This window comes from Asticcacaulis tiandongensis, assembly GCF_006475605.1.
Classification (GTDB): domain Bacteria; phylum Pseudomonadota; class Alphaproteobacteria; order Caulobacterales; family Caulobacteraceae; genus Asticcacaulis; species Asticcacaulis tiandongensis.
In genome coordinates this window covers 1-230,686 of the sequence record NZ_SSBC01000019.1, presented here as the reverse complement: position 1 = coordinate 230,686, position 230,686 = coordinate 1, and the positions used below count along the sequence as shown (strand labels likewise).

Annotated in this window: 184 protein-coding genes and 1 riboswitch (1 of these 185 cut by a window edge); of the genes, 83 read left to right on the top strand and 101 right to left on the bottom strand. The window is 57.0% G+C overall.

The features are described 5' to 3' along the window. From E5201_RS11790 to E5201_RS11775, 4 genes are all read right to left on the bottom strand, one after another. Positions 1–589, bottom strand: the beginning of a protein-coding gene (locus E5201_RS11790) for a glycoside hydrolase family 28 protein (RefSeq protein WP_181404620.1). It extends 893 nt beyond the left edge of the window; the window shows 589 of its 1,482 coding nt (coding positions 1–589); the start codon lies at positions 587–589; its stop codon lies beyond the left edge, outside the window. Between the two features lie 266 nt (positions 590–855). Then, the gene (locus E5201_RS11785; RefSeq protein ID WP_246050657.1) at positions 856–4,164 is read right to left on the bottom strand and encodes a TonB-dependent receptor; all 3,309 of its coding nucleotides are present in this window, start codon (positions 4,162–4,164) and stop codon (positions 856–858) included. A gap of 228 nt (positions 4,165–4,392) precedes the next feature. Beyond that, positions 4,393–5,427: a FecR family protein gene (locus tag E5201_RS11780; protein ID WP_181404619.1), complete on the bottom strand. Its 1,035-nt coding sequence runs from the start codon at positions 5,425–5,427 to the stop codon at positions 4,393–4,395. After that, positions 5,396–6,007, bottom strand: coding sequence for an RNA polymerase sigma factor (locus E5201_RS11775; RefSeq protein WP_140986299.1), 612 nt, complete (start codon positions 6,005–6,007; stop codon positions 5,396–5,398). The genes E5201_RS11780 and E5201_RS11775 overlap by 32 nt, the downstream gene beginning before the upstream one ends. 317 nt (positions 6,008–6,324) lie before the next feature. On the opposite strand from E5201_RS11775, the gene E5201_RS11770 reads away from it, so the two are divergent. From E5201_RS11770 to E5201_RS11735, 8 genes are all read left to right on the top strand, one after another. After that, the gene (locus E5201_RS11770) at positions 6,325–8,487 is read left to right on the top strand and encodes an alpha-glucuronidase family glycosyl hydrolase (protein ID WP_219993624.1); all 2,163 of its coding nucleotides are present in this window, start codon (positions 6,325–6,327) and stop codon (positions 8,485–8,487) included. A 93-nt stretch (positions 8,488–8,580) separates the two neighbouring features. Continuing rightward, a complete protein-coding gene (locus tag E5201_RS11765; protein ID WP_140986298.1) occupies positions 8,581–9,735 on the top strand; it encodes an NAD(P)/FAD-dependent oxidoreductase in 1,155 nt (384 codons plus the stop codon). Between the two features lie 15 nt (positions 9,736–9,750). Next, positions 9,751–10,791, top strand: a complete 1,041-nt coding sequence (locus E5201_RS11760; RefSeq protein WP_140986297.1) for an NAD-dependent epimerase/dehydratase family protein — start codon at positions 9,751–9,753, stop codon at positions 10,789–10,791. A 90-nt stretch (positions 10,792–10,881) separates the two neighbouring features. Beyond that, the gene (rfbF, locus tag E5201_RS11755; RefSeq protein ID WP_140986296.1) at positions 10,882–11,664 is read left to right on the top strand and encodes a glucose-1-phosphate cytidylyltransferase; all 783 of its coding nucleotides are present in this window, start codon (positions 10,882–10,884) and stop codon (positions 11,662–11,664) included. A gap of 1 nt (position 11,665) precedes the next feature. Continuing rightward, entirely contained in the window at positions 11,666–13,003 is a 1,338-nt protein-coding gene (locus tag E5201_RS11750; protein ID WP_140986295.1) for an NAD(P)H-dependent oxidoreductase, read from the top strand. Then, positions 13,000–13,548: a dTDP-4-dehydrorhamnose 3,5-epimerase gene (gene rfbC / locus E5201_RS11745; protein ID WP_140986294.1), complete on the top strand. Its 549-nt coding sequence runs from the start codon at positions 13,000–13,002 to the stop codon at positions 13,546–13,548. Before E5201_RS11750 ends, rfbC begins: the two co-directional genes overlap by 4 nt. Before the next feature lie 28 nt (positions 13,549–13,576). Next, positions 13,577–14,518 carry a DUF707 domain-containing protein gene (locus tag E5201_RS11740; RefSeq protein WP_140986293.1) on the top strand — a complete coding sequence of 314 codons (942 nt, stop codon included), beginning with the start codon at positions 13,577–13,579 and terminating at the stop codon, positions 14,516–14,518. Positions 14,519–14,623: 105 nt separating this feature from the next. Then, a complete protein-coding gene (locus E5201_RS11735; protein WP_140986292.1) occupies positions 14,624–14,896 on the top strand; it encodes a hypothetical protein in 273 nt (90 codons plus the stop codon). A gap of 32 nt (positions 14,897–14,928) precedes the next feature. Here E5201_RS11735 and E5201_RS11730 read toward each other — a convergent pair whose 3' ends face one another. Then, complete coding sequence (locus E5201_RS11730; protein ID WP_181404618.1) at positions 14,929–16,263, bottom strand: O-antigen ligase family protein; 1,335 nt, start codon at positions 16,261–16,263, stop codon at positions 14,929–14,931. Positions 16,264–16,501: 238 nt separating this feature from the next. Here E5201_RS11730 and E5201_RS11725 point away from each other — a divergent pair, with 238 nt between their 5' ends. Genes E5201_RS11725 through E5201_RS11710 form a run of 4 tightly spaced genes read left to right on the top strand, consistent with a single transcriptional unit; the run spans position 16,502 to position 21,462 of the window. Then, positions 16,502–17,590: a glycosyltransferase gene (locus E5201_RS11725; RefSeq protein WP_140986290.1), complete on the top strand. Its 1,089-nt coding sequence runs from the start codon at positions 16,502–16,504 to the stop codon at positions 17,588–17,590. 6 nt (positions 17,591–17,596) lie between these two features. Then, the gene (locus E5201_RS11720; RefSeq protein ID WP_140986289.1) at positions 17,597–19,030 is read left to right on the top strand and encodes a hypothetical protein; all 1,434 of its coding nucleotides are present in this window, start codon (positions 17,597–17,599) and stop codon (positions 19,028–19,030) included. Then, positions 19,027–20,529: an oligosaccharide flippase family protein gene (locus E5201_RS11715; protein WP_140986288.1), complete on the top strand. Its 1,503-nt coding sequence runs from the start codon at positions 19,027–19,029 to the stop codon at positions 20,527–20,529. The genes E5201_RS11720 and E5201_RS11715 overlap by 4 nt, the downstream gene beginning before the upstream one ends. A 39-nt stretch (positions 20,530–20,568) precedes the next feature. Next, positions 20,569–21,462 carry a glycosyltransferase family 2 protein gene (locus E5201_RS11710; protein ID WP_140986287.1) on the top strand — a complete coding sequence of 298 codons (894 nt, stop codon included), beginning with the start codon at positions 20,569–20,571 and terminating at the stop codon, positions 21,460–21,462. 2 nt (positions 21,463–21,464) lie between these two features. Here the strand turns inward: E5201_RS11710 and csgH are convergent, their stop codons facing one another. From csgH to E5201_RS11650, 12 genes are all read right to left on the bottom strand, one after another. Then, positions 21,465–21,767 (bottom strand): curli-like amyloid fiber formation chaperone CsgH, encoded by a 303-nt coding sequence (csgH, locus tag E5201_RS11705; protein WP_140986286.1) that lies wholly within the window; start codon positions 21,765–21,767, stop codon positions 21,465–21,467. Between the two features lie 17 nt (positions 21,768–21,784). Continuing rightward, positions 21,785–22,471, bottom strand: coding sequence for a hypothetical protein (locus tag E5201_RS11700; RefSeq protein WP_140986285.1), 687 nt, complete (start codon positions 22,469–22,471; stop codon positions 21,785–21,787). Further along, positions 22,468–23,022 (bottom strand): hypothetical protein, encoded by a 555-nt coding sequence (locus E5201_RS11695; protein ID WP_140986284.1) that lies wholly within the window; start codon positions 23,020–23,022, stop codon positions 22,468–22,470. The genes E5201_RS11700 and E5201_RS11695 overlap by 4 nt, the downstream gene beginning before the upstream one ends. Positions 23,023–23,223: 201 nt before the next feature. Further along, positions 23,224–26,220: a hypothetical protein gene (locus E5201_RS11690; protein WP_140986283.1), complete on the bottom strand. Its 2,997-nt coding sequence runs from the start codon at positions 26,218–26,220 to the stop codon at positions 23,224–23,226. A gap of 223 nt (positions 26,221–26,443) precedes the next feature. Then, on the bottom strand, positions 26,444–27,466 hold the full coding sequence (locus E5201_RS11685; protein WP_219993623.1) for a CsgG/HfaB family protein: 1,023 nt from the start codon (positions 27,464–27,466) through the stop codon (positions 26,444–26,446). A 14-nt stretch (positions 27,467–27,480) separates the two neighbouring features. Further along, entirely contained in the window at positions 27,481–27,897 is a 417-nt protein-coding gene (locus E5201_RS11680) for a curli assembly protein CsgF (protein WP_219993622.1), read from the bottom strand. A gap of 244 nt (positions 27,898–28,141) precedes the next feature. Further along, positions 28,142–29,218 carry a glycosyltransferase family 4 protein gene (locus tag E5201_RS11675; protein WP_219993620.1) on the bottom strand — a complete coding sequence of 359 codons (1,077 nt, stop codon included), beginning with the start codon at positions 29,216–29,218 and terminating at the stop codon, positions 28,142–28,144. Between the two features lie 127 nt (positions 29,219–29,345). Then, a complete protein-coding gene (locus E5201_RS11670; protein ID WP_140986279.1) occupies positions 29,346–31,541 on the bottom strand; it encodes a GumC family protein in 2,196 nt (731 codons plus the stop codon). Positions 31,542–31,621: 80 nt separating this feature from the next. Further along, positions 31,622–32,908, bottom strand: a complete 1,287-nt coding sequence (locus E5201_RS11665) for an outer membrane beta-barrel protein (protein ID WP_140986278.1) — start codon at positions 32,906–32,908, stop codon at positions 31,622–31,624. A 273-nt stretch (positions 32,909–33,181) separates the two neighbouring features. Continuing rightward, positions 33,182–33,643, bottom strand: coding sequence for a hypothetical protein (locus E5201_RS11660; protein WP_140986277.1), 462 nt, complete (start codon positions 33,641–33,643; stop codon positions 33,182–33,184). Between the two features lie 115 nt (positions 33,644–33,758). Further along, on the bottom strand, positions 33,759–34,337 hold the full coding sequence (locus E5201_RS11655) for a polysaccharide biosynthesis/export family protein (protein WP_140986276.1): 579 nt from the start codon (positions 34,335–34,337) through the stop codon (positions 33,759–33,761). Positions 34,338–34,468: 131 nt separating this feature from the next. Further along, on the bottom strand, positions 34,469–35,284 hold the full coding sequence (locus tag E5201_RS11650) for a metallophosphoesterase family protein (RefSeq protein ID WP_140986275.1): 816 nt from the start codon (positions 35,282–35,284) through the stop codon (positions 34,469–34,471). Between the two features lie 234 nt (positions 35,285–35,518). Here E5201_RS11650 and E5201_RS11645 point away from each other — a divergent pair, with 234 nt between their 5' ends. Beyond that, the gene (locus E5201_RS11645; RefSeq protein WP_140986274.1) at positions 35,519–36,331 is read left to right on the top strand and encodes a transglutaminase-like cysteine peptidase; all 813 of its coding nucleotides are present in this window, start codon (positions 35,519–35,521) and stop codon (positions 36,329–36,331) included. On the opposite strand, the gene E5201_RS11640 is transcribed toward E5201_RS11645, so the two are convergent. Further along, positions 36,323–37,075 (bottom strand): sugar transferase, encoded by a 753-nt coding sequence (locus E5201_RS11640; RefSeq protein WP_140986273.1) that lies wholly within the window; start codon positions 37,073–37,075, stop codon positions 36,323–36,325. The genes E5201_RS11645 and E5201_RS11640 overlap by 9 nt on opposite strands. A gap of 369 nt (positions 37,076–37,444) precedes the next feature. Between E5201_RS11640 and E5201_RS11635 the strand changes: the two genes are divergently transcribed. After that, complete coding sequence (locus tag E5201_RS11635; RefSeq protein ID WP_140986272.1) at positions 37,445–38,023, top strand: hypothetical protein; 579 nt, start codon at positions 37,445–37,447, stop codon at positions 38,021–38,023. Positions 38,024–38,151: 128 nt separating this feature from the next. After that, positions 38,152–38,385: a hypothetical protein gene (locus E5201_RS11630; protein ID WP_140986271.1), complete on the top strand. Its 234-nt coding sequence runs from the start codon at positions 38,152–38,154 to the stop codon at positions 38,383–38,385. Positions 38,386–38,490: 105 nt separating this feature from the next. On the opposite strand, the gene E5201_RS11625 is transcribed toward E5201_RS11630, so the two are convergent. After that, on the bottom strand, positions 38,491–39,396 hold the full coding sequence (locus E5201_RS11625; protein WP_140986270.1) for a LysR family transcriptional regulator: 906 nt from the start codon (positions 39,394–39,396) through the stop codon (positions 38,491–38,493). Between the two features lie 210 nt (positions 39,397–39,606). Here E5201_RS11625 and E5201_RS11620 point away from each other — a divergent pair, with 210 nt between their 5' ends. The 6 genes from E5201_RS11620 to E5201_RS11595 all read left to right on the top strand — a co-directional run bounded on the left by E5201_RS11620 (position 39,607) and on the right by E5201_RS11595 (position 47,904). After that, a complete protein-coding gene (locus tag E5201_RS11620) occupies positions 39,607–40,440 on the top strand; it encodes a pirin family protein (RefSeq protein WP_140986269.1) in 834 nt (277 codons plus the stop codon). A 162-nt stretch (positions 40,441–40,602) separates the two neighbouring features. Then, complete coding sequence (locus E5201_RS11615) at positions 40,603–41,214, top strand: FMN-dependent NADH-azoreductase (RefSeq protein ID WP_140986268.1); 612 nt, start codon at positions 40,603–40,605, stop codon at positions 41,212–41,214. 157 nt (positions 41,215–41,371) lie between these two features. Next, on the top strand, positions 41,372–43,726 hold the full coding sequence (locus E5201_RS11610; protein ID WP_140986267.1) for a glycoside hydrolase family 127 protein: 2,355 nt from the start codon (positions 41,372–41,374) through the stop codon (positions 43,724–43,726). Positions 43,727–43,911: 185 nt separating this feature from the next. Beyond that, positions 43,912–45,519: an alpha-N-arabinofuranosidase gene (locus E5201_RS11605; protein ID WP_181404617.1), complete on the top strand. Its 1,608-nt coding sequence runs from the start codon at positions 43,912–43,914 to the stop codon at positions 45,517–45,519. 87 nt (positions 45,520–45,606) lie between these two features. Beyond that, positions 45,607–47,157: an alpha-N-arabinofuranosidase gene (locus E5201_RS11600; protein ID WP_140986266.1), complete on the top strand. Its 1,551-nt coding sequence runs from the start codon at positions 45,607–45,609 to the stop codon at positions 47,155–47,157. 201 nt (positions 47,158–47,358) lie between these two features. Then, a complete protein-coding gene (locus E5201_RS11595) occupies positions 47,359–47,904 on the top strand; it encodes a cytochrome b (protein ID WP_140986265.1) in 546 nt (181 codons plus the stop codon). Between the two features lie 6 nt (positions 47,905–47,910). Here E5201_RS11595 and E5201_RS11590 read toward each other — a convergent pair whose 3' ends face one another. From E5201_RS11590 to E5201_RS11570, 5 genes are all read right to left on the bottom strand, one after another. Next, entirely contained in the window at positions 47,911–48,405 is a 495-nt protein-coding gene (locus tag E5201_RS11590) for an RES family NAD+ phosphorylase (RefSeq protein ID WP_140986264.1), read from the bottom strand. Beyond that, positions 48,405–48,869 carry an antitoxin Xre/MbcA/ParS toxin-binding domain-containing protein gene (locus E5201_RS11585; RefSeq protein ID WP_246050654.1) on the bottom strand — a complete coding sequence of 155 codons (465 nt, stop codon included), beginning with the start codon at positions 48,867–48,869 and terminating at the stop codon, positions 48,405–48,407. The genes E5201_RS11590 and E5201_RS11585 overlap by 1 nt, the downstream gene beginning before the upstream one ends. Positions 48,870–48,932: 63 nt before the next feature. Continuing rightward, the gene (locus tag E5201_RS11580; protein WP_281280220.1) at positions 48,933–52,043 is read right to left on the bottom strand and encodes an efflux RND transporter permease subunit; all 3,111 of its coding nucleotides are present in this window, start codon (positions 52,041–52,043) and stop codon (positions 48,933–48,935) included. Between the two features lie 347 nt (positions 52,044–52,390). After that, entirely contained in the window at positions 52,391–55,177 is a 2,787-nt protein-coding gene (locus tag E5201_RS11575) for a bifunctional diguanylate cyclase/phosphodiesterase (RefSeq protein WP_140986263.1), read from the bottom strand. A 163-nt stretch (positions 55,178–55,340) separates the two neighbouring features. After that, the gene (locus tag E5201_RS11570) at positions 55,341–55,928 is read right to left on the bottom strand and encodes a TetR/AcrR family transcriptional regulator (RefSeq protein WP_181404616.1); all 588 of its coding nucleotides are present in this window, start codon (positions 55,926–55,928) and stop codon (positions 55,341–55,343) included. Between the two features lie 104 nt (positions 55,929–56,032). On the opposite strand from E5201_RS11570, the gene E5201_RS11565 reads away from it, so the two are divergent. Both E5201_RS11565 and E5201_RS11560 read left to right on the top strand, forming a co-directional pair. Next, positions 56,033–56,770, top strand: a complete 738-nt coding sequence (locus E5201_RS11565) for a hypothetical protein (RefSeq protein WP_140986261.1) — start codon at positions 56,033–56,035, stop codon at positions 56,768–56,770. Between the two features lie 47 nt (positions 56,771–56,817). Continuing rightward, positions 56,818–57,567, top strand: coding sequence for a DUF7847 domain-containing protein (locus E5201_RS11560; protein ID WP_140986260.1), 750 nt, complete (start codon positions 56,818–56,820; stop codon positions 57,565–57,567). A 60-nt stretch (positions 57,568–57,627) separates the two neighbouring features. Here the strand turns inward: E5201_RS11560 and E5201_RS11555 are convergent, their stop codons facing one another. The 6 genes from E5201_RS11555 to E5201_RS11530 all read right to left on the bottom strand — a co-directional run bounded on the left by E5201_RS11555 (position 57,628) and on the right by E5201_RS11530 (position 64,347). Further along, the gene (locus E5201_RS11555; RefSeq protein ID WP_140986259.1) at positions 57,628–58,578 is read right to left on the bottom strand and encodes an RDD family protein; all 951 of its coding nucleotides are present in this window, start codon (positions 58,576–58,578) and stop codon (positions 57,628–57,630) included. Continuing rightward, positions 58,568–59,599 (bottom strand): stage II sporulation protein M, encoded by a 1,032-nt coding sequence (locus tag E5201_RS11550; protein ID WP_140986258.1) that lies wholly within the window; start codon positions 59,597–59,599, stop codon positions 58,568–58,570. Before E5201_RS11550 ends, E5201_RS11555 begins: the two co-directional genes overlap by 11 nt. A 195-nt stretch (positions 59,600–59,794) precedes the next feature. Then, positions 59,795–61,111, bottom strand: coding sequence for a DUF58 domain-containing protein (locus E5201_RS11545; RefSeq protein WP_140986257.1), 1,317 nt, complete (start codon positions 61,109–61,111; stop codon positions 59,795–59,797). A gap of 92 nt (positions 61,112–61,203) precedes the next feature. After that, positions 61,204–62,160 (bottom strand): AAA family ATPase, encoded by a 957-nt coding sequence (locus E5201_RS11540; RefSeq protein ID WP_140986256.1) that lies wholly within the window; start codon positions 62,158–62,160, stop codon positions 61,204–61,206. Between the two features lie 4 nt (positions 62,161–62,164). Beyond that, positions 62,165–63,664 carry a hypothetical protein gene (locus E5201_RS11535; protein WP_140986255.1) on the bottom strand — a complete coding sequence of 500 codons (1,500 nt, stop codon included), beginning with the start codon at positions 63,662–63,664 and terminating at the stop codon, positions 62,165–62,167. Next, a complete protein-coding gene (locus E5201_RS11530) occupies positions 63,661–64,347 on the bottom strand; it encodes a DUF4349 domain-containing protein (protein WP_246050646.1) in 687 nt (228 codons plus the stop codon). Before E5201_RS11530 ends, E5201_RS11535 begins: the two co-directional genes overlap by 4 nt. 510 nt (positions 64,348–64,857) lie before the next feature. Here E5201_RS11530 and E5201_RS11525 point away from each other — a divergent pair. After that, a complete protein-coding gene (locus E5201_RS11525; protein WP_140986254.1) occupies positions 64,858–66,444 on the top strand; it encodes a DUF5605 domain-containing protein in 1,587 nt (528 codons plus the stop codon). Between the two features lie 385 nt (positions 66,445–66,829). Here E5201_RS11525 and E5201_RS11520 read toward each other — a convergent pair whose 3' ends face one another. Further along, complete coding sequence (locus E5201_RS11520) at positions 66,830–67,159, bottom strand: IS110 family transposase (RefSeq protein WP_219993618.1); 330 nt, start codon at positions 67,157–67,159, stop codon at positions 66,830–66,832. A gap of 340 nt (positions 67,160–67,499) precedes the next feature. Between E5201_RS11520 and E5201_RS11515 the strand changes: the two genes are divergently transcribed. Both E5201_RS11515 and E5201_RS11510 read left to right on the top strand, forming a co-directional pair. Further along, positions 67,500–69,479 (top strand): ribonucleoside triphosphate reductase, encoded by a 1,980-nt coding sequence (locus E5201_RS11515; RefSeq protein WP_219993616.1) that lies wholly within the window; start codon positions 67,500–67,502, stop codon positions 69,477–69,479. A 4-nt stretch (positions 69,480–69,483) separates the two neighbouring features. Continuing rightward, a complete protein-coding gene (locus E5201_RS11510) occupies positions 69,484–70,179 on the top strand; it encodes an anaerobic ribonucleoside-triphosphate reductase activating protein (RefSeq protein WP_140986251.1) in 696 nt (231 codons plus the stop codon). Positions 70,180–70,269: 90 nt separating this feature from the next. Here the strand turns inward: E5201_RS11510 and E5201_RS11505 are convergent, their stop codons facing one another. After that, positions 70,270–71,448: a hypothetical protein gene (locus E5201_RS11505; protein WP_140986250.1), complete on the bottom strand. Its 1,179-nt coding sequence runs from the start codon at positions 71,446–71,448 to the stop codon at positions 70,270–70,272. A gap of 256 nt (positions 71,449–71,704) precedes the next feature. Here E5201_RS11505 and E5201_RS11500 point away from each other — a divergent pair, with 256 nt between their 5' ends. The 4 genes from E5201_RS11500 (at position 71,705) to moaB (ending at position 74,143) form a co-directional block, all read left to right on the top strand. Then, a complete protein-coding gene (locus tag E5201_RS11500) occupies positions 71,705–72,064 on the top strand; it encodes a winged helix-turn-helix domain-containing protein (RefSeq protein ID WP_140986249.1) in 360 nt (119 codons plus the stop codon). Positions 72,065–72,202: 138 nt separating this feature from the next. Further along, positions 72,203–72,958, top strand: a complete 756-nt coding sequence (gene modA, locus E5201_RS11495) for a molybdate ABC transporter substrate-binding protein (protein ID WP_140986248.1) — start codon at positions 72,203–72,205, stop codon at positions 72,956–72,958. Between the two features lie 3 nt (positions 72,959–72,961). Further along, positions 72,962–73,627, top strand: coding sequence for a molybdate ABC transporter permease subunit (gene modB, locus E5201_RS11490; RefSeq protein ID WP_140986247.1), 666 nt, complete (start codon positions 72,962–72,964; stop codon positions 73,625–73,627). A gap of 3 nt (positions 73,628–73,630) precedes the next feature. Next, positions 73,631–74,143 (top strand): molybdenum cofactor biosynthesis protein B, encoded by a 513-nt coding sequence (gene moaB, locus E5201_RS11485; RefSeq protein ID WP_140986246.1) that lies wholly within the window; start codon positions 73,631–73,633, stop codon positions 74,141–74,143. Here the strand turns inward: moaB and cobA are convergent. From cobA to E5201_RS11455, 6 genes are all read right to left on the bottom strand, one after another. After that, the gene (gene cobA / locus E5201_RS11480) at positions 74,079–74,867 is read right to left on the bottom strand and encodes a uroporphyrinogen-III C-methyltransferase (RefSeq protein WP_246050644.1); all 789 of its coding nucleotides are present in this window, start codon (positions 74,865–74,867) and stop codon (positions 74,079–74,081) included. The two genes, moaB and cobA, sit on opposite strands and share 65 nt — an antisense overlap. Then, on the bottom strand, positions 74,860–77,520 hold the full coding sequence (locus E5201_RS11475; protein WP_140986244.1) for a nitrate reductase: 2,661 nt from the start codon (positions 77,518–77,520) through the stop codon (positions 74,860–74,862). Before E5201_RS11475 ends, cobA begins: the two co-directional genes overlap by 8 nt. 24 nt (positions 77,521–77,544) lie before the next feature. After that, positions 77,545–77,877, bottom strand: a complete 333-nt coding sequence (nirD, locus tag E5201_RS11470) for a nitrite reductase small subunit NirD (RefSeq protein ID WP_140986243.1) — start codon at positions 77,875–77,877, stop codon at positions 77,545–77,547. Beyond that, positions 77,877–80,375, bottom strand: coding sequence for a nitrite reductase large subunit NirB (nirB, locus tag E5201_RS11465; RefSeq protein ID WP_140986242.1), 2,499 nt, complete (start codon positions 80,373–80,375; stop codon positions 77,877–77,879). Before nirB ends, nirD begins: the two co-directional genes overlap by 1 nt. Positions 80,376–80,636: 261 nt before the next feature. Then, complete coding sequence (locus E5201_RS11460) at positions 80,637–81,794, bottom strand: ABC transporter substrate-binding protein (protein WP_140986241.1); 1,158 nt, start codon at positions 81,792–81,794, stop codon at positions 80,637–80,639. Between the two features lie 4 nt (positions 81,795–81,798). After that, positions 81,799–82,386: an ANTAR domain-containing response regulator gene (locus E5201_RS11455; RefSeq protein ID WP_140986240.1), complete on the bottom strand. Its 588-nt coding sequence runs from the start codon at positions 82,384–82,386 to the stop codon at positions 81,799–81,801. A gap of 324 nt (positions 82,387–82,710) precedes the next feature. Between E5201_RS11455 and E5201_RS11450 the strand changes: the two genes are divergently transcribed. Then, positions 82,711–83,922 carry a nitrate/nitrite transporter gene (locus tag E5201_RS11450; protein ID WP_140986239.1) on the top strand — a complete coding sequence of 404 codons (1,212 nt, stop codon included), beginning with the start codon at positions 82,711–82,713 and terminating at the stop codon, positions 83,920–83,922. 43 nt (positions 83,923–83,965) lie between these two features. Here E5201_RS11450 and E5201_RS11445 read toward each other — a convergent pair whose 3' ends face one another. The 5 genes from E5201_RS11445 to E5201_RS11425 form a co-directional block, all read right to left on the bottom strand. Further along, positions 83,966–84,934: an N-acetylglucosamine kinase gene (locus tag E5201_RS11445; RefSeq protein ID WP_140986238.1), complete on the bottom strand. Its 969-nt coding sequence runs from the start codon at positions 84,932–84,934 to the stop codon at positions 83,966–83,968. A gap of 3 nt (positions 84,935–84,937) precedes the next feature. Next, positions 84,938–86,104 (bottom strand): SIS domain-containing protein, encoded by a 1,167-nt coding sequence (locus E5201_RS11440; protein ID WP_140986237.1) that lies wholly within the window; start codon positions 86,102–86,104, stop codon positions 84,938–84,940. Next, positions 86,097–87,410 (bottom strand): D-tagatose-bisphosphate aldolase, class II, non-catalytic subunit, encoded by a 1,314-nt coding sequence (locus E5201_RS11435; RefSeq protein ID WP_140986236.1) that lies wholly within the window; start codon positions 87,408–87,410, stop codon positions 86,097–86,099. Before E5201_RS11435 ends, E5201_RS11440 begins: the two co-directional genes overlap by 8 nt. 395 nt (positions 87,411–87,805) lie before the next feature. Continuing rightward, positions 87,806–88,699, bottom strand: coding sequence for a DMT family transporter (locus tag E5201_RS11430; RefSeq protein ID WP_140986235.1), 894 nt, complete (start codon positions 88,697–88,699; stop codon positions 87,806–87,808). 2 nt (positions 88,700–88,701) lie between these two features. Beyond that, a complete protein-coding gene (locus E5201_RS11425; protein WP_140986234.1) occupies positions 88,702–90,789 on the bottom strand; it encodes a glycoside hydrolase family 36 protein in 2,088 nt (695 codons plus the stop codon). A 181-nt stretch (positions 90,790–90,970) separates the two neighbouring features. On the opposite strand from E5201_RS11425, the gene E5201_RS11420 reads away from it, so the two are divergent. After that, positions 90,971–92,062, top strand: coding sequence for an amidohydrolase family protein (locus tag E5201_RS11420; protein ID WP_140986233.1), 1,092 nt, complete (start codon positions 90,971–90,973; stop codon positions 92,060–92,062). A gap of 22 nt (positions 92,063–92,084) precedes the next feature. After that, the gene (locus tag E5201_RS11415; RefSeq protein WP_140986232.1) at positions 92,085–94,034 is read left to right on the top strand and encodes an NPCBM/NEW2 domain-containing protein; all 1,950 of its coding nucleotides are present in this window, start codon (positions 92,085–92,087) and stop codon (positions 94,032–94,034) included. A 55-nt stretch (positions 94,035–94,089) separates the two neighbouring features. Here E5201_RS11415 and agaR read toward each other — a convergent pair whose 3' ends face one another. Continuing rightward, on the bottom strand, positions 94,090–94,860 hold the full coding sequence (gene agaR, locus E5201_RS11410; RefSeq protein ID WP_246050642.1) for a transcriptional repressor AgaR: 771 nt from the start codon (positions 94,858–94,860) through the stop codon (positions 94,090–94,092). A 486-nt stretch (positions 94,861–95,346) separates the two neighbouring features. Here agaR and E5201_RS11405 point away from each other — a divergent pair, with 486 nt between their 5' ends. Then, positions 95,347–98,682 (top strand): TonB-dependent receptor, encoded by a 3,336-nt coding sequence (locus E5201_RS11405; RefSeq protein WP_140986230.1) that lies wholly within the window; start codon positions 95,347–95,349, stop codon positions 98,680–98,682. 321 nt (positions 98,683–99,003) lie between these two features. Here E5201_RS11405 and E5201_RS11400 read toward each other — a convergent pair whose 3' ends face one another. Next, positions 99,004–99,498, bottom strand: coding sequence for an MgtC/SapB family protein (locus E5201_RS11400; protein ID WP_140986229.1), 495 nt, complete (start codon positions 99,496–99,498; stop codon positions 99,004–99,006). A 200-nt stretch (positions 99,499–99,698) separates the two neighbouring features. On the opposite strand from E5201_RS11400, the gene E5201_RS11395 reads away from it, so the two are divergent. Beyond that, positions 99,699–101,585 (top strand): putative bifunctional diguanylate cyclase/phosphodiesterase, encoded by a 1,887-nt coding sequence (locus tag E5201_RS11395; RefSeq protein WP_181404614.1) that lies wholly within the window; start codon positions 99,699–99,701, stop codon positions 101,583–101,585. Here E5201_RS11395 and E5201_RS11390 read toward each other — a convergent pair. From E5201_RS11390 to E5201_RS11380, 3 genes are read right to left on the bottom strand one after another with little or no spacing between them, the layout of a single operon-like run. Beyond that, on the bottom strand, positions 101,575–102,375 hold the full coding sequence (locus E5201_RS11390; protein ID WP_140986227.1) for a MetQ/NlpA family ABC transporter substrate-binding protein: 801 nt from the start codon (positions 102,373–102,375) through the stop codon (positions 101,575–101,577). The genes E5201_RS11395 and E5201_RS11390 overlap by 11 nt on opposite strands. 11 nt (positions 102,376–102,386) lie before the next feature. Then, positions 102,387–103,061 (bottom strand): methionine ABC transporter permease, encoded by a 675-nt coding sequence (locus E5201_RS11385; protein ID WP_140986226.1) that lies wholly within the window; start codon positions 103,059–103,061, stop codon positions 102,387–102,389. Next, a complete protein-coding gene (locus tag E5201_RS11380; protein WP_140986225.1) occupies positions 103,058–104,032 on the bottom strand; it encodes a methionine ABC transporter ATP-binding protein in 975 nt (324 codons plus the stop codon). The genes E5201_RS11385 and E5201_RS11380 overlap by 4 nt, the downstream gene beginning before the upstream one ends. A 196-nt stretch (positions 104,033–104,228) precedes the next feature. Between E5201_RS11380 and hemN the strand changes: the two genes are divergently transcribed. The 3 genes from hemN to E5201_RS11365 all read left to right on the top strand — a co-directional run bounded on the left by hemN (position 104,229) and on the right by E5201_RS11365 (position 111,422). Next, on the top strand, positions 104,229–105,629 hold the full coding sequence (gene hemN, locus E5201_RS11375; RefSeq protein ID WP_140986224.1) for an oxygen-independent coproporphyrinogen III oxidase: 1,401 nt from the start codon (positions 104,229–104,231) through the stop codon (positions 105,627–105,629). 115 nt (positions 105,630–105,744) lie between these two features. Beyond that, on the top strand, positions 105,745–107,619 hold the full coding sequence (locus E5201_RS11370) for a glycoside hydrolase family 2 TIM barrel-domain containing protein (RefSeq protein ID WP_140986223.1): 1,875 nt from the start codon (positions 105,745–105,747) through the stop codon (positions 107,617–107,619). 623 nt (positions 107,620–108,242) lie between these two features. After that, positions 108,243–111,422, top strand: coding sequence for a TonB-dependent receptor (locus E5201_RS11365; RefSeq protein WP_140986222.1), 3,180 nt, complete (start codon positions 108,243–108,245; stop codon positions 111,420–111,422). 174 nt (positions 111,423–111,596) lie between these two features. Here E5201_RS11365 and E5201_RS14810 read toward each other — a convergent pair whose 3' ends face one another. Continuing rightward, on the bottom strand, positions 111,597–111,770 hold the full coding sequence (locus tag E5201_RS14810) for a hypothetical protein (protein WP_181404613.1): 174 nt from the start codon (positions 111,768–111,770) through the stop codon (positions 111,597–111,599). A gap of 244 nt (positions 111,771–112,014) precedes the next feature. Here E5201_RS14810 and E5201_RS11360 point away from each other — a divergent pair, with 244 nt between their 5' ends. After that, positions 112,015–113,124, top strand: coding sequence for an S-(hydroxymethyl)glutathione dehydrogenase/class III alcohol dehydrogenase (locus tag E5201_RS11360; RefSeq protein WP_140986221.1), 1,110 nt, complete (start codon positions 112,015–112,017; stop codon positions 113,122–113,124). 17 nt (positions 113,125–113,141) lie between these two features. On the opposite strand, the gene E5201_RS11355 is transcribed toward E5201_RS11360, so the two are convergent. Continuing rightward, positions 113,142–114,281, bottom strand: a complete 1,140-nt coding sequence (locus E5201_RS11355; protein WP_140986220.1) for an ABC transporter permease — start codon at positions 114,279–114,281, stop codon at positions 113,142–113,144. Between the two features lie 68 nt (positions 114,282–114,349). Between E5201_RS11355 and E5201_RS11350 the strand changes: the two genes are divergently transcribed. The 9 genes from E5201_RS11350 (at position 114,350) to E5201_RS11310 (ending at position 124,476) form a co-directional block, all read left to right on the top strand. After that, entirely contained in the window at positions 114,350–115,213 is an 864-nt protein-coding gene (locus E5201_RS11350; RefSeq protein WP_181404612.1) for a LytTR family DNA-binding domain-containing protein, read from the top strand. Between the two features lie 155 nt (positions 115,214–115,368). Then, positions 115,369–116,211: an S-formylglutathione hydrolase gene (fghA, locus tag E5201_RS11345; RefSeq protein ID WP_140986218.1), complete on the top strand. Its 843-nt coding sequence runs from the start codon at positions 115,369–115,371 to the stop codon at positions 116,209–116,211. Positions 116,212–116,520: 309 nt separating this feature from the next. Then, entirely contained in the window at positions 116,521–117,600 is a 1,080-nt protein-coding gene (gene pstS, locus E5201_RS11340) for a phosphate ABC transporter substrate-binding protein PstS (RefSeq protein ID WP_140986217.1), read from the top strand. Positions 117,601–117,826: 226 nt separating this feature from the next. Beyond that, positions 117,827–118,759 carry a phosphate ABC transporter permease subunit PstC gene (pstC, locus tag E5201_RS11335; protein WP_140986216.1) on the top strand — a complete coding sequence of 311 codons (933 nt, stop codon included), beginning with the start codon at positions 117,827–117,829 and terminating at the stop codon, positions 118,757–118,759. A 16-nt stretch (positions 118,760–118,775) separates the two neighbouring features. Further along, on the top strand, positions 118,776–119,627 hold the full coding sequence (gene pstA, locus E5201_RS11330; RefSeq protein ID WP_140986215.1) for a phosphate ABC transporter permease PstA: 852 nt from the start codon (positions 118,776–118,778) through the stop codon (positions 119,625–119,627). Positions 119,628–119,747: 120 nt separating this feature from the next. Then, a complete protein-coding gene (gene pstB, locus E5201_RS11325) occupies positions 119,748–120,491 on the top strand; it encodes a phosphate ABC transporter ATP-binding protein PstB (RefSeq protein WP_342774737.1) in 744 nt (247 codons plus the stop codon). Between the two features lie 235 nt (positions 120,492–120,726). Next, the gene (locus tag E5201_RS11320; protein WP_140986213.1) at positions 120,727–121,470 is read left to right on the top strand and encodes an SDR family oxidoreductase; all 744 of its coding nucleotides are present in this window, start codon (positions 120,727–120,729) and stop codon (positions 121,468–121,470) included. 13 nt (positions 121,471–121,483) lie between these two features. After that, a complete protein-coding gene (locus E5201_RS11315; protein ID WP_140986212.1) occupies positions 121,484–122,326 on the top strand; it encodes a fumarylacetoacetate hydrolase family protein in 843 nt (280 codons plus the stop codon). A 131-nt stretch (positions 122,327–122,457) separates the two neighbouring features. Beyond that, entirely contained in the window at positions 122,458–124,476 is a 2,019-nt protein-coding gene (locus E5201_RS11310; protein WP_140986211.1) for a right-handed parallel beta-helix repeat-containing protein, read from the top strand. Between the two features lie 35 nt (positions 124,477–124,511). Here E5201_RS11310 and E5201_RS11305 read toward each other — a convergent pair whose 3' ends face one another. The 10 genes from E5201_RS11305 to E5201_RS11260 form a co-directional block, all read right to left on the bottom strand. Beyond that, positions 124,512–124,946, bottom strand: a complete 435-nt coding sequence (locus E5201_RS11305; RefSeq protein WP_219993615.1) for a GNAT family N-acetyltransferase — start codon at positions 124,944–124,946, stop codon at positions 124,512–124,514. Positions 124,947–125,167: 221 nt separating this feature from the next. Beyond that, the gene (locus E5201_RS11300; RefSeq protein WP_140986209.1) at positions 125,168–127,276 is read right to left on the bottom strand and encodes a glycoside hydrolase family 2 protein; all 2,109 of its coding nucleotides are present in this window, start codon (positions 127,274–127,276) and stop codon (positions 125,168–125,170) included. Positions 127,277–127,380: 104 nt separating this feature from the next. Then, a complete protein-coding gene (gene lldD, locus E5201_RS11295) occupies positions 127,381–128,517 on the bottom strand; it encodes an FMN-dependent L-lactate dehydrogenase LldD (protein ID WP_140986208.1) in 1,137 nt (378 codons plus the stop codon). A gap of 84 nt (positions 128,518–128,601) precedes the next feature. Next, complete coding sequence (locus E5201_RS11290) at positions 128,602–129,426, bottom strand: ATP/GTP-binding protein (RefSeq protein WP_246050639.1); 825 nt, start codon at positions 129,424–129,426, stop codon at positions 128,602–128,604. Then, positions 129,410–130,378 (bottom strand): 2-hydroxyacid dehydrogenase, encoded by a 969-nt coding sequence (locus E5201_RS11285; RefSeq protein WP_140986207.1) that lies wholly within the window; start codon positions 130,376–130,378, stop codon positions 129,410–129,412. The genes E5201_RS11290 and E5201_RS11285 overlap by 17 nt, the downstream gene beginning before the upstream one ends. Before the next feature lie 3 nt (positions 130,379–130,381). Further along, positions 130,382–131,152, bottom strand: a complete 771-nt coding sequence (locus E5201_RS11280) for an enoyl-CoA hydratase/isomerase family protein (protein ID WP_140986206.1) — start codon at positions 131,150–131,152, stop codon at positions 130,382–130,384. Then, complete coding sequence (locus tag E5201_RS11275; protein WP_140986205.1) at positions 131,149–132,252, bottom strand: extracellular solute-binding protein; 1,104 nt, start codon at positions 132,250–132,252, stop codon at positions 131,149–131,151. The genes E5201_RS11280 and E5201_RS11275 overlap by 4 nt, the downstream gene beginning before the upstream one ends. 4 nt (positions 132,253–132,256) lie before the next feature. After that, on the bottom strand, positions 132,257–133,444 hold the full coding sequence (locus tag E5201_RS11270; RefSeq protein ID WP_140986204.1) for a CaiB/BaiF CoA transferase family protein: 1,188 nt from the start codon (positions 133,442–133,444) through the stop codon (positions 132,257–132,259). A gap of 11 nt (positions 133,445–133,455) precedes the next feature. Continuing rightward, positions 133,456–134,199: an SDR family NAD(P)-dependent oxidoreductase gene (locus E5201_RS11265; protein WP_140986203.1), complete on the bottom strand. Its 744-nt coding sequence runs from the start codon at positions 134,197–134,199 to the stop codon at positions 133,456–133,458. 2 nt (positions 134,200–134,201) lie between these two features. Then, positions 134,202–135,380 (bottom strand): aldose 1-epimerase family protein, encoded by a 1,179-nt coding sequence (locus E5201_RS11260; RefSeq protein WP_140986202.1) that lies wholly within the window; start codon positions 135,378–135,380, stop codon positions 134,202–134,204. 303 nt (positions 135,381–135,683) lie between these two features. On the opposite strand from E5201_RS11260, the gene E5201_RS11255 reads away from it, so the two are divergent. Both E5201_RS11255 and E5201_RS15025 read left to right on the top strand, forming a co-directional pair. After that, complete coding sequence (locus tag E5201_RS11255) at positions 135,684–136,724, top strand: LacI family DNA-binding transcriptional regulator (RefSeq protein WP_246050637.1); 1,041 nt, start codon at positions 135,684–135,686, stop codon at positions 136,722–136,724. Between the two features lie 679 nt (positions 136,725–137,403). Further along, positions 137,404–137,532: a hypothetical protein gene (locus E5201_RS15025; protein ID WP_246050635.1), complete on the top strand. Its 129-nt coding sequence runs from the start codon at positions 137,404–137,406 to the stop codon at positions 137,530–137,532. Positions 137,533–137,541: 9 nt separating this feature from the next. Here the strand turns inward: E5201_RS15025 and E5201_RS11250 are convergent, their stop codons facing one another. Genes E5201_RS11250 through E5201_RS11230 form a run of 5 tightly spaced genes read right to left on the bottom strand, consistent with a single transcriptional unit; the run spans position 137,542 to position 141,903 of the window. Beyond that, positions 137,542–138,858: an NADPH cytochrome P450 oxidoreductase family protein gene (locus tag E5201_RS11250; RefSeq protein WP_140986200.1), complete on the bottom strand. Its 1,317-nt coding sequence runs from the start codon at positions 138,856–138,858 to the stop codon at positions 137,542–137,544. Beyond that, a complete protein-coding gene (locus E5201_RS11245) occupies positions 138,855–139,841 on the bottom strand; it encodes an FAD:protein FMN transferase (protein ID WP_140986199.1) in 987 nt (328 codons plus the stop codon). Before E5201_RS11245 ends, E5201_RS11250 begins: the two co-directional genes overlap by 4 nt. Before the next feature lie 22 nt (positions 139,842–139,863). Beyond that, positions 139,864–140,391, bottom strand: a complete 528-nt coding sequence (locus tag E5201_RS11240; RefSeq protein ID WP_140986198.1) for a DUF2271 domain-containing protein — start codon at positions 140,389–140,391, stop codon at positions 139,864–139,866. Between the two features lie 10 nt (positions 140,392–140,401). Then, positions 140,402–141,022 carry a PepSY-associated TM helix domain-containing protein gene (locus E5201_RS11235; protein ID WP_140986197.1) on the bottom strand — a complete coding sequence of 207 codons (621 nt, stop codon included), beginning with the start codon at positions 141,020–141,022 and terminating at the stop codon, positions 140,402–140,404. A 14-nt stretch (positions 141,023–141,036) separates the two neighbouring features. Further along, positions 141,037–141,903, bottom strand: a complete 867-nt coding sequence (locus E5201_RS11230; RefSeq protein ID WP_140986196.1) for a DUF4198 domain-containing protein — start codon at positions 141,901–141,903, stop codon at positions 141,037–141,039. Positions 141,904–142,189: 286 nt separating this feature from the next. Between E5201_RS11230 and E5201_RS11225 the strand changes: the two genes are divergently transcribed. Beyond that, positions 142,190–143,194 carry a glycoside hydrolase family protein gene (locus E5201_RS11225; protein WP_140986195.1) on the top strand — a complete coding sequence of 335 codons (1,005 nt, stop codon included), beginning with the start codon at positions 142,190–142,192 and terminating at the stop codon, positions 143,192–143,194. On the opposite strand, the gene E5201_RS11220 is transcribed toward E5201_RS11225, so the two are convergent. Continuing rightward, complete coding sequence (locus tag E5201_RS11220; protein WP_140986194.1) at positions 143,195–143,407, bottom strand: YbdD/YjiX family protein; 213 nt, start codon at positions 143,405–143,407, stop codon at positions 143,195–143,197. A gap of 4 nt (positions 143,408–143,411) precedes the next feature. Then, positions 143,412–145,472, bottom strand: a complete 2,061-nt coding sequence (locus E5201_RS11215; RefSeq protein WP_140986193.1) for a carbon starvation CstA family protein — start codon at positions 145,470–145,472, stop codon at positions 143,412–143,414. A 146-nt stretch (positions 145,473–145,618) separates the two neighbouring features. Between E5201_RS11215 and E5201_RS11210 the strand changes: the two genes are divergently transcribed. Further along, a complete protein-coding gene (locus E5201_RS11210) occupies positions 145,619–146,596 on the top strand; it encodes an alpha/beta hydrolase (RefSeq protein WP_140986192.1) in 978 nt (325 codons plus the stop codon). Between the two features lie 120 nt (positions 146,597–146,716). Beyond that, positions 146,717–148,732, top strand: a complete 2,016-nt coding sequence (locus E5201_RS11205; RefSeq protein WP_140986191.1) for a putative bifunctional diguanylate cyclase/phosphodiesterase — start codon at positions 146,717–146,719, stop codon at positions 148,730–148,732. A 228-nt stretch (positions 148,733–148,960) separates the two neighbouring features. On the opposite strand, the gene E5201_RS11200 is transcribed toward E5201_RS11205, so the two are convergent. Beyond that, a complete protein-coding gene (locus tag E5201_RS11200; RefSeq protein WP_140986190.1) occupies positions 148,961–150,175 on the bottom strand; it encodes a hypothetical protein in 1,215 nt (404 codons plus the stop codon). Between the two features lie 275 nt (positions 150,176–150,450). On the opposite strand from E5201_RS11200, the gene E5201_RS11195 reads away from it, so the two are divergent. From E5201_RS11195 to E5201_RS11175, 5 genes are all read left to right on the top strand, one after another. Beyond that, positions 150,451–151,458 carry a cation diffusion facilitator family transporter gene (locus E5201_RS11195; RefSeq protein WP_140986189.1) on the top strand — a complete coding sequence of 336 codons (1,008 nt, stop codon included), beginning with the start codon at positions 150,451–150,453 and terminating at the stop codon, positions 151,456–151,458. Then, on the top strand, positions 151,455–151,754 hold the full coding sequence (locus E5201_RS11190) for an ArsR/SmtB family transcription factor (RefSeq protein WP_140986188.1): 300 nt from the start codon (positions 151,455–151,457) through the stop codon (positions 151,752–151,754). The genes E5201_RS11195 and E5201_RS11190 overlap by 4 nt, the downstream gene beginning before the upstream one ends. 192 nt (positions 151,755–151,946) lie before the next feature. Next, positions 151,947–153,899: a putative bifunctional diguanylate cyclase/phosphodiesterase gene (locus E5201_RS11185; protein ID WP_140986187.1), complete on the top strand. Its 1,953-nt coding sequence runs from the start codon at positions 151,947–151,949 to the stop codon at positions 153,897–153,899. A 133-nt stretch (positions 153,900–154,032) separates the two neighbouring features. Then, complete coding sequence (locus tag E5201_RS11180) at positions 154,033–154,974, top strand: family 43 glycosylhydrolase (RefSeq protein ID WP_140986186.1); 942 nt, start codon at positions 154,033–154,035, stop codon at positions 154,972–154,974. 1 nt (position 154,975) lies between these two features. Then, positions 154,976–155,956, top strand: coding sequence for a glycoside hydrolase family 43 protein (locus E5201_RS11175; RefSeq protein WP_140986185.1), 981 nt, complete (start codon positions 154,976–154,978; stop codon positions 155,954–155,956). A 439-nt stretch (positions 155,957–156,395) separates the two neighbouring features. On the opposite strand, the gene E5201_RS11170 is transcribed toward E5201_RS11175, so the two are convergent. From E5201_RS11170 to E5201_RS11160, 3 genes are all read right to left on the bottom strand, one after another. Beyond that, on the bottom strand, positions 156,396–157,541 hold the full coding sequence (locus E5201_RS11170; protein WP_140986184.1) for a replication initiator protein A: 1,146 nt from the start codon (positions 157,539–157,541) through the stop codon (positions 156,396–156,398). 149 nt (positions 157,542–157,690) lie between these two features. Next, on the bottom strand, positions 157,691–158,743 hold the full coding sequence (locus tag E5201_RS11165; RefSeq protein ID WP_140986183.1) for a ParB/RepB/Spo0J family partition protein: 1,053 nt from the start codon (positions 158,741–158,743) through the stop codon (positions 157,691–157,693). Between the two features lie 22 nt (positions 158,744–158,765). Beyond that, positions 158,766–159,998, bottom strand: a complete 1,233-nt coding sequence (locus E5201_RS11160; protein ID WP_140986182.1) for an AAA family ATPase — start codon at positions 159,996–159,998, stop codon at positions 158,766–158,768. Positions 159,999–160,311: 313 nt separating this feature from the next. On the opposite strand from E5201_RS11160, the gene E5201_RS11155 reads away from it, so the two are divergent. The 5 genes from E5201_RS11155 (at position 160,312) to E5201_RS11135 (ending at position 166,537) form a co-directional block, all read left to right on the top strand. Further along, the gene (locus E5201_RS11155) at positions 160,312–161,208 is read left to right on the top strand and encodes an energy transducer TonB (protein WP_140986181.1); all 897 of its coding nucleotides are present in this window, start codon (positions 160,312–160,314) and stop codon (positions 161,206–161,208) included. A 20-nt stretch (positions 161,209–161,228) separates the two neighbouring features. Next, the gene (locus E5201_RS11150; RefSeq protein WP_140986180.1) at positions 161,229–162,125 is read left to right on the top strand and encodes a DUF4198 domain-containing protein; all 897 of its coding nucleotides are present in this window, start codon (positions 161,229–161,231) and stop codon (positions 162,123–162,125) included. 378 nt (positions 162,126–162,503) lie between these two features. Then, positions 162,504–164,645: a TonB-dependent siderophore receptor gene (locus tag E5201_RS11145; RefSeq protein ID WP_246050633.1), complete on the top strand. Its 2,142-nt coding sequence runs from the start codon at positions 162,504–162,506 to the stop codon at positions 164,643–164,645. Between the two features lie 123 nt (positions 164,646–164,768). After that, positions 164,769–165,449 carry a Fe2+-dependent dioxygenase gene (locus E5201_RS11140; RefSeq protein WP_140986178.1) on the top strand — a complete coding sequence of 227 codons (681 nt, stop codon included), beginning with the start codon at positions 164,769–164,771 and terminating at the stop codon, positions 165,447–165,449. Further along, complete coding sequence (locus E5201_RS11135) at positions 165,446–166,537, top strand: alpha-hydroxy acid oxidase (protein WP_140986177.1); 1,092 nt, start codon at positions 165,446–165,448, stop codon at positions 166,535–166,537. Before E5201_RS11140 ends, E5201_RS11135 begins: the two co-directional genes overlap by 4 nt. Here the strand turns inward: E5201_RS11135 and E5201_RS11130 are convergent. From E5201_RS11130 to E5201_RS11120, 3 genes are read right to left on the bottom strand one after another with little or no spacing between them, the layout of a single operon-like run. Beyond that, positions 166,534–167,565 (bottom strand): SIS domain-containing protein, encoded by a 1,032-nt coding sequence (locus E5201_RS11130; RefSeq protein ID WP_140986176.1) that lies wholly within the window; start codon positions 167,563–167,565, stop codon positions 166,534–166,536. The genes E5201_RS11135 and E5201_RS11130 overlap by 4 nt on opposite strands. A 36-nt stretch (positions 167,566–167,601) precedes the next feature. Further along, positions 167,602–168,357, bottom strand: a complete 756-nt coding sequence (locus E5201_RS11125) for a copper homeostasis protein CutC (RefSeq protein WP_140986175.1) — start codon at positions 168,355–168,357, stop codon at positions 167,602–167,604. Then, the gene (locus tag E5201_RS11120) at positions 168,354–169,274 is read right to left on the bottom strand and encodes a glucosamine kinase nucleotide-binding domain-containing protein (protein WP_140986174.1); all 921 of its coding nucleotides are present in this window, start codon (positions 169,272–169,274) and stop codon (positions 168,354–168,356) included. Before E5201_RS11120 ends, E5201_RS11125 begins: the two co-directional genes overlap by 4 nt. 635 nt (positions 169,275–169,909) lie before the next feature. On the opposite strand from E5201_RS11120, the gene E5201_RS11115 reads away from it, so the two are divergent. The 6 genes from E5201_RS11115 to E5201_RS11090 all read left to right on the top strand — a co-directional run bounded on the left by E5201_RS11115 (position 169,910) and on the right by E5201_RS11090 (position 179,976). Then, positions 169,910–171,388: a hypothetical protein gene (locus E5201_RS11115; protein ID WP_140986173.1), complete on the top strand. Its 1,479-nt coding sequence runs from the start codon at positions 169,910–169,912 to the stop codon at positions 171,386–171,388. Between the two features lie 101 nt (positions 171,389–171,489). Beyond that, on the top strand, positions 171,490–174,111 hold the full coding sequence (locus E5201_RS11110; protein ID WP_140986172.1) for a TonB-dependent receptor domain-containing protein: 2,622 nt from the start codon (positions 171,490–171,492) through the stop codon (positions 174,109–174,111). Between the two features lie 271 nt (positions 174,112–174,382). Beyond that, on the top strand, positions 174,383–176,962 hold the full coding sequence (locus E5201_RS11105) for a family 20 glycosylhydrolase (protein WP_246050606.1): 2,580 nt from the start codon (positions 174,383–174,385) through the stop codon (positions 176,960–176,962). Between the two features lie 33 nt (positions 176,963–176,995). Then, the gene (locus tag E5201_RS11100; protein WP_140986171.1) at positions 176,996–177,928 is read left to right on the top strand and encodes a glycoside hydrolase family 16 protein; all 933 of its coding nucleotides are present in this window, start codon (positions 176,996–176,998) and stop codon (positions 177,926–177,928) included. A gap of 36 nt (positions 177,929–177,964) precedes the next feature. Further along, on the top strand, positions 177,965–179,116 hold the full coding sequence (locus E5201_RS11095; protein WP_140986170.1) for an aminotransferase: 1,152 nt from the start codon (positions 177,965–177,967) through the stop codon (positions 179,114–179,116). A gap of 122 nt (positions 179,117–179,238) precedes the next feature. Continuing rightward, on the top strand, positions 179,239–179,976 hold the full coding sequence (locus E5201_RS11090) for a FadR/GntR family transcriptional regulator (protein WP_246050604.1): 738 nt from the start codon (positions 179,239–179,241) through the stop codon (positions 179,974–179,976). A 35-nt stretch (positions 179,977–180,011) separates the two neighbouring features. Here E5201_RS11090 and E5201_RS11085 read toward each other — a convergent pair whose 3' ends face one another. From E5201_RS11085 to rhmD, 4 genes are all read right to left on the bottom strand, one after another. Further along, a complete protein-coding gene (locus E5201_RS11085) occupies positions 180,012–180,806 on the bottom strand; it encodes a MerR family transcriptional regulator (protein ID WP_140986168.1) in 795 nt (264 codons plus the stop codon). A gap of 252 nt (positions 180,807–181,058) precedes the next feature. Further along, positions 181,059–181,805, bottom strand: coding sequence for an SDR family NAD(P)-dependent oxidoreductase (locus E5201_RS11080; RefSeq protein ID WP_140986167.1), 747 nt, complete (start codon positions 181,803–181,805; stop codon positions 181,059–181,061). Next, positions 181,805–182,680 (bottom strand): 2,4-didehydro-3-deoxy-L-rhamnonate hydrolase, encoded by an 876-nt coding sequence (locus E5201_RS11075; RefSeq protein WP_140986166.1) that lies wholly within the window; start codon positions 182,678–182,680, stop codon positions 181,805–181,807. The genes E5201_RS11080 and E5201_RS11075 overlap by 1 nt, the downstream gene beginning before the upstream one ends. Positions 182,681–182,770: 90 nt before the next feature. Continuing rightward, on the bottom strand, positions 182,771–183,958 hold the full coding sequence (rhmD, locus tag E5201_RS11070; protein ID WP_140986165.1) for an L-rhamnonate dehydratase: 1,188 nt from the start codon (positions 183,956–183,958) through the stop codon (positions 182,771–182,773). Between the two features lie 202 nt (positions 183,959–184,160). On the opposite strand from rhmD, the gene E5201_RS11065 reads away from it, so the two are divergent. Then, positions 184,161–184,967, top strand: a complete 807-nt coding sequence (locus E5201_RS11065; protein WP_246050602.1) for an IclR family transcriptional regulator — start codon at positions 184,161–184,163, stop codon at positions 184,965–184,967. A gap of 21 nt (positions 184,968–184,988) precedes the next feature. Here the strand turns inward: E5201_RS11065 and pelA are convergent, their stop codons facing one another. From pelA to E5201_RS11045, 4 genes are all read right to left on the bottom strand, one after another. Then, positions 184,989–186,278, bottom strand: coding sequence for a pectate lyase (gene pelA, locus E5201_RS11060; protein ID WP_140986163.1), 1,290 nt, complete (start codon positions 186,276–186,278; stop codon positions 184,989–184,991). A gap of 127 nt (positions 186,279–186,405) precedes the next feature. Beyond that, the gene (locus E5201_RS11055) at positions 186,406–187,200 is read right to left on the bottom strand and encodes a hypothetical protein (protein WP_140986162.1); all 795 of its coding nucleotides are present in this window, start codon (positions 187,198–187,200) and stop codon (positions 186,406–186,408) included. Positions 187,201–187,384: 184 nt separating this feature from the next. After that, on the bottom strand, positions 187,385–189,745 hold the full coding sequence (locus E5201_RS11050) for a TonB-dependent receptor domain-containing protein (protein WP_181404611.1): 2,361 nt from the start codon (positions 189,743–189,745) through the stop codon (positions 187,385–187,387). A 180-nt stretch (positions 189,746–189,925) separates the two neighbouring features. Next, positions 189,926–190,822: a transglutaminase-like domain-containing protein gene (locus E5201_RS11045; protein WP_219993613.1), complete on the bottom strand. Its 897-nt coding sequence runs from the start codon at positions 190,820–190,822 to the stop codon at positions 189,926–189,928. Positions 190,823–190,943: 121 nt separating this feature from the next. Here E5201_RS11045 and dgt point away from each other — a divergent pair, with 121 nt between their 5' ends. Next, positions 190,944–192,272 (top strand): dGTP triphosphohydrolase, encoded by a 1,329-nt coding sequence (gene dgt / locus E5201_RS11040; protein ID WP_140986160.1) that lies wholly within the window; start codon positions 190,944–190,946, stop codon positions 192,270–192,272. 42 nt (positions 192,273–192,314) lie between these two features. Here dgt and manD read toward each other — a convergent pair whose 3' ends face one another. The 4 genes from manD to E5201_RS11020 form a co-directional block, all read right to left on the bottom strand. Beyond that, a complete protein-coding gene (gene manD / locus E5201_RS11035; protein ID WP_140986159.1) occupies positions 192,315–193,538 on the bottom strand; it encodes a D-mannonate dehydratase ManD in 1,224 nt (407 codons plus the stop codon). 100 nt (positions 193,539–193,638) lie between these two features. Next, positions 193,639–194,358: a FadR/GntR family transcriptional regulator gene (locus E5201_RS11030; RefSeq protein WP_140986158.1), complete on the bottom strand. Its 720-nt coding sequence runs from the start codon at positions 194,356–194,358 to the stop codon at positions 193,639–193,641. 99 nt (positions 194,359–194,457) lie between these two features. After that, positions 194,458–194,811, bottom strand: coding sequence for an L-rhamnose mutarotase (locus tag E5201_RS11025; RefSeq protein ID WP_140986157.1), 354 nt, complete (start codon positions 194,809–194,811; stop codon positions 194,458–194,460). A gap of 5 nt (positions 194,812–194,816) precedes the next feature. Further along, the gene (locus E5201_RS11020; RefSeq protein ID WP_246050600.1) at positions 194,817–195,869 is read right to left on the bottom strand and encodes a LacI family DNA-binding transcriptional regulator; all 1,053 of its coding nucleotides are present in this window, start codon (positions 195,867–195,869) and stop codon (positions 194,817–194,819) included. 168 nt (positions 195,870–196,037) lie between these two features. Between E5201_RS11020 and E5201_RS11015 the strand changes: the two genes are divergently transcribed. Both E5201_RS11015 and E5201_RS11010 read left to right on the top strand, forming a co-directional pair. Continuing rightward, positions 196,038–197,384 (top strand): MFS transporter, encoded by a 1,347-nt coding sequence (locus E5201_RS11015; RefSeq protein WP_140986156.1) that lies wholly within the window; start codon positions 196,038–196,040, stop codon positions 197,382–197,384. A 3-nt stretch (positions 197,385–197,387) separates the two neighbouring features. After that, positions 197,388–199,682, top strand: coding sequence for a GH36-type glycosyl hydrolase domain-containing protein (locus E5201_RS11010; RefSeq protein WP_140986155.1), 2,295 nt, complete (start codon positions 197,388–197,390; stop codon positions 199,680–199,682). 3 nt (positions 199,683–199,685) lie between these two features. Here E5201_RS11010 and aptA read toward each other — a convergent pair whose 3' ends face one another. The 4 genes from aptA to E5201_RS10990 all read right to left on the bottom strand — a co-directional run bounded on the left by aptA (position 199,686) and on the right by E5201_RS10990 (position 206,494). Then, positions 199,686–201,020, bottom strand: a complete 1,335-nt coding sequence (gene aptA / locus E5201_RS11005; RefSeq protein ID WP_483964209.1) for an omega-aminotransferase AptA — start codon at positions 201,018–201,020, stop codon at positions 199,686–199,688. Positions 201,021–201,104: 84 nt separating this feature from the next. Continuing rightward, the gene (locus E5201_RS11000; RefSeq protein ID WP_181404610.1) at positions 201,105–204,317 is read right to left on the bottom strand and encodes an alpha-L-rhamnosidase; all 3,213 of its coding nucleotides are present in this window, start codon (positions 204,315–204,317) and stop codon (positions 201,105–201,107) included. Between the two features lie 188 nt (positions 204,318–204,505). Beyond that, positions 204,506–205,594, bottom strand: coding sequence for an L-rhamnose/proton symporter RhaT (gene rhaT, locus E5201_RS10995; RefSeq protein ID WP_140986153.1), 1,089 nt, complete (start codon positions 205,592–205,594; stop codon positions 204,506–204,508). Positions 205,595–205,597: 3 nt separating this feature from the next. Continuing rightward, entirely contained in the window at positions 205,598–206,494 is an 897-nt protein-coding gene (locus E5201_RS10990) for an amidohydrolase family protein (RefSeq protein WP_140986152.1), read from the bottom strand. 327 nt (positions 206,495–206,821) lie between these two features. Here E5201_RS10990 and E5201_RS10985 point away from each other — a divergent pair, with 327 nt between their 5' ends. Both E5201_RS10985 and E5201_RS10980 read left to right on the top strand, forming a co-directional pair. Beyond that, positions 206,822–207,673 carry an SDR family NAD(P)-dependent oxidoreductase gene (locus E5201_RS10985; RefSeq protein ID WP_140986151.1) on the top strand — a complete coding sequence of 284 codons (852 nt, stop codon included), beginning with the start codon at positions 206,822–206,824 and terminating at the stop codon, positions 207,671–207,673. 109 nt (positions 207,674–207,782) lie between these two features. Further along, positions 207,783–209,402: a rhamnogalacturonidase gene (locus E5201_RS10980; RefSeq protein WP_219993611.1), complete on the top strand. Its 1,620-nt coding sequence runs from the start codon at positions 207,783–207,785 to the stop codon at positions 209,400–209,402. A gap of 69 nt (positions 209,403–209,471) precedes the next feature. Here the strand turns inward: E5201_RS10980 and E5201_RS10975 are convergent, their stop codons facing one another. The 11 genes from E5201_RS10975 to ubiT form a co-directional block, all read right to left on the bottom strand. Continuing rightward, positions 209,472–210,629 (bottom strand): NnrS family protein, encoded by a 1,158-nt coding sequence (locus tag E5201_RS10975; protein WP_140986150.1) that lies wholly within the window; start codon positions 210,627–210,629, stop codon positions 209,472–209,474. 82 nt (positions 210,630–210,711) lie between these two features. Beyond that, on the bottom strand, positions 210,712–211,182 hold the full coding sequence (locus E5201_RS10970) for a hypothetical protein (RefSeq protein WP_140986149.1): 471 nt from the start codon (positions 211,180–211,182) through the stop codon (positions 210,712–210,714). Between the two features lie 12 nt (positions 211,183–211,194). Continuing rightward, on the bottom strand, positions 211,195–211,887 hold the full coding sequence (gene narI / locus E5201_RS10965) for a respiratory nitrate reductase subunit gamma (RefSeq protein WP_246050599.1): 693 nt from the start codon (positions 211,885–211,887) through the stop codon (positions 211,195–211,197). Positions 211,888–211,899: 12 nt separating this feature from the next. Then, on the bottom strand, positions 211,900–212,562 hold the full coding sequence (narJ, locus tag E5201_RS10960; protein ID WP_140986148.1) for a nitrate reductase molybdenum cofactor assembly chaperone: 663 nt from the start codon (positions 212,560–212,562) through the stop codon (positions 211,900–211,902). Beyond that, positions 212,555–214,078: a nitrate reductase subunit beta gene (gene narH, locus E5201_RS10955; protein ID WP_140986147.1), complete on the bottom strand. Its 1,524-nt coding sequence runs from the start codon at positions 214,076–214,078 to the stop codon at positions 212,555–212,557. The genes narJ and narH overlap by 8 nt, the downstream gene beginning before the upstream one ends. A 2-nt stretch (positions 214,079–214,080) precedes the next feature. Then, on the bottom strand, positions 214,081–217,857 hold the full coding sequence (locus E5201_RS10950; RefSeq protein ID WP_140986146.1) for a nitrate reductase subunit alpha: 3,777 nt from the start codon (positions 217,855–217,857) through the stop codon (positions 214,081–214,083). A gap of 45 nt (positions 217,858–217,902) precedes the next feature. Then, positions 217,903–219,231 carry a NarK family nitrate/nitrite MFS transporter gene (locus E5201_RS10945; protein ID WP_140986145.1) on the bottom strand — a complete coding sequence of 443 codons (1,329 nt, stop codon included), beginning with the start codon at positions 219,229–219,231 and terminating at the stop codon, positions 217,903–217,905. A 25-nt stretch (positions 219,232–219,256) separates the two neighbouring features. Next, entirely contained in the window at positions 219,257–220,591 is a 1,335-nt protein-coding gene (locus E5201_RS10940; protein WP_140986144.1) for an MFS transporter, read from the bottom strand. 145 nt (positions 220,592–220,736) lie between these two features. Then, entirely contained in the window at positions 220,737–221,624 is an 888-nt protein-coding gene (gene ubiV, locus E5201_RS10935; protein WP_140986143.1) for a ubiquinone anaerobic biosynthesis protein UbiV, read from the bottom strand. Further along, a complete protein-coding gene (gene ubiU / locus E5201_RS10930) occupies positions 221,621–222,613 on the bottom strand; it encodes a ubiquinone anaerobic biosynthesis protein UbiU (protein WP_140986142.1) in 993 nt (330 codons plus the stop codon). Before ubiU ends, ubiV begins: the two co-directional genes overlap by 4 nt. Then, complete coding sequence (gene ubiT / locus E5201_RS10925; protein WP_181404609.1) at positions 222,610–223,278, bottom strand: ubiquinone anaerobic biosynthesis accessory factor UbiT; 669 nt, start codon at positions 223,276–223,278, stop codon at positions 222,610–222,612. The genes ubiU and ubiT overlap by 4 nt, the downstream gene beginning before the upstream one ends. A gap of 238 nt (positions 223,279–223,516) precedes the next feature. Between ubiT and E5201_RS10920 the strand changes: the two genes are divergently transcribed. The 8 genes from E5201_RS10920 to ric all read left to right on the top strand — a co-directional run bounded on the left by E5201_RS10920 (position 223,517) and on the right by ric (position 230,470). Then, entirely contained in the window at positions 223,517–225,070 is a 1,554-nt protein-coding gene (locus tag E5201_RS10920; RefSeq protein WP_181404608.1) for a nitrate- and nitrite sensing domain-containing protein, read from the top strand. Positions 225,071–225,137: 67 nt separating this feature from the next. Next, positions 225,138–225,278, top strand: a riboswitch (molybdenum cofactor riboswitch). Beyond that, positions 225,271–226,245 (top strand): GTP 3',8-cyclase MoaA, encoded by a 975-nt coding sequence (moaA, locus tag E5201_RS10915; RefSeq protein ID WP_219993609.1) that lies wholly within the window; start codon positions 225,271–225,273, stop codon positions 226,243–226,245. Its footprint overlaps the riboswitch before it by 8 nt. 2 nt (positions 226,246–226,247) lie before the next feature. Then, positions 226,248–227,237: a bifunctional molybdenum cofactor biosynthesis protein MoaC/MoaB gene (gene moaCB, locus E5201_RS10910; protein ID WP_140986139.1), complete on the top strand. Its 990-nt coding sequence runs from the start codon at positions 226,248–226,250 to the stop codon at positions 227,235–227,237. After that, positions 227,234–228,439, top strand: coding sequence for a molybdopterin molybdotransferase MoeA (locus tag E5201_RS10905; RefSeq protein WP_140986138.1), 1,206 nt, complete (start codon positions 227,234–227,236; stop codon positions 228,437–228,439). The genes moaCB and E5201_RS10905 overlap by 4 nt, the downstream gene beginning before the upstream one ends. A 1-nt stretch (position 228,440) precedes the next feature. Further along, positions 228,441–228,698: a hypothetical protein gene (locus E5201_RS10900; RefSeq protein ID WP_140986137.1), complete on the top strand. Its 258-nt coding sequence runs from the start codon at positions 228,441–228,443 to the stop codon at positions 228,696–228,698. Positions 228,699–228,701: 3 nt separating this feature from the next. Further along, complete coding sequence (locus tag E5201_RS10895; RefSeq protein WP_140986136.1) at positions 228,702–229,163, top strand: molybdenum cofactor biosynthesis protein MoaE; 462 nt, start codon at positions 228,702–228,704, stop codon at positions 229,161–229,163. After that, positions 229,127–229,720 carry a molybdenum cofactor guanylyltransferase gene (mobA, locus tag E5201_RS10890; protein ID WP_140986135.1) on the top strand — a complete coding sequence of 198 codons (594 nt, stop codon included), beginning with the start codon at positions 229,127–229,129 and terminating at the stop codon, positions 229,718–229,720. The genes E5201_RS10895 and mobA overlap by 37 nt, the downstream gene beginning before the upstream one ends. A 93-nt stretch (positions 229,721–229,813) precedes the next feature. After that, a complete protein-coding gene (gene ric / locus E5201_RS10885) occupies positions 229,814–230,470 on the top strand; it encodes an iron-sulfur cluster repair di-iron protein (protein WP_140986134.1) in 657 nt (218 codons plus the stop codon). Positions 230,471–230,686 lie beyond the last annotated feature (216 nt).

Sequence of the window (230,686 nt, the reverse complement as noted above, 5' to 3'; positions counted from 1 at the left end):
AATCAATCACACGGATAACAAACGGACGTCCCGGCGTGCCATGAATGGTTTCTTCACCGGGGAAATTGGCCTTTGAGCCGCGCCCGTTGATCTCGCCTTCGCCACAGATAGAGATATCCGTGCAGCCCTCGGCAAAGATGATCGACTGGTTCATGCCCATATTGGTGTCCTGCACCGTCAGGCGCTTCGCCACCCGCTCAGGATAGTCCTTGAGATCAAGACTCCCCAGCAACCGCGCACCCTTGGCGACCTCAAAACGGATATGGCTCTTAAGGTCAATCGTACCGGAGATATAATCGCCCTTGGTCAGCCTGACCGTACCGCCGCCTTGCGCCGCCGCCGCATCAATCGCCGCCTGAATGGCCCTGGTCGCCAGCCCCTGACCGGTATATCCGTGCTGCTCAGGCGTCACGACAAGGTCCGGCCCGCGCCAGCCCTTAAGCCGCGCCGTCAGGTCATCAGCCATACGCAAAAGATCAGCCCTCAGGGGCGCGACCCAGTCCGGCAACCCGCCACAGGTTACGCCTGAACCGCCAAGCGTTTCACTGCGCCCTGTTCCCGCAGCGGCCATCATACCTAATGCTGTCATACCTGCTCCAAAGCCTCGCCGTGAAATACCTGACATCATTATCTCCTGCACAGTTTTCGGAATGCACTTAATTTCGTAAAAAAAGTCCGGCGGCTTGGAACCGCCGGACCTGAAAGAAAAGGGACTGCGGGGAGTTACAATCCCTCGATTACGCTTACAAACGCACACTTAAGGGTCTGATATCGCCTTCCCGGAGCGTCACCACGGGGATGTTGTGGTGACGTAAAACAGTCGGGGGAAGAACCGCTGCCGGGAAGGCAATTTCATCAGAACCTCATATTCGCGCCAACAAAGAACACGCGTCCCTGCACATCATAGGTCGCCGGAATCGTGTTGTGGGAACTTTGCTGAAGCGAACCAAGGATCGGCGGATCCTTATCCAGCAGATTGCGGATACCACCCGATAAGGTCACCGAGTTGCTAAGCTCATAGCTGCTCGACAGATCGATATAGGTGCGCGGACTGATGACTGGATGGGTCATGCTTTCCAGAGCGCGTGGGGTTTCGCCGCGACGCAACGGCACCAGATGGGCATCCGCCGTCAATTGCCCGATGTAACGCGCCCGTGCCGAAAGCGTCAGCGGGCCGGTACGCCAGGTTACACGTGTAGACCCTTTCCAGCGCGGAGTCGGCTGACCACAGGTGCCGCCAAACGCCCCAAGGCATTCATTGGTCACATCCGGCATTTCCTGAATCGGCGTCAGAGTGAACTCTTCGGTGTAGGTCCACTGGCTGCTGATATCCCAGCGGCTGTCGCCCATAAGGCCCCAGTCCGTACGGAAGCCGTAACGCGCCTCAAGATCGATACCTGAGGTCTTGATACCACCAATATTCGCCATGGTCGTGGTGACATAGTTTGGCGCCGCCACTTCACCGGTCTGGCTGTCGCGGTTGATTGCCTGACAATAGACGCTGCTGGCGCTCTGTATGGTATAATAACACAGGTTCAGCACGTTCTGAAGCCCGCCGCCCCCAAGGGTCGAAATGGCGTCATCCAGTTCGATCTTGAAATAGTCAAGGCTCAGGCCAAAACCACGCAGGAACTGCGGCGTCCACACCAGACCCACGGTCACCGTATCGGATTCTTCGGGGCTGAGGTTCGGGTTACCGCCGATAACCTGCGTCATATAGATGCCCGGCTGCACCGAAACATCAAACACGCGGTCGGCGGGCACACCGGTGGCAATACACAGATCCCGCACGGCCTGCGTCTGCTGCGACGCCGGCGCGCGTGACGAACACGGATCGTTCGCCGTCGGGCCATCCGTGCCCTGACCGCCATAAAGCTCACCGACGTTCGGCGCGCGGATAGCGTGCTGCGTTTGCGCCCGCAGCGTCAGGTCAGTGTTGATCGCCCATTCCGCACCCAGCGAGTGTGTCCACACCCCGCCGACGCCGGGCAGTTCATAATCAGAATAGCGGAACGCGCCATTGAGGCTCAGACGGCGGGCAAAAGGCACATCCGCCAGTATCGGCACCCGCACTTCACCGTAGATTTCCTTCACCGTCGAAGACCCGCTGGTGGCGCGTGCGCCGTTCCAGCCGGACACATCGCCCGACGCCAGATAGGAATCCGGCGTATATTTGGCATAGGCATAGCGCCATTCAAAACCGGTCGAGAAATCTACCGGCCCCGCAGGCAGATCAAAGGCCTCACCGGTCAGGTTACCGGCAAATACCTGCTGCTCGGCATACATCGACGAATTAGAGGTAATGGAAATGGCGTTGATCGAGGCTTCCGTCAGATTCTGGCCGAACGGATTAAGTACCGGATCCGCGCCGCCAACCGACAGCATCGACCGCTGGAAGCGGCTGCGCGACAGCGAATTAAGCTGCGTGGCGGCTTCCGAGGTGCGGGCATAGGAATAATAGATGTCGTAGTTCAGGTTACGCAGGAGGTTCGGTGACACGTCCCCCAGATTTCCGCGAAACCCGAAAGCCGCCCGAAACACATTATGGTCCGAAGTGGCAAAGCGCGGCCCCATATCCGACAGGCGGCGATTGAGGTTGATGACCGCCAGACCATCACCGGCTGTTGTGGTCATGGTCGAGGTGCCCTGCGTCACTGTCGTCGTGCCGGTTTCTCTCAGATCAAGCTGATTGAAGACCTCGCGCATTTCGGCGCTGACATAGGGATTATCGACATCCACCAGAAGATTGCCACCGATATTAGTCGGGGCGATCTGCACATCGGTACGGTTGGAACTGTAATGCAGTTCCATATAGCCGGTGACCTTGTCGGTGAAGTCATAATGCGAAAAGACGTTACCCATCCACCGCGTCTGAGGCGTCACCATATAGGAGTCAGGGCTAAGATCGAAACTGTCCGAACCCGGATCATAGGGACGGATCGAGCGGCCATCTTCGCTGAAAATGGCCCCCTGACTGGTCATCCCGCCAAGACCCGCCGCAATAAGCGCCGCATCCAACGCCGGATTGGAGCCTGATGACCCAACCACGGGGAAGTTGGCAATACGCCCGTTCGGCACATTGGACGACCCGCTATAGATCAGGCCCTGACGGCCACCGGCCTCGGCACAGGTCTGACCCGATGGCACCGCCAGAGGCGTTCCTGGGCCTTTTTTGTTATAAGACGCCGCCGTAACGCAGCCATCGGTCAGCGACAGACCGGCCCAGTCACCGCGCTCACCGCGTGTATAGCCTTCGCGGCTGAGATAGTTGAGCGACACCACAATATTACCGCGACCATCGGCAAAATTCCCGCCCGCCGTCAGATCAAGACTGTGGGTTGGCGTCCCCGTTGGCTGATCCCAGCTACGCTGATAATTGGCCTCAACGCCCTCGAAATCGTCCTTCATGACAAAGTTGACGACACCGGTAATGGCGTCCGATCCGTAAACTGCCGAAGACCCGCCGGTCACCACTTCCGTGCGCTTGATCAGCGCCGCCGGAATAGTGTTGATATCGGCCGTAAAATCAGGTCCGGTAATGGCAAAGCGACGGCCATTGACCAGCACGAGGTTACGCGTAGCACCAAAGTTACGCATGTTCAGCGTCGCCGTACCGATCGGCTGACCGGCCTGAACCGTGTTGGCGGTCGGGCTGTTCAGCTGGTTACCGGCAAATTGCGGCGAGTCATTGAGCAACTGCTCAACATTCTGCGTCCCCGACAATTTGAATTCCTGCGCATCATGTACTGAAACCGGCGTAGGCGCCTTGAACCCGCGTGACGCCAGACGCGAACCGGTGACCACGACCGTTTCCACGGCCTCATCCGCCATGGGCGTAATTGCGGCAGGCGCTGTATTCTTAACCCGTAGCGAAATTACCGAACCATTGTCCGAGGCGATCTCAAGATTGGTCCCCTCAAGCAGTTGCGCCAGTGCCGCACGCGTATCGAGATTACCCCTGACCGCCTGGGTGCGGATGCCCTTAAGCTGTCCGGCCGGTGCAATGATCTGGATGCCCGCCTGTGAGGCAAATTCCGGTATGGTCTTGACCGCCTCGGCAGGGGCGACATTAAAACTTTTTACCTGCGCCCATGCGCCGCTCGCCAGCACCAGCCCCATAAGGGCCGCGCCTGCGAACAGAACTGATTTTCGTGAATTGTGCATTTCCCGTCCTCCATGAAGCCGCTTTTATGAAGGTTTTGCGAACTTCTTACCGGCTTAGACGCATGGGCTTTGAAACTTCCGCTATGGCAAATGTAAAAATTATCAAAAAATCTTTCAGGGACGTTTTTTGCATCCGCGATTTCATACTCCCCTGGCTATGCCGGGGGAGGTGGATGTGAGCAAAGCGAACAGCCGGAGGGGGAATCTTACCTCACCTGCCCAAACAGGTTAAACCGCCTGCCGGTACAGCCGCACCTGCTTCTCGCTGACCTCGGCCTGCAAGCCGAAACTGGCCGCCACCGCACGGGCAAAGCCCACCGGATCATTCGACTGGAACAGGCCGGTAATGGTCTCATTGGCGACCACAGGATCATCAATCAGGATGCGCGTCTCACTATAGCGCCGGAACTCCGCCGCTGCCGACCGCAGGGTCTCACCTTCAAAGGCAATGCGCCCTTCCCGCCAGGCCAGTTCCCGTTCAACCGGGTAGGCCTCGACACGCGCCGGCAAGGCTTCTGCGGCATCGGTTGTCTGCACAATGGCCCGACGGCTGGCCCCGACCCTGACGGCGTCCTGATTGTGACGATTGATTTTCACCAGACCTTCACGCACCAGCACCTGAACACCGGCATCACCCAGCTTGCGCACGGTAAAACTTGTGCCCACCGCCAGAACTTCCGTCCCCAGCGCCTTGACGATAAACGGGCGCGCCGCGTCATGCGCCACCTCGAACAAAACCTCGCCCCGCTCCAGATGCACCAGCCGCTGACCCTGACTATAGCGCACCCTGATGCGCGAATCCGTATTCATACTGATGACCGACCCATCCGCCATCGGTATGACCTTCACCTCGCCCAGATGGGTGAGATATTCCTTGCCGTAGGATGGTACCCCCAGACCCGCAAGGGTCAGACCGCCAAAACCGGCCGCCAGCGCCCCGCCCCACAAAAAGCGGCGGCGATCCACATCCGGTTTGCGCGCAATCTTCCTGCCACTCATCGGATCATAACGATGCGTAGGGGCTTCCGTGACCTGAGGCTTCAGAAAATCATCCGGACAGAATTGAGGCCCAAGCGCCCGCGCCCGTTCGGACGACAAAGACACAGCCCGCGCCCGTGCAAAGGCCCCGATCCGGCGCGGATCATCTGAAAGCCAGGCCTCAAGCGCCTGATCCTCTTCGGGCGACAGGTCACCGCGATCCAGCCTTGCGGCCCAATCGGCCGCAACGACATCAATCTCCTGAGCGGTTTCTCTTACTGTCACTTGGTTTAAGGCCCTTATGCGCTTTACTACCCCATGCCCTAGACGCACGAGACTCCTCATTTCCGCCATGCGAAATGAGATTCATCAATAAATAAATGCTCCGGCTCATATGTTTTTCGACGGTACTCTCCGAAAGACGCAGTTTTTGCGCCACATCTTTCTGCGATAAGCCATTGACGCGACGAAGAATAAACACCTCCCGGATTTTGCCGGGCAAACCGGCGATAGCTTCTGCCAGTTTCTGCAATTCATCGCGGTCAATGACCTGTTCTTCCGGTGAACAGTCCTGCGCCCGCGCCCCTAACTGATCCAGATCACTGACCGTCTGGAACGAGACGATCTTTGAACGGCGCACATGGGTCAACAACACAGAATAGGCCGTCTGAAACAGATAGTTGCGCACATTGCTGATGCCACTGACCTGCTCAAGCACAATCAGCCGCGCATAGGTTTCCTGCACAATATCGTCAATCTCAAGCCCCGCCATCCGCCGTCGCCCCAGCCAGTTGCGTAAGGCCGGTTCGTGCGGCAGCACATATCGGGACAACCAGAGCGCCCGTTCGTCGGATACCCGCGCCATATTTCATTCCCTGTTCAGTCACAGCGCGAATCTTGCCGTCACGGCCCGAAAGCATAACCCGTTACGGGCTAAACGCAGGCACTCAAGGATACGGTTACACATCTCGCTGTAGGCATTATTTTTTATTTTATGTGACATGGCCCCGCCCCGAATGAGGCTTTGAGTCCCGCACTTATGATACCGCTAACACTATTTTCCTTGTGTGGCAATCCCGTCTTGGTTACCCTCCCCTATACAACAGGAGAGGTGGCAGGCGAAGTCGAGCCACAGAGGTAGCAGCCGCCCCCTCCCAATAAAAAAGATCCGAGGAAACCACCATGTTGCGCCCCGTACTTACGCGTCTTCTGATTAGTCTCATGGCCTGTCTGTTACCGGCTCTGGCACCTGCCGCCACGCTTGCTGACGAAGACGGCTATGATCTGTGGCTGCGTTATATCCCCCTCGAACAACCGCTCGCCGATACCTACCGCCCTCAGGCCACCGCCCTTGTCACCTATGGCGACAGTCCGACCCTGAAAGCCGCCTCAGATGAGTTGCATCGCGGCCTGAAAGGTCTGCTCGGTCAGACACCTGCCTCCACACTGACCGATGGGGCCATTGTTATCGGCACAATTGCACAAGCCCCCATCCCTACACTGAATATCACCCTGCCCGATAATCCCGAAGCCTATGCCATCCGCAAGGTGACCCTCAACGGCAAGTCCGTCACCCTCATCACCGGCCACAGCGATCAGGGTGTGCTATATGGTGCCTTCGCCTATCTCAAAACCCTGCAAACCGGCGCACGCCTTACCGATGTGACCGATGCCCCGCGCGTAAAATTGCGCGTGCTGAACCACTGGGACAATCTCGACGGCTTCGTTGAGCGCGGTTATTCCGGCGCGTCGATCTGGGACTGGTGGCGGCTGCCTGACCTGAAGGACCCGCGCTACACCGACTATGCCCGCGCCAATGCCTCGATTGGCATTAACGGCACCGTGCTGAACAACGTCAATTCAAAAGCCGACAGCCTCACGCTTCCCTATCTCCATAAGGCCGCCGCCGTTGCCGACATCCTCCGCCCCTACGGCATAAAGGTCTATCTCTCCGCCCGTTTTTCCGCGCCCATTGAACTGGGCGGTCTGCCAACCTCCGACCCGCTCGACCCCGCCGTACAGAAGTGGTGGCAGGATAAAACCGCTGAAATCTACGCCATTATCCCCGACTTCGGCGGCTTCCTCGTCAAGGCCAATTCCGAAGGCCAGCCCGGCCCGCAGGACTTTGGCCGCACCCATGCCGACGGGGCCAATATGCTCGCCGCTGCGCTTAAATCCCACGGCGGAATCGTCATGTGGCGCGCCTTTGTCTATAGCCATGACAACCCCGCTGACCGCGCCAAACAGGCCTATGACGAATTTGTCCCTCTGGACGGCACCTTTGCCGACAATGTGCTTGTTCAGGTGAAAAACGGGGCCATCGACTTCCAGCCGCGTGAGCCCTTCCACCCCTTGTTCGGGGCCATGCCGAAGACGCCTCTGATGATGGAGTTTCAGATCACCAAGGAGTATCTCGGTTTCGCCACTCACATCGCCTATATGGGCGAATATTTCGAAGAAACCCTGCGCGCCGATACCGGCCACGGTAAGATAGGCGCTGCCACCGTCGCCCATGTGCTTGATGGCTCCCTGCATGGCTATACACTCACCGGCATTGCCGGTGTCGCCAATATCGGCACAGATCGCAACTGGTCAGGGTCAGACTTTGAACAGGCCAACTGGTACGCCTTCGGACGTCTGGCATGGAATCCGCACGACTCGGCCCGCGCCATTGCCGCCGACTGGGCGAAACTGACCTTTTCCCGTGACGACCGTTTCGTCACCCCTGTCACCGATCTGCTGATGAGCTCACGCGAAACCGTTGCCGATTACATGACACCCCTCGGCCTGCATCACCTGATGGGCACCAGCCACCATTATGGCCCCGCCCCGTGGATCAATGACCTGCCGCAGCCCGAATGGAATCCCGTCTATTACCATAAGGCCGACCGTGACGGCATCGGCTTTGACCGTACCCAAACCGGCTCGGACGCCCTGTCGCAATATGCCCCCCGCGCCGCCGCCAAATGGGCTAATCCGAAAACCACAGATGAGCGTTATCTCCTGTGGTTCCACCACCTGTCATGGGACCATAAAACCCGCTCAGGCCGTCCGCTATGGGACGAACTGGCCCTGACCTATACGCGCGGCACCTCTAAGGTCACTGACATGCGCCGGACATGGGACAGTTTGCGCCCCTTTGTTGATGCCCGCCGCCATCAGGCCGTCGCCCAGAACCTGAAAATTCAGGAAACCGAAGCCGTCTGGTGGCGCGATGCGTCCCTCGCCTATTTTCGCAGCGTCTCACACCGTCCCCTGCCTGCAGGCGCCCCCGAACCGGCCCATTCGTTAGAACATTACCAGAGCCTGCGCTTCCCTTACGCCCCCGGCGATCCGGGCCGTTAAAACCGGCCTCAATCTTGCTTCGCACGACCGCCTTATCCGCTTTTCCCGAAGCCGGACGTGGCGTATAAGCATATGTCGGGCAGGGGTGAAAAAATGTATCAGGTTGATACAGTTATAATCGGTGCAGGTGTGGTCGGTCTGGCCACAGGCCGTGAGCTCGCCCTGAGTGGTCGCGAGGTGCTTGTGCTCGAAGCCGAAAAAACCTTCGGCACGCAGACTTCGTCGCGCAACAGCGGCGTCATCCATGCCGGCCTCTATTACCCGCCCGGCTCCCTCAAGGCCCGCCTGTGCCACGAAGGCCGTGACCGCCTTTATGACTACGTCTCCAGCCGTGGCATAGCGCACCAAAAATGCGGCAAGCTGCTGGTTGCCTGCGCTGCCCCTGAACTGACGAAACTCGACGCCCTGATGGCCAATGCGGCACAAAACGGCGTCACTGACCTGATCCGCCTGTCTGCCGATGAGGCCCGCGCCCTTGAACCCGAAGTCCATTGCCTGGCCGCCTGTCTGTCGCCCTCCACCGGCATCATCGACGTGCATGAACTGATGCTGGCTCTGGCGGGGGATATCGAAAATGCCGGTGGCCTGATCGTCTGTCAGTCTCCGGTAACCGGCTGGCAGCATGACGGCGACAGCTTTCTGATCGATACCGGAGACACGCCCATAAAGGCCCGCAATGTCATTAACAGCGCCGGTCATAAGGCCCTGCCCCTGCTGCAAGCCTTAACGGCCTACCCGTCCGCGCATCTGCGTCAGGGCTATTTCGCCAAGGGCAACTACTTCAGCCTTCAGGGCCGCACGCCTTTTACCCATCTGGTCTATCCCATGCCCGGCACAGGCAGTCTTGGGGTACATGCCACGCTTGATCTCGCCGGACGCGTTCGCTTCGGGCCGGACATAGAATGGATCGATAATCCCGACGACCTGTATGTCGATCCGGCCCGCGCCGACGCCTTCGCTCAGGCCATCCGCACCTACTGGCCCGCCCTGCCTGAAGACGCCCTGATCCCTGACTATGCCGGTATCCGGCCCAAGCTGCATAGCGCTTCAGAACCCATGCCGGATTTCGCCATTGAGGGGCCTGAAACCCACGACATTCAGGGCCTGATCAATCTTCTGGGTATCGAAAGTCCGGGCCTGACCTCGGCACTGGCCATTGCCGCCCTCATCCGCAATCGCCTCGATCAGGCTTCAAACCCCGGCGCGGCCCGCAATCTGCATAACCGCGTTAATGTTTCTCTTTTCTGAACATCAGGTCTGACCATGAACATACTTATTCTGGGCAATATGGGCTACGTCGGCCCCGTTCTTGTCCGCCACCTGCGCAGCGTTCACCCTAAGGCGCGCCTGCATGGTTTTGACACTGCCTATTTCGCCCACTGCCTGACCGGCAGCCCGCTTCTGCCCGAAAGTCGGCTGGACACTCAGTTCTACGGCGATGTCCGTAGCCTTTCACCCGATTTTTTCAAGGACTACGACGCCGTAGTCGCTCTGGCCGCCGTTTCCAACGACCCGATGGGCAACCAGTTTGAAGCCGTGACGCTTGATATCAATCAGGCCTGCGTGGTCGCTGCCGCAAAGGCCGCCGCCGCAGGTGGCGTTAAAAACTTTGTCTTTGCCTCAAGCTGCAGCGTCTATGGCGTCGCCTCAGGTGGCCCGCGCAAGGAAAGCGATCCGCTCAATCCGGTCACCGCCTATGCCCGCTCGAAAATCGGTGCCGAACGCGAACTGGAAACGCTTCAGGGGGATATGGTGATCACCAGCCTGCGTTTTGCCACCGCCTGCGGCATGTCCGATCGCTTGCGGCTTGATCTGGTGCTCAACGATTTCGTCGCCTGCGCCCTGTCGCAAAGGGAAATCACCGTCCTGTCCGACGGCTCACCCTGGCGGCCCCTGATCGACGTGGCCGACATGGCCCGCGCCATCGATTGGGCCACACAGCGCAAGGCAGACAATGGCGGCCGGTATCTGGCGATTAATGCCGGTACCGACAGTGCCAACTATCAGGTGCGTGATCTGGCGCGCGCCGTGGCCGAAGCCGTCGGCGATACACGCGTCTCGATTAACACAGATGCCCCCGCCGACAGTCGCTCCTATCAGGTCGATTTCAGCCTTTACCGCACACTGGCGCCCGCCCATCAGCCACGCCTGAGCCTGCGGCAATCGATTGATAATCTGATCGACGGCCTGACACGCATGAACTTTAGCGACACCAACTTCCGTCAGTCAGACTTCATGCGCCTTAAGGTACTTCAGGGCCATATTACCGAAGGTCGCCTTAACAGCGCCCTGCAATGGCAGTAACGGCGTTCTTTTTCCTTTACAGACAAGAACGTTTTAATATTCATACGCGTTGGGACACGGCAAAACGCGAGTGGTTCCAAGGGGGACATAGTGGTTAAGGTAGCATTGCTGGCAGGCGGCTTCGGTACGCGCCTGAGCGAAGAAACAAGTATCCGGCCCAAACCGATGGTCGAGATCGGCGGGCGTCCGATTATGTGGCACATCATGAAGATCTATGCCCATTACGGCCTGAAAGATTTTGTCATTCTGGGCGGCTATCGCGTCGAATTCATCCGTGACTATTTCCTCCGCTACCGCGAAAGCGTCAGCGATTTCACTATCGACCTCGGGACCGGTCAGGTGGACTGGCTCGAAGCCAAAACCGAAGACTGGCGCATCACCGTACTGGATACCGGTCAGGAAACCCTGACCGCAGGTCGCCTGAAACGCGCGCAGAAATATCTGGAAAACGAGCGCTTCTGCCTGACCTATGGCGACGGTGTCGCCGATGTGAATATTGCGCACCTGATGGATTTTCATAAGGCCCACAAACGCTGGTGCACCCTAACCGCCGTGACCCAGCCGGGCCGTTTTGGCGCATTGCACCTGTCTGAAGACGGTCAGAAGGTTCACGGCTTTCGCGAAAAGGGGGCGATGGATGGCGGCCTGATCAATGGCGGTTTTTTTGTCTGCGAACCCGAGGTGTTCGATGTCATAGATGGCGACCATCAGATGTGGGAAGAAGACCCCATGCGGCGTATTATCGAAGCCGATCAGCTTTCAAGCTACCACCACGATGGCTACTGGCAGAGCATGGATTCCCTGCGCGACCGGATGATCCTCGAAAACATCTGGGCCTCAGGCAAGGCTCCATGGAAGGTGTGGAACGACTGACATGATCCTTGTTGATAGCGCCCTCAAAAAACGTCATGCCGACAATAATCCGATCCGCGTCGCCCTTATCGGCGCGGGCTTTCAGGGGCGCGGCATTGCCCTTAAGATTATTCAGTCAACACCGGGCATGGTGCTGGCAGGCATTGCCAACCGAAACCTTGCTCCGGCCATCGCCGCCTATACCGAGGCAGGCGTCACACCGCTTGAGGCCACCACGCAAAGCGAGATCAATACCCTGATCGCGCAAGGTCAGCCCGTCGTCACGACAAACGCTCTGGCTCTGGCACAGGCTGAGGGTGTTGACGCGGTAATCGAAGTTACCGGTTCTCTGGAATATGCCGCCCATGTGGTTCTGGCGGCCATAGAAGCGGGCAAACATGTCGTGCAGATGAATGCCGAACTGGACGGCACTATCGGCCCGATCCTTAAACACAAGGCCGCCGCCAAAGACGTCATCTACAGCTTCTCCGACGGTGACCAGCCGGGTGTACAGATGAACCTGTACCGCTTCGTCGAAGGTCTGGGCGTCACGCCAGTTCTATGCGGCAATATCAAAGGCCTGCATGACCCCTACCGTAATCCGGCAACGCAGAAAGCCTTTGCGGAAAAATGGGGCCAGAAACCGGCCATGGTCGCCTCCTTTGCCGATGGTACCAAGATTTCCTTTGAGCAGGCCATAGTCGCCAATGCCACCGGCTTCGGCGTCGCCCGTCGCGGCATGCTGGGGCCGGATTTTTCCGGCGGCGATCCAACCGCCCCCCTGACACCTCTCGAAGATACGGTTCCGGCCTTTGCCGAATCCCTCAGCGTCAACCTTCAGTCCGGCGGCAAGGGACTGGTGGATTATGTTGTCGGCGCCCGTCCCGGCCCGGGCGTCTTTGTCCTCGGCACCATCGAGGATGCGCGACAAAAGCATTACCTTAACCTCTACAAACTCGGCACTGGCCCCTATTACTGCTTCTATACACCCTATCACCTGTGCCACTTTGAGGTTCCGACTTCAGTAGCCCGTGCGGTACTGTTTCATGACGCCGTGCTGACACCACAAAACGGGCCGGTCGTAGGCGTTATTGCGGTCACCAAGACTGACCTCAAGGCAGGCCAGACCCTTGATGAACTGGGCGGCTTTGAAGTCTATGGCGTCGCGGAAAATATCGATACCATGCGCAGCGAAAACCTGATCCCGATCGGGCTGGCTATCGGCTGTACCCTGCGCCACGACGTCCCCAAAGACACGCCTCTGACCTTTGCCGATATATATCGCCCCGAAGGCCGCCTGATCGACCAGCTCTATGCCGAACAGGAACAGCTGTTTGCCCTGCAGGACATATCCGCATGATTTTCCATAAAACCACCCTTCAGGACGCCTGCCTGATTGAACCCGAAAAACGCGGCGATGAGCGCGGCTTCTTTGCCCGCACCTTCTGCACCGATGAATTTGCCGCTCAGGGCCTCATCACCACCTATGTGCAGCAGAACACATCCTTTTCCCGCCATAAAGGCACCCTGCGCGGCCTGCATTTCCAGCGCGGCGCGGCGGCTGAGGCTAAACTGATCCGCTGCCTGAGTGGCACTATTCTTGATGTGATTGTTGACCTGCGCGGGGCCTCGCCGACCTATCTCAAATCCGAAGCCTTTGAACTGAGCGCCGACAACCGCCACCATCTCTATGTACCGCCTGGGTTCGCCCACAGCTTCCAGACCCTGACCGACGATGTCGAGGTCAGCTATCTGGTGTCATCGCCCTACACGCCCGCCGCCGAAGGCGGCTTACGCTATGACGACCCCTTACTCGCCCTTAACTGGCCCCTGCCCGTCACTGTCATTTCTGACAAGGACGCGCAATGGCCCTATCTTCAATCCGACGCCGAACCGGTTTTCTGACGCCGTATACTTCAAGGAATAATCCGCTATGCGTTCAGTAACAAAAAGCAGCCGCCGGTTTCTGGTACTCGGACGCGTTGGCGACAGTTCTCTGCACAAACACTGGCTTGAGGGGCTCGCCGCCTCTGACCGTACATGGGATCTGGTGCTGAACGCCTTTGGCAAGGACAGCGAACGGGTTCAGGACGGCGACCTGCCGACGGTGTTCGATTACGGCACAAAGTGGGATTCCATTGTCCGCTATTTCAAGGCTAATCCGCACCTGTTTGATCAATATGACTACGTCATGTTTCCCGACGACGACGTGCTGATGAATGCCGCAGATATCAACCGCGTGTTTGAGATCACCTCGACCTGCGGCCTGACCATGGCTCAGCCATCCCTGACCCATGACTGCTATTTCACCTTTCCGGTTCTGCTGAGCGACCCGCAGTTTTCCTATCGCTACACCAGCTATATTGAATCCATGGCCTGCTGTATGAAGTCCTCCTATTTCAGGACACTGATACCGATGTTTGAACGCCATTATACTGGCTGGGGTACGGATCAGATATGGACGATGTTGATGGATGCTCCGGCCTATAAGGCCGCCATTATTGACGAAGTCCGTATGGTTCATACGCGCCCGCTTTATACGGGGCCGCTGTATAAGTCCTATTCACAAGGCATCGACCCGCGGCAGGAGCTGATCATTCTGACCCAGAGCTTCACCAACCTGCCTAAGGGTATGCATATCTACGGCGGCGTTCTGAAAAACGGACGACACATCAATGCCACAGAAACCCGACTGCGCTTTGTGCTTAATCTCGTAAAACTGGCATTCAGGACACACTGCCCCATCTTTATCCTGAGAGCAGCGCTGGTGATGTTTTTGCGTATCTTTACGCACGCAAAATACAAGCCCGAAACCCTTAAGGTTCGCCCCGGTTCGGCCATAGATCTTATCCGCTCAGAAGCAACCAAGACTTAAAAAATACGGCCATAAAACCGACTTTGTTAAGCTTCTTTATCGACAATAATTTAACCAAATCCGCTGCATACTCTCATTACGAAATGCTGTCAGCGGAGTCCGTGAATGTTGCCTGAGTCATCTTTAAACGAAGCGGCCCTACGCCCCGCTCTGGTGACTCACGCTGTAGCCAGTCCTGCGTCACTGTCGCCCGATCTCGAAGCGGGCCTCCACACGGGCATAGCCTTGCGTCTGAATTTATTTCGCCCGAAAAAGCATATATCTGATCAGCACAGCCCCCGTAGGTCTGATAAATATCCGTTCAAATGGACCGTTCTGGGACTGCTGATTGTCTGCTCGGCCTTCTGGATGGCCATAGGCTGGCTGATCTTTTCCTGACTTGGGCCTGACTTGGGGGCCTGATTTAGGGCCTAATGCGGGCGTGTTGTATTCTGGTTGCTGGCTATTGCCAAACCACACCCCAACATCAGGGCAACAAAGACCGTCAATGCGCTTTCCTGAAAGGCATAATCGGTCAGGCCATGCAGTATAAATACCAGATAGGCCCCGACTATGGCGGTTAGATGCGCCCCCGCCCTGTCCTGACGCCATATGGCCCGCAGCATCGGCACCAATATACTCAGATTGAGCAATATCAGACCGGCAAGACCCATAAGACCGGTTTCTTCCAGCCATTGTAAATAGACGTTATGCGCCGCGCGAATAACCGATAGGTCGCGATAATTGGCCTCGGAAATAATCGTTTCATTGACGGCGTTAAATGAGCCCAGCCCGAAACCGAAAAAGGGCTGCCTGATGGCCACCTCATAATGACTGCTGAAGATCTGTGCACGTGCGGCAAAATCGGTTTCCAGTTGATACATCCGATCCATAACGGCACTCAACGGGGTCGCAAACACGCCCACTAACAGAACGCCCACACCTATCCCCGTTATACCCGCCGCCCGCACTGAAAAGCGGCGGCGGCGTCCGCTCAGGAACAACAGAAATAACATTATTGCGGTCGCCAAAAGGGTAGCCGCAATAGCGCCGCGTGACAGACTGAGTATCAGCGCAGCCAGTGACAAAAGCCAGATGGTGACAAAAAGCAGATCAATGCGTTCAATAAGGGGCCGCCCCTTAAGTGCCCTGAACCGCCCCAGCGTGCGCCCAAGCGCTAATACAGATAAGGCCCCAAATAGTGTTCCTGCACTATTTGGCGAACTGAAAGCCCCCGTCAGCCGCCCGGCCCCCATCTTCATCACGCCATAGATACCGTTGGGATCAAGTATATGCATGACGATGCAGACAAAAGCCCAGACGCCGCCCATGATCAGCAAGGCATCCAACGCCTTTCGCGCCGCATCATAACTCATGGCAATACGGAACCCGAGACAAAACGCACAGCACACCCCCGCCAGTTTTATATACTCAAGCCACGCCGAGGACGGATCATAAAGCCCGCCATATCCGCCCGCCTTACCGGTAACGAAACTCATCAGGGGCAATACGGACAGGATGGCGGCCATTAACAGTGCGGCAACCAGTACCCACCTGACCGCTCCGCGGTTCAACAGTGCCGGTTGTTCCGGTATAGGCCATGTCCAGGCGGCGGCGGCGACCACAGCCACAAGAACAAAGAGACTAAGCGCCCCAGCGGCCGTGTCCGAACCCGGCAATACAAATCCGTAAAATACCGTAAGGGCACCAGCGACGGCCCAGCCCCCAACTACCCTGCCCGAAGGGCGGATTTTGATATCCTGCATTCTCATAGCCCCCTCAATGATTGACCCGGCACCGGATATGAAACAGGCGGCACCGCATTTGTCCATATGCTCAGGCTTATATTCTTATTGCACCGCTTCTGACACGGCACAAATATTGCTTTATCCGCTGTGTTGTGCGCACAAGCATGTTCTGACCTGATTTCGTTTTGTAATGGAACAGGCGCGGGGGCCGCACAAACAGAGTATTCAGGATTTGTGCCTTATTTTAAGATGACATATGAAAGTAGCCTTGGTTCATTACTGGCTGGTCGGCATGCGCGGCGGCGAAAAAGTGCTGGAAACACTTTGTGATCTGTATCCTGATGCCGATATTTTTACGCTGGTTGCCGATCCGGCAAAACTATCGCCCACCCTTTTGCGTCACAACATAAAGACCTCGTTTCTGCAAAAACTTGGCGGCGTAAAACACTATCAGAAGATGCTGCCCCTGATGCCGATGGCGCTCGAATCTTTCGATCTGAGCGACTACGACCTGATCATCTCCAGCGAGGCTGGCCCGGCCAAGGGGGTAATTACCCGCCCTGATGCCTTACATATCTGTTATTGTCACTCCCCGATGCGTTACATCTGGGACCTCTATCCGCAATATTACCGCAACGCAGGCTTTCTGACCCGTCTGGCTTTAAGCCTGACCAGCCCGGCCCTCAGAACATGGGATGTGACAACCGCCGCACGTGTGGATCACTTCATCGCCAATTCCGCCTATGTCGCGCAACGCATAAAGAAATATTACCGTCGGGACGCTCATGTTATCAACCCTCCCGTCGATACCTCACGCTTCACCGCCGCGACTGACACAGGCGACTATTATCTGTGCGCCGGTCAGATCACACCCTACAAGAAAATCGAAATTGCCGTTGACGCCTGCACACGCCTGAACCGGCCACTGGTGGTTATAGGCTCCGGCGCAGATGCGGCCCTTAAGCGCCGCGCCGGCCCCAGCGTCACCTTTTTAGGCGCGGTCGAGAATGAGACCATGGCGCATTATTTCCGCACCTGCCGCGCCCTCATTTTCCCGGGCGTTGAGGATTTTGGTATAGTCCCCCTCGAGGTCATGGCCAGCGGGCGTCCGGTTATTGCCTTTGCCCGTGGCGGGGCAACGGAAACAGTCGTCGAAGGTAAAACCGGCCTGTTCTTCCACGAACAAACCCCTGAGGCCCTGACCGACGCCCTCATCCGTTTTGAAACCACCGAAACGCAGTATCATCCGCAAGCGCTACAGGCCCATGCAGCGGCTTATCGCACACCGGTGTTTCGCGAAGCCCTGCACAGCTTTATCACCCGCGCTCTGGCACAGAAAGGATAGGCTCAGATGGATTTCCTCCCCATAGCCATATTCTGGCTTCTGGCGCTGATCGGTCTTTTCTCCCGTAAACCCCAGTTTCTGCTCTATCTGTTCTTTGCCTCCATGTCGTTCGGTGCGTTCGCCGTCATACCGACCAATCTCACAGGCGGCCTGACCTTTACCGCGACCCCCATGGTGGCCCTTCTGATTATTGCGCGCACGCTCGGCAACGACAAGGGTTTCGCCTATCTCTACCAGACCCTGCTCGCACCACGTGGCTTCCTGTTGTTATGCCTGTTCTGGGTTATTGCCGTAATTGTCACCCTGTTCATGCCCCGATTATTTGCCGGCGAAGTTGAAATCATTCCCATGCGACTGACCCTGTTCATGCGCACCGACATGCTTCAGCCGACAACGCAAAACATATCCCAACTGGCCTATCTGACCATCTCGATTGCCGCCGTACCCGCCTTTGCCCGCCTGATGTCCACCGAAGCCATGCGCCAGCAGACCCTGAAGGCCTTGTGCTTTGGCGGTGCCATCGTCATTGGCACAGGTCTGCTTGATTTCCTGTCACAATATATGCCCCTCAAACCGGTACTGGCCCCCTTCAGGACCGCAACCTATGCCCTTCTGACCGAGGTAGACATAGCCGGAGGCACTAAACGCGTGGTGGGCCTGATGCCGGAAGCCTCGGCCTATGGCGCGCTGTGCATTTCCTTCCTTACAGGCATATACTTCTTCCGTCGGGCGATGATCAGCGAGCGCCTTCGGCAGTTTCTGGTGCCTGCACTTCTGGGCCTGTTGCTGATCTTTACGTGGTTGTCCACCTCTTCGGCCGCCTATGTCGCACTGGTCGTTCTGGGCGGCGCTATGGGCGCAGAATGGTTATGGCGGGCCATACAGAAACGTCACAGGGGCCTTAAGCGTGACCTCGGCCTGGAAATGGCCATAGCCTTCGCGGTCATCATAGGGCTTTGCCTGATCTTTTTGTTCAGCCCCAGGCTTTTCGATCCGATAATCGCACTTTTCAATGAAATGGTACTGAAAAAAAGCAGCACCAGTTCTTTTGAAGAGCGCAGTATGTGGACGGCTATCTCATGGCAGGCTCTGCTGGATACCTATGGTCTGGGCGTTGGCATGGGTGGCACACGCGCCTCCAACAGCGTGGTTGCCGTTTTCAGCAGTACCGGATTTCTCGGTGGTCTGTGCTATTACGGCTTTGTCCTGCAAACCATCCTTCGTCGCGCCGCAAGCAATGATGACACAGGGGCTGCGCTCCTTAATGCCGTGCGCTGGAGCCTGCTGCCGGGTCTGGTGACCGGTCTGCTGATTGGCACCACGGCAGATTTTGGCGCTTTCAATGCCTGGCTTTATGGTCTGGCCGCAGCCGCAGCCTTTGCCGCCTACGGGGTACGCCCCGGCCTCAGCCCTAAAACCGGCTTCCGCCCGAAAAAATGACCCCTGAACCGTCACCATCGCGGAAAACCCTTCAGGCCGGTCTATGGACCGTGGGTGCGCGTCTGGGTGCCAAGATCATCGACTTTCTTGCGCTTCTGCTACTGGCACGTTTTCTCGGCCCGGCCGATTTCGGGTTGGTGGCCATGGCCATGACCGCTGTGTTCATTGTTGAAGCCATTCTGGAACTGCCCCTGAGCGCGGCGCTGGTGCGCATAAATGAGCCGACCCGGCGTATGTTTCACACGGCCTTTACACTGGGTATCCTGCGGGGTCTGGCCATTGCCGCCTTACTGGGCGGACTTGCCGTGCCTATGGCGCATCTTTATTCCGAGGACAAACTGATCCCGCTGGTCTGTGCATTGGCCTTCGCTCCGATTCTTCGCGGCCTGTTCAGTCCACGCATGGTGATATTTGCCAAACGCATGGATTTTCGCCGTGAAGCCATTATGGAGCTGACAGGCAAAATCATGGCCCTGAGCGCCGCCATCTGGATCGCCGTTGCCACAGAGAGTTACTGGGCGATAGTGATAGCTACGGTCGGTGGGCCGGCGGTGATGCTTATCCTGTCCTATATGATGGCCCCTATGCGCCCGGGTTTCACCTTAAAGGACTGGCCGGTTTTCGCTGACATGGTCAGCTGGAACATGCTCGCCCAGATATTCTCGGCCATAAACTGGCAAATAGACCGTATTCTGCTGCCCCGCTTTGTCGATATCAGCACCTTTGGCCGCTATGCCACCGCCAATGACCTGTCGGCCCTGCCCTATCAGGCCATTGCCGCCCCCATAGCCCGCCCGCTTCTGGTCGCCTTCAGCGATGCGCACCAGAACGGCACACTCAAAGAAACCTATCTGAAATCCAGTCAGGCCCTTGTCTGGATCATGGCGCCTGTTTTTGCCTTTATGGGCGTTATGGCCTTGCCGGTGATCCGCCTGCTATTGGGCGAAGACTGGGTCGCTGCGGCCCCTGTCCTGAGCGCACTCGCATGGATCAGCCTGATCGCCTTGCCGGTGATCCCTATGGCACCACTGGCCATGAGCCTTAACCGAACACGTCTGGTCGCCTTGCGTACATTCATTGAATTTATCATCAGGTTTCCCCTGACCATCGGCGGGGTCATGGCCTTTGGCATCGCCGGTGCGCTTGCTGCCAAGGCTGTGGCGTCCATAGCCATTCTGTTCTCAAGCTTCTCAGCCGTCCGCCTGATGACAGCTCTGTCTCTGCGCGTACAGCTGAAAACCTTGGTTCGCCCGCTGATCCTGTTGCTGCCCGGTACGACAATACTTTACCTGATGCTTCCGTTTATAAACAGTACGTCCTCCATTCCCCTTCTGGGGGTACTGATTTTCGGCGCAGGAATTGCATACCTGTGTCTGTCCGTTTTATTCTCGTGCCTTATCTGGTTGGTCCTTGGCAAACCCGCAGGTCTTGAGGAGGATATTATGATAAAAGCCTTGAATATAGTGAAACCATGGCTGTCTGCTCAAAACCGCAAATAACTGTTATCCGTATATCCGCCTGAGAAACCGCAAATCCTCATGACCTCCCCCAAGCTCAATATCGTTATTGGTATCGCCACGGCTGGCCGACGTGAGGTGCTCACGGATACAATTAGCTCCCTGAATAATCAGACCCGCATGGCCAACACACTTCTCGTCTGTCCGGCGCAGCTCGACGATATTGACGAAGATGCCCTGCGCCTCTATCGCGGCCCGTCACAAGTGCTTTACGGCCCCAGAGGTCTGCCCGCTCAACGTAATACGATTATGGCGGCAACAGATGCTGACCTCATCATTTTTTTCGATGACGATTTCCTGCCTGCGCCGGACTTTCTGGCTGAAACCGAGGCCCTGTTCGAAAAAGACCCCTCTATCGTCATTGCCACCGGCGAAGTCGCTGCGGATGGCATTTGTGGCCCGGGTCTGTCTCACAACGAGGCTCTGAATATCATACAGAATTTACCCCCGCAAACCGCAGACCATATCCTGTCCGATACCTATAATGGATACGGCTGCAACATGGTTATTCGCATGGCGCCGGTACGTCAGAATGGTCAATGTTTTGATGAAAACCTGCCCCTGTATGCCTGGCTTGAAGATGTCGATTTTTCGCGTCAACTGGCCCCGGCGGGACGCATCGTCAAAAGTTCACGCCTGCGTGGTGTGCATATGGGGACCAAACGCTCCGGTCGTACACCAGGCAGAAAACTGGGCTATTCCCAGATCGCCAATCCGCTCTATATGATGCGCAAGGGTACCTTAAGGCCAACAATCGGCTACAAGCACATGGCTAAGAATATTGCGGCCAATCTGGCTCGTTCACTCAAACCCGAACCGTGGGTTGACCGCAAAGGCCGGCTCAGTGGCAACCTGCTGGCCATTAAGGACTGGATCAGGGGCACCATCCGACCGGATAATATCCTGAAGCTGTAAGACTAACCGCCCGACGGCTCACCAAATACGATTTCATCACGCGCCACGACCTGCTCACCCTCGTAAACCAGCAGCGTCACGGTTCCACGGCTGCCTTGCGTCACCACAACGGAGCTGACGGGGCTAGTCTTTTCGCCTGCCACCACACCGCCCTGCGCGATATTATTGCTGCCGCCGGCACTCTGCGACTTCAGTTCCAGCTTCCAGCGCACCGGCCTGGTTTCAGGTGACGCCACATAGGCGCTTACAGCCACGCCCCGCTCGGCCTGCACCATCTCCAGATGGGCATTGACATTCGCATCCATCCGCGTCTCCACTTAGATTACTGATAGGGCGTGCCCTGCATGCCACTGACTATGGCCGAAACGATAGCGTCATTCGCCGACATATCCTGCCCCGGCTTTTCCTCTTCCGCAGGCTTGGGCGGCACCAGCGCCATGGCCGAAACCGCCAGATGCGCATTGGAGGAATCAATCTCGCCATTGGCCAGTCGTCGCGTAGCCGAATTCAGATCGCGTCCGGAATCCGCCAGCGATTGCTGCCTGACCATAAGGTTCTGCTCCGGCGAAAGCGGCTGAACATCCGGCGCGGAAAACTCAGCCGAACGCGTCTCGATTACCCGATCACAGGCCTCGTCACGTTCTGCGCTGTTTTGCGGATCACACCGGTCGTCCCCACGCAGAATCTCTGCGCGCACATTACGTCCCTGTTTGGTCGTAGATCCCGAAACCGGCGCATCAGCCGTCGGCTTATCTGAGGTTAACTGTGAGGTGTTCACCTGTGGCTTACCCTCGGTTAACTGACTGGAGGCGCTGCTGCGAATAACCACAGGCGCCGCTGGAACCTCACGTGATCGCGTCGTGATCTGCTCGGAACCGACCACATCCGTTCGCTGCCCCGTACCCAGTTGCTCGACGCCAACCCTTTCGGCACCGGCATTCCCAGACACCGCCCCCCCTTGTTGCGCGCTCAGCAGCATCAGCAGTAAAAGAGAGGCAGAACCGGTCATTTGAAGCCTAACTGATGAATTGAAAGCGTCTGGTTTCCAACCATTTCGACCTTGGGCTGCGCCAGATTGGACCCCGTCTGGGTCCATACGATATTATTATTATCGCCGTTTTGCGCGACCTGCATCAGGTTGTTGTCGCCGTTCTGCACCATAAGCGCCGAATTCTGATCGCCATTCTGCGCCAGCGAGGCCACATTGCCCGCACCATTCTGCACAATCGTTGCGTTGTTGCTCAAGGTACTGGCGTTCTGCTCAAGCGTCGTCTGATTACCCACGCCATTCTGCAAAACCAGCGCGAGGTTGCCCTCAACCCCGCCCGACTGGCTCAGGCTGGCATAGTTTTCAATACCGGCCTGCGCCACCACACCAATCTGACCGGCAGATTTCTGATCCACCTGTCCATAATTACGCTCACCCGCTTGTGTGACAACCGAAGCGCTTCCACCCGCGGGTGACGCCGCCACGGCGTCTCCAACCTGAGTGATATAAACCCCGTTATCGGCGGCGGCGACCTGCGTGCCCAAAGGCATCAGCAGTAAGGCCGCGGTCATGATCAACCTGTGTCGCATTATAATTCTCTTTGTTCGTATGCCCACACCCTATCCGGTTTACCACAAACCGGCCAGCGTGAACATGGTGACATACAAGTATCTGAAAATGAAAAGAGGGAACGCCAGCCGCATCGGCCAGCGCCCCCGATAGTCCGGGCCGATAGTCCAGAGGCAAGCCCCTGACATACCGGCCCTTTACACTTACTGGTTAACCAGTGCGGTGTTAGCCGAACCACCTTGAGTAATGGTAGACGTATTGCCATTACCCAGCTGGTTGTTGGTAGCACTGTTGCCTGTACCGGTCTGAGAGATCAGCGACCAGTTGCTGCTGCCTTCCTGGTTCAGCGTTGCCGACAGGCTTACACCGTTCTGGAAGATACCTGCACCGGCAACACCGGTATTGTTATTTCCGTTACCGGTTTGCGAAGCCAGAACCGTGTTACCCGTGCCAAGTTGGCTGACAAGCGAAACATTGTCTGCGCCGCCTTGCGTTACAGTAGCGCTGTGGTCACGGCCATTCTGATCAATGGTCGAGTCATTGGACGTACCACCCTGGGTCAGGCTGGCATACTGGTTACGACCCAGTTGCTCAATGTCGGACTTGCCGTTAGCGCCCGTCTGTACAACCACCGCGTCATGATCACGACCTGAGTTGTTACCTTGTGAGATGAACGACTCGTTGTCGCTGCCGTTTTGGGTGACATCAGCATACTGGTTGGTGCCACGTTGTGTGATCGACGAATAATCGCTGACACCACCTTGCGACACAATCGCTTCCTGTGCACTGCCGAGACCGCTCATGCCAAGGAAGCCCGTTCCGTTTGCACCCTGATTGATGACGGATTCGTTAGCCGAACCCCCTGCAAGCTGGGTAACAAAGGCCGTCTGAGCCGAACCCCGTTGCGTGATCTGGGACATACCCGCATCACCGTGCTGCTCTACCGTCGCATTGTGCAAACCAACACCGAACAGACCGCCACCCTGGTCAACCTTCGAGTCGTTGTCAGTACCCGACTGGGTAACCGAAGCGACATTGGTTGCCGAGGTTTGCAGAACGTCCGAAGTATGCAGCGAACCGCTTTGATCAACGGTTGCTACCACACCCGTTCCCGATTGCGTCACAGTCGAACCGTTGTTGTCACCGTTTTGCGTAACTTCAGCGTCAGCGAGATTGCCGGTTTGCGTCACAGTCGAACCATTGTCGGTGCCGGTTTGTGAAACGGCAGCTGCCGTCAGGTTACCCTGCTGCGTGACCTTGGAATAGTTGTCGTCACCATTCTGCGTAACAGAGGCCAGCGCACCGTTAGCCGGAACGAGCTGATCAACATAAGACTCGTTGTCGTCACCGGTTTGTTCAACCGAAGCGGCTACAGCGTTACCGGATTGCGTGGTGTAAGACTGGTTGTTATCACCGGTCTGTTCAACCGAGAAAGCCGCCAGATTACCGGTTTGATCAATGTTTGAACGGTTGTCGTCGCCGGTCTGATCAACATTGGCGACTACGCCATTGCCGGTTTGTCTGTGGATAGCCGAAAGGTTGTCATTACCGGTCTGGTCTATATCGGCCAGCGCACCGTTACCTGATTGCCAGACGTCTGATTTGTTGTCATTACCGTTCTGATCAACCGTCGCGCTGACCAGAGCGCCACCGGGGCCCTGGAACACGTCGGAATCGTTACCTGCACCGTTTTGCGTTACGAAAGCTTCCGAAACATTGTGCTGAGCGATGTTCGAGTGGTTCTGGTCACCGGTTTGGTTCACCGAAGCAAAGGCCGTAGCATTTTGCTCAATCAGCGAGGTGTTGGTCGGCGCATTCGGATCGCGGATTTGCTGACCGGTTTGTGAGACATAGGCCTCAGCACCGGCTGCGCCCGCATTCTGCTCGATACGCGAAGCGTTACGACCGAAAGAACCACCTTGGTTTACTTCAGCGTATTGACCATCCGCATCCTGATCCACAACTGAGGTGTTGTAGGTGCCGGTTTGCGTCACATCGGCTTCAGCCGCTGCGCTTTGAACAATGTTCGAACGGTTCAGCGCCCCATTCTGATCCACAGTAGCCGAAGCACCATCAGCATTTACGTCCTGCGTGATCAAAGATACGTTGTTAGCATAGGACGTGCCCGCAGCCGTACCCACGACGGGGTGAGTCGGCAGGTCGGTGCCGTTCCAGGTACGCGAACCCAGCGAGTTGTTGCCGGTCTGCGAAACATTGGCAGAAGCGCCGGACTGTTGCAGAACGACCGAAGTGTTGCTGTTGCTGGTTTGTGCAACAACCGCCTCAGCATTCGCGCCCGTTTGCGTTACGGTCGAAGCGTTGGCGTTACCCGCCTGAAGTACAGAAGCGTCGGCATCTGCACCGCTTTGCTGGATCCACGAGTCGTTGTCGTTACCAGTTTGCGTCAGTTCCGCTTCAGCGCGGTCACCGGACTGATTGATATCCGAGAAGTTGAAATCACCCGTCTGGACCACATCAGCCGTATTGTCACGAGCCGACTGATTGATCGTCGAGTCGTTGTCATTACCAACCTGATAAACGCCAAGCTGAGAAATAGGCTCAACATCACCATAGTTGTTGTTCGGATCACCCACGGCACCATTGTGACCGGACTGATTAACCAAAGACGTGTTGCCTTCGCCTTCCTGACGAACGCTGGCTTCGTTATGGCTGCCGGTTTGATTGATCTCAGAGTAGCTGGCGCCATCCTGATAAACCGCCGCATTGGCCGCTTGCGGCCCAGTGGTGGCCTGAGTGATGGTGGATTCAGCCGCGCCGCCCAGTTGGCGAACGCTGGCGCGCTCATCACGACCCGATTGGGTCACAGTGCTCTCAGCACCGGCCGCCGTAGCTAGCTGCTGTACGTTGGCACGACCGGTACGGCCCGTCTGTTCAACCGTAGAGCTGCTGTTAGCACCCTGCTGGTTGACAATGGCGCTGTTGTTGATCGCTGAACCATTAGCGTTGCTTTGTTCAACAAACGACGTGTTACCGTCGTTCGCCTGGGTTACATTGGCAATGTTACGGTTACCGGCTTGCTGGATTTTAGAATCCTGATCGTTACCGGTCTGAGTAACCGTAGCCTCTGCGCCCGTACCGGTCTGATTAACCAGCGATACGCTGTTCGTGCTCTGCGCCGAAGCGGCACCAGCCGCCAGAAGCGCCGCCACGGAAACCGTGGCTAAGATTGTACGTTTCATAAAGATAGCTCCCAATGTTTTAGACAAAGAAATCCTGATCTGTATTTCACAACGAAATACAGTTGACGCCAAAAGAACAGATCAATTGGCAAACTCTGACAACGAACGCTTACGCAATAGCTTGGTTCGTTTACGTCCCCCTCAACGCTTTACTCGAACTCTACTTATACTTCCGACTTCACTCTGGCCGCGCAACAAGCGCACAACCTGCAAAGACGAACCCTTAACCACCTGCCTGAGGCCGCGCGCCGGTAACGGCCGACGGCAACAGACGATTGACAGCACCCACGCGGTTACCCGCAGGCGGCGGCGTATCAATCTGAGGCTTATCTTTTTTGCTTGGTGGTTGACGCTGCGCATCCTGTATGCGCGCATTGGCAGCCGCCACCTGATCCGCTGTGAACACACCATCCCGTTCGGAACGGTAGCGCCACAGATAGGGCCATCCGGCATCCGGATCACTGAACCCCCAAAGGTTCAGATCAACCCCTTCCATCACCAGCGCATAGACGGCCTTTTCGGTCGCCTGCTGCAAGGCCAGCAGATCAGGCTCATTGGTCGTCATACCGACCTCGGCCTCAAGCAATTCTTTGTAACCAACATAACGGAAAGCCCCGCCACCCAGGGCATAGGAGGCAATCGTCTTGCTGGCCGTTACGGTCGTGAGCACTTCACCCGTACGTACCGAAACGGCACGAAGATAAACCGTCACCACATCCTGACGATATTCCGTACGTCCACTGATCCCGAGGAAACCCGCACCGGCTCCGCCGGTAATGGTGTTGGTATCGTAACCAATAATCCCGCCCTCCAGAATCACACCCGCAAACAGGAGTGACGGCAAGGCTTCGGGGTTGATATTGCGCTCACCGAGATAGCGCTCGCGCATTTCGCGGATGATCTGCCGCTCATTGAGCAGGTGACCGATCTGCTCACGCTCAACAATGGTGAACCAGCTCCGGCGTCCTGCATCCTGAAGCGCCTTCATCAGGATGGACGAACCGCCCTGACTGACCGCTCGCGACAGGGTCTGTCCGGTCTCGGAAGGACGAAACTGACCGGTCTGGTCAGTAAAGCCGTAAACCGCGACGGCCACAGGGCGCGCAGGCCCGGGCAACTCAAACAAAGCCTGTTGGCTGGGGGTGGTTTGCTGAAAGGTCGGCAGGGCATGAAGACGATTACGCTCCACGCCGCCTTGAGGCACCGTTGTGCACGCGCTGACCATAAGGGCAGCGGCCAAAGACATAGCAATCCTGCGCATCAGTATACCTCTAGAAACAGAGGCACGACGATGTTGGTGATCTCACCGGTCGCATTATTGATAATCGAGATGTTCACGTTTTCGAGATCGCGGTTAAAACTGACCGTCTGATCCCCCAAAGTAAACGTACCGCTTTCCTGAGGGTTTTCCCCGAAGATAGCGTTGGTGATCTGCGAAGAAAACGCCGACAACAGGCGCGACTGCAACTGGCGTGAGAACAGGTCGCCCTGACTGTTGCTGTTGCTGACGCTTGGGTCTTTGTAATCGTTTTGCGCACCCGCCACACCCAGAAGGTGTGCGGAATTAAACGGATTGCCACCAAATGTTGGACTGATAGGCTTGTAGGTGAGATCCTGAGCCGTGGCCGAACCCGCCATCAGCATGCCAAATGCGCCCGCCAAAATAACCTTGCGCACACCAGCACTCTTTTTGCCTAAAAAATAAGGCACCGTAATCATGAAAAATACCCCTCAACCCCGCGAATCGTAACCCGCGAATATTACAACCATGTTCGTGACAAGCAAGTTACAATTAACGATTCAATAACCATACCTTAGTCCGAACAAACCGAAGCGTCTTGCGCCTTCACCCCTAAGGGGAATTTGCGTCACCTGATGCAAACCAAGGGTTTGTTCAGATCAAGCGTCCCATTCCGAACCGTTACGGCACACTCACCACTACATCCAGCAAGCGCCGTGCCGCCCGCGCCCAGGTAAAGTCTGAAGCCTGCACCACCCCGCGCGAACGCATTTCAAGCGAAAACGGCTGATCATCCCTAAGACGTCTTATATGGGCTGCCCATTGCGCCGGCGCGTGAGGATCGGCCCATAAAGCCGCCTCGCCACACACTTCCGGCAAGGCACCGCAGGGCGCAATAATCGCCGGACAGCCGAGCCGCATGGCCTCAAGCGGCGGCAGACCAAAGCCTTCGGTCAGGGATGGGCACGCCATGGCGCAGGCCCCTTGTATAAGCCCTGCCAGTTCCGGGTCACTGACCCTTCCGGCAAAGACAACATTATCAGGCACTTCAAGGCCTTTATTTTCAAAATCCTGCCTGCCGTCTGCACCAAACAGCACCAGTGTCATATCCTGTAGTTCAGGCCGCATGAATGCCCGCAGCAGAACCTGAATGTTCTTGTGCGCCTGCGTATTGGCCAGCGCCACAACATAGCCCCCCGTCGTCAGGCCCAGACGTTGAGGAAAATCCGTATCCGGCGCCATACGCAAGACCTGATCGCAGCCATTATGGATAACGGTAATTTTGTCGGCAGACGCCACCCCGTGCGCAACCAGCTGCGTCTTTGAGTACTGCGACACGGTCAGGATACGCGCCGACCGCCGCCCTAAAATCGGCAACATGAACCTGTACCACTGGCGAAATCCCCGCCCATAGGACTGCGGCGTCAGATACACCTGTGCATCATGTATCAGGCTAATGGAATGACTGTGCCAAATCGGGCCGGAATTGCACAGATTCACCAGCAGACCCCTACGCGCCATAAACGGCAGGCTGCATTGCTCCCAAATCAGGTTCCTGAATTTTCCGCTGAACCATCCCCCCCTGTATACAGGGATACCATTCAGGGCCTGCACGCCTTCCCGCCTCGCCGCATCTGCCTCATCTGGTGCCAGAACCCTGATCTCACGCCCGCGCAGTATATCCGGCTCGTTCGCCAGAATGTCGCCTATTGCGCGCGTCAGCTCCTCCGCCACCCGGCTCACACCGGTTGCGGACATGGTCAGGAATTTCCCGTTCAAGATAACCGGACGCACACGGCCCATCCTTACAGCACTCTTCTTCAACTTGGGGGACATGACAAAACCGCCCCTGCTTCTGAAAACAGGGGCGGCGGAGAGTTAGGAATTACTCGGTATAGTATTTCTTATAAGCGTTATAATAATAGCCGGAGTCTCCGTAACCGTAACGGGCCTGCTCTTTCATATCGACCTGCGTAAGCACGACACCCGTTACCTTTGCGCCTGCGGTCTCAAGCAGCGAAAGCGCACCGGTGACCGCATTGCGCGGCGTCTTGCGCCAGCGCAGCAACATGATCGTGGCATCCGCCTTACGCGCCAGAATACGCGTATCCACAACCGGCAGCACCGGTGCCGTATCGAGAATAACCGTATCAAACCGCTCACGCAGCTCTGCCAGCAAACGGTCCATGGCATCGCTGCCAAACACCTCTTTCGGCGTATAAGTGTTGTCGGCCAGCGGCACATACTGAACGCCATGCGCATCCTTGACGATAACCTCATCAAGCGTAGCTGTTCCCGCGAGCACCTCAAGCAACCCGCTCTTGACCTCAAAGCCCAGCACATCCTTAACCGAGCGGCGACGCAGGTCACAGTCAACCACCACAACCGACTGCCCCGCCTGCACCATAACCTGCGCCAGACATACCGAGGTCGTGGTCTTGCCTTCCCCGGGCAGGGACGAGGTAACCGCAATAACTTTCACGGATTCACCCAGTCGCGAATAGAGCAGCGAAGCCCTGAGGCTGCGGAACCCTTCAGCAAAGACCGACAGAGGCCTTTGCTGAATGAATTCCAGCGGCGGGCTGGTAATCTTGGTGCCCGACTCTGCGGTCGAAGCCAGTGCCGGAATACCGGCCAGATAGGATTGGTCCAGCAAGGTTTCGACATCTGTACCGGTGACCAGCCCGCTATCGAGCGCCCGGCGCACCAGCACCGCTGCCACAGCCGCCCCTAGTCCACACATCATGGCCAGTATGAACGAAAGCTTGAGTTGCGGCGCACTTGGCCCGGTTGGCAAACTGGCCCGCGACACAATACGCGCATCGGTTTTCTCAATGCCCCCCGAAGCCGCTGTCTGCTTGAAGCGATCCAGATAGGACTCATAAAGTGTGCGTGAGGCCTCAGCTTCGCGTTGCAGCTCATTCAACCGCACCATAGCCCGGTTATTCCCCACAAGCTTGCCCCGGGCCTGGCCCACACTGCCCGCAACCGAAGCCGACCGCTGACGCTGCACCGAAGCCTGTGCTTCAAGATTGGAGATAATGCGCTGGATCTCGGATTTGATCTGCGAATCTATGTCCTGCAATTCGCGCTTGGCCTTGATAATTTCAGGATGCAAAGGCCCATAGCGACTTTCCATTTCAGCAATCCGACGCGTCACCTGTGTCCGCTGCTGGCGCAGATCCTTGATGACCTGCGAATCCAGCGCTTCACCGACATCTTCACCGGTTGACCCCGCCGCCAGCTGGCGCTTGGCCGTCGCCAGACGCGCCTCAGCCTCAGCCAGATCGACCTTAACGCTCGCATGGGTCTGATTGAGATTGGAAATTTCCTGCTCGGTCAGGGTCGCGCCCTGCGCACTCATCAGGTTGTTAACGATCATATAGTTCTGAACCGCCGCCTCTTTTTCCAGCACCTCGACACGCAACTCATCCAGTTGATCATTCAGCCAGCTGTTGGCCTCCTTGGTCGCCTCGAACTTGGCCTCAATCTGTTGCGTAAGATAAAGCCTCGCCCACTCATTGGCGATCTGCGTGGATTTTTCCGCTGACTGGCTGGTATAGCTGATCGTAATGATCCGGGTCATGCCCTGACGGCTGACCTTGAGCCCTGCCAGCACACGATCAATAATCGCCTGATCACGGTACTGCGTCTGCAGCGGCGTCAGTGCCTTTGCCTTATCCGCTTTCGCAGCCCCAAACAGGCCTTTTTTCTCGCGCACATCCGGATTGAATTCTGCATCTTCCGCGAGCTTCAGTGACGTGACCACACGTTGCGCAAGCGCACGCGAGCTGATGATCTCAACCTCGGTATCAATCGTCGCCGCATCAGCCGGCAAGCCTGACAAGACGTCCTCTACCGGTGACGTATTCATCGTCCGCGGGTCGATCATGACGTTTGAGAACGACGTATAGGTCGGCGTCTGCATGAGTATGGGAATAAATATCGCCAGCGTCACAAGCACGAACACGGCAATAAAAAAACGCGCAAACCGGCGGAAATCACTGATTACCGCTCTCAGGTCAAAGCTTGGCAAAGCGGGCACACCGGCTTCACTCGACATATTGTCAACGGACTTCATTTTGCATAACTTTTCATAGGATTACGCGGGGGGAACAACAGGTTCACCCCCACACCATATCCGGCTGATTCAGGGCCTGCTTAGTAAGCTACTGTGAGGCTCAGCTTAAGCGTATTATTCTTGTACGACGGCACCTGCTGGGCACCCGAAGACGACAGATCGTTATAGGTATAACCACCGACAATCGCCACCTTACGGTTCATACGGTACCTGACCGCCAGATCGACGCGCGCACGCTCGTCTTCACGGTCGAATTCGTTATATTCATTATCTGCACGGCTATAGGCCGCCGACAGGATGATATTCCGGCGCAACTCATGATCGACACTGACCCCCAGAACCGATGACACATAGCCCGAAGACCCGATTTCCGGCGTTTCATAAACCGCGCGTGAGCCATGGAAACCCACGGTCGTCAACTGCGTCGGGAACCATTCGACCTTACCGCGATAGGAGCTGCCCTTGGCATCGCTGTAGCTGCCGTTTTCATAGGACTGCTTGTACTGACCGACCTGAACCTCACCGCGCACCAGACGCGACAGGTCAAAGCTCGCCCCGATACCGGCATCATAGCCATCCGAGTCACGCAAGGCACCAAACCGGTCATATTCACGCTGGTTGGCTTCATAATAAAGATAAACCGATGTGTCCGGACTGACCGCATATTCACCGCGCACCAGACCGCGTGTTTCGGTACGGTCACGATGATTCTGATCGATGATGTTGCCGTCAAAATCTCTGACATTGTCATAATCGAGCTTCTGGAAGCTGGCCTTGCCTATGACACGCAGACGGTTACCCACCACATCGACCCCAAGGTCGCCGGACTGGCCGAAATACTTCACCGGCTCCACTGCCCGCGCCAGAGACGGCTCCTCGCCGCGCTGGTCATAGCCCTGATTGACCGTATAGCTGCCGAACAGATTGGTCGCGCCGACAATGTCGTACCGTCCCGAACCGTTCAGCAACCACTCGGTGTTGCTCTCATCATTATGGTCGGCATAGTAGGAAGCGCCCACACGGGCCAGCGCCCCAAGGCGGTGACGGCTCCAGTTTGACTTCAGTCCCAGTTCGGGACGCACCCGCACAATAAGGTCACTCTGCTTGTTGCTCGGGGTGTAAAATACGTTGTCGGTTGACTCCAGATCAACCTGCACACGCGGCCAGGCGGTGAACCCGCCCCACTTCACGCCGAGTGAGCGATAGGCTTCCGGCACACGCTGCTGCACCGACAGATTGCGGTCACGGCGAAACTCCGAACCGCCGGGAGCGGCCTCATCCTGCGCCATGGCCGTCCCCAGAGAAGCTCCCTGAATGACAGCACTAAGCGCCAAACCTGCCAAAAGCGTTTTCACCAACCGCGCCATCGTAAACCCCTTAAAATAAAACTGTCCGCCCTGAGCCGTACCCTATCGTACCCCAGAGGCGCATGATTGCCGATCGGACTGTCATCAGGGCCCGTTTCCTGTACGCCCTGTGTCACTCCGGATAATTTCACTCAGATCAGCAAAAAGCGTACCACTCTGAAACGTTACAAAAAGAAACGTCTCCCCCGTCGGACACCGACTTACACCTCAGGCACGTCATACCGTCACACATCTGAAAAGACGTGCAGTTCCACAGATTATGACAGACAGAGATCAGGCTTCGCGATAACCGCTGCCGGGGGTTTCGGGCTGATCCCCCTCACCCGGCCCGCGATACCCGTTTCCGGGATCATTCGGTTGCGCCCCCGTTGAGGTTGCCCCCCGCCAGTCGCCCGCGCCATCCGTCGCAAAGGTCGCGCGATCCGAAGACCGCTCTTCCTGTACCGCCAGAAGCACCGCGTTCAGTTCAATATCCGTAAGACCGTCTATGGCCGCCTGACGCAGCAACTTATCGATTTCAATCTGCTTCTGCTCCGCCAGAGCCATATCGCCCTTGCTTAGCGCCTCTTCCTTTTCGCGTACAAGAATGCTGATCTTTGTTTTGAGATCGAGTTGCTGGCCGCTCAGTCCCGTAACCACAACATCGCTAGCTTGCGTGCTGGCTACGGCATAGGTCATTCCGGCACACATAAGCATGCCTGCGGCCAACGCCACGCCTTTTTTAAAACTGATCATATCGCCACCCTCAAGCCTCGCCCATGCCCGTTAGCATGCGCACAAATAAAAGGCCTCATCAAGAACAATGCTATGCGAAATAGCGCCAAACAGGCTTAAATCCGGTCAGCGTGTCTCAAAAGAAACGTTCGCCGATACGGATTGTGTCACCTGGCGCCACCATTACCGTAGATGTGAGAGGTACGGCCACCTCTTTCTCCTGATTGGCGTGCTTTATATAGACGCGGCGGGTATCGGCCCGATAGGTATAGCCCTCGGCACGCGCCACCGCGTTAACCACCGTCAATCCGTCACTGTACGGATATTCACCGGGCTTGTTCACTTCCCCCAGAATATAGAAGGGGCGGAAGTTCATTACTTCAATATTGACCTTGGGATCGATCAGATAGCCCTGCGCATAGGCGGTAGCGATGCGGGTCTGAAGTTCACTGGCCGTCAGGCCACGCGCCTGAACATCACCAATCAGAGGCAGCGAAATAATCCCTGCACCATTGACGACAAACTCACCGCTCAGGTCTTTTTCACCAAACACGATCAGGCGCACCTTATCACCGGAGCCCAACTGATACTGGTAGACCCCGTCTTCAGATGCGGTCGTTTGAGCCATAGCCGGTGCCGCCTGAAACGGCGCCAGAGTGACCACAGCCGCAGTAATCATCGCCAGAATGGCCAGCAAGGAGACGCGAAACGTCATAGACCCCTCATATTCTTATAAAAGACAGCCGCCGTCCGTACGACGGACCACCACTGTGGATTATGGTGAAAAAGCCTCGTCAGAGTCAACCGGATCAAGGGCCTGATACGGCCCTAACCGCCCCAGACGACCTATGATCCTGCAACATCGGTGCCAATCTGCACCACACGCCGCTCCGTCTCATTAAGATACACGGCACTCAGCACACCGGTCGCATAGGCCCCGGTATCCAGACCAATACGCCACGCACCATTATGCACCTCTTCGGCAGGCGTGTGACCATGCACCACAACATGTTCGCCCGCCCGTTCAGCCTTGAGAAACGCGTTCCGGATCCACAGGAAGGTATCTTCGTTCTGCAACTCAAGCGCCTGACCGGGCCTTATACCGGCATGCACAAACAGATAGTCTCCCGCCTGATAGGTCAGTCTGGAAGATTGCAGCAGCTCAAGATGCCGCGCCGGAAACACATCCCTGAAGGCCAGCCTGACCTCTTCCCAGGCCTCGCTGTCCGTACGGTTCACGGGCGGGTGAATGCCATAGGAGACAAGGGTCGAGTGCCCGCCATGCGCCACCCACACCGGCCCCACCGAAGCATCTTCCAGAAACCCCAGCAGCGTGGCTTCGTGATTACCGCGCAGGACGATAATCTCCGGCCATATTTCCCGAAAAGCTACCGTATCCTGCAAGGCACAGATCAGCGCCAGCACATCCTGAGACTCCGGCCCGCGATCAACATAGTCCCCCAGCAGCACAAGGCGCGAAGGGGTCTTCAGTTTCATGGCATCGGCCCACAGGCGGGCGATCATTTGTTCAAACAGATCGAACCGCCCATGCACATCCCCCACCGCATAGGTCGGCATGTCGATAGACGACACAGGCACGGCCTGTTCGGCTAATTCGCCCCCCCTCAGAAAGTTCAATAGGGTTTGTACGCGGTTCAGCATCAGCAGGCGACAGTTTTCCGAAAGGTTAATGAGCGCTTATATACATAGCGGCACCCCAGATGGCTACCGCTAGCTGCCCCTATGCATATATTCTGCCAGACGCATAAGGGCACAGCCGTCTAAGGCTCTAAAACGGCTAATAATTATTAACCATTAGTCTTATCCGTTATTTGATATTTTCTACGTAAGCTCCCCTCTGTCGGCACAGAATGCGCCGGTTCAGGAGAGAAACCATTGCGCAGGTTACTTACCCTTTTCATATCCTCGGCAAGCCTGATCCTGCTGGCAGGCGCACCTGCGCCACTGCATGCGCAAACAAAAGACCGCAACAGCCTGAACACAGCCTGGCTAAACCCTGGCCCCCCGGTTCTCACACCGACCGCCTTCCTGTCCTTTTGCGCCCGTAACCCTGCGGATTGTCAGCATGGACCGGCAACCGATGACGCCCTCTTTCAGGCACGTTTACGCGACCGGCTGCTACACCGTCTAGGCATAGGCTCCGGTCGTGAGCTTTTGCCCGCCAGTATTACACCGGACAACAGAGTTGAGGCGTCGGACGATACGGGTTTGAACGGCTCACCATCGCCGATTTCCCTGACACCGTCCGATACCCGCCCGAAAACCCTGATGACGGATGAGATGTGGCAAACCGCCCGACAGGTTAATCACGACGTTAACCGGCGCCTGCGTTCGCGTAGCGATCTGAGCCAGTTCGGTCGCGACGACTACTGGTTTGTGCCAGATCTGAACGCTGACGCCTATGGCGACTGCGAAGACTATGTGCTGCTCAAACGCAGGCTTCTGATTGAAAACGGCTTTGCGCCGGACACCTTAAGCATTGCCATCGTAGAGACAAGACGACGTGAAACCCACGCCGTTCTCATTCTGACCACTGACTCGGGCGATTTTATTCTGGATAATCTGCGCAACAGTATTCGCCCATGGACAGAGGTCAAATACCGCTGGATATCGCGACAATCCGCAAGCGACCCCCTGATGTGGCAATCGCTCGACCAGAAGCCGCGCAAACACGCCGGATCAGTATGACCCTTTTTGCAACAACACAGCCGGTATGGTCGCCAGCAGAATAAACACATAAAGCCTCAGGTTACGGCGGCGCGCAAACAGCCGGTCCATGGCCACGCGACGATGATAGCAGACATCATTACGGCCCATGACCTGCCACAACCCGGTGATGCCCGGCGTGACCGAGGCATAGGCAGGGAAGCTGTGCCCGTATTTCACAACCTCTGCCGCCACAATGGGGCGCGGTCCGACAAGGCTCATATCGCCACGCAACACGTTCCACAATTGCGGCAACTCATCCAGACTGGTCTTGCGGATGAAGTGACCCAGACCTGTGATCCGCGGATCATTCTTCAGCTTGTGTTCTTTTTCCCATTCCAGACGCGCCACCTCATTAGACAAAAGATACTCAGTCAAAAGCGCATCGGCATTCACCCGCATGCTTCTGAACTTGTAGCATTTAAACAGCTTCCCCCCGCGACCGATGCGTGGCTGGGCATAAAAGGCTGGCCCGCCATCATTCAGACGCACCCACAGGCCCACCAGCACCATGGCCGGCAACAGGAACACAAGCGCCACAAGACTGACGATCACATCAATCAGGCGAATAAAGCCGCCGGAAAAAAACGGGTGCGGATCAGGTGAAGCCTGGTCATCCGTGTTATGCGGCGGGCGCACCCTCTCACGTGCATCATCAAGACGCAGCGTCTCCGCCCAGAAGGGCGTCCCCTTACGACTAAGGGTTTCCACGACTGTATTAACCATTATGCATTCCCCTCATCGCCCCGCGCCCATATCACAGCACCTTACGACGATTCAGCTTGCCAACCCACCACAACAATTGCGGCGACCCATTTCCCTCAGCATCTGCAACATCTATGCCACAAAATGCCCAGCCCGTTATCCGACGCTTTACCTAAGAGAGCCCGCCAGAACAGCACCCATGAGGCAATGCCGAACAGGATTTTACAGCGATAGGCCGACCTGTATGGTTAATGGCTACGTCAGTCATGTTCCCCCCGCAACCAGATACACCTGTCAGGTTAGTTACCTTTCATTAACCCTGTTTACCCCCTTGCCACAGGTACTGTTTTCAGAAATTATACGCACGCCGTTCTGAGGGGGCCTTGCATTATGTCCAACAGGTTTAGCGCCCAGCCCGCGACCCAGTTCACCGGTCTGAGCGCCCGCTTTGCCATTGTCGGCCTGTGCCTTATTACGGCGGGCTTTGCCCTCACCGGTGCCATTCAGTATCTGCGCCCTCTGGCCATGCCGGCGATACTGCCCTTTGCCGAAACCTTCCACAGTCAGGCTCTGGCGGCAGATTCCGAAACGGCCATCGCTCTGGCCGATCAGGCCATCGAAGCCGCCCCGGCCCGTGGCGAACTTGAGGTTCTGAAAGCCCGCCTGCTGATAGAACAGTCACGATCTCTGACTCCGGCCCTAACTCCGGCAACAATAGAAGCCCTGCGCACTTCCTACCTCAAATCCCCGCTTTCGCCCAAGGCCCACAAAACACGCCTCAGCCTGATCTATGGCTACTGGCCCCACATGCCGCTTGATCTGCGCCGTCTGGCCAATGCCGAGGCACGCACCTATGCCCAGCGTTACAGCGGCCGCATCTTCCTGAACGAGTTGCGCCCGACCCTGTCCCCGCCGGCGGCAACGGCGCTTGACCTCAGCCTGTCCCAGGCTGGCATTGGCCAAAACTGACCTGAAATCGGTCAGGCTGAGGATTTTTCTTACTTACCCCTTCCTTACGTCTTCTGCCGCCTCCCGCACTGACCCTTTGTCTTTTCCCTGTCAGCCTGAGCCTTTATTCAACTGAAGGGGACTAAGTCATGGCCACAGCCAGCGGATCAAATAAGGGACTCGTCATCGGGGGCCTGATTGCGGTGATTGTCATCGCCGTCATTGCCTTCCTGACTCTGGCACCGGACAACCGCACAACGGGCGAACGCACCGTTGACGCGCTCGAATCCCTGCCTCAGGGCGTAGACGAAGCCGCCGGTCAGTTCGAAGACAAGAGCCCTCTCGAAAAAGCCGCCGACAAGGCCGAAAACGCCACCAACTAACCCGTTCCTCCCTGCTGAAAACTTCTCCTCCCTATGTGACAGCATGGGGAGGTGGATTTTTGCCATAAGGCAAAAAGACGGAGGGGTCTCTTTTGAAACCGTCTCTTACAACACTTCACCGGAAAACCTCAGCGCCAGATAATCGACCAGCGCCCTGACCCGCGCCGTCTTGGCCCGTCCGGGCGGCATCACCGCCTGCAAGGGCGAGGTCATAGCCTGCTCAGGCAGCAGCACCTCCAGTGTCCCGTCTGCAATCGCCTTTGCGGCAATAAAGCCCGGCAGGATGGCAATCCCCAGCCCCGCCACCGCCGCACAGAGCAGCATCTCACCACTGTCACTGCGCAACCGTGAGCGCATTTTCACGCTCGTCTCCCCAAAGCGCCAGATATCGCCCTGACTGACATTGGTATAGATCAGCCCCTCCCGCCCATTGAGCGCCGCCAGATTTTCCGGCCGGCCGGTCCGCGCCAGATATTCCGGTGACGCCACCAGCACGGCATTGATCAGGCCGATACGCCGCGCCACCAGCGCGGAATCGCCCATCTCCCCGATCCGCACCACCAGATCATACCCGCCCCCCAGCACATCGACGCGCCGGTCATCAAAGCCGATATCCAGTTCGACCCGCGGATAGGTCGCGGCAAATTCCGCCAATACCTTCGACAGGTGCGTCACCCCGAAACTCAAGGGCGCACTCAGCCTTATCGGCCCCGCCACCTCATAGACAGCCTCGGCCACCGCCTCCTGCGCCGCCTCAAGCTGCGCCAGTGCCTCACGCGCCTTCTCATAATAGATCAGCCCGACATCGGTCGCCTGCGTCCCCCGCGCCGTCCGCGTCAGAAGCCGTGCCTTCAACGCCGTCTCTAGCGACGACACCCGCCGACTGACGATTGACTTCGCCACCCCCATGCGATCCGCTGCCCGCGCAAACGAACCCGTTTCGACCACCAGAAAAAACGCCTGCAAATCCTCTAAAGACACATCACAGATCATCGTTTGTCCTTTCTTCACGCCTCCCTGCCTCTTGTGGGAGAGGTGGCGGCGAAGCCGTCGGAGTGGTCTCTTTCCGCTCCCTCTCCCCTCCGGGGAGAGGGTCGGGGTGAGGGGCAAAAGTGAAAAGCCCCACCCGTTCCACTTTTCGCAACACTATAATCACGAATCCCGATCTTCTGGCAACACCTTGTGCCCGCTATATTCGCCTCAACAGAAAGGACACAGATCATGTCTACCACCCCCCGCAGCGTCACGCGCATCGTGCGCGGCCAGCCCGCCACCGATGGTGCAGGCGTAAAGCTCAATCGCGTTCTGGGCACACAGGCCCTGCCCGAAGTCGATCCGTTCCTGATGCTCGATGAATTCCGCTCGGATGATCCGACCGCCTATATTGCCGGTTTTCCTGACCATCCGCATCGGGGGTTTGAGACCATTACCTATATGCTGGCCGGTCGCATGCGCCACCGCGACTCCAAAGGCAACGAAGGCCTGCTTGGCCCCGGCGACGTACAATGGATGACCACCGCCCGCGGCCTTGTCCATTCGGAAATGCCGGAACAGGAAGACGGCCTGATGCAGGGCTTCCAGTTATGGCTCAACCTGCCCGCCTCCGAAAAGATGTTTGATCCGGCCTATAAGGATGTCCCCGCCGATACTATTCCGGTCATCCGTCATACGGATGTCTCCGTCAAGCTTCTGGCCGGTCAGTATCAGGGCCAGTCAGGCCCGATTGCCTCACCAACCACAAAGCCGTTCATCGCCGATGTAACACTCGAACAGGACGCCGATATCGCGATCCCCGTCCCTGCCGACCATGCCGGTTTCATCTATGTGCATGACGGCGCGGTCAATATCGGTCAGGTGGTCGTCGAACGCGGTCAGGCCGCCGTCCTGACGAATGGCGATCAGTTACCCCTCATTGCCGGTCTTGATGGGGCGAAGGTGCTGGTGGTTCTGGGTAAGCCGCTCGGTGAACCCATCGCCCGCCACGGCCCGTTCGTCATGAACACGCCCGAAGAAATCTATCAGGCCTTCGCCGACTTCCGCGCCGGCAAATTCTAAAACGTCATCCTCCCCTGCGTAGCGGGGGCCAGACCCTTTAAATCCTTCCCCGTTTACGGGGAAGGGGGATCCCGAAGGGGTGGAGGGGGCAAAATGCCTCCGTCCTTAAAGGGGCAAACCCCAATATGCAACCATCATAATTACAAATTACGGAACCCTCCCATGTCCAACACCCTCATCATTCACTCTACCGTCAAATCCGAAGGCTCAGTATCCCGCGTCCTGACCGAGTCCTATAAATCCGATCTGAAAAAGGCTGACCCGTCCGTCACCTTCACCGAATATGACCTCGGCCTGAACCCTTTGCCTGCCCTGTCGGCCAGCAATATCTCAGGCTTTTTCGGCACCGCCGAACCCGAAAGCGAAGGCGCGGCACTGGCGGCCAAACGCGAAGAGCTGATCACAGCGCTGGAAGCCGCCGACAAGATCATCATCGGTGCGCCGATGTATAATTTCGGCATGTCAGCCCTGCTCAAGACATGGTTCGACTATGTACTGAAATCAGGCCGCACCTTCCGCTACAGTGAGGCAGGCCCCGAAGGTCTGGTGACCGGCAAATCGGCCATCGTCATCGAAACCCGCGACGGTTTCTATTCCGAAGGCGACGGCACGGCGGTCGACTTTCAGGAAGGCCATATCCGCACGCTTCTGGGCTTTATGGGCGTGACCGATGTAACCTTCGTCCGCGCCGAAAAGATGGCTTTTGGCCCCGAAGCCAAAACCGCCGCCATCGAAGGCGCGGCCAATGACCTGAGCGCCCTCGCCGCCGCCTGACCCTTTTTCATCCTGCCCCCTTTCTCCTCCCTATCGTGAAACGATGGGGAGGTGGATTTTTTAGCGTCAGCTAAAAAAGACGGAGGGGTCATTTTCCCCCTTAACCTCTGGCGATCCCCCGTTATAATAACTCCGACAATAACAGGGAAATGCCACTATGCAGATATCTCGCCGCGCCACGCTCAAAGCCGCTGCCCTTGGCAGCACGCTCATCTCAAGCGCTACATTGGCCCAGACCCGCGCCGCGCCCTCTGCCGGAACCGTCACCCCTGTCCCCCTGAACACCGTCAGGCTGAAACCCTCGGTATTTCTCACCTCCATTGAGGCCAACCAGCGCTACCTCCTGTCACTCGATGCCGACCGCCTGCTGCACAATTTCTACGCAGGCGCAGGCCTGCCGACCAAAGGTGAGGTCTATGGCGGCTGGGAATCGCGCGGCATCGCCGGCCACAGCCTCGGGCATTACCATTCTGCCGTATCACTCATCTACGCCCAGACCGGCGATGAGCGTTTCAAAGACCGCGCCCGCTACGTCACCGAACAACTGATGAAAATTCAGGCCGCCCACGGCGACGGCTATGCCGGCGGCACCACGGTGGACCGTGACGGTAAAACCATTGACGGCAAGATCGTCTATGAAGAAGTGCGCAAGGGCGATATCCGCTCCGGCGGCTTTGACCTCAACGGCGGCTGGGTGCCGGTCTATACCTACCATAAGGTGTTTGCCGGTGCGCTCGACGCCCACAAACACACCGGTGACGCCGATGCCCTTAAGGTCGCGATCGGTCTGGCGGACTATCTTGGCACCATCATCGAAGGCCTTGATGACACCCAGCTTCAGAACTTCCTGCACGCCGAACATGGCGGCATCAACGAAGCCTATGCCGAACTCTATAGCCGCACCAAGGACACCCGCTGGCTGAAACTGGCCGAGCGGCTGTACCACAAGGGCGTCCTGACCCCGCTGGCCGAAGGCCGTGACGAACTCGACGGCAAGCACGCCAACACCCAGATCCCCAAGGTTGTCGGCCTCGCCCGCCTCTATGAACTCAATCAGCAGCCGCAAAACGCTAAAACCGCCCTGTTCTTCTGGGAAACCGTCACCAAGGACCACTCATACGTTATTGGCGGCAATTCCGACCACGAACATTTCGGTGCGCCAAAAAAGCTCGCCACCCGTCTGGATCAGCAAACCTGCGAAGCCTGCAACACCTATAATATGCTGCGCCTCACGCGCCACCTCTATGGCTGGTCAGGAGATGCGTCCTATTTCGATTATTACGAACGCGCCCACCTCAACCACATCATGAGCCAACAAGACCCGAAATCGGGCATGTTCACCTATTTTACCCCTCTGGCCTCAGGCTTTGGCCGTGTCCACTCCGACCCGTTCAACGACTTCTGGTGCTGCGTCGGTTCAGGCATGGAAAGCCATTCCAAACATGGCGAAAGCATCTGGTGGCATGATAATCGCGGCGATGGTCGCCTGATCGTCAACCTCTATTATGCGTCACAACTCAACTGGCCCGACAAGGGCATTGTCGCTGACCTCGACACCGCCTTCCCCTATGGCGATGAGACCACGATCACCCTGCGCCAATGGCCTGCCAAACAGGCGCTGGCCTTGCGCATCCCCAAATGGGCCCAAAACCCCTCCTTAAGCCGCAACAACAAAGCCGTCCCGCTTCATGTCAAGGACGGCTACGCCACCCTAACCGGCCTGAAATCAGGCGACCGCCTGACGCTCACCCTGCCCAAATCCGTTCACTTTGAGACCATGCCGGACGACGACCGCCTGACCGCCTTCCTTAATGGCCCGCTGGTGCTTGCCGCCGATCTTGGCCCGGTCAATGCCCCGTGGGAAGGCTTCGATCCGGTGATTATTTCGGATGCGCCCGACAACATTCTGCAACCGGCCCTGAACAGCCCGCACGTCTTTACCCCTGCGGAAAAAGGTGCCCCGCAACCCCTGACCCTGCGCCCGTTCTTTGAGCAGCACCATAATCGTACCGCCGTCTATTTCCGCCGCTTCGGCACGGCAGAATGGGTGGAAACCGAAGTCGAATACCGTAAAGCCGCAGCGGAAACCGCCGCTATCCGCGCCGCCACGCTCGATGTCATTCGCTTGGGCGAAATGCAGCCCGAACGCGACCACAATTTCTCAGGCACACCGTCCACCGGCACCATCACCCACATTGCCGAACGCGGACGGATGCTCAATAAGGGCTACCTGCAATTCGATCTCTCCGCCTCCGGCGAAACAAATCTGGCCCTTCAGGTGACCTATGCCGGACGTGACCGCAACAAAGACTTCCGCATACTGATCAATGGCACGCTTCTGGTGCGTGAACGCCTGACCGGTGAGCCAACCGTCACCGCCAATGTCGTCACCTACGCCCTGCCGCCTGAACTGACACGCGGCAAATCCACCCTGAGCGTGCGTTTCGAGAGTGATCAGAACAACTGGACCTCGGTCTATGAATGCCGACTGTTCCGCCAGACCATAGCCTGACGTTTAAATTCCTCTCCCGTTTACGGAGCCAAAGTGCTTAAATCTCCCCGTTTACGGGGAAGGGGGACCGCGAAGCGGTGGAAGGGGTAATCAACCGCCAAAATATATCAGACACTTCCCTTTACAGAATTTGTCCGACTATATAGCCTGCCCGCAACAAACAACAACCATTGGGGAATCGCTTGATGCGACAGCTTGTTATCGGCCTTATGACCGCAATAGTGCTTGCCACAAGCCCGTATATCGCGTCAGCCCAGACCTCAGCCACGCTTGACACATCGGCCGAAGGCCCGACCATTTCCCGCCATCTGCACGGGCAGTTTGTCGAACATCTGGGGCGCGGCGTCTATGAAGGCATCTGGGTCGGCGAAGACAGTTCTATCCCCAATGTGCGCGGCATCCGCTCTGACGTCGTTTCTGCCCTGAAACACATCAGGGTGCCGCTGATCCGCTGGCCGGGCGGCTGCTTCGCCGATGACTACCACTGGCGCGACGGCATAGGCCCACGCGATCAACGCAAAGGCACGATCAATTCAAGCTGGTCACGCCAACCCGAATCCAACCAGTTCGGCACGCATGAATTCTTCGATCTGGTCGAACAGGTCGGGGCCGAAGCCTATATCTCGCTCAACATGGGCTCGGGCAGTGTGCGCGACAGTCAGGCCTGGCTGCAATATATGACCGCACCCGCCTCAACCGGCCCGGGCAGCGAACGCGCTAAAAATGGCCGTACCGAACCGTGGAGCGTGCCGTTTGTCGGTGTCGGCAACGAAACATGGGGCTGCGGCGGCAATATGACACCGGAATACTATTCCGACCTGCTACGTCACTATTCGGCCTATCTGAAAAACGCGTCCGGCCCAACGCGCCCCTATCTGATTGCGGTTGGCCCCGATACTGACGACTACAACTGGACAAAGGTGGTCATGGAACGCGCCGCCGAATGGCGCAGTCAGTCCGAGGGCAATCTGCTGTGGACTTCGGAACGTCCGCTGTTCAATGGCATAGCCCTGCACTTCTATACCCTGCCGACCAGCAACTGGGGCACCAAGGGCGCACAACTGAACTTCCCCGAAGACCAGTGGATGTCCACCATGCAGCGCGCCCTGCTGACCGAGGAAGTGATCGTCAAAAATCTTGAGGTGATGGATAAGGCCGACCCGAAAAAGCGCGTTGATCTGATCGTTGATGAATGGGGCACATGGTACGATTCCGACCCCACTATCCCTGCCCATCTGAATACCGGCCTCTATCAGCAAAACACCCTGCGCGATGCGCTGGTGGCCGCCGTGTCGCTCAATATTTTCCAGAACCACGCCGACCGCGTAAAGGTCGCCAACATCGCCCAGATGGTCAATGTCCTGCAATCCATGATCCTGACCGATGGCCCGAAGATGGTGCTGACCCCCACCTATCATGTGTTTGATCTCTATAAGGTGCATCAGGACGCCACCCTGATTCCGCTGACATTTACCGCTTCGGCCTACAGCCACAACGGCGCCTCGGTGCCCGCGCTTCATGCCACGGCCTCGCGTGACACGTCCGGCAAAATCCATGTCTCCATTGCCAATCTTGATCCGCACAAGAGCCATACTCTAACCCTGAAACTTGAGGGTCATAAGGGCAAAACCGTCACCGGCCGCATCCTGACCGCGCCTGAGATGGACAGCCACAACAGCTTTGAAAAGCCCGATGTCGTGCGCCTGCAACCCTTCACCACGGCAAAACTCACCAACACCACCCTGACTCTGACCGCACCGGCCAAGTCCGTCATCACCCTTGAACTCCCCTGATATCCTTAATCCTTCCCCGTTTACGGGGAAGGGGGACCGCGAAGCGGTGGAAGGGGCAAACCCATAAAAAAGAGGAAACAGAAAACCATGATCAAAACCCTGACCGCTTTGGCGCTTACCGCCGCCATCGGCTTTGCGCCGACCGCCTTTGCCCAGCAAAAGGTCGAGGCCACCCTCAAGGCCGACCAGCCGACCGGTGAAATCTCCCGCTACGTGTACGGACAATTTTCCGAGCATCTGGGTGCCGGCATCTACGAAGGCGTCTGGGTCGGTGAAGACTCCGCCATCCCCAACACACGCGGTATCCGCAACGATGTCGTCAAGGCCCTGAAAGACATCAAGGTGCCGGTTATCCGCTGGCCGGGCGGCTGTTTTGCCGACGAATATCACTGGCGCGACGGTATCGGTGAGCGTTCAAAGCGCCCCTCGCGCAAAAACAACTGGTGGGGAGGTTCACCGGAAACCAATCACTTCGGCACGCATGAATTTTTTGAATTCGCCGAACAGGTCGGTGCCGATGCCTATCTGGCGGTCAATGTCGGCTCAAGCAATCCGACCGAAATGCGCGAATGGATCGAATATCTGACCTCACCGGGTGATGACACACTGGCACAGGAACGCCGCGCCAATGGCCGCGATGAACCCTTCAAGGTGCCTTTCATCGGTATCGGTAATGAAAACTGGGGCTGCGGCGGGGAAATGACTGCCGAATACTATGCCAACGAATATCGCCGCTTCTCGTCCTTCTTCCATAAGGGCAAGGACAACCCCGCCATCCGCGTCGCCGGTGGTGCCAATGCTTTCGATATCAACTGGACGGATGTGGTCGTAGGCCATGCCGGTCGTCGTATGGATGCCATCAGCGTCCACTACTACACCCTGCCAACCGGCAACTGGAGCAAAAAAGGCGCGGCCCGCGGCTTCGGCGAAGACCAGTGGTTCTCCACCTTCCATCAAACCCTGCGCATGGACGACCTCCTGAAACAACACACCGCTGCGATGGACAAGCATGACAAGGACAAACGCATCGCGCTCTATGTCGATGAATGGGGCACATGGTACGATGTCGAAGAAGGCACCAATCCGGGCCACCTCTATCAGCAAAACACCCTGCGTGACGGCATTGTCGCGGCTGCCAACTTCAACATCTTCCACGAATATACCGATCGCGTGAAGATGACCAACATCGCCCAGACGATTAACGTCCTTCAGGCGATGATCCTGACCGACGGGCCGAACATCGCCCTGACGCCAACCTATTACGCCTTCAAGATGTATGTGCCGTTCCACGATTCCACACATCTGCCGCTCGAAGTCACCGCCCCGACATGGACGGTCGGCGACAAGTCCATTCCGGCCTTCAACACAACCGCCGCCCGCGGCAAGGACGGCAAGATCTATATTGCCGTCGCCAATATGCACCCGCAAAACGGCTATGTGCTGAACGTCAATCTGGGGTCTGAAAAGGCGAAATCCGTCTCCGGCGAAGTCCTAACCCACACCCAGATGGACGCACACAACACACCGGGCAAGCCTGAAGTCATCGCCCCGAAAGCCTATACCGGCGGCAAGGTGAAGGGGAATGTCCTTGAACTGAACATCCCCGCCAAATCGGTCGTGGTCGTCAGACTGGATTAGGATAAAAAGGCTCCCTCCTCCCTATGCGTCAGCATGGGGAGGTGCCGAGCGGGTATCTTCAGAGTCAAAGCCCCCGCCCTTACCGGCGGGGGCTTTTTCATATTCCGTCGCGCAACCTCATCAAACATATGTTAATCGCCACCCCCCGCGAAAACAGGTTAGGCTCGGATTACCAAGGACATCAAAAAAACAGGTAACCCTATGCAAACCAGAGACAACCGCCAGAGATACGGCCTCGTCACCCGCGCCCTGCACTGGGGCATGGCCTTTCTCATCGTCTGGCAATTTTCCGGCATGATCAGCAAGGTGACACTGGGGCGCGACCACGCCCTGACCGAAGCGCTCTCAGCCAACCACTATCAGGTCGGCACCAGCCTGTTTGTCCTGATCCTCATCCGCCTGATCTGGGCCTTTATCAACCGCGAACACCGCCCCCGCCCGCCCGAAGGCCTGTTAGGCTACGCCGCCAGACTGGGCCACCTCGGCCTCTATGTCCTGCTGCTCGCCGTACCTTCCGCCGCCCTTATCCGCGCCTGGGGGTCTGAGCGCGCCTTTGCCCCGTTCGGTTTTGAAATCTTCGCGGCCCGCGCCCCCGATACCGGCATCAAGGCCGCAACCGACATTGGTGCCAATTTCCACGGCGAACTGGCATGGGTGCTTCTGGTGCTGATCCTCGGCCACATCGTCATGGCCCTGTTCCACCAGTTTGTCCTTAAGGACGGCCTGATCAAACGCATGGCAGGCTGACGCCTGTTACCGCATCCGCCCGTCATAGAGCCACTTGCGCACCTTGACGGCGCGGATCGTCTGGCTTGTCGGATGCAGGGGATTGATCAGCACATTGTCTTCTTCCGGCACAATCACCGAAGGTACACGCATCAGGGCCGAAGCCCCCTCGGCAACAAAGCGCCCCCCCGCTTCAATGCTCACCATACCCTTCGGCACAGCATCCCAGCCGACATGGGCCGCCGCATCAAATATAGCCGCCCCCTGCCACAGAATTTCCGGCACCTCAATGCGCACCAGATAGCGGTTGAACGGCAGATCACCTTCACGCAGATGCACCCATGTCTCAAGACAGGCCAGTGCAATATTCGATGAACAGTAGACCATCGCCTGCCCCTGCAGATTCCAGCGACCACCCGTAATCTTGGAACCCGTCCCGCTCATGTCATCGGCTGTATAGCCCGGCGTATCCGTGCCAATACGCCACAGAAAACGTGTCTCAACGCCCCCCTTAGCCACCATCAGGCATAGGCCCCGGACTGCGCCATCGCCAGCAGATTGGAAATCATGGCTTGCCCCTGCATGGTGTCCATATAGCTGCCGGGCGTCTCGCCACCTAAGGCCGGAAGCGGCGTCTCAAGCCATCTTGCCACCCAGCGCGCCGCATCAAAGCCTTCGGGATCGCCGGATTCCTCGACCATGGTCTGCACCTGCCCGATAAGCCGCGCCACCCCCATGACCCGTTCGCTATCCTCCGACGACAGGCCTTCGTCGCGCCGGGCCTTACGATTGACGGTGGCCGCCGACAGCTTAAGCTGCTTCAGCAGGACTTCCTGCGCCACGCCCATACGGCCGATCATGTCCTTAAGCTCAGCGGCCCGCACCCCTTTGCGCACCCAGCCCACACGCACATGTGCAGGCGCTGCGTACATGCCCGTAAAGTCCGTCAGGCGACCGTCATGCAGTTCAAGCGGGACAACCCCCATAGGACACCTCCGGTTCGATCATCTGATCATTAATATAACTCAAATGACCCAAACCATCAAGTCCTATGCCTGCGCCACCGGTTTCGCCTTCTTGCCCAAAAACCGCTGCACCAGCACAAAGAACAGCGGAATATAGAAGATCGCCAGAAGCGTCGCCGATAGCACGCCCCCGATCAGACCGGTACCGATGGAATGCTGCGCCCCTGACCCCGCCCCTGAGGCAATCGCCAGCGGCAACACCCCGAACGTAAAGGCAAACGAGGTCATCAGGATAGGCCGCAACCGGATACGTGAGGCCTCAAGCGTAGCCTCAATCAGGCCCATACCCCGCGCATGCAGGGTACGCGCATATTCGACAATCAGAATAGCGTTTTTCGAGCTCAACCCCACGGTCGTCAACAGCCCGACCTGAAAGAAGATATCGTTCTCAAGCCCGCGCGCATAGGTCGCGAGCAAGGCCCCCAGAATACTGAGCGGAATAACCAGAATAACCGCAAACGGGATCGTCCAGCTTTCATAAAGCGCCGCCAGCAGCAAAAACACCACAAGGATCGACAGGGCATAAAGCGCCGGTGCCTGCGACCCCGCCTCACGTTCCTGCAAGGACACGCCCGTCCATTCAATCGCCGTGCCTTCCGGCAGTTGCTGGGCGATTTCCTCAACCGCCGTCATGGCCGCACCGGTCGAAAGCCCTTCGGCGGGCATGCCTGAAATCCCCGTTGACGGCGACCCCTGATAGCGTTGCAGATTAGGCGAACCCGTCACCCAGCGTGACGAGCCAAAGGCGGCAAACGGCACCATCTCACCGGCGCTGTTGCGCACAAACCAGCGATTAAGGTCTTCCGGCCGCATGCGGTAAGGCCCATCGGCCTGCACATAAACGCGCTTGATGCGCCCGCGATCAATAAAGTCGTTCACATAGGAACCACCCCAGGCCACGCTCAGAACACTGTTGATTTCCGTGATCCCGACGCCCATGACATTGGCCGCGGTCTTATCGACATCGATCTTGAGCTGCGGCGAATAGTCTTCACCGCCTGACCGCACCGACCCCAACCGTGAGTCCGCTTCCGCCAGACGGATAAACTCATTGCGCGCATTCAAAAGCGCCTCATTGCCAATACCGCCAACGTCTTTCAGCACAAATGAAAAGCCTGACGAATCCCCCAGTGACCGCACCACCGGCGGCTGGGACGGGATGATCCGCGCCCCCTTATATTCCGGCTTGGCAAACTCTTTCCGCGCCCGCTCAATGACCGCAGGTACGCGCATATCCGCCCCCTTGCGCTCATCAAAGGGCTTCATGCGCATATTGACATTGCCCTGATTTTGCTCGCCGCCGACGCGTGAAAAGACATAACGCGCCGCCGGATCCTTCTCCATATAGGCCGCGACCTTGCTGACCACTTCCTGCGTGATATTGGCCGTCGTGCCCGTCGGCAACTGGATAAAGGTCGACATAAAGCCCTGATCCTCATCCGGCAAAAACGAGGTCGGCAGGATCTTGAACATCATGCCACAGGCGGCAATCACCGCCAGATAGATGGCCACATAACGCACAGGTTTGGCGATAATCTTGCCCACGCGGCCCATATAGCTGCGGCTGGCCTTATCAAAGAAGCGGTTGAACCAGCCGAAAAAGCCTTTCTTGTCCGCATGTTTTTGCTTGTCGATCGGCTTGAGGATCGTCGCACACAAAGGCGGCGTCAGCACCAGCGCCACCACAACCGAAAGCGCCATGGCCGACACAATGGTGATGGAAAACTGACGATAGATGATGCCCTGGGTGCCGCCAAAAAACGCCATGGGCACAAAGATCGCCGACAGCACAAGCCCGATACCGATCAGGGCACCAGTGATTTCATCCATCGATTTACGCGTGGCCTCGATGGGATCAAGCCCTTCATCATGCATCACCCGCTCGACGTTTTCGACCACGACAATGGCGTCATCCACCAGCAAACCAATCGCCAGCACCAGCCCGAACATGGTCAGAAGATTGATCGAGAACCCGAACGCCGCCAGTATCCCCAGCGTCCCCAGAAGCACGACCGGAATGGCAATGGTCGGGATGATCGTCGCGCGCCAGTTCTGCAAAAACAGATACATGACGATGAAGACCAGAAACACGGCCTCAACCAGCGTCTTGACCACTTCCTTGATCGACAGCTTGATGAAGTCGGTGGAATCATTCGGGATGGCATAGGCGATATTGGCCGGGAAGTTTTTCGACAGTTCTTCCATTCTGGCCTTGGCCAGATCGGCGGTCTTAAGCGCATTGGCCCCCGTCGCCAGATTGAGCATGATCCCCGTCGCAGGCTGCCCGTTCAGACGCGACACCGAATTATAGCTCTGCTGCCCCAGTTCGACCCGCGCCACGTCCTTAAGATAAACGGTCGCGCCCTCCACCGAACTTTTCAGCACAATTTCGCGGAATTCCTCCGGCGTCGTTAATCGTGACTGCGAGGTAATGGTGGCATTGAGCGCCACATCCGCCTCAATCGGCTGCGCCGCCAGCTGTCCGGCAGAAACCTGCGCATTCTGGGCACGGATCGCCGTCACCACATCCGAAGGCGTCAGCTTCAACGCGGCCAGCCTGTCCGGATTGAGCCAAATACGCATGGCATAGGGCGAGCCGAAAATATTGGTTTCGCCGACCCCATCCACCCGCGCCAGATGGTCCTGAATATTGGTGCCGATATAGTCCCCAAGATCGGCATTGGTCAGCGACCCGTCGGGCGAATATAGCGAAAAGATCAGAAGCGTATTGTTCGACGCCTTATTGATGCGTAACCCTTGCGCCTGCACATCCTGCGGCAGGCGGTTGATGATGCTCTGCACCTGATTCTGCACCTGCACCTGCGCCACATCGATATCGGTACCGGCTTCGAACACCAGCGTCACATTGGCGCTGCCGTTATCCGAGCTTGAGGCACTCATATATTTCAGGCGATCAAGGCCGATCATGCCCTGCTCGATGACCTGCGTCACCGAATCCTCAACCGTCTTGGCTGAGGCCCCCGGATAGGAGGCGTTGATCCGCACCTGCGGCAAGGCGATATCGGGATATTGTTCGACCGGCAACGTGCGGATACTGAGCAGCCCCGCCAGCATGATGACAATGGCAATCACCCAGGCAAAGATCGGGCGGTCAATAAAAAAACGCGACAGCATGCAGTCCTTCCAGCCGCATACAGGCGGCGGCATCATTTCGGTGGTACAAGCTTACGTCCCGACCGATTAACCGATCCGGCCACAGCCTCAGCTCATACCATATCCCCACTGCCTTTTACGTGAGGAAATGCCCGATCCGTCGCACAAAGTTGCGAAAAGATTGCATTTTTATCCCCCCTCTCACGTCCGGAAGAGTCTCTTCCCATACCTCCCCATCTCAGATGGGGAGGGGGACCGCGACCGTTACGGTCGGGGTGGTGGGGTTTCTTACTTCCCCCTCTCCCCTCAGGGGAGAGGGCTGGGGTGAGGGGCAAAGAGAAACTGCGTGAGGAGCAAGCAACGTCCCCTCAAACCGCCGCCTTCTGCTTATAGGCCATTTCCCGTGCCATATCCGCCGCCACAATCGGGGCTGGCCGCCCGAGATAATAGCCCTGCGCCTCGTCACAGCCTTCCGACTGCAACAGCCCCAGCTGGCTTTCGGTTTCGACCCCTTCCGCCAGAACCGGCACCTCAAGACTCTTACCCAGCGCCAGAATGGCGCGGATAATGGCGCGTGCCTGCGGGCTTTGTTCGGCCTCCATCAGGAACGAACGGTCGATCTTGATCTTGTCGAACGGGAAGGAATTGAGCGTATCGAGTGACGAATAGCCGGTGCCAAAATCGTCAATGGCAATACTGACCCCCAGCGCCTTGATCTGACGTAAGAGATGCAGGGCGCGCACCTTGTCGCCGATAATGGTCGTCTCAGTGATCTCAAGCTCCAGCCGCTTGGGCGACAATCCGGTCTCGATCAGAATCTCATGCACCTTGCGCACCAGATCGGGGCCATTGAGTTGCACCGGCGACAGATTGACGGCAATGCGCACATGCTCCGGCCATTTGGCCGCTTCGGCGCAGGCGGTACGCAAGACCCACTCACCAATATCGATGATCACGCCACATTCTTCGGCCACCGGAATGAAATCCGCCGGCGAGACATTGCCCCTGACCGGATGCTTCCAGCGCAGCAGCGCCTCATAGCCCATGACTTCCTGCGTGGTGACCGACTTCTGCACCTGATAATGCAGGGTAAACTGATCAAGCTTCACCGCTTCCCACAGGTCTTTGGCCAATGCGCGACGATCGCGCGCCGCCTCATCCATGCGTGCCTCATAGAAGCACACCGACTCCGTCGGATTCGACTTGGCGCGATACAGCGCCAGATCGGCATTATTCATCAGGGTTTCGCGATCCTTCGCATCATCGGGATAGATCGCCACCCCCAAAGACCCGCCGGGCGATACCTCGAACCCGTCAAGATCAATCGCCGTATACAAAGCCGCCTGAATCCGCTCAAGAAACTCCGACAGATGCCGCGAATCCGAGAAATACTTGATGCAGGCAAATTCATCGCCCCCCAGACGCGCGGCAAATTCGCCCTCCCCCAGCATGTCACCCAGACGTGCCGAGATGGTCTGCAACACGGTATCACCGGCCGCATGCCCCCGCAGGTCATTGATTTCCTTGAACCGGTCAAGGTCAATGGCCACCGCCGCCACCTTGTTGCCCGTGCGCGGCGCCCACTCCAGCGCCTCATCAAGTCGGCGGTTGAAGTGCACACGGTTCGGCAATCCGGTCAGACCGTCATGCTGCGCCATATGGTGAATGCGCTCCTCGTCACGACGACGCTCGGTGATGTCGGCAATGGTGGTCACCCAGCCGCCGTCACTCATCGGACGATGCGATATCTGGACAATGCAGTCCTGGCGTATTTCGCTGATAATCGTGCCCCCGTCATCCTGATCGATCAGGTTACGATGCACGCCATAGCGTTCCTCAAGCAGCTCGTCGCTGAAATTGGGATCGGCCCTGATCACCAGCCGCAACAGGTCTTTAAACCCCGCCCCCGGCGCCAGACAGGTCGCCTCAATGCCGAAAATCTCAGGCGCACGCGGATTACCCAGCACCAGACGCTCCTCGGCATCAAACAAAAGCAGACCCTGCGACATGTGCTTAAGCGCAACATCCAGATTATAGGCGGTTTGCGCCAGACGTGTCTGATCGGCCTTTCTCTGGGTAACGTCCTGCGTCACCTTGGCAAAGCCGAGCAATGTCCCGGCATCATCACGAATAGGCGTAATAATGACATGGGCGTAAAAACTTGAGCCATCCTTGCGTACCCGCAAGCCTTCTTCCTCGAACCGCCCCTTATCGAGCGCCAGCTTGAGCGCTCGTTGCGGTTTACCAGCACGGCGCTGGGCTTCGGGATAAAAGACATCAAAGCGACGGCCGACAATCTCTGCCGCCGAATAGCCCTTGAAGCGATGCGCACCGGCATTCCAGTTACTGACCCGACCATCGGGATCAAGCATATAGATGGCATAGTCATTGACCGCCTCAACCAGCGTGCGGAAATGCCGTTCCTTTTCTTCCATCCGGCGATTTGAGATCACCGCCCCCATACACAGGGTCATAACCCCCATGGCCACCGTCGCCAGCACCGCCGACAGCGTATCGGATGACAAAAGCGTCCCGCCGGTCGCCCGCAACGGGTCAGGCATCATAGTGACCGCGCCCATGGCGATAAAATGGTGCGCGACAATCGCCACAACCATCAACAGGGCCGCCGCGGTCGTCTGACGCCAGCCTCCGTTTTTCGAAATCAGCCCAAAGGCGCAGGCGGCCAGAACCATGCCCGCCACAACCGATACCACCACCAGATCAGGCGCCCAGACAATATAGCCAGGCGCTCTCAGGGCAAACATTCCGGTAAAATGCATGGCGGCAATGCCCGCCCCGACCAGCGCGCCACCCGCGACCCGCACGCGGCGGTCAGCATGGGTCGCCACCAGCGCAATACCCGCACCGGTAAGGGCCATGGCCAGTATCAGGGACATAAAAGTCATCGGCCCGTCATATCCGGCCAGAACACCGGGATCATAGGCCATCATGGCAATGAAGTGGGTTGCCCAGATGCCGAACCCACCGGCGGCCCCCGCCGTCAGCACCCATTTGATACGAGATTTGCGCTCCGAAGCCACCGCGCGGCGCGTCAGAATAACCGCCGTCACACTCGAGACCACGCACACCAGCGCCGCAAGCCCCACCAGCACCCAGTCGTGCTGATCCCGCAGACATGCCAAAACTCTGTACATATTCACCCTATCCTGCATTTTGCATTATGGCTTCGCCTGAGGTGTTCACTCGGGCACGCAGGACTTTTACAGGCTACTGATTTTTATAGGGTTAATAGGAAAACGACGGAAATCAACCGCCAATTGCAAACGGCGCACAAAATACAATCCTGCCGCAGCATTGCTATTGCGCGAGGCTCCTACTCAACAAACGTTTAAGCTGAATTTGCTGCAACACGCGCTCGGCGGTGACATAGGCCACCCGTCCCGCCGCCGGTTGCCGTAACGCCACCGTCAGCGCCCCGTCATAAAGCAGCAACCATTCCTGAGACAGTTCCGCCGCCATATCGGTAAATCCGGCCTCTGACAACAGCGCCTCGAACCATTGCCGGATTTCGGCCCTGGCCTCAACCACAAACCCAAAGCCCGCATGCGACCTGTCCGCCAATTCGGCCACCGCATTATTCAGCGCACAGCCGCGATAGCCCTCGGCCTGCGCCCGTTCACTAAGCACATTAAACACCTCAAGCGGCCTGAGCTTCGGCTCCACCGCCTCAACCGCCTGCCTCAAGGCGGCAAAATCCGCCTCATGCCAATGCCGCAACACCTCGGCAATCAGCAGGTCTTTGGATGGGAAATGACGGTAAAAACTGGCCTTGGCCACCCCTGACTCACGGATGATGCGGTCAACACCCGTGGCGCGTAACCCGTGCGTATAAAACAGCCCAAGGGCCGTAGCAATAATACGATCTTTAACAGCAATCTGACTCATGCACCAAAACTGAACAGACTCGTCTGTTCTGTCAATATTATGCCCTTGCCGATCGGACGCTATCATGTCAGATTTTACCGCAACAACGGGCCGCAGGGGGTGTCATGAAGTTCAAAATCGGTACGGTTTATTCCCGAAGTTACAGCTTTCTGTCGCAAAACGCCGGCATTCTGATAGGCCTCACGGTTCTGTGCCTCGCGGTCCCGTCGTTCCTGTTATCTTTTGTTCCGTTTTTGCAGAACGCTGTTATTATCCCTTTTCTCTCAAGCGAAGCCCTGACCATCGCCACCCCCTTCAGCGCCGTACCAGAAGCCCTTTTAGGCGCTTTTAATTTAGCTGTTTTAACCCTGTTTTTGAGCACCCGCATTTCCGGTGCAGATTTCAGCCTCAGCCATATCTTGAGACAGGGCTTCCTCTATATGCTGCCTGTCTTCATATTGTCAGTTATTTGGACTGTAATGACTTCTCTGGGAATAATGGTGATGATTATTCCGGGGATTATCGTCGCACTCGGCCTAAGCGTTGCCATTCAGGCCTATATCTGTGAAGCCCGCAAGGGGTTAGTCATTGCGGTAAAACGAAGCTGGAAGCTCACGGAAAATTACCGTGTCGACATTATGTTTACACTTATTCCCCCGCTTATAGGTCTGATCCTTTTATCCTCCATCGAGAGTGCTCTCGTCAGTTACCTTGATAACACTCTGATAACCGCGCTCGCACGAGCATTGACCTCGAGTCTGGGTTCAATCATTTTAGCTGTCTTTTTCTTCTTCATCTACACCACCCTGCGCCAAGTAAAAGAAGGCCACACCCCTGAGGTGACCGCAGCAGTCTTTGACTAATAATCGCAAATCATGCCAGACTTGGACTGTTTCAGGAGCGCGACTTCATGACCTTCACCATCGCCAACGTGTTCTCACGCAGCTTCACCCTTATCGGCCAGAACTTCGCCTTGCTTCTGCTCACCGGCCTTCTGACCTATGCCATTCCAGTGGGGCTAAGCGCCGCCATTTTCTATACCACCAGCGGCCTTGATGTGAACAACCCCCAAGCCTGGGGCGGTGAACAGGTCATGGCCATGATCGCGTTCGGTGTGTTGTCGATGTTGTTTTATTTTATCAACATGTCCGTAGTGACCGAACTGACCGTCACGCGTGCGGTTAACCGGCCCTTCGACATTGGCCCCGCCCTGAAACGCAGCCTGATCAATATTGTCCCGCTGTTCATTGTCATGGTTCTGTGCGGTCTGGCGATTATGCTCGGCTTTATCCTGCTGATCATACCGGGCATAATCGTATCAGTGGCCCTGTCGGTTGCCATTCCGGCCTATGTCGCCGAAAGCCGCACCGGCATTACCGACGCTCTGAAACGCAGCTGGGAACTGACCAAAAACCACCGCTGGGCGATCCTTTTGATCTTCCTTCTGATTGCCATTTTCGGTGCCATTTTCGGCGGCATCATTCAGGCCGTCAGCATGATCTTCGCCAGCCAGTCACCGGCCCTGATCATCGGCCTGAACTCGATCATCGAAGGCCTCTATACCCTGATCAGCACCGTCTTCACCGTTGTTATCTATGTGGTTTTGCGTGAATCCAAAGAAGGCAACGCCCCCGAAGCCACCGCCGCTGTCTTTGAGTAGCAGGGCATTCCCCCTCTCCCTTCAGGGGAGAGGGCAGGGGTGAGGGGTGTTTTTCTTTACCTACCGCGTCTCGTCAAACTTGTCCTTGCGCCGCCGCCCGAGCAGCATCCGATGCTCCAGATGCGTCCTCAGCGCCGCATAATAGGCCTTAAGGAACGTCTCGTCCGGCGCAATATCGCGCGGATCGGACGGCACATTATAATCGATCCGCTTCCTGATCCGCTCGGCCACCGCCGTCAGGGTCGCCGGACGCCGTTCACGCAACACCGTCTCCAGCACCTGCAATTCCTTCTCGCCATAGGCCGCCACCTGCTCAGGCGTAAACACGATCCCGACCTTGCGTTCGACCTCAAGATTGACGAGGTCATAGCTTAAGACCTCGCGCGGCACATGCACCACCCGCGTCCCGCCAAGGAAATCCCCCAGCCGCGCCTGCTGTTTGTTAAACAACGGCAACAAGGCCACCCCGACCGTCCAGATCAGCGCCGCAAATATCGCCCAGCCACTGCCTCCGCTGTTACTGATCGACGCCGCCAGCGTCAGCGGCAGATAGAACTCGACCTCCCTGAGCACATTGCGCGTCACGACCATCGACGGCGTCAGATGCCCGCCGTCATGGGCAATAACGCGGATCTTCATCACCCGTTTTCCGGGCGTCGCCGCCCTCGGCCCCATTTCAAAGAACATGAAATAGCCGCTGCGCACGAAAAACAGCATGATCAGGAACAGGATGATAAGGAACTGCACCATCGGCCCGTTCCAGTTTTCCACCTTCATCAGATAAGGCAGCGGCAGCACCAGATACAGGATCACCATCCCGATGGGGATCAGGATCATGATCAGATAATCAAGCAGAAACGCCCCGAGCCGCGTACCGAAATCCGCCGCCTTAAACGCCAGCCTGACGCCTTCGGGCGTGGTGATCACCGTCCTCAGCCCCGCCTCGCTGCCCATGGCCTGCGAGACGCTGCCCCCCATCAGATCGCGCTCTTTTTTCCCCTTAGCGGCCATCCCGCACAGCCTTCCTGCCAAAAGCCCGTCCGGCCAGCGCGAAATAAGCCACCCACACCAACAATAATCCGCCCCCTATGGCAAACCGCCAGCCGGTATCGGTAATCGTCTGACGCCCGTAACCTTCGATAATACCCGCCAGCACCAGCAGCAAAATAACCCCCAGCATCAGCGTGCCCGACACCTTGCCCGCCTGCGCCAAAGCCGCCATGCGTGTCAGATGCCCCGGAAACAACAACCGCCGCGCCAGATAGAAACCCGCGGCACCGGCCAGCAAAATCGCCAGTATTTCGGTCGTGCCATGTATGGATAACCAGGCCGCAAATTCGACCCCTACCCCGCGCTCGAAAAACAGCCACAGCATGGCGCCTAACATCATGCCATTCATGATCAGCAACAGCGCCGTCGGCACCCCGCCCATCACCCCGACCGCAAACGCCAGTAAGGCCACCTGCGTATTGTTCGACATCAGATAGACCGAAAACACCGCCAGCCAGTCATCTTTTTCCGCCCCGCCAAGCGTCGCCCTGAGCTGCTCCGGCGTAGACATCAGATCCCGCCCCTGCGCCGAATGCCCGACCAGCGCCGTATACCAGCTCTGATCAAAAGCGCACATCAGCCAGCCACCCAAGGCCCCCAGGAAGAAACAGGTAAAGGCCAGCCAGAACTCGGCCCACAGCTTGCGCACTGACCGCGCCAGATCGCCGAAAAAGCCCGCCACAAGCTCCGTCACCCGCGCCTGCGGCCCATAGACCGAGACATAGGCCCGCGCACACAGGGCCTGCAAATAACCGATCATATTGCGATCAAGCGAAATCGACTGCGCCATCGATAATGACGAAATCGCCTGACGGTAAAGCAGCGGCAGATTAAGCAGTTCCTCGGTCGTAAACTGTTTCAGCTTACCCTTCTCCGCCCGATCAACCAGCGCCGCCAGCGCCCGCCAGTCCTTTTCCCGCGCTTCCCGAAACTTCTGGCTCTTGAGCTGCAACACCGGCGGCCGGTTCTGTGCCTCACTCATACTGGCCTCCCATTTCACTCCTCCCTGCCTCCGGCGGGGAGGGGGACCGCTTTGCTTTAGCAAAGGGGTGGTGGGGTATCTTACTTAAACCCTTCTCTTTTATGGGGCCAGAGACCTTATATCCTCCCCCGTTTACGGGGGAGGTGGCGCGGCGTAAGTCCGCGACGGAGGGGGCAATCCTGCCTAAAGCCATGCTCACAACCGATCCTCCCGCTTGAGCGCCAGATATTTCAGCACAATCGACACCGCCATGGCTTCTGTCTCCGCCTCCAGCACCTCAACCCCCATCCGCCGCAAGGTCGCATAGACCGTCTCGCGCTGCTGCAACAGACGCCGCGCAAACACCGCCCGCGTCACATCTTCTGCCGCTTCAGGCACCGCCCCCGCCAGTCCCTCCAGCCCTTCATCGCGGAACGCCACAAAGACAATCAGATGCTTCTTGCTCAGCCGCTGTAAGGCCTCGACCATCAGATCAGCACTGATCTCGTCGATGAAATCGGTAAACAGCACAATCAAAGACCGCCGCGCGATCTTCGACCCGAGATCGGTCAGGGCCAGGGTATGATTGGTCTCTTCCGGCAGATCATCGATCGCCGATAACTGCGCCTTCAAAATCGCGAAGCCATTTGTGCCCGACACGGCAGGCGCATTGTGATAAGGCTTCGACGCAAAGGCGAAACTGCGCACATTATCGCCAACCTTCATGGCGCAGTAACCAAGCAGCAAACCGGCATAGATGGCGCGGTCAATCTTCTTGATGCGCTGCAAAGGTTCGCCCATCAGCCGCCCGGTATCAAAAGCCAGCACGATATGATGGTTACGTTCGGCCTGAAACTCCCGCGACAACAGCTTCAGATGCTTCGCCGAAGACCGCCAGTCGATGCGCCGCGGGTCCTGCGACGAGTCATACTCGCGCAAGGCATGATATTCCGACCCATTGTGCAACTGGTTCTGAACCCGCACCCCATAGATATGATCGCGCGAAAACAGCGCGGCGGCATCGGTCTGCACACCTTCAATATCCGGCGTCACCGTCAGCGGGCGATCCAGCACGACCTTTTTCTGCACATAACACAGCCCCAAAGGCCCCGCCCACCGCGCATGAAAACTCTCAATCACCGCCTGACCGCGCGCCATGGCCCGAACCTGCAACTGCCCGGCCAGCGTCCCCGCCTCATCGCACACAAGGCTTTCGGCCACCGCCGGACTGATCAGCAGCCGGTTGAACCCCCACCGCACCTCGGCCCGTTTCGGCAACCGCCCGCGCCCGATGGTCAGCGCATACTCAAACACATAGTCTCTGGCCACACCAATCGTCTTCGGCGTCTGAAACACCAGACTGACGCGTGACGGCGGCACGGCAAACGCCCCTTCGATCAGCCCGATCACCAGCAGCGCGATCATGGCCACCGGCGCTACCCACCACAGGGCAGGCGCAATAAACACCAGCCCCGTGCCCATCAGCACACCGGCAATCATCAGCCCGATCAGTCTGGCGGTCGGATAAATCATATCACCTTACATCCTCCCCCGTTTACGGGGGAGGTGTCGCGGCGTTAGTCCGCGACGGAGGGGGCAAACCGCCATTATCACCACACCCTGTCTCACCGCGGTATCTCGATCCGTTCCAGAATCCCCTGCAAGACGCCATCGACGTTCTGCCCTTCAATCTCCGCCGCAGGGGCCAGCAACACGCGATGGCGCATCGACGGCAGATAAAGCGCCTTGATATCGTCCGGCAGCACATAGTCGCGCCCATCCAACACCGCCCGCGCCCGCGCCGCCCGTGCTAATAACGTCCCTGCCCGTGGCGACGCCCCGACCGACAATTGCGGCGTCTCGCGCGTTGCCCGTATCAGGTTGACGATATAACCGAGATTAGCCTCGTTAAGCCGCACACCGGCCACCGCCTTAATGGCCTCCGCAAGCGTCGTGGCATCCAGCACGGGCGCGATCCCCGCACTGTCGGGGTCAATATTCTGACCGGCATTGCCGCCTAATTCGACAATACGCACCTCTTCCTCAAGGCTCGGATAGCCCAGCACATGCTTGAACAAAAACCGGTCAAGCTGCGCCTCTGGCAAAGGGTATGTGCCCTGCTGTTCAATCGGGTTCTGAGTGGCAATCACCGTGAACCGGTCACCCAACTCATAGGGCTTGCCATCAAGCGTCACCCGCCGTTCCTGCATGGCCTCAAGCAGCGCCGCCTGCGTCTTGGGCGGCGTGCGGTTGATCTCGTCCGCCAGCAACAGATCGCAGAAAATCGGCCCCTTGGTCAGGCTGAAGCTTGAGGTCTGAAAATTGAACAGGTTCGACCCTAGTATGTCACCGGGCAACATATCCGGCGTGAACTGGATACGCCCGAACCTGAGCGACAACGATCGGCAAAAGACCTGCGCCAACAAGGTCTTGGCCGTCCCCGGAGGGCCTTCCAGCAGGACATGCCCGCCCGAAAACAACGCCGTGAGCATCAGATCGACCGTATCGGTCTGACCGACAATCGCCTTGCCGATTTCGGCCCTCAGCCGCTGCGATACCTCCAGCACTTCAGAAACAAGCATAGCCTCAGGCCTCCGTTTTCGTAATTTGTGACTTCCAGTGCCTGAGCTTTTTCGCCAGCACCAGCATGTTACCGATCCCCTTTACGGTATCGGTCTCGGCAAACAGATTGCCGTAAAACTCATCCGTCCCGTGACGTTCGCTCAGGCGATCCGCCATCTCGTCCGCCGTCATCAGGGCATTGGGCACAAAGCCCGCCTGTTTCAACACCTGATCACGCACCAGCTGCGCATAGGCAGGCATCAGCTTTGTCTCCCGCCCGGCCTTGGCCACCAGCCGCGCCGCATTGTCAGCCAGGGTGCGCACACCGCGCCCGTGCGGTGTCTCACTATAGGGATTATGTGCAGGCCCGAAACGTGCCGCCGCCACCCACACCAGCCCAAGCGCCAGCACCATCAGCGCCAGCGGCACCCCGACAAACGGCGGGCGTGAAATGTGGTGCATCAGATCCGAATCCTGCGCCAGATCATTGAAGGTGATGTCGAACACCACCTTAGCCTTTGCCGGTTCCGCCCCTGTTAACTGGTCAATGACCTTCAGCATACCGGCCATGCGCTCAGGATGCGCAAACATCGAATTGTTGAGCAGATCAGGATCACTCAACAAATAAACCGGCGCCGCAAACGGCTCTTCATCGGCTAACGGATTGACCTTCGACAGCAGCACCTCGCCGTTCGGCCCGACCAGAAGCGGCGTCAGGTTCGACCCCGATATGGATTGCAGCCCCGTTATCTTGCCACTGGTGAACCCGGTACTGACAATATCCTGCCCCACCGCAGGCTTGATCGCATAGGACTGCCCCCGCTCGTGATCCGCTCGCACCAATAGCCAATCATGCGGATTAAAGCTATAGGTAACGGCTCCGTTCTTGCCTTCAGTGACATGTTGTGGCGACAAAAGACCTAACTGAAACTGCACGCCGTCTCCGGCAATAATAGCTGCCTGTCCCGCCCAACGCGGTTTGCGGGGATCAGGTGCGCTCACCGTCCATTTCGGTGCCACCACAAGCACGGCACGCCCCAAAGGCTCATACAGAATTTGGTGCGACTTTACATGATTGGGTATTGAGACATAATGCTCATCATCTAATACCTTGGCCCAGAAGTCGCGGCCTCTCGTCACATCTTTCTGCCCTGAAGCCGGTGCCTGTGCTTCTTCCCTGACCGATAAAGGCGAAACAGTCACGCCCTCCACTACCTGCTCATAAAGCACCGCATCGCCATCGAGCGTGACGATCATCAGATCATCCGTCTTCACGCGCCGTCCGGCCTCCTGCCGGTTAAGCCGCGTCCGGTAGCCTTCCGCCTCCAGCGCCTTGCGCAAGCCCTGAAAACCGTTAATCGCCACTGAGGTCACCACCCCCTTGGGCGGCGTTTCAGGTTCGATATTCGGCGACAGCAATATCAGGCCCGCAATCACAAACAGACCGGCAATCAGCCCGCCCGACAAGATCGGCAACATCCGCTCAAACGACACCTTAGGCATTTTCAACGCAGGCCGCTTCATGTCCGCGCCTCCGATCTGTTCGCACCCTTGCCGATGTCTTTTTGCGAGACAAAATCGACATAGGCCTGCCGACAGGCCTCATAGCCCTCGCGCCCGACCGGAATACCCGCAAAATAGCTTTTTTCCGCCCAGCGCGTGATCTCACGAAACGCCGGACGCGCGTCATCGGGCAACAGCGGATGCGCACAGATATCGCGGGCCGAAAAATGCTTGCGCACCAGATCAGGCCGGAAAGCATTAAGATCGGCCACCGACCGGTGCAGCAACAGATGCACCGCCGCATCATAGTCACCCTTCGCCGCCAGCGCCTCGATGTCCTCAAGCAGCGCCGCCGCCGCTTCGGCGGTTGGCCGCCAGGGTGTTTCCGGCAGCAAATGATCACGCTGAAACAGCCGCTCAAACCGTGACCGGATCAGCGCCCGCACCAGAGGCGAAGCCAGAAGCACCAGAAGCGCAAACAGCCCGATCCCGATAATCCACGGCAGCGCCGGCCCCAAAGGCTCCAGAAGCTTGCCCAGAAATTCGAAAATTCCGCGAAAAAACTCACCGATGGCGCGCGCCATACTGGCAAAAAACGGGTTAGGCTCCGCAGGCCCCGCCACCTCTGTCTGGATAGATTTATTACTATTTATAGAGGCGATCAGCGCCTCAGCCGCCTCAACATCGGCAGCTGTCAAAGGCACAGCCTCACCCTGCGCGGACACAGCTCCCGACACAGGTTCTGCCGCTACCGATGCACTCTTACCAGCCGCTATCATGGACACCCTGAACGCTCCCCCGTTTGCGACCATAGGGGGAAATCCGCAATCCGGTCAACGGCTTTCTGCACACCGCCCACACCCTTACACGCTCCCGTGAACATCTCTCGCCGCACACGGCCCCTACCCTAACATCCTCCCCTGTGAGCTTCGCGTACGGGGGAGGTGCCGAGCGCAGTCGAGGCGGAGGGGGCACACCCACCTTCCAAGCCTTCCATCCTTAGTCGAGGCGCCCCCCTTCTCCTCCCTGCCTTGGGCGGGAAGGGGGACCTCTTTGCTTTAGCAAAGGGGTGGTGGGGTATCTTTCTCTTCTCTTTCTTACTTCTCTTACTTCCCCCACCTCACCCGCCCCTCCCACTTTCCCCTTGATCTCCACCGTCCTCCATCCTATTCATATGACATCATATAAATAAAACCTTACAGGAGAGGCCCCCGATGCCAGACATATCCCGCCGAGGCGTTGTCGCCGCCGCCACCTTACCCCTTCTGGCCACCGCCGGCGCCGCGCAGGCCCAAACCACCCCGACCACCGAGCGCTGGGGCTTCCATGAAATCACCCTCAAAGGCCCCACCGAATCCGACGGCAGCAATCCGTTTATCGATGTCTCCCTCAAGGCTGATTTCACCGACGGCAAGACCGTCCTCACCGTCCCCGGTTTCTATGATGGCGACGGCACCTATAAACTGCGCTTCAGCCCCCCTGCCGAAGGTCACTGGCGCTGGCTGACCAAATCCAACGCCTCAGCCCTTAACGCCCAATCGGGCACCCTGACCGCCACCGCGCCGACCGGTAAAAACCACGGCCCGATCGAAGTCGTCGAAGGCTATCACTTCGCCTATGCCGACGGCACGCCTTACCGTCAGATCGGCACCACCTGCTATGCGTGGGCGCAGCAATCCGACGCCCTGTGCGCCCAGACCATAGAGACGCTGAAAACCTCGCCCTATAACAAACTGCGCATGTGCGTCTTCCCGAATGTCGGCCACGAACCGATCCACCCCTTCGTCCAGACCGGCACCGGCGACCGCGACTGGGACGCCACCCGCTTCAACCCCGAATATTTCCGCATCTTCGACCGCCGCGTTCAGGCGCTGTACGAGATCGGCGTCGAAGCCGATGTCATCATCTTCCAGCCCTATGACAAGAAGCGCGGCTTCTCGGACATGACCCGCACGCAGGACGAGCGTCTGGTGCGTTACCTGATCGCGCGTCTGTCGGCCTATCGTCATGTCTGGTGGTCAGCCGCCAACGAATATGACCTGATCGAAACCAAGTCGATGGACGACTGGGATCATATATTGCGCCTGATCCAGAACGAAGACCCCCACCAACGCCTGCGCTCGATCCACAACATCAAGCGCCTGTATAACAACCACAAACCGTGGATCACCCACGCCTCGGTGCAGAACGGCTCGGCCATTCTCGATGACCGCACGGCTGAAACCTACCGCAGCGTCTGGGAAAAGCCGGTCATCTTCGACGAAGTCTGCTATGAGGGCAATATCGACGCCCGCTGGGGCAACCTGACCGGCGAACAGATGGTCGGCGCCTTCTGGCAGGGCCTGATCGCCGGCACCTATGTCGGCCATTCCGAAACCTATACACCCGGCAATACCGGCCCCGACAGTTCATGGCTGGGCAAGGGCGGCAAACTTCTCGGCACCTCTACCCCGCGTCTGGCCTTCCTGAAACAGATCATGGAAGACGGCCCCGCCCCCGGCATCAACCCGATCGACAAATGGTGGGAACGCCATCTCGGCGGCGTCGAAGGCCAGTATTACCTACGCTATTTTGGCACCGATGCCCCCGCCGAATGGGAAGTGAATGTGCCCAAAAACGGCATTACCGGCGGCGAACAGTTCCGCGTTGATATTATCGACACCTGGAACATGACCATTACCCCTGTCGAAGGCGTCTTTACGCTGGCCAAGAAAGACAATTACGACTTCCACGACCCCAAACGCCCAAAGATCAAACTCCCAAAGAAAAAATATATCGCCGTCCGCCTGACCCGCACCTGACACTCAAACCTCCCCTGCGAAGCGGGGGAGCAACTATGTGGATTTTTCCCAAGGCGTTTGCCGCCAGAGTAAGGCATTAGCGGCTGCGATAATCTTTCGCATGACAGCGACAATGATTACCTTTGGCGGTTTTCCGTTTTTGGCAAGCCTTTGAGCGAAGGTTCTGAAGGGTGTATCCATGCGCTTGGCTGACAGTACTGCGATATAGACAAAGGCTCTGTGCCTTGGCCTGACGCAAACACGCCCTCATCTGTGCCCGAAGGGCCTTACTATCCGTTAGACGGTCATGTTCGGAGTGGGTTTTGGACTTGGCCAGAAGATCGCTGATCTGTTCATAAACCGTCAGAAGTTCCGCCTGTTCAGGGGCACGCCGAGAAGCCGTGCCTTAGGCTTTGGCGGCCAGAGCAATCAGATACGCATCGGCCTTGTCAGACTTGGACCGAAGCCGATGCCATCGGGCAAATGCCCGAACTTCTATCGGCTGTAACATCACAACCTCCAGACGTGCCGCCTCCAGAGCCTCGCGGACATCACGCGCATAATTACCCGATGCCTCATCGATAGCCCGTTCCTGAACCTGCCGGATAAGCTCAGCTATACCGGCCATTGTGTTGGCAAAACGCAGGTGCGTCTGACCATCGCAAAGACCTAAAGCAAGCCAATCTTTCCCAATATCCAAACCCGTTACTTTTGTGCTAGGCTCTATCTGTTTCATGATCTCAACCTTGTGTCTGCGGGCCCAAACGCCCATGCAACTTTCCGAGGCATGAAATCCTAAAGTGGCCAGGCTCCCCCACGATGAAAATCAAGGTGGCAACGGCCCATAGTTCAGAAGGGACTGGCGGCCTGAAAACGTACAGTCCCTCCTAATCTTAAACCATTTTCTACAAACAAGATGGCAGCGCGAAGTCGCTGACGGAGGGGGAATCTTTTTTCAAACTTATCACGAAAACAACCCCAGTTGATTCAGATCAATTGCCGCCACAGACATCTATATATGGTGGATCACCCATATGGATTGTCCATATATTGATTCTCAAGCCGCGAGACCCGATATGCCCGATAGTGATCCACGTCTGATATTTCCGACCTTCGACGACGCCTTAGACCTCCCCGACAGTCAGGTCAGCTGCAAGCAAACCGTCGAAGAATATATCCACCGACAGGACTGGCGCATCAATGCCAATGCCAATACCTCCTATTCCAATGCTGGCCTGATCAATAATGCAGCAGGTAAGATTATCGCTAACTACTGGCTGGATAATGTCTATGCCCCCTCTGAGGCCCTCGCGCACCGCGACGCCGATCTGCATATCCATGACCTTGATTGCCTGACCGGCTATTGTGCAGGCTGGAGCCTGCGCGCCCTGCTCGATGAAGGTTTTAACGGTGTGCCTGGTAAGGTCGCAAGCCGCCCGCCGCGCCATTTCCGCGAAGCTCTGGGCCAGATGGCCAACTTCCTTGGTATATTGCAATCCGAATGGGCGGGCGCTCAGGCCTTCAGCTCGTTTGACACCTATCTGGCGCCCTATGTGTTCAAGGATCGCTTAGGCTTTGATGACATCAAAAAAGCCATCCGAAGCTTTGTCTATAACCTGAACGTGCCTGCCCGGTGGGGCCAAAGCCCGTTCACCAATATCACCCTCGACATCACCGTCCCGCCTGACCTCAAGGACAATTTCCCAACGGCGGGCACCTTGCATCTGTTCAGAGATATTGACGATGCCGACCTTCTGGCTGAGGCGCAAAAGCGTGGCGTCACGGCCCTCGAAGACCTCAGCTACCGCCACTTCCAGCCGGAAATGCAGCAGATCGTCATCGCCTATTATGAGGTCATGACCGAAGGCGACGCCCAGGGCCAGCCCTTCACCTTCCCTATTCCGACCGTCAATATCATGGAAGATTTTGACTGGGAATCACCGGTGGCCACGGCCCTGTTCGACAATACCGCCAAGATCGGTTCCTCCTACTTCCAGAACTTCATCGGCAGCCAGTACATGCTGAACGAAGCCGGTGAGAAGGTGCCCAACCCCGAAGCCTATGCGCCGCACGCCGTACGCAGCATGTGCTGCCGTCTGCAACTCGATCTGCGCGAACTGCTCAAGCGCGGTAACGGCCTGTTCGGCTCGGCCGAGATGACCGGCTCCATCGGCGTGGTGACGCTCAACATGGCGCGTCTCGGCTACCGCTTCAGAAATGATGTCACCGGCCTGACGACCGAGATCGAACGGCTGATGGATCTGGCCAGAGACTCGCTTGAGAAAAAGCGCGTCTTCGTTCAGGACATGTATGATCGCGGTCTTTACCCCTATACGCGTCGTTACCTGCCGCATTTCCGCAATCATTTCAGCACCATTGGCGTCAATGGCATGAACGAAATGGTGCGCAATTTTACCGGTGACGCCTATGACCTGACCGATCCGCGCGGCCGCGAAATGTCACTGGCCATACTTGATATCATGCGCGCCCGCCTGAGGCTCTATCAGGAAGACACCGGCCACCTCTATAACCTTGAGGCCACGCCTGCCGAAGGCACGACCTACCGCTTCGCCAAGGAAGACAAAAAGCGCTTCCCCGACATCCTTCAGGCCGGTTTCGATCTGAATATCTATTACACCAACTCCTCTCAGGCTCCGGTCGGCCATACCGAAGACCCGTTTGAGGCCTTAAGCCTTCAGGACAATCTGCAATGCAAATATACCGGCGGCACGGTGCTGCACCTGTATATGAACGAGCGCATTTCCTCCGGCGAAGCCTGCAAGCGTCTGGTGCGCACGGTCATTGAAAACTACCGCCTGCCCTATATCACCATCACGCCGGTGTTCTCAGTCTGTGAGACCCACGGTTATCTCAATGGCGAACAGAACCAATGCCCGTCCTGCGGCAAGGATACCCTCGTCTGGACACGGGTCATGGGTTATCACCGCCCGGTCGCCAGCTTCAACCATGGCAAAAAAGGCGAACACAAGGAACGCAGACACTATAAGGAAAATGCGCCTTCCCTGCCCCTGTTCACCTGCGAAAGCGTGACCTGAGACCATGTGGCCGAAACTGCCGATCACCAGTATCACGCCGTTCACCTTTCAGGACTTCCCTGAGCGGACGGCGTGCATATTGTGGTTTTCCGGCTGCAACATGGCCTGCGGCTATTGCCACAACCCTGAACTGGTCAAGGGAACGCTGGCGCGTTTGCCTGAACCGAAGATCACGGATTTTCTGAATAGCCGCAAAGGCCTGCTCGAAGGCGTGGTCTTGTCCGGCGGTGAATGCACTCTGGCCAATGCCCTGCCCGAGCTATGCCGCTACCTGAAAGCAATGGGCTTTCAGGTCAAGATCGACACCAACGGCACCCGCCCTGAGATGATCGCACATCTGCTCAATCAGGCATTGGTCGATTTCATCGCGCTTGATTTCAAAGCCCCCGAAAGGAAATATACGGCCATCACCCATCATGCGGATTTTTCCGCCTTTGAACACAGCCTGAAACTGATCGCTTCCGCGTCTATCGAAACCGAAATCCGCACCACCGTGCATGGCGATCTGCTCGATACCGATGACCTCAACATCATGACCGCCCAGCTTGAGGCTCTTCGCTATACCGGCCCCTATGTGGTGCAGAACTTCCGCACTGTGCCGACCCTTGGCGGGCTGACGACACCACAACGCCCCTTTAACCCCGCCGACCTGACACCCCGCGCCTTTCCGACCCGCCTGCGCAATTTCAAAGGTCTGTGATCCCCTCTCTCTTTTTTGAAAGGACCTGTGAGATGGTTGCAAAAGGGTTGGAGTCTTTGCAGACCAGAAAACAACCCTTTAGGACCGTCTCTAATACTTCACCTGAAAATAGGGCATAATCTTTTGCGTGTCCGTGCCAAACCCGTCGGCATTGTAATCAGCATATTTAATCCCCGCGACGAAACGCTTGGCAAAGGGCTTTTCGATCAGCAAATTGACCTCGGTGCCGTAATCACGCCCGCCGCGCTCTGCCGCAAAGCTGTGATAAGCGCCCTGCACCTTCAGCCCCGACTTGTGGCCATAAACCACCGACACCGCCTGTTCTTTCAACCCATCCGCAGGCGTCGTCAGGAACATATCCGCCCAACCGCTAAAGGCATGGTTAGTTCCAAGTGGAAACTGAAAGGCGCTGACGCCGTTGCCTTCCATGACGCTATGGGTCGCCTTCAGCGTCACCGACCCGATACTCAGGGACGGCTCCAGACTGTAGTACCCGAGTTCAAACCGGTTGGGATTGGCCCCATACGCTTTCTGACGGGCATATTCGGCTCTCACGGCCCCCTTCACCGTACCGAAATTATGCGCCCCTTCAAAGACAATCCCCGTCGTCAGACCCGACTGTACCGGCGCATCCGGAATATCGAGCGCTTGCACAAACCCGCTCAGCTTGATCGCCGGACTGAACACATGGCTGACCCGCGCCAGATAAATTTCGCTGTCATCCCAAGTCCCCTGCCCCGAGCGCGTGCCAAACACGCGATTAACCTGAAACACATAGGCCGCCTCAAGCGTCGTCTTAGCCCCCAAGGCCGTTTTGACACTCACCCCGTCAAAGGTCTGGTCATTCTGCCGCCAGCCGACTGACCCCAGATGGCGCTGGTTATCAAAGGCGATGATCTGCCGCCCCAGCACCGCGCGGGTACCCTTATGGACATAACTCAGTTGCAGACGGTTGATCAGGGCATCATCAGGATCAGCAACTACCGGATAGGCGGTCTTCCGATTGATCGTGTCATTGAACCGCACCGGCCCCAGCGCCCGCACGACCTCACCTTCAACCAGAAAACTGAAACCGTTAACCGGTGCGGTTTCCACACCGGCCTTAAGGCGCAGCGTATGCGCCTCAGCCGTCTCCGGCCGGTTGCCTTGCGTCACCTGCTCATAGCGGTAACGCAGATCAGCAATGGGCTTAAGCACCGGATCGGCATAACTCATTGCCGGAAACAATACAGGTAACGACGCCAACGCAGTGGCACAGAGAGCGCGCATGACAGCCTCAGGGGAAAAAGAAATGATGAGATAGAGCGACCACCAGCTTAGGCTGCGGCCTTTCGGGGATACTTGATCCGTGTCAAAGTCTTCGTTGACCTGACTGCCTCACGAGCGCATTCCGAAAAGTGGGACGCACTTTTCGGAATGCGCGTCAAACAAAAATCTGAAGCTTATGCGATCCCCTTTGATCGGGTAAGCTTCAGGTCGGAGGCTGCGCCCGTAATCGCCACAGAAGCATGACATAATCCCCGCCATGACCGCTACGCCCAACGCTTTCAAAATATATATCCGACTGCTGCACGATTGTGACATCGCCATGGGGCCGGGCAAGGCTGACCTCATTGAGGCCATAGAGCGGCACGGCTCACTGTCCGCCGCCGCAAAGGTAATGGACATAAGCTATCGCCGCGTCTGGGCCATGGTTGAATCGATGAATGCCGGCTTCAAAGAACCGCTGGTGGCCACGGCGCATGGCGGCGCAAAGGGCGGCGGCGCGTCCGTCACCCCGTTCGGCCATGAGGTGTTAAGACTCTACCGCACCCTGCAAACCGAGGCGAATGACCTCACCCTGAGACATTTTGAGCACATAAAACCGCTGATGAAGGCGGACTGACACCCTCTGAACCTTACCGCTTTTCAGATCAGCTTGATCCAGATCAAATGCTCGATATGTTTCGTCGTGCATATCGCATCCTCTGCTGTTCTTGCGCGTCAGAGGGGTTAAGGACATATCCGTGATAAAGGTTGCCAAATGAAGCCTAACCGTCGGGTTCTGTTAAACCTTCTGCTGGCCTTGTGTCTCGTGTGGCCTGCCCTTGGGCAGGCCGCTGAGATCAGAGTTGCTGTCGCCGCCAACTTCACCGAAACCGCCAAAACCCTCGGCACCGCCTTTGAACGCCGTACCGGCCATCGCGTGACCCACAGCTTTGGCTCATCCGGTCAACTGGCGACGCAGATTCAACAGGGTGCGCCCTTTGATGTGTTTCTGTCCGCCGATGCCGAACGGCCCCTTTGGCTCGAACAACAGAGCCTGACGGTCAAAGGCTCACGGTTTGTCTATGCCTATGGTCGTCTGGTCTTATGGAGCGGGGATAAGTCGCGCACAGATGTCAATCTCAAGGGCCTCAGGGCCGGACGCTTCAGTCATCTGGCCATCGCCGATCCGCTGACCGCGCCCTATGGGTTGGCGGCGGAAGAGGTGCTGAAAAAACACGCCCTTTTTGGACAAATTTCGCCGAAAATCGTCAAGGGTGGCAACATCGCCCAGACCTATGGTTTTGTGAAAACCCGCGCCGCCGATATGGGTTTTGTCGCCCTCTCACAGGTAAAAGGACGTAACGAAGGGATTTACTGGCTTGTGCCCGCCGCCGACTATTCCCCCATAGACCAGCAGGCGGTATGGCTGAAACGCAGTGAAAACAATACCGCAGCGCGCGCCTATATGGGCTTCCTCAAAAGCCCCGAAGCGCGCAAGATCATTCGCGCACAAGGCTATGAGGTAGACTGATTTATGTGGGAAGCGGTACGCGTCACATTGGCACTGGCGGCGGTTACGACGCCGCTTTTGCTCGTTCTGGCAACACCTCTGGCCTGGTGGTTATCACAGGGTAGCGGTCCTGTACGCGACTGCGTCGGTGCCCTGACCGCCTTACCGATTGTGCTGCCACCGACCGTGCTAGGGTTTTATCTTCTGATTGCGATGGGGCCGCATAGCCCGCTTATGTTTATCCTCAGACCCTTCGGCATTGAGACACTGGCCTTCAGCTTTACCGGTCTGGTGATAGGGTCACTGTTCTATTCCCTGCCCTTTGCCGTACAGCCGATCCGCAACGCCTTTGAGGCCATGGGAAAACAACCGCTGGAGATGGCGAAACTTCTGGGGGCGTCGCGGCTTCAGACCTTTTTCAGAGTCATTCTGCCCCAATCGCAACGTGGATTTATCACCGCCGCCATTCTGGTCTTTGCCCATACGATCGGGGAATTTGGCGTCGTCCTGATGATCGGCGGCTCCATTCCGGGCAAGACCGAAGTCCTGTCCATCCGCATCTATCAGGCCGTCGAGCAACTGAACTGGAACGAGGCCCATATACTCTCAGTGGGGCTGATGGCCTTCGCCTTCCTGATCCTTTGGTCGCTCCTGATAATCGACCGCCGCACCCGCACCACAGAAAGCTGACCCATGTCAAAAAACAGGCCCTTTACACCGCTAAATATCGCCGTCCTGACTGTGTCTGATCGCCATACGCCGGACACCGATACCTCAGGCAATTTGCTGTCTGAACGCATCGCCGCCGCCGGACATATCCTCGCTGAGCGCGCGCTTTTACCCCACGATCAGGTGGCCCTGACGGCTCAGGTTCTACGGTGGATCGAAGACGGCAAGGTACAGGTCATCCTAACCAATGGCGGCACGGGCCTGCATGAACATAATGTCACCCCCGAAGCGCTTGAGCCTCTGTTTGCCAAACGCATTGATGGCTTTTCGGCGCTGTTTCATGCCTTAAGTTTCCAAAGCATCGGCACCTCTACCCTGTCATCACGTGCCACGGCAGGTATAACGCCCGAAAAGGTGCTGATATTCTGCCTGCCCGGTTCGGAAAATGCCTGCGCCGATGGCTGGGACAGGATCATCCGTGAGCAGTTAGACGCGCGTCACAAGCCGTGTAATCTGGTTGGTTTGCTAAGGCGCTGAACGGTACACGGGCACGGGCAAACACCGGCCCGACCCCGATCAGCACCGGCCCGTCAAAGGCCGCCGTCTGCACCATATCCGCCAATTGCGCCAAAGTCCCCTTGACCGCACGTGCCGAACGGCGACCGGCGTTTTCGACAATCAATACCGGCGTGGCCCCGCCGCGCACCGCCTGCACGCGCGCCTGAATATGGGCAGCATTGTGCGACGACATATAGAACACCAGCGACATTTCCGGATCACAGACAACCGAGTCTTTCAGATCAACTGACCCGTCCTTGGTGCGCCCTGTCAGATAGGTCACTGAACGGGCTTCCCCACGATGGGTCAGCGGCACTTCGAACTGCGCCGCCGCCGCAGAGGCCGCCGTTACACCAGCCAGAGTCTTATGCGCAATGCCGTGCGCCTCAAGATAGTCACGCTCCTCACCGACCCGCCCGAACACCGAAGGATCACCACCCTTGAGCCGCACCACATGCAGGCCCTTGCGCGCCAGACGCACCATCAGGGCATTGGTCTTATCCTGCGAGACGCTCAGGCGATCCCCGCGTTTACCAACACAGATTTTCACACAGCGTTCCGGCGCCAGCGCCAGAATATCCTCACTGACCAGCGCATCATACAAAAGTGCCTGCGCCGACTGGAGCGCCTTCAAGGCCCCAAGCGTCAAAAGATCGGCATCACCCGGTCCGGCACCGGTAAGTGTCACAAAACCCTCAGGCATCGGCCAGCTCCTTTGTTTTGGCATGCTTCAGCAAGCATTGTTTCAGTTCGCCCTTACAGGAACCGCATGAGGTGCCTGCGGTGGTCGCTTCGCTGATCTCATCGACCGTTTTTGCCCCGTCCGCTATGGCGGCGGAGATGGCCACTTCACCGACACTGCGGCAGGCGCAGATGATGCGGCCCTTGTCCTGCGTCCCTGGCAAGCGTCCGATCAACAAGGCCGCGCGGTGCGCATCGCTTAAAACCTCATCGCCGAAACGCTCCAGCAACCAGTCCCGCGGCGGCAGTTTCTTATGGATCGGCGCGACAAACATCACGCGCGTCAAACGTCCCTGAGCATCGACACGCACCCGCCGCGTCAGACCGGAGCCTGCATCATGCAGCGTCAGGCTCGCCTCAATCATTGACAGGTCAGGTGAGGTTATGCCTGCGACCTCAAAGCAATCGGCATGGGCATGGGTCGTACGCCGCCAGATCGTATCATCGTCCCACTGCGGCAGTTCGCCGTCAAAATCGCGCGGGGCCATGACAAAGCCATGCCATTGTTCGCTATAGGCGCGGACATTCGCCGGTGTGTGCTTGAATTCCGGCTGACCCGACAGGGCATCCACCGCCGGATTGACCATCTGGTTTGAACGGCCGAACGGCGCAAATTGCTTCGTCCAGTGCATCGGCACAGACAGATTGCCTTCGCGTACATCGTCCGTCACACGTGCCTTGAGAATCGCTTCACCCCATGCGGTGGTGACAACCGCCAGCCGCCCGTCCTTTATACCAAGGGCTTTCGCATCCTTCGGGTGAATATCGAGCAGCGGTTCGGTAATATGGCGGTTCAGTTCCGGTGCCAGCGCCGTCCGCGTCAGGGTGTGCCAGTGGTCGCGCACACGCGCCGAATTGAGGCTGAACGGGAACTCAGGCGTGGTCTGATTGGCCGGGCTGCGTACAATAGACGGCACCAGACGTGCGCGCCCGTCAGGCGTATTGAACTTGCCATCAGCAAACAAACGCCCCGACGGCAAACCATCGGCCTTAAACGGCCAGCGCACCGGCTGAAGCGCGTCATATTCACTCTTCGACATGCCCGCCAGACCACCAAGGTCAAGGAACCGCCGCCCGTCATTTTCAAACGCCGTCAGACCCGCATGTTCGGCAAAAACCGCATCGGGACCAGCCCAGTCAAAGGCACTTTCCCATGCCGCATTCATACGGCGGGCGACCTCTGAGACAATCGCCCAGTCAGGCCGCACCTCTCCGGGCAAGGCCGTCAGATTGCGCTGACGGGAAATGACACGCTCGCTATTGGTGACCGTGCCGTCCTTCTCGCCCCATGCCGCCGCAGGTAATTGGATATGGGCCATGTCCATGGTATCGGTGCGGGCCATGACATCGGACACCACCACCAGTTCGCAGTTCGACAGTGCCTCATGAATCCGGTTGGTATCCGGCATGGACACCATCGGATTGGTCGCCATGATCCAGATAGCCTTGATCTTACCCGTCCGCACCGCTTCGAACATATCAACGGCCTTAAGACCGGCCTTTGGCGCAATGGTTGGCGACTGCCAGAACCGCTGCACCAGCGCCTTTGAGGCGTCGTCGAAATCCATATGGGCCGCCAGCATATTGGCCAAACCGCCCACCTCACGTCCGCCCATAGCGTTAGGCTGACCGGTGATGGAAAACGGAGCCGCCCCCGGCTTGCCGATCTTGCCCGACAACAGATGCGCGTTGATCAGGCTCAGGCCCTTATGCACGCCCTGCGCCGACTGGTTGGAGCCCATGGAGAACAGGCTGACCACCTTGGGCGTATGTAAAAACGCATCATAAAAGGCCTTAAGATCGACCGTTGAAATGCCGCAATCCTCAGCCACGGCATCGATGCTCTGGTCATCGGCACTTAAGGCCGCCATCAGGCGCGAAAAGCCCTGCGTGTGGCCATCTATGAAATCATGATCAATGGCGTCGCGGGCAATCAGATGGGCACACAATCCGTTCCACAACCGCACATCCGTCTGTGGCCGGATCATCAGATGCAGGTCAGCCGCCTTTGCCGTATCGGTACGCTTCGGATCAATACAGACCCGAAACTGGTTTTGACGCGTTTCAATCCGGCGATAGAGCACCGGATGGGTCCAGGCCGCGTTATGGCCGGAAAAAACCAGCATGTCGGCCTCGGTCAGATCCTCATAGGTGCCGGGCACCAGATCAGCCCCGAAGGCCTGCTTGTGCGCCGCCACAGCCGAAGACATGCACAGCCGTGAATTGGTGTCGACATTGGCTGTGCCAATATAGCCCTTGGCCAGTTTGTTGACCGCATAATAGTCCTCGGTCAATAATTGACCGGAGAGATAAAAGGCCACGGCATCCGGCCCGTGATCGATGATCACCTGATTGAATTTCTGCGACACTGCCGACAGGACTTCATCCCACGAAGCTGTTTCAAAATGCCCGTCTTTGCGTACTCGCGGCGACAGCAAACGCCCCTCAAGTCCGAAGGTATTGCCAAGCGCCGTCCCCTTGGAACAGAGCCGCCCCTGATTGGCCGGATGGGTTTCGTCGCCCCTTACCGTCATCTGACGATCATTGACCACGGCCTTGACGCCACAGCCAACGCCGCAATAGGGACAGGTGGTATGAACAGCGCAATGAGTCATGATGCCCTAAAGCTTTCGTATGTGTCAGCGTAATCCCAGCAGGATACGATCATCCTCGATCTTCAGCGGCACCGTAGGCGTGCAGCCCTTACCGGCGTCCGCCCCGACCGCCTCACCGTTTTCCAGTGAGAACGACCAGTTGTGCAACGGACACGCAATATGACGACCATGCACAATACCTTCGGACAGAGGCCCGCCCTTGTGCGGGCATTTGTCCATGACGGCATAATATTCGTTGTCGACCGTACGAAAGACCGCAATGGCCCCCAGATCGGTATCGACGCGACGGGCTCCCTGATAGGGGATGTCCACCGCTGCCCCGACATCCACCCATTTCAACGCAACAGAAACGTTCATCAGGCTTGCTCCGTGATATGATTTTGCGTGACCCCTTCGCGCAGATCAGCCAGCGGTGAAAAGACCTTGGCCGGTTCTGATTTCGGGGCATGTTCCGCCCACGGATCAACCTGAAACACCGCTTGCGATTCCATGAAACGGGCCTTGAGATCGGTACGGGTTTCATCGTCGAACAGTTGCGTCTTGACGAACTCAAGCCCCACCCGTTCAATCCACGGCGCCGTGCGTTCGAGATACCACGCATCCTCACGATAAAGCTGGACGAAGGCCATGGAATATTCCAGCGCCTCAACCTCGGTCGTCACCTTGCACAACAGATCCGTGCCGCGCAGATGGATACCGGCATTACCGCCGACATGCAGCTCATAGCCCGAATCGACACAGATAACGCCGAAATCCTTGATGGTTGCCTCGGCGCAGTTACGCGGACAACCGGAGACGGCCATCTTGAACTTGTGCGGCATCCATGAGCCCCACGTATCCTGCTCAAGCTTGATCCCCAGACCCGTCGAATCCTGCGTGCCAAAGCGGCACCATTCCGACCCGACACAGGTTTTCACCGTGCGTAACGCCTTGGCATAGGCATGACCGGAGACCATACCCGCCGCATTAAGATCAGCCCACACCGCTGGCAGATCAGCCTTCTTGACGCCAAACAGATCAAGTCTCTGGCCGCCGGTCACCTTGACCATCGGCACTTCATACTTGTCGCATACATCGGCGATGGCCCGTAATTCCTTGGCAGAGGTCACGCCGCCCCACATGCGCGGCACCACACTATAGGTGCCGTCTTTCTGGATATTGGCGTGGTTGCGTTCATTGACGAAGCGCGAGCGCGGGTCGTCCTTGTATTCACGTGGCCAGGCACACAGAAGATAATAGTTCAGCGCCGGACGACATGACGAACACCCGTCCGGTGTCTCCCATTTCAGGGCCTGCATAACATCGGGCATGGTCTTGAGCTGTTGCTCGACGATGACCTGACGCACATGCTGGTGACCATGTTCGGTGCATTTGCACATAGGCTTCGGGCCGGTCTGTGCCTTGAAGGCATCCCCAAGTGTCACCTTCAGCAATTGTTCGACGATGCCGGTACATGACCCGCAACTGGCCGAAGCCTTCGTGCAGCCACGTACCTTATCGAGGTTGTCCGCACCTGCGCAGATTGCCTCAACCACCGTACCCTTGGTTACGCCGTTACAGCCGCACACTTCTGTGTCGTCGGGCCATGCTGCAACGGCGGCATTAGGGTCCACACCCGCCAGAGCCTCCGTTACCGACTGACCAAAGATCAGGGTGTCACGGATGTCAGAGATGGACTCAGCCTTTTTGATCAGGTCGAAATACCAGGCCCCGTCGGCGGCTTCACCAAAGAGCACCGTGCCGACCAGTTTGTTTTCCTTGACGACGATACGCTTATAGACGCCGCGTGCCGGATCACGGAAAACAATGTCTTCGCAGCCTTCACCGCCGTTGAACTGACCGGCGGAATAAAGATCAACGCCCGATACCTTAAGACGTGTTGCCAGTTCAGATCCAAGATAGGCCGCATCGACATTTTTCTCGGTCAGGACATCGGCCAGCGTGCGGCACATATCCCAGATCGGGGCCACCAGACCGTAACAGGTGCCACGATGCTGTACGCACTCGCCAACCGCAAAGATATGCGCGTCAGAGGTACGCATCTGATCGTCAACAACAATGCCGCGCTCAACCAACAGTCCCGCGGCCTTCGCCGGTTCAACATGCGGACGGATACCGACCGCCATAACCAGCAGAGATGCCGGAATGATGCGCCCATCCTTTAACTTCAGGCCTTCGACATGACTGTCGCCAACAATGGCTTCGGAATGGGCATTGAGCACCGAATTCACACCGCGCTCGAGCAGAGCTTTTTCCAGCAGCCGCCCCGCCGCCTCATCAAGCTGGCGCTCCATCAGTACATCCATCAGGTGAATGACGGTTGCCTTCATGCCGCGTTTCGCCAGACCGTAGGCGGCCTCAAGACCCAGCAAACCGCCGCCGATGACGATAGCTTCACCGCCTTTTTCGGCAGCCTTTTGCATGATATCGACATCATGCAGGTCACGGAAAGCCACCACGCCCGGCAAATCAGCCCCCGGCAAGGGCAGACGGATCGGGTCGGAACCGGTCGCCAGAATCAGATAATCATAGGCAATGGTTACCCCGTCATGCAGGGTGACATAGCGGCCATCCTTATTGATCGACTGTACCCAGCACCCGAAATGGGTCTTCACACCGTTGGTGTCGTACCACGCCTGAGAATGGGTAACGATGTCCTCAAAGGTCTTTTCACCGGCCAGAACCGGCGACAGCTGAATACGGTCATAGGTGGCGCAGTCTTCGGCGCCGATGATCGACACATCAAAACGATGGGCATCGCGCTTGAGGATTTCCTCGACAATACGGCCACCCGCCATCCCTGCGCCGATAACGACGATGCGGGGCTTTGGGGGTGTGTCGGCATTAAAGGCCATTTCTGTTGCTCCTGTGGGCAGAGCGAAGGCGCATGGTGCGCCAACCTGAGATTGGGTTAAGGCCAAAAAAAATCCCGCACCCCCGTCAGGCCATAATGAGCCTTAAGGGGTGCGGGACGTCTTTGTCCGTTAGAGCCGTCAAACCGTCATCGTTGACGGCCTGATAGCGAATGTCTTGGATCTTCCTTGATCCTGCGCCTATTGGGCCATAGCTTTGCCCCTATGTCAATAAGGGTTTTTGCAGGCGCGAACAGTTTCGGTTCAGGCTGGCTCAGCAGGCACAGATCGGAACAGGCCGCCATCAAACAGACGGTTCGGCGGCATGAGAATATCGGTCGGTTTAGCCGCCAGACTCCAGCTTTGGGGATGACCGCCCTCATCTTTTTCATCGCTCAGGGGCAGGCTCAGGCCAATCTCCCCCGCTGCCTGTCGCCATAAATCAGGGCGGTACACACTCCGCGCAATAGCATCGAAATCATGCGCCTCAGACGTCAGACCCCAGCGGACAAACTGGCCCATGAACCACTTGGCATGACTGAGCCAGGGGAAGGTCGCCGTCTGCGCATCAAGCACCAGTCCCGCACCGCCTTCGGACAGAGCTTTTTGCACCGCTTCAACCGGCGCGCCGACATAAACATCCCGTGCCAGAATATTGGCCAGCTCCGTCTGATTGCCAGCCTCGGACGCCCACTGCGCCGCCCTGAGCAACGCCTTCACCAAGCCCTGTACGGTCTCAGGATTTTCCTCGGCCCAGACCCCGCGCAAACCCAGCACCTTTTCCGGCTTGAGCGTCCAGAAATCGGGGTCGGAAAACAGTACCTGACCGTCGCCTTTCAGTTCCGCCATCTGTGGCCAGGGCGAGCCTGAACAGAAGCCGTCAATTACCCCGTCCCTAAGGGCATCTGCCATGCGTGACGGCGGCAGAACCACCCATTGCACCTGCCGGTCAGGATCAATGCCCCCCGCTGCCAGCCAGTGGCGCAATACAAAATGATGCGGCGAATAGGTAAAGGGCATGGCCAGCGTAATGGGCCCTTCTCCGACACTGCGGCGCAGTTGAATCACCTGACGCAGGGCACGCGCACTCTCAAGCAGACTTGCGGCCCCCTGATCCTCAAATACGGCCTTTAGCCGTGAAGACACGACAACCGAATTGCCGTTGGCCCCTAAGGCCATAGGCGCAATAATATGCCCAAGTGTTGGCCCCAGCCCTAGGCCGCGCGACAGCGGCAGCGTCGCCAGCATATGCGCCCCGTCAAGCAAGCCATAGGACACCTTATCACGAATATTCGACCAGTTGGCTTCACGGCTTAAGGTGACCTCAAGCCCTTCGCTGGCGTAGAAACCCAGTGCCTCCGCTACCACAATCAGGGCCGCGTCATTCAGGGCGATGAATCCGATCTTGACCTGTGCGCTCATGACCTCAGTTCTCTCCTGATTTCAGTAAGCCGGCAATCGACAATATGTCTCCCGCCACCGCCGCCATGGACCGTCCGGTATCCATCGCATGTTTGCGCATCAGCTTATAGGCCTCGTCCTCACTCACGCCGCGTGAGGTCATGAGAACTCCCTTGGCGCGGTCAATGGTTTTGCGGGCCACCAGATCGGATTTAGCCTTGTCCAGTTCAGTGCGCAGGCCCTGCATCAGCTTGAAGCGCTCAGCCGCCACCGTCAGGATCGAGGCCACACGATTGGGGGCATAGCCATCGACCACATAGGCGGCCACACCGGCCTCCAGAGCCCGCGAGGTGGTATTGGCGTCATGGCGGTCGACAAACATGGCCACCGGTCGTGGGGCCTGTTCGTTAGCGATCTGCAAGGCATCAAGCGTATCCCGATCCGGACTTTCACAGGCAATGATCACCATGTCGGGATTGATGTCCTTTAGCCGCATCAGCTCAAAGCGCGGCCAGTGATGGATCACCGCCTCCCTATGGGCGGCATCCGCACGTATGCCTTCGGCCACAAGGGCCGCGCGGGCATCATCAGGGTCGATTATCAGAACGTTCATGCGGGACGACAAATCTGGGTTGCGGACTGGCTCTAAGGGCTAGTCCGCATTCCCTCGCGTGTGAAGCGGGTTTAGACTCACATTATGCGACAGAAAAAGTTATGATTGTGACGAACAATCGTAACCAGCGCTCAAAAATATTGCACTGCACCTTGACAGAAATTCTGGTGCATCGCTTTATGTATACACGCGATTGTTAAGGCACGGCCAACGAAGGCCGCCTACCGGAACGAACCGGACTGTCGTCTGTTTCCCTTTTCCTCCCTTCTCTCAAAGGTCTGTGCGCCGTTGATCCGCGCACGCCGGAAACTTCGCAGGTTCGTCATGATTTCCAAGGAATTCCTGAAGGCCGGACACAAACCGACCCTTTTGTCCGCCTTTCTCTATTTTGATATGAGTTTTATGGTCTGGGTGCTGTTGGGCGCGCTGGCGGTACATATTTCCGCCGATATCGGCCTGACACCCGCCGAAAAAGGCCTGATGGTCGCTCTCCCGATCCTCTCAGGGGCTTTGCTGCGTATGGTCAACGGTGTGCTGGTTGACCGCATCGGCCCCAAGATCACCGGTGCCATCAGTCAGGCCATCGTCATCGCCGGTTTGCTGATTGCCTTTGTCCTTAAGATAGATAACTTCGCCGGTGTGCTGGCGCTGGGTCTTGTGCTTGGGGTTGCGGGTGCGTCCTTTGCCGTCGCCCTGCCGCTAGCCTCACGCTGGTATCCGCCAAAATATCAGGGCGTGGCGCTCGGGATTGCCGGAGCCGGTAATTCCGGCACAGTTCTGGCGTCCCTGTTTGCACCGTCACTGGCCAATATGTTTGGCTGGACAGCGGTGCTCGGGCTGGCGACCATTCCTCTCATTGCTACTTTTATATTCTACATGGTCTTTGCCAAGGACGCCCCAAACCCGCCTCCGGCCAAAAAGTTCAGCCAGTATATGGCGATCCTGAAAGAAGCCGACGCCTGGTGGTTCATGCTGTTCTACGGCGTTTCCTTCGGCGGCTTTGTCGGCCTGTCCTCGTCGCTCAATATCTATTTCAACGGCGAATATGGCCTTGATCCGGTCATGGCCGGTTTCTTCACCGCCATGTGCGTTTTTGCAGGCTCCCTGTTCCGGCCTGTCGGCGGCGGGCTGGCCGACAAGATCGGTGGCGTGCGCACCTTGTCGATCATGTATATCATCGCGGCCATTGCACTGGTGACCTTAAGCTTCGGAGCCGCAAGCGTCTATCTGGCACTGCTGGTGCTGGTGATCGGCATGGGTGCGCTCGGCATGGCCAATGGTGCCGTCTTCCAGTTGGTGCCACAGCGGTTCCGCAACGAAATTGGCGTCATGACCGGTCTGGTGGGCATGTTTGGCGGCATAGGCGGTTTCTATCTCGCCGCCAGCCTCGGCCTGTCGAAACAGGCATTGGGCAGTTATCAGCCCGGCTTGATCGGCTTTGCCTGTCTGGCGCTTGTGGCCTTTGGCGGGCTGACGCTGATCAAGCAACGCTGGCGCACCACATGGGGTGCCACCCTTGAAAACGTGCGTATCTGATTAAAAAAACAACTGCGGGATCATCTCCCGCAGTTGCTCTGTTCTAAGCGATCGTCAGATCCGCCAGTTTCACCGGCTGCCCCGCCAGACGCGCGGCATAAAGCGCGGCCCCCAGCGTCGGTGACAGTAACGGCGGCTGAAGCCCGTAAGCAGATGAAAGCGCCATCAAATGCGCCTTAAGCGGCTTTAAGATCAGGTCTTCGGCACGAAAAACGCCGCCGGAATAGGACACAGGGATAACCCCCTCACCGTCATAACCGATCTGCTGGCGAATAGTCTCAATAATCGCCGCCAGTTCGGCTCCGGCCTGATCAAATATATTCAGCGCGGCGACATCCCCGTCCTGAGCGGCACGCCGCACCAGTTGCGACAGGGCGGCAATCCGGTCACGAGGCGGTCGTTCCCGACCGAACACAACCCCGCAAATATCAAGGTCGTTCTTCAGACCGAAATGCTCACGGAAAATGTCATATAGCGGCCCTTTGGGCATACGCCCGTCAGACATGCGTGAAAAGACATTCAACCCCTGAAGCGCAATCCAATAGGCCGAGCCTTCGTCAGAAAACAACTCACCCCAGCCGCCGGAACGCGCCTTTTTGCCAGCGCGCTCACCATAGGCAATCGAGCCGGTGCCCGCGACGATATTGATCCCGTCGGCTCCACCCAGCGATCCCGCCCAGCCACAAATCATATCGTTACCGCAGGCATAACGCCTGTGGCCCAGCACCGCTTCAGGGGCGGCATCAAGAAAGGTCTGGGCGTGTGAATCCTCGCCATATGCGGGCAAGCCAAAAAAGGCATAGGCGATGTCTTCGGAGGTTGCTGATACCTGATCGAGCACCGCAGCCACGCCTGCCTTAAGCAGGTCATGCAGACCGTCAAAACCGATCTGTATATAGTAGCAAGGGCCACCCTGATGGGTTGCCACTGTCCGGCCTTCAGCATCAATCAGGACAAAGCCCGTCTTGGTACCACCGCCATCTACCCCGAGAAAATAGGAAGACTGCCCCATTATCTAGTCCAGCTCATGAATGCGCACACCCTGCACCACACGGTTTACCGTGCCGGAGGTATTGGGCTTGTCCGGAGTCAGATTGTGCCTCAGGGCTTCGAAAAAGGCAAAGATTTGCGGCGCAATAATATAGGGAATCAGCAAGGCGGCATCATCCGCCGTTTCAAGGCCGCGAATACGAATCTGATCCGCTTCGGGCAGACCGGCCCCGTCCTGCGCGGTAATGGCGATCACGCGGGCAGCGTCACCGTCACGGCGCAGCTCATCGACCAGATCGGTGTCATAGCTGCGGGTATAGGCATTGTTTGACAGGAACACCACCACCAGCGTCTTCGCATTGACAATGGTTTTCGGGCCATGACGGAACCCGAGCGGTGAATCAAACATCGTCACCAGAGCGCCATTGGTCAGTTCCAGAAGCTTCAGTCCGGCTTCACGCGCCAGACCCTGAAAAATATGGCTCCCCAGATAGACCACACGCTCATAACGGGCATCGGCAATGGCTTTCAGCGTCGGTACATAATTAGCAATTACGCCCTGTGCCGCCTCGGCAACCGCATTGACACGATCCTGCCAGGCCTCGACACCCGAAAGCGCACTCAAGGCAGCAAAGGTCATGCACGAAAAGCTTGAGGTCATGGCGAAGGAACGGTCATGCGTTTCTTCAGGCAACAGAACCGTATAGCCTTTTGAACTCGCCGCATAACGCGCCAGCGCCCCGTCTTCGTTGCAGGTGATGACCAGATGATGCAGGTCAGTGACAAACCGGTCTGCCAGTTCGAGCGCCGCCAGACTTTCGGGCGAATTACCCGATCGGCCGAACGAAACCAGCAGGGTCGGCGTATCAGCCTCAAAATAAAGCTGTGGCGCACAGACCAGATCCGTAGTCGGAATGGCTTCGACGCGACGCTCAAGCTCGGTCGCGAGCACGGGCGCCAGACAGGCCCCGATAAAGGCAGAGGTCCCCGCACCGGTCAGGATGACACGGGCATTGGCCTGCGCCAGAACCGGTTTCAAAAACGCTTCCAGGTCAGCCTTCTGCGCCATGAGCAGGCTTTGGGTCTGACGCAACATCTCAGGCTGCTGCACGATTTCACGCGCCGTCCACAAACCGCCCAGACGCTCAAGGGCCTCATCACTGAAGCCCAAAGGGGGGACTGATTCACGCATCGATAAACTCCGGACTGGTCACTGACGCTTCAGGCGTACAGGCAATATAATAGGCATCCAGCGCCGCCCCTATATGGGCCATCACCAGATTAGACGGGTCAAGGGGTAACCCCTCGCTGCGCACCGCCGCATAGGCGAACGGCAGGTACTGGCTGATCAGGGCCAGAGGCGGCGGATTGTCAGCCAGATTGTCAAACATCACTTCCTGCGCCGCCGTGATCAGGGCGTCCGGCCAGTAATAGCGAATGCGGTCGGACAGGCTGTATTGCAGGTCAAACTTAAGGGCATCGCCCGTGGAATGATAATATTTCGCCCAGTTGCGTGGCTCAGCCGTCATGCGCTCGATGGCCACCTTGCGGAACTGCGACGCCTTCGCCTCACCCAGCCATTCACGCTCAATGGCATCCAGCGCCCAGTAGGCTTCGCGTAAGGCAAACGTCACCCCCGGCCCGACCTTAAGGATGGCGAAATGATCTTCCACCAATGCCTTTAAGGCTTCGGGGGTCTGATAATCGGTCGAATGGGCCTCAAAAACCAGATTGGCCTGATCGTTTAGCGCACGGCTCAGGGCCACGGCCTTTGTGCGGTCATAATCAATGACCTTATGGTGGTCGAATTCAACACCGGGCTGCACCACGGTTCCCACCACACGCGGCCAGGCATCAGCGATACCGGCCTCTGCAAAAATACGGCGGTGGGTTTCAACCGTATTCAGCGCCGCTTCGGGGTGCGTGACCTCTAATTCGGGCAGATCCTCCGCCGCGCCGCCCGGCACCGGCACCTCGGTACCGATAACATAGACGCACGGCTCGCCGCCCACACGCTTTTGCGTCGCTTCGGCAATGGCGATCAGACGCGCCGCGCGACGGGCAATGGTCTCTTCCGGCAGAGGCACAGGGTCATCAGCGCAGGACATGGAACAGTCGGCGTGAATTTTACGGAAACCGGCGGCGACATACTGTTCAATCAGCACATCGGCTTTTTTCATTGCCTCTTCGGCGCTCATATTGGTCCACGGGTTAGGCCCCAGATGGTCACCGCCCAAAAGTACGCGCTCACGCACCAGACCCGCCTTGTCCGCCAGTGCGTAGACAAAGTTACGGAACACCTCAGGCGTCATGCCTGTGTAGCCGCCATCCTGATTGACCTGATTACAGGTCGCTTCGATCAGGGTGACCTCGGCACCCTTTTTCAGGGCGTGACGGAACGTGGCGCTGATTACCAGTGGGTGGGCCGAACAGACCGAATATATGCCGCAGGCCTCTCCCGCCTTATGGCGGGCGACCAGATCGAGCATCGCCTTCATGGCAAGTCCTTTCAGAAAGCAGTGACGTCAAACAGATGTCACAAGCCTAACCGATCGCTAAATCAAACGCAATGAAAACAATGAAAACGAAAGATATAATATTGCGTTTTGTATTACAAATAAGAAAAACGTTATTTACATGAATTATCGATGTTTAAGACACTTATTGAATAAAATACAATATTTTATCCATAAAAGGACACTTTGGCCGAGGGGCGGCCCTGAAAAACAAATCCACAAACGATAAGTCAGGTGATAAAAAGAAACCACCTACGCAAAAAGGCCGCCCCTAAAAGGGGCGGCCAAGGTTTAGAGTACCTGTCCCTCGCAAGTGCCCGCTAAGGACAGGCCTGTCCGGCCCGACACGAGAAGGTGGCGAACGGGCAGGTCATGCGTCAGGTCAATGCCAGTAGCGCTGACGCAATAAAGGCGAGCACAAGCCCAACCATCTTAAGCCATCCGGGGACAATACCCGCCACCAGCAGCGAAATAACCGCCGTCACCAATGGCCCACCGGCATTGGTCAGAGGCGACACGACAATCGCCTTGCCGTATCTGAAGGCAAACACCAGACACAATGCACCAATGGCATTGAGTATCTGGATCCCCGCCGTAAGCAGCGGCCCGTCCCAGCCCCAGTTGATCGGCTGGCTGAAATCAGTCATCAAAAGCGCTACCGGAATAAGCATCAGCCCCGTCAGCATCATATAAAAGAATATGCTTTCCGCGCTCATACGGCCATTGGCCAGCTTCATGAAATAGGCCTGCACGCCCCAGCAGGCCATGATGATCAGGGCCAGCGGAAACCAGCTGCCGCCACTCAAGGCCGAAAAACCGCTTTCCGGTGAAAAATCAAACATTGGCAGGGCAATCAGCGCCAGAATCACCCCCAACGCCCCTAACCATGTGGTTCGCTCCCTCAGGAGAAAAAACGACAGGAAAATGGTCACCAATGGCGATAGGGAAATGACCGGAAAAATCAGATAGGCCGGCCCCGTGCTGACGGTATAGAACAGGATCATCTGCCCGCCCGCACCGGTAAAGCCGATAATCAGTCCATACAGCAGCGCCATCGGATCACGATCAAGCTTCCATCCCGCCTTGGCCAGCACATAGACCGCAGGCAGGATCATGGTCAAAGCCCAGACGCAATAGACAAGCGTTTCAGGAAATCCGCGCTGGGCAGAGATACCGGCAAATGCGCCCCATACCCCCCACAGGGCCACGGTCGCAAAAGCAAACATCAGCCAGCGCTTATGTTTTACGTCTGTATTAACAGGCACATCCATGACTATCCCCTGACCGGCGTGGCTTCGAGCAGCAGGAAGCCGTCAAACGCCGCATTAAGACGATTGCCCGACGTATTTACCCGCCCCAGATCGCTATTGTTGAAATAGTCACGAACGGCATAGTTGCCTTTTTTCAGGCCGCGCAGTTCCACCTCACCGTTCCATGTCGGCGCATAGAAGGCGTAATAGAGCTTGCCGTCTTTTTCGATGGCATGGGCCTCGGGCTTATCAAAGCCGATATCATAAAGCTCACCGCGATACTGACCCTTGGGCAGCATCTTCTGGTTATAGATGTCGATCCACTTGCGCCACACGACTTCGCGCTCCGGCGTCAGAAGGAAATTGGCGTCCTTGCCACGGCCTTCGTTGGGATAGGTGAACTTGGTTGAGACAATCGCTCCGATACCCACGCTTGAGGCAAAGTCGGTACCATTGTCACTCAGTTCTACATGGTCACCGGCATAGGCCGCATCGCCGCCCATCAGGGCCTTAAGCGATTTACCCTTATGGCGAATCTGCCAGGACGACAGCGGGTCGGACGACGGCACCTGATTGGTATAGGGCAGGTTATAGAAGGCATAGGCCGTACCGCACGGACAGAACTCGATGACCGCATGTGGCTTAATGGCAATGGCCGTGTCATAGACCATCTTCCAGAAGTCCTGAATCTGCTCAACCGAATCGTTCGGATGAGCGTGATTGTGCTTCGGGTTATGGCAGGGCGCCACGGCGTTCATATGCTGACCATCCAGCTTGATGCCGTCAAAGCCCCATTCGCCGATGATCTTGGTGATCAGGGCTTTGGTAAAATCGCGCACCGGCCCATAGGCCGGACACAGATAGAAGGCGTTCCACCAGCTGACATCCTGCACCGCGCCCCATTCATTGAGCACGAGCTGATCGGTATTATAGCGCAGCAAATCCGTACCCGGATCAACCGCCAGCGGGGCAAGCCACAGTTTGGGTTTAAGGCCCGCCGCACGGATCATCTGTACAAGGGCGATCATGTCCTCGTCCTTGCGCGGGAACTTGGCGACATCAAGATACCAGTCCCCTTCCGAGGTCTGCCAGCCGTCATCGATCACCGCCCACTCAAGGCCCATCTCCTTGACCTTGGCCAGCGAGCCTTCGATCTCGGCAATGGTGAAATCACGGTCATAGCCCCAGGCGCACCAGATGGCCTCATAGCAGCCTTCGGTCGGTTTCGGTGCCGCCATACCCTTATCGGCCATGATGCGGCGATAGGTATCGAGCGTCGCGTAATAGTCGCGCTGGTGGACCGTCACGAAGGTCTCAAGCGTCGTGAAGCTTTCCCCCGCCGCCAGTTCAAAGGCACGGCTTTCCTCGATGGCCACCGAAGCGCCCGCCGAAGTGCCCAAAAGCGGCAAGGACACCAGCTTGGGCCGCGTTTCGACATGACCGACCGCCAGACCGGCATCGGGCCGCCAGGCGTCAACGATCGGCGTGCCTGAACCATAGTCAGAGGCATTCATGCCCATAAAGTTCGGCTGATCAAAGCTTGCCCCCACCGGCTGCACCCAGTCACGACGGTTTTCATGCGTCGCGCCCGACCATGACCAGAAACCCGTTCCTGCGGATTTCAGCGCATAGGCATGGGCGCGCCAGCGCTGCACAGACAAAGCCTCGGCACCGCGATTACGATAGGTCGTCTTAACCAGCGCAAACCCCGGATAGCGCTCATAAAGGGTGATCACCAGCGTCTTTTCGATACCCTCAGGTGACACACCACGCACCGTATGGGCCGTACCTTTGCCGTGGATCGTATTGACTGCCGCGCGGGAATGACCGGCGAAATTAAAGGCGTCAATGCGTCGGCCATCGCTCAGCGACAAGGTGTCAGACGGCGCGAAATCCGTCAGAACGGTCGACGCGCCCCCCAGACCGGAGATGAGGCGGCTGTGCATGGCCGTATCAAATTCAATGGTCAGCGTGCCATCGGTTACCGTCGCCAGAGCCAGTTGCGCGGCCGCAGGCAAAGCACCCGCCAAGCCCGAAGCCACAACCGTTCCGGTCATCAGCTTGAGGAAGTTACGTCTTTTCATATGGGACGAAAGCGGTTTGGGGATCATGTGGCTATAACTCCTCTGCGCCTGACGGCCCCGTTTTAACTTCTGTGTATTCTTATGGGTTGGGGCCTTGCGATCATTTTCATGTTGCACAAGTCAAAATAAAAAGGCAAACAAAAAGACACATAATCGAAACATTAAATTTCGTTTTCGTTGTTTTAACGAAACTGAGGAGGTCGCCGCGATGCTTTTAAACCGCCTGCCCCTAATGGTTGCCACTGTTCTTATGGCTGCGGGATGCACCGCTCCAGCAGCTGAAACCCACTATACAGTTGAAGATTTCGCCAAGGTGCGCAAGTTCGATGCGCATGTACACCTGAATGTGAAAGACCCCGCCTTTGTCGAACAAGCGAAGGCCGACAATTTCGAGCTTCTGACGATTAACGTCGATTATCCGGCCTTTCCGTCGATTGCCGATCAGGCCGATGCCGCGCACCATTTCCATAAGGCGGATCCGCAGCATTTTCATTATGCGGCTACCTTTACCATGCAAGGTTTTGGCACCCCTGAATGGGCCGGAAAAACCAATGCCTACATAGACTCAGAGGCCGATCAGGGCGCCTTGGGCGTCAAGGTGTGGAAGAATATCGGCATGGTCGAAAAGGATAAGGACGGCAAGCTGATCTTTATTGATGATGCTGGCTTTGATCCGGTGATCGCCCATATTGAACAACGCGGCCTTGTGTTCATTGCCCATCAGGCGGAACCGAAAAATGCCTGGTTGCCGGTCGAGGAAATGACCACCACCAATGATAAGCTCTATTTCGGTAACTTCCCCGAATACCACATGTACAAACAGCCGCACATGCCGCGCTATGAGGCACTGATTGCCGCGCGCGACCGCTTTGTGACAAAGCATCCTGAGCTTAACTTCGTCGGGGCCCATATGGGCAGTCTGGAATGGAGCGTCGATGAGGCCGCGAAATTCCTTGATGCGCACCCGAATGCCACGCTTGAGCTGGCGGCACGTATCACCCAGATTCAGTATCAGTCGGTGCGTGACCACGATAAGGTGCGAAATTTCTTCATTAAATATCAGGATCGCCTGATGTATGGCACCGACCTGACGCTTAATCCGGGCGATGACCCCGCCGCCTTCCGTGCCACAGCCCATGAATACTGGCGTAATGACTGGGCCTATCTGGCCACCGATACGGTGCGCCGCGTCGATGATATCGAAGCCGATGTCACCGGCCTGAACCTGCCCAAAAGCGTAATAGACAAGCTCTATTACACCAATGCCAAACGCGTCTTCTTCAATCAAAACAAAAACTAAATTCTGAGATCGGGGAGTTACCATGACCGTCAAATCACGCCTTGCCCGCCTGTCCGTACTGGCCACCCTCAGCCTGACCCTGCCGCTGGGGACAACGTTCATACCCGTCATGGCCCATGCCGAAGTCAGCGCCGCCGACCCGCTCAAGCCTACGGGCGCATGGAGCATACCGCAACGTAAGCAGGCGCAGACGCCACCTATGGGCTGGAACTCATGGAACGCCTTTCGCACAGAAATCGACGAAGCCAAGGTAATGGGCGCGGCGCAAGCGCTGGTCGACAGCGGACTGGCCACAAAGGGCTATGTCTATGTCAATCTCGATGACGGCTGGTGGCTGAAACGGCGTCAGTCTGACAACCGCATGCAGATTCGCACCAACCTGTTCCCGTCCGCAAAGATCGGCGGCACAGCGGGCACCAGCTTCCGCCCCTTTACTGACAAGCTGCATGGCATGGGCCTAAAGGCCGGCATCTATACCGATGTCGGGCACAATGCCTGCTCACAGGCCTATGATCTGCATTCCCCCAACCTGCCCGAAGGCACAACCGCCGAACGTGAGGTCGGGCTATACGGCCATGTCGATCAGGATATTGCGCTTTATTTTGCCGAATGGGGCTTTGATTACATCAAGGTTGATGCCTGCGGTATCAATGTCTATGCCCCGAACAGCGATCTGGTGAAAACCCACGCCTATAACGGCATTGAGCCAATGATCGATCAGAACGCCATTTCGCGCACTGACATTACCGGCGTACGCCGGCTTTATGATGAGGTTGCGGACGCGCTCGACAAACATAATCCGGATGGCGACTACATTCTGGCCCTGTGTAACTGGGGCACCGCCGATGTGCGCACATGGGGCAAGCAGACCGGTCATATGTGGCGCACCAGTGGTGACATCACGCCAACCTGGACACGTATGCTGCACAATTTCGACAGCGCCTCAACGCGTGCCCTTTACGCTCAGGCCGGTGCGTGGAACGACCCCGATATTCTGTTTATCGGCCACGGTGAGTTTGATGCCAATCACCTCGTTCAGGCCCGTGCGCACTTTACCCTTTGGGCGATGATCAATGCGCCGCTGCTCATCAGCTATGACCTGCGTAGCGCCCCGCAAAGCCTGATGGACATCTGGGGCAATGCCGACATCATTGCCCTCAATCAGGACAAGGGCGGCCATCAGGCGGTCATCGCCTATGCCACCGACGATGTGCAGATTCTGGTAAAGTCCCTGTCGTCAGGTCAGAAGGCCACAGTCCTGTTTAACCGCACCGGTGCGCCGATTACGGTCAATCTGACGGCGGAGCATCTGAAATATCTCAGCGACCAACCCGTACAGCTTAAGGATCTGTGGTCAAAAGACACCCATTCCTTTACCGGTGAAACCACCTTTACACTGGCCCCTTATGAGACCCGCATCTTCACCACTGAGGGCACCCGCAGGCTGAATGACGGCGTCTTCCTGTCGGAAATACCGGGGCAGATCAATGTTGCCGAAGACGGGATCACCGCGCCCATGCCCGATCCGGCAGTTCATCGCATGACCGGCCAGTGGAGCGGTACGCGCGGCACAGGTGAGCGTCCGGCCTATACCGGCTGGGGCGGGGCGCAGGCTGATTCCACACCCTATGACCAGAACCTTCAGGTAGCCGGACAACGCTTTGACACCGGCATAGGCATTTTGGCCGGTTCCCGCCTTGAGGTGCGCAACACCGAAGGCCACACCCGCTTCGAAGCCCATGTTGGCGTCGATGATTCGACGCTTAATACGGGCGATAAGGTACGCTTCCTTGTCTATGGTGATGGCAAATTGCTGGCTGAAAGCGCTGACATAGGGTTTGGCACCAGCGTACAGCCGCTTAGCGCCAATATTAGCGGCGTGAAGATTGTCGAACTGGTGGTCCGTGCCGATAATCGTCAGAGCGATATGCCTCTGATCACGACATGGGCTGAAGCGGCTCTGAAAAAATAAACCCACCCACGTCTCGTCCCCATCGCTAACGGCAGGGACGAGACGTTTGTTGGCTTTATGCCTTATAGAGCTTGATATTCAACTTTTCGGCAGCGTCATCGATGAAATCCGGTGCTGCCGAATCGGTGATCAGCACATCCAGTTCGCTGATGTCGATAATCCGGTTCAGGCACACCTTGCCGAACTTCGATGAGTCCGTGACCGCAATGACCTGACGCGCCGTTTCAACCATCTTGCGGTTAAGTTGCGCTTCCGGCTCATAGTGGGTGGTGATGCCGCGCTCGACATCAAACCCATCGACCCCCAAAAACAGTTTGTCGAGCAACAGCTCATCCAGCGCTGCCACAGTCTGCGCCCCGTAAAAAGCCATGCTCTTGCGGCGCAACTCGCCCCCCAGCATGATGATCTTCAGGTTGCGTTTCTGGGTCAGAGCTGACAACACATCAAAGTCGTTGGTTACGACCGTGATATCCTCATCATCAGGCAAGAAACGGGCAATCTGAAGCGCGGTCGTGCCGGAATCGAGCATGATCGATTCGCCCGACTTAACCAGCGAAGCCGCCAATTGCCCGATCCGCTCCTTTTCTTCCGTATGCTCCACGCGCTTGGTTTCAATCGCCGGTTCGGTATTGACCGTTACAACCTCGGATGAAATCGCCCCACCATAGGCGCGCGTGGCAATGCCGTGTTCCTCAAGGTAATGCAGGTCCTTGCGAATCGTCTGCATCGACACGCCAAACTGCTCCGACAGAGCGATCACCTGCACGCTGCCGCGCGACTTCAGCATGGCGCTGATCTGACGCCTGCGTTCTGAGGTATCCCGCATAATCCGAACGGATCCTTCCGCCATATCGCTCATCTTTCCTTATAAAGCGGTTTCGAGAGCCGAAAACTTATCTTTCGCTTTGATGTCCGCTTATCGCCCGACAGCCCCAAAAATTCAACCATTCATATATTCCCACCCTTTCCGCGTGTTTCATCTGACAGAATGTTACGAATAATGTGTCATATTTGTTTCTTTTTGGTTTCGATTGAGATATAAAACGAAAGATAATATAGACAGGGAAAGAAAAATGTACCTAAATCGAAACATAAAGAGGCGATAAGCCCGAATAAATTCGTGAGGAGTTTAGGTTATGATACATAAGACTATATGCCAAAGCACTATTTGCCGCCGGTTCAGTATCTCGGACACCTAGGTTCACCACCACCTTCCCGAACACAGGCGGTCACAGCGACCCCCTGCCCACGGCTTCACCTAAGGATGCTGATGTCGCGTCCGTGTGATTAAATATAAAAATAGGGGCTAGAAATGAAAACCGAGGCAAGTAACAGCGTATCCCGTACCGCCCTGATCGTGGCCGCCACCCTGATGATAGGTCAGATCGCCACCGTTCAGACAGCCGCCGCCCAGGACACAAACACAGACGACGCGGAGACTACGGAAGTCATCGTCACCGGCACCCGTCAGGCGCTGAAAAACGCACAGGCCATCAAGCGCAATTCCGATACTTTCGTTGATTCCATCACCGCTACCGATATCGGCGCCTTCCCGGATAAATCCGTCGCCGAAGCGCTTCAGCGCGTACCGGGGGTGACGGTCATCCGCTCAGCAGCACGCGATGATGTGATGCACTATTCCGCTGAACCCTCAGGCGTCGTCGTGCGCGGCCTGCTACAGGTGCGCTCGGAATTTAACGGACGCGATATGTTCTCGGCGACCTCAGGTTACGGCCTGTCATGGTCCGACGTATCGCCTGAGCTTATGTCCGGCGTTGACGTCTATAAAAATCAGACCGCCGAACTGATTGAAGGTGGTATCGCGGGGACCGTCAACCTGCGCACCCGCGTACCTTTTGATCAACGTGGCCGCACCTTAAGCGGCACCATCGAAGCCAATTATGGCGACATGTCGAAGAAGACGACACCTAATGTCTCCGGCCTGCACAGCGACCGCTGGGACACCGAAATGGGTGAGTTCGGCCTTCTGGTCAACGCCGCCTATTCGGTCGTTGAAACCAATTCCGAAGCTGTCACTCTGCCACGCATGGTGGTCTTTGCCCCCGGCACCTATACAGATCAGGAAAACTATATCCCCTCAGGGCTCGCCTATAATGACACGCTTTATGAGCGTAAGCGTACCGGTGCCGGTCTTGCCGCCCAATGGCAGAGCCCTGACCGTAACATGAAGGCAACGCTGCAATATAATCACGCCAAATACGATAACCTGTGGACCGAAGACCAGCTGATCAATTACTGGATGTGGGTTGATCCGGCCTCCACAAACCATTCGACCATATGGGATAACCCTTATCTCATCGCCCCGCCAACCGGCGGCACGCCTTACACCTTCGACGAAAACGGCCTGTTCCAACGCGGCGTCATCACCCGTTCCAAAGGCGACTGGGGCTACGGACTGGTGGACTGGGATACAGGCACCATGATCCCCGGCTCAACCGATCAGTACGGCACATATGCCAAGCATGGCTTTAACCTCCCGGTCATTGAGCCTTGCGTTACCTATGTCAACGGAGGCCTGCCCTGCCGGGGCGGCACGTTCCTGAATACGGTCAGCCGCCACAGCGAAGAAGTGCGCACGATTGATGATGTGGCCTTTAACTTTGTATGGCGCCCGACCGACCGCCTGAGCTTCAATTTCGACCTTCAGCACGTTAAGGCTTCGACCGACAAATACGACATTACTTTTGAACTCGGCACCTATACGGATGTCGATCTCAATCTGAGCGGCAAGCGCCCCACCGTAGGCTTCAGCTACCCCAGCGGTTATAATGTCATTGGCGAAAATCCGCTGGCTGATTACCGTAACTATAATCCTGAATCGGCCATGGATCACATGACCGTCTCACGCGGCGAATCGACCGCGGCCCGCTTTGACGCTGCCTACAGCTTCGACAATACTTGGCTCTCGGAATTGCGCGCCGGTGTGCGTTCGGCCAAGCGTCAACAGGATCACGGCTGGTCGGTCTATAACTGGGCCAGCGTCGCCTCGGACTGGGGCGTCAATCCGGCTGACGCCTGGTTCGTCGATTCCGGCCCGACCTATAATGACGATGGCAGCATCCGCTTCCAGGGCTATGAGCAGGGTTTCTACGAAAATCGCAAGTTTGGTGGCAAGCTGCTCGATGGCCTGATCGGTCAGGATGAATTCGTGTTCATGAAGCGCGATATTCTTGCCAACCGTGAGGAAATGGCCAAGCGCTTCAGTGTACGTGGTCAGACGGATGAAGGCGGTACAGCCTCTACGGCCTGGTATCCGATCTGTGAACGTCCCGATGAAGTCGTAAATAGCTGCTTCAGGCAGGGCGAGATGCTCAATGTCGAAGAAAAGAGCAATGCCGCCTATATCATGCTGAAGTTCGGCGGGCCGGACGCGATGATTTTTGACCGCTTCCCAGTATCGGGTAATATCGGCGTGCGTTATGTCGAGACCACCATTCAATCTGCCGGGGCCTTGAATTACGCAAATGAATTCACGGATGGCCAACTGGTTTGCAATCCCTTGCCTCAGGACGTCATAGACAATCTTGATCCCGATCAGTACGCCATCTCGCCCGGTTGCCTGGCCGCGGGTTCACTGGACGATCAGGCCTTCTCCAGTGGAGGCAGCACACCGTCTACGGTGACAACCAAGCATAAAAACACCCTGCCAAGCTTCAACGTGAAGATTGATCTGACTGATGAGTGGCTGGTGCGTTTTGCTGCTTCCCGCGCCATGTCCAAGCCGGATATCGGTTTGCTGCGTAACTTTGTAACCATGAACCGTTCGTTTGTACCACAGAGTGAAATCCGCGTCGGCAATCCGAATATCATTCTGGACGGTGCCGGTAATCCGGTTGGCTATAAATATGGTTACACCGGTAATACCGGCAATCCGCGCCTTAAGCCGGTCACCGCTGACCAGTTCGACCTGTCGGTTGAAAACTATTTCGATAGTGCAGGATCATTCACCTTCACCCTGTTCTACAAAAAGTTCCACGACTACATCCAGAATGGTGTCTTCACGGTGCCGATCACCAATAATGGTGTAACCCGTGACGTGGTCATTCGCGGCCCGGTCAATGGAGATGGCGCGGCGATCAAGGGCTGGGAAATGTCCTATCAGCGCTACTTTACCTTCCTGCCCGCACCTTGGGACGGTCTGGGTGTGCAGGCCAACTATACGATGCTGCATAATTCCGGCATCAAAAATGCCAATCTGGTGGTTGATACGGATGGCGGGGATGCGGTGGCCGCTTCGGCACTGGAAGGCAATATCACGCCTGCTCAACTGGAAAATCTGTCGGATCATTCCTACAATTTCATCCTGATGTATGAAAAGGGCAAGTTCGGCAGCCGTCTGGCCTACAACTGGCGCTCCAAATATATCAGTTCCGTCAATGACTGCTGTGTCCGCTTCCATGTTTGGAACGAGGACGAAGGCTTCCTTGATGCCTCCATGCGCTATGCCCTGACCGATAATCTTGAGATTAACCTTCAGGCCAGTAACCTTCTGGCGACGGAAATCCGTATCCGTCAGCAGGTAAAGGGGCCAACCGAAGCTAACCCTGATCAGGAGATGAAATACATGCCTGCCGGCTGGTTCCGTTACGACCGCCGCATACAGCTGGGTGTACGCCTGAAGTTCTAGTTCCTCCCCGGTCGGTGCATCATCCCTTGCGCCGACCACCCTTCTGATGGCTTCCGTTATGCTGACCTCCCTCGTCAGTCTGACTATATGGAGCCGACTCAGGCGTGCACCTCAGGTGCACGCCTTTTTTTACGAATAACAGGAATTTTGCGGATCTGATCTGCGTTCACGTCTGACACGTATGCGGGCGATTATTTCAAATACGGCCGTGCAGATGCCGGATCACAGGGCATTTCTAAGTCACCACTCTCCCTATGTAGCGCCTGATAACCCCGTCATGACAGACGCCTGAAGCCACTTCTCGCTCAAAGACCGGAGCCCTCACCGATCCTCAGCTTCCGAAGGCTCCGGCAGTTGTTTTTTGCGTTTTTCGCCCCATCGCTCCACACGTATTTCAATGGGATGGGCAAGCACCAGCAACAGCAGGGTGACCGCTGCACCGGTAAAGAAAACCGACCACAGGGCCAGACCGGCGGTAATACCCAAGGCCGCCGTCGCCCATATGGCCGCCGCTGTTGTCATGCCCGAAATCTCGGAAGTGGCCTCATGCTTCAGAAGCGCCCCGGCCCCCAGAAATCCGATACCGGCCATAACGCCCTGTATAACGCCCTGTATTGTGCGGCTGGTGGCGTCCGGCTCATTCTGCAACAAGGTCACGTGTGTCGCCGTGACAGAAATCATCGCCGCCCCCAGCGCCACAAGCCCCATGGTTCTCATCCCTGCTGGTCGCGCCCGCGCGTCTCGATCAAGGCCTATTATCATGCCAATGGCTGTCGCCGCGAGAAGGCGCAGCACTATGTCATAGCTCTCCAACATCGTATGGCCCGCCTTTGCAAACCCATAAGGTATATTTTTACGATGTTAGCGCCGCCCGAATAAAATTGTCATATCAGAAGCTGTACCACCATAGGGCTGGCTTCGAATGCCTTAGGTAAATGTTATTATTCGCTTGTATAAAATCTGCCCACCCGCCGTATAGGCCGCATCCCAGTAGCGTAAGAAGGCCTTCTCTGGTCATGTTAAAAGTCAGCTTAGCCAATATTCTCGCTTCGGATACGCCTGAGCCGTCGGCAGAACACGACCTGTCCCTTATATTGCGGGCTAACTTTAACCGGTTCCTTCTGTTTGCTATTGCATTTTTTACCGTCAACACGCTGTTTTACCGCGTCGCGGGTGATCCCGGTTACATTCCCGCCTTATCGCTTTTCACGCTTCTGACCCTGATCGGATTCTGGCTCTATAACCGGCAGAAAGCGTCGATGTTCCGCCTTGAGCTGACAGGCTATATTTGCAGCACACTTTTGGTATTCAACGGTATTCTGGATATCTTCATGGAATATCGGCCCATCAAGCTGATGTACCTGCTGCTGTTATTACCTGCCCTTGCCCTCACGGCTGTACGCCTCAAGGTATCCCTGATCGCCTCGCTGATCACCATCAGCGGCTTCCTGAGTGCCGCCTGGCATTTCGATCGTGCAAGCTTTCTCGACTGCGTCTGGGTGGCCTTTTGCGGGTCAGTTGTCGGCATAGCCTTATCGACGATAATTCGCTCGACCATGTTAAAAGCTCTGCATGCCAAAATCGCCGCAGATCTCCACCGCGATCAGGCGCTTACACTGGCGACCTATGACTCCCTGACGGGTCTGGCCAACCGGCGTGCTTTTCTTACGGAGGTCAGCACTCATCTGGCACAGCCGCAGTCTTTTTTCCTGGGACTGGTTGATCTTGATGGCTTTAAGCCGATCAACGACATTTACGGCCACGCCGCCGGTGACACGGTTCTGACGCAGGTCGCCGAAAGGCTGAGGCAAACCTGTGGCGATACCGCCTTCATTTCACGTCTTGGGGGCGATGAATTTGCCATTATCCTGTATAAGCCGCAAAACAGCGCCGATTGGCAGGTCTGTGCCGACGCTATAGTTGCCGTTCTGTCCCGTCCCTATCAGCTTGAAAACGAAATGGCGCATCTCTCTGCCTCACTCGGGTCAACTTTTCGCGCCATGGACATGGAGGTTACCGCCTCGCGCCTGCTTGAGCGCGCCGACTATGCCCTCTATGAAGCCAAGGAACGTGGTCGCGGCATAGCCGTATTGTTTGACCGCACGCATGAAGACCTGATCCGTGCCACCAAGGCCGTTGAGCAGGCCCTGCGCGCCATGGATGGACAGAAGGAGCTTACCCTCGCCTTTCAGCCGCAATACGATATTATCAAGGGCAAAACCGTCGCCTTTGAAGCGCTGGCCCGCTGGCATAGCGACCGTCTGGGCGTAGTACCACCGGACATGTTCATCCGTGCCGCCGAGCGGTCGGGGTTGATTACCGGCCTGACCCCCATCTTGCTGGAAAAGGCACTACAGGTAGCGCAGGACTGGCCCACCGATATCCGGCTGGCCTTTAACCTGTCCGCCCGTGATATTCTCTCGCCCGCCGCCGTCAGCCGCATAGTCGATGTGGTTCACGCCTCGGGGTTTCCTTCATCACGCATCGAATTTGAGATCACCGAGACCGCCATGATCACCGATTTCTCACAGGCCGAAAACGGCATTAAGCGCCTGTCGGATATGGGTTGCCGTATCGCGCTTGATGATTTTGGTTCCGGCTACACCAATTTCAGCCACATCAACCGCGTCAAGGTCGATACGGTCAAGATCGACCGCTCATTTGTTCTCGAACTCGGGCGCAATGACCGCGCCATGAAAATCATCAAATCGATGATCGAACTGGCAGACAACCTCGACATGGAACATGTCATCGAAGGCGTTGAAACCGAAACTGAACGGCTCCAGCTCGAAGCGGCAGGTGCGGTAAACCTGCAAGGGTATCTGTTCAGCCGTCCTATGCCTGAGACGGACATCGCCGCCTATCTGGCTCGGGAACAGGCCACAACCACAGCTAAGCTCTAAAAGCCGGAATAACTGCACCCTTATATTTTTCCGCAATAAAATCCCTGATCTTATGTGTCGTCAGCGCCGCCGCCAGCGCCTTAATGGGCGCATCATCAGCGCGGTCTTCTCGCACCACCAAATAGTTGACATAGGGGCTGTCTGACCGCTCGATAATCAGGGCATCTTTTTGCGGATCAAGGCCGGAATCAAGCGCATAGTTGGTGTTGATCAGGGCCATATCAACCTCTCCCAGCACACGCGGCAGTGAGGGCGACTCCAGCTCACGAATGACAAAGCCTTTCGGGTTATCGATGATGTCCTTTGGCGTGGCATTGATATTACCCGCATCCTTAAGCGTAATCAGGCCAGAACGGTGCAGCAATATAAGCGCCCGCCCCCCATTTGACGGGTCGTTGGGGATGGCAATCACCGCCCCCTCCCTGAGATCAGCCAGGGCTGTTACTTTGCGCGAATAGCCTCCAAAAGGTTCAATATGAATCCCCTGCAGCGCCTTCAGCTTCGTACCACGATCACGGTTAAAGCTCTCAAGATAAGGCAGGTGCTGGAAGAAATTGGCATCGATCAGGCCCTGATCCACCTGAAGGTTCGGCTGGACGTAATCGTTGAAGATTTTAACCTCAAGCGTGATGCCCTGCGCCGCCAGATCAGGCACAATCTGTTGTAATATCTCGGCATGAGGAATGGCCGTCGCCGCCACCGTCAGGGTCTTGTCATCGCGCTCCGACCGCGCACAGCCCACCAGCGCCGCGCCCAAACCTGTCATCAGCACCAACCGACGTGAAAGCATAGCCATCTCCTCTATTTACGTGAGAAACGCGCCACCAGCGCGTCGCCGATCATCTGTAAGACCTGCACCAGTACAATAATCAAAACTACTGTCACCAGCATAACATCCGTCTGGAAACGCTGATAACCATAGCGCACTGCCAGATCCCCAAGCCCGCCCGCCCCGACTACACCGGCCATCGCCGTATAGGAGACCAGCGCAATCGCTGTCACGGTAGCTGCCGCAATCAGCGACGGCAGGGCTTCGGGCAGCATGGCGCGCACAATGATCTGACGCCGTGTAGCCCCCAGAGCCTGGGTCGCCTCAATCACCGAACGGTCAACCTCTCGCAGGGCGCTTTCGACCAGACGGGCGAAGAACGGCGCGGCTCCCAGCACCAGCGGCGGGATCGCACCACGCACCCCCAGCGACGTGCCCACCATGGCGATGGTCATCGGAATAAGCAGGATAAACAGAATGACAAACGGGATCGAGCGCATCACATTAACGACAAAACTCAAAATCCCATAGACCGCCGCATTGGGCGACAGGCCGGAGCGTCCGGTAACCGACAGCCATACCCCGACCGGCAGGCCGATCAGTATGCTGAGGCTCAAAGACCCGGCCACCATGCCTAGGGTCTCCCATGAAGCCCGCATGATCTCAGAGGTGTCTATATTGACAAAGAAGCCTGACAGCACGCTCATGATGCCCCCCGCACCTGAACGCCCGACGCCCTGAGGCGCTCAATGGCTACGGGTCTGTCAGGCCCCTCGATTTTTACCCAGACATCGCCAAACGGGCCGCTTTTCAGCGCGGACAATTGACCGGATTGCAAACGCACCCGCGCCGCAATGTCCATCATCGCATCCCCCAGTGGATCATCGCCACTCCAAGTCAGACGCACCAGTCCGTCCTTGTCAGCTGGCGGCGGATTAAGCGCATCGGCAAGGGCTTGTGCTGCCGCACTCCGGGGCGACAGAAGCACCTGCGCCACCTCACCCGTCTCGATCACATGGCCCTTTTCCAGCACCGCCACCCGGTCACAGACCTGACGCACCACCTCCATTTCGTGCGTCACCACCACCACCGTCAGGCCCAGATCGCGATTAAGCTCAAGGATCAGATCAAGAATGCCCTGGGTCGATTGCGGATCAAGCGCGCTGGTCGCCTCATCACATAACAAAACGTCCGGCCGGTTGATCAGGGCGCGGGCGATGGCCACGCGTTGTTTCTGACCGCCGGAAAGCTGCGCCGGATATTTATCGGCATGATCGCTCAGACCCACACGCGCCAGCCATTCATCCGCCAATGTCCGCCGCGTCTGCACCGTTCCCTGTCCGGCCAGTTCAAGAGCAAAGGTCACGTTCTGACGTGCCGTTTTCGACGACAACAGGCCAAACTGCTGAAAAATCATCCCCAGACGATGCCTCAGGGCTGACAATTGCGGCCGTCCGAGTGTCGCCAGATCGATACCATCCACCGCGACCACACCCTCACTTGGGGCTTCAAGGCGATTGATCAGCCGGATCAGGGTTGATTTACCTGACCCCGACGGGCCGATAATGCCAAAGATTTCACCACGTTCTATCCCAAGGCTGACTCCGTCAAGCGCGGTCTGTGCGCCGCCTTTGACAGTGAAATGCTTGCGGACGTTTTTAAGCTCTATGAGAGGCAAGGTGATGGTCTTTTGAGACAAACAAAATTAAAACAGCGCCTGCAGGATAAAAGGGCCGCTACCGGACGTAAAGTCTTTTTCCGACCTGCCCGCTTCGCACCTGTTGCGGTCCAATAGCGGCGCGACCTTTGGACACATAATCATGAGGGCTCAGGGGGTGTAAAAGGGTGCACTTCTGTTGGAAAGGCTGCACCTCATGGGCGAGATTACCCCCCTGCCAAACCGTCATGCAGCGCAACGCTCATGGCAAGAACATGACGCGCTGAAATATCTGGGTCAGGAAGCCCCGCGTTACACCAGCTATCCCTCCGCCCATCACTTTACGGCACTGACGGCTGATCTTTATGGGCAATGGCTCGGCAATCTGACGCCTGAGAAAAGCATCGGCCTTTATGTCCATGTGCCGTTCTGTGAGCAGATGTGCTATTTCTGCGGCTGTAATACCCAGATCACGCGTCGCTATGCGCCGCTTCAGCCCTATGTCGATCACCTGATTGCCGAGGTTGAGCTTGTCGGATCAAAGCTGAAGCACCGGCCCAAAGTTCACAGCCTGCATTTCGGCGGCGGCTCTCCGGGGATTCTTGAGCCCGTCGATATGGGGCGTTTGTTTGAAGCGCTGCATCGTTACTTCGATCTGACCACTAACGCTGAAGTCTCTATCGAACTTGATCCACGCCGCGTCACCGCCGCGAAAGCCTCAGCCTATGCGGCCCTTGGGTTCAACCGCATCAGTCTGGGGGTGCAGGACACCCAGATTGAGGTGCAGCGCGCGATCAACCGCGTCCAGCCGATTGAGCTTATCCGGGCTTCGGTTGATCTGTTGCGCAGCTATGGCCTTGAGGCTCTGGGGATCGACCTGATCTACGGCCTGCCGTTGCAAACCGCCAGCAGCATTGAAAAAACCCTGAAAGAGGTCCAAAGCCTGAGGGCGTCGCGGGTCAGTGTCTTTTCCTACGCCCATGTGCCGTGGTTCAAAAAGCACCAGACCCTGATTGACGAAGCCACCCTGCCTTCGATTGATGACAAGGCCGGTTTCGCGCGGCTCATTACAGAGACCCTTATCGCTCAGGGCTATGATGCCATAGGTATTGATCATTTTGCCAAACCCGACGACGGCCTAAGCCGTGCGCTCAAAGGCGGCACCTTGCGGCGCAATTTCATGGGCTATACCGACATGCCCAATGACCGCCTGATCGCGCTGGGGGCGTCCTCGATCAGCGAACTGGATGAGGGCATCGTCCAGAACATTCCTCAGGCCACCACCTATCAGAATACGCTTGCCAAAGGCCAATTGGCATCCCGTAATGGTTGGGTCTATGGCGGCGACGATAAGCTGCGCAAGGCGGTCATCAGCGACCTGATGTGCTATTTCAAAGCCGATATCCCTGCCCTGCTCAGCCAATATGACTATGCCGAAGACTATCTTGATGATGATATTACCGCGCTTAGACCCTATGTGGAGGCCGGTATGGTCACGGTTGAAGGACGTAGGATTCAGTTTCATTCCCCCTATCCCATGCTGATCCGCACAGTGGCCTGTACGTTTGATGCCTATGCGCAGGCGGGTGCCAGAGAGCGTTACTCAAAGGTCGTCTAGGCACCAATTATGCTCAATATTGATTGATATTGATTTACAGGTTGCGACTTTCAGGGTTTGACGTTACTAAGGTTAAGTTATCTGACAACTGACCAGACATAATGGAAACTGTCCTATGAAGCCCTTTCGCACCCTGGTAGCGATGGCGCTCGGCCTGATAATGGCCACGCCCTCGCTGGCCGCAGAGACCTTACGTCCGCAACATCTGTTGACGGGCGCCATTGACCGCTCACATGATGAATTGTCGGGTCAGTGGACCTATTCCAAAGACCTTTACCGCACCGGCCTGACCGATATTAATGGCTGGGTGGCAAAGTCACGCATGCAGCGCTACCGCGATATTGATGTCGCAGCGGTAGAGGCCAAGGGCGGTGTCGATTTTTTTGAATTCGACATGGACCGCGGTCCGCGCATGACCATTCCCGGTGCGTGGAATGCGGCCGAACCGGAACTGCGCTACTATGATGGTCTGATCTGGTTCCAGCGTAAGTTCACCCCAAAGGATCTTAAGGGCGGGCGCGCTTTTCTGCGTTTTGAGGCAGTCAACTATCATGCCCATGTCTATCTCAATGGTGAGAAGATCGGTGAACATGAGGGCGGCTATACGCCTTTCAGTTTTGAAGTCACCGACAAGCTGCGCGCCGGTGAAAACCGTCTGACGGTAGGGGTCGATTCCGAACATGGCCCGCAAACCATTCCGACCGGCATTACCGACTGGGACATATATGGCGGCATCATCCGTCCGGTACGCCTGATTTACACACCGCAAACCTATATTGACGACGCGGTTATTGAGCTGACCACTGATGGTCGCCTGAAAGGGACCGCCAAACTTGATGGTCCCCAAGCCGCCGGTCAGACTGTCAACGTAACCGTATCCGGTCTGGCAGTAAAACTGTCGGCGACGACTGATGCCAATGGCTATGCGCGTTTTGACGCCAAAGCCCCGCGCAATCTGAAGAAGTGGTCGCCGGAAACTCCCACCCTTTATGACGTCAGCTTTGCAACCTCATCAGACAGGCTTGACGACCGCGTGGGTTTACGCACGATCGAAGTTGACGGTGACCGTATTCTTCTGAATGGCAAGTCGATTTTCCTGCGCGGCGTATCTCTGCACGAAGAAGAGTTCGGGCCTAATCCGGCACGCAACATGACCGAACAGGCGTCACGGGCGCTGTTGAGCGAAATCAAATACGGCATGAACGGCAATTATGTCCGCCTGTCGCATTATCCGCACTCAGATGTCACGGTGCGTATGGCCGACGAACTGGGACTTCTGGTCTGGAGCGAAATTCCGGTTTACTGGACGGTGGACTGGGAAAACCCCAATGTGCTCCTTAAGGCACGCACCATGCTGGCTGAAATGATCTATCGCGACCGCAACCGTGCCTCGGTCATCATGTGGAGCGTTGGCAATGAAACCCCCGTAACCGACAGCCGCAATGCCTTCCACAGTGCTCTGGCCGATACGGTGCGTGACATTGACCCGAGCCGTCTGATCAGCGCCGCCCTTCTGGTCGAAGGCCGCACGGAAAACGGCCAGACCACCATCTTTATCAATGACCCACTGGTCGATAAACTCGATGTCATGGCCGTCAATACCTATGCCGGCTGGTACGGCAGCAATACACTCGAAGAACTGCCCTCATTGCGCTGGGAAGTTCCCGCAGGCAAGCCCGTAGTGCTATCCGAATTCGGTGCCGATGCACTGGCTGGGCTGCGCGAAGGCGATGGCATTCGTGGCAAATATACCGAGGATTTTCAGGCGGAATATTATCGCCAGACCCTGAAAATGGTTGACAATATCCCTCAACTGCGTGGCATGTCTCCCTGGATCCTTAAGGATTTCCAGTCCCTGCGCCGTGAGCATCCGGTGATACAGAACGGCTGGAACCGTAAGGGCCTTGTGTCCGAAACCGGCGTCCGCAAACTGGCTTTTGACGTCATGGCTAATTATTATAAGGCCAAGGCGGCGGAAACGCCCAAATAGCCTCAGACGCTTTAACCGAAAAACCCCGCTGGTAAATCCAGCGGGGTTTTTTGTGCCCGTTATTCTAGTGATTTTGAAAATAGTCATTATCAATCAACAAGGCGGTTCTTTTCATCAATAAAATATAGTATTTATTGAAAATAACTTATGTATTTATAAGTATAGGATTTTTATAAGTGATATAATTTCATTATAATATAAAATTATAAATAATTTAAGTGTCATTCATCATATTACCGCATTACTAATATCGCAGTTATTTGTAATTTGACCTATTTTTGTCCATTTAAAGTCGAAATTTCTCATGAATATGGCGATATATGGTTCCAAATTGTCACACATTTTTCAATATCATCAAATATTATTGTTATGTCGAAAATTGATATTGACTGATCGTTCATGATCGTAAATGACGACTTCCAGCAAGCCGCATAAAGGTCTGATCAGCTCAGGTCGCACACAGGGAACAGCGCCCGTGCCTCGCACAGCGCACCGACAGGACAGATTGAAGCTTTCGTTTCTTTGTCACCGTCTGTTTCCACGCGATCTTTGAAGACAAGACCCAAAGCGGCTGGGCCGTCCGTTGGGGGGACGTGCGGTTTCAAGTCTTCAGGAGCGTAAAAATGAAACCTTCGACCTCGACCCTTCGGCATTATCTGCGCCGCTCAACCGCCATTGTTGCCGTAGGCGTTATGGCGGCTTCCGTGCCCGCCTTTGCGCAGGACGCTGCCCCTGCTAGTGACGACGCTGGCGATGTGACCGAAGTCACCGTTGTCGGCACCCGCGCCTCACTGCAATCTGCCATGCAGCGCAAGAAGCGTAACGCCACGATCGCCGACTCCATCGTCGCAGAAGATATCGGCCAGTTCCCTGACAAAAACGTAGGTGAAGCGCTGGGCCGCATCACCGGCGTTCAGCTGGCACGCGACATGGGCGAAGGTACTCAGGTGTCTATACGTGGCGTCGAGCCCGACCTGAACCGCGTTGAAATCAATGGCGTCAGCCTGATGTCCACCGCCGGTAACATCAACGTCTATGGCGGCGGCGGCCGGGGTCAGGACTTCCGCGAACTGCCGTCGGAACTGGTCAAGTCGATCGACGTGTTCAAGGGCTTTACCGCTGACATGACCGAAGGCGGCGTCGGCGGCACGGTCAGCGTTCAGACCCGTCGCCCGCTTGATTTCCGCAAGCCCACCTATTCGATCACCGGTTCATGGCAAAATCTCGACACGCTCGATGGCTGGACCCCACGCGCCAGCATTTTCGGTGCGACACAGCTTCTTGACGGACGTCTCGGCCTGATGGCCAACCTGACCTCTGATAAGGTCAACACCCGCGGCGACTATGTCGATAACCACTCCTGGGCGCGTCAGGCCGACTTTGACGGCTCTGCTGATAAAACGGTTGAATATTACAATGCCGGTTACAGCGCGGAAATGAACAACGCGATTGCCAGCATCGAGAACAAAGAGGACTGCTGGGCGGCCACATCACCGGATGAGCAAGACCTGGCGACCACCACCTTCGTCAACCAATGCCTGAGCCAGTGGTTCGACTATAATGGCCGCAACCAACGCTATCGCGTCTGGACACGTGAGGACGACCGCTCCTCAGCAGAACTGACGGCGCAGTACCGCATCAATGACAAGATGGATGTCTGGGCCAGCTATCAGTACAACCGCCGCAACCAGCAACTGAACGACATCAACTACGGCACCAGCTTCACCAACCTCGACCGTCTGAACCATTCCGGCGACAACTGTGCCCGCGTTGTCAATGATCAGTTGATTGTGGTCAATGGCGTACCAACCCGTCGTGATGGCACTGCCGTCAACGTTCCCGGTGTCGTCGTCGATGACAACCACAATGTGGTGTCATGGACCGCTGGTGATTGTCTGGGAACCTCCGGTCGCGGCGGCAACAGCGCCTTCAGCATTTCCTCGCGTGACTTCAACTACAAGGCCACGTCGGAATATATCTCTTACGGCTTCAACTATAATGGCGACCGCTGGAAGATCGCCTTTACCGGTGCCAATGCCGAGACCGAAACCCTGAGCCAGACTAACAATGTCAGCGTCAGCTTCGACACGCCGGGCATGGTCGTAGCCCTTGGTGACGGCAATGCGCCGACCTTCACTTTCGCCGATGGCTATAGTCCGGCCGATATCGGTGCAGCTCGTCAGTTCCAAATCCAGTATCGCCCGTCTCAATCGGCTAATAGCGAAGATCAATACAAGATCGACTTCACCCACAACACCAACTGGAACTTTATCGATAGTATCCAGTTTGGTGCTCGCTTCACCGATACTATTAGCTCCGGCTATGGCTACGGTGGTTATATTGTCGATCCGGGCAGCAATCTGTCATCGCCAAATGACAACACGGTTGTTTATGCCAACTCGATCAACTCGACCGCCATCATAGTCGATGGTCAGCTTGTTGATCAAACGGTCCCGACCTACGGTCAGCCCTACAATACCGACCACTGGAACTCGACCGAAAACTGGTCACGCGCCTTTGCCAACAGCGTGTTCAATGAGTCCCTTAAGCCTCTGCCGACCACCTTCTACTTCGGCGGCGGTCAGATCGCCAGCGACTGGCTCTATCCGACCTTCAACGGAGTTGCCCAGCATCTGGACACCTCCCGCTTCAATCTGGACAGCCTGTTTGAATCGGTCGGCAGTGACGGCAATACCTACAAGCAAATCCCCTACAACATTCAGGAAAAAACCGACGCCCAGTATATCCGCATCAACTATGCCTTCCCGGCATGGAACTACGATGTGTCGGGTAACTTCGGCCTGCGTCGCGTGACCACTGAAGTTACGGCCTCCGGTCAACATATCCGTCGTGAGACACAGTGGAATGACCCGAACGATACGGATGCAGGCAGAACGACGGCCATCGTCAGCAATACCTTCACGACTATGAAGGACGACTACACCGTCTATCTGCCAAGCTTCAACATCAACGCCTGGATCGTCCCGAGCGAACTCAATGTTCGTGCGGGCTGGGCCAAGCTGATGGCGCGTCCGAAGTTGGGCTTCCTGCAACCGAATATCGACTGCACCATCGACTTCACCAATGATGGTGCTGCCGATGAACCCGATAGCTGTAACGCCGGCAATCCGGGCCTGAAGCCTTACCGCGCCGATCAGTACGACCTGAGCATCGAATGGTATCCGAACCGCGACACCCAGCTGAGCAGCGGCTTCTTCTTCAAGGATATCACCAGCTTCTACATCAGCGATCGCGTGGCTCTGGGCCTTCAGGACGTGTTCGGTGATGGCACGCGCTACTACTATAACTCCTATATCAACGGCGAAGGCGCTCAGATTTCGGGTGTGGAACTGACGGCGAAAACTGCCTTCACCTTCCTGCCGGGTATCTGGTCGGGCTTTGGTGTGGATGCCAACTACACTTACCAGAAAGCGGACAATGTCGAACTGTTCAGCGCGCTTGACGGGTCGCCCCTGCCCTATCCGGGCCTGTCGCAGGACAGCTACAACCTGACCCTATGGTACGACAAAGGCCCGATCAACGCGCGTCTGGCCTATAACTACCGCTCTGAGTATCTGGTGAGCGCTTCGGATACGTCCGGTCAGCCGGTATTCGCCGATGCCACCGGTTATCTGGACACCAAGGTCACCTATCGTCCGTCCTTCGCCCCGAATCTGTCGCTGTTCGCCGAAGGCAAGAACCTGACGGAAGAGACCGAGGCCCTGAGCGCCGGCGACGTTCGTCTGATCAACGAAGGATACTCCGGTCGCCGCTTCTTCGTTGGTTTCACCATCAAGAACTAAATTCCGTTAATCCGGAATTCAGGGGGCGGTCAGGGGTTTCTTCTCTTGCCGCCCTTTCTTTTTCTGATTGTCGGTTCCTCTCCTCCTCCCCCTTAAGTGCGAACCGGCACAACTTAAGCCGCCTGCCGTTACTGGCAGGCGGTCTTTTTATTTCTGAAACGGGAGGCGCTGCCTTTAGTGCTTGTTGGCTTTGTGGCTGCTGATAATGGCGGCAATCATCAAAAGCGCGGCGATAATCGGCACAGCTTCATTCAGGCTGATTGTGCCGTGTCCCGAAGACAAAACTGTAATGATGAATAGCGTGATCATGAGGCTAATAAGCCCCAACGAAATCAGGGTGTCCTTCATAGCTATTTCCTCAGTTTATTTTATGTTATCTTAGACATAGCCTGACAGATATTCTAATTTAGGCAATATGATTTAATATAGGTTCGTTTCACAACCACTTTATATTGCGTTGCACCATTTTATTGGCGCTTTACTTCAGCCAACACATCAATGTCATAAGATTTTGAATGTTATAGGATTTACAATAGGCACCCTGAACGCCATAACCCTTCTCATCTGTAGTTGAATTGCCGGAAGCACCCTGATGAAAACCCGCGCCGCCGTGGCTTTTGAAGCCAAAAAACCCCTTGAAATCGTTGAAGTCGATCTCGAAGGCCCCAAGGCTTTCGAAGTTCTGGTGGAAATCAAGGCGACCGGCATCTGTCATACCGATGCCTATACGCTTGACGGACTGGACTCCGAAGGCCTGTTTCCCTCGATCCTCGGGCATGAAGGCGCAGGCGTGGTGCTTGAGGTCGGGCCCGGTGTCACGACCCTGAAACCCGGCGATCATGTGATCCCGCTCTACACCCCTGAATGCCGTCAGTGTAAGTCGTGTCTGTCGCGCAAGACCAATCTTTGTACCGCCATTCGCGGCACACAGGGCAAAGGCCTGATGCCCGATGGTACGTCACGCTTTTCCTATAAGGGCCAGACCATCCATCACTATATGGGCTGCTCGACCTTTGCCAACCACACCGTTCTGCCGGAAATCGCTCTGGCAAAAATTCGCAGTGATGCCCCGTTTGATAAGGCCTGTTACATCGGTTGCGGTGTCACCACCGGCGTCGGCGCAGTCATCAATTCGGCCAAGGTAGAGCCTGGTGCCAACGCCGTGGTCTTTGGTCTCGGCGGTATCGGGCTCAATGTCATTCAGGGCCTGAAAATGGTCGGGGCGGATAAGATCATCGGTGTTGACCTCAATGACTCGAAGGCTGAGTGGGGCCGCCGCTTCGGCATGACTCACTTCGTTAACCCGACCAAGATCGACGGCGATATTGTGCCGCACCTCGTCGAACTGACCGGCGGTGGCGCGGACTATACGTTTGATTGTACCGGCAACACCACCGTCATGCGGCAGGCGCTTGAGGCCTGCCATCGGGGCTGGGGCGAAAGCATTGTCATTGGCGTGGCCGAGGCCGGTAAGGAAATCTCCACCCGTCCGTTCCAGCTTGTGACCGGTCGCGTGTGGAAAGGCTCGGCCTTTGGTGGCGCGCGCGGACGTACTGATGTGCCGCAAATCGTTGACTGGTACATGGACGGCAAGATCGAGATCGATCCGATGATCACCCACACCTTCGGGCTTGAGGATATCAACAAGGCCTTCGATCTGATGCACGCCGGTGAGTCCATTCGTTCCGTCGTCGTATTCTGATGAAGGTTCAGGCCCGCCTATCTTAAAAGATCGGCGGGCTGGGCCTTTTCCAAAACCCCCAATGAGAAAAAACCCGATACAATGGCCGTCACCATAAGCCCTATGGCCACAGGAACGGTCACATAAGGCGGGAACGCCATAGGCACATGTATCAGGCTGGCAATCTGGCGGATCAGAAGTGTCAATGCAGCCGCCGTCAGAATGCCTGTGGCTCCGACCCACAGACTGAGCTCCATCACAACGCAGCGTAAGCGGAACATCGGCACCCCCATGGCACGAAAGGTAGAAAACTCCTTGACGCTGGCGGCTATGGCGCCTTGCAGGGTCTGCCAGGTGATGACCACGCCAATAAACATCGACACAACGACCGAAAAACCGATCATGATGGCTATGCCGCCTTCTTTGAGCAGGGCGATCTGACTGCGTTTTGATAGTTCGGCTCGTGTCCATGCCTTATATTGCCCCTGCCCCATCAGGTTCAGTTCGGCGGCTATCCGTTCGGCGTTCTCAGGCGTGCGCACCCGCGCCATAATGGCCCCGACCCGTCCTGACTCTCTGTATATTCCCAAAAGCGATGCGGTCCGGCGCGACATATAGATGGTGGTGTTAAACAGGGCCGGATAGCCGCTGATGGTCGCCCCTACCCTGACGCGCTTGCCATTGATCTTAACGTCATCATCGGCCCCTGCCCCCAGACGCGCACGGGCCGTCTCATCGATCAGTACCGTGTAGGGCACCCGCAAGGCCGCTCTGGCCGCCTCACTGAAATCGACAGGCACCGTGACGGAGCCCGGCACAGGATCGACTATGGACACGACCACCCCCTCATTACGCGCCGGTTGCGCCTCATTCGGGAAATTGGCCCATGCGGCCCACCCTGTATCGAAAGACTGCACCTCAAGAACGTCAGGGTGACCATAGATCTGAGCAATCAGACGACGCGGCTGACTGAAGCTATTGTTGTACAGGCTCTCGGATCTGGGTGACAGTATCATGATATCCGCCGGAGACCGGTCAACCGTCGCGGTATTGGATTTACCCATACCGACGAACATGCCTACCATGGACAAGACCAGCAAACCTGATACAGCCAGAGCGATAACGGCGGTGACATAACGACGCCAATCGTGAATAAGACTACTAAGCGCAAGAGACATAAACAAAGCACGGCAATGACAGGAAACAGACCGCCAGTTTACAAATCCGCACTCGCCGATAAATGCGCATGACACAAGCGGTGGGGCCTCAGGGACAAACGGTGGACAGGCCAAAAAGCTGGTTAGCCGATGCGCATGGACTGCGCCTGTGGCCTTACATTACGGTCACCGCTGTCCTGATTATAGTGTCTCTGGTGGCGTCAGTTGGGTCAGATTCGCTCGATGCCCTTATTCGACCGGATTCGGCCCGTTCATGGCATTCATCCATACATAGCCTGACCAGCGTCGCCGCTATTCTGGCACTCAGCTCCGTCCTTTTTGTAGCCTACAGACGGCTACAGCAGCGCAATCTGCGCTGGAACCGCCTTATCATGTGGCACAGCTTTCTGGCGGTCGGGTTCTGGCTTAGCCATGTGGTCCTGATGGTAGGTAGCCGCAAGCTGATCTATGGTTTGATGGGTGCCACCTATGATTTCTCCAACAGCCGACCGTTGCTGCAAATGCTTTATGAGGGTGCCAAGGATATCCCGACCTACGGTTTGCTGATCTCCCTGCTCGTGATCAGCGATTACTATCTGAGGCCAAAATTGGCTGTATCTCAGGTATCTGCGCAAGAGCGTCTCACTTTTCGCTCAGGCAGTCAGGCCTATCATTTGCTTCCGGCGGATATCATCTGGGTGGCGGCGGCCGGTAATTATGCTGAACTTTATATTTGCGACCGCGCGCTGCCCCTGCTGATCCGCACCGGTCTGGATGATCTTCACAAACGCCTGCCGTCTGATTTTGTGCGCATTCACAAATCGAGGCTGGTCAATCGTCGCTTTATTACCGACACCCGCACCGCCCCATCCGGTGATTTCGAGATCACCCTGACGACCGGAACGATATTACGTGGCAGCCGTCGTTATCGCAAAGACCTGACAGCGTCGTGACGCCTTGGGTGCTGATCCTCGTTTCTGGCCGAAGAAATTCATTTAATCAGGGTGTCTGAACCGAAAATCGCTTCACACTTTTCGGGATGCGCTCTAATCGCAATCTTATACCTTATACCGTAAGATAGCCCCAGCCCACCAAGGAGAATGTCACCATGTCCGGTTTTGAAGTCACCGCCGAACACAAGGTAGCCGGAGGCCGTTTGCAGTTTGTCAAACATGAGTCCGCTTCCACCCAGACCCCTATGGCCCTGAGCGTCTTTGTCCCCGAGGGCGAAGGCCCGTTTCCGGTCTTTCTGTGGTTGTCTGGCCTGACCTGTACGGCCAACAATTTCACGGAAAAAGCCGGTGCCTATAAACGCGCCGCCGAATTGGGGCTGATTGTGGTCGCGCCGGACACCTCGCCACGGGGCGAAACCGTCGCCAATGACGAAGCCTATGATCTGGGACAAGGCGCAGGCTTTTATGTCAATGCCACCGAAAGCCCATGGGCACCTCATTTTCAGATGGAATCCTATATCACCGAAGAATTGCTGCCGCTGATTGCCGATAATTTTCCGGCCGACACAAGCCGCGTCGGTATTTCCGGTCACTCTATGGGCGGACATGGTGCGCTGACTCTGGCCATGAACTATCCGCACCTGTTCCGTTCGGTGTCAGCTTTTGCGCCTATTGCCTCGCCCACCCATTGTCCGTGGGGCCAAAAGGCATTCAATGCCTATCTTGGGGCCGATCATTCAACATGGGAGCGCTATGACGCCGCCATTCGTCTGTCGAAAGGCAAGGGTGCACCGTTTGATAACATTCTGATCGATCAGGGACTGGCTGACAGTTTCCTTGAAACGCAACTCATGCCGGAATTGCTGGAACAGGCGGCGAATGTCTCCGGTCAAAAGATCACTCTGCGCCGTCAGGAAGGCTATGACCATAGCTATTATTTCATTTCATCCTTTATTGATGACCATTTGGATTTTCATACCCAAAGGCTAAAAAACTGATTTTATTACATTTTAAGTGTTTTATACGTAAAATTACATTTTGTAACTTCGGTTTGATCACTTTCGCTCATGATCGCGCTTGCACTTTTCGCAGCGCACCCTATATATCCCTCATCAGCGCTTCGGCGTTGTCGCCCTTCCTGGGCGTTTCCTCCCTGTTGACTTCAAGCCGCGCCGCAATGCGCGGCTTTTTTTTGTCTGCACGGCGATAAAACCGGCTTCCGTCACTGTCACATGACTGTCATAAAACTGTTGTAAACGCCCCGCGACCCCCACGGTGCAAGACGCACCCGTTTCCGGAGACAGTTGATGCTGAAATCCCTTACCGCCGCTTTCGGCGCCGCCCTTCTTCTTATCGGCGCTGCCGGTTGTTCCGGTGAAGCGCCCAAGGCGGGCGCAACGTCCACCGCAGGCATCAATGGTGCCGGTTCAAGCTTCTTCAACCCGCTGGCTTCGCAATGGGCCGAAAGCTACAAGGGCGCGGCCTCGGCCAATGTGAACTATAATTCCATGGGTTCCGGTGCAGGCATCCGCCAAATCAAGGCCAAGACCGTTGATTTCGGTGCCTCCGATAAGCCGTTGACGGTCGCCGAACTGGACGAAGCCGGTCTTTATCAGTTCCCCATCGTCATGGGCGGTGTGGTGCCGATCATCAACGTGCCCGGCGTAGAATCGGGTAAGTTCACCCTGACCGGTCAGGTTCTGGCCGACATTTTTCAGGCAAAGATCAAGAACTGGAACGATAAGGCGATTGCCGACCTCAACCCCGGCGTGACCCTGCCTAATCTGCCGATCACTATTGTTCACCGTGCAGATGGTTCGGGTACCACCTATCTGTTCACCAGCTACCTGACCAAGGTATCTGCCGACTGGGCCAAGAATATCGGCGGTTCTGACGCCATTCAGTGGCCTGCCGGTATCGGCGGTAAGGGCAACGAAGGCGTCTCGGCTTTTGTGGCACAAACCCAGGGCGCTATCGGCTATGTCGAATTCGCCTACGCCATGAAGACCAATACGCCTTACGCCAATCTGAAAAACCATGACGGCAATGTTGTTACGCCTTCGGCTGAAACCTTCGCAGCCGCAGCGTCTGGTGCTGACTGGAAAAACGCGCCCGGCAACCAGCTTCTGCTGCTTGACCAGCCCGGCGCCCAAAGCTGGCCCATCACCGGCGCTGTCTTTATTCTGATGCACAAGGAACAGGCCAATGCCGATAAAGGCAAGGCGACCCTCGCCTTCTTCGACTGGGCCTATGACAATGGTGATACGGCGGCCAATAGCCTGCACTATGTGCCCCTGCCTGCCGAGGTTAAGAACCTGATCCGTGAACAATGGGCGACCACAATTACCGCAGGCGGTCAGCCGATTTATACGGCGAAAGCGCAATAGGCTTACAAAAAAGACTTTTGCCGGAACGGCACAGCGTCTAAGAGGACGGAAAAGCGGGTCGGTGTTACCTGCCCGCTTTCTCCTCCGTATGCTGACGGTCAGATTTTTACCGGCTATCTTACGATTTATACATCGCTTAAACATAACCGTCACAGAGCGCGCCTAAGTGTGGCAGTTAACCGGTCGGTTTTACCGACCACTCCAAAAGTAAAGAGATGAACTGATCATGGCTTCAAGCGCCGCCCCGAAAAAGGATCTGGTCGACCCGATTTTTCGGGCCGTCGCGTTCTCAGCCGCTACCATGCTGCTGATTACGCTCGGGGGCCTGATTATTTCCCTGATTATTGGCGGCTGGCCCGCCCTGTCGAAGTTCGGTTTTTCGTTTTTTACCTCTACCACATGGAATCCGGTCACTGAGGTCTTCGGGGCCGCAGGGCCAATTACCGGCACCCTGATTACTGCCGTCCTTTCTCTGGCCATTGCCCTGCCGATTGCTATCTTTATTGCAGTCTTCCTGACGCAGTTCTGCCCCAAGATCATCGCCCAGCCAATTTCGACAGCCATTGAGCTTCTGGCCGGTATTCCGTCGATTGTGTATGGCATGTGGGGCCTGTTCGTTTTCGCGCCATGGTTTGCCAGGACCATCCAGCTACCGATCATCACCTCCATTCCCGCTGACTCCTTCTGGGGCAAGCTGTTTGCCGGTGTCCCCAACGGGGCCAATATCTTTACGGCCTCGATCATTCTGGCAATCATGATCCTGCCCTATATGGCGGCTGTGTTCCGCGAACTGTTCCGCTCCATACCGCCTCAGGTGCGCGAAGCCGCCTTCGGCTTGGGTTGCACCCCTTTTGAGGTCGTAAGCACGGTGCTTATTCCGTATGTCAAAAAAGGTATGGTCGGGGTGGTCATGCTCGGTTTCGGGCGCGCGCTTGGGGAAACCATGGCCGTCACCTTCATTATCGGTAACGCGCACGGCTTCCCGAACTCACTGTTTTCTTCCGGTTCGACGCTGGCCTCTACGATTGCCAACGAATTTGCCGAAGCGACCTCGGAAATGCACCTTGCCTCGCTGATTGCGCTCGGTCTCGTGTTGTTCCTGATTACGTTCACGGTTCTGGCAATCGCCAGAGCGCTTCTGTCCTCACAGCGTTACTAAGGCAGGGACCGAAATTATGGAAATCGCTTTCACCCGCGCCCAAAGACGTAAACTGGCCAGCCAGATATTTGTCGGCGTCTGTGTCGCTGCCGCAGGTATTGCCCTGATTGCGCTGGGTCTGATTATGTTCTCGCTGTTTACCAAAGGCTTCAGCGGTATCGACACCATGGTCTTTACCCATGACACCCCCGGCCCTGATTCCCACGGCGGTCTGCGTAACGCCATTGTCGGCTCGATCATGATGTGTACACTGGCCATGATGATCGCCGTGTTTATTGGCGTTCTGGCCGGTACCTGGCTAGCGGAAATCGGCGGCGACAGCAAATACGGTCACGCCGTGCGCTTTTTGAATGACGTGCTGCTGTCCGCGCCCTCAATCTTGATCGGTCTGTTTATCTATGAGATGATGGTACGCCCGATGCACGGCTTCTCCGGCTGGGCCGGTGCGGTCGCCCTTGGGGTACTGGCGACACCGGTTGTGACCCGCACGACCGAAGACATTCTTAATCTGCAACCCAATGCCCTGCGCGAAGCCGGTATGGCGCTTGGGGCCTCACAATGGGTTACGGTGCGCAAGATTATCTGGAAGGCCGCAAGTGCCGGCCTCCTGACCGGCGGGCTTCTGGGCTTTGCGCGTATTTCCGGTGAAACCGCGCCCATCCTGTTCACCTCACTGAACAACCAGTTCTTCAGCACCGACATGAGCCAGCCCATCGCTTCTCTGCCGGTTGTTATCTATCAGTTTGCCATGTCGCCGTTTGACATCTGGCAGGAACTGGCCTGGGCCGGTGCGCTTCTGATCACCGCCACCGTTCTGGCCATCAATATTCTGGGGCGCTGGGTCGCCCGCGACAAAGACCACAGGTAAGGTTTATCCATGTCCGACAGCTCCGTTGCCCCCAACACCCAGCCCGAAACGCCAGCCGATGTTCAGGCAGACGCCCGCTTTGAGAGCATTATCGTGCCGCCGCCCGCCGACTCGCTGGTTATGGAAGTGCGCGACCTCAACTTCTTTTACGGCCCGAACCAGTCTCTGTTCGACGTAAACATGCCCATTCAGAAATCCGGCATTACGGCGCTTATCGGCCCGTCAGGCTGCGGTAAATCAACGCTTCTGCGCACCATGAACCGTATCTATGACCTCTATCCCGGTCAGCGCGCGCAAGGCGAAATTCTGCTTGATGGTGAAAACATCCTAAGCCCGAAGCTTGATGTCACCGCCCTTCGCGCCCGCGTCGGCATGGTGTTCCAGAAGCCTACGCCCTTCCCTATGTCTATCTATGACAATGTGGCCTTCGGTGTACGCCTCTATCACAAAAAGACCAAGGCCGAGATGGACGAGGTCGTCGAAAAAGCCCTGCGCCGTGCGGCCCTGTGGGACGAAGTAAAAGACAAGCTGACCAAGTCCGGCCTGTCGCTTTCCGGCGGTCAGCAGCAGCGTCTGTGTGTGGCCCGTGGCATTGCCGTGGAACCCGAAGTGCTGCTGCTTGATGAACCGGCCTCGGCGCTTGACCCCATCTCGACGGCCAAGCTTGAGGACACCCTTGAGGAGCTTAAGCGCGACATCACTATCGTCATCGTGACCCACAACCTGCAACAGGCCGCGCGTCTGTCAGACTATACGGGTTTCATGTTCCTTGGAAAAATGATCGAATTTGGTCCAACCGAAGAGCTTTTTGTACGCCCCAAGGCCGGTAAGACGGCTGACTATATCGGCGGCCGTTTCGGCTAAATATTCCGATATCAAAAAGCCATAGAGCCATTTTGATATACGAAGACAAAACCTCCCGGCGGCTACCGCCGGGAGGTTTTTTATATGGCAAACTGTTTTTACCCGCATACTGACTATGCTAAGGCCTGTTACAAAAGGGGGCATTGACTCGCGGCCTTTACGCGCCTATGCCCAATATATAATACGTATTATGTTTAAGCGGGTGCAGGCCCGTCTAAGGTTCAGGAAACACATAATGAGCAGACTAGAAGGTAAAACCGCCCTGATCACCGCCGCCGGTCAGGGCATTGGCCGCGCCACCGCCGAAGCATTCCTGCGCGAAGGTGCACGGGTCATTGCCACCGACATTAATGCCGAGGCGTTGGCGACGCTTGAGGGCGCGACGACGCGCATTCTGGATGTTACCAAACCTGATTCCGCCGCGACCATTGCCGCTGAATTTCCCGAGGTAAATATCCTTTATAACTGCGCCGGATATGTGCATGCCGGTACGATCCTTGAGTGCGACGAGGACGCGTGGACGTTTTCCAATAATCTTAACGTCACAGCCATGTACCGCATGATGCGCGCTTTCCTGCCGAACATGATCGAAAACTTCGAAAGCAAAGGCTCCCGCAGCTCGATCATCAATATGTCTTCGGTCGCCAGCACCATCAAGGGCGTGCCGAACCGCTTTGCCTATTGCGCCACCAAGGCGGCCGTTATCGGCATGACTAAGTCAGTCGCCGCTGATTTCGTTACCAAGGGCGTGCGCTGTAACGCCATCTGTCCGGGCACGGTGGAGACGCCTTCGCTACTGCAACGCCTGCGCGACACCGGCGATTTCGATAAGGCCTATGCCGATTTCACCTCACGTCAGGCCATGGGCCGTTTCGGCAAACCGGATGAACTGGCGGCACTGGCGCTTTATCTGGCCTCAGATGAATCAGGATTCACCACCGGCACCATTAACGTCATCGACGGCGGCTGGGTTAATTAAGGGAAACATAGATATGAAACTGCTCCGTTTTGGCCCTAAAGGGCAGGAAAAACCCGGCATTATCGATGCTGAGGGCAAGATCCGCGACCTGTCGGACATTGTTGATGATATTGCCGGTGACGTACTGTCTGACGAAGGTCAGGCACGACTTAAGGCGCTTGATCTCTCGAACCTGCCGCTGGCTCCCGAAGGCTCTCGTTTTGGCCCTGCGGTCGCCCGCGTCGGTAAATTCATCTGCATCGGCCTGAACTATGCCGACCATGCCGAAGAATCCGGCCTGCCTATCCCTGACGAGCCCGTCGTGTTCATGAAAACTACCTCCTGCATTGTCGGGCCAAACGACGAAGTCCTGAAGCCACGCGGCTCAACCAAGATGGACTGGGAAGTCGAACTCGGCATCGTCATCGGCAAAAAAGCTTCCTATGTCACCGAAGCTGAAGCCGAAAGCTACATTGCCGGTTACTGCACCATCAATGATGTCTCTGAGCGTGCCTTCCAGATCGAACGTGGCGGCACCTGGGACAAGGGCAAGGGCTGCGACACCTTCGGCCCGATCGGCCCCTATGTCGTGACCCGCGACGAAGTGGCTGATCCGGCCAATCTGAAAATGTGGCTGAAGGTCAACGGCAAGACCTATCAGGATGGCTCAACCGCCACCATGATCTTCAAACCGGCCTTTATTGTCCACTACCTGTCGCAGTTCTTCAGCCTGCATCCGGGCGATGTTATCTCGACCGGCACACCTCCGGGCGTTGGCCTCGGCCAGAAGCCGCCGGTCTATCTCAATGTCGGTGACGTTATGGAACTGGGCATCGAAGGCCTTGGGGAACAGCGTCAGGTCGTTGGCGCGGCCTAAAGCGTTTGCGATTTTAAATCTCCCAGGGGCCTCCATATCGGGGGCCCCTTTATTTTATTGACATCCCTCTGCGTTCATTCTTATATTCTTATCAAACGTAATACATCATATATCTGTACAGAGAGCGCCCCATGCCAACACCCTTTACACGCCGTTTAACGCTGGCCCTGATGGCCGCTTCTGCCCTGATGAGCGCCCCGTCGGCGCTAATGGCGGCGCAGGGTGCGGTCTATTATGTGGCCCCGAATGGTAATGACAAGGCAGATGGCAGCGTGCAAAAGCCGTTCAAATCGCTTATTCGCGCTCAGGAAGCCGTACGGAAATCAAACAAGACCGGCGACGTCAGCGTCATTATTGCTGATGGCACCTACAGCCTTGAAAAGCCGCTGATCTTCACTCAGGCCGATGGCGGGCAAAACGGGCATTACGTCACTTGGCAAGCCGCCGAAGGGGCAAAACCCATTCTGTCCGGGGGCCTGACGGTGACCGGCTTTACGCTGGTAGACGAAAAAGAACGCATCTACGTCGCCAACACCCCCAAGGGTCTGGATACCCGTCAACTCTGGGTCAATGACACGCTGGCCGAGCGCCCGTTCATTGAAATTAAGCATTCCGATCTCGAATATTCGGCGACGGGTTTTACGATCAAGAACCCTGATCTGGCCTATATCGCTGACCTGAAATACCCCTCACGTCTAGAGGTCGAAGCTGCCGGTATCTTCACCGACCGCTATTCCCCCGCCAAGTCGATCAACGGCAACGTAGTGACCATGCAACAACCGGCGTGGGACAACAATGTCTGGGGCTATGACACCCTGACCAAGCCTTTGTTCCCCGAAGAATCGCGCCTGTTCCTTGTGAATGCGCCGGAATTTATCGGTAAGGTCAGCCACTGGCACACCAAGCCCTATCAGTGGTTTATCAGCCCCGACGAAGGCAAGCTCTACCTGCGTATCCGTCAGGACTCAAAGGTTGAAGACGTCACCGTCACCATTCCGCGCCTTGAGACCCTGATCAGCATTTCCGGAACCCTCGATAAGCCGGTCGAAAACCTGAGTTTCAAGGGCCTGCGCTTCTCGTACAATTCATGGATGGGGCCATCGACGAGCATCGGTTATGCCAACCAGCAGAGCGGTTCCTTCCTGGCCGAAGTCTCGCCTGTGCGTCCCGCAGATGCCTGGGCGACCTGCGGCTGGGGCTGCCCTGACTTTGAGCGCATGCGCCTTCTGTGGAACCAGATGCCCGCTGCCGTGCAGGTCTCAGCGGCAAAGAACATCACCTTTGAGAAAAACACCTTCTCTCAGCTGGGTTCCATTGGTTTGGGCATCGGTAATGACGACAATGCCCACCTCAGCGGTGTCGGTCTGGCGAGCGAGAATATCCGTGTACTGCGTAACCGTTTCGCTGTGATTTCCGGCAGCGCCATTATGGCCGGTGGCGTGCGCACCCCTGCGCACCACCCGGACGATGCCCGTCTGATCAATAAAAATATCCTGATTGAAAACAACTACGTCACCACCGTCTCTCAGGACTATAAGGACAATGTCGCCATCCTGACGACCTATATTGACGGCGCGACTATCCGCCATAATGACGTGTCAGATATCCCCTACGACGCCATCGCGACCGGCTGGGGCTGGGGCTATAATGACGCGGGCGGCAACCCGAACTACGATAAAAACCAGCAGGGCTATCTGCATAACCCGAAATTCACCACGCCCACGACGCTGAAAAACACCACCGTCGAGAACAACTACATCCATAATGCCAAGCAATGGTACATGGACGGCGGGGCGATCTATAACCTTTCGGCTAACCCCAACTCGGTCATCCGTGGCAACTACGTCACCGGCATCAATGACAAGATTGCGCTCTATCTTGACGAGGGCTCAAAGCATTTCCGCATCGAAAACAACGTCATCGATACCCAAGGCGTCTGGCTGAACATCAATACGGCCGGCCGGATGTATATGGAACGCATCTCAACGGACAACTACGCCACCCGTAACTGGCACAATTCGCTGAAAACCGGCGGACGCTGGCTCAAGGAAAACGGCAATATTGACGAGGGCAACCTACTCTACCCCAATAAAGACTGGCCCGAAGAGGCCCTTAAGGTCATCAAAAACGCCGGTGTTCAACCGGAATAAACATCACCCCGCCAGATCACTCTGGCGGGGTATTTTTAAGCCGAACGCTTCATTCGTATGACTTCAAACGGATACCCCTGATCATCCGTCGGACGTCGGCCCGTTTCCTGAAACTCAAGACGATTATAAAAAGCAACAGCTCCGGTATTCAGACTATAAACGTCAAGTTCAAGCTTCCCCTTCATCCTCAGCGCATGCATCATCAAAAGACGCCCTATGCCGGAACCTTGCACCTCGGGACTGACAAAAAGTCCGCCCACAAATCGGTCTATAAGGCCGACAAACCCCAACAGCTTGCCTTCTGTCTCCAAAACCCAGGTTTCGGAGTGTGGGAGGTAGAGGTCGCAAACCTGCTGATGCTGAACCTTTAGGATATCGGGTGAAAAGAAGGCATGGGAAAGCGAAGATGCCTCCAACCATATTTGGCCCAGACGTAAGGTATCGTCCGCCCTGTAACGGCGGATAGTCATATCTTGTTTCATTGATTTTCTAATAAGAAAGATGCGCACAGGCGCGTGACAAATCATGGGTCATATGACCCGTTCTATTTCCCTTCAAGGGATAACCATGTCTCGCTGCGCATAAGGCTCCTTCTTTTACGACTTTCAGCTTAACCAACCGCACGGATCAGAGCAATAAAAAAAGCCAGCCGGATGTACCGGCTGGCTTTCATTTCAGAGAGATAGTCAGTCTATCGCGGCTGGAAGTTGCCGTAGTTCCAAACCACCTTATCGGTCAGGGTGCGACCATCCTTCGTCTTGGTCGTGGCGATTACCTCATTGACGCCGTGCACCAGTTCGATGTCCCAGATCGCAGTAAAGTCATCGACCTTTTTCGTCTCAAGCACCTTGCCGTTATGGCTCAGGCTGATTTCGCCCTGATTGGAATAGACCTTCACCTTCGGCCATTTGTTGCGCTTATGGATATCGCGGCTTGAGGTGATGTGCAGCATCGGTTCTTCTGACCAGTTGGCCTGATACCAGTAATAGGCGTCTTTGCGGATTTTTCGGTCTTCGGTGATGATACCCTTATCGTTGATGCCCGGACGATCGCCTTCGTTGCGCTTGAAGGACGGGAAGTCATAGGCCACCCAGATAAAGTTCGACCACAGATAGGGCTTGTCTCTCAGGATGCGCCAATAAGCTTCGTGATAGGCAGTCTGGTACTGCTCAGGATGCCAGAAGCCGTTGAAATAAGGCTTTTGTGCGGGGTCTTCCTGATGCAGGACACTGGCACCGGCACCATATTCAGACACGCCGATAATCAGGTCAGGATGGTTCTTATGCAAATCATCCGCCCAGGTGCCGATGTCTTCGAACTTGTCCCAGTACCAGCCGAAATAACGGTTATATGACACCGTATCCGAATGCTTGGCGATCGGATCATCATCCGACAGACAGCAATGAGCATAGGCGGTAGGGCGCAGTGGATCACGCGTCTTGGCCGCCGATTGCAGGGCCGCCAGAAGCTGGTTGGCCTTATCGCCTGAGGTCCGCAGTTCGTTACCCAGACCCCAGACCACGACTGACGGATGGTTATAGTTTTGCACCACCAGTTCGGTCATCTGCTGCACAAGGTTTTCCCTGAACGCATCCGAATTGTCCATGTCATCGACCAGTGGCGATTCCGTGGAAATCAGCAGACCTAACTCATTGGCCTTCTCATAGACGCGCTGCGGGTGCTGAACGTGCGCCAGACGCACACCGGTTGAGCCCATCTCATAGAGAATCTGCATGTCCTCATCGATTTCGGCGTCCGTTACCATGGTGCCGCGTTCAGGACGCGTCGGCAACTGCATATTGGCGCCATAAACCTTATAGGGCTTGCCATTGAGCAGGAAAGTGCCGTTCTTTTCGACCGACACGGTGCGGATACCGAGCGGCACTGACAGGGAGTCTTGCGTACCGGCGGCGCGATCGTTGACCTCGGCGACGACCTTGTAGAGGTATGGCGACTTGCGCCCTTCCCACAGCTTCGGATTTTTGAGGTTATAGTTAAACTCAACCACATTACCGGCACCCGCGGCAAAGGTCTGGGTCTGGGTTTGTGTGGCCACGGTCTTGCCATCAGCATCCAGGATACGGGTGACGACCTCGACGCTCTTTTGCGCGGCATCATCGTTTTTGACATGCACGCGGGCGCGGACATGGGCCATACCCTTGCCGATGGACTGCGTGTCAACATAGACGCCCGGCCCGCCGAAATCCATCAGGTCAATATGCACATTCGGTACGGTGATCAGGTTCACTTCACGCGTCAGGCCGCCAAAGATATTGAAATCGCCATTGAGCGGCGCGACGTGAGGCAATTTCGTATTATCGACACGCACCGCAAAGGTATTGGGGCTGGCCCGCAGATAGTCGGTGACATCAAGCCGGAAGGCTGCATAGCCGCCTTCATGACGCCCGACCTTCTGACCGTTGATGAACACATCCGCCGCCAGTGGCACACCGCCAAAGTGCATGAAGAAGCGTTTACCCGAAGGGTGTCCGACATCCATCTTAAAACGATACCAGGCCGGGCCGCGATAATAGGTGCCATATGGCTCACCATGACGGTTCAGGTCACCGCCCTCACCCAGCGAGTCAAGATTATAGGTGTGCGGCAGGCGCACCTCTGTCCAGTCCCTGTCATCGATCACCAGCGCCTCGGCACCGGCAATATCGCCCTGTTTGAATTTCCAGCTGTCCTTGAATTTAAAGACATAGCGGTCATTGCTCAGGGTCTGAGTTTGGGCAACGGTCTGGGTTGCGCCCATCAGCATCAGACCGGCTGCCATCGCGCCGATTATTTTGTGCATCGTTCCTCGTCCTGCGTTAATTTAATGCAAAACGTATTACGTATGACAAGTGTGGTCAAGTTAAGAATACCCCCTTTGGCTATCAAAGGGGGTATCGTCTCAGGTTATGAGCGCACCAGCGAGTCGCGCGTGATATCGCTGATCTTTGTTGAGCCGGTCAGGGCCATGGCGACACGCATTTCTTTTTCGATCAGGCCGAGCAGATGCGTCACGGCCGCTTCACCGCCGGTGGCCAGCGCATAGATATAGGCTCGACCGAGCAATACACCCTTGGCACCCAGCGCCAGAAGGCGCACCACATCAAGACCCGTGCGCACACCGGAATCGGCCAGAATAGTAAGGTCATCGCCCACCGCGTCGGCAATATCGGGCAGGGCGCGTGCAGACGACAGAACGCCATCCAGCTGACGCCCGCCGTGGTTGGAGACAATGATCCCATCCGCGCCAAAGGTCACCGCGTCCTTCGCATCTTGAGGATCAAGGATGCCCTTGATGATCATTTCACCCTGCCAGAAATCGCGAATCCATTCGAGGTCTTTCCACGAGATAGATGGATCGAAATTGGCCCCCAGCCAGCCGATATAGTCTTCAAGACCTGTGGCCTTACCGAGATAGGTCGAGACGTTCCCCAGATCATGCGGCGTGCCCATCAGACCGACATCAACGGCCCATTCCGGTTTACCTACCGCCTGAAGCATACGCCGCCAGGGGCCGTCCTTGCCGCTCATGCCCGAATGCAGGTCGCGGTAACGCGCCCCCGGCACCGGCATGTCAACGGTAAACACCAGCTTGGTTGACCCCAGCGCCATGGCGCGTTCAAGCGCGTCCTTCATGAAACCGCGATCTTTCAGGACATAGAGCTGGAACCAGATTGGCGCACCGGTGGCTTCGGTCACTTCCTTGATCGAACAGACACTGACGGTCGAGAGAATATAAGGGATATTGGCTTTTTTCGCCGCGCGGGCCGCCTGTTGCTCACCCCGGCGGCGATACATGCCCCCAAGACCAACCGGCCCCAGACCCACCGGCATGGCAATCTTTTCGCCAAACCATTCGGTCTCAAGCGACAGATCAGCCACGTTTTTCAGCACTCTCTGGCGCAGGGCGATTTCCGACAGATCCGATACATTGCGCCCCAGCGTATATTCCGCATAGGCCCCGCCATCGAGATAATCGAACAGAAAGCGCGGCAGTTTGCGGCGAGCGGCTTCGCGGTAATCGGTCGAGGCGGAAATGATCATCACACAGTCCTTTTTCCCCTCCCCTGCGCGTCGGGGAGATGGCCAGTTTGCGGAGCACAAATGGCCCCATATTATTTCGTTCTCTTAGGCCCTTCGTTCGCGCACGTCTATACATTTGCGCTCAGAATCAAGCCTCAGCGTCAAATCGGCGCGGGTCGGCATTTCGCGCAATATATGCCGCGTCAAACGCTCATAATGCTGAATGAAGCGGTTGATCTGATCATCCGACATAATACGCGCGCCCGTACGGCCCGATGAGGCCAGCTTCGCCTTAAGATCATGCTCCTGCTGCGTGCGCCAGCCCTGCACAACCTCAAATGACGGGGCGGCCAGCAGGATCAGCCGGTCAAGCTGTGCGAATAACGGCGCGTAAACGGTTTCAAGCTGTGTGTTGACATAGGCCCGCCAGAGGCCTTTGGAGTCTTCGGTGACCTCAAGATCATTGACCGGTGTTTGCAAAGCCGCTTCGGTTTCCGCAACCGCCCCGACGGCCCAGCCCTCAAACAGAACCACATCCACCGGCCCGTCAATCAGCGGCCATTGCGCCCTAAGGAACGGCGTATCATTGGCCTTATCGAAACGCGGTAGCCTGACCGGCTTTTGGGCTTTCAGGGCCTGAAACACCTCAAGTCCCAGACCGACATCATGTGTCCCCGGCACACCGCGTGTCACCAGAAGCGGATGTACCCGATGCGCCAGCATGGCCCGCGCCTCGGGGCTGAGATAAAGATCATCCAGCGACAGCACCGCCACCTTCAGACCCCGTGCCGCAAGCCTGTTTTTCAGTGCTTCACAAAACGTGGACTTGCCTGACCCTTGCGAACCGCACACACCGACAAACAAAGGGCGCACGGCCCCTTCAAGCCAGCTCAGAACGGCCGGTTCCGCGATCTCAGGCGATCCGGTCAAGCAGGTCTTCTCCGGCAAAGAAGCGATCAAGATTATAGGCGGCCCGTAAACCCATATCGGTGCGCGTTTCAATCGTTGCCGACCCCAGATGCGGCAACAGCACCGCATTCTCAAGCCCCATCAGATCGAGGTGAATCTTCGGCTCCTGCTCATAGACATCAAGCCCCGCCGCCGCGATCACACCGTTTTTCAGTGCCGCTGCCAGATCGGCTTCGTTGACCACAGAACCCCGCGCCGTATTGATGATAATGGCCGTGGGCTTCATCGCCTTAAGCAATGCCGCATTGATCAGGTGCTTAGTGTCCGGCCCGCCCGGCGTATGCAGGGACAGGACATCAGACTCTGCTGCCAGTTGCTCCAGCGAAGGCACATAACGCGCCCCAAATTCGGCCTCGGTTTCCGCTGCGGCCTGACGACGGCTGTAATAGGCGATCTCAACCCCAAGCGCGGCTTTTGCCTTTTGCGCGGTCGATTGTGCAATACGGCCAAAACCCACCAGCCCCAAAGTCTTGCCCTTAAGCGATTGCCCCAGAAACTGTGTCGGCTTCCAGCCATCCCACTGACCTGAGCGCAGACCACGCTCGGCCTCAGAGGCGCGGCGACTGGTCATCAGCATCAGCAAAAGCGCAATCTCTGCTGTCGCTTCGGTCAGAGCGCCCGGCGTATTGGAGACAGCAATCCCCGCCGCCTTTGCCGCCTTAAGGTCGATATGCTCAAAACCGGCCCCGAAATTGGCAATCATCCGGACGCGTGCATTGGGGGTGCTGAGAATGTCTGCATCCAGCTTGTCGGTCAGGGTCGGACAGAGGGCATCATAATCCTGCATGGCGGCGATCAGAACAGATTTCGACAGACTGGCCCCGTCTTTCAGCGTCACATCATAGTGCGCCTCAAGATAGGCCAGCGCCTTTTCAGGCCATGCACGAGTCAGAAGAATTTTCGGTTTGTTCATTATTTACCGCCGTTTGAAAATCGCCTGACGCTTTTCCTTAAAGGCCGCCCGGCCTTCGTATGCGTCTTCAGTGGCGAAGCAGATGGTTTGCAGATCGCGCTCATATTCCACGGCCTTTTCATAGGGCATGGTATGGGCGGCACGCAAGTTCAGCTTGGCCGTTTCCGCCGCAATCGGTGCGCGTGAGGCAATCGTTGTTGCCAGTTCTCTGGCGCGTGCCATCAGATTTTCACTTTCAACGAGTTCGGACACCAGCCCCCATTGCAGGGCCTTAGGGGCATCAATCGGATCACCGGTCAGGATCATCATTGCCGCATTGGACGCGCCTAACGAATGGACAAGGCCCGCCGCCATACCGCCGCCACCGATCCAGCCGAGTTTGATTTCCGGTGCGGCAAACTGCGCATTGGGCGTGGCCAGACGAATATCGCACGACATGGCGGTTTCAAGGCCACCGCCAAACGCATAGCCGTTAACTGCGGCAATGGTCGGCTTCAGACACAGGCGAATGGCGTCACAATAGTCACCGCGATTACGGAATTCCCACGGCGTCTTATAGTCATCCAACGTCTTGATATCTGAACCGGCACAGAAGGATCGCTCACCGGCACCGGTGACAATCACACAGCGTATAGTGTCTGACGCATTGATCTCAGCAATCGCCGCTTCAATGGCCTTGGCCATGTCGGGCGTGACCGAATTGAGCTTTTGCGGGCGATTGAGCGTCAGGATGGCAATATGGCCATCGACCTCATAAATCAGTTCAGCGGTCATGTCTCGACTCCGGTCGGATGATAGTCCGTATAAAGATTATTCAGATCGGCAATTACGCCCTGGGCAGCTTCTCCACCTTCAAGCGCCGTCCGAAGACGGGCTGAGGCCGCTGTCTGGAAGGCAATGGCATGGTTATGGCGCGGCCTTAAATATGCAGCCTCAAGGGTATCGTAGGTGCGCTCATAAAACCGGCCCCAACGCGCATTGACCTGCGGATCGCGCCACGCCGATTTCAGTGACGGCTGGCCATCATGGGCGGGAATAAAGCCAATCTGCGCGGCCTCACTCATCAGCCAACGCAGGTGCGTCAAAAGTTCGAGCGTTATCTCGCATTTGCGCGAAATCCCAATACCGGTCCCCCCAAGCGTCGAGCCAATACCGCCCGCACCTTTGGGGGCATTGCCGAACCTCAGTTGGTCGGCATAGTTGACATAGCCATAGATCAAGGGACACAGGGCCACATCTTCATGATCGCACATATGCTGAAGAATGCCGATGGGGTTTTTATCACGTACACTTACGGGACTGCGCTCTGCCAGTTCGCGCATCAGCTCATAGGCCGCTTCGCCGGTATCACGTCCGATAAACCGATCCCGATTTACCGCCGGTTTCTCGCCCAAGGCCACACACATGGACTGAAAGCTTAAGGCCGCATGTGGCCCCGCCAACGACAGGGCGACCGGCAGACGCTTTGACAAGGCTACCACCGCACCCCATGTTTCGGGCAGATCACCGCTCAGGTCTTCACGCGCAGCCATCACTTGCGTCGCCGCATCCAATGGCAAGGCCCAGTGTTTTCCGGCATAATGATAAGACGACAGGCTCGGGCCAATACAGTCCGCTTCAAGACGGGCAATTTCATCGGCCCCGAACAGGTCTTCGAGTGGCACAAGGCAGTCATTCGCCACCGCCTCGCCGACATGCGGATGATCCAGCACCACCAGATCATAGCGCGCGCACAGATCGGCTATCGGGTGAGTCTCAAAGCCTTCCAGCGGATGCTTGTCCCATGTCAGGCTAAACCCCTCGACCGTTTTCGAAGCCGCCTCAAGCGCATTGAAGCCGCGCGGATGATCCCATGTCAGGCCCTGATAGTGCATGGTACTAATCCTGCTTCACCACACCGGCGGTAATCAGCGCTTCGATTACCGCGTCCGACTTACCGGCCTCGCGCAGAATCTCACGGCTGTGTTCGCCAACCAGAGGCGCACCGCGTTCGATCTTTGATGGGGTTTTCGAGAATTTAATCGGGAAGCCGGGGGTTTTCACACGGCCTTCAGTCGGGTGGTCATATTCCACGAAGGTGCCATTGTGCGCCACCTGCGGATCATTGACCAGTTCCTCATAGCCATAGACCGGCCCGCACCAGATATCGACTTCGCGCATAGCCGCTAGCCAGTCCGCGCTTGAGCGGGTCTTCAACGCCGTTTTGACCCGCGCATAGATTTCATCGCGGTGCTTCCAGCTATCGACCTCGTCATCCAGCCCGTCAAAGAACGGATCGGCGATGACCTTCCCCAGCTTTTGCAGATTGGCCATGGCCACGGTGACATAGCCATCGGTCGTTTCAAACACCCCGTAAGGCGCACGGATGTAGCAGTGGGCGTGCGGCTCCGCCGAACGGGTCTGGGGCTTTTTGCCCACCGTAAAGACCGACAGTTCCTGCATCTGGATGGTGGCAATGGCATCGAGCATATTGACCTCGACCTTCTGCCCCTCGCCCGTGCGTTCACGATGGAACAGAGCCGCCAGAACGCCTTCAAACGCCGTATAGGCGGCCACGGAATCGACCAGAAACTGACCGGCCGGAGATGGTGGTTGATCGGCACTGCCCGACGACATCATGGCCCCTGACATGGATTGCAGCAAAAGGTCCTGACCGGGGTAATTCTTATAAGGCCCGTCCTCACCGTAGCCGGACATGGAGACATAGATCAGGCGCGGATTGAGGGCGCTTAAGGTTTCGTAATCGACCCCCAACCGCGCCGCCACACCGGGGCGGTAGTTCTGCAAGAACACATCGGCGGTCTTGACCATATCCATCAATAGCGCCTTGCCGTCGGGCGCTTTCAGGTCAACCGCCAGCGACCGCTTGTTACGGTTGAGCGACAGGAAAGAGACATTGATTTTATTGCCCCGCGCGCCGCCAGCAGAGGCATGGCGCTGCCATTCGCCGGTCACCGGCTCGACCTTGACCACATCGGCCCCAAGGTCACCCAGGCGCTGCGCCGCAAACGGCCCCGCCATGGCAATCGAACAATCAAGGACGCGGATACCGCTCAGAATAGACATGTGGACTGACCTTAGTTCATGATCCAGCCGCCGTTTACATTCAGCGTCTGTCCGGTGATGAAACCCGCTTCTTCAGCGGCTAAAAATGAAATGGCATAGGCAATATCGCCGGCATGACCGCGCCGCTTAACCGACTGCTGAGCCAGCACGTGACGATTATAGCCTTCGGGATCAGGGTTGATCGCCTCGGCATCGGTGGGAAAAGCCCCCGGTGACAGGGCATTGACCGTAATGCCGTGCGGGCCGAATTCCCGCGCCCATGTCCGCGTCAGCCCGATCAGCGCGCCCTTGGAAGCCACATAGGGGTAAAGGTTCGGCCAGAAGCCCGACAAGGTAATGGAGGCGATGTTTATAATGCGGCCAAAGCCTTTGGCCTTCATGCCGCCAAGGGCTTCCTGAACGGCGACAATACCAGCATCGACATTAATCCGCTGAACGAACTGATGTTCTTCGATGCTGTAGTCTTCAAACGGTTTTGACGGGTAAATAGCCGCATTATTGATGACCACATCGAAACCACCCGTTTGTGCATGGGCAGCCTTCAGATCGGCCCGAAACCCCTCAAGCGCGCCCATATCGCTTTGTAAAACCATCAGCCGCTCGCCATAGGCAGAGGCTTCGGCTTGCAACTGCGCGATCTTGGCGGGGTTATTGTCCACCGCCACCACCGTAGCACCTTTTTCCAGTAACAACAGCGTCGTTTGCAATCCCAGACCACCGGCTGCACCCGTATAAAGAACCGTCTTCCCCTGCATGACTATCGCCCTCCTATGGGCAAAAAGTCACCGGAGACGGCGGGATAGGCCGCCTCCGGCTGAGTTGCGACGGCCCGTATTCTGGATACGGAATCACGGACCGAAGCCGCATCGGGGAGGACGCGGAAAATCGTATCGTATTGACGCTCATCACCATGCTCGAGCCAGATCAACTCACCGCGTTCCTTTGCGGTTTGCTTGCCCGTCACATGGTTGGTTGATGGCTCAATACCGAGCGCATAATGGCCGGAATGAAAATTCTGCCATTCATACATGGCCGGAAACTGGGACTTAAGCGTCTGCACCTCAAGGCCAAACCCGATAGCCTCATTGACCAGTGCCACAGACACGCGGCCTTCGGCATCCGGCTGCATTTCATGCTGCCAGACCTGTTCGTGGAAATTGAGCTTCGGTGCGGGCAAGTGGCGATAGCCGGTCTCTTGCTTCTGGTAATCGTCACCGGCATGTGACGCCCAGACCACGTCCTTAATCGGCGCGACATATTCCGAGCCTTCGGCCAGCACCGGATGGCCGACATTGATGTGGTAGCAATACATATGCGGCGTGCGGTAAAAGCCGTGATTGACCACACGGTCATGAAGGCGGATGTCATTGGAACCGACCGCCACCTCAATGCGGCGGATCAGATGCAGGTCTTCGCCGAAAACGGTGGATTGCTGCACCACCCCTTCAGCCCAAAGAATACACTCATCCCCGTCCCAGCGCTCGCCATAACCTGACAGCTTTGCGGGGATTGTACCAATGCGCCCATGCAGGGAGGAATCGACCCTCTTACGCGGCCCGTAATAATAATGCTCTGCCGGATCAGCATCCATAAACAGGATATGATCAAGGCCACAGGTGACCATCAGACCGGAGAAAGACCGGAACCAGCCAAGCCCGCCCTCACCTTCATATTCATGCAAAGACGGATGACGAAAACCTGACGGTGAGTGCCAGCCAACAGCGCGGCCATTATGCTCACATTCGGCAATATCCATGGCGCGATCGATCAGGACGGTAAAGCGCAGGCCCGTACCGGTACGAAACTCAAGCATACGGTTGCCGCGTTCAACACCGTCGCCCAGCGTCATCAGGCGCACACCGGCAAACTGGGACAAAGACCCCGTATGCTCAGCGACCTCACGTCGCGACAGACGGCGTCCGAACAGATTGACCATTACACTTTACTCCGGCGTTTCCAGTTTTTATAATATGTATTATGTATTCCGTTTTACAATCATTCTGATTGATGTCAATACATCATTTTAAATCAAATTACGCATCTCAAGCCGTTGGAACCGGCGTAAGCCGCCGTCGCCCAAATATAAGGTCGATTAGTTCTTGCCTTTGTGTCTCAAGCCTTTTCCGTCTTGTGGGCATACGCTTTTGATGTATTTTGATGTCTAACAGGATAAGATTTTTAACCTATGGCTGCGACACTCAGATCAATTAAAACGAATAACAGGCTCAGGAATTTCATCGTGAACGTACAACCCGATCTGCCCTCTGGACGTGTCACTCTGGTCGATGTTGCACAAGCCGCAGGGGTTTCAACGGCAACGGTGGACCGCGTCCTGAATGATCGCGCGGGCGTGCGCAGCCGCACCCGTGACCTTGTTGTAGAAGCTGCCCAACGCCTCGGCTATCTCGAACCGGTCAGCGAGGCGCGGGACTATCGCGCCCCCCAGACGCTCGATTTTGTCCTGCCTGCCGGTAACAATACCTTTATCCGTCACTTCGCCGCGCACCTGCAAAACATCAGCGCCGCGCGCCCCGGCACCATTGTGCGCCTGCACCATATCGAAGGCTTCGATCCCGCCGCCTTAAGCCGCGCCCTGCATAAGCTTGAGGGTCATTCGTCGGCTGTCGGCGTGGTCGCTCTTGATCACCCTTTGGTGCGCGAAGCTTTGCGCAGCCTGATTGCCTCAGGCACCCGGGTTGTGACCCTGATGTCGGATATCTCCAATGTGGCGCACGAAGGCTATATTGGCGTTGATAACCGCGCGGCCGGCCGCCTGAGTGGATATCTGCTCGGTCGTCTTCTGCCCAAGGGCGCGGCCAAGGTCGCGCTGTTTGCCGGTTCGCTGTCCTATCGCGGCCATGAAGAGCGCGAGATGGGCTTTCGCCACGTCCTGACGGATGACTATCCCGACCTGACCATTGTCGAGATGCGCGAAGTGCGCGACGACACCGAACGCGCCTATAACGAAGCCAGATCCATACTGCGCCAGCATCCCGACCTTTCGGGCATTTATAATATCGGGGCCGGTAATCGCGGTATTGCCCGCGCTATCGAAGAAAGCGGCCGTAAGGACGACATCATCTTTATCGGTCATGAACTGACCGAGCACACGCGGCGCTTCCTGCTGGGGGGCGTCATGGATGTGGTCATTGATCAGAACCCGCGGGTTGAGGCGCGTGAAGCTATTGATCGCCTGCTGCACCTTCTGAACGCTGATGGTAACGCCCTTCAAACGCCCATCCGCGTTCAGGCCATATTCAAGGAAAATATTCCCGAATAGAACCGCCCCAATTGACCGGAACTGCCCTTTAGGTCCCTGCTGGCAAATAATCATTAAATGAGAATAATTCTCATTGACATGGCGGTATACCCTGTGCTTTATGGTCATCAGACCGGACAGCCTGACAAATTCGTCACTCCCTGATGGGTTTTCGCCCTGTCCGTCCTGTTGAGGTGACCCTTCGTTCCCTCTTGATTCCTCGGTGCACTGAGGCCTGTCTATAGCCAGACAGGCCTCTTTTTTGCCTCCGCTACTCTCAAGGCCGATAGACGTACAAAAGCCACATTCAACGGGTAAACAGGCCTTGTCAGGACGATATCCGGCAGAGCCAAAGCATTAGATCTAGTCTAAAACCGTTCGTATACGGCCCGCTTATCGAAGATGCCCCGGCCTGAATTTCCCATATTCGCATTTGATAGTCGCCTTCAGGCGGCAAGGTGACTGTGTTTACGCAGCATCGCTGTTTTTTATATCGCGGCCGACAGGCCGCACAGGATTTATGATGAACTATACGCAAACCAACCGCCGTCCGGCCCATAGTCGGCCCCTCCATACCCCCAAGGTTCCCTGCGACAGACAGGTGACTGCCCAAGGCTTCACACGACGGGAAGTTCAGCAACTCGTTGCCGAGATGCTGGGCTAGATACCCCTTCCTATTTCTCCAGAGGAGACCCCAGTCATGGCCAAAGGTCAGAAACGCAGTACCAAGGAAATCCGCAAACCCAAGGCGGAAAAACCTAAACCGGGCGCGGTTGCCACTCCCTTATTTAGTAATGGCAGCCTGACGCCCGGTGCCACACGCAAATAATCAACGGCGTCAATACAGATCCCTGCGGTAGCGGCCTTCACTAAGGGCCGCTTCCAGCCATTGCGCCCCCAGAATTTTATTGAGCGTTTCCTCTACGGCACGCCCCATATCCAGACCACCGCACACCATCACAGAGGCATCCTGCGCGAGATAGGCCTGCACCTCATCGGCGCGCCTGAGCAGCACATCCTGCACATATTCACCCTGATGGTCTTCGGGTCGGGAAAACGCCAGATCAAGACGCGACAACCGTCCCTGCCCCTGCCAATCGCGCATCTCCTGCGCCAAAGCCCCGTCGGCTTGCGGATACCGCTCACCATAGACAAGCCAGCACGAACGGCCTTTGCGTTTCAGATCGACAAGATGCGGGCGTAATCCGGCCAGCCCCGAACCGGCCGCAATCAGCAGCACCGGCCCTTTTCCGGCAGGCGTATGGAAATTCCTGTGCGCCTTAAGCCGTAACGGCACAGTGTCACCCTCGACCGTACTGAATGTCAGAAGCCCGGATCCGATACCCCGCACCCCGTCAGACTTGATGACTTCGCGCACATAGAGGCGCAGTGTGCCTTCTTCGGGTAAGGAGGCGATCGAATAGTCACGGCGATGTCCATCCGCCGTGCGGATTTCCGCCAGATCACCCGCTTGCCAACCAAGCGATTCCGGTGCCAGATCAATCTGATAAAGGCCCGCCGCAGAGCTGTCCGGATTAAGGCGCGTGCGGGACTGCAAGGTCCACGGACTAAAGCCGTCGTCTTCGGCCACCGCTTCTCCGCCCCATTCCTTAAGATAGTTGGCCCACAGCTTAAGTGACGCCGGATCAAGATCATCAACCTCAAGGCAGGGCTTAAGGGCCGTCGCCCCGCAGGCTTTCAGCCAGTCATAGACCCTGTGACCGAAGGCGCAGAAATCCGTATATTTGCGTTCACCCAGCGCCAGCACAGCAAAGTTCTGACGCGAAAGATCAAGTTTTGTGCCGATCAACCGGCTTTCAAAGCTGCGACCATCGTCCGGCGCATCACCGACTCCGGTGGTCGAAACCACCATCAGGATGCGTTTAGCGGTCTGCAAATCATCAACGCTGATCTTATCCGCCGCCAGATAACGCACCTTTTGACCGCCCGCGTTCAGCGCCTTTTCACTGTGCCGAGCCAACTCTTCCGCCTGACCGGTCTGGGAAGCGGAAATGACCAGTACATCACAAGCTTCAGCGGCCTGTTGTTTCTCCCGCCCGCCCAGCAGGGTGAAGGCACTCATCAGCGCCCACACAGCCGTCGCCCCACCGGCAAAGGCCAGCTTCACCGGATCATCACTCATAAGTTCAATCATAGCCAGATTTCCAGAGCCGGACTCAAACGCTCCGACCCGTCACGCAAACGCATCAGACAGGGCACTTCATACTTCGCGGCAAATTCAATACCCTTGTCAGGGCCCATAACCATAAGCGCCGTCGCCAGCGCATCCGCCCGCCAGCAGACGGCATCAAACACACTGACCGATATGACGCCCGATACCGTCGGGGCCGCCGTCTCAGCATCAATCGTGTGCGACAAAACCATTCCGTCATACACGAATGACCGCACCGTTTCACCAGAGGTCGCCACGGCCAGATCGCACAAGGCAACCACGGTCTTCTCACGCGCCTGTTCTATTTCAACCCAGAACGGCAGACCGTCATCGCGCACACCAAAGCCCTTGAGCTCACCACCAATTTCAATGAGTGCGGCCTCAACCCCCGAGGTGGTTTTAAGCATCTGCGTCACCGCATCCACCGCATAGCCCTTGGCAATACCACAGAGATCAAGACAGACCCCTTCGGGTTTGATCAGGCCTTGTGCCTGCCAGTTGATCTTTCGCCAGTCCTGACGTTTTTTCAGCGCCGACACCTCTGAGGCCTGCGGCACGCCTTCGGGCACTGCCCGCGCGCCAAAGCCCCATAATTCGACCGCCTCAAGTAGGGTCGGATCATAGGCTCCATCGGTCAGATGCGCGATATTCAGGCCCTGCCGAATGACCTGAGACAACATCAGCGGCAAGGGCACATAGGCTCCGGCGGGGGCTTGATTAAACCGCGTCAGATCGGAATCAGCCCGATAGGGGCTCATCTCGGCATCGATGCGCTCAAGCAAGGCTATAATCTGCGCCTGAATTTGCGATTGCTGCGCCTCTGAGGTCACATAGGCCACTACCGACCATGAGGTGGCAAAGGCCCGACCCGAAAAGGTCACGCGCACACAGCCTGCCGCCGGCTTTGGCTCACGCCGCAGTTCGGGGATCAGGACACGGTTTTCACCGGTGTGTGCGCTCAACATGACCGATCCTGTTCCAAGGATATCAGGGCTTATAGCTGAACTTGACGTCGCCCAGTTCCACAGACCCCTTGACCGAACCGGCAGAGGCCTTCTTGGCGTCCCACTTGAATGGCACCTTTACAACCTCGGCCCCGCCATGTTCGCGTGAAGCTTCGACGCGTAGCACGTAATCACCAGCAGCCAAACCTTTGAAGGCCTTATGGTTGCTGTCAAATTTCAGGGTGTGGCGACCCGGTGCACGCGTAGCGTTCGACAGGCCATCAACCGGCATATCAAGATTGCGGCCAGACTTACGCCACCAGGCGCGCATGTCCTTCAGCCACTTATTGCCTTCCTTGTTCTTCATGGCCACATCGTACCAGACGAACAGGTCGCCCTTATGGGCACCAGACGCATCCTCAATCCAGCCCGCAACATAGGGCTTGTGATAGGAAGCCACATTAAGACGCGGCACCTCGACCTCAAGCGTCACCGTACCGGCAGACGCCGCCGTCGCCCCTAAGGCAGATACACCCAGAACACTTGTCCAGACCGTTGATTTAGCAAACATTTGCGAGCCTTTACGCATGGATGAATAACAAGAACAGTATCAGAGGGACAATCGTCCCAAGTCCGACCAGAGGCCATGTGATCCGCCGACCCCGGGCGTAGATCCACAAAAGCCCCAGCCCCGTGAGACAGAAAATCACCGAGGCAATGGCAATCACATCAATAAACAACGACCATGCCGGGCCTGAGTTACGCCCCTTATGCAGATCATTCAGCACCGCAATGACACCGCGATGGCTGCGTTCGTAGGTTGTGAAACCCGTCTCACGCTCAATGGCCATCCATTCATCAAGCCCCGGCCCCGGCATCGAAAGATAAAGTTCTTCTTCCGATACCTCAGCCACAGCCCGTTTGACATTGATGCCGGTATCGGCGCGGATCGCCTTAGCCAGCGCCGCAGGCAACACCGCCTTGTCCTCAGCCTGATCCAGTAAGGCCACGGTCTCAGCGCTCAGATCTTTTTCCCAAGTGGTTATCTTCGCCTCTGCCTCAATCGCCGAGGCATGGTTAAGCGTAAACCCTGTCACCGCAAACAGGATCATGCCCACCAGACAGAGCGCCGACGATATCCAGTGCCACTGGCGCAACTGATTGCGCCAGAAGGACGGACTGAGCTTGAAACCAATGGCCATAAACGCAATCGCTCTTAGTAGGGCAGAACTTCAAGCGTAGCGGAATAGCTCAGGCGACGCTGCGGCGTACCGGGCGCTTCATCCTCGTGATCGTCATGATCATGATGGGCTTCGGCCCCTTCTTCGGGGCGCGGCGGGTATGAGGCGTTAAACCAATAGGCACCTGCGAACGGCAGATCGACAGAAACCTCGCCATTGGCATCACTCTTATATACCTTGTCACCCAGTTCACCGCGATAACGCACACCACCGGCAATGACCTTTACCGATACACCGGCAGCAGGCTTACCTTCGACCAGCACACGGAACTTGCCCGGCTCACCGGCCACCAGATCGGTTACCGGTTGCAGCGGCTGAAGCTCGATGCCCGTACCCAGCGGCTTAAGTTCCGATGGCGCACCGGCTGTAACAAAGGTTTCCACACGGCTTAAGGAATGGGTGATGCTTACATCTTCAGCACCCGCAGGCACCTGAGAGGCAATGTTTTCGACAGTGCCCCGCACCCGCTTTTGCTCGCCGTTTTGTTTGAAGCTGGCGAAAGCACCTTCGTTGACCAGCGCTACACGATAGGTGCCCGCTTGCGCTACTTTCAGGTCAAACACCGAACGCAGCTTGCCGGTATGGGCGTTTTCTACCTCAACCTTCGAACCGTCAGGGGCCGTGATTACCAGATTAGACAGGTTAAGCGGGAAGTGATCCGGATAGAACAGGCCGTTGGAAATCGCGCCGTCCACGGTCACATAGGTCGGACGTTCGGCATTGGCGCTGAGAACGACCTGAGTGGCCGATGGCACCAGCCATTGATCATGTGCCTGTGCTACCGGAGCCATAAGAATAAGCGTTAAAGCCGCCCCTGCGGTCAGTCGGTTGATAAGCTTCATCTCAATGTCTCCTGATTACAACGGCTAAAATGCAGCCCGCCATGCCATACTCAGACAACCGTTCGTCCTTTAGGGCCAATTATTAAGCTGTGCGGTAGCACCTTTGAAAATCATTCGCAAGTGCATTAAGCGCGCAGCCGGTTCAAAAAGTGCCTGCAAATATTACAGATATGACGGGTCTTCAGGCGACGCGACACACGAAAAGTCTGAGTAATTGTGATTTAATTTGCTCACGTCTGATCAGGAAGCTAGGGTGTTGCCAATTTAAAAATTCAGCGAGGCCCCAATGCTCAAACCCCTTATCTCCGGTATCGCTCTACTGACGGCCCTGACGGCTTGCGCGACTCTGCCGGAGGCTCATAGCGAAGCACCCAAGCCCCTGTTCCGTGATCCGGTCTATGACGGTGCGGCCGACGTGGCGGTTGTCTATGACACCGGCGAAAAGCATTGGAAGATGTTTTACACCAATCGTCGCGCCAACCTGAAACCCGAGTCTGAAGGCGATGTGTCATGGGTACATGGCACAAAGATTGGCATAGCGACTTCCGAAGATGGCCTGAACTGGGCCTATGCGGGTGAAGCCAATATTCCGCCAGCTTGCACCGGCGAAACCCTGTGGGCACCGGAAATCTTCACTGAAAACGGTGTGCACCACCTGTTTATTACCGTGGTGCCGGGCGTGTTTAATAACTGGAATGCGCCGCGCAAGATTGTCCACCTTAGCAGCACCGACCTGCAAAACTGGACATGCGAGGGACCGGTCGATCTGGGATCGGAGCGGGTCATCGATGCTGGCGTCTATAAGCTTGGGGACACCTACCGGATGTGGTTCAAGGATGAACGCCAGCAGAGCCGCCTGTTCGCCGCCGACAGCAAAGACCTGAAAACCTGGACGCGCCATGAAAAACCGGTAGCGGATATTGGCTCCGAAGGCCCCAAGGTCTTTGAATTTAACGGCTATTACTGGCTGATCGCCGATGCGTGGAAGGGGCTGATTGTCCTGCGCTCGACCGATGCCGAAAACTGGGAGCTTCAACCCGACCGGATTCTTGAAGCGCCCGGCCAATACCCGACAGATAATTTCAAAGGCCAGCACCCTGATATTCTCATCAATGACGGCAAGGCTTTCATCTATTATTTTGTGCATCAGCACGCCGCCCCGGAAGTGGCCAGTGATCCCTATTGGGGGCAACGCACCGTCATCCAGCTTGGGGAGCTGGTGTATAAAGACGGCTGGCTGAGGATTGATCGTAATGCACCAGTGACAACACCGCTTAAAGCGCCGGAATAGTCAGCAGCAGCGAAACCCGTCTTTTCCACCACCGCCATAGCGCGCCTGCTGGCGGTTACGGAAAAAGGCGTCGTAGGTCATGGGCTCCGTGTCGGGGTGCGTCTTTCGAATATGGGCAACATAGGCCTCATAGTCCGGCACCCCGACCATCAGGCGCGCACTGTCACATAGACATTTGCCGACGGATGACAGCTTATCTTTCCAACTCAGCATGGCCCTACTCCGCCGCCACAATGACGGCTTCCGTTTCTTTAGCGGTCGGTTCAGGGTTACGCAGTGCCTTTAGGGCCGCCATAATCCCGTAAATCAGGATGCTGACGACCACCGCAATAAAGAGCACACACAGGCTGGCATTGATCCAGTCATTGCGGATGATCTTTTCCATATCGGCCAAAGATTTAGCCGGTGCCAGAATCTCCCCCGAAGCCAGCGCGGCTGAAAAGCGATTGGCGTGGGACACAAAGCCCACCGCCGGATCGGGCGAAAACAGCTTGAGAAGACCCGCTGTCAAGGTGCAGACAATAAGCCAGGCCGCAGGCAACCCCGTGACCCAGGCATATTTCTGACGCTTCATCTTGAACAGGACAACCGTGCCCAGAATAAGGGCCACGGCTGCCAGCATCTGATTGGATATGCCGAACAGCGGCCACAGGGTGTTTACCCCCCCAAGCGGATCGGTCACCCCCTGATAGAGGAAATACCCCCATGCCGCTACACATAGTCCGGTTGCCACCAGAGACGGCATCAGGGCCGAGGTATCGCGGAATTTCGGCACCGCCGTACCGATCAGATCCTGCAACATAAAGCGCCCCGCCCGCGTACCGGCATCAACGGCGGTCAGGATGAACAGGGCCTCAAACAGGATGGCGAAGTGATACCAGAAGGCCATCATCGCCTTGCCGCCGAAGACATGTGAGAAAATCTCGGCCATGCCGACCGCCAGAGTTGGCGCACCACCGGCACGTGAGATAATGGTCGTTTCTCCGACATCCTTCGCCGTCTGGGCAATGGTCGCGGCCTCAATGGGGAAGCCCATAGCCGTTACAGCCGCCGCCGCACTTTCGGACGTCTGGCCGACAATGGCACCGGGACTGTTCATGGTAAAATAGATGCCGGGATCGATGATCGACGCCGCCACCAGAGCCATGACCGCCACAAAGGATTCCATCAGCATGGCGCCATAGCCAATAAAACGCGCATCCAGTTCATTGGCAATCAGCTTTGGCGTTGTGCCTGAGGCAATCAGCGAATGGAAGCCCGACACCGCGCCACAGGCAATGGTGATAAACAGGAAGGGGAACAGACTGCCCGACCAAACCGGCCCCGTGCCATCGACAAACTTCGTCAGGGCAGGCATTTGCATTTGCGGAGCCATGACAACAATACCTATGGCCAGAGCGATGATCGCCCCGATCTTCAGGAAGGTTGACAGATAATCACGCGGGGCCAGCAACAGCCACACCGGCAGAACCGAGGCCACCCCGCCATAGATAATCAGCGCCCAGCACAATTGTTCGGCCGTCAGCGTAAACAAAGGGGCCAGCACCGGCGAGTAGGCGACGTTCTGCCCGAACACAATGGCCGCCATCAACAGCACAAAGCCGATAATTGACACCTCGCCAATGCGTCCGGGCCGGATAAACCGCGTATAGATACCCATCAGGAGCGCAATCGGTATGGTCATAGCCACCGTAAACGTGCCCCACGGGCTGCCGACCAGCGCCTTGACAACAATCAGCGACAGCACCGCCAGAATAATGACCATGATCATAAAGGCCCCGAACAGGGCAATAATCCCCGGCACAGTCCCCATTTCACTGCGGATCAGTTCCCCCAGTGAGCGCCCGCCGCGTCGCATGGAGATAAACAGGATCATGAAATCCTGCACGGCACCGGCCAGAACCACACCGGCCAAAATCCATAAAATACCGGGCAGATAGCCCATCTGTGCGGCCAGCACCGGCCCGACCAGCGGCCCCGCCCCGGCAATGGCCGCAAAATGGTGTCCGAACAGAACGCTTTTGGGCGTTGACACAAAATCAAGTCCGTCATTCTGCGTCACCGCCGGCGTCGCGCGGTGTGCATTCAGTTTCATGACATGTTCGGCGATATAGCGGCTGTAGTAGCGATAGGCTACCAGATGCACGGACACGGCAGCGGCGATGATCCATAAGGCATTGACGCTTTCACCGCGACTGATGGCAATGACGGACAAGGACAAGGCGGCCATCAGGGCAAAAACGGCCCAGATTGCGTGTTTCCGGACAAAAGCGCCCATTATGATCTTCCCTGAAATATATCTTTGTTATGGCCGCATAATGCACCGCTTAAGCGCCAAAGCAATCTCTGTCTCACAGGCTGGGCTGGACGAAAGCCATCATCTGGGCCTAATCTTGGGTCACAAAATCAAAATGAGGAAATGTAATGTCTGTTGATCGTCGCCAACTGTTGTCGTCCGGCCTGTTAGGGGCCGCATCTGTGCTGACGATCACGGGGGCAGCGCAAGCGCAGGCATCTGAGACACCGCCGTCACCGATGGAGACGACCGAATATATCGATCTATGGCCCAACGGGGCTTCGGGTCTGATCAATACCTCGCTTAAGGAAACCACCGAAGTCTCAGGTACACCGCCGTTTGGTCGGACATGGGGCGTAACCCGCCCGCGTATCGGGGTTTACCGTCCGACGAAACCCAATGGCGCGGCCATGCTGGTAATTCCTGGGGGTGGCTACCGCATTGCCTCGGTTGATAAGGAAGGCCGCAATATTGCACGGTTTCTGGCCACGAATGGTATTACGGCTTTTGTCCTGATCTATCGTATGCCTGCCGAAGGCTGGGAAAAAGCTTCCGATGTGCCGCTGATGGATGCCCAGCGCGCGATGCGCCTGATCCGCCGTAAGGCGGACGATTTTGGAATCGTGGCGGAAAAAGTCGGCGTCATGGGTTTCAGCGCTGGTGGCCATCTCTGCGCCTCACTCGCCACGCGTTTTGACGCAAAGGTCTATACCCCCATTGATGACGCCGATACCTTAAGCGCCCGACCGTTTCTCAGTGCGCCCATCTATCCAGTCGTGACCATGCGGCCCGATGTTACCCATAAGGGTTCCCGTGAAAACCTGATCGGGGCTGATGCCGACGAGGCAAAAACGGAACTTTATTCCACCGAACAGCAGGTAACGTCTCAAACGCCCCCGACCTTTATCGTCCATAGTGAAGATGACGCCACCGTGCCGGTGGAAAATGCGCTGCTGCTGCGCGCCGCCCTGAAACAGGCAGGTGTCGCGGTCGAGACCCATCTTTATCCCAAAGGCGGTCATGGCTACGGGCTGACAAACCCTGATCTTGACTGGGGTCCGCTGTTCCTCAATTTTGCCCGTGTGCAGGGGCTAATGCAGGGGTAAATGAATAATCAGGGTCTGTTCTGCCCGTGCAAAACGGTTTTTGTTGAGATTTTAAGCGGATAGTTACGTTCTTAACTTACCACTCGCGGTCATCAGATCATATTTGTGTCGCGAGTAAAAATGGACTCCGTTAAGCGTGCCCCTCCCCTGTTAGACGACCTTATCCGTCTGGATCAGCTCGTCGCTGTCAGGCACAGCGTACAAATATCTATACCTATCAACTTTATCCTCAGCCTGATTGTGACTGCGGTGACGGCCTACTACGCCTCACTTGAGGCGGGCATTTTATGGTTTCTGGCCGCAACCACGGCTAATCTGGTGCGGATCGGCATCTGCCGCGCGCCCTTGCCCGGCTCAACAACAGACGCCAAAGGCCTGTTCAGCGGCTTTAGCCGCCTGAGCGTTGACCGCCATTTTCAACTGGCGACGATCGCCGCGTTCATTTCCGGCTGTGTCTGGGCGCTGATGCCCGCCCTGTGTGGCGGCTATACCACCCCACAGGCGAATTTTTATCTGGTGGTCATTTGCGGTATCACCGCCGGTGCGGTGACTCACGGTAATGCCTATGCCTATATTCCCATCAGCTTTCTGATCCCGCCGCTGATGTCCATGGCGGTCAGCCTGAGCCTCTTTTCCGGCAGCTTTGACCGTTACTTCCTGACTGCCGCCACCATACTCTACACCTTTGCGCTGGCACGTTCAGCGTTGCAAAGTCAGGCCATGTTTCGTGACGGCAGTCGCGGCAAGAACAAGGCGACGACGCTTGCGGCCTCGCTGCGCACCGCCCACATCACTGCCACGGAAGTGGCCGAGGAAATGCGTCATCGCGCTATCCATGATACGCTGACCGGCCTTCTTAACCGCAGTGGCTTTATGAATGCGGTGGATCTCAAAACCAGTGCGCGTTCAAAAGCCTCGCGCAAGCCCCTGTGTTTGATGATCCTTGATCTTGATGGCTTCAAATCGGTCAATGACGTGTTTGGCCACCGTGCCGGTGACGAGGTGCTGATCGAAGTCGCCCGCCGTCTGGAACGCACCCTGTCAAAAGATTTTACAATCGCGCGCCTGGGCGGCGATGAATTTGCCATCATGTTCGAGTCTGATAAATCGCGTAATATTCCGGCTATCATAGCCGATCGCATTGTGGCGGAAATTTCGGTGCCGTTTGCCGGATTTGATGCCGGTCGCGTCGGCATCAGCATTGGTATTTTCGAGTCGCGCAAGGGTGAGGATTTCTCAGAAATGATGATCCGCGCCGATGCGGCGCTTTATGCCGCCAAAAGCGGCGGTCGTAACCGTTACTATGCCTTCGATGAGGATCTTGATAACCGCCTCAGCATGAAGCGTGATATTGAACGCGACTTGTCGCGCGCCCTTAATGACGGCGAACTTCAGCTTTGGTATCAGCCGATCATGTGCGAAGGCGGTCGCAGGCTCAGTAATTTTGAAGCCCTTCTGCGCTGGAAGCATCCGCGCTATGGCTGGGTGCCACCCGCAGATATTGTGGAAACCGCCGCCATTCTCGGCCTGTCAGAACCCCTTCTGAAATTTATCATTGCCGAAGTCTGCCAGATGATTTGCCGTATGGAGGCTATACATCCGGGCAATGTCTGGGTTGCCATGAATGTGTCTCCGCGTGAGATGTCGCGTCTGCCCGTCGATACCTATATTCTCGATACGCTGAAGGCCCTGAACATTTCCCCTCAACGCCTTGAGGTCGAAGTTACCGAAGAAACGGCAATGGATATCTGTACGGTTCAGGACAAGCTGAAAACCCTGTCTGATGCCGGCATCCGTATTGCCATCGATGATTTCGGTGTCGGTTATTCTTCGCTGTCATCCTTGCGTCAGCTTAGCGTTGACCGCATCAAGATCGACAACTCCTTTATCCGTAATTTGCCCAATTCCGAAGCCGATCAGGTAATGGTTCAGGCGATTATCAATCTCGGCCATTCTCTGGGCATTGAGGTTGTCGGCGAAGGTGTCGAAACCAAAGAGATCCAGACCCTGCTGCAAGGCCTTGGATGTGAGGCCATGCAGGGCTATCATCTCGGGCGGCCCATGCCGGAATCCGACCTCGCATCGTGGATGAAAAACCACCATAAGCCGACCCCATTGGACAGCCTGCGCGCCTGACCTCAGACCGGTAAGCTTAAGCCAGCGCACGGGCAAAAAAAAGCCGCGCATCTCGGCGCGGCTAAAGTCTACAGGGAGGAAACGCCCAGGAAGGGCAACAGCGCCTAAACGCTGTACATCCTCAATTTATGTTGCGGTGCGATGTAAATCAAGACCACTTATTGCCCTGCACAATCAAAGACTGGTTACATTTGGTAACGGTTGCGGCCTGTTCGTGAAATCAGTGATTTATTGAGCTACCGGTACAACAATCAGCGACAGTTTCTTACCCTGCGTTAACATGCCCGACTGTATCAACACGCGCTTGTTGTCAGCGCTGAAGCTTGGGTGTGCATGGTCAGGGCGCATCAGGTGCCCCGTGGTCAGCAAGCGCTGTTCACGTGTTTCCCGATCGATCAGGAAGACATTGCCGTCAAAATCATCCCCAGCGACATATTTGCCGTCATAGGTCACGCCATTGTGCCAGTAGCTGCGCCCTTTGGACGTAAACGGCACCTGCCCCAGATTATCGATGATACCGGTGCGCAGATTGATCACCAATATGCCGGTGGCCCGCTTTGACAGCTTCTCCGTATGCCCCATCAGGTTAAAGACGACATGGTCGGCATCTGCGAATTGCTCATGGGTCACCCAGTCATCGGGGCCTTCTTCATATACCGGACGATTGCCCGTGCCATCGGCATTGACAATCCACATGCGTTGCGGCGCGTCGCCGCCGGTTTCCCAGCAATACATGATCTCACCGGATTTCAACGGGTTGGCCTGAACGTGGCCCATACGGAAATCGGTACGCACCACTTCGTGCGTCGCACCGGTTTCAAGATTCATCGCCAGAATCCCGCCCGGTACCTGCGGCACAGGTTGACCTTGCGGGCGCGGCGGCGCCTTGATCTGGTCAAAGCCGAAATAGGCCGTTTTTTCATCGGCATCGAGGCTGAAGCCACCGGCCATAATAAAGCCTTGGGGCAAGGTCGCGACCGTTTTTTCATACCCTTCACGACGTATCTGGCCCGCGGCCGAGTCCGCCAGCAAGGCCGCGAGGTCAATGACCTGCACCGTCTGGGGTTTATTGCCGCCTTCGTTGCGCACATAATAAACCTGCTGGCTCAGGCGCGCGACATTGATGGAACCGGTATAGACCCCCTTGCCGTGCGTCAGCTGAATGATATCGCCGGTCAGCTCATTGACGGCAAAGATCTGCGGCGTGCCATCACCGGAACGCTCACCGGAACGGAAGATGATATGCACGCCGTCCTGCGCCCATTGCGGATGGGTCTGGTAGATGCGCGAATCGTCAAACTGGCCCGAAGTCAGAACGGTCAGGGGTTTGCCGGTAACGCGGTCGGTAATGATCTGCTTTTCGGATGGAAACCGTTTGCCGACTTCTGCCGCCGCAGGGCTGGCCAGCATCAGACACAGGGCAATCGCCGATAAGGTACGCATATTATCCTCTCTCGTTTTTTGAGACGCATTTTCCAGATTACGAATGCGTTTGTTTTGGTGCGTCAACAGGAAGGATCATCCGGTCACTTCTGACCCGTGCCCTGACGTGACTGAAAATCGATCATATTCGCCTTTTATTGCGCCAATTTAATCAAGTTCCGTCACTTATACGCGAGCCCTTCGTAAATCCGTTGATGCATTTCAAAACCATGCCCTTGTTCAGAGACGAATTACATGAATATATGTTCATGTATTAGTTTTGAGCGGCCTGCCCCATGCCTGATCATTCCCACACAGACAAAGCCTGTGCTGCCCATAAATTCGAGGGCCACAAGTCGCACGCGCACCATGATCACGACCATGAACATGATCATGCGGGCCACAGCCATGCGCCCGCCGTCAGTCAGGCCAATGAGCGGGTCGTCCTGACCGGCTTTGTCCTGACCTTCGGATTTATGATTGCCGAAGTGATCGGCGGTCTTCTGTCCGGCTCTCTGGCGCTGATTGCCGACGCGGGACATATGCTGACCGATGCCGCCGCGCTGGCACTGGCCTGGGCCGCGTTCCGTTTCGGTCGCAAGGCGTCCAATGTGCGTAAAACCTTTGGCTATATGCGTTTTGAGGTGCTGGCCGGTTTCGTCAATGCCCTGACACTTCTGGGGTTAGTGGTATGGATCACATGGGAAGCAGTGGCACGGCTTCTCGATCCGCAACCCATCCTTTCAGGCCCGATGTTCATTGTCGCCGTTCTGGGTTTAGGCGTCAACATACTGGTGTTTTACATCCTGAGCCGTGGTGATAAGGAGCACGTCAATATCAAGGGCGCGCTGCTGCATGTTATCGGCGATATGCTGGGCTCCGTCGCGGCCATTGCTGCCGCCGTGATTATCTATTTCACCGGATGGACGCCTATAGACCCGATATTGTCCGTTCTGCTGTCGGCCCTGATCCTGCGCAGTGGCTGGGCGCTGCTGAAAAATTCGCTGCATATTCTGATGGAAGGCGCACCGGTACATATCGATATCGAACAGATGCAAACCGACCTGCCGCAGCAGGTAAACGGCCTCCTGAGTGTCAGTCATGTCCATGTCTGGTCGATTACCTCCGGCAAGGTGGCGGCGACCCTAGAGGCCCGCATTGCCCCCGACCACACCCCTGCCAGCGTTTTAGCGGCTATTAAACGCACATTGTCCGAGGTCTATAAGATCGACCACACGACCGTTGAGATAAGCTGGGACGACGCCCCTGCCTGTTCCCTGAGCCCGCAGGGGCACAAGCATTGACGCCCTTGCCCGACGCCCAGATTTTACGCATTGCCGAGACCTATAAGCTTCTGGGTGATCCGACACGCCTGCGTATTCTGATGGCCTGCCTGAACCGGCCTGTGGCGGTCGGAGACATCGCCCGCCTTACCGGTGCCAGTCCCTCACTGGTCAGCCATAATCTCAGGCTTCTACGCGCCGCACGGCTGGTGCGGGGCGAACGCCGGACACGTCAGGTCTTTTATGAAACCGCCGACGCGCATATCCGTCACATGCTGGCCGATATCATTGACCATACCGCCGAAGAACAAGGCTGAAACCCTGAGCCGCGCGCCTCATTCACATCGTGATTTTACGTTCTGAGTGCTATTTATCAGACCAATGTAATCAGGCATTAACCCCTGATAATGCAGAATAGAAATAACAATGCCCGTCTGTAAGTAAGCAGACAGGATAAGCCTTGGTTATGCCTGTGAACGAGGGCATCAGCCATTCAAAGGTCAGGCAGAATGCTTAAGTCACCTCTCGTTGCGCGTATTCGTAATTTCTTTTCGGTTCCGGTTGACAACCTTGATTTGCTCAAGGCCCAGTATCAGGCCTTTTCGCATCAGATACCCCTGATGTATCTGACGCTGCTGGTGAACACATGGGCACTGGTCAGCTCTTTCATGGGATCCGCCCCGCTTTTTCTGACTGTGGTATGTCCTCTGGTGGCAACCCTGGCCGCAAGCCTGCGCATCATAAGCTGGTGGCAGGCGCGGAAAAAAGAAGTCACCGGGGCGCTGGCCGCCCATGCACTTATACGTACCACACGGTTGGCGTGGGTTATCGCTGCGGCCTTTACCCTGTGGTCACTGGCCCTTTATCCCTACGGCAACGCCTATCAGCAAGGCCATCTCGCCTTCTACATGGCCATTAGTGTTATTGGCTGTATCTTCTGCCTGATGCACCTGAAACCGGCAGCCTTTATAGTCGCGGGCATTGTCAATCTGGTGTTCGTGATTTTCTTCGGTTTGTCAGCCAACCCGATCTTCGTCGCTATATCTGTAAATGTGGCTCTGGTTACCGTCGTGCTTCTGGTGATCCTGAGCATCTATTACCGTGACTTTACCCGCCTGATCGAAGCCAAGGCCCACACAGAGGCATTAAGTAACGAAAACCTGCATCTGGCCAATCTCGACAGCCTTACCGATCTGCCGAACCGGCGAAAATTTTTTGCCGTCCTGCATGAGGCCATTGCCCAGACCACGACCAAAGGCGATGTCGCCGTCGGTATCATTGATCTGGACGGCTTCAAGACGGTCAATGACCTGCATGGACACGCCACCGGCGATAAACTTCTTACCGCCCTCGCCGCCCGCCTTCAGACCCTGCAAGGTGATGGAGTGCATATTGCCCGGCTTGGGGGCGATGAATTCGCCCTGATCCTTCAGAACTATGGCAGCGAAGACGATCTGATCCGCTTTGGCCAGCAGGTATGCGACCTGTTGCACAGGCCTGTATCCCTGCCTGAGGCCACCGTCCGTATCGGCGGTTCTCTGGGCTTTGCCACCTATCCGCACATGGCGTCAAACGCCGAGGAACTTTTTGATCGGGCCGATTACGCGCTCTATTCCGGCAAGCGCCATCAGCGCGGACAAGCCGTCCTGTTCAGCACCATACACGAAGCCGCTATCCACCGTGACGCCCGTATCGAGCAGGCCCTGAATCTGGCTGATCTCGAGAACGAACTGAGTGTGGTGTTCCAGCCGATTGTCCACATCAAGACCCGTATCCCCATAGCTTTTGAAGCGCTGGCACGTTGGGAAAGCCCCCTTCTTGGGCGTGTGCCGCCGGTTGAGTTTATTGCTGTGGCGGAACGTTCCGGTATGATTGGTCTGCTGACCCGCCAACTCCTCAAAAAAGCGCTGGCTACAGCCACCCAATGGCCGGAAGGCTTACGCCTGTCGTTTAATCTATCGGCACATGACCTTTCATCCGCCGAAGGGGTTTTACGTCTGATCGCCATTGTCAAAGCCTCGGACTTCGACCCGAAACGGCTTGATTTTGAGATAACCGAAACCGCCGTCATGCACGATGTCAACGAGGTGACAGAGGCGATTAATACGCTCAAAGCGCTGGGCTGTGGCATTTCCCTTGATGATTTCGGCACAGGCTTCGCCTCCTTGAGCCAGATGCACGCCCTGCCCCTTACGCGCATCAAGATTGACCGCAGCTTTATCGTCAATATCGACCAGAAACCGGCCAGCTATAAGATCGTTAAATCGCTGGTGACCCTTTGCACGGATATGGGGCTGGGCTGTGTGACCGAAGGCGTCGAAACCGAAGCCGAGGCCCGCGTGCTTCTGCAACTGGGGTGTCGCACCGCGCAAGGTTATTTCTATAGCAAGCCCTTGCTGGCTATAGAAATCGATACCTATCTGGCTGAGATCAAAACCCACCCTTCAAGCCTGCTGGCCTAGACTAAGGGGCGTGTGACAGGCACAGTGCCTCTCAGGGCTTTATCAGGCCCGCCCAAGACCGCTGTCATTTTGCCCCCTTAAGCCCTGTCCTGATCGGGTCTGAAACCCTGTGGCTTTTTCAACGGAGTTTGTATTGAAATATTCGTCCTATCTCTCCGGCCTTGCATTTGCGAGCCTGATCAGCGTGCCGGCACTGGCGCAAACCCCCATCAGCCCGCGCTTTAATGCCGACCCCTCGCCGCATGTGTTTAATAACCGGATATATGTCTATGCGACAGATGACGCCTCCAACTCAGGTGATTACTGGGATTCGACAAGCTGGCGGCTTTATGCTTCGGACGACCTGAAAACATGGACAGACGAAGGCGCTTTCCTATCGGTTAGTGTATTCGGCTGGGCGAAACCTGATGCCAAGGCTTGGGCGCCGGGGGCTATTGAACGGGACGGCAAATATTATTTCTATGCCCCCGTTGGTGGCGACAAGATCGGTGTGGCCGTCGCCGACAAACCCGAAGGCCCGTTCCGCGATGCCCGTGGTACACCGCTGGTCGATAAGGCGCTTGATGCCAATGCCGGTGACGAGCCGATTGACCCGCATATCTTTATCGATGCGGATGGTCAGGCCTATATGACCTTTGGCACCCGTGTGCCCAAGATCGTCAAATTGAAACCGGACATGATCACGCTTGATGGTGCTATTGAAGACCTTGTGATCAACGGTTTTCCTGAGGATGACCCTAAGAAGACCTATGGGGAAGCCCCCTTCATCCATACGCACGGCAATAAGTATTATTTTACCTTTTCAACCGGCTGGCCGGGACAGATTGTCTACGCCACCTCTGACAAGGCTGAGGGGCCATATACCTATCAGGGCGTTATTCTTGATTACCTGAATATCTCAACCAATCATCAGGCCATTCTGGAACATGATGGCCGGACCTGGCTTTTTTATCACGACAGATTACTGCTCGGTGGCGGTTCGCATCGCCGATCGATTACCTTGCAGGAAATGACTTACGGGCCTGACGGACGTATTCATCAGGTACCCCTGCCCGCAGCTTCGGTGAGGAAATAATATGGCATCTCTCCTTAATCGCCGCGATCTCATGCACGGCTTGACGGCTTCGGGGCTGATGCTGTCAGGCCTGAGCGCAGGCTCCGCGGCTCAAGCGGCCGGCAACGGGCACTTTGTCTTCAGCTATTTCAAGAACAAGGACCGTCAGGCGCAGGGACTTCATCTGGCCATAAGCGCCGACGGACGGCGCTATGAGGCCATAGGTGACGGTAAGCCTCTGTTGGTACCTGAGGTCGGTCAAGGCAAGCTGATGCGTGACCCGTGCCTGCTCAAGGACCCGCAGCGTGAGCTTTACCATCTGGTCTGGACGACCGGCTGGACAGACATTACTATCGGTTATGCCTCGTCACCTGATCTGATTAACTGGTCAGAACAGCGGGCCATACCGGTCATGCAGGCGTTTGAAGGGACACGTAACACCTGGGCGCCTGAGGTGATCTATGACGATAAGGCCGGGCATTTTATGATTTTCTGGTCGAGCACCATTACCGGTGCCTTTCCGGAAACCGCCGGGCAGTCAGAGGATAATTACAATCACCGCCTCTATTATACGACGACAAAGGATTTCCTGACCTTCAGTGATGCGCGCCTGCTCTATGATCCGGGTTTCAGCGTGATTGACGCCAGCTTTCTCAGGCGTAAGGGCAAGCTCTATATGTTCATCAAGGATGAGCGGCTTAAGCCTGAGCATAAATACCTGCAATGGGTTGAGGCGAAATCACCGACAGGGCCATTTTCACCTCTGTCTGAACCGATCACGGAATCCTGGGTCGAAGGACCAACGGCGATTAATCTCGGCAAGGAGGTTCTCGTCTTCTTTGACAAATACCGGACAAACCAGTTCGGCGCGGTAGCCACACGTGACTTCGTGACCTGGCGTGACGTGACGGCCGATATTGTAATCCCTCAGGGGGCCAGCCACGGCACGATCATTCCGGTAAGTCGAAACCGCTATAAACGCCTTAAGACCCTTGTGCCTTAGAGGGTCAGGCAAGTCAGCCAGTCAGGGGTTCCGGTATGTATGACCGGAGCCCCTTTTCTTTTTCAAACAATCATTAAACCTCTGAAACGGGTTAGAATGGTTAGAGTCTTTTAGATAAGTTAAGCGGCGGTTGAGCGTAGTTTTGTTCTGTTGAATCAGAAGATTACAAGCTTTGGCTGTTCCTGATAGATCAGGTTTTTGTTCCTGATAGATCAGTGGACAGTTCCTGATGTGACAAGGGTTTGTCCCTGATGGATCAAACATCGTTCCTGATGTGTCGAAGCTCCGGGGAATGTGCCTGAAATTTGAATCTATTTGGGTAAGCCGCAGAGGAAAAAGCTTCAAACTGATTCTATGTGAGTCAAGTTATTAACAGTGCGGGAATCATTAGCGCAGTGATGTTGTCACTTCGGGAACGCCTGCGAAAAACGCATAGGCCTTAACGCAGCTGGAAGCGGTTTTTTTCGTGATAGCGTTTGACGAAACCGATAAAGGCACTCTGATAGCGGTCAGGGGAGCGTTCAGGATCTTCGCTGATCCAGTTACGGAAATCCTGATGCAGGGCGTGAAAATCCCATCCGCGATAATGGGTGCGCAGATAGGTCAGGGTTTCTTCGGTGACATAGTTGCGTGGCTCACCGGTGTTTGATCGGGAGATCGTCATGCGCTGATCGGAGGCTGCCGGGGCGGGTATGGCCGGTGTGGCTTTGGGTTCTACCTGTGGCGCTACCGGTAATTTTGGTGTGGCGGACTTTTGTGTAGCCTGACGCTTCATCAGCAACAAAGGCTCACGTGAATTGGCGGCTTCAACCAGCTCAAGGCTATAGCCCGGCAAGTCATTGCGTTTCACAATGGCGCTGATCTCGAATTTAAAGCGACGATACTGACCTTCGGCTCCGGACTTTTCAAACAGGGTGGGCATGGCGATCGCAAAGCCGTCTTCCCCTGCCCCGCCGGCATGTTTGCGTGCGACCTTATAGAGCCATCGCTCCCGACCGCCGGTAATATCAAAATAGGCGCGATCAATTGACAGGACACCGCCGTTCATGAGCACGCCATCATAGAACCAGCTGGAAAGCGAAATGCTTAAGCCGCGCGAACGCTCGGTCTTGGCGTCAACAAGCTGGCTCCAGTTATCCAGCCAGGAAAAGGTCGCCTCGCGGCGTTGCTCGGCGCGAATGTTAGTTTTGATGGTGGTCGATTGCAGCCGGTCAAGGGCGGCCCCAAGCAGCTCATAGGAGCGACCGGAAATAGGTCGGCCGATTGAGCGCAACAGATCATAGGGCATGATCTTAAGGACGCGGGGGATATCATTGATGCGGCGTTGCTTCATATCATTGAGAACGCTGGCGCAATAGATAAGTATGTCCGCGTCCCATATGGTGGCCATACCGTAGTCTGGGTTTGAAGATACATGCACCCAGACCTTACCGTCAGGTGAGGTGTAATCAATGGGCTTCAGGCGCTTTGATTTCGATAGGCTGAAAAAGGGGCGCTCCATAACCTCGCGCTGATCGCGCAGATTAAGGTCGGCCATGTAGGGTAGGAACAGGTCAATTTGTTCTGGTTTTTCCGGTATGTCCATGTGCCTGCCCTGAGTGTGGGATCCGCAGATCATCACGCCTTATGTGTTTCCCCGGGGAAACGTTTCTCTATCGTCGTTAATTGTCAGGATTCGCCCCGGAGAGTCGAATCCACTTTGTGCAAATGTTTCCCCGGGGAAACGCGATGTATTTAGGTCAGGCCCTTCCCTTGAGACTCAAGCGCCCGAAGTGCTGACCTGAGCATGTCCAGTAGTTCCGGCTCACTGGCACCCGACCCGGCATGCAGCCTGATGGAGACACCGTTACGGTTGGCCGAAAGCACGCTCAGAGCGGTGCGGCCATAGGCGGTATCAAAGCTGATGACCTGATCATCTGTGGTCTGGGTTTCTCCGGCATTAATCAGTCGCTTGACGACCTCGGGGGCGGGGAGGGGCGTGCCGTCAGATTGTTGGCGCTTTAATTTTACGGCGGCTTCTTTCATCTGACGCAGTCTGGCCGTGCCGTCAGGTTCGCTTAATGCCTGGATTTTTTGCGCCAGCGGATAGCAGGCTTTTAGCTGAATGTCAGCGGGACTGGCAAAGGCTTCGACGGCCCATTGCGGCAGCGCCGCCACGCTAAGCATCTTCGATAGCCAGCCTTTGGACAGTCGCAGGCGTTCAGCCATGCGTGCCTGCTTGCCGTTATAATGCTCATCAAGCGCCTGCAGATAGGTGCGGGCACGTTCAAAATCCGAGACATCCTTACGGGCGCGGTTTTCAATATCTGACAGGCGGAAGGCCGCTTCGTCATCCAGTGCATGGACCTGTGCCAGAAACATCATGTCAGGATAGTTGTTAGCCCGTAACCATGAAATGGCCCAGTGACGACGTGATCCGGCAATGACTTCGTAGTCATGCGCCGGATCATCGCTAACACGACGAACAATAGCCGCCACTTTCTGACCGCCTTCGGCCAGGATGGCGTCAATCAAATCGCGGCAGTTATCTTCGTTGAGGGTTTCCTGATGCCGTGGGTTGCCGTGCCAGATTCGGACGCGGGCCGGATCGAGCAAAAGCTGTGTAACCTGTTTCACTTCGCCGGTAGCGACGCGGGCCAGAGCCGATTCGCGGGCCAGAAGGGTCATGGTTGACTTGGGATTAGGGCGCGCGGGCTCTTCGGCGGGTCTGGGGGCGGCAGGGGCTTCGGCGGGGGCCGGATCAGAGGATAGGAGCGAGGACAGATAGTCGGACTGACGTTTGGACATGTGAGTGGGCCTTTTGGTTCAGCTAGACAGCGAGCGAGTCGAGACGGGCAGCTTCGTTACGGCCCCAGCGCTGGCGGATAAGTTGCTCAACCTGTGACATGGCTTCGTCGATATTCGAGCGGCAGCGTTTATGGGTTTTGGGGGTGCCGATCGGCTTTTCGAGTTCATAAACCGTCATCATGCGCAGGGCAGCATGGCTGATCTCAGCGGATTCCAGAATGGGTACAGGCAAAAGGGCAGGGCCGAAGGTCTGTTCCATGATGCGCTGAATCATCGAATGGCTCGGGTCATTGGCGTTAAATTTCGAGCAGATCAGGCGGCAGAAATCATATTCGACCTTGATGCCGGCCTCTTGTAGCTGCTCAATGACCTGCCCCATCATAGACAGAAACTGAACCGTCGAACAGAAGTCAGGCGTGGTGGCAGCCAGCGGCACCAGAAGGGCATTGGCGGCCTGCATGACCGTCAGAGAGATGGTGCCAAGCGCGGGCGGGGGATCGAGCAGGATGATGTCATAATCCTGCGCCAGATCGTTAAGTCCTTGTTTTAATTTCCTAAAACGTGAGGCCAGCGTGCCGCCACCCGATGATCCGGCCGCTGCCAGTTCATATTCAACGTCAAACATTTGCAGGTTTGACGGGATCAGATCGACATTGGGCCAGATGGTTTTTTTGATGGCGTAACGCAGGTCGTCCTGCGTCGGCTCGATCGACAGATAGGGGTAAAGCGTCTCTTCGCGGCGAATATCAAAATGCGGATTAAAGCCGAACAGAGTCGTGGTGGTCGCCTGACTGTCGCAATCGACGACGAGGACCCGATAGCCCTGAACGGCGAGATAATGGGCCAAATGGGTGGTGACGGTGGATTTGCCGACGCCGCCTTTGAAGTTCTGAACGGTGATGATGGCGGGCGGATCTTCGGGGGAGCGGCGCGGGGAGGCGCCAAGCACCTGACGCATATTCAGCAGAGCGGGGATATCATAGCCTAAACGGCGGCCCGATTCGCTTTCCGGCGGTGGCGGCAGGCGTCCATCCTGCTCGGCCATACGGATACGATTGGTCGAACAACCGAGCAGATCGGCGACCTCGGCAATGCCTAGACGGACGTTCAGCTGCTTGATAGAACCGGGTAAAAAGGCAGTCTTTCTAAGGCGTTCGACCATCTGTTCACCGGCTTCAGCGAGACGACCGATACGGTCAGCCTCACTGGGAATGGCCCCTGTCAACGGAACACCTGACCACTGATTTGCATTCATTTTAATCACCCGACGCCAAATTGAATGAATATTGTAAGATCAACATCCTAAAATGTTCAATGGGTGAGTATGATTAATTTAGCATTAACGGCGAAAAAGGGACAAAAACGGCGATTTGTTACCCTTTTTGACACCCACTTTTTCCGCCCTTCGCCCTTTTTAAGTAATGATACAGGTCACGCCCCCTCTATGAGCGATACGAAATGTGATGTCCGCGGCCCAGGGTGCAGAGGATAAGTTGTTGCGAATGAATATCATTGGTGATAATGCCGCTATCTTATCATCAGGGTGACCCCCCTTTAGGTCTGGGCCAATGAATTTTCACACCTCCTCAGAAGATATGGTTTCAGCAAACTCAACCTGTCAGACCCTGGCCGGTCAGACTCTGTCGGTTGCGTTAGTCGACGGTAAGGGCCGGGGCCGTACAACCAGCCGAAAAACTAATGGGGCGGCGATTGCCATTGGTATATCACTGGCTTTGCATGGGGCATTGGCAGCCTATCTGATCACCACGCGTTATATTATGCCTGCGCCGGAAATGCCGGAGACGGAAGCTATCCTCGTGAGCATGGCCCCGATGGCAATGGCTGAACCCGAACCCAGACCGCAACCGCCACGTCCGCCGGTTGAGGCCAAGCCCGTAATTCAGCCACGTCCGACACCGGCACCGCTCATCCAGCAGGTCCCGCCTTTACCCTTGCCGCCCATCAAGCCCGATACAGGCCCGCCTGCGCCACCGGTACAGGGGCCAGTGGCCGTCAGCCTGACGAACCGCGCGCCTGCAGCCGCGGCGGTTGGGCCGCAAAATGATTTTGTCGGGGTCGATGTCGACATGGCCCTGACCAATAATCCGCCTCCGCCCTATCCGCCTCAGGCCAAGGCTCGCCATGAACAGGGCACGGTTGTGCTTCGACTTCAGGTGCGCGGCGACGGTTCAGTAGGGGAGGTGCAGGTGCGCACGACCAGCGGCTCTATGCGGCTGGATCAGGCGGCGACCGAGGCGGTCAGGCGCTGGAAATTCAAACCGGCGACGCAGGGGGGCAGGCCTGTGGAGTCATGGGCCATTGTGCCGATCAGCTTCGGTTTCCGCAAATCGCGTGACCATCGTCGCGGGGGGCATGGTCTGTCTCAGGATCGGGGCCGACCTCAGGATCGGGGCGGGCCACCGGAAGGTGAAGGCACCGAAAACCGCTTAGAAAATAATATCTAACATACACAAGGAGATACCATATGAATGCGATAAGGGGGTTGTTGTCATCTGCGGCAACACTGGCGCTGCTGATCAGTGCGCCTGCGGCTCTGGCCCATAGCCAGTGGCTGTTGCCGTCGACCACGCAGGTGGCGGTATCGTCGAATCCGCAGCGTCCGGCCTATGTGTCCGTAGATGCGGCTTCGTCGAACGGCCTGTTCTATGCCGATCACAATGCCATGCGTCTGACCAATCTGAAGGTTACCGGCCCTGATGGTGCGGTGATCGAACCGGAGAATGTGGCGACCGCGCGGTATCGCTCGACCTTCGATGTCAAGCTGGCGGCTCCGGGCACCTATCGTATTGCTTCGGTAAGCCAGGGCGTGTCCGCGACCTATAAGGTCGGCGAGGAAACCAAGACCTTCCGGGGAACGGAAGAGGCTCTGACCAAGGAAGTGCCTGCCGATGCCGCAGAGCTTAAGGTCAGCCGCAGCTTTGGCCGCGTGGAAACCTTTGTGGTGGCCGGTGCGCCGTCTGAGATTACGCCCGTCGGGGCCGGGCTTGAGATCTATCCGCTACAGCCGGTCACCGATCTGGTGGTTGGTGAAACCGCGCGGTTCCGTGTGTTGTTCAATGGGCAGCCTGTTCCGAACCTCAAGGTCAAGATCGTACCCGGCGGGGTGCGTTATCGCGGCGAGCTGGGGGACGAAATCCTTACGGCAGATGCCAATGGTGAGGTAGCAGTGGATTGGAAGCTGGCGGGGCCATACTGGCTCAATGCCTCCTATCCGCCACGTCCCGAAGAAGATGACGATGATGATCACGGGCCACAGGCAAAACCGGCGGCGGCCTCAGCAGCGCCGGCGGCACCGCAAAGACGTGAAATGCCACCCCTCAGGGCGTCTTATTCGGGCACATTCGAGGTGCTGCCCTTCTGATCGCCTTTCCGGATAACGGAAAGGTCAGGGCCGGACATGCGGGTTGTGGGGCCTGTCTGTCCGGCCATTTATTATGTTACCGGCCATTGTTTTAAAAAGCAAAATTCCCGTCGCGTCGCCTGTGTTGAATTTGCGACACACTCGCAATATTAATTGTGAACGACGATATATTGGGCGTCATAGCCCTTGCAATATGACAGAACTCAGATATTGCACCTGACAATTATTCGCAAAATATTGCCCGAGTAATTTTACCCATTACGGGTTTTTCACAGGTGCTGTCGGATGGACGAATATCGACAGAACCCTTTCAGAAAAGACATGCATATGATACGCAACCGCAAACATGTTTCACATCCTTATCTGACGGCCGCGCTGATGGCAGCGACCGCCGTTCCGGCGCTGGCGGGGGCTGCCGCCGCACAGGATAAGGTGCTTCAGGGCGTGACGGTCACCGCAGACGAAGACACCTATAAGGCCGATGTCGTGTCGTCGCCCAAGCAGACGCAAGCGCTGGTCAATACGCCACAGACCATTCAGGTCATTCGCAAGGAAGTGATTCAGGAACAACAGGCGACGACCCTGATGGAAGCCCTGCGCAACACGCCGGGCATTACCATGCAAATGGGTGAAAATGGTAACAGCACCTCTGGCGATGCCTTCCAGATGCGGGGGTTTGATACGTCGTCGTCACTGCTGGTGGATGGTCTGCGTGACCGCAGTGCCGCGACTCGTGACACGTTCAACATTGAGCAGATTGAAGTGGTCAAAGGGCCGGGCGGCGCTGATTCGGGCCGGGGTTCGTCTTCGGGCTATATCAACGTTTCGACCAAGCAGGCGTCGCTTGATGATGCGGCTTCGGCGTCGGTCAGCGCCTATAGTCAGGGCGGTGCACGCGGATCAGTTGATGTGAACCGTGCAATTGGTGAAACCAGCGCACTCCGTGTTAACGTGATGACGCAGGACATCGACACGGCGGGTCGTGATTACGTCAATCGCGCCGGTTATGGGGCCGCTGTGGCCTATGGGATCGGCCTTGAAACCGGCACCCGTTTTCACCTGTCGGGTCAGTATCTGAACTTTGATAATACCCCGGACGGCGGTATTTCGTCGATCGGCCGTGAAGGTTTCTATAACAGCAATGCCGACATCCGTAATGGTGCCGCTACACGCTCGGAAAACTTCTACGGCAGCCGTAACGATTTCGAAAAGCAGGAGCAGGGCTCGGTCACGGCCAAGTTCGAGCATGATTTCGCCGCCGGTATCTATTTCACCAATCTGAGCCGCTGGTCGAATACATCGCTTGAGCGTGTTCTGACGGGCGTGATGAATGTTGCGGCACCTGACCCTGCCGATCCTTCGACCTGGACCCTGTCACGTTCACGTCAGCGGGTGAACCAGAAGACGGAATCCTTTAACAATATTTCTAATTTCACTACGCGCTTTAATACGGGCGTTCTGGCGCACGATGTGACGTTCGGCTTTGAATATTCGGACGAAAAACACAATACCGGCACCTTTAGCAGCACCGGTCTGAGCACGGCTCCGGCTAACCTGTATAATCCGAATGCGGGCGACGCCATGCACACGCCCTATTTCAACGGCTGGAACGAAACCCACACCAAGGTGGCCTCTGCCTATGTATTTGACACGATTTCATTCGGTGAGAAGTGGCTGGTCAATCTGGGCGTTCGCTCAGACAGCTATCGTCTGGATTATAAGGTCTATGATGCGACAAGCGCGCTGACGTCTTCGGCTAAGGCCAGCAAGTCGATATATGCCTATAAGGCGGGTGTGGTTTATAAGCCTGTACCGAACGGGAGCCTTTATGTGTCTTACGGGACGACGCAAACCCCTCCGGGTAACAGCGCCAACCTGAGCACCAGCGCGACCAATATCAACAACCCGAATGTGGATCCGACCGAGACCGAAAACCTTGAGGTCGGGGCAAAATGGGACTTCTTTGAAGGTCGTCTGGGCCTGAGCGGGGCTTACTATAAAACCAATCACACCAACTGGGTGGTAGGTGATGTCGATGGGGACGGCGTCAACGAAAACTACGGTGATCGTGAAATCAAGGGCTTTGAATTTGGTCTGGTTGGCAAGATTACCGACAAGTGGAACATCACGGCCGGTATCCAGACCATGGAAGACGAGAACAAGGAAGGGGGCACGGTCGGTGCCACCAGCCGCTGGTCGCCGGAAGTTACAGGGTCGTTCTGGTCAACCTATCAGGTATCCGACAAGCTGAAGCTGGGTGGCGGTGCCCGCTATATGGGTGAGCAAATCCGTCAAACATCACTGACGGCGGATTTTGCCACGACCAATATGCCGGTCATCCCCGAATACTGGGTGGTGGATGCTTATGGTGCCTATAACCTGACCGACAAGGCGTCTCTTCAGCTGAATATCTATAATCTGTTTGACGAGGACTATATTGCCCGACTGAACAATGGTGGGGCGCGTCTGGAACCGGGTGCGCCACGTTCGGCGGCTTTGACGCTGAACTACCGCTTCTAAAAACGGGCAGGGGGTGCGTCATTTTACCCTTGGCGCACCTCTTGAAAGTTTTTGCGATTTGTTATCATGATCAACTGGCTCCGACCTTCCGTCGGGGCCATTTTTTCTTTTAAGGCATAGCTCATGCTGCTGCATATTCCCGACGTTCTGACACCTGCGGAACTGGCTGATATCCGCGCCGGACTGGCTGAAGCCAACTGGGTCGATGGGGCCTTGACCGCGGGTGAACAGGCGCGGGCGGTCAAGCAGAACCGGCAATTGCCATCAGATGCGCCTCAGGCACGTATATTGGGAGAGCGTGTCGAGGCGGCCCTGCGGCGGCATCCGTTGTTCATGTCGGCGGCCTTACCGCGTGTGGTGATTACACCGCGCTTTAATGCCTACGAAGGCGGCGGGCACTATGGCAACCATGTCGATACCGCCATTCACAATGACCCGTTCAAAGGGATTATGGGGCGCACGGATGTCTCGACGACTGTGTTTCTCAATGCGCCTGAGGACTATGACGGCGGCGAGTTGATTGTCGAAGATACCTATGGGGCGCACGAAGTGAAGCTTAAGGCGGGGGATGCGATCTTGTATCCGTCCACGTCTTTGCATCGGGTTGAGCCGGTGACGCGGGGGGTCAGGCTGGCGTCGTTTTTGTGGACCCAGAGTCTGGTGAAAGACGATGCCCAGAGGCGGATGCTGTTTGAGCTGGATATGACGATCATTCGGTTGCGGGCCAGAATGGGCGATGCTGAGGAGATCGTCAGTCTGACGGCCCATTATCATAATCTGCTGCGTCAGTGGGCCGAGGCATGAGTCTGTCGCCTGTGCTGACCGCCATTCCGCGTGATATCGTCTCGGTGAACGACTATGGGCCCTATGCGCGTGAGCGCCTGACGCCGATGGCGTGGGATTATCTGGTGTCGGGGGCGGGCGATGAAGGCACGCTTTCGGAGAATATGTCGGCCTTTGGGCGTATCCGGCTGAAGGGGCGGGTGCTGGGGGATGTCAGGGGCGGTCATACGCGCTTTGAGCTGTTTGGGCAGGCCTGTGCGCATCCGATCCTTCTGGCGCCTCTGGCCTATCAGAAGCTGTTTCATGCCGATGGTGAAATGGCGACGGCTCTGGCGGCGAAGGTGACGGATACGGTGATGGTGGTGTCGACGCTGTCGACCACGCCGCTGGAGGATGTGGCAGGTGTGCATGACGCCTTATGGTTTCAGCTCTATCTGCAATCGGATCGGGCGGTGTCGCGTGATCTGATCCGTCGGGCCGAAGCGGCAGGATATAAGGCGCTGGTGGTGACGGTCGATGCGGCCATGGGCGGTATCCGCAGCCGTGAGCAACGGGCGGGATTTCATCTGCCGGAACCTCTGAGGGCGGTGAATCTGCCGCAGCAGCCGACACCTTTGCCGCCGTTGGCGGCGGGACAAAGTGCAGTGTTTGACGGGTTGATGGCCGTGGCCCCGACCTGGGCGGATATTGACTGGGTGCTGTCGGAGACGCATCTGCCGGTGATTATCAAGGGGATTCTGGCCCCTGAAGATGCCGTGCGCGCCTGTCAGGCCGGTGTGGCGGGGATCATCGTGTCCAACCACGGTGGGCGGGTGATTGATACCTTACCCGCCAGCATCGAGGCCTTGCCGGGGGTTGTGGCGGCGGTTGACGGGCGGGTGCCCGTGCTGCTTGATGGCGGGGTGCGGCGCGGAACAGATGTCTTCAAGGCTCTGGCCTTAGGCGCAAAAGCGGTTCTCGTCGGGCGTCCCTATGTGCAGGCCCTGTCGGCGGCAGGGGCATTGGGTGTGGCCCACGCCCTGCGCACCCTGCGGGAGGAGTTAGAGATCGTCATGGCCCTGTCGGGGTGCCCGACGGTGGAATCCATCGGGCGCGAGCATCTGTTTTAGACGGTTTTCGTAACCTTATTGAGGTGCGGTGGGGCGTCGGGATTGAGCCCACGCGCCAGAGACAGGGCATTGGCAAAGCGGTAGAAGCTCTGGATGCGCAGGATCGGCTCAAGGATTGGTTCAGCCTTAAGGGAGGGCAGGATGCGATCCTTGAGGGCTGGTGTGTTCTGTGTATCGGCAAGCCAGACATCGGCATCGCGACCGGCAAATTCTGTGGCCGCTTCGCGCACGCCATCACCCGCCGTATCTGAGGTGGCCAATGCCAGTATGGGGAAGCCTTCGCGGACAATGGCCATCGGGCCGTGGCGCACTTCGGCGGACGAAAAGGCCTCGGCATGCAGGGCGCAGGTTTCCTTAAGCTTGAGCGCCGCTTCCTGAGCGACGCCGAAGCTGTAGCCGCGTCCGATGATGAACAGGTTGGTGGCGGCCTCAAAGGTCGGCAGGGCGGCGCTCCAGTCAGCATCAAAAGCGGTTTTCAGTTGTGCGGGCAGGGCCTTCAGGCCGTCCTTCAGGCTTTGGTTGTTGCTCCATTCAGCGACAATGGCGGCATAGGCGGCCAGAGACACAATATAGGATTTGGTGGCGGCGACCGATTTTTCAGGTCCGGCATTTAAGGGGAGCACGGTGTCGGCCAAACCGACCAGAGGGGCGGTTTCGTCATTGACCAGCGCCACGACATAGGCTCCGGCTGCCTTATAGGCTTCGACGGTCGTCAGAAGGTCGGGGCTGCGGCCTGATTGCGAGACGGCGATGACCAGAGCATTCGCCGCCTGTGGTTTGGCGGCAAAAACAGACGATACCGACAGGGCGGCGGAGGCGACGGGTACTCCGATCAGGGTTTCGATGAGATATTTGCCATAGGTCGAGGCATGATCGGATGAGCCGCGTGCACAGGTGATGACGACTTGTGGCGGGTGGGCCTTAAGGTGTGCCGCAAGGGTTTTCAGCGTGTCGGCGTTACGTTCAAGGAAACGCGCGACCGCTTCGCCGCCTTCGCGGGCCTCGGAGAACATCAGGGTCCCGGTCATATCAATCGTATCCGTAATCACAGTATTCTGTCTTTCCTAAATGGTGTGTGCTTCGGGCTTCGACAAGCGCGACAGGTCGCCGAGCACCTGCGTCAGGCGCAGGACGGCGGTATGGCTGGTGTCGCGGGCGTCGGGGGTAATGAAACCCAGACTGACATCGGCCTTGTCGATGACGGGCAGGGGTTCGGAACAGGAGGCGTGCAGCCATGTCACGCCGGTAGTTTCAACGAGCCTTTGGGCGTTATCGGCGTTAATGCCGCCGCCGGGCATGATTTCGATACGGTCGGCGGCCTGACGATTGAGCGCCGTCAGTGTCTCAAGGCCGTCGATGGCTTTTGGGGCGCGGCCAGAGGTCAGAATGGTGTTAAACCGCAGTTCGATAGCGGTTTCCAGTGCCGCCAGAGGATCAGGCGTCAGGTCAATGGCGCGGTGCAGGGCAATTTCCAGACCCTGCGCGTGATCGGCCAGCCGACGCAGCAGGTCTTCGTCAAGTTCACCGGTCAGGCGGTTGGCCCCGATGACAATACCGGCAAGGCCCGCTTCGCGCACGGCGTCAATGTCACGGCGCATGACATCATATTCGGTCGGCGTATAGACAAAGCCGCCGATACGCGGGCGGATCATGGCCCTGACCGGTGTGGCGGTTTCTGCCGCCAGACGCATCAGGCCGGGGGAGGGGGTAAGCCCGCCGACGCTTAGGGCGGCGCACAGTTCAATGCGATGCGCGCCACCGGCGATGGCGGCTTTGAAACCTGACGGGCTATCGACGGCGACTTCGAGACACAGGCTCATATCATCGCCTCCGTCTGTTTTATGTGTGACGCGTCAAGCCCGTTGGGGGCACCCGCCGCCAGTTGCAGCGCCCCGTCAACCGCGTCATTGAGCGGTTGTGACAGGCTGGCGCGCGCCCAGGGCGATAACCACGGCGTCAGGGGTGCGGCCATGCCGCCCATCAGGCAGATATCCGGTGCCCCAAGATCGCTCAGTCGCCGGATATATTTGCCCAGTGCCTGTGCGGCGTCCTGAACCAGAGTGACGGCCAGCGCGTCGCCTTTGGCGGCATGGGCCATGATGATCGGGGCCAGTGCGCCGTAATGGGCCGGTCTGGCGGTGGTGGCAAAGGCCACGACCTGTGACGGGTGTCCGCCAAGATGGTCGATAATGGCGCGGCTGAAGGCGCTTTGCGGGCCTATGCCGTCAAAACCGTGCAGCGCGATGCGCACGGCTTCGCGGCCCATGACTGCGGCGGAACCGTCGTCATTGACTTCAAACCCCCAGCCGCCAATGCAATGGGCGGTTTGTGCCACCCATGCGTAACCGGCGCTGCCGGTGCCGGTAATCAGTATGGCTCCGTCCTTACCGCCAAAGGCCCCCAGACAGGCGGCATGGCCATCCGAGGCGGCATTCACAAAGCCGAAGTCCGGGCCAGATTCTATGGCGCGGCGAGCATCGTCAGAAGTGGTAATGCCCGCCAGCCCGAGGCCGAGCGCGGTTTCAGGAAAGATATCGCGCCTCAGACCGGCCTCAGACAGGGCCTGATCTATGGCCTCAAGCATATGGCTCCAGGCGGTGGGCAGGCCGAGACGGATATTGGCGGCGCCGCCCTTGCCCTGCCCCAGAACGCGGCCTGAACGATCGCGCAGGCGGGCGCGGCAGCCGGTGCCGCCGCCGTCAATGCCGATAAACCAGTTTACGGATGTGCCGGTCACGTAGCGTTTCCATTGTTTATAAGGCCAATTATTATATTTGGTATTGCCTGAATTTTGAAAAAACACAAGTGGCGTTTTTATGGTGGGACTGAGTTTAAAGAGGTCTTCATGTGTGGGTGGGAAAAAAATACATTGTATTCAACGTAATAATGGTTGTTCAAAGTGTTAAGGCCTGAGGGGTGATTTTGCCAGGGCCTGTCGTTGCATTGGTTATTATATGGCGATAAAAAATGCGCCTTGACTCATTTAGTGGTAATATATAGGTATTGTTACGTTCGTAGCACCGCTATCCGGTATGCGACCTTTTCTGACGTGTACCTTATCCGAATTTGTTCGGATGGCTCTGTTTATGCATGGGCATTTACCGCGCTTCCCTCGTGCGGGACGCCCTAACCTATGCCAGCGGCTCTCAGTTTGGGGGCCGCTTTTTTTTGCCTTGCAGTCCGTCATCCTGTGTCTTTGTCAACACAAGCGCGCCATTAAACCGTGCCGCCTGACCACCTGCACAAATCTGTCACATTAGTTTCGGCTTAGTGTCACACAGCCTCCTTATAAGCCGCACAACCGGGTTACGTGTGGGGGTAGGCAAGACGCTCCGACGTGCCGTTTTAAAAGCAAACGTTGGAGATTGCAGGATGCTGACGAAATCAACAAAAGTGCGTATGGGACTGATGGGCTTCGCAGCAGCGGTAGCGCTGGCGGGCTGTTTCGGGGCCGACAAGGTGGCGTCTCCGGGGGAAGGCGGTTTTATCGGTGGTGGCGGCTCAAGCTCGGGTTCGTCAGGTTCTTCGGATTCGTCCGGTGCGGCGGCAGACTGCCCGACCGGTCTGAGCAATGTCGGCGTCATCGCGGGTCTGCGTAACTGTCAGTTGCCGAACCAGATCAATGGTAATCTGGTGCTTAAAAAATTGCCGGGCGTTATCTATTCGCTTTCGGGCCGCGTATCGGTCGGTGTGGACATGGGCCCGAACCCGGACAGCGTTCTGCCCGGTGGTTCCAAGGCGATCCTGACGGTTGAGCCAGGCGTTAAGATCTTTGGTTCGAGCGGCAGCGATTTCATGATCGTTCAGCGCGGTTCGCAAATCTTCGCCGAAGGTACGGCGACCGACCCGATCATCTTCACATCCAAGCAAAGCGTTGAGCGCACGACCAATGTTGACTCGATCGGCCAATGGGGTGGTCTGGTTCTGGCGGGTCGCGCACCAACCAATGTTTGTCCGGCCGGTGTAACGCCGCCGAACGTCGCCTGTTCCGAAGGTCAGGTTGAAGGCGCTAACGCCGTATACGGCGGTAATACACCGACCGATAATTCCGGCATCCTGAAATATGTTCGCGTTCAGCATTCGGGCTTTGAAGTTCAGCCTGACAAGGAACTGAACGGCATCACCTTCGCCGGTGTCGGTACGGGTACGGTTGCCGAGTACATCCAGGTTCACAATTCGTCGGATGACGGCATCGAAATGTTCGGGGGTACGGTCAATCTGAAATATATCGTCCTGACCGGCAATGACGATGACAGCTTCGATACGGATAACGGTTGGGGCGGTTATGGCGCCGGTGATGAAGGTGGCTATGTCCAGTTCATGATCCTGCGTCAGCGCGAAAACGGCGGTGACCGCATGTTCGAAATGTCGAGCGCCGGTAACAAGAGCTTGCTGTCGCACCCAAAGATTGCCAATGCCACCCTGATCAGCCGCTCGACCAAGTCGAACGAAGGTCTGGAGCTGAACTCGGATACGAAGCTCGGTCTCTTTAACTCGGTGATCGTGGTTCAGAACCCGTCGGCTGCGGCCTGTATCCGCGTCGTCGGTGCGGGAACCGCTCCGACTTTCAATGGCGTACATCTGTCCTGCGGCACCAAGCCGTTCTCGACCTCTTCGTCGGGAATTGGCGCGACGGGCATTCAGGCTCTGTTTGATGCAGGTACCAATAACACCGCTGCCGGCACCTCGACCCTGTCGGGCTTCACCAATGGGTCTAACGAGAACGGTGTGACGCCGGTGACCTTAAGCGGCACCTTCTTCCAGAACGTCGGTTACATCGGTGCGGTCAAGGACGGCAACGACAACTGGTGGAAGGGCTGGACCTGCGATCTCGACGGGACAGTCTGTTAAGCAGCTCTGGTCTGTAAGGGCGGTGTGACGGTTCCCGTAATACGGGGAAAGTCCGCCGCCTTCGGCCCTGTTTTTACCGACCAGCAAAAGGTTTACCCAATATGAGAACGAATATTTCGTCGCTTTGCAGCCTTCTGCTGGCGACCACAGCGCTGGGTGTGGCCTTGCCCGCCTATGCCAATGAAACCGTAGCGGCGGACAACGCGGCCGAACAGGTAGATGAGGTCACCGAAGTGGTCGTGCGCGGGCGCAATGTGCCCAATACCATGCGCCGCACCGCCGAAGTCACCTCGATCCTGACCAACGAAGACCTGAAGCGCACCGGTGATGATTCTGCTGCCGCCGCGCTGACGCGCGTGACGGGTCTGAGCCTTGTCGAAGGGCGCTTTATCTATGTGCGCGGTCTGGGCGAGCGTTATTCGTCCGCACTTCTGAACGGATCGCCGCTGCCGTCGCCTGAGCCTTTGCAACGGGTGGTGCCGCTGGATCTGTTCCCCGCCTCAATCCTGCAACGCGTATCGGTGCAAAAGACCCATTCGGCGGATTACTGGGGGGAATTTGGCGGTGGTGTGGTTGATCTGCGTACCATAACCACCCCGCGCGAGCCGTTTCTGAGCATCGGTATCGGCACCAGCGGGAATTCGGAAACCACCTTCAAGGACGGTTTCACCCACTACGGGTCTGATACGGATCCGATCGGTTTTGATGACGGCACACGCGGTCTGCCTTCGGAATTGCGTAATGCCCTGAAAACCGGCAAGCGTATTTCGTCGGGTAATTTCACTGATGCCGAGCTTCAGAAAATCGGTCACAGCCTGACCAATGCGCCGCTCAATCTCATTCAGCAGAGCGATGCGATTCCGGCCAATTTCAGCTTTAACCTGTCGGGTGGGCGTGGCTTTGAGGTTGCGGGTGGCGAACTGGGCCTGATCGGTCTTGTTGATTTTTCCAATGGCTGGAAGACGCGTACGGGCATTCAGCAAACCGGTGAGATCGATCAGGAAAATGCCCTGCATGTCTATGATGACTATGACTATGCCACGACCGAAAACAATGTCAGCCTGAACGGCTTGCTGGGTCTCGGGTTTGTGCGCGACGGCCACAACATCCAGTGGACGAACCTGTTTATCCGCAACACCACCAAGCGTACGCAGGTGCGCGAAGGTTACAGCGGTGGGGCCGGTGAAGAGCGTCGCCGTGATCAGACCGGATGGTATGCGCGCCAACTGGCGACGACACAACTGACCGGCACGCATCAGCTTTCGGATGTATGGAAACTCAACTGGCGGGCCTCCTATGCGCGCACCACGCGTGATGTGCCTTACGAAAAGACCATCACCTACGCTCAGGATCGCGAAGGCCTTTGGTATCATGACGCGTCGCGTGTACGTAACCGTACCGACTTCTCGAACCTGACCGATGAAGTGACCAGTGCGGGGTTCACCCTGACGCGTGACGTCGATTTCGGCAATGGCCGTACCGGCAATATCAGCGGTGGCTATGACCGTCTGGAAAACATCCGCGCCGCCGAAAGCCGTCAGTTCAGCTATCTCGGCTCACTGCCCGCTCAGGCACAATATACCCGCGTTGATTTTCTGCTGGCCGATTTCAATATCGGGCCGGATCGTCTGGTGCTGACTGAAGTGACCGGCTCTGACGGGGCCGCAGCCTATGAGGGTAGCCTGAAAGTTGATGCGGCCTTTGTGAAGGCTGATATCGAGGTCGTGCCTCTGGTGCGGCTGGCGGCGGGTCTCAGGTATGAAAAGGCGACGCAGGAGATTGCGGTGCTGTCGCTGTTTGCCAATGACCCGACACCGGATGTTATTGACCCGTTCGAGGAAAGCTATGTCCTGCCTTCGGCGACCGTGACATGGAATTTCCGCGATAACATGCAACTGCGCGGAGGTATCTCCAAGACCATTGGTCGTCCGCAGTTCCGCGAACTGGCACCGCAGCAGTATCTTGATCCGGAGCAGGATCGTCTGTTTGCCGGTAACCCGTATCTGAAGGACACCGAAATCACCAATTTCGATGTCCGCTATGAGTGGTACTATGATGCGGGCGTGCATTTCACCTCGGGTTTCTTCTACAAGAAGCTGGACAAGCCGGTTGAGGCCACCATCCTTGATACCGGTTCCGGCGAAGGCCAGCAGTCCTATATCAATGCGCCGGAAGCCACGCTCTATGGCCTTGAGTTTGACTATAAGGGTCTGTTTGACTCACCTGTGAGCGGGGCGTTCTTTGACACCAAGCGCTGGCTGGTGGCGGCGAACTACACCTGGACAGATTCTGAGGTTTCGGCCTCAGGCAGTGATGTGGTCTATACGGCGGCCAACAAGGGCCTGCCGACGCCGGCTTTGAACTATATCATCGACGGGTCGCGCCTTCAGGGGCAGTCTGATCATGTCGCCAATCTGCAATTTGGCTGGCAGGACAGCGAGGCCAATTCGACGGCGACGCTTCTACTGACCTATGTGTCCGAGCGTATTTCGGCTCGTGGCAAGCCGGGTTATCCTGACTATATGCAAAAGCCGGGGGCCATGCTTGATTTCGTCTATCGCAAGGGCTTTGACGCCTTTGGTCGTGACCTGAACTTCGGCTTTGAAGTGCGTAACCTTCTGGATACGGACTATGAGGAATATCAGGATCGCAATGGCAAGGTGAATATCAATCACTACAAGCTCGGTCAGAGCGTATCCTTCAGCCTGTCGACCGATTTCTAGGGTCTGGCGGAGGGTGTATTTGTGTAACCCGCAAGAGACCCTCCCGTCATTTGCGCCCTTGGCGCAAACGCCACCCTCCCGCTAAGCAGGAGGGAGAAGAGAGGCCGCTATAGTTTGATCCCTGCCGGAAACGGCGGGGATTTTTTATGCGGCAAGCGTTATGGTAAGAACCAAAAAAATACCAATCTATATCAAATCTGACATTTACGGCTTGATTTTTTTGTCAATTGCCCCGCAAATACCCGAAAGATGATATTACGGGAGTGACATAATGCGGCATTCTGCCCCCCAGCGCCTGATGCGCAATAGCTTTAAATCCTTGGGATTGACGGGTATGGCGACCGTTTTTCTGATGGCCTCAGGGGTGCAGGCGGCATCGCAGGCTGACCTTGATCTGCTGGGGGCGAAGACTGGTTATGTCCACACCATTCTCGATAATCGCAATACTAAATGTGCCGATGACGGCAGATGTTTCCTCGGGGAAATCAGCCTGACCCTGCCCGAAGGGTTTTCCGGTGACGGCGACTGGTCATTCTATATTTCCCATGTCGCGCCCATCGTTGAAGTGACCAGTGATCAGTTCGACTGGCAATGGATCAATGGCGACCTCAACCGGTTTACACCCAAGGCGGGGGCGAAGCTTGAGGGCGGTAAGACCTATGTTCTGAAACTTCTCAGCCGTGGCAACTATTATTCGCGCTATTATCCTATGCCGAATATCTATGTCGCGTCTGAGGGGCTTGAGGCGCGTGTGATCGAGGCCACGCGGGCGGCGATTGATCCTGAAACCGGCATCGAATATCTGCCGTTTGTTGCACCCATGACCGACGAGGCGAAACTGGCGACCTCAGATGCAGATGACCAGATTGTCTGGCTGACGCCGGAACGAGCCTATGACCAGATTATGGCGCGCTCGGCTGATGTTGCGCCGTCTGAATTTGTCATTATCCCGCAACCGGCAAAAATCACGCGCCTGAGCGGAAAGGCGCTGGAGCTTAAGGGCGGTGTCACCCTGAGCCTTAAAGGTCTTGGGCAGGCCGAGGTTCAAACCGGACTGGATTACTTAAGCCGTTCCGGCGTCGGCGGCTTTGGTTCAGGCCCCGCGCTTAATATTACGCTTGATGCTAATTCCGGTGCCGCTGAAAGTTACAGCGTCAAGGCGTCAGGCAATCGCATAGACATTACCGCCGCCGATGCCGCGGGAGCGTCGCATGCCTTGCGGTCTCTGGGGCAGCAGATCGCCCATGAAGGCGGAAGCCTGAAGCCGCTGGAAATCACGGATGTGCCGCGTCTCGGTTTCCGGGGCCTGCATATTGATGTGGCGCGTAATTTCCATTCCAAAGAATTCCTGCTGAAAACCATCGACCAGATGGCGGTTTATAAGCTCAACCGTCTGCACCTGCATCTGGGCGAAGACGAGGGCTGGCGGCTTGAGATCAAGGCCCTGCCGGAACTGACCGAGGTCGGGGCCAAGCGTTGCCACGACCCGAAGGAAGATACCTGCCTGTTGCCGCAACTGGGGGCTGGCCCCGAAGGGACCGGCGTGGTCAACGGATTCCTCTCACAGGAAGATTATATCGAACTGGTGCGCTATGCCGATGCGCGTCACATTCAGGTGCTACCGTCGTTTGACATGCCGGGCCATAGCCGCGCCGCCGTACAGTCTATGGAGGCGCGGTATCGTCGCCTGATGGCGGAAGGCAAGCCGGAAGAGGCTAATCTTTATCGCCTTGTGGAGCCTGAAGACACCACCCAATATAAGAGCATTCAGACCTATACGGATAATACGCTGAATGTCTGTATTCCGGCGACCTATCGCTTCCTTGATAAGGTGATCGATGAGGTGGTGGCCATGCATGAGACAGCAGGGCAGCCTTTGACGCGTTATCATATTGGTGCGGATGAAACGGCGGGGGCCTGGGTTGAGTCACCGGCCTGTAAGGCCTTAATGGCCGAAACCGGTCTGGAGCCGAAGCAGCTTGGGGGGCTGTTTATCGAAAAGGTATCGCAGGGGCTGGCGGCGCGTAATATCGTGGCGGCAGGCTGGAGCGACGGCATGGGCCATACGGATGCGGCCAAAATGCCGAAAAACGTTCAGTCAAATATCTGGGGCATGTTGCACACCGGCGCGATTGGTGAGGCGCATACACAGGGCAATCATGGCTGGGAAATCGTTATTTCGACGCCGGATGTCACCTATTTCGATAACCCCTATGCGCCTGATCCGGATGAGCGCGGCTATGACTGGTCCTCACGGGTTACCGACACCTATAAGGTGTTCAGCTATCAGCCGGAAAATCTGCCGGCCAATGCCTATCTGATCCATAATATCAAAGGGCAGTTCCTGCCACTTGAGGACAAGACCCCGCGTGAGGCTGACCGCCGGATAACCGGTTTTCAGGCGCAGCTATGGTCGGAAACCATCCGCACCGATGCGGCGAGCGAATATATGCTGTTCCCGCGTCTTCTGGCGCTTTCGGAACGCGCCTGGCGCACGGCTGAGTGGGAAATGCCTTATCAGCCGGGGGCGTCCTATGATCCGGCAGACAACCGGCTGGATCGCACGGCACAGCTTAAGGACTGGCAGGGCTTTAAGGTACGCGCGGCGGCGCATCACCGACTGCTTGACCGCGATGGCATTGCCTATCGTCTGGCACCGGTCGGGGCAAAGATCGAAAATGGCAAGCTTCTGGCGGTGACGGAGTTCCCCGGTCTCGGGATCGAATATCGCACGCAGGGCGGGTCATGGCAGGCCTATAAAGGCCCTGTGGCGGTAACGGGTAAGGTCGATATTCGCGCCCGCACGCCGGATGGTAAACGCGCGGGTCGCACGGTCAGCGTCGGGCAATAAAGCGCCGTAAAAATAAATAACAGGGAGATATCGATGTCGACATTCAAATGGGCAACGCTGTTGTTTGCTGCGGCGATTGTGCCGGTTTCCGCCTGTGGCGGCGGTAGTTCAGGCGGTTCGGGAGGTGGCACGGTTTCGCCGCCCCCGTCTTCATCGTCGTCTTCATCCTCTTCGTCGTCATCTTCCTCAAGCGCGTCATCATCGTCTTCGACGTCGGTGACGCATTCCGGTCAGGTGCCTGCGGGATATAATCTGGTGTGGTCGGATGAATTCAATGCTGAAGGTTTGCCGGACGAAAGCAACTGGCTTTATGATACCGAGGCTAATCGCACCGGCTGGTATAATAACGAAAAGCAGTATTATGCCGTGCGCCGTGCGGAAAATTCAAAAACTGAAGGCGGTGTGCTGAAGATCACCGCCTTTAAGGAGACGATCACGGCGGCCGATCATGGGGGGCAGGCCTATACGTCGGCGCGGCTGATTACGCGGGGCAAGCGCGAATTCACCTACGGCTTCTATGAAATTCGCGCCAAAATGCCGTGCGGCGTCGGGACATGGCCGGCGATCTGGATGCTGGGGACGACGGCGGGCTGGCCTGATGGCGGGGAAATCGACATCATGGAACATGTCGGTCAGACGCCCAACAAGGTGTTCGGCACCATCCATAACCGCTCGACTTTTGGCACATGGGGCGTGGGTGCCGAAAAAGCCCTGCCTGAGGCCTGTAGCGCCTTCCATAATTTCCAGATCGAATGGACGGACGCGAAGATCGACTTCTTTATTGATGGTGAGAAATACCATACCTACGCCAATGCCGGTACGGGCAATGCCCAGTGGCCTTTTGACAAGCCGATGTATCTTTTGCTGAATATGGCGATTGGCGGCGATATGGCCGGGCCGGTCGATGATACGATTTTCCCGCGCACTTTTGAAATCGATTATGTGCGGGTGTATCAGAAACTGTAAACTGTGCCTATGATGGAGGCTCTGAACGGAGCTTCCATGAACCCTGTCTATTCTGCCCTTGGCACGACGATCTTTACGACCATGTCCGGTCTGGCCACGCAACTGGGCGCGGTCAATCTGGGGCAGGGCTTTCCGGAGACGGACGGTTTCCCCGAAGTGCGTCGTGAAGCCGCGCGCGCCTTAATGGAAGCATCCAACCAGTATCCGCCCATGAAGGGGATGCCGGTGCTGCTTGGGGCGGTGGCGGAGTTTTACGGGCGGCGGCAGGGGTTGAACCTTGAGGCAGCGCATAATGTGCTGATCACCTCAGGGGCGACCGAGGCCATAGCGGCGGCGATTTTTGCGCTGATCTCCGAAGGCGATGAGGTCATTGTTTTCGAGCCGATGTATGATGCCTATAAGCCGCTGATTGAGCGGGCAGGCGGTGTGTGCGTCTCGGTGCGCTTAAGCCCGCCCGACTGGCGCTTTGATGAGGCCATGCTGACGGCGGCCTTCACGCCACGCACAAAGGCGGTGATGATCACCACGCCGAATAATCCGACCACGCGTATGTTGTCGCGGGAAGACTGGGATTTGCTGGCGGGTTTTGTCACGGCGCATGAAGCCTATGTGATTTCCGATGAGGTGTGGGAAGAGACGGTCTTTGATGGGCGTGAACATATCAGTGTGCTGAACGTCCTGCCGGATCAGGGAATCAAGATCGGTTCGGCGGGCAAGATTTTTGCCCTGACCGGCTGGAAGGTCGGGTTTGTCTGTGCGGCCGCACCGCTGATTACCCAGATTGCCAAGGCGCATCAGTTTCTGACCTTTACCACGCCACCTGCGTTACAGGCGGGGGTGGCCTTTGGGTTGGGGCTGGCGGACAGCCGGTTTATTGAGGCCCGAAATGCGCTTCAGGCGTCACGGGATTTTCTGAGAGACGGGCTTGAGGCGGCGGGGTTTGTCACGCTTCCGGCGGATGGCACCTATTTTCTTAATATCGATCTGAAGGGCTCAGGGATTGCGGTCAGCGCGTCGGATTTTGCGCTGAGGGCGGTGCATGAGGCCGGTGTGGCGACCATTCCGATGGATGCTTTTTGCAGTGAAGGTGGGGCATCGATGTCGGTGGTGCGGTTGTGCTTTTGTAAGTCGGATGCGACCTTGCAGCGGGGGCTTGAGGGGTTGATCAGGGCGCGGGCGCTATTTTGAAATAACGACAAAATTATGATGGTATGACATGTGACTTTGTGATGGTCGCGTCTTAGGCTATAGGGATGGACTTTGTTCGCGATTCGCGAGACGATTGTTTTTTTCTACTGAGGTTACGTGTCTTGACATCTGCGTCTGCCCAAGCCCTGAGACAACCCCGCCGTCGTCCGCGTCTGGCGGTTGCCGTGGTCGAAGATCTGGTGACCGCGATTGTTACCGAAGTCTATCCGGTAGGCTCCGCCCTGCCGCCGGAAAATGTTCTGTGTGACATGTACGAGGTCAGCCGCACCGTGGTGCGCGAAGCGACGACGGCGTTGACGGAAAAAGGACTGGTCGTCAGTCAGCAGGGACGCGGTACGATCATTCAGGATGATACGCACTGGAACCTGCTTGACCCTATGGTGCTGGGGGCCTTGTTCCAGCGCGAGGACGGCCTGAGCTATCTGGATAATCTGGTCGAAATCCGTACCGCGCTTGAGGCGTCGATGTGCGCCAAGGCGGCGCGTAATCTGACGCCTGCGGATGCGGCGGCGCTGACGGCGCAGATGAAAAAACTTAAAGGTCTGATCGAGACGCCCGCCGCCTATGTGCATGAGGATGTGGTGCTGCATGATATACTGATGGATATTTCCGGTGACCGCCTGTCGAAGGCGATCATTGGCACTATTCAGGGTAAGGCGCTGAAAAACATCACCTATTCGGGCAAGCTGAATGTCGAGCATATCAAGGCGACGCATGAGGCGCATGAACTGATTGCGGATGCTATTTTGCGCCGCGATCCCGATGGGGCCGCCAAGGCGATGCGCGACCACATTCAGGGGTCATGGTTGAAGCGCCGCCCGAACCGGATTGGGAAATGAATAAAAGCCTCCCTGCAAAAACAGGGAGGCTTTTTTTATGGGCGTGGCATAAGCCCCCGATCAATCGCCGCTGCATAGGCTTTCTGAATATAGTCCGTAATGGTGAGCGATGATGGGGACGCGTCGGCAAAGGCTTGGGTTTCCAATGCTTCGCGGGCAAGATCACGCAGTTTCAGATTAAGCTGAGGGTTGTTGCCGGTCGCCTTATTAACCTGAGCCATCCAGCGAACGGCCAGATCCACCGCTTCGTCGGAATCCGGTGCGGCATGGGTCAGGATAAGGTTCTTGGCTTCAAGGTTCAGGCTGTCCCATGTCGCATCAGGCTGATCCATACCGGCAAAGCCGTTAGCCTCAAGGGTCTTATGGTCTTCGGGGGTCAGATATTTGGCCGCAAGGCTTTCATAGGTGTTTTTCAGGCTATCGGGGTTGGTCATGACGGTGTTCCTTGTCAAATCAATGAGTTCGTCCGACGAGAGGTGACCTGTTTCACCAAGCTTTGTACGTGCCGCCTTTACCAGTTGAAGCGCACGCTCGATGCTTTCTCGCTGTTGCGTCAGCAGGGCTTCGTGCAGGGCAAGGAAATCATCCAGCCCCGCTGTGCGGCCTGACATCAGTTCGCCTATGCGCCCCAGCGACAGGCCAAAGCTTTTGAGGGCGATGACCTGTTGCAGTCGGGTGATCTGAAGCGGGCCATAAACGCGCCAGTCTGCCGCTGTGCGTTCAGGGATGACAAGGCCTCTGGCCTCATAGAGGCGTAAGGCCTTGGGGCTGATGCCAAAGCGGCGGGCGGTTTCAGTCAGGCTCAGGTAGCGGTGGGGTTTGTTGGTCATAGGGTCTGTCTCCGGACACCGCCTCTATCAGGCCTGCCCCTGGGGCAGGCGCAAGCGTGTTTGTTCAAAAATTCTGGTGTGGAATTTGCCATGTCTGCGGGCAGAGAAAAACCCCTGCCTGTGGGAACAGGCAGGGGTTTAAAATTGATACGGGCTAAGGCCCCTCATCTGGTCATAAATGACCACCCATAACTAGCAAACGATTCACTGGATCGTTTGCTAGTTAAACCCCATAGGGGAGAAGGAAAAGGTTTAGAAGGTGGTGCGGCCACCGGAGGTGTCGAAGGTCGACGCCGTGGTGAACGAGCATTCTTCGGACACCATGAAGGTGACCATCGAAGCGGACTCTTCAACGAAGCCGAGACGGCCCATCGGGATTTTCGAACGCATGTAGTCGACTTGCGACTGCGGCAGTTGCGCCAGAATGGGGGATTCAAAGGTGGCGGGTGTCAGAGCATTGACGATCACGCCCTTGCCGGCCAGTTCCTTGCCCAGCGACTTGGTGAAGCCGATGACGCCTGCTTTGGAGGCCGAATAGGCCGAGGCGTTCGGGTTGCCTTCCTTGCCGGCGACCGAAGCGATGTTGGCGATACGGCCATAGCCGTTTTCCAGCATGTAGGGCACAACTTCACGGTTGCAGTAGAACAGACCATTGAGGTTGATGTCGATCACGCGCTGCCAGCTGTCGAGCGGGAATTCCCACACCGGAACCGTGGCGCCAGTGATGCCAGCCGAGCAGACCAGAATGTCGATCTTGCCAAGGATTTCCTTGGACTGAGCCGCACCGGCCTTAACGGCTTCGGGGTTCGAGATGTCGAGGGCGACCGTGCCGGACGCGCCGGTTTCCGCCTGAGCGGCCTCAAGGGCAGCGGCATTCAGGTCCCACAGAACGACCTTGCCGCCTTCGGCGACGATGCGTTTCGCGGTTTCCTTGCCCAGACCCGAAGCGCCGCCGGTGATGATGGCGGAGCGATTTTCAAAGCGATTTGTGTAAGTCATTAGTCAATGATCTCCAGACCTTCGAGCGAGAACGGCACAACCGTCTGGCGCTGTTCACCCAGTTTCGAGACGCCAAGATGAATCTTGTCGCCTTCCTGCAAATAGATAGGCTCAGGCTTCTTGCCTTCGCCCACGCCCGGAGGGGTGCCGGTGATAACCAGATCGCCCGGTTGCAGGGTCACGAAGCGCGACACATAGGCAAGCGCTTCGGCGACCGGGAAGATTTGCGTCCTGGTGTTGCCGGTCTGCATACGCACACCGTTGACGTCCAGGAACATGTCGAGGTCTTGCGGATCGCCGATTTCATCAGCCGTCAGAACCCACGGGCCGGTCGGGCAGAAGGTGTCGCAGCCCTTACCCTTGACCCACTGCGTGCCGCGCTCTTTCTGGAAGGCGCGCTCGGAAACGTCGTTGACCAGCACGTAGCCGGCAACGTGATCCAGCGCGTCTTTTTGATCGACGTAACGCATGGTCTTGCCGATGATGACGCCGAGTTCGACTTCCCAGTCGAGCTTCGTGGCGTCGCGTGGCTTGATGACGTCGTCATTAGCACCACACAGCGAGGTGATCGCCTTGGTGAAATAGATAGGCTCAGGCGGCACGGGCAGGTTCGATTCAGCGGCATGGTCGGCATAGTTCAGGCCGATAGCGATGATCTTGCCGATATTGCTGATCGGCACGCCAAAACGCTGCTGACCTTCGACGAGTGGCAGGGTGGCGGGATTGATGTCCTTGAGGACTTTCAGCTTCGACAGACGAACTTCTTCGGTGGTGATGTCAGACACCACACCCGACAGATCGCGGATCTGGCCTTCTGAGTCGACCAGACCGGGTTTTTCCTGACCCTTCGGGCCGTAACGGACGATTTTTACCATAAGGGAATTCCTTTGTGTAACGTGCCCCTCATCCGGCCCTTGCGGGCCACCTTCTCCCCCTTTGGGGAGAAGGGAAGGGATTATAAAGGGTTAGTGTTCGTAAGGACGGTACAGCTCAACGTCAGGGTTCAGTTCAACACCGAAGCCCGGCTTATCGAGGGCAGACACCTTCATGCGGCCCTTTTCCGGCACCGGCTCACCCAGCAATTGCGGGTGGAACATCGGGGCCACGTGGTCGGCCTTAGGGGCCATCATCAGGAACTCGGCGAAGGGGGAATTGTGACGGGTGATGACGAAGTGGTAGCTGTAGACCGATGAGCCGTGCGGAACGACCAGCGCGCCATGCGCGTCAGCCAGAGCCGAGATTTTCAGCATTTCGGTGATACCACCACACCAGCCGACGTCCGGCTGAATGATGTCGGCGCAGCCCATTTCCAGCAGCATCTTGAAGCCCCAACGGGTTGATTCATGCTCACCGGTGGTGACCAGCATACCCTTGGGCACGTTGCGGCGCAGTTGCTGATAACCCCAGTAGTCGTCAGGGTTGATCGCTTCTTCGATCCACTTCAGGCCATATTCGTGGCACTTGATGGCCAGCTTGGTGGCATAGTTGACGTCAAGCGCCATCCAGCAGTCATACATCAGCCAGAAGTCGTCGCCGACCTTTGAACGCATGTCGGCAATCAGCTCGACGTTCTTCTTCAGGCCTTCTTCGCCTTCGATCGGGCCGTGATACAGAGGCATCTTGCCGCCGATAAAGCCCATTTCCTTGGCCAGATCAGGACGTGCGCCGGTGGCGTAGAACTGAAGCTCATCACGCACGGCACCGCCGAGCATCGAATAGACAGGCTCCTGACGCAGGCGACCCAGCAGGTCCCAAAGCGCAAGGTCAACGCCGGAGATGGCGTTTACGACAATGCCCTTACGGCCATAATATTGTGAACCGAAATACATCTGATCCCAGATCTTTTCGTATTCGGACGGGCAGCGGCCTTCGAGGAAGCGGGCAAAGTGCTTTTCGACCATATAGGCCGCAGGCTCACCACCGGTGGTGACCGCGAAACCTGTCGTGCCGTCTTCGGCTTCGATCTGAACGACCAGCGTGCCAAGCACGTTGATGCCGAAGCTTTGGCGGCTCTGGCGGTATTCCGGGTAACGGCCCATCGATGTTGCAATGTGGTTATCGATCCAGTGGCCTTCGCCCTGATCGTGATAGTCCGCACCTGCACCGCGCATCACATAGGCGCGAACCTGTTTGATTTTAGGAAATCTTGCCATAATCTCACATCTTGAAAAAAGCGGTTGGGCCGCTGTTGTCTCCTTAGGGCATTGTGCCGCCGGTCGGAACCGGTTGAACTTGTCCCAATATTTAGATATGCGTCTTATATAATGATGAAAACAGCGTCAATTGGGAATCCCGAAGCGCACGCAAATGTGCACCACTGAGGCACGCAGTCCACAGGGTTACAAGGTACACAAGGTGAAAGACAGGCTGGACGAGACGAAGACTGATGATGCCAAACCCTTAGCAGGGACGCAGACCCTTGTGCGCGGGCTGGATGTGATTTCAGCGGTGTCGGATGGTCATGTCACGGTACAGGCGATTTCGGAAGCGCTGGGGCTTACGCGTTCGACGGCACACCGGCTGGCGTCAACCTTGGTGGATCAGCGCTTTCTGAATTTTACGCCGCGCGTCGGCTATTCGTTAGGGCCGAAGCTGCTTGAACTGGGACATCAGGCGTCACGTCAGATGAGCCTGACGCGGACGGCGCATGACTATCTGGTCAATCTGGCCCATGCCACCAGTGATACGGTGCATCTGGGGATACGCGACGGCGATCAGGCGCTTTATCTCGATAAGGTGCCGGGCGGGCGTCGGGTCGAGATTTCTTCGCGTGTCGGGGATCGTCATCCCTTGCGGTCGACAGGATTGGGCAAGGCGCTGTTGCTTGATGAAACGCCGGAACAATGGGCGGCGGTCTATGATGCGGAATCCATGACACATCCGGGCTATATGGTCGGGCGTGCGGAATGGCTGAAGCGTATGAAAACCTATGCCGAGGGGGGCTACAGCTTCGACCTTGAAGAAAACGAAGACCGTATCCGCTGCGTCGCCGCACCGATCCGCGATATGGGCAACCGCATTATTGGCGCGCTCAGTTTGTCGAGTGCCGCGCAATATATGGATGACGACCGCATGCAGGCGCTCATTGCCGAGGTCATAGCGACGGCGCGGGCCATCTCAGCGGAGTTTGGCTGGACGGAGAAGTGGCTGGAGGGGGAGTAGGCTTCTTCAGCCACCTTTGCTTCATGGATGTTTTGCTGACCATGCCACATAGGCATCAAGCGCGCGTTGCGGGGCACGGCTGTACCAGGCGTAGCCTTTGCGCGCGCCGGTTTCGACATCGGCAATATCATCATAGATGGCTTTGGAGCGCGCACCGAAAATGGGTTGCAGGGTCTTAAGGTCAAGGTAGCGGCCCCAGATGGGGGCGGCGTCAGGTTTGGGGATAAGGCGGCGGGCACCTACGTCTTCTGCGAAGGTGAAGTCCATGCCTTCGATGGCCAGAGATTTCAGCATGGCTATGCCGGTGTGAATGGCCGCTTTCATTTCCTGTGACGGGTCAGGATGCTGCATCAGATAGACAAGCACAGACCCGCTGTCGGTCGAGCTTAGGGCGGGCATTTCATAGTTGCGCGCCGAGCAGGGCGTCAGGGTCAGGGCATCATATTGCGGTGCCCATAGGGTGGGTTTGCCGTTGATGACCACCTGCGTTTTGAGGAAAATCTCTGTGCCTTTTTGTTCGGCCTTCAGAAGGCGCGCGCGCATTTCAGGCGGTACAAAGGCAAAATCACCTTCGGTACGTCCGGCGTCGCCAACAAGGGCGGTGACCGATATCATAGCATTGTCGTTATAGGTCAGGGCGTCGTGATAGCCCCCCTCAAGCGGCCAGACCTGTGGCCAGCCGCCATTGGGGAATTGCGCATTCAGGAAATAGTTCAGGGCCTTGAGGGCGCTGGCCTTGGCGGCTTCGTCTCCGGTGGTCGCAACGACGCGGGCGAGGAAGCGGGTTTCGTGGATGGTCGCGCCATTGTCGGTGGTGCCGACATAGTGCCAGCGCGGGTCGGGGGGATTGTCGAAATCATCGATTGGCGGTTGGCGGTTTTCGTCGATGACATAAAGCTGCCCGCGTTCACGCGGCGGGGCATTGCGCGGCTGGTTTTTGCCCCAGCCACCGGCAGGGGTCTGGAAGCTGATGATATTGGCGGTGATGAGTTTGGCTTCGTCGGAGCCGTACCAGTCGTCGGGTTTATCGAGCGGCATGGTGTTGACACCGTTACCGTCCTTGGGCGGGGCAGGGTAGGCGGTCAGACCCACACGTTCCGCCCGTAAGGCGGCCTTGTCGGCGTCCATCTGCGTCTGCGAGCGCGTCAGGTAGTCGAGCCATGCCTGACGTTCTGAGGCGGGCAGCTGGTTGATGCGTTCACGGCTCAGGGGCGGGAAGGGGGTGTTGACGCCAATCTGGGCCGCAAGGGCAGAGACGGGCGCAATAAAGGGCAGCAGACCAAGGCCTGTGAGCAGGGTACGACGTAACATGGCATTTCCTCTTATATTCTTTGCTTAAGCTATCGGTAGCACCACGTTTCCAGCTTGGAAACCCGCGCGTAAAAATAGTTTTATTCATGAATAAAAAGGGGTGCTGTAGGGAATTGGCGTATGAAAATCAGGTCGCAGGTTCGTCCTGGGTCAGGGTAACGGGCGCGGCCTTGCGGGATTTAAACCGTCGCAACAGGAAGAGAACAGCACCCAGAGGGAGGCTGAAATGAACCACCGCACTTTGGAAGAACATCTGCGAAATTGCGGCTGACGGCAATCTTATGAAAAGGGGTTGTATGTGGGTCAATGCGCCGCCGCTCCACTGAAATGACACCGAGCCGATGCCAATAAGGATGAATATGGCCCATGCCCATTTCCACTTAAGGCCCGTGGTCATAAGGCAGCTATACAGTGCCCATACGGTTATGGTCATGATAATCAGATAGAGCGTTATGAATAGGATATGGGGCGGGGATAGCTGGTCAAAACCTACCCTATGGGTTTGGAGCAATGATCCGGCGTCGGGCTGGAGAAACATTCGGTTGATCGTGACACCAGCTGCCTGTTCAGTATAGGCGGCAGTAAACAGAACGGTTTTGTCGGGATAGTCGTATGCCACGACAAGTTCGGTCATGCGCCTTGAGCCATTTGTGGATTCTACAAGACGCCAGTTCATATTGATCAGTCTGGCCGGGGCAGGCACCCCTTCGGGTAACATCTCGCGCATGGTCGTAAGCTGGGTCAGTGTTTCCGGTGTGCGCAGACTGGAATCCATGCGGGCTTGCAGTTCGCTCAGGTCTCCGCTGACAAATGTGGTGTAGTCGGCCCTTACCCGCTCCATATCCGCTTCGGGCACCATGGTTTGCAAATCGAAGGCGGGGTTGGCCGGATCAGAGATCATGATCTGCGCAATAGGGTACATATAAAGCCCTATGAGCAGGAGGGCTGCCAATGTAGCTAAAACCTGCCTTATCATCAGATATCCCCCTCAACACCCTTTGTTTTCAGGAGTTTAGGCGTCTTACATGGATAAGGTCAATGGACATACAGCCATAAAAAAGGGAGGCCAGAGGCCTCCCGATCAGACATAATCTGAGTGTAAAAAATTACCGTGGGCCGCCGCCGAAACCGCCACCGCCGGGGCCGCGCATGCGACCGCCGCCCATATCGTCACTATTGGTCGGTGCCGTGCGGGCAAACGGGTTGATCGAGAAGCCGATATAGAAGGTACGGCCGCCCCAGTTGCTGTAGGAGGTCTGGTTCAGGGTTTCGGTCTGGATCACGCGCTTGCGCTCACCGGAATCGAACAGATCCTGCACGCGGAGGTTCATCGACAGCTTGTTTGAGAAGCGGTGGCTGTAGCTGAGGTCCGCCGTATAGACCGGATCATTATAGCCCTGACCGGTCAGTTGCTTGCCCTGAGCGTTGATCATCAGCTGTACGCGATCCGCCGGTGTCAGGCGGTAGTCGAGGCGTGCGCGGCCATTGACCGAGGTGGCGTCGGATTTGATATCAACACCGCCACGGCGGGTATTGAGCTCGTCATAGCTTAAGGTGCCGCGCAGATCGATATTGAGCTTATCGGTGACCTTGCCGTTCAGGGCGATTTCGATACCGCCGGACTGACCTTCGCCACCGTTTTCACGCGTGGTCAGGAGGACGGTGTTGTTGTCGATATAGTAGCTGCGTTCAACAAAGGTATCTTCGTCCTTGCGGTAGAAGCCGCGCAAGGTGAAGGTTCGGCCGTCCTTGTTGTATTCGTACCCGCCTTCAAACGAATGGGTGGTTTGCGGCTTAAGGTCAGGGTTACCGGACGAGGCGTTTTCTTCGTTATGATAGACAATAAACGGATTGAGCTGGTTGGCGCCCGGACGACGGATGCGGTTCGAATAGGAGAAGCGCAGCTTGCTGTTGTCGGTCAGATAATAGCTGAGGTGCAGGCTGGGGTGCAGCTTGGTGTAGCTGTTGGTACGGTGCAGGTTTGTCGTGACCTGATTGATGGTGATTTCGGTGTGTTCGACCCGAAGACCGCCGAGCACCGTCCATTTAGTGCCTACGGGCACCTGATAGGTGACATAGGCTTCGGTTTCATCCTGATCGAGGATGAAGCGGTTGCTGCGGATCGTATTGAGGGTGCGGTCACCATTCGCCAGATCAACGTCGTAATAGAGGTTGTCATAGGTGTTCTTGCCGACATCAAATTCACCGCCGACGGCCAGTTCGCCGTCACCGATGCGGCGTTTATAGTCAACGCTGATATTGATGGCTTCGTTTTCATCATAGCGTTGTTGCTGGGTGCGGTTATCCGGACGCGTGCCGACGCTGTAGAGCTGCGTCGTCATCGAATCGTCTGTGTTTTCTGACTTTGACAGACGAATATCGGTCTTGAAGGTTTCGCCGTCCTGATCGCCCTTGTGATTGAAATTAAAGCGGAAAGAGCCGTTCTGACGTTCACCGCTCGAGACGCGCTCACTGGTGAAGGCGTTGGACGGATCTCCGGCAGCATTGAAGTCGGTGCTGGTGTTCATCGAGCGGCTGTCGCGGTCCATTTTGTTGAACTGCGCCTGAACGCCAATGCTGTCATTGTCGTTGACATTGATGTCCCAGCCAGCCGACACACCGGAATTGGTCATCTGGTTCTTGCCGCTGCTGCTGCTTTCGCCGCGCGTAGTCGTGTCGGTATTGGGGTTATAGCGTTCGCGGATGGTGTTGCTTTCGCTTTCGCGGTTCATTTCGCGGTAGTTCAGGCCACCGGACAGGGTTGAGCGGCCGCTGTTGTAGGCGGCGGACAGGCTGGCGTTGCGGCTGTCATCAGAGCCACCACCAAAATTGATGCCGAGCGTCTTACCTGGACGGCGGTTGCGCTTCATCACAAGGTTGATGATACCCGACCCGCCTTCGGCGCCAAATTCAGCCGACGGATTGGTAATGACTTCGATGGAATCGATATCGTCAGCGGACATGGATTGCAGGGTGGCGGCGCGCATTTCGCCCTGCGTCATGACCGAAGGCTTGCCGTCGATCAGAACCTGTACGCCTTCCTTGCCACGAAGCGTAATATTGCCTTCGGGATCGACATTGACGCCGGGGGCCTTATTGAGCGCATCCGCTGCGCTTGAGATCGGGGTGTCAGGATCGTCCTTGGGGTCATAGACTTCGCGGTCGATACGGTTGCGCGGACGCTGACCGGCAACGGTGACGGTGGTGATTTCGTCAATATCATCGGCATTGGAGGGTGCCGCCGTCTGGGGCGGCTGTTCTGGCTGAGGCGCAGATTGTGCCGATGCCGCAGGCTGAGTGGCAATAGCGTTACCCTGTGTGGCCGGAGCCTGAGCCTGAGCCGCTGGAGCCGGAGTTGCCTGAGAGGGAGCGGACTGTGCCAGTGCTGCGGGGGCGAAGGCCATCAGGGCACTGACGGCTACCGAACAGGACAGGTAGCGAAGATTACGGCTTGGCGTAAGGGTCATGGCTGGCACAGGAGTCTTCTTCTTGTTTGTTTTCAACGTAAAAGGTGTATGCGAGTGTTTACGCGCAAAAGTACGTCTTCCGTCGCACCTTTCGGCAAATAGCCGCATTTGTCAGACACATGACCCCGAGTGTGTGGTTTTTGCTACGCAATATGTCGCAGCCGTCACATTCGCAGAAGGCTATGGCCGCAATTCGTTCATAACCGGTTCATCTTGCGGCAGTTCAAGGGCAGCATCGTCTGTGGAAATGGCGTCGGTGGTGCGCGTAAAACCTTCGGGCAAGGCATCAAGGCGCTCGATATGGATATCGGTCAGGCCGTGAACCACCGCACCGCTGAAATCGGAACTTAGGGCGATTTCGGCGGCGTCGCGCCCAGCCCCAATGCGGATCAGGCCGTCAAGCGGAGCCATGCGCGTGGCGTCAAACAGCCACCAGCGTCCGTCGAGATAGGCTTCAAAAACCGCGTGAAAGTCATTGGGTTTAAGGCCGAACGCATAGCAACTGACGTAACGGGCGGGGATTTCCAGCGCGCGGCAGAAGGCGATCCCCAGATGGGCAAAGTCGCGGCAGACACCGGCGCGACGGATCAGGCTTTCGGCGGCGGTAGTCTGGGAATCGGACGCCCCGAAGCGGTAATCAATATGCTCAAAGAGCCAGTTGCAGATGGCGGTGACGCGGCTATAGCCGCGATGCAGGTGGCCGAATTCCTTGCGCGCGAAACCGGCCAGACGATCGGACGGCACAAAACGCGAGGGCAGCAGATAGGGCACGCAATAGAGCGGAAGCTTACTCACCGGCGTTTCATTGATCTGTGACGGATCGGCGCGAAAGGGGTGCAGCGTAACCTCGGCCTGATAGTCGAGGCTTAAGGGGCCAACGGGTGCGTGAACCCTGAGGTAGCGGTTATGGTAATCCGGTACGATATAGTGGTCGGTGGCCAAGTCAGGGGTAAGGCGCAACTGTTCGTTCAGGTGGGTGTGACGCCTTAGGGCGGCGACCTGAATGTTAAAGATAAAGACGGCGGGTTGCCTTACGTCATAGGTAAGCCTACATCCCAGCCTGTACCTGATGCTCATCGCGCTGTTTGCCTTTCTGACTATGGACGTCCATATGACGGTAGAGGTGTGAAAAGAATCGATATGTTTCCCCGATTATTCCTGTCTGGTTCGGGGTAGGTGCGGGTCTTACGGAGGCGATATGGACTGGGACAGACTGTTGAACACGACGCGGCTGATGTCACCGGACTATGCCGAGCGGCCGGGCCGTCCCATGTACATGCAGGACATGGACCGGATTACCTTTTCCGCGCCATTTCGCCGTCTGGCCAACAAGACGCAGGTGCATCCGCTCTATGACAACGACCATATTCATCACCGGCTGATCCACAGTATCGAAGTGGCCAGTGTCGGGCGCTCTCTGGGGATCGAGGTCGGGCAATGGCTGGTCGATGAGGGGCGTATCAATATCGCCCAGAGAGACAAGATCGCCGGTATTGTTCAGGCGGCCTGTCTGGCGCACGATATCGGTAATCCGCCTTTTGGCCATTCCGGTGAGGCGGCGATCGGTAACTGGTTTGCTGAAAAGCTGGTGCAGCCTCAGGGGATATTAAAGGCCCTTGAGCCGCGCTTTCATCAGGCATTCAAGGCCTTTGAAGGCAATGCGCAGGGCTTTCGTATCGTGGCGCGTACCGAGATGTACGTCAATGAAGGCGGGATGCGTCTGAGCCTTGGGGTGTTGGGGGCCTTCACCAAATATCCGGCCACGGCCAATGTCAGCCATGCCCGACCGGATACCTATTGCGGACTGAAAAAATACGGCCTGTTTGACAATGATGCCGAAATGTTCGCGCAGGTCGCGGCGGAACTGGGGCTGCCGTCAGAAACCACGCCGCAGGGGACATGGTGGCGGCGGCACCCGTTGGTCTTCCTGATGGAGGCGGCGGATGATATTTGTTATAATATCATGGACATGGAAGACGCCTTCGTCAGCGGCGATGTCAGTTTTGCGCAGGCCAGCGAGTCATTGGCGTCTTTATTTGCCCGCCGTAATAAGCCTAGCACCCAAAAGTCACCCTCGGCGGAGATATCGGTTCTTCGGGCGCAGGCGATAACCGGCGCGATTACCGCCTGCGTTGAGGCGTTCAAGGTTCATTACGATGCGCTGATGGACGGCAGTTTCTCAAAATCGTTGATTGAGGTGTCGGATAAGGCTGACGAATTCGCCGCCATCAAGCAGATTGCCCGCGACCGTATTTTTAATGCACCGCGCAAGACGGAGCTGGAAATTTACGGCCGTAATGTCATCTGGCGTATCATGAACGGGCTGATGCCGGTGCTGGATGATCTGGAACGTAGCGGCTGGGATCGGGAGGGCTTGTCCCCCTATCATAAGCAGTTGGTCCGCGCGTTCCATCTTGATCTTGACGGGGTGGATACGCCCTACGATGCCGTTCATGCCCTGACGGATTTTGTATCGGGCATGACGGATCGCTATGCCGTCAAGGTGGCGGACACACTGGGCGCTTAAATTCAAAAAACCTCCCGAAGCCGTCTTCGGGAGGTTTTTGCTTTACCAGTTCCAGAGCGTGCCGTCGGTCAGGCGGGCGATAGGCAATTGCTTTGGCTCGTAAGGGTATTTCGCCGCCAGCTTTTCGTCGATATCGACGCCGTGGCCGGGGGTGTCGCCGATTTTCAGATAGCCGTCAGCGAAGCTGTAGTCATGCGGGAAGACCTCATCGGTTTCCGGCGTGTGACGCATATATTCCTGAATACCGAAGTTCGGCACCCATGTATCAAAATGCAGGGCTGCGCCCATGCAGGCCGGTGACAAGTCGGTCGCGCCGTGGCTGCCGGTGCGAACCTGATAGAGCGAGGCCAGATCGGCAATACGGCGCAGGTGCGTGATGCCGCCCGCATGGACAACCGTGGTGCGGATATAGTCGATCAGCTGGTTCTGAATGAGGTCTTTGCAGTCCCAGATGGTGTTGAAGATTTCACCGACCGCCAGAGGGGTGGTGGTGTGCTGACGGATCAGTTTGAAGGCTTCCTGATTTTCCGCCGGTGTGGAATCTTCCATCCAGAACAGCTTGTAAGGCTCAAGGGATTTGCCGAGTTGCGCGGCCTCAAGCGGCGTCAGGCGGTGGTGCACATCGTGCAGCAGTTCGATCTCATCGCCGTGATCCAGACGCAGTTTTTCAAACAGCTTTGGCGTGTAGTTAAGGTAGGAACGGGTGTTCCATACGGTTTCTTCGGGCAGGGTGCTGTCGGCAGGTTCATAGTACATCGAGCCGCGACCAACGCCGTATGCGCCTTTGACGCCCGGAATGCCTGACTGGGCGCGGATGGCGCGGTAGCCCATTTCCTTATAGCGGGCGACCTCTTCGGAGGTGTGCGAAATATCGGAGCCATTGGCGTGGCCATAGACCAGAACGCCATCGCGTGAGCGGCCCCCCAGAAGCTGATAGACCGGCAGGCCGGCGATCTTGCCCTTGATGTCCCACAGCGCTGTATCGACGGCGGCAATAGCCGACATGGTCACCGGCCCGCGACGCCAGTAAGCCCCGCGATAAAGGAACTGCCAGATGTCTTCGATGCGCTGGGCATCCTTGCCGATCAGGTTCGGAATGACGTGTTCTTCGAGGTAGGCAACAACCGACAGCTCACGGCCATTGAGCGTGGCGTCGCCGATCCCATAGACGCCCTGATCCGTTTCGATCTTGAGCGTGACGAAGTTACGCCCCGGGCAGGTGACGATAACCTTGGCAGATACGATTTTGGCGACAACAGACGACATGGGGAAGGCCCTGATAAGATGGCAGACAGCAAAAGTTATCAGACCAATATTCGAGGCCTGCTCCAATAGCAAGTTGAAATGCAGCGCAGACCTTGCAAAATCAGGCAGATACCTTGCGGGTGTCTGAGTCTTCGGCCTCGGTAACGCGTAACAGGTTGTCGATGACGCGTCCCAGATGGTCGTGCATGGCCTTACGCGCCGCATGCGGATCGCGGGCGGCAATGGCCGTATAGATAGCGCGGTGTTCTTCGATAACCGGCGTGACCCCTGCCGAGCGCGACCGGCGCAGAATTTCGATACACAGCGGTGAATGGTCGCGGATATCCCACAGGGAGCGCACGACAAAGACCAGCGCCTCGTTGCGCGTCAGACGGGCGATGGCCATGTGGAATTCACGGTCTTCGGCTTCGGTATCGAGCGTCACCCCGAGGTGGCTTTTGTCTTCCATCCGTTGCAGCACCTGCTCTAACTCGGCGACGTCTTCGGGGGTGGCGGTTGTGGCGGCAAGGGCGGCGGTTTCGCCTTCGATCAGCTGACGCGCCAGTGTCAGTTCAAAGGCACCGATATCAAGGTCGGAGGGTTTCAGCGCCTCTTCGGGCGAGGCGATCACATAGACGCCTGAGCCGCGACGGGCTTCGACCAGACCTAAGATTTCCATGCCGATCATGGCTTCGCGCACGGTCAGGCGACTGACCTGAAAACGCTCAACCAGCACTCGCTCAGGCGGCAGGCGTCCGCCTTTGACGAAATGTCCGGCGGCGATGTCGGCCTGAAGGGCGGCGATGATCGGCTGGTAAAGCTTCTGGTTATCGGCTTTCATGAGGTACGCGTCGTTTCAAAAGGGGTGAGATCAAGAGGCTGAGAAACCATGCCTGTTTTCGGGGGCAAAATCTATTGTCAAATAAGGAAAGCCCGAAGATCAGGGTTGTTCCGACAGGGCATAGATGCGTTCCATTTCCACCCATGTCTGATCCGGCGCAAAGGGCAGGGGTTTCTGAAAGCTGGCCATCAGTGCGTCCCAGGCCCTGACGTCGGCATTGTCCTTGTCACGCGCGGCCTTGGCCACCGGATCGAAATCCTGCCCCTGTTCCATGAGCAGAAACATGCGGTCGCCCACGCACCAGATTTCCAGTTCGCGGATATCATCGGCACGAATGGCAGCGGTAACGGCGGCAGGTACGGCACCGGCCTTATGCCAGGCCTTGTAGCGGGCGATCTTGTCGTCCTCATCGTGGAGGTCAACGGCGAAGCATTTACGTTGGGTCTGGGGCATGGGAGTCACACTGTAATCGGGGGTGCGGCGGCGGAGGCCCGCCGGACGAGGTGGTATTCTAGCTGCTGAGAGGTGGACACGTCGCGGCCCTCAAGGCGGTCTATCAGCAGACGTGTCGCCGCTTCGCCCAGATCGTTCATCGGTTGATGCACACTGGTCAGGGGCGGCCAGACGCTTGAGGCGGTAGGTGCATTGTCAAAGCCTACGATGCTGACATCATCAGGAACGGAAAGTTTGAGCTTTGCGGCGGCGGCAAGGGCACCAAAGGCAATATAGTCCGCGGCGGCGAAGATGGCCGTCGGGCGATCCGGCATGGACAGCAGGGCCTCGGCCTCATCAAATCCGTTATTGACCTCAGGGTCACCGCGCATCACCCATTCGGGGTGCAACTCAAGGCCGTGATGCGTCATGGCGCGTAAAAAACCGGCCTTGCGGCGCAGGTTCGATCCGCCGCCTTTCAGGTTTTCAATATAGGCCAGACGCCGGTGACCCAGACCAATCAGCCATGAGGTGGCGTCAAAGGCGGCCTGTTCGTCATCAATATAGACCTGAGGGCTGTTCTCGATTTCCGTGGTTGGTGAAATCCGCACATAGGGGACCTTGAGGTCATCAAACAACGCCATGATCTCAAGGTCATCGCCCACGGGCGGCGGCAGGATGACGCCGTCAAAGCGTGAGGTGATCAGCCTTTGTTTCAGATAGTCCATGCCGTGCGGTCTGAGCTCAGCCAGACCTTCGATCACCAGATGGTATCCCGCCTGACGGCAGGCGCTCAGGGCACCCATCTGAAGTTCATGCTGGTAATAGTGGGTAACGGGGCGTTCAAAAATCAGCCCGATCATATAGCTGCGTGACCCCTGAAGGGCGCGGGCGGCGGGATTGGGCTTAAAGCCGGTCTCAGTGATCAGGCGCTCGATCAGTTCGCGCTTGTCGGCCCGGACGCCCGGTTCCTTGTTGAGGACACGCGAAATCGTCTTGGGCGAAACGCCTGCTCTTTGGGCAAGGTCAATAATGGTCAGGCGTGGCAAGGTGCGTTGGAACTTTTTATTATCTGACAAAAGCTTTTATTTATCAGATAAAAAGGTACCAGCCTTCGCCCTTATCTGTCTACCCCCTAAGCAAGGGGATAGGGCACAAGTCATGACAACGTTGACATGGCTTATTTTGTTTGCTTTTCTGCGACGAAACAAGACAACAATAAATGATAAAAAACAGGGCGGCACATCATGACAGTACAGGGGCAAAAGCTCAGCTTACGCGAAAAGGTAAGCTATGGCTTCGGGGATCTCGGTTATAATTTCTACTGGACGATGATCTCGGCCTTCGGGCTTTATTTTTTCACCGATGTCTTCGGGATTACGCCGGTTGAGGCCGGTACGCTGATGCTGGTCAGTCGCCTGCTCGATGCCTTTACCGATCCCTTGATGGGGGCCATAGCCGACCGGACGCAGACAAAATATGGTCGCTTCAGACCCTATATCCTCGGCGGGATTTTTCCGCTGGCGGTGATGGGGACCCTGACCTTCTATACGCCTGATCTCGATCATGCCGCCAAGCTGGTCTATGCCTATGTTTGTTTTAACCTGCTGATGCTGGCCTATACGATCGGCAATATCCCCTATAGCGCCCTGTCGGGGGTGATGAGTGCCGATGGCCAGCAACGCGCCACGCTTAACGGGTTTCGCTTTTTCGGCGGATTTTTAGGCGGCACGATTGTTACCTATTGCACGCCGCATCTGGTGAAATTCTTTGGCGGCGGCACCGAAGGCTGGCCCCTGACCATGGCCGTCTATGGCATGGCGGCCTGTGCGATCATGGCGGTGTTGTTTCTGAATACGCGCGAACGTATCAGCCCGCCCGCCGGTCAGAAAACCAGCCCGTTCAGTGACATTGCTGATCTGACGCGCAACGGGCCGTGGATGGTGTTGTTTGTCATCTCACTGGTGATCATGGTGACCATTACGCTGCGTATGAGCACATCAGCCTATTTCATGCGCTATGTCGCCGAACGCGAAGACCTGATCGGTCCGTTCCTGACGGTCTATGGCATTGCGCTGGCGACGGGGGCCTTGCTGACGCCGGTGCTGACGCGTTTTGTCGACAAGAAGATATTGCTGATGGTTCTGATGGGACTGGTGGCCGTATTTTCAGCCACCTTCTTCTTCATTCCGGCGGATCAGATCGGGCTGATGTTTGCCGTTCAGATATTGATTGGTCTGTGTCTGGGGCCGAAGTCGCCGCTGTCGTTTTCGATGTATGCCGATACGGCTGACTATACGGAATACAAGACCGGTAGACGGGCGACGGCCATGACCTATGCGGCGGCAACCTTTTCGCAGAAACTGGGGGGCGCGCTTGCGTCCTTTGTTATCGGTGGAGCGCTGACAGCGGTAGGCTATGTCGCCAATGCCAGCCAGACAGAGGAGTCACAGCAGACCCTAAGGCTTCTGATGAGTCTGGCGCCAGCGGCGGTGGCTCTGTTGTCGGTGCTCATTCTGGCCTTCTATGGTCTTAATCGTACCAAAATGGAAGCCGTGACCACTGAGTTGCTGCGTCGTCGTGAGAGTGTCTAAGTCATGTCACTGATTACGTTCAAAGACGGTGTGTGTACGCTTCGGTCGCCGACCGCTCTGCCACGCGCTTCGGGGTTTTTATGGAACCGCAAGATGATGCTGCATGCATCGGCGCGGGGCTATGTCACGGCTATGTTCATGCAACCGGAACCGGCGCGTTATGCCCATGCGCCGGTCATTCAGGCCAAGACCTTCATCCTGCCGGAACAAGCCTATTTCGCCCACCATCCGGGGCGGTTTGTCTATGTGAAGGATCGCGATACGGGCGAGGTTTTCTCATTGCCGCATGAACCCGTGCGCCAGACGCCGGACCGGTTTGCCTTCACGCAGACGCCACATGACCTGACGTGGGAGACGGAAAAAGACGGCCTTGCGGGGCGGCTTAATTTGCGTCTGCCGGTGGATGAGGTGGTGGAGCTATGGTCGCTGGGGCTTGAAAACCGGTCGGGGCGTACGCGGCATTTAAGCCTGTTTGTCTATTTCCCGCTTGGGTTCATGAGCTGGATGAACCAGTCGGCGAAATACGAGCCGGAACTGGGGGGTATCGTCGGTACGTGCGTCACGCCCTATCAGAAGGTGGCTGACTATTTCAAAAACAAGGATTTCAAGGATAAGACGTTCCTGTTGAGCGCTGTGACACCGGACGGGTTTGAAGCGCGGCAGGAGGTCTTTGAAGGTGAGGGCGGCCTGATGAACCCCGACGGGGTGCGTGAGGGATTACGGGGCGGTGTCGCAGTCTATGAGACGCCCGCCTGTATCCTTGAGTTTGAGGTGACGCTGGCCGACGGTGAGGCCTTTGACAACCGCCTGTTGTTTGGCCCCGCCAAGGACGAGGCCGAGATCGCCGCTGTGCGCGAACGCTGGTTTGCAGATGGGGCGTTTGAACAGGCTGAGGCCGATTACAAAGCTTATCTGGCCGAAGGGGCGGGCGTCCTGAGCATTGAGACGCCGGATGCGCATCTTGATGAATTCGTCAATCACTGGCTGGCGCGACAGGTCTATTATCATGGCGACACTAACCGCCTGACGACCGACCCTCAGACGCGCAATTTTGTGCAGGACGCTATGGGCATGGTCTATGTCCAGCCGGAAAAGGCGCGGGACGCGTTTTTATATGCTTTGTCACAGCAGCACGAAGATGGGGCCATGCCAGATGGTATCAAGCTCTATGCCGAAGCCGAGTTCAGCTACATAAATCAGGTGCCGCATACGGATCATTGCGTGTGGCTGTTTATGTGGTGCGAAGCCTATCTCAGTGAGACGGGTGATTACGCGCTGCTTGATGTGGTCGTCGAAGGGCGCAAGGTGCGTGACCGGCTTGAGGCGGCGCTGATCCATCTGTGGGTGACGCGTGATGAACGGGGCTTAAGTTTCATCGATCAGGGCGACTGGAACGACCCGATGAATATGGTCGGCTACAAAGGACGCGGGGTGTCCGGCTGGCTCAGTGTGGCGGTGGCCTATGCCTGTGATCTGTGGGCGAAGATCGTTGGTGAGGGCCAGTGGGCCTTACGGGCCGATGAGATCAACAGGGCGGTCAATAGTCACCTGTGGGACGGGGACTGGTTTGCGCGTGGCATTACGGATGACGGGACGGCGTTTGGTGTAAAAACCGATGCTGAGGGGGCAATTTATCTTAATCCGCAAAGCTTTGCGCTTCTGTCCGGTGCAGCGGATCGGGCCCAGACGGATAAGATACTGGCGGCAGTCGAATCCCGTCTTGAGACGCCTTATGGCGTTGAGATGCTTGGGGCACCCTATACGGCCATGCGTGAAGATGTCGGGCGGCTGACGCAGAAATCGGCGGGGGCGGCGGAAAACGGCTCGGTCTATAACCATGCGGCGGCGTTCTATATCTATAGCCTCTATCAGACCGGACATATCGATAAGGGCTTTGATATTTTGCGTCGCATGCTGACGGGGCCAGGTGAGGCGGATTACCTTCAGCGCGGCCAGATTCCGGTGTTTGTACCCAACTATTATCGCGGGGCCTTTCGTGAGCATCCGCAGACGGCGGGCCGGTCATCGCAGCTGTTTAATACCGGTACGGCGGCGTGGGTTTACCGCATTGTCATCGAGGAGCTGTTTGGTCTTAAGGGGACGGCTGAGGGGTTGCAGATCAGGCCGAACCTGCCCGCACATTGGCCGGAAGCGCGGGTTAAGCGACAGTTCAGGGGCGTGACCTATGACATCCATATCCGGCGTGGCGACCGGCCTTCGCTTAGGGTCGATGGGGTGTCACTCGACGGCGATATACTGCCTGTGCGGGACTGTCGGGTTGAGGTGGAGGTGGTCTGATTGTCAGGCGGCGCGGTTGATGGCGTCGCCGAGAACTGAGACGATCTCATGAATCTGATGGGGTTCAATGATCAGTGGCGGCGACAGGGCAATAGTGTCGCCGGTGACACGGATCAGCAGGCCCTTATTGAAGCAATCGACAAAGACATCATAGGCGCGTTGGCCAATGGCGTCAGGGCGCGATTGTAATTCGATACCGGCCATAAGGCCAATAGCGCGGGTGTCAATAATGTGTTTGGCGGTCTTGAGGCTGTGGATGGCGTCACGCCAGTAGGATTCGATCTCAGTGGCGCGGTTCAGAAGACCTTCGGCTTCATAGACATCAAGGGTAGCAAGCCCTGCGGCGCAGGCGATCGGATGGCCGGAATAGGTATAGCCGTGGAAAAGCTCAATCGCGCTTTCAGGCCCGCTCATCAGGGCATCATGTATCGGGCGGCTGGTGAAGACTGCGCCCATGGGAATGACGCCGTTGGTCAGGCCCTTGGCGGTGGTGACCATATCGGGGGTAACGCCGAAATGATCAGCCGCGAAGGCAGAACCCAGACGCCCGAAACCGGTAATCACTTCGTCGAATATCAGCAGGATGCCGTGTTTAGTGGCGATGTCCCTCAGGCGTTGCAGATAGCCCTTGGGTGGCAGCAGAACACCGGCTGAGCCAACCACAGGTTCAACAATGACAGCGGCGATGGTTTCGGCACCGTTCAGCGCGACAATCCGTTCAAGATCATCGGCCAGATCGGCACCATGTTCGGGCAGGTCAGGACTGAAGGCGTTGCGGCTCAGGTCATGGGTGTGGCGCAGGTGATCGACGCCGCCCAGTTGCGGGAAGACGCGGCGGTTGTTGACCAGACCGCCGACCGAAATGCCGCCGAAGCCTACGCCATGATAGGCTTTTTCACGCCCGACAAAGCGGGTGCGTGTGCCCTGACCGATGGTGCGTTGATAGGCGATGGCGATCTTCAGCGCCGTATCGACGGATTCCGAACCGGAATTGGTGAAGAAAATCCGGTCGAGCTTGCCGCCTGTACCGGTGGGCGCAATGTCGGCCAGACGCTCGGCAAATTCAAAGGCAATCGGGTGACCCATCTGGAAGGTCGGGGCGAAATCAAGGGTCTGCGCCTGACGCGACAGGGCCTCTGTGATGGGTTTGCGGCCATGACCGGCATTAACGCACCACAGGCCGGACGTACCATCAAGCACGGTGCGGCCATCGTCAGCGGTGTAGTGCATACCGTGTGCCGCCACCAGCAGTCGCGGACTTTGTTTAAACTGGCGATTGGCCGTAAACGGCATCCAGAAATGATCAAGCGAAGGCGTATTGGAAAGGGGTGTCGTCACGGCAGATGTCCTATGGTTCGCTTAAGTGGAACCATAGTTCACCCTTTCCGGCAAGACGTCTTTGTGATCACATATCTGGTTACTCTAGGCCGAGAAGCGGTAGCTGCCGGAACCAACCTCAAGGGTTACATAGCCGCCCGTTTGCGCCAGAACCGCAACCTCCTTATGTGCGGTAACGGCGCGTCCGCCTTCGCGCCATTGGCCCTGAGGCAATATGACTTCGGCGGTAGTGCCTGCGGGAATAGTCAGGTCAAAGGCTTTGAGGCCACCGGCATTGCCGCGCACGGATGTTTTGATTTCACCCAGAACCGACTGATAGGTGGCGCTGACGTCACCAACATCGGGCAGATAAAGCGGCGCGGCGCGGATGCGCCGGAAGCCTGCGGCAGCGGTATCTATGCCCGCCAGACGGCGATACATGAATCCGATCACCGCGCCAAAGGCGTAGTGGTTATAGGAATTCATGGCGAGATCACCCGTGTCGGAGTCCCAGCGTTCCCACATGGTGGTCGCACCCTTAAGTGGCATATAGCCCCATGAGGGTCGCTCACGTTGCAACAGCAGGCCGGACACCACGTCATACTGACCATTATCGGCCAGCACATCGAGGATATAGGGCGTGCCTAAAAAGCCCGTCGAAAGCTTCATGCCGCGACCACGGATTTCGTCGGTCAGCACCTTTGTGGCGGCGGGTTTGAGCGCGTCAGGCACAAGTCCGAAGTAGAGCGACAGGATTTGCGAGGTCTGGCTGCCATTGCCACATTTGCCATTAGAATCAATAAATTCACGGGCATAGGCGGCGCCGATTTTCTGACGCAGATCAGCGTATTTCTCAACCTCAGTGGTGCGTCCGGTGATCTCGGCCATTTCACGCATCAGGTCAGCGGAAAAGGCCCAGAAGGCGGTGGCACACAGGATGCGCGGTGTCGTTTCGTCATCGGGCTTAATGGCATCGACGGACAGCCAGTCCCCGAGATCAAGTCCGCGTTCCTTACGCCAGATATGATCGGGATTGTGACCGATAAGGAAGTCCATCCATTTGGTCATCGCGTCCCAGTTTTCTTCGATGACCGGCGTGTCGCCATACCGCTTCCATAGCATATAGGGCAGGATCAGACCGGCTTCTGACCACCCTTGCGTCACTACATCGGGGAAGGATTGCGGTTGCGGTACAACGATCGGATAGCCCCCATCAGGACGTTGCGCCGCGCGGGCCTCGATAAGGAAGCGGCGGATAAACGGATCGACCTCCATATTGAAGGCGGCGGCATCCAGGAAGATCTGAATGTCGCCCATCCAGCCCATGCGCTCGTCACGCTGCGGGCAGTCGGTTGGCACACAGAAGAAGTTGGAGCGCTGGCTCCACAGGGCATTTTCCCAGAATTTCTGAATGAGCGGGGCCTTGTCAAATTTGACGGTGCCGGTTTCCTTACAGGCGCTGGAGATGACAATCCCTTCGATGTCGGCGGGCCTTGGCGTGCCGGGGAAACCTTCGACCTGCACATATCTGAAACCGTGATAGGTGAAGGTCGGTTCATAGACCTCGCCTGCCGGATCGCCCTTCAGGGTATAGTAGTCGGTGCACTTGGCCATACGCAGATTGGCCATGTCGACTTCACCGTCTGCGCCTAATATTTCAGCGAATTTCAGCTTGACGGTCTGGCCGGACTGGCCATTGACCTTAAGGCGCACCCAGCCGGAGAAATTTTGCCCGAAATCCAGCACATAGATGCCGGGTTTAGGCTGGCTGATGGTGGCGCGGCGGGTGCCGATTTGCTCAAGCAGGGGGCTGGTCAGGGGGAGAATGTCGCCGTCATAGGCCTGACCGACATGCACCTGCGGCCAGTGGGTGGCATTGAAGCCAACCTTGTCCCAGTCAGGGGTTTCGAGGCGCGCATCATAGACTTCGCCGTCATAGATTTCAGAGGTGATCAGCGGGGATTTCCCGATGCGCCAGTCGGGGCCGGTCTTTACCCATTCGGACGTGCCGTCGGCATAGTCGAGCCTTAGCTGGGCCAGCAACCGGCGCGGTGCAGGGCCAAAGCCATAGCGTTCCAGACGCCATCCGAAGGCGGTGGCATAGAAGCCGTCGCCAACGATAAAACCGAGCGCATTGGGGCCGTTTCTGACCTGTTCGGTGACGTCAAAAATATTGTAGAAAATATGCGAGTCCGCGACGCTGATTTCCGGTGTCAGATAGGCCTTGCCGACCTTGTGGCCATTGAGGCGGGCCTCAAAAGCGCCCAGCGCTGTGGCATAGAGGCGGGCAGTAACCACCTGTTTTTGCGGCGTGAATTCGGTGCGCAGCAACATGGCGGGTTCAGCGGGGCGCGGGTCGTTTTGCGCGTCGGAACCGGATTTTTGCGCATTGACCCAGCGGGTGGGATTAAAATCCGCAGCGTGCCAGTTGGCCGGTGGAGTCGGGTTTACCTTCCAGTTGAAGTCGCTGACGTAACGGATGATTGTACCGTCGTTCAGGTGCAGGCGGATAAGTGCCGCGAAAGCCCCGCCATCGACCGGAAAAAAGCCAGTGGTTTCGGCTTCAACGAGGACGCAGACGCTGTTTTTTCCGGCCGTGATTTTGGCCGGTACCGGCACCAGTGTGCCCCAGTTCGGCACCAGTTGATCGGGTGTCGGGAGCTGTTCACCATTGGCCCAGACGCCCCTGATCCAGTCCTTTCCGGCAACGAAAACCTCCGCTTTGGCAAGGGTTTGCGGCGCGTCGAAGTCAAGGCGGAACGCATGGGGCCGGTTATCGAGCGCCTTATCGGCCCAGATCCATTTCAGACCGGCGCGGCGGTCGCCTTCGGCCAGTGCGTCTTCGGCAATGATCCAGTCGGCCTGCCAGTCAGAAGGGGAGAGGAAACCCGTTTCAAACCATGCCGGTTGGGCGCTGGCGATGCGGCCTTTGGCGTCGGTGACCTCCACTGACCACCAGACGCGCTGACCGATGACAAGGGGCTTTCCGGCATAGAGGATATCAAAACTCTGGTCGCCTTCTATGACGCCGGAATCCCAGAGATTGGCGGCAGAGGTGTCAGGTGTGGAGGCGGCGCGGATGCGGTAGCTTACCTGTTTCAGGCCGCGGTCTGAGCCGGTCAGACGCCATGACAGGCGCGGCTGGCGCACATCGGTACCCAGCAGGTCAACCGTATGTTCAGCGCGTAAATCCGTGACGCCGAACCCTGCTTTTTGCGCACGCGCCTGAGCGGTCGTGGCCCCGATACCGGCGGCTATTCCGGTGGCGGCAAGGAAATGGCGGCGGTTAAAGCCCGTAGCGGATATCGCGTTTGTCATGGCGTTTCTCTCATTATGATTTTCATCATAATACGTCATACATATTCTGAGGCAAGAGAAAAGGCGCGGGAGGATAAGCCTGCCCGCGCCCTTTGATTTATCGGTACTGAAAGGAAGTAAGAACCCCCCTCTGTCCGGCATGGCCGGACACCTCCCCCAGCAAGCTAGGGGAGTATGGGGACAGGGGATTAGTGTCCGCCACCGCCACCGGCCAGCATATTGCCGATACCGATAATGACGGTTGCTGCCAGAAGCGAAGCGATACCGGCCCAGACGGTGAGCTGTGTCTTTGACGAGGTACCTTTCCATTCCTTGAGGAAGAAGCCCCAAAGAGTCGAGAACAGGATGATCGAGGCCATGTGCAGCGTCCAGCTGGAGAAGCCGTAGGCGCCCATCTGGCTTTCACCCATGGTGTAGAAGAAGAACTGGAAGTACCAGAGCGTACCGGCCAGTGCGGCAAGGAAGTAGTTCAGGGCCAGAGGCGCTTTTTTGCCTTCGCCGCCCTTAACTTCACCGACCCATTCGCGGGCAGATTTGTTCTTAATAATCAGATAGGCGCACCAGATCAGGTTGGTCGTCAGACCCCCGAGCAGCACGACGCAAAGCACCGGCAGGCCGACCCAGAGCGGCCCTGTGCCTGCGGCGGCGGAGGCTTCGCGGATAGGCGCACCGGCCTCAAGGCCAAAGGCGAAACACGACGACATGACGCCGGAGAAAATGGCGATGGCGACGCCTTTTTTCAGGTTGAATTCCCCGCGTCCGGCGACGTCCTGAGCACTGGAGTCGTGGCGGAATTCTTTTTCTTTCTGGTTGCCTGCCATGGCGACAATGGCGATGCCCAGAAGCACAAAGACGATACCGGCCATGACGACCTGACCGCTGGTGGTAGCGAGGATGCCGCCCAAAGTGCCGTTAAAAATAGGCCCGCCGAGGGTGCCTATAACCGTGGTCAGGCCCATGATCAGGGCCATGCCGAGGCTTAAGCCCAGATAACGCATGGTCAGGCCGAAGGTCAGGCCGCCAAAGCCCCAGAGCAGGCCCCAGAAGAAGCACCAGAACAGGGTGTTGCCGGACTGTGACGATAAAACACCAAGCAAATCATTGGTTTGGATCGAGGCAAACAGCCACGGTGCCAGCAACCACGAGAAGATGCCGCCGGTCAGCCAGAAGATTTCCCACGACCAGAAACGGATGCGTTTATAGGGCACATAGAAGCTGGCGGAAGCGAGACCGCCGAGCCAGTGAAAGAAGACGCCGATAAGGGGATTGGGGGTCATTTCCTAGATCCTGTAGATACGTAAGGCATTGGCGGCGAACAGATTATCGCGCTCAGTCTCGCTGAGGTCGGAGGTCAGTTCATCGAAAACGGCCAGTTGGTTTTTATAGTTGGCAAACAGTTTGTCGGTCGGGAAATCAGAGGCGAACATCGCCCGATCCGTTCCAAAAATCTCTATGGTTTTCAGTATGATGTCGCGCGCGCTGTTGATTGACCAGTTACGGTCACCAAAGCCGAGACCGGATATCTTGACCGAGACATGCGGCAGGGCGGCAAGCTGTCTCATGCCCTGCTCCCAGAAGCCGATCCCGCCCGGTGAGCGGTCAACGGGCATGCCGAGATGGTTGATGATGACGGGGATATCCGGATGCTTTGCGGCTAGTGCTGCGGCGTCGGTCATCTGATTGGGGTAGAGTTGCAGGTCGAAGGAGAGGTTATATTTCCCGAGCAGGGCATAACCTGTGTGAAAGGCGTCGTCTTTGAGCAGGTCACGTTGCGTGTAGGTCAGGTTGGCGTCGGGGTGCCAGTTGAGAATCTGACGGATGCCGCGCACGTTTTTGTGCGCCACATGCTGCGCCAGAAGGGCCTCGGCACCGGCTTCGTTAAGGGCGGCATAGGCGACGATGGCCGACGGAAATCCTTCGGTGTCGGCCTTTTTTTGCAGCCATTCGGTTTCCAGAAGCGCCTGATCGGCGCGGGCACCGGCATCAATATGCACCGCCCCTTCGACAGTGATTCCGGCAAGGTCAGACAGATAGTCAGCGACCCCGTAATTATGGGCAATGATCGAGACATTGCCATTGGGGCCGGTATCGGAAAACGGCGGGGATAACCAGTCGTAACGGAGGTGGGACAGGTCCCAGAAGTGAACATGGGCGTCAACGAAACGCTTTATGGCCATGGTGCGCTTTCCTGTGTGTGCCTGTAGCCCTTAAGGGGCCTGTGTCTCATTATATCGGTCATATGTTTACTATATGAGACAAGCTGTCAACGCATCTGTCCCCGTAGCGGGCGGTTTTGCCGAAAAATCGGTGTGGGTGAGTGTGAAAAAGGGGCAAAAAACGACGATTTCGGCGTCATTTTTGCGGGTGAAGCGGGGGTGCGGGCACAGGTCTTAACCCATAGACGTTTGGCGAGGCCTTTATCCGCTATTTGAAGGTTTGAGGTGGGTGAGGGGTTGCGTTTATCCGGCCAATAGGTAATACATATTATGATATAAGGAGAGTCTATGCAAGCGACGCAATCATCCCCTTTGGGCGTGAACATGTTTGGTCTGAGGGGGCAGCATGTAGTGATTACCGGTGCGACCAGCGGTCTGGGGCTGGCGACGGCGCGGTGCTGTCTTGCGGTTGGCGCGAAGGTGACGATTACGGGGACATCTCAGGCGAAGATTGACGCGGCGATTGAGGGGTTGCGCGGGAATGAGATGCCCCCCTCCGGCGCAGGCGCCGGTTTCCCCCCGGCAAAGCCAGGGGTATATGATGCGGAGGCGGTTGCGGGGATGGTTTTTGATGTGACGGACTTTGATCGCGCGGAAGGGTTTGCGGTCGAGGTTGAGCGGTTACATGGGCCGGTGTCGGTGCTGATCAATAATGCCGGACGGACAATCAAAAAGCCGATCCGCGAGATGACGGTCCCTGAGTTTCAGGCGATCAATGATATTCATGTCACGGGGGCCTATGCCCTGACGCGAGCCTTTGTCGATCAGCTGGCAAAGACGCGTGGCTCGGTGCTGTTTGTCGCGTCAATGGCGTCATTTCTGGGGGTGCCGGAAGTCATCGGTTATACGGCGGCGAAGTCGGCCCTGACGGGTATGGTGCGCGGTCTGGCCGGTGAGCTGGCTCCAGAGGGCATCAGAGTCAATGCGGTGGCTCCCGGCTGGATCGATACGCCCTTGTTTCAGAGCGCGACGGCGAAAGATCCGGCGCGGGTGGCGAAGATCAACGGGCGTATCCCGATGAAGCGGTTTGGAACGCCTGAGGATATTGGCTGGGCCATGGTTTATCTGGCGTCTCCGGCGGCAGGTTATGTCACCGGTCAGGTATTGGCGGTAGATGGGGGTGCGGTCAGCGGGTTTTGAGTGGGGGGAGCAAATAGTAAGACACCCCCCTCCGGCCAGACAAGCTGGCCACCTCCCCCGTAAACAGGGGAGGATGTGAAGCGTTTAAAAAGAAAAAGGGAAATGCCAGATGGATGTGTATCACAAGGCTGAGTTCAGTCGCCGGTTTGTTCTGTTGGGGACCGGTGCGGCCTTTGCCGCCGCCCCGTCAATTGTCAGGGCCAACGGGTCGCTGAGCGGGTTTTTCGATGTTACGAAATTCGGTGCCAAAGGTGACGGCAAGACCATCGATTCACCGGCGATCAATGCCGCGATTGCCGAGGCCGTCAAGGCTGGTGGTGGTACGGTGGTGGTGCCGAAGGGCCATTATTTAAGTTTCTCGATCCGGCTTTATGACAATATCACGCTGCTGTTGTCAGAGGGGGCGCTGATTGAGGCGGCCAATCCCGATGTGCATGGGCATCACTATGACCTGCCGGAAGGGGTGTATGACGAGCAGTTTCAGGATTACGGCGTCAGCCATTTCCGCAACAGTCTGATCTACGGGCTTGAGGCGACCAATGTGGCGGTGATCGGCAAGGGCATGATCTATGGTCGCGGGCTTGATCGTGAAGGGCCTGCGCCGCGCTGGCATGGGATCAAGGGCTTTGTCTCGGCCTCATCGCGCGGGCTTGATCCGCACGCGGCAAGGCTGGTTGATCCGCGCGAGGCCGCCTATGAGGGACGTGCCCCGCATGCGGTGGCGTTCAAGAGCTGCCGCAATATTGTCGTCAAGGATTTCACCATTCTGCAAGGCGGGCATTTTGCCCTGTTCTTTATGGGCTGTGAAGGCATTAAGGCCGAGAACCTGTTGCTTGACACCGACCGTGACGGGATTGATCTGGATTGCTGCAAAGGCGCGGAGATCCTAAATTGTCGCGTCAATACCCCCAAGGATGACGGTATCGTCATGAAGTCGAGCTTTGCCTATGAGAAGCCTGTCTTCTGTGAGGATGTGGTGGTGAAGGGCTGTCATACCTCAGGCTATCTGATGGGCAGTGTCGTGGCGGGGAATCCGCAACCGTCGCCCTATATGGGGCCGGATGATGTCGGGCCGTTCGGACGGCTGAAGCTGGGGACCGACTCGGTCGCCGGTTTCCGCAATATCGTCTATGAGGATTGTCTGTGCGAGCACGGGCGCGGCATCCAGATGGGGGCCATTGACGGCGGGGTGCTGGAGGACGTGCGCTTTGAGAACATCCGCCTGAAAGACACGGTCAATCATCCGTTCTTTGTAAGGTTGTCGGCGCGTAATCGCGCACCGAAAACGGCAGGCATTGCGTCTGTGCGGCGCGTGGTGATCAAAGACATTGAAGCGACCGGTGTGCACGGGCTTTATACGTCAGGCATTGTCGGCATTCCGGAAAAGCGCATCGAGGATGTCGAGATCAGTAATATCCGCATTGTCTCGCAAGGCGGGGGTACGGCGGCGGACGCGGCACGTGAAATCCCTGAGCGGCGTAAGTCGAGCCTTGAGCCGAGTTTCATGGGCACGCTGCCGGCGCACGGGCTTTATATTCGTCATGCCAACAATGTGCGGGTCAAGGATGTCTCGTTTGAGGTCGAGCGGCCTGATCAGCGTCCGGCGATTGCCATTGACAGTGCTGATGGCGTGACGGTTGAGGGCTTAAGGTCGCCGCAAGCCGTGGATCGGGCCGTTGTGTCTGTGCGGGCGAAGAATGTACGCGTGAGTGGAGTGGTGCAGGGGTAGGGTTATCACCCTCCCCCGAACCTATCCCCTGTACGGCCCGGGGAGTATGAAGCTGGAAAAGGCTTGTGTTTAATCAGGACGTCCGTCGGCGCGGGGCGCGATAAGGATGGGCACATAGACCCATAGGAACAGGATAAACGCCACCAGCCATAGCGCACCGGCGGCTTCGGCCAGACGCAGGAACTGATCGGGGAAAACAAGAATCAGCAGGGCGCGCAGTATGGCGGCCAGATTGAGGGCAATGAAGGCAATGGTCATAGGCAGGCCGACCACCAGTGGTCGGCCGGTATGGCCAAGCGCGACGCGGGCCATGAAGCCCAGTGTCATGACGCCTAAGCCGCCGACCGTCAAAGCGTGGGTTGCCGCCCCTGACCAGATATCCATGCCGAGATGAATGAAGCCTTTGAGGGCGAAGCCTATGATGATCCATGCATAGGCGGCATGCAGCACCCAGACGAGCGGCAGTTTGAGGGTTTTCAGGGACTGCCACTGGCTGAGGCGCCAGAGATTGCTTAAGGCCGCGAGCAGGAAGAATATCCCAAGGATTGGCCCGCCAAGGGGGGGGTAGAACAGGGAGATGACTTCGCCAGTCAGCGCCAGAACCGTGGTGATCAGGGTAATACGGTCAATGCGCGGATCGCGTTTCAGAATCAGACCCAGCGGGCGTTCGGTGAACATCGGCATGACGCGTCCGCCGATGATCACGATCATCAGCAACAGGATATTGAGACCGGCGGTGAAGCCGATTACGCGATAGCCCGTCCACATCAGAAGATTGGCACCGCCGAGCAACAGTAGAAGAACAATAAAGAAGAAATTGCGCCTATTGCCACCCTTGATCAGGGCAGGGGCAATGCCGGCAATGACCAGAAGGCTGAATCCCGCGTCCATGACAACCGCCAGCCACAGGGGCAGAAGGTCGGAGGCAAAGACGGCGATGCGTCCCATGATCCATGCGGCAACAATCAGCCCCAGCCACCAGCCTCTGGGGGTTTTCTGCCCTGTCCAGTTGGCGACAGCGGTAAACAGGAAGCCGGTGACGACCGCCATGCCATAACCGAAGGTCATTTCATGCTGATGCCAGGCGATAGGGTCAAGGCGGCTGAAAAACGGCAGGTCAAGCCCTGCCGTCAGACAGACGAAATAGCCCAGCGCCACGAGCGCAAAGAGCCCCGACAGCAGGAAGAAGGGACGAAAGCCATAGTTGAACAGGGCAAAACGGGGCATGTCAGTCTTCTCGTATTTTCAGTCTTCTCGTATAGTCTGGCCTCCGGTATCGAAGGCCAGACTATCATCACGCTTACGGGTTTTATTGTACAAGTGGCGAATCAGCGCACTCAAGCTCTATGCCGACCAGCTTTGCCCGACCGGCCAGAATCTTGATGTATTGCGAAACCGCCTGAAGCCAGTTTGTGCCGGTCAGGTAATCGGTAATGGTCTGGCGGGCGTCCTCAAAGCTGAGGGCTTCGCCGTCCCAGACAAATTGCTGGCGGTTGTTTTCATAATAGCGCCGCAGATGCTCTTCTTCGGCCACCGGAACGGTGATGACCTTTTCGAGAAGTGCATCAATACGGGCATCATCGGCTACGGGTTCAGCCGTCGGATCGTCTTCGCGTGTCCCCAGCCCTTCGCGGACATAGGCCTGCAAAAGCAGTTCACGCACCGTCAGGGCTTCGGCGGCCATTTGCAGGGCCGAGGGCTGATCGGGGGCCGGGTGGTGCTGCATTTCGCGCAGCACCTGTTCGTCGGTGATTTCCACTTCGTTGACATAGATGGGCATGGATATAACTCCTTATGACCTGCGGGCCATGCGGCTGCGCACGATCTGATAGGGGCGGAAAACGTACTGCACCGGCGCACTCAGCATGTGCACAAGGCGGGTGAAGGGGAACAGCAGGAAGATGGTCAGGCCCAGGATGATATGCAGCTGGAATGGCCATTCGACACCGACGATGAAATCAGACGCCCCCGGACGGAAGGTGAATATGCCCTGCGCCCAGTCACACAGGTTAAGCATCAGGGTCGCGTCATGGTGACCGAGCGAGAAGGGGATGGTCAGAAGCCCAAGTGTGATCTGCACCCATAGAATCAGGAGGATGGCGATATCACTGAAAGAACTGGTCTGACGGATGCGGGCGACCAGCAGGCGACGGAACACCAGCAGGGTCAGGCCGATAAAGCCGATGATACCGGCAATGCCACCCGCCGTAATGGCCACCAGCTGTTTCTGTTCGGCGGTGATGAAGGGCGCATAGACCCAGTGCGGGGTAAGCAGGCCCACCAGATGTCCGCCAAAGATAAACAGGACACCGATGTGAAACATGACATTGCCGATGCGCAGGCCCTTGTCGGCCAGCAGGAGCGAGGAGGAGGCCTTCCAGGTATAGGGTTCCCGATCATAGCGGATCAGGGTGCCGATGGCTAAGACGCTGAGGCAGATATAGGGGTAAACCCCGAAGAAGAATGTATAGTAATGATCCATCATAACGGACCTCCCTTATCCGCACGCTGCGCCGGATTGCGGGGCTTTCGCCCCCAGAAAATCAACCATCGGGTCTTCCCACAGGCTGTCTATGTCCGTGAAATCGGCATCCATTTCCTTTGAGGAAGCCTCTTCCGGTTTGCCACCGATCAGGGTGTGATTACCGGCAACTGCCCGTTGGCCCGCCAGCGTCAGAAGCGCATCGAACACCGCGCCGTAAGGGCTTTGGCGATCCTTGAGGCGGCGGGAGATCGCTTCAAGGATATGGGCGATGTCTTTCAGGCTTTCGTGGGCCTCGCCTTCCTGCGTGTGGGACAGATATTCAAGGAACATTGGCAGGTAGTCCGGCAGTTCATTGGTCGGCGGCATCAGGCCCTTGGCCTCATAAAGCTCGATCAGGTCGATCATCGCCTGCCCGCGATCACGCGATTCGCCATGCACATGCTCAAACAGATGCAGCGACAGTGACCGTACGCGGTCAAAGGTCGCGACATAGGTTTCCTGTGCGTCAAACAGGTCAGTGGTCACGGTCTGCGCCAGATGTTTGAGACCGCGCAACTGGGCCGGTTTGATCCGGCCCTCCGCTTCGATGAGATCGCACAGATCAATGGCATGTTCTGCCCAGTCTGTATCAGGGTAGCGCAGGAAAATGCCCAGCGCCTTACAGGTCTTAAGCATGGGTGCCTCCGAACAGGTTTTTACGCTTAGGTGAAGCGAACAGGTTGACCTTATTGTCACCGCCGGAGCAGCCATTGCCGAACGAGAACCCGCAATCGGAGCGCATGTCGAAGGCTTCTTCGGCATATTCCTTATGTGAGGTCGGAATAACGAAGCGGTCTTCGTAATTGGCGATGGCCAGATAGCGGTACATTTCTTCGACCTTGGCGCGGTTGAGGCCGGTGCGGGTCAGGAGGTCTTCCAGTTCCACGCCGTCCACATGGCGTCCGCGCATAAAGGCGCGCATGGCCAGCATCCGTTCCAGCGCGATACGCACCGGCCGTTCCTCACCCGCCGTCAGGAGGTTGGCGAGGTATTTCAGCGGGATGCGCAGCGATTTCACGTCAGGGATAATGCCGTTCATGCCGACATCGCCTGAGGTGGCCGCGTTCTGAATGGGTGACAGGGGCGGCACGTACCAGACCATAGGCATGGTGCGGTATTCGGGGTGCAGCGGGAAGGCGATCTTCCAGTCGATAGCCATCTTGTAGACCGGCGAAATCTTCGCGGCCTCAAGCCAGCTGTCGGGGATGCCTTCGGCCTTGGCGGCCTTGATGACTTCGGGGTCGAAGGGATCGAGGAAGATATCAAGCTGGGCCTGATAGAGGTTCTCTTCGTCCTTGGTGGCCGCGGCCTCTTCGATACGGTCGGCATCATACAGAAGCACGCCAAGATAGCGGATGCGCCCGACGCAGGTTTCCGAACAGACGGTCGGCTCACCGGCTTCGATGCGCGGATAGCAGAAGGTACACTTCTCGGATTTGCCCGATTCCCAGTTGTAGTAGATCTTCTTGTAGGGGCAGGCCGAGACACACATGCGCCAGCCGCGGCATTTATCCTGATCGATCAGTACGATGCCGTCTTCCTCGCGCTTATAGATGGCCCCTGACGGACAGGCGGCGACGCAGGCCGGATTGAGGCAGTGCTCGCACAGACGCGGCAGGTACATCATGAAGGTGTTTTCAAACTGCCCGTAAATGTCCTTCTGCACGTGGTCGAAGTTCTTGTCCTTTGAGCGTTTTTCAAACTCGCCACCAAGAATTTCTTCCCAGTTCGGGCCGCTGATCACCTTCTTCATCTTCTTGCCAGTGATGACCGATACCGGCTGGGCCGTTGGCATGGTCTTGGCCTCGGGCGACTTATGCAGGTGCTCGTAGTCGAAGGTGAAGGGTTCATAATAGTCGTCGATCGAGGGCATATTGGGGTTAGAGAAGATATTGGCGAGGGTACGCCATTTGCCGCCCTGCTTCGGTTCGATCTTGCCCGAAGGTTTGCGGGCCCAGCCGCCTTTCCAGCGAGCCTGATTTTCCCAGTCATTGGGATAGCCGACACCGGGTTTGGTTTCGACATTGTTGAACCAGGCATATTCGACGCCCTGACGCGAGGTCCAGACGTTCTTGCAGGTGACCGAACAGGTGTGACAGCCGATGCACTTGTCCAGATTAAGCACCATGCCGATTTGTGCGCGTACCTTCATGATCAGGCGCCTTTCTCTGTCAGAGTTTCAAGTGTCGGCATCTCGCCCTTGGGGTAGTTTTCCTCGTTCATCCATTCGACCTTTTTCATCTTGCGCAGGATGACGAACTCATCGCGGTTGGAACCTACGGTGCCGTAATAGTTGAAGTCATAGGCCAGCTGCGCATAGCCGCCGATCATGTGGGTGGGCTTGGGCACAATGCGGGTGACCGAATTGTGGATGCCGCCGCGTGTGCCGGTGATTTCGGAGCCCGGTACGTTGATGATCTTTTCCTGAGCGTGGTACATCATGACCATGCCTTCGGGGACGCGCTGGGAAACCACCGCACGCGCCGTGATGGCGCCATTGGTGTTGTAGGCTTCGATCCAGTCATTATCGACGACGCCGATTTTCTGCGCGTCGATTTCCGACATCCAGATGATAGGCCCGCCGCGTGACAGGGTGAGCATCAGAAGGTTGTCCGAATAGGTCGAGTGGATGCCCCACTTCTGGTGCGGCGTGATGAAGTTCAGCACCACCTGCTTGCGGCCCTTGCCGAGCTTCTCGATCACCGGTTTGGTCGTCTTAAGGTCAATCGGCGGCTTATAGACACATAAGGATTCGCCAAAGGCCCGCATCCATTTGTGATCCTGATAAAGCTGCTGACGGCCGGTCAGGGTGCGCCAGGGGATCAGTTCATGGACGTTGGTGTAACCCGCCGTATAGCTGACGTGTTCGGACTCAATACCGCTCCAGGTCGGTGAGGAAATGATCTTGCGCGGCTGGGCCTGAATGTCACGGTAACGGATATGTTCGTCCTCACGCGCAACCGCCAGATGGGTATGGTCGCGGCCCGTGGTTTTGGACAGCGCCGCCCATGCCTTTACCGCCACATGGCCATTGGTTTCCGGCGCAAGGGTCATGATGACTTCGGCAGCGTCAATGGCACTGTCGATCTTGGGCAGGCCCTGACTGATGCCGTCTTCGGTGACACGGTAGTTCATGTCCCCGAGGATTTTCAGTTCAGCTTCGGTGTTCCAGCCAATGCCCTTGCCGCCATTGCCGAGCTTTGACAGTAACGGCCCAAGCGAGGTGAATTTTTTGTAGATATTGGGATAGTCACGTTCGACCAGTGTGACCGTGGGCATGGTCTTGCCGGGGATCGGTTCGCATTCGCCCTTGTACCAGTCCTGCGGCTCAAGGCCCTGCGCCAGTTCATTGGCGGTATCGTGCTTGATGGGGTTTAAGACCACATCCTGCTCGATGCCCAGATGGCCTTCGCACAGTTCCGAGAATTTTTTGGCCAGACCCTTATAGATGTCCCAGTCCGAGCGCGATTCCCATGCCGGATCGACGGCCGCAGAGAGCGGGTGGATGAAGGGGTGCATGTCCGAGGTATTGAGGTCGGCTTTTTCGTACCATGTGGCGGTTGGCAACACGATATCGGAATAGACGCAGGTGGTGGACATGCGGAAATCGAGCGTTACCAGAAGGTCAAGTTTGCCTTCCGGCGCTTCGTCGTGCCAGACGACTTCGGAGGGCAGTTGCTCGCCTTCGGCCCCCAGTTCCTTGCCCTGAATGCCGTTCTGTGTCCCCAGAAAATGCTTGAGGAAATATTCATGGCCCTTACCGCTGGAACCAAGAATATTCGAGCGCCAGACGAACATGTTGCGGGGCCAGTTGGCGGGGTTGTCCGGATCGTGGCACGACAGTTTCAGGTCACGGTTCTTCAGGCCCTGAGCCACATAATCACCGGCGCTTTGACCCGACGCCTGCACAGCGCGCCCGATCTCAAGCGGGTTGGTTTCCATCTGCGGTGCAGACGGCAGCCAGCCCATGCGTTCGGCCCGCACATTACAGTCGATCATCGACAGATTGTTCCACTCGGCCGTGTCGGCCAGAGGCGAGAGGATTTCATCCATCTTCACGCGCTCATAGCGGTACTGGTCGGTGTGGGCATAGAAGAAAGAGGTGCCGTTTTGCTGACGCGGCGGACGGCTCCAGTCGGTGGCGAAGGCCAGCGGTGCCCAGCCGGTTTGCGGACGCAGCTTTTCCTGACCGACATAGTGGCTCCAGCCGCCGCCGGATTTACCGATACAGCCGCACATCACCAGCATATTGATGATGGCACGGTAGATCATGTCCATGTGATACCAGTGGTTCAGACCGGCTCCGACAATGACCATGGACCGGCCATGAGTCTTATGGGCGTTTTCAGCGAACTGACGGGCGACATTGATTACATGCTCGCGCTTGACGCCGGTGATCTTTTCCTGCCAGGCGGGGGTGTAGGGGACATCATCGTCGAAGCTTGTGGCGACATTGGCCCCGCCCAGACCGCGATCAACGCCATAGTTGGCGACAAACAGGTCATAGACGCTGGCGACATAGACCTTACCCTCGTTCAGTTCGAGCGGAATGACGGGGATGTTGCGTTCCAGCACCTCGGCATGGTCGGTGGCGTTGAAGGTCTCAGGGGCCTGATGACCGAAATAGGGGAAGGCAACCGATTTGACGTCACGCTGGCTATGATCGATCAGCGACAGAAGCGGCCAGATATCATCGCCGGTTTTCTCGTCACGCGGTTCAAGGTTCCACTTGCCGTCCTGACCCCAGCGTGAACCGATGGTGCCATTGGGGACGCGGACTTTTTCCTCACGCCCGCAGACCAGTACCGGCTTCCAGTCGGCATTGTTTTCCATACCGAGGCCGTCCTTGAAATCGGACGCCCGCACCATGCCTGCCGGCTGAAGGTAGCCGTTCTTTTCCTCAAGTTTTACAAGGAAGGGCATGTCGGTAAAGCTGCGGCAATAGTCGTCGAAATAGTCGCTCTTGCCCTTCAGGTGCCATTCGCTGAGGATGACGTGGCCCATAGCCAGCGCCATGGCTGCGTCGGTGCCCTGTTTCGGGTGCATCCAGATATCGGCCAGCTTGGCGACTTCGGAATAGTCAGGGGTAACGGCGACCGTCTTGGTACCCTTGTAACGCACCTCGGTGAAGAAGTGGGCGTCCGGTGTACGGGTCTGAGGAACGTTTGAGCCCCATGCGATAATAAAGCTTGAATTATACCAGTCGGCACTTTCGGGCACGTCGGTTTGTTCACCCCATGTCTGGGGGCTGGCGGGCGGCAGGTCGCAGTACCAGTCATAGAAGCTGGTGCAGACGCCGCCGATCAGCGACAGGTAACGCGCGCCGGAAGCATAGGAGACCATCGACATGGCCGGAATGGGCGAGAAGCCGATGATGCGGTCAGGGCCGTGGGCCTCGATGGTGTGGATATTGGCCGAGGCGATGATCTCATTGACCTCATCCCAGCTTGAGCGCACGAAACCGCCCAAACCGCGCACCTTCTGGTAATCCTTGCGCTTGGCGTCATCGGTGACAATCGAGGCCCATGCGGTGACCGGATCACCGTGAAGGGCCTTGGCCTTGCGCCAGCTTTTGAGCAGGCGCGAACGCACCAGCGGATATTTCAGGCGGTTGGCGCTGTAGAGATACCACGAATAGCTGGCCCCGCGGGCGCAGCCTCTGGGCTCGTGGTTCGGCATGTCCGGACGGGTGCGCGGATAATCGGTTTGCTGGGTTTCCCAGGTCACCAGACCGTTCTTGACGTAGATCTTCCAGCTGCACGATCCGGTGCAGTTGACGCCGTGGGTGGAGCGCACGACCTTGTCGTGCTGCCAGCGGCTGCGATAGCCTTTTTCCCACTCACGCGACTGATCGGTCTTCTGGCCGTGGCCGTTGGAAAAGTCTTCGCGCTCACGCCGGAAAAAGGTGAGTTTGTCGATAAAATGGCTCATTTTACTTATTCCTCAGTAATTTTAAGTGCTTGTTTATTATTGTTTTTAGCACTTGATTTCAGCGCGTTTGCCTAAGTACCAGCCATAAAGGACGGCAACACAGGTCAGGTAGTAGATGACGAAGCCATAAAGGGCGGCGTCGGCGTGGCCGGTGGCCTCGATGGACCAGCCGAAAGCTTTGGGGATATAGAAGGCACCGAAGGCGGCGACCGCGCCGGAAAAGCCCAGAACCGGTGCTTTTTCCTTCGGCGGGAAGATGACGCCGATCATGCGGAACACTGAACCGTTGGCGATGCCTGAGGCGGTGAACAGCACCATGAAGGCGATGAAAAAGCCTATGAAATTACGGGTCTCGTCCTGAATGAACCACACCACACCTAAGGCGGCAGCGATCATCAGGATCAGCGACCACAGGGTCACCGAGGCACCGCCAACCTTATCGGAGACTATGCCGCCAACGGGACGGATCAGGGCACCGAGCAGCGGACCGATAAAGGCCAGTTGCAGGGCGTTGACCTCAACGAACTGTGATTTCAACAGAAGGGGGAAGGCGGCCGAATAGCCGATGAAAGAGCCGAACGACATGATGTAAAGCCAGGTCGTCAGGTACATGTGCTTGCGTTTGAAGATCACCAGCTGTTCTGACAGAGGCGCATTGGCGCATTTCAGGTTGTTCATGCCAAACGCGGCGGCCAGCACAGCGAGAATGATCGGGACGACCAGAACGAAACCGGCATTTTGCAGCCAGACGGTCTTTTCAACGCCTTCTTTTACAAGGGTTTGAGCGTTGCCCCCCAGAGCACCGAAGGCGGCAAAGCCGATGACCAGAGGCACGACAAACTGCACGGCGCTGACCCCCAGATTGCCGAGACCGGCATTGAGGCCGAGTGCGGCCCCTTGTGCCTTTTTCGGGAAAAAGAAGCTGATATTGGACATGGAGGAGGAAAAGTTTCCCCCCCCGAAGCCACAGGACAGGGCCAGCAGAAGCATGGTGGTATAGGAAGTCTCAGGGTTCTGCACGGCCATGCCGATGCCGATGGCGGGGATAAGCAGCAAGGCGGTGCTGAAGACCGTCCAGTTGCGCCCGCCGACGATCGGCACGATGAACGAGCAGAAGATGCGCATGATGGCACCCGAAAGGCCGGGCATGGCCAGCAGGGTGAACAGCTGTGCCTGTGTGAAATTGAAACCGGCACTGTTGAGGTTCACCGCCACGACGGAAAAGATCATCCATGTGGCAAAGGCCAGAAACAGGCAGAAGATCGAAATCCACAGGTTGCGGGTGGCAATGGCCTTGCCCTTGGCGGCCCAGAAGGCGTCGTCTTCGGGGTTCCAGAGATCAAGGGCCTGTTTGTCGGTCAGGGAGCGGGACATGAGAGGTGCTCTGTGAGTGAAGAGGTCAGGAGGGGCGACGGTTGTGTGCGGCGGTGTCGAGTTCGGGGAAGAATTTGGGGCCGCGCAGTTCGGGATGGCGCTGTTTTTCCATGCGCTGTATGGCGAGGTGCATCCAGGTCAGGGCGATGGCGACCAGTATGAACATCAGCATGAAGCAACTGGTCCAGACATTGGTCAGGTCGTTGAGTATCCCGAAGCCCAGCGGCAGGAAGAAGCCGCCCAGTCCGCCAACCAGACCGACTATGCCGGACACCGAGCCGACATTATCAGGGTAATAGACGGGGATGTGCTTATAGATCGCGGCCTTGCCGAAGGACATGAACAGGCCCAGCACAAAGACGACGACGGTGAACGGCCAGAAGCCAAGACTTAAGGAGAAGCGGATGTCGCCTTCGATGCCGTGAACAACATAGTCGGTGGCCGGATAGCTGAGGATGAAGCAGCAGACGACGCAGACGATGAAGGTCATGTACATGACCTTACGGGCGCCGATCTTATCGGACAGATAGCCGCCGATAGCGCGGAACATGGAACCGGCGACCGAGAAGCTGGCGGCCAGCAGACCGGCATGGGCGATGTCCATGTCGTAGGCCCCGACGTAATAGCGCGGCAACCACAGGGCCAGCGCAACATAGCCGCCGAAGACGAAGAAGTAATAGGTGGAGAAACGCCAGACCTGAAGGTTTTTCAGGGGGGCCAGCGCTTCGCGGGTGGATTTGGCCTTGCGGCCTGCCGCCTTGCGCTCGCGCAGCTCAGGCTCGTCCTTGGTGAAGACCCAGAAGACGACCGCCATGACCAGCAGGGCAACCGCCCAGATCTGGGCCACGGCATGCCAGCCGAAGGCGATCATGACAAAGGGGGCGAAAATCTTGGTCACGGCTGAGCCGACATTGCCCATGCCGAATATGCCGAGCGCGGTACCCTGATGGGCCTTGTCGTACCACTTGGAGATATAGGAGACGCCGACCACAAAAGTGCCACCGGCGATACCGACCCCAAGGGCGGTCAGGAGCAGCAGCGCATAGGTATCGGCATAGATCAGAAGCCAGGTGCAGGCGGCAGCGGCAATCATGGAGATAAACATCACCGGACGCCCGCCATACTGATCAGCCCAGATGCCGGTCGTCAGGCGAATCAGCGAGCCGGTCAGGATCGGGGTGCCGATCAAAAGGCTGAACTGGGTGTCGCTCAGGCCCATATCCTGTTTGATCTGAACGCCGATGATGGCGAAGATCGTCCAGACGGCAAAGCTTATGGTGAAGGCAAGGGTGGTCAGGCTGAGGGCGGCAGTTTGCCCGCCTTTGGCCGCAGCCGGTTTGACAGGATCGGAAATGGCCATGTGAGGCTCCACCAGAGGGTTTGGTCACCGCCCTTATGTCATGGCGGGCAAGTCAGGGGTTTGATGGAGGTCAACCGTAAAATCTTTTGCCTGAGAACGGGTTGCAAGTGGCGTATGGCCACTTGATCCAGATCAAGTGGCGGTTTCAGGCCCGCTTCAGATGCCGACCTTCGACACCGTGGAAGAAGCCGTTGGCATAGGCGAAATCACCGGTTTCCATGCGGGAAAAGGCTTCGGCGGGGTCGATATCGCCGGTGATGACCTGACGGAAAGCGCGGGCAATCGCCACCATATCGACATCCTGTGGCGACAGGCGAAAACCGCCTATGCCCATCTGCATCAGGTCAGGGAGTTCCTGAATGAGATTGGCGCAGGTCATGGATTGGGTCTGGGTGCCATTGACCGTGAGAAAGGGCTGGCCGTCCAATGTATCGACGGCCATGCCATCGGGGTGGCGGTCGCAGACGAACTGACAGCCATCCTTATGCAGCTTAAAGGCGCGGGCGTGGTAGCAGCGGGCGGAAATGGCCAGAGGCAGGCGGCCATAGACCTGTACCTCAAGGGCCGAGGTGGCAGCCTTACCCAGAATGGCCAGAGTGTCCCGCGTCAGTTCAAACGGCAAGGTGACGCGTGTGGCCCCCATGTCCTCAAAGACCTTAAGGGTGGCTTCGTTATAGACATTGACATAGGGCCCAAGCGCGAAGGGCCGGTTGTCCCAGTCCTCAAGCAGGGTCAGGTCGTTGATTTCAATCAGATAATCGGCCTCAGACTTAAGGCTCATCAGGCTTTTGATCTCACGCGGGGTGGCGACCAGGGCCAGCGTCGACAGGATGACCTGCTTGCCTGAGGCCTCAAGGCGCTCAATGACCTCCGGCCAGTAGGCGGCATGAAAGGGTTCGCGCTTGGAGCAGACGACTTCGCCTAAAAACACGCGTTCTATGTCGCTTTCGTCGGCGATACGCAGGTAAAAGTCCCGCGCCTTTTCCGGCGACCAGTTATAAAGCAAGGGGCCTAAGGACAGGGAGGGTGTCATCGCCATTGCCTTTCGTACGCGCCGCCGGTGACGGACTGGCCTTCGCTGAGGCGGGACAGGTCGCTTGGGGGGGCAGGGGTTTGGGCGTAGAAGGCATCAACGCCCTGACGGAAGCTGCGCACCACTTCGCGGACATAGGCCTTGCCGCGCTGACGGCCCTCGATCTTGAGGGCGGTGACGCCGGAGGCGACGATTTCCGGTAAACGGTCGAGCACATTAAGGCTGACGGGGTCTTCAAAAATATAGGAGACGTGATCCTGCGCCCTGAAACGGCCCTTGCACAGGGTGGGGTAACCGGCGCGCTCATCGGCGGCGAAGCGGTTAATAGTAAAGCCGCCAAGTTGCGTGGTCAGGTCGTCGTCTTCGGGCAGATAGGCGACATGGCTGGCAGGCGAGCAGACACCATCGCGGTTGGGCGATTTGCCGGTAATATAGGAGGACAAGGAACAACGTCCCTCTGCCATCGGGCACATGCCGCCAAAGGCAAAGATCTCGGTTTCCACCTCTATGTCGTCGTTGAGGGCCTTGATTTCCTTAAGCGTCAGTACACGCGGCAGTACCACCCGTCGCACACCGAAGCGTCGGGTGTAAAAACGGATGCTCTGGGCCGTCGAGGCCGAGGCCTGTACCGAGAGATGCAGGCGGGCGTCAGGGTGTTTGTCACGCGCATAGGCCAGAAGACCTGTGTCAGCCAGAATGAGCGCGTCGGCCCCGATGCGGACGGCGTCATCCACCGCCTGTCGCCACAGGGCTTCGTGACCGGCCTGCGCAAAGGTGTTGATGGCGATGAAAATTTCGGTGCCACGCGGGCGGGCATAGGCAATGGCGGCCGCAAGCTCGTCGCGGGAAAAGTTCAGTCCCGGAAAATTACGGGCATTGGTCGCGTCGCGAAAACCCAGATAGACGGCATCGGCCCCTTCATCGACGGCGGTGGTCAGGGCGGCGGGTGTGCCTGCGGGGCAGATGATTTCAAGGCGTGCGGCATTCATGGTTTGACCCTGATCTTCTCAAGCTGGGCAAGGCGGGTTTCAAGGGTAGCGATCTGGCGGGCCTGACGGCTCAGGCGCTGATCGAGGGGGCGGGTCAGGGCCTGCCACAGGCGGTCGATGTCAGTAGATTTGCGGGTGATCAGGGCTTCGGTACGGCTGAATGCCGCGCGCGCCGGTTGGCCGAGATGCCCCAGACTGTCGAGCGCCAGGGCTTTCAGGTCGATGGTTTCACTTTCGAGGGCATTGCGCAGACTGACGAGGGCTTCGGTATCGCCGGACACCGCAAGGTCGCGGGCGAAGAACAGGGCGTCGCCGTCGCTTTCGCCCTGCATCAGTTCCAGAAGGCGCTGGCTCTGCCCCTTCAGCTGTACATCTGCGACGGTGATCTGTCCCTTTTCGGTCAGTTTCAGCGACAGGCGGTTTTGGTGGATGTGCATGACCGCATCAAAACCCAGATCTTCGAGGCAGAAATGAAAGCGCCGCCCTTCGGCCTGAGCGAGGCGTGAACGCAAGGCCGGATGGCGATGATTGATCAGTCCGCACAGGTGATCGGCCAGGGCTTGCAACAGAGGTCTGGGGAGCAGTGACAGGCCAAGGCCCATCAGCAGCAGTTTGCCGCTCTCTGGTCTGGAGGGCTCTCTGGAGGGCTCGGGTATCTGGGTCATTTGTGGGTCACGGGTTTCGTCATACTGCCGCAACGAAATAGGCGGCGGGGGGCGGCGACCCATTGATCCAGATCAAATGCGGTTAAAAACGGTGGGCCGCGGCAAATGCGCCCATGGCATCTGACCGCATGGCGGCGAACACGGAAATATGTTCATGGAAGGGCAAACGTGTCTTGGCCATGCCCGGAACAGTGGTATTACTATGCTTATAAAAGAACAAACAGACCTGCACCGTTCCATGACTGAGACTGCCTTAAACGACCTGTGTCGCTTCATCCACGACGCCCAGAAAGAGCGTGGTGCGGCGGCCCTGTTCCTGCGCAGTCAGGGCAGCGATTTCAGCGAGTTTCTGGAAAATCAGTTCTATATCACTGACCGGTCGGCGGTGGCTTTGGGGGCGCTGCCCAAAAAGCAGAGCGCCAATATCGAGCCTTTGTTAAGCGCGGTGCATTATCTGGGGGCCAGACGCAAATATATCGTTTCGCGCCTGATTGATCCGGCGGAGGCGCATGTCTTCTATACGCGTGAGATTATTGCGCCGGCCATCGATATTGTGCAGGAGTTAGCGGTCTTTGATCCGGCGAATAATCCGGCGCGTGTCTCGGCATTCATGAGCTTTATGCAGTGGAAAGAACATGTCGGGCGTCAGCGGGCCTTGGGCGGTTATCTGCTGCAAAATGCCGGCGCCCTGAGCGAGGCGCGGGGCTTATTGGATTATATCATCGCCAAGCAGCAGGCCTATGAGCGGATGTTCCTCAGCCTGTGTGACGAAGATACGCGGGTCATGGTCAAGGCGCTTTATGAGGAACATTCGGCGTTTCAGAAAGTGCGGACGCTCAATCAGGCGCTTGAGCAGAGTACGGGCGCACGTTTGCTTGAGGCCTTTGATGCCAACCAGTGGTTTGAACTTTTTACCGAAAAGATGGACCGTCTCTATGAGATTGGTCAGGTGCTGCTCAAGGATATGATGCGCGATGCGGTGACCGCGCCGCCTGAGGCAAAACCGGAGCCCGAAGCCAAACCGCAGGCGGGGCGCGCCCCCGAAGTGATATCAGGCACCGGCGATGCACATTTTGAGCGGTTAAGTCTGCTGCCGCTGTTTGCCGGTATCAGACCTGAGTTGCTTAAGGACATCATGAAGTTTTCCCGTGTTCATCACTATGACAAGGGGGCGATGATCTTCATGCAGGGCGAGCAGGCCTTGCGGTTCTATATTGTGCTCAGTGGCTGGGTGAAGCTCTATAAGGGCAATGTTGACGGGCAGGAATCGATTCTTCAGATCGTGAAGTCCGGCGATGCCATGCTGGAGACGGCCATATTCAGCAATGCGCTGTTGCCGGTCAATGCGCAGGCCATTGAAAACACCCAGCTGCTATCTATACCGGCCTCGATCATGCGCGAAAAGCTTCAGGGCGATCAGGTGCTGGCCATGAATATGATGTCCTGTATCGCTGACCGGTCTCAGGCCATGATGACCCAGTTTGAGCAGTTGACGCTGAAATCCGTCACCCAGCGTGTGGGGCGGTTCCTGCTCAATGAGATGCTCGATCACGGGGAGCGGACGCTCAATTTCAAATTGCCCTATGACAAGTCGCTGATTGCCGGATATCTCGGGATGAAGCCGGAAACCTTTTCGCGCGCTCTGCAAACCCTTAAGGAGCAGGGCATCGATATAGATCGTAATGAGATCCATCTGCCGGATGTTTTTGCGCTGTGTAACTACTGCGATATGGAGACGGCGGCGCGATGTGAGCGCCATGAGACACCGGAATGCCCTAATCCGGATGTCTGATCACCAAGATCGACGATGTTTTACAGACTATTGATCTGTATCAAGTCGTGAAACCGCTATACAACTGTACTGTATCAACGTCCGAAGCCCGTTCGTCCTAAGTGCCTCATGTATATGGTGGCGGGCCATACCTTAATCCAAGGGTATCCGGTGTTGCGGGAAACCGTTGCATCCTCCGTGTTTGAAAAGGATGTGTTTGCGTGCTGGAAGACCTGCTGGGGCGTTCGTTCCCCTATCTCAGGCTGTCCGTGACAGAGGCCTGCAACTTTCGTTGCAGCTACTGCCTGCCGGACGGTTACAAGAAAACGGGCGTAAGCGATTTTCTGTCGGCTGATGAAATCATCCGGCTGGTGAGCGGCTTTGCCGATCTGGGGGTGCGCAAGGTGCGCCTGACAGGTGGGGAGCCGACCCTGAGGCGTGACATCCCGACCATTGCGTCGGCCATCTCGGCGCTGGGGCGCATTGAGACCCTGGCCATGACCACTAATGGCTATAATCTGAAGACACAGGCGGGTATTTTCGCGGATTCAGGCATTAACGCGCTTAATGTCAGTATCGACAGTCTTCAGGCCGACAAGTTTCACCGCATCACCGGCCATGACAAGCTCAAGGACATCCTTGAGGGTATAGATCTGGCGCGTAAGGCGGGGATCAAGCCGATCAAGATCAACTGCGTGCTGATCAAGGGCGTCAATGACGATGAGTGGCCCGACTTTGTGGCGCTGGCGCGGCGTGAGGATATCAGCATCCGCTTTATCGAACTGATGCAGACCGGCGATAATGGCGACTATTTCAGGAAACACCATCTGAGTGGCGAGGTCTTGCAGGCCTATCTTACGGCAGAGGGGTTTGCGCCCCTGCCGCGCAGCGCCACTGGTGGTCCGGCACTTGAATATGGTCATCCTGATCATGGCGGGCGTATCGGTATCATTGCCCCCTATTCCAAGGATTTCTGCACAACCTGTAACCGCTTGCGCGTCACGGCAAGGGGCGATCTCAGGCTGTGTCTGTTCGGCGAGTTTGGCTATGGGCTGCGGCCATATCTGCAAAGTGCCGATCAGCGTAATGAGCTGACGCAGCGGATTACTGATCTTTTGAGCTACAAGACCCGTTCGCATAATCTGGGGCAGGGTGTAACCGGCCTGACGCCGCATCTGGCTTCTATCGGAGGATAAGCATGAGCCTGCCCTATCGCATGATTGACGTGGGCGCGAAGCCTGTCACGCACCGGGTCGCCATTGCCGAAGGCCGCTTCAGCACCTCACCGGAAGCCTTTGAGCGCATCATCAACAAAACCCTGCCCAAGGGTGATGTCCTGTCGGCCTGTCAGATTGCGGGCATTCAGGGCGCCAAGCGCGCCCACGACACCATTATCTTCTGTCATCCGCTGGGGCTGGATCATGTCGAGATCATCCCGGAGCCGGAACCCGAAACCCATAGCGTCAGGGTTACCTGCATTGCGGCGGCTCATGCGAAAACCGGTGTCGAGATGGAGGCGCTGGCCGGGGTTAATGCGGCGCTTCTGACGCTTTGGGATCTGACCAAGATGGTTGAGCCGGCCTTGTTGATTTCCGATATCAGGCTTTTGGCCAAACGCGGCGGCAAGAGCGGGGTATGGCTGCATCCCGATGGGGTGTCTGATGAGGTGCGCAATCTGATTGATCCGCCGGCCCCAAAGGTTCTGAGCGGGCGACGTGTGGCGGTGGTCACCTTAAGTGATCGTGCCCATGCCGGTGTCTATGAAGATGCCTCCGGTGAAGCCATTAAAGACATACTGAGCGAACATGGGGCGGAGGTCACCGATTATCGGCTGATCCCCGATGAACCGGCGACCTTAAGCGCCACGGTTACTGATCTGGCCCATAGTCGTAAGCCGCATCTGATTGTCTGTACCGGCGGGACGGGTGTGGCGCCGCGTGATGTGACGCCCGATACTCTGACGCCTTTGTTTGACCGGTCAATTGAGGGTATTGGCGAATTGCTGCGCAGCGACGGCGCAAAATATACGCCTCTGTCCTGGAGCAGCCGTGCGGTCGGTGGTCAGATCGGGGAGAGCCTGATCGTCACCTTGCCGGGTAGTCCGCGTGCCGTGAAGGAAGGCCTGTCGGCGCTTTTGCCTGAGCTGATTCCGCACCTGATCCGCATCATGAACGGAGAGGGCAAATGATCAGTTATAACGAAGCCATAGATCTGATTGCGGCGAATGCGGTCAGGGCCGCCGCACGCACCGTATCGTTGAGTGACGCTCTGGGTCAGATTCTGGCGGAAGATGTGGTCGCGTCGCTAAACCTGCCGCCGTTTCGTAATTCGGCCATGGACGGGTTTGCGATCAAGCGCACTGAGGTTGCCGCCGGTCAGGCCAGTGAGATTGGGGCGACCGTGGCGGCGGGTGATGTGACGCCGACCGATCAGGCACCGGTGGTGCGCATCATGACGGGCGCTTTGGTGTCATCAGCCTATGATGCCGTGATCCCCATCGAGCAGGCCGAAGTCAGCGGTCAGAGTGTGGTGTTTGCACATATTCCTGCGGCGGGGGCCAATATCCGCGAAGCCGGTGAAGATGTGGCTCAGGGCGAGGCCGTTCTGAATGCCGGAGAATCTGTAACGCCGGAAAAGCTGGCGCTTCTGGCGGCGCTGGGGGTGCGGGAGGTTTCGGTGATAACCCTGCCGGATGTTCATGTCTTCAGCACGGGGAATGAATTGTCGGATGGCGGTAATCTGTCTGAGGCCATGATCCATAATTCCAACGGGCCTTACCTGCTGGCGGCCGCCAGACGAGCGGGGCTTGTGGCGCATGACGGCGGGATTATCCGTGATGAGGCGCAAAATTTGGTGGCAGCCATTCAGGCGATTAAAACGCCGTCGATCATTATAACGACCGGTGCGGTATCCAAAGGCGAAAAGGACTTTGTGCCGGAAGCCCTGAAGGCACTGGGGGCGGAGATCGTCTTTCACCGGATTAATCTGCGGCCGGGTAAGCCGATCCTGTTTGCGCGTTTGCCGCAGGGGCATTTCTATTTTGGTTTGCCCGGTAATCCGGTGGCGGCAGCGGTGGGCTGGCGGTTTTTTGTGCAGGCCCTGGTGCGTCAGCTATCGGGCCTTGGACGTGAGCGGCCACTTGTGGCGAAGCTGAAAGCACCGGTCGTTAAGGGCAATGGACTGTACCAGTTTCTGAAGGCAGGTTTTGAACTGACGCCTGACGGTCTGAGGGCCGAGGTGCTTGATGGGCAGGAATCGTTCAAGCTGAAATCGCTGGCGCAGGGGCATGGCTATATCGCCTTACCTGAAGCGGCGAAAACCTATGAGGCCGGTGAGGCGGTCGAGGCGTTTCTTTATGACGCGACGTCCTTGTTTGAGGTGGGCGAGTAATATGCAGAAGATCGAACTTGAGATCAGCTTTTTCGGGGCCTTTCGCAAATATGAGCGCACGGGGCCATTGCGCCTGACGCTTGCGGCGGGGGCGGGCATGGCGGCGGTTAAGGCGGCGATTGCCGAAGCGCTTGATCCGGCGGCCTCTGATCTGCTGAAGGTGTCAGCGCTGGCGGATGCGCAGCAGGTACTATCGTCGGCGCATGTGTTTGACACCTCGGCGCAGCTGGTGCTGCTGCCGCCGGTTTCGGGAGGGTAAAGGATGTCCCAGTCTCCGGATACCCGATCCATACATGTTTGCGTGCGGGAAACGCATCTGTCTCTGGAAAAGGCCTCGGCCTTTGTCGATGCCGGAGAAAATGGTGCCGCGCTTTTGTTTGTCGGGCGCGTGCGTAATCACAATCTCAATAAGCCGGTGTCCGGCGTCAGCTATGATGCCTTCGCACCTCTGGCGGAAACCGTGATGGGTGAAATCTGTGTCGAGGCACAGGCGCAGTTCGGCCCTGATCTGCGGCTCTATATCGAGCATTTCAAAGGCTACCTGCCGATTGGCGGTATCAGCGTCATCATCGCCGTGGGTTCACCTCACCGTGCCCCGGCCTATGAGGCGTCGCGTTATCTGATCGAAGAACTGAAAAAGCGTGTGCCGGTGTGGAAGAAAGAACATTATCTCAGCGGCGACAGTGAATGGCTGGATGGCACGTCGCTGGTCGAAAATCCCTGATGCGCATATCCGGCGTTATATTGTGCGGCGGTAAGTCAAGCCGCATGGGGCAGGATAAGGCGGGTCTGATGTGGCAGGGCCATAGCTGGCTCGATCACACGGCCCGGACCCTGCGCGATGCCGGTGCAGAGAATATATATGTTAGTGGCGAACGCGACGGCTATCCGTCCGTGCCGGACAGGGTTGAGGGGCGGGGGCCTGCGGCCGCTATATGCAGCTGTATTCTGCACATCGAAGACGCGGTTGACGCCTTGTTATTTGTGCCTGTCGATATGCCGCTTCTGGAAGGCCATATATTAAGCGTTTTGCCGGAGGGGTTAGGTGACGCACAGGCAGTGGTTTTCGGTGACCTGCCCTTGCCGTTATGCCTAAGGTTTGATGCGGCCCTTAAGGCCTATTGCCATGCGCAGCTTGAGCGCATAGCCGCCGGAGACAAGGGGTCGGTGAAGGGGCTGATCGCGGGTCTTGTGACGCGCAGGCTTGAGGCGCTAAAGCCTGAGGCCCTGCGCAACTTCAACCGGCCGCAGGATATAGAGACCTATCTATTGCCCGGGTGATGCGACAATCCGGCTCAGGTCGGGCTTGATCCGCATCAAGTCTGAGGACGGGTGCGGCGCACATAGTGATCGCCTTATATCTACGGAGGCGACATGAACCTGAAAGACAAGTCCTTAAGCGATATCGTCTGTGAAGTGCCAAATGCAATAATCATATTACGGGCGCACAATCTGGACTTTTGTCATGAAGGTCAACTCAGCCTGTCGCTGGCGTCGCGCATGGCGGGTGCAGATATTGAGGTCATTAATAACGCACTGGAAACGCAGGCGCGGACGCAGCCGCCACTACGGGACTGGCGTAATGTCGATAGTGGTGAGCTTATCGATCATATCCTTGAGCATTTCCACGAAAAGCACCGGATGGATATTCCGCACCTGATCAGTATGGCGGAGCGGGTGGAACGTTCCCATGCCGAGCATCCGCTCTGTCCGCATGGTCTGGCTGACCTTTTGCTGGCCACAGGTGAAGACCTGCACTTTCATATGCTGAAGGAAGAAGAGGTGCTGTTCCCGCTGTTGCGTCAGAATCGGCGCGCTATGGCCGAAGGGCCTATCCGCGTCATGCAGATGGAGCATGTTCAACATGGGGAGGCTCTGCAAACCATATTGATGCAAAGTCATGATCTTCAGGCGCCACCTGAGGCCTGCGGAACCTGGCGAACCCTATATAAGGGACTTGAGGCATTGCGGGATGATCTGCTTGAACATATCCACCTTGAGAACAATATTCTGTTTCGTGAGACGCATTAAGGCAGGAAAACCGACAATATGCGCCTGATTTCGCATTGCCTGTTGATTGTTGCGTTTTTGTGAAGATAGCATTTGACTCTGTATGTGTGGGGGCGTAGTTACGCCGCTCTGGCGGAGACGGTGCCTTTGAGGTGTTGGATCTGGCGGGGTTAAGTTTCTGGTTTTGGTGTTGAAAAACATTTTTAAAATAAGGACTTGACTGAGAATTTGGAGCGG

Bases quoted from the DNA above. Each gene is read 5' to 3' on its own strand.
- E5201_RS11785 (WP_246050657.1), bottom strand. From the start codon at position 4,164: ATGCACAATTCACGAAAATCAGTTCTGTTCGCAGGCGCGGCCCTTATG.
- E5201_RS11775 (WP_140986299.1), bottom strand. From the start codon at position 6,007: ATGGCGCGGGTATCCGACGAACGGGCGCTCTGGTTGTCCCGATATGTG.
- E5201_RS11770 (WP_219993624.1), top strand. From the start codon at position 6,325: ATGTTGCGCCCCGTACTTACGCGTCTTCTGATTAGTCTCATGGCCTGT.
- E5201_RS11765 (WP_140986298.1), top strand. From the start codon at position 8,581: ATGTATCAGGTTGATACAGTTATAATCGGTGCAGGTGTGGTCGGTCTG.
- E5201_RS11760 (WP_140986297.1), top strand. From the start codon at position 9,751: ATGAACATACTTATTCTGGGCAATATGGGCTACGTCGGCCCCGTTCTT.
- E5201_RS11750 (WP_140986295.1), top strand. From the start codon at position 11,666: ATGATCCTTGTTGATAGCGCCCTCAAAAAACGTCATGCCGACAATAAT.
- rfbC (WP_140986294.1), top strand. From the start codon at position 13,000: ATGATTTTCCATAAAACCACCCTTCAGGACGCCTGCCTGATTGAACCC.
- E5201_RS11740 (WP_140986293.1), top strand. From the start codon at position 13,577: ATGCGTTCAGTAACAAAAAGCAGCCGCCGGTTTCTGGTACTCGGACGC.
- E5201_RS11735 (WP_140986292.1), top strand. From the start codon at position 14,624: ATGTTGCCTGAGTCATCTTTAAACGAAGCGGCCCTACGCCCCGCTCTG.
- E5201_RS11730 (WP_181404618.1), bottom strand. From the start codon at position 16,263: ATGCAGGATATCAAAATCCGCCCTTCGGGCAGGGTAGTTGGGGGCTGG.
- E5201_RS11725 (WP_140986290.1), top strand. From the start codon at position 16,502: ATGAAAGTAGCCTTGGTTCATTACTGGCTGGTCGGCATGCGCGGCGGC.
- E5201_RS11720 (WP_140986289.1), top strand. From the start codon at position 17,597: ATGGATTTCCTCCCCATAGCCATATTCTGGCTTCTGGCGCTGATCGGT.
- E5201_RS11715 (WP_140986288.1), top strand. From the start codon at position 19,027: ATGACCCCTGAACCGTCACCATCGCGGAAAACCCTTCAGGCCGGTCTA.
- E5201_RS11710 (WP_140986287.1), top strand. From the start codon at position 20,569: ATGACCTCCCCCAAGCTCAATATCGTTATTGGTATCGCCACGGCTGGC.
- csgH (WP_140986286.1), bottom strand. From the start codon at position 21,767: ATGGATGCGAATGTCAATGCCCATCTGGAGATGGTGCAGGCCGAGCGG.
- E5201_RS11700 (WP_140986285.1), bottom strand. From the start codon at position 22,471: ATGACCGGTTCTGCCTCTCTTTTACTGCTGATGCTGCTGAGCGCGCAA.
- E5201_RS11695 (WP_140986284.1), bottom strand. From the start codon at position 23,022: ATGACCGCGGCCTTACTGCTGATGCCTTTGGGCACGCAGGTCGCCGCC.
- E5201_RS11690 (WP_140986283.1), bottom strand. From the start codon at position 26,220: ATGAAACGTACAATCTTAGCCACGGTTTCCGTGGCGGCGCTTCTGGCG.
- E5201_RS11685 (WP_219993623.1), bottom strand. From the start codon at position 27,466: ATGTCTTTGGCCGCTGCCCTTATGGTCAGCGCGTGCACAACGGTGCCT.
- E5201_RS11675 (WP_219993620.1), bottom strand. From the start codon at position 29,218: ATGTCCGCAACCGGTGTGAGCCGGGTGGCGGAGGAGCTGACGCGCGCA.
- E5201_RS11670 (WP_140986279.1), bottom strand. From the start codon at position 31,541: ATGAAGTCCGTTGACAATATGTCGAGTGAAGCCGGTGTGCCCGCTTTG.
- E5201_RS11665 (WP_140986278.1), bottom strand. From the start codon at position 32,908: ATGGCGCGGTTGGTGAAAACGCTTTTGGCAGGTTTGGCGCTTAGTGCT.
- E5201_RS11660 (WP_140986277.1), bottom strand. From the start codon at position 33,643: ATGATCAGTTTTAAAAAAGGCGTGGCGTTGGCCGCAGGCATGCTTATG.
- E5201_RS11655 (WP_140986276.1), bottom strand. From the start codon at position 34,337: ATGACGTTTCGCGTCTCCTTGCTGGCCATTCTGGCGATGATTACTGCG.
- E5201_RS11650 (WP_140986275.1), bottom strand. From the start codon at position 35,284: ATGCTGAACCGCGTACAAACCCTATTGAACTTTCTGAGGGGGGGCGAA.
- E5201_RS11640 (WP_140986273.1), bottom strand. From the start codon at position 37,075: ATGGTTAATACAGTCGTGGAAACCCTTAGTCGTAAGGGGACGCCCTTC.
- E5201_RS11635 (WP_140986272.1), top strand. From the start codon at position 37,445: ATGTCCAACAGGTTTAGCGCCCAGCCCGCGACCCAGTTCACCGGTCTG.
- E5201_RS11630 (WP_140986271.1), top strand. From the start codon at position 38,152: ATGGCCACAGCCAGCGGATCAAATAAGGGACTCGTCATCGGGGGCCTG.
- E5201_RS11620 (WP_140986269.1), top strand. From the start codon at position 39,607: ATGTCTACCACCCCCCGCAGCGTCACGCGCATCGTGCGCGGCCAGCCC.
- E5201_RS11615 (WP_140986268.1), top strand. From the start codon at position 40,603: ATGTCCAACACCCTCATCATTCACTCTACCGTCAAATCCGAAGGCTCA.
- E5201_RS11610 (WP_140986267.1), top strand. From the start codon at position 41,372: ATGCAGATATCTCGCCGCGCCACGCTCAAAGCCGCTGCCCTTGGCAGC.
- E5201_RS11605 (WP_181404617.1), top strand. From the start codon at position 43,912: ATGCGACAGCTTGTTATCGGCCTTATGACCGCAATAGTGCTTGCCACA.
- E5201_RS11600 (WP_140986266.1), top strand. From the start codon at position 45,607: ATGATCAAAACCCTGACCGCTTTGGCGCTTACCGCCGCCATCGGCTTT.
- E5201_RS11595 (WP_140986265.1), top strand. From the start codon at position 47,359: ATGCAAACCAGAGACAACCGCCAGAGATACGGCCTCGTCACCCGCGCC.
- E5201_RS11590 (WP_140986264.1), bottom strand. From the start codon at position 48,405: ATGGTGGCTAAGGGGGGCGTTGAGACACGTTTTCTGTGGCGTATTGGC.
- E5201_RS11585 (WP_246050654.1), bottom strand. From the start codon at position 48,869: ATGGGGGTTGTCCCGCTTGAACTGCATGACGGTCGCCTGACGGACTTT.
- E5201_RS11580 (WP_281280220.1), bottom strand. From the start codon at position 52,043: ATGCTGTCGCGTTTTTTTATTGACCGCCCGATCTTTGCCTGGGTGATT.
- E5201_RS11575 (WP_140986263.1), bottom strand. From the start codon at position 55,177: ATGTACAGAGTTTTGGCATGTCTGCGGGATCAGCACGACTGGGTGCTG.
- E5201_RS11570 (WP_181404616.1), bottom strand. From the start codon at position 55,928: ATGAGTCAGATTGCTGTTAAAGATCGTATTATTGCTACGGCCCTTGGG.
- E5201_RS11565 (WP_140986261.1), top strand. From the start codon at position 56,033: ATGAAGTTCAAAATCGGTACGGTTTATTCCCGAAGTTACAGCTTTCTG.
- E5201_RS11560 (WP_140986260.1), top strand. From the start codon at position 56,818: ATGACCTTCACCATCGCCAACGTGTTCTCACGCAGCTTCACCCTTATC.
- E5201_RS11555 (WP_140986259.1), bottom strand. From the start codon at position 58,578: ATGGCCGCTAAGGGGAAAAAAGAGCGCGATCTGATGGGGGGCAGCGTC.
- E5201_RS11550 (WP_140986258.1), bottom strand. From the start codon at position 59,599: ATGAGTGAGGCACAGAACCGGCCGCCGGTGTTGCAGCTCAAGAGCCAG.
- E5201_RS11545 (WP_140986257.1), bottom strand. From the start codon at position 61,111: ATGATTTATCCGACCGCCAGACTGATCGGGCTGATGATTGCCGGTGTG.
- E5201_RS11540 (WP_140986256.1), bottom strand. From the start codon at position 62,160: ATGCTTGTTTCTGAAGTGCTGGAGGTATCGCAGCGGCTGAGGGCCGAA.
- E5201_RS11535 (WP_140986255.1), bottom strand. From the start codon at position 63,664: ATGAAGCGGCCTGCGTTGAAAATGCCTAAGGTGTCGTTTGAGCGGATG.
- E5201_RS11525 (WP_140986254.1), top strand. From the start codon at position 64,858: ATGCCAGACATATCCCGCCGAGGCGTTGTCGCCGCCGCCACCTTACCC.
- E5201_RS11520 (WP_219993618.1), bottom strand. From the start codon at position 67,159: ATGAAACAGATAGAGCCTAGCACAAAAGTAACGGGTTTGGATATTGGG.
- E5201_RS11515 (WP_219993616.1), top strand. From the start codon at position 67,500: ATGCCCGATAGTGATCCACGTCTGATATTTCCGACCTTCGACGACGCC.
- E5201_RS11510 (WP_140986251.1), top strand. From the start codon at position 69,484: ATGTGGCCGAAACTGCCGATCACCAGTATCACGCCGTTCACCTTTCAG.
- E5201_RS11505 (WP_140986250.1), bottom strand. From the start codon at position 71,448: ATGCGCGCTCTCTGTGCCACTGCGTTGGCGTCGTTACCTGTATTGTTT.
- E5201_RS11500 (WP_140986249.1), top strand. From the start codon at position 71,705: ATGACCGCTACGCCCAACGCTTTCAAAATATATATCCGACTGCTGCAC.
- modA (WP_140986248.1), top strand. From the start codon at position 72,203: ATGAAGCCTAACCGTCGGGTTCTGTTAAACCTTCTGCTGGCCTTGTGT.
- modB (WP_140986247.1), top strand. From the start codon at position 72,962: ATGTGGGAAGCGGTACGCGTCACATTGGCACTGGCGGCGGTTACGACG.
- moaB (WP_140986246.1), top strand. From the start codon at position 73,631: ATGTCAAAAAACAGGCCCTTTACACCGCTAAATATCGCCGTCCTGACT.
- cobA (WP_246050644.1), bottom strand. From the start codon at position 74,867: ATGCCTGAGGGTTTTGTGACACTTACCGGTGCCGGACCGGGTGATGCC.
- E5201_RS11475 (WP_140986244.1), bottom strand. From the start codon at position 77,520: ATGACTCATTGCGCTGTTCATACCACCTGTCCCTATTGCGGCGTTGGC.
- nirD (WP_140986243.1), bottom strand. From the start codon at position 77,877: ATGAACGTTTCTGTTGCGTTGAAATGGGTGGATGTCGGGGCAGCGGTG.
- nirB (WP_140986242.1), bottom strand. From the start codon at position 80,375: ATGGCCTTTAATGCCGACACACCCCCAAAGCCCCGCATCGTCGTTATC.
- E5201_RS11460 (WP_140986241.1), bottom strand. From the start codon at position 81,794: ATGAGCGCACAGGTCAAGATCGGATTCATCGCCCTGAATGACGCGGCC.
- E5201_RS11455 (WP_140986240.1), bottom strand. From the start codon at position 82,386: ATGAACGTTCTGATAATCGACCCTGATGATGCCCGCGCGGCCCTTGTG.
- E5201_RS11450 (WP_140986239.1), top strand. From the start codon at position 82,711: ATGATTTCCAAGGAATTCCTGAAGGCCGGACACAAACCGACCCTTTTG.
- E5201_RS11445 (WP_140986238.1), bottom strand. From the start codon at position 84,934: ATGGGGCAGTCTTCCTATTTTCTCGGGGTAGATGGCGGTGGTACCAAG.
- E5201_RS11440 (WP_140986237.1), bottom strand. From the start codon at position 86,104: ATGCGTGAATCAGTCCCCCCTTTGGGCTTCAGTGATGAGGCCCTTGAG.
- E5201_RS11435 (WP_140986236.1), bottom strand. From the start codon at position 87,410: ATGAAGGCGATGCTCGATCTGGTCGCCCGCCATAAGGCGGGAGAGGCC.
- E5201_RS11430 (WP_140986235.1), bottom strand. From the start codon at position 88,699: ATGGATGTGCCTGTTAATACAGACGTAAAACATAAGCGCTGGCTGATG.
- E5201_RS11425 (WP_140986234.1), bottom strand. From the start codon at position 90,789: ATGATCCCCAAACCGCTTTCGTCCCATATGAAAAGACGTAACTTCCTC.
- E5201_RS11420 (WP_140986233.1), top strand. From the start codon at position 90,971: ATGCTTTTAAACCGCCTGCCCCTAATGGTTGCCACTGTTCTTATGGCT.
- E5201_RS11415 (WP_140986232.1), top strand. From the start codon at position 92,085: ATGACCGTCAAATCACGCCTTGCCCGCCTGTCCGTACTGGCCACCCTC.
- agaR (WP_246050642.1), bottom strand. From the start codon at position 94,860: ATGCGGGATACCTCAGAACGCAGGCGTCAGATCAGCGCCATGCTGAAG.
- E5201_RS11405 (WP_140986230.1), top strand. From the start codon at position 95,347: ATGAAAACCGAGGCAAGTAACAGCGTATCCCGTACCGCCCTGATCGTG.
- E5201_RS11400 (WP_140986229.1), bottom strand. From the start codon at position 99,498: ATGTTGGAGAGCTATGACATAGTGCTGCGCCTTCTCGCGGCGACAGCC.
- E5201_RS11395 (WP_181404614.1), top strand. From the start codon at position 99,699: ATGTTAAAAGTCAGCTTAGCCAATATTCTCGCTTCGGATACGCCTGAG.
- E5201_RS11390 (WP_140986227.1), bottom strand. From the start codon at position 102,375: ATGCTTTCACGTCGGTTGGTGCTGATGACAGGTTTGGGCGCGGCGCTG.
- E5201_RS11385 (WP_140986226.1), bottom strand. From the start codon at position 103,061: ATGAGCGTGCTGTCAGGCTTCTTTGTCAATATAGACACCTCTGAGATC.
- hemN (WP_140986224.1), top strand. From the start codon at position 104,229: ATGGGCGAGATTACCCCCCTGCCAAACCGTCATGCAGCGCAACGCTCA.
- E5201_RS11370 (WP_140986223.1), top strand. From the start codon at position 105,745: ATGAAGCCCTTTCGCACCCTGGTAGCGATGGCGCTCGGCCTGATAATG.
- E5201_RS11365 (WP_140986222.1), top strand. From the start codon at position 108,243: ATGAAACCTTCGACCTCGACCCTTCGGCATTATCTGCGCCGCTCAACC.
- E5201_RS14810 (WP_181404613.1), bottom strand. From the start codon at position 111,770: ATGAAGGACACCCTGATTTCGTTGGGGCTTATTAGCCTCATGATCACG.
- E5201_RS11360 (WP_140986221.1), top strand. From the start codon at position 112,015: ATGAAAACCCGCGCCGCCGTGGCTTTTGAAGCCAAAAAACCCCTTGAA.
- E5201_RS11355 (WP_140986220.1), bottom strand. From the start codon at position 114,281: ATGTCTCTTGCGCTTAGTAGTCTTATTCACGATTGGCGTCGTTATGTC.
- E5201_RS11350 (WP_181404612.1), top strand. From the start codon at position 114,350: ATGACACAAGCGGTGGGGCCTCAGGGACAAACGGTGGACAGGCCAAAA.
- fghA (WP_140986218.1), top strand. From the start codon at position 115,369: ATGTCCGGTTTTGAAGTCACCGCCGAACACAAGGTAGCCGGAGGCCGT.
- pstS (WP_140986217.1), top strand. From the start codon at position 116,521: ATGCTGAAATCCCTTACCGCCGCTTTCGGCGCCGCCCTTCTTCTTATC.
- pstC (WP_140986216.1), top strand. From the start codon at position 117,827: ATGGCTTCAAGCGCCGCCCCGAAAAAGGATCTGGTCGACCCGATTTTT.
- pstA (WP_140986215.1), top strand. From the start codon at position 118,776: ATGGAAATCGCTTTCACCCGCGCCCAAAGACGTAAACTGGCCAGCCAG.
- pstB (WP_342774737.1), top strand. From the start codon at position 119,748: ATGGAAGTGCGCGACCTCAACTTCTTTTACGGCCCGAACCAGTCTCTG.
- E5201_RS11320 (WP_140986213.1), top strand. From the start codon at position 120,727: ATGAGCAGACTAGAAGGTAAAACCGCCCTGATCACCGCCGCCGGTCAG.
- E5201_RS11315 (WP_140986212.1), top strand. From the start codon at position 121,484: ATGAAACTGCTCCGTTTTGGCCCTAAAGGGCAGGAAAAACCCGGCATT.
- E5201_RS11310 (WP_140986211.1), top strand. From the start codon at position 122,458: ATGCCAACACCCTTTACACGCCGTTTAACGCTGGCCCTGATGGCCGCT.
- E5201_RS11305 (WP_219993615.1), bottom strand. From the start codon at position 124,946: ATGACTATCCGCCGTTACAGGGCGGACGATACCTTACGTCTGGGCCAA.
- E5201_RS11300 (WP_140986209.1), bottom strand. From the start codon at position 127,276: ATGCACAAAATAATCGGCGCGATGGCAGCCGGTCTGATGCTGATGGGC.
- lldD (WP_140986208.1), bottom strand. From the start codon at position 128,517: ATGATCATTTCCGCCTCGACCGATTACCGCGAAGCCGCTCGCCGCAAA.
- E5201_RS11285 (WP_140986207.1), bottom strand. From the start codon at position 130,378: ATGAACAAACCGAAAATTCTTCTGACTCGTGCATGGCCTGAAAAGGCG.
- E5201_RS11280 (WP_140986206.1), bottom strand. From the start codon at position 131,152: ATGACCGCTGAACTGATTTATGAGGTCGATGGCCATATTGCCATCCTG.
- E5201_RS11275 (WP_140986205.1), bottom strand. From the start codon at position 132,252: ATGCACTATCAGGGCCTGACATGGGATCATCCGCGCGGCTTCAATGCG.
- E5201_RS11270 (WP_140986204.1), bottom strand. From the start codon at position 133,444: ATGTCTATTCTGAGCGGTATCCGCGTCCTTGATTGTTCGATTGCCATG.
- E5201_RS11265 (WP_140986203.1), bottom strand. From the start codon at position 134,199: ATGCAGGGGAAGACGGTTCTTTATACGGGTGCAGCCGGTGGTCTGGGA.
- E5201_RS11260 (WP_140986202.1), bottom strand. From the start codon at position 135,380: ATGGTCAATCTGTTCGGACGCCGTCTGTCGCGACGTGAGGTCGCTGAG.
- E5201_RS15025 (WP_246050635.1), top strand. From the start codon at position 137,404: ATGGCCAAAGGTCAGAAACGCAGTACCAAGGAAATCCGCAAACCCAAG.
- E5201_RS11250 (WP_140986200.1), bottom strand. From the start codon at position 138,858: ATGATTGAACTTATGAGTGATGATCCGGTGAAGCTGGCCTTTGCCGGT.
- E5201_RS11245 (WP_140986199.1), bottom strand. From the start codon at position 139,841: ATGTTGAGCGCACACACCGGTGAAAACCGTGTCCTGATCCCCGAACTG.
- E5201_RS11240 (WP_140986198.1), bottom strand. From the start codon at position 140,391: ATGTTTGCTAAATCAACGGTCTGGACAAGTGTTCTGGGTGTATCTGCC.
- E5201_RS11235 (WP_140986197.1), bottom strand. From the start codon at position 141,022: ATGGCCATTGGTTTCAAGCTCAGTCCGTCCTTCTGGCGCAATCAGTTG.
- E5201_RS11230 (WP_140986196.1), bottom strand. From the start codon at position 141,903: ATGAAGCTTATCAACCGACTGACCGCAGGGGCGGCTTTAACGCTTATT.
- E5201_RS11225 (WP_140986195.1), top strand. From the start codon at position 142,190: ATGCTCAAACCCCTTATCTCCGGTATCGCTCTACTGACGGCCCTGACG.
- E5201_RS11220 (WP_140986194.1), bottom strand. From the start codon at position 143,407: ATGCTGAGTTGGAAAGATAAGCTGTCATCCGTCGGCAAATGTCTATGT.
- E5201_RS11215 (WP_140986193.1), bottom strand. From the start codon at position 145,472: ATGGGCGCTTTTGTCCGGAAACACGCAATCTGGGCCGTTTTTGCCCTG.
- E5201_RS11210 (WP_140986192.1), top strand. From the start codon at position 145,619: ATGTCTGTTGATCGTCGCCAACTGTTGTCGTCCGGCCTGTTAGGGGCC.
- E5201_RS11205 (WP_140986191.1), top strand. From the start codon at position 146,717: ATGGACTCCGTTAAGCGTGCCCCTCCCCTGTTAGACGACCTTATCCGT.
- E5201_RS11200 (WP_140986190.1), bottom strand. From the start codon at position 150,175: ATGCGTACCTTATCGGCGATTGCCCTGTGTCTGATGCTGGCCAGCCCT.
- E5201_RS11195 (WP_140986189.1), top strand. From the start codon at position 150,451: ATGCCTGATCATTCCCACACAGACAAAGCCTGTGCTGCCCATAAATTC.
- E5201_RS11185 (WP_140986187.1), top strand. From the start codon at position 151,947: ATGCTTAAGTCACCTCTCGTTGCGCGTATTCGTAATTTCTTTTCGGTT.
- E5201_RS11175 (WP_140986185.1), top strand. From the start codon at position 154,976: ATGGCATCTCTCCTTAATCGCCGCGATCTCATGCACGGCTTGACGGCT.
- E5201_RS11170 (WP_140986184.1), bottom strand. From the start codon at position 157,541: ATGGACATACCGGAAAAACCAGAACAAATTGACCTGTTCCTACCCTAC.
- E5201_RS11165 (WP_140986183.1), bottom strand. From the start codon at position 158,743: ATGTCCAAACGTCAGTCCGACTATCTGTCCTCGCTCCTATCCTCTGAT.
- E5201_RS11160 (WP_140986182.1), bottom strand. From the start codon at position 159,998: ATGAATGCAAATCAGTGGTCAGGTGTTCCGTTGACAGGGGCCATTCCC.
- E5201_RS11155 (WP_140986181.1), top strand. From the start codon at position 160,312: ATGAATTTTCACACCTCCTCAGAAGATATGGTTTCAGCAAACTCAACC.
- E5201_RS11150 (WP_140986180.1), top strand. From the start codon at position 161,229: ATGAATGCGATAAGGGGGTTGTTGTCATCTGCGGCAACACTGGCGCTG.
- E5201_RS11145 (WP_246050633.1), top strand. From the start codon at position 162,504: ATGGCAGCGACCGCCGTTCCGGCGCTGGCGGGGGCTGCCGCCGCACAG.
- E5201_RS11140 (WP_140986178.1), top strand. From the start codon at position 164,769: ATGCTGCTGCATATTCCCGACGTTCTGACACCTGCGGAACTGGCTGAT.
- E5201_RS11135 (WP_140986177.1), top strand. From the start codon at position 165,446: ATGAGTCTGTCGCCTGTGCTGACCGCCATTCCGCGTGATATCGTCTCG.
- E5201_RS11130 (WP_140986176.1), bottom strand. From the start codon at position 167,565: ATGACCGGGACCCTGATGTTCTCCGAGGCCCGCGAAGGCGGCGAAGCG.
- E5201_RS11125 (WP_140986175.1), bottom strand. From the start codon at position 168,357: ATGAGCCTGTGTCTCGAAGTCGCCGTCGATAGCCCGTCAGGTTTCAAA.
- E5201_RS11115 (WP_140986173.1), top strand. From the start codon at position 169,910: ATGCTGACGAAATCAACAAAAGTGCGTATGGGACTGATGGGCTTCGCA.
- E5201_RS11110 (WP_140986172.1), top strand. From the start codon at position 171,490: ATGAGAACGAATATTTCGTCGCTTTGCAGCCTTCTGCTGGCGACCACA.
- E5201_RS11105 (WP_246050606.1), top strand. From the start codon at position 174,383: ATGCGGCATTCTGCCCCCCAGCGCCTGATGCGCAATAGCTTTAAATCC.
- E5201_RS11100 (WP_140986171.1), top strand. From the start codon at position 176,996: ATGTCGACATTCAAATGGGCAACGCTGTTGTTTGCTGCGGCGATTGTG.
- E5201_RS11095 (WP_140986170.1), top strand. From the start codon at position 177,965: ATGAACCCTGTCTATTCTGCCCTTGGCACGACGATCTTTACGACCATG.
- E5201_RS11085 (WP_140986168.1), bottom strand. From the start codon at position 180,806: ATGACCAACAAACCCCACCGCTACCTGAGCCTGACTGAAACCGCCCGC.
- E5201_RS11080 (WP_140986167.1), bottom strand. From the start codon at position 181,805: ATGACTTACACAAATCGCTTTGAAAATCGCTCCGCCATCATCACCGGC.
- E5201_RS11075 (WP_140986166.1), bottom strand. From the start codon at position 182,680: ATGGTAAAAATCGTCCGTTACGGCCCGAAGGGTCAGGAAAAACCCGGT.
- rhmD (WP_140986165.1), bottom strand. From the start codon at position 183,958: ATGGCAAGATTTCCTAAAATCAAACAGGTTCGCGCCTATGTGATGCGC.
- pelA (WP_140986163.1), bottom strand. From the start codon at position 186,278: ATGTTACGTCGTACCCTGCTCACAGGCCTTGGTCTGCTGCCCTTTATT.
- E5201_RS11055 (WP_140986162.1), bottom strand. From the start codon at position 187,200: ATGTACCCTATTGCGCAGATCATGATCTCTGATCCGGCCAACCCCGCC.
- E5201_RS11050 (WP_181404611.1), bottom strand. From the start codon at position 189,745: ATGACCCTTACGCCAAGCCGTAATCTTCGCTACCTGTCCTGTTCGGTA.
- E5201_RS11045 (WP_219993613.1), bottom strand. From the start codon at position 190,822: ATGAGCATCAGGTACAGGCTGGGATGTAGGCTTACCTATGACGTAAGG.
- dgt (WP_140986160.1), top strand. From the start codon at position 190,944: ATGGACTGGGACAGACTGTTGAACACGACGCGGCTGATGTCACCGGAC.
- manD (WP_140986159.1), bottom strand. From the start codon at position 193,538: ATGTCGTCTGTTGTCGCCAAAATCGTATCTGCCAAGGTTATCGTCACC.
- E5201_RS11030 (WP_140986158.1), bottom strand. From the start codon at position 194,358: ATGAAAGCCGATAACCAGAAGCTTTACCAGCCGATCATCGCCGCCCTT.
- E5201_RS11025 (WP_140986157.1), bottom strand. From the start codon at position 194,811: ATGCCCCAGACCCAACGTAAATGCTTCGCCGTTGACCTCCACGATGAG.
- E5201_RS11015 (WP_140986156.1), top strand. From the start codon at position 196,038: ATGACAGTACAGGGGCAAAAGCTCAGCTTACGCGAAAAGGTAAGCTAT.
- E5201_RS11010 (WP_140986155.1), top strand. From the start codon at position 197,388: ATGTCACTGATTACGTTCAAAGACGGTGTGTGTACGCTTCGGTCGCCG.
- E5201_RS11000 (WP_181404610.1), bottom strand. From the start codon at position 204,317: ATGACAAACGCGATATCCGCTACGGGCTTTAACCGCCGCCATTTCCTT.
- rhaT (WP_140986153.1), bottom strand. From the start codon at position 205,594: ATGACCCCCAATCCCCTTATCGGCGTCTTCTTTCACTGGCTCGGCGGT.
- E5201_RS10990 (WP_140986152.1), bottom strand. From the start codon at position 206,494: ATGGCCATAAAGCGTTTCGTTGACGCCCATGTTCACTTCTGGGACCTG.
- E5201_RS10985 (WP_140986151.1), top strand. From the start codon at position 206,822: ATGCAAGCGACGCAATCATCCCCTTTGGGCGTGAACATGTTTGGTCTG.
- E5201_RS10980 (WP_219993611.1), top strand. From the start codon at position 207,783: ATGGATGTGTATCACAAGGCTGAGTTCAGTCGCCGGTTTGTTCTGTTG.
- E5201_RS10975 (WP_140986150.1), bottom strand. From the start codon at position 210,629: ATGCCCCGTTTTGCCCTGTTCAACTATGGCTTTCGTCCCTTCTTCCTG.
- E5201_RS10970 (WP_140986149.1), bottom strand. From the start codon at position 211,182: ATGCCCATCTATGTCAACGAAGTGGAAATCACCGACGAACAGGTGCTG.
- narI (WP_246050599.1), bottom strand. From the start codon at position 211,887: ATGATGGATCATTACTATACATTCTTCTTCGGGGTTTACCCCTATATC.
- narJ (WP_140986148.1), bottom strand. From the start codon at position 212,562: ATGCTTAAGACCTGTAAGGCGCTGGGCATTTTCCTGCGCTACCCTGAT.
- narH (WP_140986147.1), bottom strand. From the start codon at position 214,078: ATGAAGGTACGCGCACAAATCGGCATGGTGCTTAATCTGGACAAGTGC.
- E5201_RS10950 (WP_140986146.1), bottom strand. From the start codon at position 217,857: ATGAGCCATTTTATCGACAAACTCACCTTTTTCCGGCGTGAGCGCGAA.
- E5201_RS10945 (WP_140986145.1), bottom strand. From the start codon at position 219,231: ATGTCCCGCTCCCTGACCGACAAACAGGCCCTTGATCTCTGGAACCCC.
- E5201_RS10940 (WP_140986144.1), bottom strand. From the start codon at position 220,591: ATGGCCATTTCCGATCCTGTCAAACCGGCTGCGGCCAAAGGCGGGCAA.
- ubiV (WP_140986143.1), bottom strand. From the start codon at position 221,624: ATGACACCCTCCCTGTCCTTAGGCCCCTTGCTTTATAACTGGTCGCCG.
- ubiU (WP_140986142.1), bottom strand. From the start codon at position 222,613: ATGAATGCCGCACGCCTTGAAATCATCTGCCCCGCAGGCACACCCGCC.
- ubiT (WP_181404609.1), bottom strand. From the start codon at position 223,278: ATGACCCAGATACCCGAGCCCTCCAGAGAGCCCTCCAGACCAGAGAGC.
- E5201_RS10920 (WP_181404608.1), top strand. From the start codon at position 223,517: ATGACTGAGACTGCCTTAAACGACCTGTGTCGCTTCATCCACGACGCC.
- moaCB (WP_140986139.1), top strand. From the start codon at position 226,248: ATGAGCCTGCCCTATCGCATGATTGACGTGGGCGCGAAGCCTGTCACG.
- E5201_RS10905 (WP_140986138.1), top strand. From the start codon at position 227,234: ATGATCAGTTATAACGAAGCCATAGATCTGATTGCGGCGAATGCGGTC.
- E5201_RS10900 (WP_140986137.1), top strand. From the start codon at position 228,441: ATGCAGAAGATCGAACTTGAGATCAGCTTTTTCGGGGCCTTTCGCAAA.
- E5201_RS10895 (WP_140986136.1), top strand. From the start codon at position 228,702: ATGTCCCAGTCTCCGGATACCCGATCCATACATGTTTGCGTGCGGGAA.
- mobA (WP_140986135.1), top strand. From the start codon at position 229,127: ATGGCTGGATGGCACGTCGCTGGTCGAAAATCCCTGATGCGCATATCC.
- ric (WP_140986134.1), top strand. From the start codon at position 229,814: ATGAACCTGAAAGACAAGTCCTTAAGCGATATCGTCTGTGAAGTGCCA.